201 protein-coding genes, 1 other RNA gene and 2 pseudogenes (2 of these 204 only partly in view) are annotated in these 229374 nt (G+C 73.2%); 115 read left to right on the top strand and 89 right to left on the bottom strand.

Annotated features, from left to right (window positions below; genetic code table 11):
• Positions 1-449: the start of a PTS transporter subunit EIIC gene (locus QP089_RS10170; RefSeq protein ID WP_285911201.1), read on the bottom strand. The gene continues 868 nt to the left of window position 1, outside the view; only the first 449 of its 1317 coding nucleotides appear in the window; the start codon lies at positions 447-449; its stop codon lies off the left edge, out of view.
• Positions 450-556: 107 nt separating this feature from the next.
• Here QP089_RS10170 and nagA point away from each other — a divergent pair, with 107 nt between their 5' ends.
• Genes nagA through ptsP form a run of 7 tightly spaced genes read left to right on the top strand, consistent with a single transcriptional unit; the run spans position 557 to position 6113 of the window.
• Positions 557-1714 carry an N-acetylglucosamine-6-phosphate deacetylase gene (nagA, locus tag QP089_RS10165; protein WP_285911199.1) on the top strand — a complete coding sequence of 386 codons (1158 nt, stop codon included), beginning with the start codon at positions 557-559 and terminating at the stop codon, positions 1712-1714.
• Positions 1711-2751 carry an SIS domain-containing protein gene (locus QP089_RS10160; RefSeq protein ID WP_285911196.1) on the top strand — a complete coding sequence of 347 codons (1041 nt, stop codon included), beginning with the start codon at positions 1711-1713 and terminating at the stop codon, positions 2749-2751. Before nagA ends, QP089_RS10160 begins: the two co-directional genes overlap by 4 nt.
• Before the next feature lie 27 nt (positions 2752-2778).
• Entirely contained in the window at positions 2779-3012 is a 234-nt protein-coding gene (locus QP089_RS10155; RefSeq protein ID WP_285911194.1) for a PTS sugar transporter subunit IIB, read from the top strand.
• Positions 3013-3031: 19 nt separating this feature from the next.
• Entirely contained in the window at positions 3032-3481 is a 450-nt protein-coding gene (locus QP089_RS10150) for a PTS sugar transporter subunit IIA (protein ID WP_285911192.1), read from the top strand.
• Positions 3482-3485: 4 nt separating this feature from the next.
• On the top strand, positions 3486-4169 hold the full coding sequence (locus QP089_RS10145; RefSeq protein WP_285911191.1) for an HAD family hydrolase: 684 nt from the start codon (positions 3486-3488) through the stop codon (positions 4167-4169).
• Positions 4166-4438: an HPr family phosphocarrier protein gene (locus QP089_RS10140; protein WP_285911189.1), complete on the top strand. Its 273-nt coding sequence runs from the start codon at positions 4166-4168 to the stop codon at positions 4436-4438. Before QP089_RS10145 ends, QP089_RS10140 begins: the two co-directional genes overlap by 4 nt.
• Complete coding sequence (ptsP, locus tag QP089_RS10135) at positions 4431-6113, top strand: phosphoenolpyruvate--protein phosphotransferase (RefSeq protein WP_285911187.1); 1683 nt, start codon at positions 4431-4433, stop codon at positions 6111-6113. Before QP089_RS10140 ends, ptsP begins: the two co-directional genes overlap by 8 nt.
• A 49-nt stretch (positions 6114-6162) precedes the next feature.
• Here ptsP and QP089_RS10130 read toward each other — a convergent pair whose 3' ends face one another.
• From QP089_RS10130 to QP089_RS10115, 4 genes are all read right to left on the bottom strand, one after another.
• On the bottom strand, positions 6163-6666 hold the full coding sequence (locus QP089_RS10130) for a hypothetical protein (protein WP_285911185.1): 504 nt from the start codon (positions 6664-6666) through the stop codon (positions 6163-6165).
• A gap of 61 nt (positions 6667-6727) precedes the next feature.
• On the bottom strand, positions 6728-8446 hold the full coding sequence (locus QP089_RS10125) for a glycoside hydrolase family 3 protein (RefSeq protein WP_285911183.1): 1719 nt from the start codon (positions 8444-8446) through the stop codon (positions 6728-6730).
• Between the two features lie 118 nt (positions 8447-8564).
• Complete coding sequence (locus QP089_RS10120; protein WP_285911181.1) at positions 8565-10823, bottom strand: transglycosylase domain-containing protein; 2259 nt, start codon at positions 10821-10823, stop codon at positions 8565-8567.
• 430 nt (positions 10824-11253) lie between these two features.
• A complete protein-coding gene (locus QP089_RS10115) occupies positions 11254-12414 on the bottom strand; it encodes a BadF/BadG/BcrA/BcrD ATPase family protein (protein WP_446474018.1) in 1161 nt (386 codons plus the stop codon).
• A gap of 130 nt (positions 12415-12544) precedes the next feature.
• Between QP089_RS10115 and QP089_RS10110 the strand changes: the two genes are divergently transcribed.
• Positions 12545-13507, top strand: a complete 963-nt coding sequence (locus tag QP089_RS10110; RefSeq protein ID WP_285911179.1) for a MurR/RpiR family transcriptional regulator — start codon at positions 12545-12547, stop codon at positions 13505-13507.
• The gene (locus tag QP089_RS10105; RefSeq protein WP_285911177.1) at positions 13504-14400 is read left to right on the top strand and encodes an N-acetylmuramic acid 6-phosphate etherase; all 897 of its coding nucleotides are present in this window, start codon (positions 13504-13506) and stop codon (positions 14398-14400) included. Before QP089_RS10110 ends, QP089_RS10105 begins: the two co-directional genes overlap by 4 nt.
• A 154-nt stretch (positions 14401-14554) precedes the next feature.
• Here QP089_RS10105 and QP089_RS10100 read toward each other — a convergent pair whose 3' ends face one another.
• Complete coding sequence (locus QP089_RS10100; RefSeq protein WP_285911175.1) at positions 14555-15751, bottom strand: acyl-CoA dehydrogenase family protein; 1197 nt, start codon at positions 15749-15751, stop codon at positions 14555-14557.
• Positions 15752-15812: 61 nt separating this feature from the next.
• Here QP089_RS10100 and QP089_RS10095 point away from each other — a divergent pair, with 61 nt between their 5' ends.
• Positions 15813-16466: an HAD family hydrolase gene (locus QP089_RS10095; protein WP_285911174.1), complete on the top strand. Its 654-nt coding sequence runs from the start codon at positions 15813-15815 to the stop codon at positions 16464-16466.
• Between the two features lie 17 nt (positions 16467-16483).
• Positions 16484-16990, top strand: coding sequence for a DUF6912 family protein (locus tag QP089_RS10090; RefSeq protein WP_285911172.1), 507 nt, complete (start codon positions 16484-16486; stop codon positions 16988-16990).
• Between the two features lie 118 nt (positions 16991-17108).
• Here QP089_RS10090 and QP089_RS10085 read toward each other — a convergent pair whose 3' ends face one another.
• Both QP089_RS10085 and QP089_RS10080 read right to left on the bottom strand, forming a co-directional pair.
• On the bottom strand, positions 17109-17303 hold the full coding sequence (locus tag QP089_RS10085) for a hypothetical protein (protein ID WP_285911170.1): 195 nt from the start codon (positions 17301-17303) through the stop codon (positions 17109-17111).
• 141 nt (positions 17304-17444) lie between these two features.
• Positions 17445-17840 (bottom strand): ATP-binding protein, encoded by a 396-nt coding sequence (locus QP089_RS10080; protein WP_285911168.1) that lies wholly within the window; start codon positions 17838-17840, stop codon positions 17445-17447.
• 158 nt (positions 17841-17998) lie between these two features.
• On the opposite strand from QP089_RS10080, the gene QP089_RS10075 reads away from it, so the two are divergent.
• From QP089_RS10075 to QP089_RS10035, 9 genes are all read left to right on the top strand, one after another.
• Positions 17999-18814, top strand: a complete 816-nt coding sequence (locus QP089_RS10075; protein WP_285911166.1) for a helix-turn-helix domain-containing protein — start codon at positions 17999-18001, stop codon at positions 18812-18814.
• Positions 18805-18987: a DUF397 domain-containing protein gene (locus QP089_RS10070; RefSeq protein ID WP_285911164.1), complete on the top strand. Its 183-nt coding sequence runs from the start codon at positions 18805-18807 to the stop codon at positions 18985-18987. Before QP089_RS10075 ends, QP089_RS10070 begins: the two co-directional genes overlap by 10 nt.
• Before the next feature lie 42 nt (positions 18988-19029).
• Complete coding sequence (locus tag QP089_RS10065) at positions 19030-19230, top strand: DUF397 domain-containing protein (RefSeq protein ID WP_285911162.1); 201 nt, start codon at positions 19030-19032, stop codon at positions 19228-19230.
• Between the two features lie 23 nt (positions 19231-19253).
• Positions 19254-19439 (top strand): DUF397 domain-containing protein, encoded by a 186-nt coding sequence (locus QP089_RS10060; RefSeq protein WP_285911160.1) that lies wholly within the window; start codon positions 19254-19256, stop codon positions 19437-19439.
• 179 nt (positions 19440-19618) lie between these two features.
• The gene (gene pruA, locus QP089_RS10055; RefSeq protein ID WP_285911158.1) at positions 19619-21250 is read left to right on the top strand and encodes an L-glutamate gamma-semialdehyde dehydrogenase; all 1632 of its coding nucleotides are present in this window, start codon (positions 19619-19621) and stop codon (positions 21248-21250) included.
• A 145-nt stretch (positions 21251-21395) separates the two neighbouring features.
• Entirely contained in the window at positions 21396-22106 is a 711-nt protein-coding gene (locus QP089_RS10050; RefSeq protein WP_285911156.1) for an HAD family hydrolase, read from the top strand.
• A 372-nt stretch (positions 22107-22478) separates the two neighbouring features.
• On the top strand, positions 22479-24440 hold the full coding sequence (locus tag QP089_RS10045; protein ID WP_285911154.1) for an acetoacetate--CoA ligase: 1962 nt from the start codon (positions 22479-22481) through the stop codon (positions 24438-24440).
• Positions 24441-24687: 247 nt separating this feature from the next.
• Positions 24688-26265 (top strand): serine/threonine-protein kinase, encoded by a 1578-nt coding sequence (locus QP089_RS10040; RefSeq protein WP_285911153.1) that lies wholly within the window; start codon positions 24688-24690, stop codon positions 26263-26265.
• Between the two features lie 351 nt (positions 26266-26616).
• Positions 26617-31497, top strand: a complete 4881-nt coding sequence (locus QP089_RS10035; protein ID WP_285911151.1) for an NAD-glutamate dehydrogenase — start codon at positions 26617-26619, stop codon at positions 31495-31497.
• A 9-nt stretch (positions 31498-31506) separates the two neighbouring features.
• Here QP089_RS10035 and QP089_RS10030 read toward each other — a convergent pair whose 3' ends face one another.
• From QP089_RS10030 to prfB, 3 genes are all read right to left on the bottom strand, one after another.
• Positions 31507-32421 (bottom strand): DUF8094 domain-containing protein, encoded by a 915-nt coding sequence (locus QP089_RS10030; RefSeq protein WP_285911150.1) that lies wholly within the window; start codon positions 32419-32421, stop codon positions 31507-31509.
• A 162-nt stretch (positions 32422-32583) separates the two neighbouring features.
• A complete protein-coding gene (locus QP089_RS10025) occupies positions 32584-33561 on the bottom strand; it encodes a DUF8094 domain-containing protein (protein WP_285911149.1) in 978 nt (325 codons plus the stop codon).
• Between the two features lie 189 nt (positions 33562-33750).
• Positions 33751-34866, bottom strand: a complete 1116-nt coding sequence (gene prfB, locus QP089_RS10020) for a peptide chain release factor 2 (protein WP_285911148.1) — start codon at positions 34864-34866, stop codon at positions 33751-33753.
• Between the two features lie 127 nt (positions 34867-34993).
• On the opposite strand from prfB, the gene QP089_RS10015 reads away from it, so the two are divergent.
• A complete protein-coding gene (locus QP089_RS10015) occupies positions 34994-36049 on the top strand; it encodes a DUF8094 domain-containing protein (protein WP_285911147.1) in 1056 nt (351 codons plus the stop codon).
• 15 nt (positions 36050-36064) lie between these two features.
• Here QP089_RS10015 and QP089_RS10010 read toward each other — a convergent pair whose 3' ends face one another.
• Positions 36065-36250: a hypothetical protein gene (locus QP089_RS10010; RefSeq protein WP_151590038.1), complete on the bottom strand. Its 186-nt coding sequence runs from the start codon at positions 36248-36250 to the stop codon at positions 36065-36067.
• A 445-nt stretch (positions 36251-36695) separates the two neighbouring features.
• On the opposite strand from QP089_RS10010, the gene ftsE reads away from it, so the two are divergent.
• The 8 genes from ftsE (at position 36696) to QP089_RS09970 (ending at position 44985) form a co-directional block, all read left to right on the top strand.
• The gene (gene ftsE / locus QP089_RS10005; protein ID WP_285911146.1) at positions 36696-37385 is read left to right on the top strand and encodes a cell division ATP-binding protein FtsE; all 690 of its coding nucleotides are present in this window, start codon (positions 36696-36698) and stop codon (positions 37383-37385) included.
• 198 nt (positions 37386-37583) lie between these two features.
• Positions 37584-38489, top strand: a complete 906-nt coding sequence (gene ftsX / locus QP089_RS10000) for a permease-like cell division protein FtsX (RefSeq protein WP_285911145.1) — start codon at positions 37584-37586, stop codon at positions 38487-38489.
• Positions 38490-38543: 54 nt separating this feature from the next.
• Positions 38544-39713: a S41 family peptidase gene (locus QP089_RS09995; protein ID WP_285911143.1), complete on the top strand. Its 1170-nt coding sequence runs from the start codon at positions 38544-38546 to the stop codon at positions 39711-39713.
• 4 nt (positions 39714-39717) lie between these two features.
• Positions 39718-40191, top strand: coding sequence for an SsrA-binding protein SmpB (smpB, locus tag QP089_RS09990; RefSeq protein ID WP_285911142.1), 474 nt, complete (start codon positions 39718-39720; stop codon positions 40189-40191).
• A 2-nt stretch (positions 40192-40193) separates the two neighbouring features.
• Entirely contained in the window at positions 40194-42185 is a 1992-nt protein-coding gene (locus QP089_RS09985; protein WP_285911141.1) for a penicillin-binding transpeptidase domain-containing protein, read from the top strand.
• Positions 42186-42509: 324 nt separating this feature from the next.
• Positions 42510-42882, top strand: a transfer-messenger RNA (tmRNA) gene (gene ssrA, locus QP089_RS09980).
• 259 nt (positions 42883-43141) lie between these two features.
• Entirely contained in the window at positions 43142-43666 is a 525-nt protein-coding gene (locus tag QP089_RS09975; protein WP_285911140.1) for a GNAT family N-acetyltransferase, read from the top strand.
• 86 nt (positions 43667-43752) lie between these two features.
• Positions 43753-44985 carry an FxsB family cyclophane-forming radical SAM/SPASM peptide maturase gene (locus QP089_RS09970; protein ID WP_285911139.1) on the top strand — a complete coding sequence of 411 codons (1233 nt, stop codon included), beginning with the start codon at positions 43753-43755 and terminating at the stop codon, positions 44983-44985.
• On the opposite strand, the gene fxsT (QP089_RS09965) is transcribed toward QP089_RS09970, so the two are convergent.
• Positions 44982-47501, bottom strand: coding sequence for an FxSxx-COOH system tetratricopeptide repeat protein (gene fxsT, locus QP089_RS09965; protein ID WP_285911138.1), 2520 nt, complete (start codon positions 47499-47501; stop codon positions 44982-44984). The two genes, QP089_RS09970 and fxsT (QP089_RS09965), sit on opposite strands and share 4 nt — an antisense overlap.
• Before the next feature lie 320 nt (positions 47502-47821).
• Here fxsT (QP089_RS09965) and QP089_RS09960 point away from each other — a divergent pair, with 320 nt between their 5' ends.
• From QP089_RS09960 to fxsT (QP089_RS09935), 6 genes are all read left to right on the top strand, one after another.
• Positions 47822-48007 carry a hypothetical protein gene (locus tag QP089_RS09960; protein WP_285911137.1) on the top strand — a complete coding sequence of 62 codons (186 nt, stop codon included), beginning with the start codon at positions 47822-47824 and terminating at the stop codon, positions 48005-48007.
• Positions 48008-48178: 171 nt separating this feature from the next.
• A complete protein-coding gene (locus QP089_RS09955) occupies positions 48179-49840 on the top strand; it encodes a tetratricopeptide repeat protein (RefSeq protein ID WP_285911136.1) in 1662 nt (553 codons plus the stop codon).
• A 432-nt stretch (positions 49841-50272) separates the two neighbouring features.
• Entirely contained in the window at positions 50273-51718 is a 1446-nt protein-coding gene (locus QP089_RS09950) for an MFS transporter (protein WP_285911135.1), read from the top strand.
• A gap of 210 nt (positions 51719-51928) precedes the next feature.
• Positions 51929-53383 (top strand): VMAP-C domain-containing protein, encoded by a 1455-nt coding sequence (locus QP089_RS09945; protein ID WP_285911134.1) that lies wholly within the window; start codon positions 51929-51931, stop codon positions 53381-53383.
• Between the two features lie 14 nt (positions 53384-53397).
• Positions 53398-54417: an AAA family ATPase gene (locus tag QP089_RS09940; protein ID WP_285911133.1), complete on the top strand. Its 1020-nt coding sequence runs from the start codon at positions 53398-53400 to the stop codon at positions 54415-54417.
• Positions 54414-58574, top strand: coding sequence for an FxSxx-COOH system tetratricopeptide repeat protein (gene fxsT, locus QP089_RS09935; RefSeq protein ID WP_285911132.1), 4161 nt, complete (start codon positions 54414-54416; stop codon positions 58572-58574). The genes QP089_RS09940 and fxsT (QP089_RS09935) overlap by 4 nt, the downstream gene beginning before the upstream one ends.
• A 43-nt stretch (positions 58575-58617) precedes the next feature.
• On the opposite strand, the gene QP089_RS09930 is transcribed toward fxsT (QP089_RS09935), so the two are convergent.
• Positions 58618-59841 carry an FxsB family cyclophane-forming radical SAM/SPASM peptide maturase gene (locus QP089_RS09930; RefSeq protein ID WP_285911130.1) on the bottom strand — a complete coding sequence of 408 codons (1224 nt, stop codon included), beginning with the start codon at positions 59839-59841 and terminating at the stop codon, positions 58618-58620.
• 416 nt (positions 59842-60257) lie between these two features.
• Here QP089_RS09930 and QP089_RS09925 point away from each other — a divergent pair, with 416 nt between their 5' ends.
• Entirely contained in the window at positions 60258-61235 is a 978-nt protein-coding gene (locus tag QP089_RS09925) for an effector-associated domain 2-containing protein (protein WP_285911129.1), read from the top strand.
• Positions 61236-61237: 2 nt separating this feature from the next.
• Here the strand turns inward: QP089_RS09925 and QP089_RS09920 are convergent, their stop codons facing one another.
• Both QP089_RS09920 and QP089_RS09915 read right to left on the bottom strand, forming a co-directional pair.
• On the bottom strand, positions 61238-61675 hold the full coding sequence (locus tag QP089_RS09920) for a nuclear transport factor 2 family protein (protein WP_285911127.1): 438 nt from the start codon (positions 61673-61675) through the stop codon (positions 61238-61240).
• 31 nt (positions 61676-61706) lie between these two features.
• Positions 61707-62582, bottom strand: coding sequence for a TIGR03619 family F420-dependent LLM class oxidoreductase (locus QP089_RS09915; RefSeq protein WP_285911126.1), 876 nt, complete (start codon positions 62580-62582; stop codon positions 61707-61709).
• Between the two features lie 142 nt (positions 62583-62724).
• Here QP089_RS09915 and QP089_RS09910 point away from each other — a divergent pair, with 142 nt between their 5' ends.
• The 9 genes and pseudogenes from QP089_RS09910 to QP089_RS09870 all read left to right on the top strand — a co-directional run.
• Positions 62725-63594 (top strand): SDR family NAD(P)-dependent oxidoreductase, encoded by an 870-nt coding sequence (locus QP089_RS09910; RefSeq protein ID WP_285911125.1) that lies wholly within the window; start codon positions 62725-62727, stop codon positions 63592-63594.
• A gap of 11 nt (positions 63595-63605) precedes the next feature.
• Positions 63606-64499, top strand: a complete 894-nt coding sequence (locus QP089_RS09905; RefSeq protein ID WP_285911122.1) for an EI24 domain-containing protein — start codon at positions 63606-63608, stop codon at positions 64497-64499.
• A 74-nt stretch (positions 64500-64573) separates the two neighbouring features.
• Positions 64574-66061, top strand: coding sequence for a hypothetical protein (locus QP089_RS09900; RefSeq protein ID WP_285911120.1), 1488 nt, complete (start codon positions 64574-64576; stop codon positions 66059-66061).
• Between the two features lie 65 nt (positions 66062-66126).
• Entirely contained in the window at positions 66127-68280 is a 2154-nt protein-coding gene (locus QP089_RS09895; RefSeq protein WP_285911119.1) for an acyl-CoA dehydrogenase family protein, read from the top strand.
• Positions 68281-68361: 81 nt separating this feature from the next.
• Positions 68362-70065, top strand: coding sequence for an MmpA family trehalose lipid delivery protein (locus QP089_RS09890; protein WP_285911118.1), 1704 nt, complete (start codon positions 68362-68364; stop codon positions 70063-70065).
• Positions 70065-70196 carry a hypothetical protein gene (locus QP089_RS09885; protein WP_264159724.1) on the top strand — a complete coding sequence of 44 codons (132 nt, stop codon included), beginning with the start codon at positions 70065-70067 and terminating at the stop codon, positions 70194-70196. The genes QP089_RS09890 and QP089_RS09885 overlap by 1 nt, the downstream gene beginning before the upstream one ends.
• A 13-nt stretch (positions 70197-70209) precedes the next feature.
• Positions 70210-71034 (top strand): glycosyltransferase, encoded by an 825-nt coding sequence (locus QP089_RS09880; RefSeq protein ID WP_285911117.1) that lies wholly within the window; start codon positions 70210-70212, stop codon positions 71032-71034.
• Positions 71031-72365, top strand: a complete 1335-nt coding sequence (locus QP089_RS09875) for a glycosyltransferase family 4 protein (protein ID WP_285911116.1) — start codon at positions 71031-71033, stop codon at positions 72363-72365. Before QP089_RS09880 ends, QP089_RS09875 begins: the two co-directional genes overlap by 4 nt.
• A gap of 94 nt (positions 72366-72459) precedes the next feature.
• Positions 72460-75639: pseudogene (locus QP089_RS09870) on the top strand (alpha-(1->3)-arabinofuranosyltransferase domain-containing protein); the annotation flags it as partial.
• Between the two features lie 1051 nt (positions 75640-76690).
• Here the strand turns inward: QP089_RS09870 and QP089_RS09865 are convergent.
• A complete protein-coding gene (locus QP089_RS09865; protein ID WP_285911115.1) occupies positions 76691-78004 on the bottom strand; it encodes an acyltransferase family protein in 1314 nt (437 codons plus the stop codon).
• Positions 78001-78783, bottom strand: coding sequence for a class I SAM-dependent methyltransferase (locus QP089_RS09860; RefSeq protein ID WP_285911114.1), 783 nt, complete (start codon positions 78781-78783; stop codon positions 78001-78003). Before QP089_RS09860 ends, QP089_RS09865 begins: the two co-directional genes overlap by 4 nt.
• Positions 78784-79026: 243 nt before the next feature.
• Here QP089_RS09860 and pgfA point away from each other — a divergent pair, with 243 nt between their 5' ends.
• A complete protein-coding gene (gene pgfA / locus QP089_RS09855) occupies positions 79027-80289 on the top strand; it encodes a cell envelope lipid trafficking protein PgfA (protein ID WP_285911113.1) in 1263 nt (420 codons plus the stop codon).
• 189 nt (positions 80290-80478) lie between these two features.
• Positions 80479-81588: an NAD(P)H-dependent flavin oxidoreductase gene (locus tag QP089_RS09850; RefSeq protein ID WP_285911112.1), complete on the top strand. Its 1110-nt coding sequence runs from the start codon at positions 80479-80481 to the stop codon at positions 81586-81588.
• A 64-nt stretch (positions 81589-81652) separates the two neighbouring features.
• Here the strand turns inward: QP089_RS09850 and QP089_RS09845 are convergent, their stop codons facing one another.
• A complete protein-coding gene (locus QP089_RS09845) occupies positions 81653-81910 on the bottom strand; it encodes a hypothetical protein (protein ID WP_285911111.1) in 258 nt (85 codons plus the stop codon).
• 356 nt (positions 81911-82266) lie between these two features.
• Here QP089_RS09845 and QP089_RS09840 point away from each other — a divergent pair, with 356 nt between their 5' ends.
• Positions 82267-82899: a flavin reductase family protein gene (locus QP089_RS09840; protein ID WP_285911110.1), complete on the top strand. Its 633-nt coding sequence runs from the start codon at positions 82267-82269 to the stop codon at positions 82897-82899.
• Positions 82900-82990: 91 nt separating this feature from the next.
• Here the strand turns inward: QP089_RS09840 and QP089_RS09835 are convergent, their stop codons facing one another.
• From QP089_RS09835 to QP089_RS09825, 3 genes are all read right to left on the bottom strand, one after another.
• The gene (locus QP089_RS09835) at positions 82991-83230 is read right to left on the bottom strand and encodes a type II toxin-antitoxin system RelE family toxin (protein WP_285911109.1); all 240 of its coding nucleotides are present in this window, start codon (positions 83228-83230) and stop codon (positions 82991-82993) included.
• Positions 83227-83496, bottom strand: coding sequence for a hypothetical protein (locus QP089_RS09830; RefSeq protein WP_285911108.1), 270 nt, complete (start codon positions 83494-83496; stop codon positions 83227-83229). Before QP089_RS09830 ends, QP089_RS09835 begins: the two co-directional genes overlap by 4 nt.
• 75 nt (positions 83497-83571) lie before the next feature.
• On the bottom strand, positions 83572-84384 hold the full coding sequence (locus tag QP089_RS09825) for a crotonase/enoyl-CoA hydratase family protein (RefSeq protein WP_285911107.1): 813 nt from the start codon (positions 84382-84384) through the stop codon (positions 83572-83574).
• A 155-nt stretch (positions 84385-84539) separates the two neighbouring features.
• On the opposite strand from QP089_RS09825, the gene QP089_RS09820 reads away from it, so the two are divergent.
• The 6 genes from QP089_RS09820 to QP089_RS09795 all read left to right on the top strand — a co-directional run bounded on the left by QP089_RS09820 (position 84540) and on the right by QP089_RS09795 (position 91624).
• Positions 84540-86105, top strand: a complete 1566-nt coding sequence (locus tag QP089_RS09820) for an acyl-CoA synthetase (RefSeq protein WP_285911106.1) — start codon at positions 84540-84542, stop codon at positions 86103-86105.
• Positions 86095-87066 carry a Zn-ribbon domain-containing OB-fold protein gene (locus QP089_RS09815; protein WP_285911105.1) on the top strand — a complete coding sequence of 324 codons (972 nt, stop codon included), beginning with the start codon at positions 86095-86097 and terminating at the stop codon, positions 87064-87066. Before QP089_RS09820 ends, QP089_RS09815 begins: the two co-directional genes overlap by 11 nt.
• Positions 87066-88106 (top strand): thiolase family protein, encoded by a 1041-nt coding sequence (locus tag QP089_RS09810; protein ID WP_285911104.1) that lies wholly within the window; start codon positions 87066-87068, stop codon positions 88104-88106. The genes QP089_RS09815 and QP089_RS09810 overlap by 1 nt, the downstream gene beginning before the upstream one ends.
• Positions 88099-89256 (top strand): thiolase family protein, encoded by a 1158-nt coding sequence (locus QP089_RS09805; protein ID WP_285911103.1) that lies wholly within the window; start codon positions 88099-88101, stop codon positions 89254-89256. The genes QP089_RS09810 and QP089_RS09805 overlap by 8 nt, the downstream gene beginning before the upstream one ends.
• A gap of 64 nt (positions 89257-89320) precedes the next feature.
• Complete coding sequence (locus QP089_RS09800; RefSeq protein WP_285911102.1) at positions 89321-90910, top strand: acyl-CoA synthetase; 1590 nt, start codon at positions 89321-89323, stop codon at positions 90908-90910.
• A gap of 243 nt (positions 90911-91153) precedes the next feature.
• Complete coding sequence (locus tag QP089_RS09795) at positions 91154-91624, top strand: MarR family winged helix-turn-helix transcriptional regulator (protein WP_285911101.1); 471 nt, start codon at positions 91154-91156, stop codon at positions 91622-91624.
• Here the strand turns inward: QP089_RS09795 and QP089_RS09790 are convergent.
• The 3 genes from QP089_RS09790 to QP089_RS09780 form a co-directional block, all read right to left on the bottom strand.
• On the bottom strand, positions 91621-92211 hold the full coding sequence (locus QP089_RS09790; protein ID WP_285911099.1) for a TetR/AcrR family transcriptional regulator: 591 nt from the start codon (positions 92209-92211) through the stop codon (positions 91621-91623). The two genes, QP089_RS09795 and QP089_RS09790, sit on opposite strands and share 4 nt — an antisense overlap.
• An 11-nt stretch (positions 92212-92222) precedes the next feature.
• Positions 92223-94340 (bottom strand): YhgE/Pip domain-containing protein, encoded by a 2118-nt coding sequence (locus tag QP089_RS09785; protein ID WP_285911097.1) that lies wholly within the window; start codon positions 94338-94340, stop codon positions 92223-92225.
• Between the two features lie 86 nt (positions 94341-94426).
• Positions 94427-95236 carry an ATP-binding cassette domain-containing protein gene (locus QP089_RS09780; RefSeq protein WP_285911096.1) on the bottom strand — a complete coding sequence of 270 codons (810 nt, stop codon included), beginning with the start codon at positions 95234-95236 and terminating at the stop codon, positions 94427-94429.
• A gap of 205 nt (positions 95237-95441) precedes the next feature.
• On the opposite strand from QP089_RS09780, the gene QP089_RS09775 reads away from it, so the two are divergent.
• Positions 95442-95813 (top strand): DoxX family protein, encoded by a 372-nt coding sequence (locus QP089_RS09775; protein ID WP_285911095.1) that lies wholly within the window; start codon positions 95442-95444, stop codon positions 95811-95813.
• 41 nt (positions 95814-95854) lie between these two features.
• On the opposite strand, the gene QP089_RS09770 is transcribed toward QP089_RS09775, so the two are convergent.
• The 8 genes from QP089_RS09770 to QP089_RS09735 form a co-directional block, all read right to left on the bottom strand.
• On the bottom strand, positions 95855-96658 hold the full coding sequence (locus QP089_RS09770) for a hypothetical protein (protein WP_285911094.1): 804 nt from the start codon (positions 96656-96658) through the stop codon (positions 95855-95857).
• A gap of 92 nt (positions 96659-96750) precedes the next feature.
• Positions 96751-97527 carry a hypothetical protein gene (locus QP089_RS09765; protein ID WP_285911093.1) on the bottom strand — a complete coding sequence of 259 codons (777 nt, stop codon included), beginning with the start codon at positions 97525-97527 and terminating at the stop codon, positions 96751-96753.
• A gap of 83 nt (positions 97528-97610) precedes the next feature.
• Positions 97611-98294, bottom strand: a complete 684-nt coding sequence (locus QP089_RS09760) for a hypothetical protein (RefSeq protein WP_285911092.1) — start codon at positions 98292-98294, stop codon at positions 97611-97613.
• Between the two features lie 533 nt (positions 98295-98827).
• Positions 98828-99592: a TetR/AcrR family transcriptional regulator gene (locus QP089_RS09755; protein ID WP_285911091.1), complete on the bottom strand. Its 765-nt coding sequence runs from the start codon at positions 99590-99592 to the stop codon at positions 98828-98830.
• A gap of 148 nt (positions 99593-99740) precedes the next feature.
• The gene (locus tag QP089_RS09750; RefSeq protein WP_446474021.1) at positions 99741-100898 is read right to left on the bottom strand and encodes a lipid-transfer protein; all 1158 of its coding nucleotides are present in this window, start codon (positions 100896-100898) and stop codon (positions 99741-99743) included.
• Positions 100899-100927: 29 nt separating this feature from the next.
• On the bottom strand, positions 100928-101380 hold the full coding sequence (locus QP089_RS09745; RefSeq protein ID WP_285911089.1) for a Zn-ribbon domain-containing OB-fold protein: 453 nt from the start codon (positions 101378-101380) through the stop codon (positions 100928-100930).
• Positions 101381-101407: 27 nt separating this feature from the next.
• Positions 101408-101569: a hypothetical protein gene (locus QP089_RS09740; protein WP_285911088.1), complete on the bottom strand. Its 162-nt coding sequence runs from the start codon at positions 101567-101569 to the stop codon at positions 101408-101410.
• Between the two features lie 35 nt (positions 101570-101604).
• Positions 101605-102810, bottom strand: a complete 1206-nt coding sequence (locus tag QP089_RS09735) for an RNA-guided endonuclease InsQ/TnpB family protein (RefSeq protein ID WP_285911087.1) — start codon at positions 102808-102810, stop codon at positions 101605-101607.
• 30 nt (positions 102811-102840) lie between these two features.
• Between QP089_RS09735 and QP089_RS09730 the strand changes: the two genes are divergently transcribed.
• The 4 genes from QP089_RS09730 (at position 102841) to QP089_RS09715 (ending at position 105835) form a co-directional block, all read left to right on the top strand.
• Entirely contained in the window at positions 102841-103614 is a 774-nt protein-coding gene (locus tag QP089_RS09730; RefSeq protein WP_285911457.1) for a LysR substrate-binding domain-containing protein, read from the top strand.
• A 72-nt stretch (positions 103615-103686) separates the two neighbouring features.
• The gene (locus tag QP089_RS09725) at positions 103687-104454 is read left to right on the top strand and encodes an SDR family oxidoreductase (protein ID WP_285911086.1); all 768 of its coding nucleotides are present in this window, start codon (positions 103687-103689) and stop codon (positions 104452-104454) included.
• Positions 104455-104462: 8 nt separating this feature from the next.
• Positions 104463-105422: an LLM class F420-dependent oxidoreductase gene (locus tag QP089_RS09720; RefSeq protein WP_285911085.1), complete on the top strand. Its 960-nt coding sequence runs from the start codon at positions 104463-104465 to the stop codon at positions 105420-105422.
• Between the two features lie 101 nt (positions 105423-105523).
• Positions 105524-105835: a Fe-S cluster assembly protein HesB gene (locus QP089_RS09715; protein ID WP_285911084.1), complete on the top strand. Its 312-nt coding sequence runs from the start codon at positions 105524-105526 to the stop codon at positions 105833-105835.
• A 108-nt stretch (positions 105836-105943) separates the two neighbouring features.
• On the opposite strand, the gene QP089_RS09710 is transcribed toward QP089_RS09715, so the two are convergent.
• The 3 genes from QP089_RS09710 to QP089_RS09700 are packed head-to-tail and all read right to left on the bottom strand — an operon-like array spanning position 105944 to position 108352.
• The gene (locus QP089_RS09710; protein WP_285911083.1) at positions 105944-106150 is read right to left on the bottom strand and encodes a hypothetical protein; all 207 of its coding nucleotides are present in this window, start codon (positions 106148-106150) and stop codon (positions 105944-105946) included.
• A 31-nt stretch (positions 106151-106181) separates the two neighbouring features.
• Positions 106182-107291 (bottom strand): Rv3169 family protein, encoded by a 1110-nt coding sequence (locus QP089_RS09705; RefSeq protein WP_285911082.1) that lies wholly within the window; start codon positions 107289-107291, stop codon positions 106182-106184.
• Positions 107288-108352 carry a phosphotransferase family protein gene (locus QP089_RS09700; protein WP_285911081.1) on the bottom strand — a complete coding sequence of 355 codons (1065 nt, stop codon included), beginning with the start codon at positions 108350-108352 and terminating at the stop codon, positions 107288-107290. Before QP089_RS09700 ends, QP089_RS09705 begins: the two co-directional genes overlap by 4 nt.
• 127 nt (positions 108353-108479) lie before the next feature.
• Between QP089_RS09700 and QP089_RS09695 the strand changes: the two genes are divergently transcribed.
• The 5 genes from QP089_RS09695 to QP089_RS49115 all read left to right on the top strand — a co-directional run bounded on the left by QP089_RS09695 (position 108480) and on the right by QP089_RS49115 (position 114827).
• Positions 108480-109130 carry an MBL fold metallo-hydrolase gene (locus QP089_RS09695; protein ID WP_285911080.1) on the top strand — a complete coding sequence of 217 codons (651 nt, stop codon included), beginning with the start codon at positions 108480-108482 and terminating at the stop codon, positions 109128-109130.
• The gene (locus QP089_RS09690; RefSeq protein WP_285911079.1) at positions 109127-109825 is read left to right on the top strand and encodes an HAD family hydrolase; all 699 of its coding nucleotides are present in this window, start codon (positions 109127-109129) and stop codon (positions 109823-109825) included. The genes QP089_RS09695 and QP089_RS09690 overlap by 4 nt, the downstream gene beginning before the upstream one ends.
• A 195-nt stretch (positions 109826-110020) precedes the next feature.
• Positions 110021-110224: a PspC domain-containing protein gene (locus QP089_RS09685; RefSeq protein WP_285911078.1), complete on the top strand. Its 204-nt coding sequence runs from the start codon at positions 110021-110023 to the stop codon at positions 110222-110224.
• A gap of 147 nt (positions 110225-110371) precedes the next feature.
• Positions 110372-114304, top strand: a complete 3933-nt coding sequence (locus QP089_RS09680; RefSeq protein WP_285911077.1) for a hypothetical protein — start codon at positions 110372-110374, stop codon at positions 114302-114304.
• Between the two features lie 172 nt (positions 114305-114476).
• Complete coding sequence (locus QP089_RS49115) at positions 114477-114827, top strand: DNA glycosylase AlkZ-like family protein (protein ID WP_512699676.1); 351 nt, start codon at positions 114477-114479, stop codon at positions 114825-114827.
• Positions 114828-114845: 18 nt separating this feature from the next.
• On the opposite strand, the gene QP089_RS09670 is transcribed toward QP089_RS49115, so the two are convergent.
• On the bottom strand, positions 114846-115817 hold the full coding sequence (locus QP089_RS09670) for an NADP-dependent oxidoreductase (protein ID WP_285911076.1): 972 nt from the start codon (positions 115815-115817) through the stop codon (positions 114846-114848).
• A gap of 84 nt (positions 115818-115901) precedes the next feature.
• Between QP089_RS09670 and QP089_RS09665 the strand changes: the two genes are divergently transcribed.
• Positions 115902-116465, top strand: a complete 564-nt coding sequence (locus QP089_RS09665; protein ID WP_285911075.1) for a TetR/AcrR family transcriptional regulator — start codon at positions 115902-115904, stop codon at positions 116463-116465.
• Positions 116466-116522: 57 nt separating this feature from the next.
• The gene (locus tag QP089_RS09660; RefSeq protein ID WP_285911074.1) at positions 116523-117059 is read left to right on the top strand and encodes a hypothetical protein; all 537 of its coding nucleotides are present in this window, start codon (positions 116523-116525) and stop codon (positions 117057-117059) included.
• Here QP089_RS09660 and lysX read toward each other — a convergent pair.
• A complete protein-coding gene (lysX, locus tag QP089_RS09655) occupies positions 117056-120343 on the bottom strand; it encodes a bifunctional lysylphosphatidylglycerol synthetase/lysine--tRNA ligase LysX (protein WP_285911073.1) in 3288 nt (1095 codons plus the stop codon). The two genes, QP089_RS09660 and lysX, sit on opposite strands and share 4 nt — an antisense overlap.
• Before the next feature lie 197 nt (positions 120344-120540).
• Between lysX and QP089_RS09650 the strand changes: the two genes are divergently transcribed.
• From QP089_RS09650 to QP089_RS09640, 3 genes are read left to right on the top strand one after another with little or no spacing between them, the layout of a single operon-like run.
• The gene (locus tag QP089_RS09650; RefSeq protein ID WP_285911072.1) at positions 120541-122448 is read left to right on the top strand and encodes a serine/threonine-protein kinase; all 1908 of its coding nucleotides are present in this window, start codon (positions 120541-120543) and stop codon (positions 122446-122448) included.
• The gene (locus QP089_RS09645) at positions 122448-124160 is read left to right on the top strand and encodes a serine/threonine-protein kinase (protein WP_285911071.1); all 1713 of its coding nucleotides are present in this window, start codon (positions 122448-122450) and stop codon (positions 124158-124160) included. The genes QP089_RS09650 and QP089_RS09645 overlap by 1 nt, the downstream gene beginning before the upstream one ends.
• A 21-nt stretch (positions 124161-124181) precedes the next feature.
• The gene (locus QP089_RS09640; protein ID WP_285911070.1) at positions 124182-125552 is read left to right on the top strand and encodes a serine/threonine-protein kinase; all 1371 of its coding nucleotides are present in this window, start codon (positions 124182-124184) and stop codon (positions 125550-125552) included.
• Positions 125553-125571: 19 nt separating this feature from the next.
• On the opposite strand, the gene QP089_RS09635 is transcribed toward QP089_RS09640, so the two are convergent.
• From QP089_RS09635 to QP089_RS09590, 10 genes are all read right to left on the bottom strand, one after another.
• The gene (locus QP089_RS09635; RefSeq protein ID WP_285911069.1) at positions 125572-126783 is read right to left on the bottom strand and encodes a DUF6114 domain-containing protein; all 1212 of its coding nucleotides are present in this window, start codon (positions 126781-126783) and stop codon (positions 125572-125574) included.
• A gap of 5 nt (positions 126784-126788) precedes the next feature.
• Positions 126789-127382 (bottom strand): DUF6230 family protein, encoded by a 594-nt coding sequence (locus tag QP089_RS09630; RefSeq protein WP_285911068.1) that lies wholly within the window; start codon positions 127380-127382, stop codon positions 126789-126791.
• 278 nt (positions 127383-127660) lie between these two features.
• On the bottom strand, positions 127661-128341 hold the full coding sequence (locus QP089_RS09625; RefSeq protein WP_285911067.1) for a response regulator: 681 nt from the start codon (positions 128339-128341) through the stop codon (positions 127661-127663).
• Positions 128342-128482: 141 nt separating this feature from the next.
• Positions 128483-129148: a response regulator transcription factor gene (locus tag QP089_RS09620; RefSeq protein ID WP_285911066.1), complete on the bottom strand. Its 666-nt coding sequence runs from the start codon at positions 129146-129148 to the stop codon at positions 128483-128485.
• A complete protein-coding gene (locus QP089_RS09615; protein ID WP_285911065.1) occupies positions 129145-130539 on the bottom strand; it encodes a sensor histidine kinase in 1395 nt (464 codons plus the stop codon). The genes QP089_RS09620 and QP089_RS09615 overlap by 4 nt, the downstream gene beginning before the upstream one ends.
• A 108-nt stretch (positions 130540-130647) precedes the next feature.
• Positions 130648-131880, bottom strand: a complete 1233-nt coding sequence (locus tag QP089_RS09610) for an alpha/beta hydrolase (protein ID WP_285911064.1) — start codon at positions 131878-131880, stop codon at positions 130648-130650.
• The gene (locus QP089_RS09605) at positions 131877-133019 is read right to left on the bottom strand and encodes an alpha/beta hydrolase (RefSeq protein ID WP_285911063.1); all 1143 of its coding nucleotides are present in this window, start codon (positions 133017-133019) and stop codon (positions 131877-131879) included. Before QP089_RS09605 ends, QP089_RS09610 begins: the two co-directional genes overlap by 4 nt.
• Positions 133020-133269: 250 nt before the next feature.
• Positions 133270-134265, bottom strand: coding sequence for a cytochrome P450 (locus QP089_RS09600; protein WP_285911062.1), 996 nt, complete (start codon positions 134263-134265; stop codon positions 133270-133272).
• Between the two features lie 119 nt (positions 134266-134384).
• Positions 134385-135029 carry a response regulator gene (locus QP089_RS09595; protein ID WP_285911061.1) on the bottom strand — a complete coding sequence of 215 codons (645 nt, stop codon included), beginning with the start codon at positions 135027-135029 and terminating at the stop codon, positions 134385-134387.
• The gene (locus tag QP089_RS09590; protein WP_285911060.1) at positions 135026-135883 is read right to left on the bottom strand and encodes a sensor histidine kinase; all 858 of its coding nucleotides are present in this window, start codon (positions 135881-135883) and stop codon (positions 135026-135028) included. The genes QP089_RS09595 and QP089_RS09590 overlap by 4 nt, the downstream gene beginning before the upstream one ends.
• A gap of 695 nt (positions 135884-136578) precedes the next feature.
• Between QP089_RS09590 and QP089_RS09585 the strand changes: the two genes are divergently transcribed.
• Together QP089_RS09585 and QP089_RS09580 are read left to right on the top strand one after the other, a co-directional pair.
• Complete coding sequence (locus QP089_RS09585) at positions 136579-137754, top strand: Rieske (2Fe-2S) protein (protein WP_285911059.1); 1176 nt, start codon at positions 136579-136581, stop codon at positions 137752-137754.
• Positions 137755-137877: 123 nt separating this feature from the next.
• Positions 137878-138087, top strand: a complete 210-nt coding sequence (locus tag QP089_RS09580; protein ID WP_285911058.1) for a hypothetical protein — start codon at positions 137878-137880, stop codon at positions 138085-138087.
• Positions 138088-138114: 27 nt separating this feature from the next.
• Here QP089_RS09580 and QP089_RS09575 read toward each other — a convergent pair whose 3' ends face one another.
• The 9 genes from QP089_RS09575 to QP089_RS09535 all read right to left on the bottom strand — a co-directional run bounded on the left by QP089_RS09575 (position 138115) and on the right by QP089_RS09535 (position 148502).
• On the bottom strand, positions 138115-139041 hold the full coding sequence (locus tag QP089_RS09575; protein WP_285911057.1) for a hypothetical protein: 927 nt from the start codon (positions 139039-139041) through the stop codon (positions 138115-138117).
• A 25-nt stretch (positions 139042-139066) separates the two neighbouring features.
• On the bottom strand, positions 139067-139843 hold the full coding sequence (locus QP089_RS09570; RefSeq protein ID WP_285911056.1) for a sugar transferase: 777 nt from the start codon (positions 139841-139843) through the stop codon (positions 139067-139069).
• 2 nt (positions 139844-139845) lie between these two features.
• Positions 139846-141210, bottom strand: a complete 1365-nt coding sequence (locus QP089_RS09565; protein ID WP_285911055.1) for a lipopolysaccharide biosynthesis protein — start codon at positions 141208-141210, stop codon at positions 139846-139848.
• Entirely contained in the window at positions 141207-142601 is a 1395-nt protein-coding gene (locus QP089_RS09560; RefSeq protein WP_285911054.1) for an O-antigen ligase family protein, read from the bottom strand. Before QP089_RS09560 ends, QP089_RS09565 begins: the two co-directional genes overlap by 4 nt.
• Positions 142598-143818, bottom strand: coding sequence for a glycosyltransferase (locus QP089_RS09555; protein WP_285911053.1), 1221 nt, complete (start codon positions 143816-143818; stop codon positions 142598-142600). The genes QP089_RS09560 and QP089_RS09555 overlap by 4 nt, the downstream gene beginning before the upstream one ends.
• 8 nt (positions 143819-143826) lie before the next feature.
• Positions 143827-145047 (bottom strand): SDR family NAD(P)-dependent oxidoreductase, encoded by a 1221-nt coding sequence (locus QP089_RS09550; protein ID WP_285911052.1) that lies wholly within the window; start codon positions 145045-145047, stop codon positions 143827-143829.
• Positions 145048-145049: 2 nt separating this feature from the next.
• The gene (locus tag QP089_RS09545; RefSeq protein WP_285911051.1) at positions 145050-146240 is read right to left on the bottom strand and encodes a DegT/DnrJ/EryC1/StrS family aminotransferase; all 1191 of its coding nucleotides are present in this window, start codon (positions 146238-146240) and stop codon (positions 145050-145052) included.
• Positions 146241-146243: 3 nt separating this feature from the next.
• Entirely contained in the window at positions 146244-147716 is a 1473-nt protein-coding gene (locus QP089_RS09540; protein ID WP_285911050.1) for a GumC domain-containing protein, read from the bottom strand.
• A gap of 120 nt (positions 147717-147836) precedes the next feature.
• Entirely contained in the window at positions 147837-148502 is a 666-nt protein-coding gene (locus tag QP089_RS09535) for a response regulator (protein ID WP_285911049.1), read from the bottom strand.
• A gap of 293 nt (positions 148503-148795) precedes the next feature.
• Between QP089_RS09535 and galE the strand changes: the two genes are divergently transcribed.
• Positions 148796-149809, top strand: a complete 1014-nt coding sequence (galE, locus tag QP089_RS09530; RefSeq protein WP_285911048.1) for a UDP-glucose 4-epimerase GalE — start codon at positions 148796-148798, stop codon at positions 149807-149809.
• 92 nt (positions 149810-149901) lie between these two features.
• Here the strand turns inward: galE and QP089_RS09525 are convergent, their stop codons facing one another.
• The 3 genes from QP089_RS09525 to QP089_RS09515 form a co-directional block, all read right to left on the bottom strand.
• Positions 149902-150465 carry a DUF2752 domain-containing protein gene (locus tag QP089_RS09525; RefSeq protein WP_285911047.1) on the bottom strand — a complete coding sequence of 188 codons (564 nt, stop codon included), beginning with the start codon at positions 150463-150465 and terminating at the stop codon, positions 149902-149904.
• A gap of 75 nt (positions 150466-150540) precedes the next feature.
• Positions 150541-150969 carry a hypothetical protein gene (locus QP089_RS09520; protein WP_285911046.1) on the bottom strand — a complete coding sequence of 143 codons (429 nt, stop codon included), beginning with the start codon at positions 150967-150969 and terminating at the stop codon, positions 150541-150543.
• 63 nt (positions 150970-151032) lie between these two features.
• Positions 151033-151626 (bottom strand): TetR/AcrR family transcriptional regulator, encoded by a 594-nt coding sequence (locus tag QP089_RS09515; RefSeq protein ID WP_285911045.1) that lies wholly within the window; start codon positions 151624-151626, stop codon positions 151033-151035.
• Between the two features lie 109 nt (positions 151627-151735).
• Between QP089_RS09515 and QP089_RS09510 the strand changes: the two genes are divergently transcribed.
• The 8 genes from QP089_RS09510 to QP089_RS09475 all read left to right on the top strand — a co-directional run bounded on the left by QP089_RS09510 (position 151736) and on the right by QP089_RS09475 (position 159671).
• Positions 151736-152197, top strand: a complete 462-nt coding sequence (locus QP089_RS09510; protein WP_285911044.1) for a cupin domain-containing protein — start codon at positions 151736-151738, stop codon at positions 152195-152197.
• Positions 152198-152204: 7 nt separating this feature from the next.
• Complete coding sequence (locus QP089_RS09505; RefSeq protein WP_285911043.1) at positions 152205-152996, top strand: alpha/beta fold hydrolase; 792 nt, start codon at positions 152205-152207, stop codon at positions 152994-152996.
• Positions 152997-153323: 327 nt separating this feature from the next.
• Positions 153324-153935: a TetR/AcrR family transcriptional regulator gene (locus QP089_RS09500; RefSeq protein WP_285911042.1), complete on the top strand. Its 612-nt coding sequence runs from the start codon at positions 153324-153326 to the stop codon at positions 153933-153935.
• An 81-nt stretch (positions 153936-154016) separates the two neighbouring features.
• Positions 154017-154646 carry a LysE family translocator gene (locus QP089_RS09495; RefSeq protein ID WP_285911041.1) on the top strand — a complete coding sequence of 210 codons (630 nt, stop codon included), beginning with the start codon at positions 154017-154019 and terminating at the stop codon, positions 154644-154646.
• A gap of 140 nt (positions 154647-154786) precedes the next feature.
• Entirely contained in the window at positions 154787-156145 is a 1359-nt protein-coding gene (locus QP089_RS09490) for a PucR family transcriptional regulator (protein WP_285911040.1), read from the top strand.
• Positions 156146-156242: 97 nt separating this feature from the next.
• Complete coding sequence (locus QP089_RS48760) at positions 156243-156854, top strand: TetR/AcrR family transcriptional regulator (protein ID WP_353070562.1); 612 nt, start codon at positions 156243-156245, stop codon at positions 156852-156854.
• Positions 156851-158197: an MFS transporter gene (locus QP089_RS09480; RefSeq protein WP_353070561.1), complete on the top strand. Its 1347-nt coding sequence runs from the start codon at positions 156851-156853 to the stop codon at positions 158195-158197. The genes QP089_RS48760 and QP089_RS09480 overlap by 4 nt, the downstream gene beginning before the upstream one ends.
• Positions 158187-159671, top strand: coding sequence for a pyridoxal phosphate-dependent decarboxylase family protein (locus QP089_RS09475; RefSeq protein ID WP_285911038.1), 1485 nt, complete (start codon positions 158187-158189; stop codon positions 159669-159671). Before QP089_RS09480 ends, QP089_RS09475 begins: the two co-directional genes overlap by 11 nt.
• Here the strand turns inward: QP089_RS09475 and QP089_RS09470 are convergent.
• Positions 159668-161857 carry a hypothetical protein gene (locus QP089_RS09470; RefSeq protein ID WP_285911037.1) on the bottom strand — a complete coding sequence of 730 codons (2190 nt, stop codon included), beginning with the start codon at positions 161855-161857 and terminating at the stop codon, positions 159668-159670. The genes QP089_RS09475 and QP089_RS09470 overlap by 4 nt on opposite strands.
• Before the next feature lie 260 nt (positions 161858-162117).
• Here QP089_RS09470 and QP089_RS09465 point away from each other — a divergent pair, with 260 nt between their 5' ends.
• Positions 162118-162537, top strand: a complete 420-nt coding sequence (locus tag QP089_RS09465; protein ID WP_285911036.1) for a CBS domain-containing protein — start codon at positions 162118-162120, stop codon at positions 162535-162537.
• Between the two features lie 4 nt (positions 162538-162541).
• Here QP089_RS09465 and QP089_RS09460 read toward each other — a convergent pair whose 3' ends face one another.
• Positions 162542-163741 (bottom strand): aminotransferase class V-fold PLP-dependent enzyme, encoded by a 1200-nt coding sequence (locus QP089_RS09460; RefSeq protein WP_285911035.1) that lies wholly within the window; start codon positions 163739-163741, stop codon positions 162542-162544.
• Positions 163742-163854: 113 nt separating this feature from the next.
• On the opposite strand from QP089_RS09460, the gene QP089_RS09455 reads away from it, so the two are divergent.
• Entirely contained in the window at positions 163855-165738 is a 1884-nt protein-coding gene (locus tag QP089_RS09455) for an ABC transporter ATP-binding protein (protein WP_285911034.1), read from the top strand.
• A 60-nt stretch (positions 165739-165798) separates the two neighbouring features.
• Here the strand turns inward: QP089_RS09455 and QP089_RS09450 are convergent, their stop codons facing one another.
• Positions 165799-166263, bottom strand: a complete 465-nt coding sequence (locus tag QP089_RS09450; protein ID WP_285911033.1) for an SRPBCC family protein — start codon at positions 166261-166263, stop codon at positions 165799-165801.
• 19 nt (positions 166264-166282) lie between these two features.
• On the bottom strand, positions 166283-166597 hold the full coding sequence (locus QP089_RS09445) for an ArsR/SmtB family transcription factor (protein ID WP_285911032.1): 315 nt from the start codon (positions 166595-166597) through the stop codon (positions 166283-166285).
• Positions 166598-166764: 167 nt separating this feature from the next.
• Here QP089_RS09445 and QP089_RS09440 point away from each other — a divergent pair, with 167 nt between their 5' ends.
• On the top strand, positions 166765-167985 hold the full coding sequence (locus QP089_RS09440) for a serine hydrolase domain-containing protein (protein WP_285911031.1): 1221 nt from the start codon (positions 166765-166767) through the stop codon (positions 167983-167985).
• 38 nt (positions 167986-168023) lie between these two features.
• Here QP089_RS09440 and QP089_RS09435 read toward each other — a convergent pair whose 3' ends face one another.
• Positions 168024-169040: a YeiH family protein gene (locus tag QP089_RS09435; RefSeq protein WP_285911030.1), complete on the bottom strand. Its 1017-nt coding sequence runs from the start codon at positions 169038-169040 to the stop codon at positions 168024-168026.
• Between the two features lie 71 nt (positions 169041-169111).
• On the opposite strand from QP089_RS09435, the gene QP089_RS09430 reads away from it, so the two are divergent.
• The 4 genes from QP089_RS09430 (at position 169112) to QP089_RS09415 (ending at position 172201) form a co-directional block, all read left to right on the top strand.
• Positions 169112-170020 (top strand): LysR family transcriptional regulator, encoded by a 909-nt coding sequence (locus QP089_RS09430; RefSeq protein WP_285911029.1) that lies wholly within the window; start codon positions 169112-169114, stop codon positions 170018-170020.
• Between the two features lie 9 nt (positions 170021-170029).
• The gene (locus tag QP089_RS09425; RefSeq protein ID WP_285911028.1) at positions 170030-170374 is read left to right on the top strand and encodes a winged helix-turn-helix transcriptional regulator; all 345 of its coding nucleotides are present in this window, start codon (positions 170030-170032) and stop codon (positions 170372-170374) included.
• Positions 170375-170439: 65 nt separating this feature from the next.
• Positions 170440-171084, top strand: a complete 645-nt coding sequence (locus QP089_RS09420; protein ID WP_285911027.1) for an NADPH-dependent F420 reductase — start codon at positions 170440-170442, stop codon at positions 171082-171084.
• A 703-nt stretch (positions 171085-171787) separates the two neighbouring features.
• Positions 171788-172201 carry a pyridoxamine 5'-phosphate oxidase family protein gene (locus tag QP089_RS09415; RefSeq protein WP_285911026.1) on the top strand — a complete coding sequence of 138 codons (414 nt, stop codon included), beginning with the start codon at positions 171788-171790 and terminating at the stop codon, positions 172199-172201.
• A 45-nt stretch (positions 172202-172246) separates the two neighbouring features.
• On the opposite strand, the gene QP089_RS09410 is transcribed toward QP089_RS09415, so the two are convergent.
• From QP089_RS09410 to QP089_RS09390, 5 genes are all read right to left on the bottom strand, one after another.
• On the bottom strand, positions 172247-173494 hold the full coding sequence (locus tag QP089_RS09410; protein WP_285911025.1) for an HNH endonuclease signature motif containing protein: 1248 nt from the start codon (positions 173492-173494) through the stop codon (positions 172247-172249).
• 533 nt (positions 173495-174027) lie between these two features.
• Positions 174028-174960 (bottom strand): ROK family protein, encoded by a 933-nt coding sequence (locus tag QP089_RS09405; protein WP_285911024.1) that lies wholly within the window; start codon positions 174958-174960, stop codon positions 174028-174030.
• Complete coding sequence (locus QP089_RS09400; protein ID WP_285911023.1) at positions 174957-175784, bottom strand: carbohydrate ABC transporter permease; 828 nt, start codon at positions 175782-175784, stop codon at positions 174957-174959. Before QP089_RS09400 ends, QP089_RS09405 begins: the two co-directional genes overlap by 4 nt.
• A complete protein-coding gene (locus QP089_RS09395) occupies positions 175781-176722 on the bottom strand; it encodes a carbohydrate ABC transporter permease (protein ID WP_285911021.1) in 942 nt (313 codons plus the stop codon). The genes QP089_RS09400 and QP089_RS09395 overlap by 4 nt, the downstream gene beginning before the upstream one ends.
• Positions 176723-177976 carry an extracellular solute-binding protein gene (locus QP089_RS09390; protein ID WP_285911020.1) on the bottom strand — a complete coding sequence of 418 codons (1254 nt, stop codon included), beginning with the start codon at positions 177974-177976 and terminating at the stop codon, positions 176723-176725.
• A gap of 554 nt (positions 177977-178530) precedes the next feature.
• Here QP089_RS09390 and QP089_RS09385 point away from each other — a divergent pair.
• Positions 178531-179322 (top strand): SRPBCC family protein, encoded by a 792-nt coding sequence (locus tag QP089_RS09385; RefSeq protein ID WP_285911019.1) that lies wholly within the window; start codon positions 178531-178533, stop codon positions 179320-179322.
• A 52-nt stretch (positions 179323-179374) separates the two neighbouring features.
• Positions 179375-180529 carry an SRPBCC family protein gene (locus tag QP089_RS09380; RefSeq protein ID WP_285911018.1) on the top strand — a complete coding sequence of 385 codons (1155 nt, stop codon included), beginning with the start codon at positions 179375-179377 and terminating at the stop codon, positions 180527-180529.
• Positions 180530-180544: 15 nt separating this feature from the next.
• Here the strand turns inward: QP089_RS09380 and QP089_RS09375 are convergent, their stop codons facing one another.
• Positions 180545-183355, bottom strand: a complete 2811-nt coding sequence (locus tag QP089_RS09375; protein ID WP_285911017.1) for a helix-turn-helix transcriptional regulator — start codon at positions 183353-183355, stop codon at positions 180545-180547.
• Positions 183356-183543: 188 nt separating this feature from the next.
• Between QP089_RS09375 and QP089_RS09370 the strand changes: the two genes are divergently transcribed.
• Positions 183544-184896 carry a PucR family transcriptional regulator gene (locus QP089_RS09370; protein WP_285911016.1) on the top strand — a complete coding sequence of 451 codons (1353 nt, stop codon included), beginning with the start codon at positions 183544-183546 and terminating at the stop codon, positions 184894-184896.
• 213 nt (positions 184897-185109) lie between these two features.
• Positions 185110-186234: an alpha/beta hydrolase gene (locus tag QP089_RS09365; protein ID WP_285911015.1), complete on the top strand. Its 1125-nt coding sequence runs from the start codon at positions 185110-185112 to the stop codon at positions 186232-186234.
• A gap of 9 nt (positions 186235-186243) precedes the next feature.
• Here the strand turns inward: QP089_RS09365 and QP089_RS09360 are convergent, their stop codons facing one another.
• A complete protein-coding gene (locus QP089_RS09360; protein WP_285911014.1) occupies positions 186244-187596 on the bottom strand; it encodes a sensor histidine kinase in 1353 nt (450 codons plus the stop codon).
• Between the two features lie 159 nt (positions 187597-187755).
• Here QP089_RS09360 and QP089_RS09355 point away from each other — a divergent pair, with 159 nt between their 5' ends.
• The 3 genes from QP089_RS09355 to QP089_RS09345 are packed head-to-tail and all read left to right on the top strand — an operon-like array spanning position 187756 to position 190145.
• Positions 187756-187983: a hypothetical protein gene (locus QP089_RS09355; RefSeq protein ID WP_285911013.1), complete on the top strand. Its 228-nt coding sequence runs from the start codon at positions 187756-187758 to the stop codon at positions 187981-187983.
• A gap of 26 nt (positions 187984-188009) precedes the next feature.
• Positions 188010-188699: a response regulator transcription factor gene (locus QP089_RS09350; RefSeq protein WP_285911011.1), complete on the top strand. Its 690-nt coding sequence runs from the start codon at positions 188010-188012 to the stop codon at positions 188697-188699.
• A 57-nt stretch (positions 188700-188756) separates the two neighbouring features.
• On the top strand, positions 188757-190145 hold the full coding sequence (locus QP089_RS09345; RefSeq protein WP_285911010.1) for an FAD-dependent monooxygenase: 1389 nt from the start codon (positions 188757-188759) through the stop codon (positions 190143-190145).
• Between the two features lie 3 nt (positions 190146-190148).
• Here QP089_RS09345 and QP089_RS09340 read toward each other — a convergent pair whose 3' ends face one another.
• From QP089_RS09340 to QP089_RS09330, 3 genes are all read right to left on the bottom strand, one after another.
• Positions 190149-191342: a S8 family serine peptidase gene (locus tag QP089_RS09340; protein ID WP_285911009.1), complete on the bottom strand. Its 1194-nt coding sequence runs from the start codon at positions 191340-191342 to the stop codon at positions 190149-190151.
• A gap of 1383 nt (positions 191343-192725) precedes the next feature.
• Positions 192726-193181, bottom strand: coding sequence for a hypothetical protein (locus QP089_RS09335; RefSeq protein ID WP_285911008.1), 456 nt, complete (start codon positions 193179-193181; stop codon positions 192726-192728).
• A gap of 159 nt (positions 193182-193340) precedes the next feature.
• Positions 193341-193964, bottom strand: coding sequence for a LysE family translocator (locus QP089_RS09330; RefSeq protein ID WP_285911007.1), 624 nt, complete (start codon positions 193962-193964; stop codon positions 193341-193343).
• A gap of 56 nt (positions 193965-194020) precedes the next feature.
• On the opposite strand from QP089_RS09330, the gene QP089_RS09325 reads away from it, so the two are divergent.
• Positions 194021-196090 carry a sensor histidine kinase gene (locus QP089_RS09325; RefSeq protein WP_285911006.1) on the top strand — a complete coding sequence of 690 codons (2070 nt, stop codon included), beginning with the start codon at positions 194021-194023 and terminating at the stop codon, positions 196088-196090.
• Here the strand turns inward: QP089_RS09325 and QP089_RS09320 are convergent.
• Positions 196087-196692: a response regulator transcription factor gene (locus QP089_RS09320; protein ID WP_285911005.1), complete on the bottom strand. Its 606-nt coding sequence runs from the start codon at positions 196690-196692 to the stop codon at positions 196087-196089. The two genes, QP089_RS09325 and QP089_RS09320, sit on opposite strands and share 4 nt — an antisense overlap.
• Positions 196693-196801: 109 nt before the next feature.
• On the opposite strand from QP089_RS09320, the gene QP089_RS09315 reads away from it, so the two are divergent.
• From QP089_RS09315 to QP089_RS09305, 3 genes are read left to right on the top strand one after another with little or no spacing between them, the layout of a single operon-like run.
• Complete coding sequence (locus QP089_RS09315; protein WP_285911004.1) at positions 196802-197533, top strand: ABC transporter ATP-binding protein; 732 nt, start codon at positions 196802-196804, stop codon at positions 197531-197533.
• Positions 197533-199950 (top strand): ABC transporter permease, encoded by a 2418-nt coding sequence (locus QP089_RS09310; RefSeq protein WP_285911455.1) that lies wholly within the window; start codon positions 197533-197535, stop codon positions 199948-199950. Before QP089_RS09315 ends, QP089_RS09310 begins: the two co-directional genes overlap by 1 nt.
• Positions 199951-199989: 39 nt before the next feature.
• Positions 199990-201675, top strand: a complete 1686-nt coding sequence (locus QP089_RS09305; protein ID WP_285911003.1) for a bis-aminopropyl spermidine synthase family protein — start codon at positions 199990-199992, stop codon at positions 201673-201675.
• 9 nt (positions 201676-201684) lie between these two features.
• On the opposite strand, the gene QP089_RS09300 is transcribed toward QP089_RS09305, so the two are convergent.
• Complete coding sequence (locus tag QP089_RS09300) at positions 201685-202419, bottom strand: SDR family NAD(P)-dependent oxidoreductase (protein WP_285911002.1); 735 nt, start codon at positions 202417-202419, stop codon at positions 201685-201687.
• Positions 202419-203114: an SDR family NAD(P)-dependent oxidoreductase gene (locus QP089_RS09295; protein ID WP_285911001.1), complete on the bottom strand. Its 696-nt coding sequence runs from the start codon at positions 203112-203114 to the stop codon at positions 202419-202421. Before QP089_RS09295 ends, QP089_RS09300 begins: the two co-directional genes overlap by 1 nt.
• Before the next feature lie 196 nt (positions 203115-203310).
• On the opposite strand from QP089_RS09295, the gene QP089_RS09290 reads away from it, so the two are divergent.
• A complete protein-coding gene (locus tag QP089_RS09290; RefSeq protein WP_285911000.1) occupies positions 203311-204348 on the top strand; it encodes a PucR family transcriptional regulator in 1038 nt (345 codons plus the stop codon).
• Between the two features lie 159 nt (positions 204349-204507).
• On the opposite strand, the gene QP089_RS09285 is transcribed toward QP089_RS09290, so the two are convergent.
• The gene (locus tag QP089_RS09285) at positions 204508-205587 is read right to left on the bottom strand and encodes a cation diffusion facilitator family transporter (RefSeq protein ID WP_285910999.1); all 1080 of its coding nucleotides are present in this window, start codon (positions 205585-205587) and stop codon (positions 204508-204510) included.
• Between the two features lie 82 nt (positions 205588-205669).
• Here QP089_RS09285 and QP089_RS09280 point away from each other — a divergent pair, with 82 nt between their 5' ends.
• The gene (locus tag QP089_RS09280; protein WP_285910998.1) at positions 205670-205993 is read left to right on the top strand and encodes an ArsR/SmtB family transcription factor; all 324 of its coding nucleotides are present in this window, start codon (positions 205670-205672) and stop codon (positions 205991-205993) included.
• A gap of 30 nt (positions 205994-206023) precedes the next feature.
• Here QP089_RS09280 and QP089_RS09275 read toward each other — a convergent pair whose 3' ends face one another.
• Positions 206024-206668, bottom strand: a complete 645-nt coding sequence (locus QP089_RS09275) for a DUF6962 family protein (RefSeq protein ID WP_285910997.1) — start codon at positions 206666-206668, stop codon at positions 206024-206026.
• A 47-nt stretch (positions 206669-206715) separates the two neighbouring features.
• Positions 206716-208674, bottom strand: coding sequence for a heavy metal translocating P-type ATPase (locus QP089_RS09270; RefSeq protein WP_285910996.1), 1959 nt, complete (start codon positions 208672-208674; stop codon positions 206716-206718).
• Positions 208675-208774: 100 nt separating this feature from the next.
• On the opposite strand from QP089_RS09270, the gene QP089_RS09265 reads away from it, so the two are divergent.
• Positions 208775-209128, top strand: a complete 354-nt coding sequence (locus tag QP089_RS09265; RefSeq protein WP_285910995.1) for an ArsR/SmtB family transcription factor — start codon at positions 208775-208777, stop codon at positions 209126-209128.
• Between the two features lie 11 nt (positions 209129-209139).
• On the top strand, positions 209140-209994 hold the full coding sequence (locus QP089_RS09260; protein ID WP_285910994.1) for an endonuclease/exonuclease/phosphatase family protein: 855 nt from the start codon (positions 209140-209142) through the stop codon (positions 209992-209994).
• Positions 209995-210004: 10 nt separating this feature from the next.
• Here the strand turns inward: QP089_RS09260 and QP089_RS09255 are convergent, their stop codons facing one another.
• A complete protein-coding gene (locus QP089_RS09255; RefSeq protein WP_285910993.1) occupies positions 210005-210331 on the bottom strand; it encodes an ArsR/SmtB family transcription factor in 327 nt (108 codons plus the stop codon).
• Positions 210332-210481: 150 nt separating this feature from the next.
• Here QP089_RS09255 and QP089_RS09250 point away from each other — a divergent pair, with 150 nt between their 5' ends.
• Positions 210482-211939 carry an MFS transporter gene (locus QP089_RS09250; RefSeq protein ID WP_285910992.1) on the top strand — a complete coding sequence of 486 codons (1458 nt, stop codon included), beginning with the start codon at positions 210482-210484 and terminating at the stop codon, positions 211937-211939.
• A 57-nt stretch (positions 211940-211996) separates the two neighbouring features.
• Here the strand turns inward: QP089_RS09250 and QP089_RS09245 are convergent.
• Positions 211997-212350 (bottom strand): annotated as a pseudogene (locus tag QP089_RS09245) (amidase family protein); the annotation flags it as partial.
• A 276-nt stretch (positions 212351-212626) separates the two neighbouring features.
• On the opposite strand from QP089_RS09245, the gene QP089_RS09240 reads away from it, so the two are divergent.
• A complete protein-coding gene (locus QP089_RS09240) occupies positions 212627-214846 on the top strand; it encodes a DUF4132 domain-containing protein (RefSeq protein WP_285910991.1) in 2220 nt (739 codons plus the stop codon).
• 10 nt (positions 214847-214856) lie between these two features.
• Here QP089_RS09240 and QP089_RS09235 read toward each other — a convergent pair whose 3' ends face one another.
• Positions 214857-216416 carry a PP2C family protein-serine/threonine phosphatase gene (locus tag QP089_RS09235; RefSeq protein WP_285910990.1) on the bottom strand — a complete coding sequence of 520 codons (1560 nt, stop codon included), beginning with the start codon at positions 216414-216416 and terminating at the stop codon, positions 214857-214859.
• 281 nt (positions 216417-216697) lie between these two features.
• On the opposite strand from QP089_RS09235, the gene QP089_RS09230 reads away from it, so the two are divergent.
• Positions 216698-216991 carry a hypothetical protein gene (locus QP089_RS09230; RefSeq protein ID WP_285910989.1) on the top strand — a complete coding sequence of 98 codons (294 nt, stop codon included), beginning with the start codon at positions 216698-216700 and terminating at the stop codon, positions 216989-216991.
• Positions 216992-217045: 54 nt separating this feature from the next.
• Here QP089_RS09230 and QP089_RS09225 read toward each other — a convergent pair whose 3' ends face one another.
• A complete protein-coding gene (locus tag QP089_RS09225) occupies positions 217046-217588 on the bottom strand; it encodes a MarR family winged helix-turn-helix transcriptional regulator (RefSeq protein WP_285910988.1) in 543 nt (180 codons plus the stop codon).
• A 327-nt stretch (positions 217589-217915) separates the two neighbouring features.
• On the opposite strand from QP089_RS09225, the gene QP089_RS09220 reads away from it, so the two are divergent.
• On the top strand, positions 217916-218089 hold the full coding sequence (locus QP089_RS09220; RefSeq protein WP_285910987.1) for a hypothetical protein: 174 nt from the start codon (positions 217916-217918) through the stop codon (positions 218087-218089).
• A gap of 43 nt (positions 218090-218132) precedes the next feature.
• On the opposite strand, the gene QP089_RS09215 is transcribed toward QP089_RS09220, so the two are convergent.
• The 3 genes from QP089_RS09215 to QP089_RS09205 all read right to left on the bottom strand — a co-directional run bounded on the left by QP089_RS09215 (position 218133) and on the right by QP089_RS09205 (position 220497).
• Positions 218133-219338, bottom strand: coding sequence for a PP2C family protein-serine/threonine phosphatase (locus tag QP089_RS09215; RefSeq protein WP_285910985.1), 1206 nt, complete (start codon positions 219336-219338; stop codon positions 218133-218135).
• Positions 219335-219613 (bottom strand): hypothetical protein, encoded by a 279-nt coding sequence (locus tag QP089_RS09210; RefSeq protein WP_285910984.1) that lies wholly within the window; start codon positions 219611-219613, stop codon positions 219335-219337. The genes QP089_RS09215 and QP089_RS09210 overlap by 4 nt, the downstream gene beginning before the upstream one ends.
• A gap of 311 nt (positions 219614-219924) precedes the next feature.
• Entirely contained in the window at positions 219925-220497 is a 573-nt protein-coding gene (locus tag QP089_RS09205) for a MarR family winged helix-turn-helix transcriptional regulator (RefSeq protein ID WP_285910983.1), read from the bottom strand.
• Between the two features lie 107 nt (positions 220498-220604).
• On the opposite strand from QP089_RS09205, the gene QP089_RS09200 reads away from it, so the two are divergent.
• The 6 genes from QP089_RS09200 to QP089_RS09175 all read left to right on the top strand — a co-directional run bounded on the left by QP089_RS09200 (position 220605) and on the right by QP089_RS09175 (position 226440).
• A complete protein-coding gene (locus QP089_RS09200) occupies positions 220605-221645 on the top strand; it encodes an STAS domain-containing protein (RefSeq protein ID WP_285910982.1) in 1041 nt (346 codons plus the stop codon).
• Positions 221642-222046, top strand: a complete 405-nt coding sequence (locus QP089_RS09195; protein ID WP_285910981.1) for an STAS domain-containing protein — start codon at positions 221642-221644, stop codon at positions 222044-222046. The genes QP089_RS09200 and QP089_RS09195 overlap by 4 nt, the downstream gene beginning before the upstream one ends.
• A complete protein-coding gene (locus tag QP089_RS09190) occupies positions 222043-222606 on the top strand; it encodes a hypothetical protein (RefSeq protein WP_285910980.1) in 564 nt (187 codons plus the stop codon). The genes QP089_RS09195 and QP089_RS09190 overlap by 4 nt, the downstream gene beginning before the upstream one ends.
• Entirely contained in the window at positions 222603-224438 is a 1836-nt protein-coding gene (locus tag QP089_RS09185; RefSeq protein ID WP_285910979.1) for a PP2C family protein-serine/threonine phosphatase, read from the top strand. Before QP089_RS09190 ends, QP089_RS09185 begins: the two co-directional genes overlap by 4 nt.
• 55 nt (positions 224439-224493) lie before the next feature.
• Complete coding sequence (locus QP089_RS09180; protein ID WP_285910978.1) at positions 224494-224982, top strand: hypothetical protein; 489 nt, start codon at positions 224494-224496, stop codon at positions 224980-224982.
• A 102-nt stretch (positions 224983-225084) separates the two neighbouring features.
• Complete coding sequence (locus tag QP089_RS09175; RefSeq protein ID WP_285910977.1) at positions 225085-226440, top strand: FAD-binding oxidoreductase; 1356 nt, start codon at positions 225085-225087, stop codon at positions 226438-226440.
• Positions 226441-226457: 17 nt separating this feature from the next.
• Here QP089_RS09175 and pdxR read toward each other — a convergent pair whose 3' ends face one another.
• A complete protein-coding gene (pdxR, locus tag QP089_RS09170; RefSeq protein ID WP_285910976.1) occupies positions 226458-227885 on the bottom strand; it encodes a MocR-like pyridoxine biosynthesis transcription factor PdxR in 1428 nt (475 codons plus the stop codon).
• Between the two features lie 109 nt (positions 227886-227994).
• On the opposite strand from pdxR, the gene QP089_RS09165 reads away from it, so the two are divergent.
• The 3 genes in view from QP089_RS09165 to QP089_RS09155 are tightly spaced (at most 4 nt apart) and all read left to right on the top strand, a layout consistent with a single transcriptional unit that may run on beyond the window.
• A complete protein-coding gene (locus tag QP089_RS09165; protein WP_285910975.1) occupies positions 227995-228465 on the top strand; it encodes a YceI family protein in 471 nt (156 codons plus the stop codon).
• Positions 228462-229064, top strand: coding sequence for a dihydrofolate reductase family protein (locus QP089_RS09160; RefSeq protein WP_285910974.1), 603 nt, complete (start codon positions 228462-228464; stop codon positions 229062-229064). The genes QP089_RS09165 and QP089_RS09160 overlap by 4 nt, the downstream gene beginning before the upstream one ends.
• 4 nt (positions 229065-229068) lie before the next feature.
• Positions 229069-229374, top strand: the 5' portion of a protein-coding gene (locus QP089_RS09155) for a dihydrofolate reductase family protein (protein ID WP_285910973.1). It continues 261 nt past the right edge of the window; the window shows 306 of its 567 coding nt (coding positions 1-306); its start codon is at positions 229069-229071; its stop codon lies off the right edge, out of view.

Raw genomic sequence — 229374 nt, 5'->3', positions numbered from 1 at the left:
ATCACCTGCGTCGGGTTGACGAGCCCGTAGCCGATCGTCTCCTTGAGCGAGCCGTCCTCCTGGCGGACGAGCTGGACGACGCTGCCCTTCAGTGCCGAGCTGTGCGCGAACATCGTCTTGGAGACGCGGTCGAAGACGAGGTAGGCGGCGACGGCGGCGAGCGCGGTGGAGCCGTCGGACTTCTTGGCGAACCCGATGGCGACGCCGACCGCGAACAGGATCGCGAGGTTGTCCAGCAGCGCGCCGCCGGCCGCGGCGAACACCTCGGCGACCCGGTCCAAGCCGAGGCCGTCCGCGCCGAGCAGGTCGGGCTGGCCGAGCCGCAGCAGGATCCCGGCGGCGGGCAGCACGGCGATCGGCAGCATGAGGCTGCGGCCGATCCGCTGCAGCACCGCGAACGCCGCCGACCAGGCGTCCCGGGCTGATCCCGGATGAGTTCGGGCCGACATCTTCAGCTCCATCCGATTCGTGGAGTATGGTGCGTACTGGTCTAGTCCGGACTAGACCAGTACGCCGCGCAGGCGGCGGCCGGTCGCATCACGGAGAGTGCACCCCCATGGCATCACTGCTGGTCACCGCGGAGCGCGTGATCATGACCCCCGCGGACGGTCCTACCCGCGTCGTCTCCCCGGGATACGTCCGCGTCGAGGACGGTGTCATCACCGAGGCAGGCGAGGGCGTCCCGCCCGGCGCCGACGTGCACCTGCCCGACGGACTGCTCGCCCCCGGACTGGTCGACCTCCAGGTCAACGGGTTCTTCGGCCACGACATGGTGGACACCGGCGAGGCCGGATGGCGCGAGGTCGTCGCGCGCCTGCCCGAGACCGGCGTGACCTCGTTCCTCCCCACCTTCATCACCGCGCCCGTCGCGACGCAGGCCGAGGCGCTGCGCCGCACCCGCGACCTGCTGCCGAAGCTGCCGCCCGGCACCCGCGTGCTCGGCGTCCACCTGGAGGGGCCGTTCCTCTCCGAGAAGCGCAAGGGCGCGCACAACGCCGCGCACCTCACCGACCCGACGCCCGAAGCGGTCGAGACGCTGCTGGAGACCGGGCTGGTCAAGCTCGTCACCCTCGCACCCGAGCGGAACGGCGCGCTCGACGCGATCCGCCGCCTCACCGAGGCCGACGTGCTGGTCAGCGTCGGGCACAGCGACGCGACCGCCGCGGAGACCGCCGCCGCGGCCGACGCCGGCGCCCGCAAGGTCACCCACATCTTCAACGCGCAGAGCGGCGTCCACCACCGCGACCCCGGCGTCGCCGTCCAGGCGCTCATCGACGACCGGCTGCACCCCGGGCTCATCCTCGACCTGCACCACGTCGGCCCGGAGACGGCGCGGCTGGTGTTCCGCGCCGCGGCCGGACGCGTCGTGCTCGTCACCGACGCCGCGTCCGCCGCCGGGATGCCGCCCGGCACCTACGAGCTGGGCGGCGAGCCGATCACCATGCCCGAGCAGGGCCCGCCGCTGCGCGCCGACGGCACCATCGCCGGATCCGGCCTGCGGCTGGACGAGGCGGTCGGCAACGCGATCGGCCTCGGTGTCGACCCGGCCGCCGCGGTCGACGCCGCCACCCGCGTCCCGGCCGACCTCATCGGCCGCTCCGACCTCGGCCGCATCGCGCCCGGCGCGGCCGCCGACCTCGTCTGGCTCGGGCCGGACCATCGGGCGCGTACGACCTGGATCAACGGGCAGGAACTCTTCGAAGGGGGATCATGACCAGTCAGATGCGCGCCGAGATCGGTGAGCAGCCGGACGCGCTGCGCCGGACGATCGACGCGCTGCTGCCGCGCACGCCCGATATCGGGGCGCTGGCCCGGGAGACGCGGCAGGTGCTGTTCATCGCGCGCGGCTCGTCCGACAACGCCGCCGTGTACGGCCGCTACCTGGTGGAGTCGCACGCCGGGAGGCTGGCCACCCTCGCCGCCCCGTCCATCGCGACGACCTACAAGCGGCGCCTCGACCTGTCGGGCGTGCTCGCGGTCGCGATCAGCCAGTCCGGCAAGACCGAGGAGATCGTCGAGACCCTCGACTGGGCGAAGGACTGCGGCGCCCGCACCATCGCCGTCACCAACGGCGCCGGGTCGCCGCTGGCGGAGGCCGCCGAGGTCGCGCTGGTCACCGACGCCGGCGCCGAGATCGCCGTCCCGGCGACCAAGACCTACACCACCCAGCTCGCCGCGCTGTCGGTGCTCGGCCTCGGGCTCGGCGCCGACGTCGCCGTCGACGACCTGCGCCGCGTCCCCGGCGAGGTGGCGCGGATGATCGCCGAGACCGAGGCGTCCCCCGCGCTGCCCGAGATCGTCGAGGAGCTCGCGAAGGTCCCCGGCACGGTCGTGTCCGGACGCGGCATCGCGTTCGGCACCGCGCTGGAGCTCGCCCTGAAGATCAAGGAGGCGTGCTACCTGCACGCCATGGGCCTCTCGTACGCGGACCTGCTGCACGGCCCGATCGCCGTGGTCGACGCGCAGACCCCCGCGCTGCTGGTCGCGGCCGACTCCGGCCCGACGCTGCCCGGCACCGTCGCGCTGGCCCGCCGCGTGCGGAGCGCCGGCGCCAAGGCGTTCGGCGTCGGCGGCGGCGACGGCCTGGCGCGGGCCTGCACGGCCGCGCTGCCCGGCCCCGGCCTGCCCGAATGGGTGGCGCCGCTGGGCCTCATCGTGCCCGGCCAGATCATGGTCGAGAACCTGGCCCGCCGGCTCGGGATCGATCCCGACGTCCCGCGCGGCCTCAACAAGGTCACCCAGACGGACTGACCGCACGCACCGAGAGAAGAGAACGACATGGACAAGGCCGAGGCGATCGTCGCCGCCCTGGGCGGCGCCGACAACATCGTGGACATCGAGCCCTGCGCCACCCGGCTGCGCACCGAGGTCTCCGACGGCGGCAGGGTCGACGAGGCGGCGCTGAAGAAGGCGGGCGCGTTCGGCGTCATGCGCAGCGGCACCGTCGTGCAGGTCGTCGTCGGCCCGGAGGCCGACACCATCGCCAGCGACATCGAGGACATCCTCGACTGACCCGAAGGAACCCCCGCTCATGACCCGAGTACTGTCCCCGGTGGCCGGCCGGGTGGTCGGCCTCGCCGGCGTCCCGGACCCGGTGTTCGCGCAGGCCATGGTCGGCCCGGGCACCGCCGTCGACCCCGAGCGCGGCCCCGGCCACGCCATCGCCCCCGTCACCGGCAAGATCGTCAAGCTGCATCCGCACGCCTACGTGGTGGTGGACGAGGAGCAGCACGGGGTGCTCGTGCACCTCGGCATCGACACCGTGAAGCTGAAGGGCCAGGGCTTCGAGCTGCTGGTCGCCGAGGGCGACCAGGTCACCGCCGGCCAGCGCGTGGTCGCCTGGGACCCGGCCGTCATCGAGGCCGGCGGCCGCTCGCCGATCTGCGCCGTGGTGGCGCTGGACGCCGGCGCCGACGCGCTGTCGGACGTGCTGGAGACGGGCGAGGTCGTCAAGGGGGCCGAGCTGTTCACATGGAGCTGACCGGATGGCGGTGATCGGCCTGCGCGCGGCCGTGTTCGACCTGGACGGCACCCTGATGGACACCGAGCCGCGCAACCGCGTGATGTGGTCGCGCCTGTTCGAGGCGCACGGCGTGCCGTACGACGAGGAGCTGATCGCCTCGTTCGCGGGGCGCCGCGGCATCGAGGTGCTGGAGGACCTGGCGCACCTGTTCCCCGGCCGCACCGCCGAGGAGCTGTTCGAGCAGGCGGTGTCGTACGAGACCGCGGACGGCGTGCCGGAGGACGTCCCCGTCGCCGGTGCCGTCGAGCTGGTGCGGTCGCTGGCGGACGCCGGCGTGCCGCTGGCCGTCGTCACGTCCGGGCAGCGGCCGTACGCCGAGCGGCTGCTGGCCGCGCTGGGCGTCCGCGATCTGATGGACATCGTGGTGACCGCCGGCGACGTCGTCACCGGCAAGCCGCATCCGGAGGGGTACCTGGCCGCCGCGCGCGACCTGGGCGTCCCGCCCGGTGAGGCGGTCGGGTTCGAGGACGCGCCGGCGGGCGTCGCGGCCGTGAAGGCGGCCGGGATGACCTGCGTCGGCGTCGCCACCACCCAGCCGGTGGCGGCGCTCGCCGGGGCGGACCACGTCGTCGCGGACCTGAAGGAAGTCAATGTCGAGCCGGGCCCCGCGCTGCGGGTGCGCGGCGCCGCAAGGGAGATTCTGTGAGCGAGCGCAACGTCAAGATCGAGTCGAGGGTGGGGCTGCACGCGCGGCCGGCCGCGCTGTTCGTCCAGACCGCGGCCAAGGCGCCGATGGAGGTGACCGTGGCCAAGCGCGGCGGCTCGCCCGTCAACGCCAAGAGCATCCTCGCGGTGCTCGGGATGGACGCCCGGCACGGCGAGGAGGTCGTGCTGTCCGCCGACGGCGAGGGCGCCGACGAGCTGCTGGACAGCCTGGAGGCGCTGCTGTCCACGCCGGAGCCGGAAGGTGCCTGAGGTCCTGACCGGCGCGGGGGTCAGCCCGGGGGTGGGCGCCGGCCCGGTGCGCCGCATCGCCGGCGACGTCCCGGAGCCCGAGGCCGGGTCCCGGCACGGCGGTGACGCGGCGGCCGAGCGCGACGGCGCGCTCGCCGCGCTCGAGGCCGTCGCCGCCGACCTGGAGGAGCGCGGCGCGCGCGCGGCGGCCGCCGGCAACACCGACGGCCGGGACGTGCTGAACGCGCAGGCGCTGATGGCCCGCGACCCCGGCCTCGCCGACGGCGTCACCGCCAAGATCGGCGAGGGCATGGGCGCGGCCCGCGCGGTGTTCGAGGCGTTCGGGGTGTACCGGGAGATGCTCGCCGGGGCGGGGGAGTACATGGCCGCCCGGGTCAGCGACCTCGACGACATCCGCGACCGCGCGATCGCGCGCCTGCTCGGCCTGCCGATGCCCGGCGTGCCGGAGTCGGACGAGCCGTTCGTGCTGGTCGCGCGGGATCTCGCGCCCGCCGACACCGCCGTGCTCGACCCGGCGCAGGTCGTCGCGTTCGTCACCGAGGAGGGCGGCCCGACCAGCCACACCGCGATCCTCGCCCGCACGATGGGCGTGCCGGCCGTGGTGGCGCTGCCGGGCGCGACCGCGCTCGCCGACGGGACCCGCGTCCTGGTCGACGGGTCCGCCGGGACGGTCCGCACCGACCCGGCCGACGCCGAGGTCGCCGCCGCGCTGGCCGCCGGCGCCGCCCGCGACTCCGCACTCGCGGAGGTGTCGGGGCCGGGCGCGACGAAGGACGGGCACGCGGTGCCGCTGCTGGCGAACGTCGGCGGCCCGAAGGACCTGGAGGCCGCGCTGGCGAACGGTGCGGAGGGCGTCGGCCTGTACCGCACCGAGTTCCTGTTCCTCGACCGTTCGGTGCCGCCGTCCGACGCCGAGCAGGAGGAGGCCTACCGCAAGGTGCTGGAGGCGTTCCCGGAGGGCCGCGTGGTCGTGCGGACGCTGGACGCCGGCGCCGACAAGCCCCTGGCCTTCCTCCCGCCCCCCGGCGAGGAGCCGAACCCGGCGCTCGGCGAGCGCGGGCTGCGGATGGCGCGCCGGCACCCCGACGTGCTGGCCGCCCAGCTCGCCGCCCTCGCCCGCGCCGCCGCCGGGCTCAGCGTGAAGCTGCAGGTCATGGCCCCGATGGTGACGGACGCGGCGGAGGCGGCGTTCTTCGCTGGCGCCTGCCGCGACGCGGGCATCGAGCATCCCGGCGTCATGATCGAGGTGCCGGCCGCCGCGCTGCGCGCCCGCGACCTGGCGCCGGAGGTGGAGTTCTTCAGCATCGGCACCAACGACCTCACCCAGTACGCGTGCGCGGCCGACCGGCAGGTCGGCGGCCTCGCGCACCTGCAGGACCCGTGGCAGCCCGCGGTGCTCGACCTGGTCGCCCCCGCGGCCGCGGCGGGCGTCCCGTGCGGGGTCTGCGGCGAGGCCGCCGCCGACCCGGCGCTCGCCTGCGTCCTGGTGGGGCTCGGGGTGACGTCGCTGTCGATGAGCGCCCCGTCGCTCCCGCTCGTCCGGGCCGCCCTCGCCCGGCACACGCTGGACGAGTGCCGCCGCGCCGCCGAGGCGGCCCGCGCGGCACGCTCCGCCGCGGGCGCTCGCGAGGCGGCCCGCTCCCACCTCCCGGGCCTGGCGGACCTGGGGATCTGAGCGCGCTCGCGGTGGGTCGTCGGGGTGGGCGGCCCGCCGCGAGCGTTCGTCAGCCGGCGACGAGCCAGCGGGTTCCGGTCTTGCGGAGGGTGAACTTCGCGGCCAGGACGCCGCCGGGCCGTGCCGGGTCGCCCTTCCACTTCAGGTCGCCGAACGCGACCGTGTACTCGCCCTCGTCCGGACCGTCCTCGCAGGTCGGGACGGTCACGCCGCGCAGCGCGGCCAGGTCGGCGGGGCGGAGCTTTCGGCGGGCGGCGGCGAGGCCCCCCGCCCGGCAGCCGCCCGGACGGCCGAACGCCGCCCGGTCGTAGTCCGGCGTCAGCAGCGCGCACGCCTTGACGTTCCCGGCGGCGACGCCGCGCAGGAACTTGTAGAGCACCAGCCGCGCCGGGTAGCTGTCCTTCGCGGGGGCGGTCAGGTCGGCGAGCCGCGAGTCGCCCGGTTCGGGCGTCAGCGGCGGCATCCCCGCCTCGTCCTTCCCGCCGCAGCCGTCCAGACCGAGGACCAGCGCGGACAGCAGCGGCAGAACGGACAGGAGCGGACGAACGTGCACGGGGACCTCCCGGGGCTGCGAAGGCGGGCCGATCCTCCCAGCCCGCGGGTCCCCGCGTCCATCAATACGACAAGCCGTGACCAACGGGTTGCCCGCCCGCCGGCACGGGCAGCTTCCCCGTCGGCTTCACCGCGCCGGACAGCACTCGCGCCAGCGCCCTGACCGAGGTCGAGCCGGAGGAGTAGGTGGCGAGCGCCGCGGCGGCGCCGGCGGCGTCGTCGAGGTCGTAGGGGCGGCCGAGCGCCGCGACCACGACCGGCTTGGACGCCAGCGCGCTGACCCGCGCGGCCGTGGCGGTCCCGGCGTTCACCGTGGTCAGCACGTGGACGTCGGCGGCGTCCGGTGCGGCCGTCGCGACGCCCTGCTCGCGCAGCGCGGCAACGAGCGTCTCGCTGCCCGGGCCCGTGACGCTGACCTTCCTGCCCTTCAGCGGGAGCAGGCCGTGGGCGTTGCGGACGAGCGTGACGGCGTGCTCGGCGACCCGCTGGGCGGTCGCCTTCTGCTGCGGCGTGCCGATCTGGGCGGCCGCCTTGGCGGGCTCGGCGGGCGCCGCCTTGAACAGCCCGCGTCTCTGCTTGAGGGCGAGGATGCGAGTGACCGACTCGTCCAGCCGCTTCTGCGTGATCTTCCCGGCCTGGACGGCCCCGAGCACCGCGTTGTAGGCCTTGGACAGGCTCGGCGGCATCAGCAGCTGGTCGGCGCCCGCGTTGATCGCCCGGACGGGCACCACCGCGTCGCCGTACTTCTCCCGGACGCCCGCCATCTGCAGCGAGTCGGTGGTGATCACGCCCTTGTAGCCGAGGTCGCCGCGCAGCAGCCCGGTCAGCACCGTCTTCGACAGCGTCGACGGGTCGCCCGACTTGTCCAGGCCCGGCACCACGATGTGCGCCGTCATGATCATGTCGACGCCGGCGTCGATCGCGGCCTCGAACGGCGGCGCGTCCAGCTTGCGCCACTGCGCCGCCGAATGCGTGATCACCGGCAGGCCGGTGTGGCTGTCGGTCGCGGTGTCGCCGTGCCCCGGGAAGTGCTTGGCGGTCGCGGCGACCCCGGCGCCCTGGTAGCCGGCGATCGCCGCGGTCAGCAGCGGCGACACTCGGCCCGGATCGGAGCCGAACGAGCGCAGCCCGATCACCGGGTTGCGCGGATTGACGTTGACGTCGGCGTCCGGCGCGTAGTCCAGGTTGATCCCGACCGCGCGCAGCTCGGTGCCGGTGACCTGCGCGGCGGCGCGCGCGTCGGCGGCGCTCCGCGTCGCGCCCAGCGCCATGTTGCCGGGGAAGCGGGTGATGAACGGCGTCCGGGACACGATGCCCTGCTCCTCGTCCACGCCGAGCAGCAGCGGCACCTTGGACGCCTTCTGCAGCGCGTTCGACTGCGCGGCGGTCCCGGCGGGCGAGCTGAAGTTCTCCGGGAAGTAGATGAACCCGCCGACGTGGTACTTGCGGACGGCCGCCAGCGCGCTCGCGCGGCTGGAGAACGTCGGCACGAACAGCTGCCCGACCTTCTCCCGCAGGCTCATCTTCGCCACGTATCCGGGAACCCACGCGTCCGGTGCCTTCGTCACGGGCGCCTTCTTTCCCGACGAGCCGGACTTGCCGGGCGAGCCGGAGTGCGCGGACGACCCCGACCCGCCGTCGTCACCACCGCCCCCGCAGCCGGCCAGCGGCAGCGCCAGCGCGACCGCCGCCGCGAGCGGCAGCCGTCCGAGCGCAGCGCCTCTCCGCCGGGGCCGCCGCCGGGCGGATCCGGCCGATCGCGAACGGCTATCCGCGGACATCAATGGCACGCACCTGACCAGGCCCCCCGACGTGGTCGTCTGCTCGCATCGGACGTCGCGACGTTAACCGCTCGCCGCCGCCCTGTCGACCCGCGCCGCCGGGGGGCCCGCCGCCCGGTCACGGCGCGGCGCAGACCGCCGCGTCGTCGTTGCCGGGCGTCGCGCACCACTTCTTGCGGCTCCGCGCGTCGGCGGGCGGGCCGGGCGTACCGTCCTCGCGCGGCACACGGGTCGGTACCGGCGGCGCACCGGCGGCGGGTGTCCCGTTTCTCGTCTTCGGGTGGCTTCCCGGTCCGCCGGGGTCCTTCTTCTTGACCGTGTCGTCCCAGTTGACGGCGTTGCCGGTGAACGCCGGCTCCGGGAACGGCTCCGTGGGCAGGTTGCGCGTGACGTCTGCCATGAACGCCTGCCAGATCTGCGAAGGCACGTTCTCCCCGGCGACCTTCCCGGGATGGCCGGGCAGCCCCTTCAGCGGGCTCGCGCTCGCCCGGGTCATCATCACCGACGCCGACAGCTGCGGGACGTACCCGACGAACCAGGCCGCATGGTTGTCGTCCGACGTGCCGGTCTTGCCCGCCGCGTCGCGGTCCGGGAGCGCCGCGCGCCGCCCCGTGCCGCCGGTGACGACCGCCCGCATCGCGTACGTCGCCTGCGCCGCCTGCTCGGCGGTCAGGACACGGCGGCCCGGACGGTCCCAGGGCAGCGGCACCCGCCGCCCGTGCGCGTCGACGACCTTGGTGACCAGGTGCGGGGTCACGGCGGTGCCGCCGTTGGCGAACGCGGCGTACCCGCCCGCCTGCACGGCCGCCGAGACGTTCGCGATCCCGAGCGCGAGCCCCGCCTGCCCCTTGTAGGGGCGCAGCGCCGACTCCGGCACGCCGAACCTCCGCGCCGTCTCCGCCACGTTCGCGACCCCGGTCTTCAGCGCGGCCTTCACGAACCCCGTGTTGACCGACAGCGCCGTCGCCTTCACCAGGTCGACCGTCCCGAGCGAGCCGATCTCAGCGTCGTTGGAGACCTTGTAGCCGGGTGCGGTCATCGGTGTCACGCTGCCGTCCGGCGCGAACCGCAGCGGTGATTTGCCCGGAACCTTCGTCCGGACGCTGTAGCCGCGGCGCAGCGCGGCGGCGAGCACGTACGGCTTGAACGTCGAGGCCGCCTGCGCGACGGGCTCGAATACCGAGTCGTACCGGCCGCGCCGCGGGTCGCCCGCGTAGAACGCCTTGACCGCGCCGCTCGCCGGGTCCACCGCGACGAGGCCGGTCCGCACGTCCTTCGGCCATTCCGGTTCGCGCGCCTTCCGCATGGCCTGCTCGGCGGACGCCATCCAGCGCCGGTCGAGCCCGGTGTAGATCCGCAGCCGGCCGTTCACGACGGCGTCGGCCGGGACGCCGGCGCTCTCCAGCTCGTCCAGGACGCGCTGCCTCGCCAGCAGGTCCTGGCCCGACAGGCTGACGCCGCGCCACTCCTCGCGCGTGCGCGGGAACCGCAGCCGGTCCGCGCCCGCCCGGTCCAGCTTGCCCATCGACACCATGCCGTCGAGCACGTAGCCCCAGCGGGCCCGCAGCGCCTTCGCCGCGTCGCCGCCGCCCCGCGTCCGGAAGTACCCGGGGCGCTGGATCATCGCGGCCAGCAGCGCGCACTCGGCGACGTCGAGTTGCCAGACGTCCTTGTCGAAGTAGGCGCGCGCCGCCGCCTCCACCCCGGACGTCTGCCGGCCGAAGTAGACGGTGTTCAGGTAGAGGTCGAGGATCTCGTCCTTGGCGCGGTGCCGGTCCAGCTTCAGCGCCACGAGGATCTCCTTGATCTTGCGGCCGGCCGTCCGGTCCCGGCTGAGCCCCTTGAAGTAGTTGCGGGCCAGCTGCTGGGTGATCGTCGACCCGCCCTGCACGTCGCCGCCGGACGCGTCCTTCAGCAGCGCGCGGGCCGTCCCGGAGACCGAGACGCCCTGGTTGCGGTAGAAGCCGCGGTCCTCGGCCGCGAGCACGGCCCACCGCAGCCGGTCGGGGATCTGGCCATGCCGGACGCTCTGCCGGTTGGCGCCCAGCCGGAGCAGCGGCGTCCGGCCGTCGGCGTAGTAGACGGTGGAGCCCTCGTCGGTGGCGCCGTCCTGCGGCTCGGTCGGGACGGGCGTCCGGACGTAGGCGACGACGACCGCGGCGACCGCCAGGACGACCAGCGCGAGCAGCGACGCCAGGACCCAGCGCCAGCAGCGCAGGATCCGGTGGAGACGACCACGGCGCGGACGGCGGGTGCGGTGGTGTCCGCCGGAGCCGCGCCGCAGCGAGCGCTGCCCGGCGCGGACGAGCCGGCGGGCGCTGCGGGACAGGCGGACGCGGGCGGCGCGGAGACGGCGGCCCTCGGATGCGGGGAGCATGCGACCTCGTTCGATGTGGGATACGGAGTCGGCCGTCGTCCGGGCGTCGGCTGGCGCCATGGCACGGGCGCGCGCGAGAGCGCACGGCGGTGCGGCATGGCGCGCCGGGGCGCGCGAAATGTGCGCGCAGGGGAGCCTGCGCGGACGACGCTGCGGATGGACGCAGCCGAATCGGTACGAGCCACATCTGTGGCCGGTGGTCCCTCCGGTCACGGTGCCAACGGCACCGCACCGGCGGATCTTGTGCCACCGTGGTCACAGCCTAATCACGATGGACCCCGTGCCCGCAAGCGGAGTGGGAATACGGTGGGGTCCATCGTGACGAGCCGGACGGCTGCGGTGCCGTCCTCTCCGGCCTCGTCGGCGGGGGCGTCCGGTGGGGTCGGCCACCGGCGGCGCCCGCCCGGCCGGGCGGTGCTTCGCCGGGCGCTCAGCCCGGCAGGGGATGGCCGAGCCGGCGCAGGGCCAGCCCGGCCGCGCCGACGGCGCCGTCGCCCGCGCTGCGCGGCGCCTCGGCGAACCGGTCGCGCAGCCCGGTGCGGACGGCGTCGGCGACGGGTCCCTCGCGCAGGACCGAGCCGTGCATGACGACCGGCGCGCAGGGGTCGGACAGGGCCGGGCGCACCGCGTCGACGTCGCGGAGCAGCCACTCGGCGGCCTCGTCGGTGATGCGCCGGGCCACCGGGTCCCCGGCGGCCGCGGCGGCGGCGACCACCGGGCCGAGCCTGCCGAGGGCGGCGGGCGGGCGGCCGTACACCTCCTTGATGATGGCCTGGGCGAGCTGCGGGTTCGGCGTCGTCCCCGGCAGCTCCGGACGCCCGTGCTGGCCCGGCGGCGCGCCCAGCGGGCCCGGCGGCCCGGCGGCGCCGCCGCCGGGCTGCGGGCAGGGGGCCTCGTGGACCAGCAGGGCGGTGCCCGTCCCGCCGCCGCCCGGCGGCAGCGCCGCCGGGGACAGCGCCGCCGCCTGGGAGAGGGCGGCGGCCGGCGCGCCCGGACCCCCGGGCGGCGGGGACGCCCCCGCCATCGCCAGCGTCCGGTGCCGGGGTCTTCGCCGGGCGGAGTCGATCTCGGCGACCACGGCGGGGCCCAGCAGCGCCCGCGGGACCGAGTCGGTCAGCAGCGTCGGCGAGCCGCGGCCGTCGTAGGCGGCCAGCGCCGCCCGGACCGCCTCCTTGCCGAGCCAGACGGCCGAACCCTCGTCCCCCACCAGCCAGCCGTAGCCGTCCGCGCGCTGCACGATCGCCCCGTCGCTGATGACCGCGGCGCCGGCGCCCGTGCCGGAGAACACCACGATGCCCTTGGGCTCGGTGGTCCCGGCGGCGAACGCCACGGCGATGTCGGTCACCACGGCGGGCGAGCCGCGCAGCCCGACGGCCTGCCAGGCGCGCCGCGCGGCGCTGACGGCGGCGGGCCGGCCGGCCGAGCCGGCTCCGGCGATCCCGAACACGCCGGTGAGGATGTGGGTACGGTCGAGGTCTCCGAGCGCCTCCCGCAGGGCCGTGGTCAGCGCCCCTGCGGTGTCGCCCCCGGAGTTGGGGTTGGCCCCGGGGCCGGTGCCGGAACCGGCCAGGGCGCCCCCGAGCGTCAGCACGACACAGCGGGTCTTCGTGCCACCCGCGTCTATGCCGACCACGTAAGGACCGGCCAAATGGGTCAACACAGGGCGACCGTAGCCTTTTCTACCGTTGACGTGACATCCTGGCAGTAAGAAACTTTCTTCCATGAGGAAACCCATCGGCCCCGAGCCGGGGAGCGCGGGGGAGCCCGGAGCAGCGCGGGACGAGGCGGCGCGCAAGGACGCGACGCCGCTGAGCACCGTGGTGCGGGTCCGCTCGCTGCTGCCCTCGCTGCCCCCCGCCGAGCGACGAGTCGCTCAACGCGTCATCGACGACCCCGAAGGGGTCGCCAACTCCACCATCACCGAACTCGCCCAGACCTGTGGCACCTCCGAGACCACCGTCATCAGGTTCTGCCGCGCGATCGGGTTCCATGGTTACCCAGAGCTCCGACTGACCCTCGCCACCGAGGCGGGACGGGCCCAGAGCGCCAGCGGCGGGCGGGTCATCGGCAGCGACATCAGCCCCGACGACTCACTCGAGCAGATCGTGGAGAAGGTGACCTTCGCCGATGCCAGGGCCGTCGAGGAGACCGCCTCCCAGCTCGACATCAAGATGCTGGAGCAGGTCGTCGACGCCGTCGTCGCCGCGGACCGGGTCGACGTCTACGGCGTCGGCGCCAGCGCCTTCGTCGCGATGGACTTCCAGCAGAAGCTGCACCGCATCGGGCGCTTCTGCTCGGCCTGGGCCGACGCGCACATCATGCTCACCAGCGCCGCGGTGCTCGGCCCCACCAGCGTCGCGATCGGCATCTCGCACACCGGCGCGACCGTCGAGACCATCGACGCCCTGGAGGTCGCCAAGAGCAACGGCGCCACGACCGTGGCACTGACCAACTTCCCGAAATCCCCCATAGCGGAGGTGGCCGACCTGATCCTCACGACCGCGGCGCGGGAGACGACCTTCCGCTCCGGCGCCACCGCCAGCCGGCTGGCGCAGCTCACGGTGGTCGACTGCGTCTTCGTCGGAGTGGCGCAGCGCACCTTCGGGCCGACCCGCAAGGCCCTGGAAGCCACGTTCGAGGCGGTCCGCGGCCGGACCGTACGACCCGACCGGAGGCGTCGGTGATCGATTGCGAGCTCCCCACCGAGGGCCGGAACCCCCGCACCCTCGACGTCGACACGCTGCCGACCCTGGAGGTGCTGCACCTGATCAACACCGAGGACGCCACCGTGCCGATGGTGGTGGCGGGCGTGCTCCCGCAGGTCGCCCGGCTGGTCGACCTCGCCGTCGACTCGCTGCGCGCGGGCGGCCGGGTGCACTACTTCGGCGCCGGGACGTCCGGCCGGCTCGCGGTCATCGACGCCGCCGAGCTGCCGCCGACGTTCGGCATCTGGGGGCGCGTCGTCGCCCACCACGCCGGCGGGCCCGGCGCGCTGTCCCAGGCGATCTCCGACGTCGAGGACGACATGGAGCTCGGCATGCGGGACGCCCGCGAGGTCCAGCCGGGCGACATCGCCATCGGCATCGCCGCGAGCGGCCGCACCCCCTACGTGATCGGCGCGCTGCGCGCCGCCACCGCGGGCGGCGCCCGCACCGCGCTGATCAGCTGCAACCCGCACACGCCCTACGGCGAGGAAGTGGAGGTGCACATCGGCCTGGCCACCGGACCCGAGGTGATCAGCGGCTCCACCCGGATGAAGGCCGGCACCGCGACCAAGCTGGTGCTCAACTCCTTCTCCACCACCCTGATGATCAGGATGGGCCGCACCTACTCCAACCTGATGGTCAGCGTGAACGCGCTGAACTCCAAGCTGCGCGCCCGGCTGGTGCGCATCCTCACCGAGGCCACCGGCATGGACGCCCGGACCTGCGAGAACGCCCTCAACGAGGCGGGCGGCAACACCCGCGTCGCGCTGGTGTCGCTGCTCGGCGAGGTCCCGGCGGCGCGCGCCACGATGGTCCTCGAGGAGACCGACGGCGGCGTCCGGGAGGCCCTGCAACGCCTCAGATCCGCATAGGCGCGCCGCGACGGGCTTAGCCCGTGTCCCCGAGTCCGGCGGCGGCCCCCGCCGGCCCGCGGAGGATCCGTGGTCATGCGTTCTTCCCCGCACCGACCGCATGACCACGGCCTCCCGACCGGCCCCGGGGGCCGTATCGCGCCCGCCGGGCGGGTCAGTGCTCGTAGCGGCGGAGCTCCTGGCGGGCGACGGTGCGGACGTGCACCTCGTCCGGGCCGTCGAAGATCCGCATGGCGCGGACCCAGGCGTACATCGCGGCCAGCGGGGTGTCGTCGGACACGCCGGCGCCGCCGTGGAGCTGGATCGCCCGGTCGAGCACCTCGTGGGTGATCCGCGGCACGACCACCTTGATCGCGGCGATCTCCGACCGGGCGCCCTTGGACCCGTGCTTGTCGATCAGCCAGGCGGTCTTCAGGGTGAGCAGCCGCGCCTGCTCGATCGCCATCCGCGACTCGGCGATCTGCTGGCGCACCACGCCCTGCTTGGCCAGCGGCCCGCCGAACGCGACGCGGTCCACGGCGCGGCGGCACATCAGCTCCAGCGCCCGCTCCGCCATGCCGAGCGCCCGCATGCAGTGGTGGATGCGCCCGGGCCCGAGCCGCGCCTGCGCGATCATGAACCCGTCGCCCTCCTCGGCGATCAGGTTCGACACAGGCACCCGGACGTCCTCGAACAGGATCTCCGAGTGGCCGTGCTGGTCCTGGTAGCCGAACACCGGCAGGTGCCGGACGACGGTCAGGCCCGGCGCGTCGCGCGGCACGAGGATCTGCGACTGCTGCCGGTGCGCGGGGCCGTCCGGGTCGGTCTTGCCCATGACGATGAAGATCTTGCAGCGCTCGTCGGCCGCGCCGGTGATGAACCACTTGCGGCCGTTGATCACGTACTCGTCGCCGTCCCGGACGATCGAGGTGGTGATGTTGGTGGCGTCGGATGAGGCGACCTCCGGCTCCGTCATCGCGAACGCGCTGCGGATCTCGCCGTCCAGCAGCGGCTTCAGCCACCGCTCCTTCTGCTCGGGGGTCCCGAACATGTGGAGGACCTCCATGTTCCCGGTGTCCGGCGCGGCGCAGTTGACCGCCTCCGGCGCCAGGTCGGGCGAGCGGCCGGTCAGCTCCGCCAGCGTCGCGTACTCCAGGTTCGACAGCCCGGACACGTCCGGGAGGAACAGGTTCCACAGGCCCCGCTCGCGCGCCTCCGCCTTCAGCTCCTGGACGACCGGCGGCAGCGCGTGCGGGTCGTTCTCCGCGCGCCAGGCCGTGTACACCGGCTCCGCCGGGTAGACGTGCTCGTCCATGAACTCCTGGAGTCGTTCCTGGTAGTCCAGTGCCTTCGGGCTGAGTTCGAAGTCCATGCCGGCCAGTCTGGCAGAACGGGATTCGGTCAATGCGGGTGGGATCGCCTACCATCGGCCCGTGCCCGCAGAACAGCCGAAGACCGTCAAAGCCGTCATCACCGACTGGGGCGGCGTCCTCACCTCCCCGCTGAACGACGCCGTCGGCGCCTGGCTGGCCGCCGACGGCATCGACGCCGACCGCTACCGCACGGTGATGCGCGCCTGGGTGAAGCAGGCCTACGACGGTGCCGGCACCAACCCCATCCACGGCCTGGAGGACGGCTCGCTCGCCCCCGAGGAGTTCGAGCGCCTCCTGGCCGCCGAACTGCTCACCGTCGACGGCGGCCCGGTCGCCGCCGCGGGCCTGATCTCCCGCATGTTCGGCGCGTTCTCCCCGGTCGAGCCGATGTACGAGGCGCTCCGCGCGGCCCGCGCCCACGGCACCCGCACCGCCCTCCTCTCCAACTCCTGGGGCAACGACTACCCGCGCGAGCTGTTCGCCGACCTCTTCGACGCCGTCGTCATCTCCTGCGAGGTCGGCCTGCGCAAGCCGGACGAGCGGATCTTCCGGCACGCCCTCGACCTGCTCGGCCTGGACGCCGCCGAATGCGTCTTCATCGACGACATCGAGCACAACGTCCACGCTGCCCAAGCGCTCGGCATCCGCGGCATCCACCACACGTCCGCCGACGCCACGATCGCCGAACTGCGCGGGCTGGGCCTCCTCCCGTGACAGACTGACCAACCGTCATGCGCGTCTACCTGCCGTCCACGCTCACCCTCCTCGCCGCCGTCCACGCCGCCCGCGAGGCCGGTCCCGCGCCCCTGCCCGGGCACGCGGTCACGCCCGCGCTGCGCGAGTGGTACGCGGACGGCGACCTCGAGGAACTGGAGTACGCCGCGCTGACCGCGGCCGCCCGCGCCTCGCTGCGCCTGCTCGCCGCCGACCCGTCCGCGCCCCGCCGCCGCGTCGTCCTCGCCGCCGAGATCCCCGACCAGTCGGTCTCCTGGTCCCGCGGCGACGCCTCCCTCGACGGCGACGACCGCTCCCTCGTCGAGATCACCGCGCCCGTCCCGTGGAAGCGCCTGGCCTCCGGCCACGTCGACGACCCCGCCGCCGTCCCCGACGTCACCGCCGCCGTCGAGGCCCTCCCCGCCGCCGAAGCCGGCGACGACGACGCCCTCTTCACCGTCGACGGCGCCGAAGGCCACGAACTCCTCTGGTACGCCACCCAAGAACTCCAACACCTCCTCTGACCCGCCCCCCAGCCACCCCTGCGCGTCCCACCCACCCGCCGCGTCGGCACATCACCCGCTGCGACGCGGAACACGCCGCCGCCACGCCACGGGACGCGCTGGCGCCCCACCCATCGGATCACGCCTCCTCCAATAGCCCGGCCGCGCGCTCCACAGCGGCGGGATCGGCCACATGGAGCAGATCGAGCAGCCCCTCCAGGTGGCTCGAAGAGATCAGCATCCGTCCACTGGCCCGCCAGACGTCGCCGTCCAGCGTGATCGACCAGTGCGGAAACAGATGCCGCAGGAGCAGCAGCGTCACGGATTCGTTCATCGCGCATCTCCTCAACGAAGAGCCCCCGCCCCTCCGCTCCGGGGGAAGCAGCAGGAAGGACGGGGCTCGGAGCGTGACCGTGGGAAGCGATCAGCCCCGTTCGGAAGCGAGAACCCGACCACGCCGCCGGGCCTCGCGAGGTCAGGAGGTGGGCAGCTTCGCCCAAACGGCCTTGCCGCCCTCACTCAGGGGACGGACGCCCCAGCAGTCCCGGACGAACTCGGCGATGAGCTGAAGGCCCCGGCCAGAGATGGCGGCATAGTTCTGCGGCTTCACCACCGGACGGCCCTCGCCCGAGTCCCACACTTCGATCACGGGCTGCCCGTCGTGGTCACGCGGGAGCCGCACGACGATGGGCCCTTCACCGTGCCGGTAGGCGTTCGTGACCAGCTCGCAGACGATGAGCCGGCCCAGGTAGTCGTCGGGGATGCCCCACTCGGCGAAGCACTTGGCCAGGAACTCGCGAGCGAGCCGGGGCGCTTCGTCGGTGGGGTCGAGCACGATCGTCGGGGTCTCGGGTACTGCTGCTGAAGTCATCGGTGCGCCTTTGGAACGTTGTCCGGCTGATCGCCATCTATTCAGCCACCGGGTGAACGCGTAGCGTCACGAAGCGCAGGTGGTTGCACGACAAGTTCTCCTGACTGGACTTCTCAAGTTGGTGGCCGGTTGAGTCAGGGTTGAGAGACCATGACGTCATGGCCCCACGACGGTCGAGAGCGAAGGTCAGTCCGAGCCTGATCGCGTTCGGACGCAGGTTCCGCAGGTTCCGCGAGGCCAAGGGGTGGAGTCAGGAGAACCTCGCCGTGCGGGCGCGCGACGGCGAGGGCGTCACCCCTCAATACATCGGCGCGGTCGAGACCGGCCGGACCCGCTGCACGCTGGAGTTCGCCAAGGAGATGGACAAGATTCTCGAGGCGGACGGCGAGCTGATCGCGCTCTGGGAAGACCTGGTCAAGGATGCCGCCTTCCCTACCTGGTACGAGTGGCTGCCCATCGAAGAGACGGCCGATGAGCTGACGTCGTGGAGCCTCTCACTTGTCCACGGCCTGCTTCAGACTCCCCGCTACGCCGAAGTGCTGCTGTACGGCGACAAGGAGAAGGTCGAGGAGCGCATGGCCAGGCAAGGCATCTTCACCCGGAAGAGCCCGCCGTCGCCCGGCTGTACGTTTCTCGTGGATGAGGGGGTGCTGCTGCGGGAGGTAGGCGACCCGGAGGTCATGCGGGAGCAGTTCGACCACCTTCTCGAAGCGCCGAAAGCCCTCGGGGTGTCGCTGCACATCGTGAAGATGCGCGGCGACCACCTCGGGAACGTAAGTTCCTTTACGATCGCGACTATGGAGGACAGGCGGGAGGTCGCATACTTTGAGAGCCCCGCGCGCGGGTTCACAATCGAGGAGTATGACGAGCTTGGCGCCCTTCACCGTGCGCTCCGAGAAGTTCGGGCCCTGGCCCTCCCGCTAGATCAGTCGCTTGATGTCATTCGAAAGGTGCGGGCAGAACGATGGACCTGACTACGGCCACTTGGCAGAAGAGCAGCTACAGCGGAGGCACAGGGGGCGAGTGCATCGAGCTGGCGTCGGCTCCCGGTGTCGTCGCCGTCCGTGACTCGAAGGACCCGCACGGACCGATGCTGGTCGTCAGGCGTGACGAGTTCGCGGTCCTGGTGACGTCCCTCAAACACTGACGCAGTCTGCGGAACTGCCCCGCGGCATCGTGGGAGAAGAGCATGAATACGAGGAAGGCGAAGTGGCGCAAGGCCACCCGCTCGACTTCGACCGGAGGCGAGTGCGTTGAGCTGGCGTCCGCCTCGGGTGCCGTCGCCGTCCGTGACTCGAAGGATCCGGACGGCCCGAAGCTGGTCGTGGGGCGTGATGAGTTCGCGGCCTTCGTGGCGGTCCTCAAGGACGGAATCAGTCGACGTACCTGACGCGACGCGTCGTGGGAGGCGACATGGATGTGAGTAAGGCGATCTGGCGGAAGTCGTCGCTCAGCTCTGGCAACGGCGGCAACTGCGTTGAGCTGGCTGACCTCGGTGCGGTCGTCGGCGTCCGCGACAGCAAGGACCCGGAGGGCGGGCACCTCGATGTCGGCCGTGCCGAGCTGCGGGTGCTGCTGGCCGTCCTGAAACGGCTATAACGACCTTTCGCTGAGCCCCGGCCCCCCGACGGTCCGGGGCTCTTTTGTGTGTTCGGTGGCTCTTTGCGGCGCTTCTCGTTCGCTGGGTGAGCGGGGTGGAGGGCGGCGGGTATTCGTCGGGTGGGGGTGGGTAGGGCTCGGCATGTCGACAGGGCCGTCGAGCTTGCGGGAGCGGACAGATGGACGCCGTCACCAATGTGCCGGTACCGGTGAACGAGCCGGTCAAGGGGTATGCGCCGGGGAGCGCCGAGCGGGCGGCGCTGGAGGCGAAGATCAAGGAGCTCGGCGGCGCGGAGACCGAGCTGACGATGACGATCGGCGGCGAGCGGCGGATGGGGGTCGGCGCGCCGATCGACGTGGTGGAGCCCCACAACCACGGTCATGTTCTGGGGCGGATGGGCAACGCCGTCGACGCGGACGTCGCGGAGGCGATCGCGGCGGCGCGGGAGGCCGCGCCGGGCTGGCGGGCGATGGCACCGGACGACCGGGCCGCGATCTTCCTGCGGGCCGCCGAGCTGCTGGCGGGGCCGTGGCGCTCCACGTTGAACGCGGCGACGATCCTCGGCCAGTCCAAGTCCGTCCAGCAGGCGGAGATCGACTCTGCGTGCGAGCTGATCGACTTCCTGCGGTTCAACGTCGCGTACGCGCGGCAGATCCGCGAGATGCAGCCGAACTCCTCGCCGGGCGTGTGGAACCGGATGGAATACCGGCCGCTGGAAGGATTCGTCCTCGCCATCACCCCGTTCAACTTCAGCGCGATCGCCGGGAACCTGCCGACCTCGCCTGCATTGATGGGCAACGTCGTGGTCTGGAAGCCGTCGCCGACGCAGCAGCTCGCCGCGCACCACACGATGCGGCTGTTGGAGGCGGCCGGGCTGCCGCCCGGTGTCATCAACCTGGTCACCGGGGACGGGCAGGCCGTTTCGAACGTCGCGCTGGCCAGTCCGGAGCTGGCGGGACTGCACTTCACCGGCTCGCCGCCCACGTTCCAAGCGCTGTGGCGGACGATCGGGGAGAACATCGCCCGGTACCGGGGCTACCCGCGCATCGTCGGCGAGACCGGCGGCAAGGACTTCGTGGTGGCCCACCCTTCCGCGGATCCGGCGGTGCTGAAGACCGTGCTGGTGCGCGGCGCGTTCGAGTACCAGGGGCAGAAGTGCTCGGCGGCGTCCCGCGCCTACATCCCGCGTTCCATCTGGGACGGCATGCGCGACGACTTCTGCGCGGAGGTCGAGGGCCTCACCATGGGCAACGTGGCGGACGACCTGTCGGCCTTCATGGGCGCCGTGATCGACGACCGCGCCTTCGCCAAGCACCGCCGCGCGATCGAACGCGCGCGCGGCATCGACAGCATGCGGATGCTCGTCGGCGGCGAGCTGGACGACTCGGTGGGCTACTTCGTCCGGCCCACGGTGCTGGAGTCGTCGGACCCGACCGACGAGATCTTCACCACCGAGTACTTCGGTCCGATCCTCGGCGTCCACGTCTACGACGACCATGACTACGACTCCGTCCTCACGCAGTTGGAGAGCGTCTCCGAGTACGGGCTGACCGGCGCGATCGTCGCGCGCGACCGCGCCGCCATCGCGTCCGCGACCGAGACCCTCCGCTTCGCCGCGGGCAACTTCTACATCAACGACAAGCCGACCGGCGCCGCGGTCAGCCAGCAGCCCTTCGGCGGCGCCCGCGCGTCCGGCACCAACGACAAGGCCGGCTCGGTGTTCAACCTCATCCGCTGGACGAACGTCCGCGCCATCAAGGAGACCTTCGTCCCGCCGACCGACCACCGCTACCCCCACATGGGCGCCTGACCCCACCCCGCCGTCGGCCCGGTGCGGGCGCGGTTGCGGTGGGTGGGCGGGAGGCTCGACGATTAGTCCGCCCCGCCGGACGGCGGGGCCGGGCGGCGCCCGGAGGGCGCTCGCCGACGCCTTCCGAGCGGTGCATGGGAACGGGATGTCGACGTTGAACCGTCTGGTGCTGTGGAACATCGATCACACGCTGGTCGACGTCGGGCGGGTCACCCGGGAGGCGTACGCGGAGGCGTTCCAGCGGACCGTCGGGCGGCCGCTCGTGCGGCTCGCCCCCACCCCCGGGCGCACCGAGTCGGAGATCATCTTCGAGACGCTGGCTTTCAACGACGTCGTCACCACCGACGACCATCTGCCCCCCTTCGTTTCCGCGCTCACCGAGGCGTTCGCGAACCGCCGTGCCGATCTGCGGACGCACGGCCGCGTGCTGGCCGGGGCCCGCGAGGCCGTCGAGGCCCTGGCCCACGTGCCGGGAGTCGTGCAGTCGGTGCTCACCGGGTCGATCCGGCCGAACGCCGTGCTCAAGGTGACCGAGCTGGGCCTCGCCGACCGTCTCGACCTCGGCGCCGGCGGCTACGAGGACGGCGTCTACAGCAAGGCCGCGCTGCTGGAGCTCGCCCGCGCCCGTGCGGGCGAGCGGCACGGTGCCCGCTACCCCGAGTCGGCCACCGTCTACATCGCCGATTCGCCCCGTGACGTGCAGGCCGCCCACATCGCGGGCTCGCCGATCATCGCCGTCGCCACCGGCAGCGCCACCGAGGCGGAGCTGCGCTCGGCGGGCGCGGACCGCGTCCTCGCGACCCTCGCCGACACCGAGGACGTGGTGAGCGCCGTTGCGGAGCTGACCCGCCTCTGACCCCCGCCCCGAGAACCCGGCACAGCGTGCCACGCCACCCCGACCACGCCTGTCGTGTGGGCCGTGTGCGGCTCATGGTGTGGCGTGCCATGGTCGGTGGCTCCTTTCTGTGGTGGGTTCAGTTTTCGGGTGGTGGTGGGGGCGTGGGAAGTGGAATCGCGTTCTGTGGAAAACCTCGGGGGGTGTGGGCGGCGAGGATGGCCGGGCGGCTCGATGTGTGGGGGCTGCGGATTGCCCGCCGAACGCCTGTGACCTGCGATGGGACGGCGGCGGCCGGGCAGCGCGCGCAAGATCGGCGGAAGTTGCGCGGGCCGGGCGGTGAGGCCGATATTGGGAGGGTCGCGCATCGGGGTGCGGCGGGGAGGGAGAGCGATGTCGCGTGATCACGAGGTCTCCGAGGGAGCGGCGCTGTGGGAGCCGTCGGAGGAGGTCGTCGCGAACGCGCGGGTGACCCGCTTCATCCACTGGCTGTGGGACCGGGGCGTGCGCGCCGAGTCCTATGACGACCTGTGGCGCTGGTCCGTCACCGAGGTGGACGCGTTCTGGGACGCGATCTGGTCGTACTTCGGCGTGGTGGGGGAGCGCGGCGACGGCCCGGTCCGCGAGGGCGGCCCCATGCCGGTCGACGGCCTGCGCTGGTTCCCCGGCGCGACCCTGAACTACGCCGCGAACGCGCTGCGCCGCGCCCAGGACACCCCGGACGAGACGGCGGTGGTGTTCCGGTCGGAGGCCGGCGGGCACCGGGTGCTGTCCTACCGCGAGCTGTTCCTGCACGTCGCGGAGGTGCGGGCGGGCCTGGCCGACCTGGGCGTCGGCAAGGGCGACCGGGTCGTGGCCTACATCCCGAACATCCCCGAGGCGCTGGTCTGCTTCCTCGCGACCGCGTCGCTGGGCGCCGTCTGGTCGTCGTGCTCGCCGGACTTCGGGTCCTCCTCGGTGATTGACCGGTTCGCGCAGATCGAGCCGAAGGTCCTGATCGCGGTGGACGGGTACGCCTACAACGGCAGGACGTTCGACCGGCGGGAGATCGTCGGCGAGATCGAGGCCGCGCTTCCGACGCTGGCCGCGACGGTGCTGATCCCCTACCTCGACCCGGCCGCCACGCCGGACGGCCTGCGCGTCGGCATGCACTACGGCGACCTTCCGCGCGGCGACCACGACACCATCGAGTTCGAGGACGTCCCGTTCGACCACCCGCTGTGGGTGGTCTACTCGTCGGGTACTACGGGCCTGCCCAAGCCGATCGTGCACGGGCACGGCGGAGTGGTGCTGGAGCACCTGAAGGCCCTGTCGTTCCATCAGGACGTCGGCCAGGGCGATGTGTTCTTCTGGTTCACCACCACCGGCTGGATGATGTGGAACTACCTCATCGGCGGCCTTCTGGTGGGGTCCACCATCGTCATGTACGACGGCGCGCCGCTCGACCTATGGAAGCTCGCCGCCGACAACGGTGTCACCTACATGGGCGTGGGCGCGCCCTACATCACCGCGTCAGCCAAGGACGGCCGTCACCCCGGACGCGAATTCGACCTGTCGGCACTGCGCGGCATCGGTTCCACCGGCTCGCCGCTACCGCCCGAAGGATTCGCGTGGGTGTACGAGGAGGTCGGCAAGAACCTCCTGCTCGGGTCGTTCTCCGGTGGCACCGACCTGTGCACCGGGTTCGTCGGGCCGTCGCCGCTGTTGCCGCTGCGCGCGGGCGTCATCCAGTGCCGCGGGCTGGGCGCGAAGGTCGAGGCCTACGGAGACGACGGCAAGCCGGTCGAGAACGAGGTCGGCGAGCTGGTCATCACCGAGCCGATGCCGTCCATGCCGGTGTTCTTCTGGAGCGACGACAGCGGCGACCGCTACCGCGAGTCCTACTTCGACATGTACCCGGGCGTGTGGCGGCACGGCGACTGGATCAAGATCCTGCCGGACGGCGGCTGCGTCATCTACGGACGGTCCGACTCCACCCTCAACCGCGGCGGCGTCCGGATGGGAACGTCCGACTTCTACCGGGTCGTCGAGGCCTTCGACGAGATCACCGACAGCCTCGTCATCGACACCGGACGGCTCGGGCAAGAGGGCCGCCTGCTGCTGTACGTGCAGCTCGCCGAGGGCGCGGAGCTGACCGAAGACCTGGCGGCCCGGCTGAAGCGCGAGATCCGCTCGGCGCTGTCGCCGCGGCACGTCCCGGACGAGATCACCGCCGTGCCCGGCATCCCGCGCACGCTGTCGGGCAAGAAGCTGGAGGTCCCCGTCCGCAAGATCCTCCAGGGCACTCCGGTGGACGAGGCGGCCAACCGCGGCGCGATGGCCAACCCCGAAGTCCTCACGCACTTCACGCCCTGACGGCGGCGCGCCCGGAACGTCCCCGCGGACCGTGGTGACCAGGTGTCGCCCGGGGCGCGGGGGCATTAAGGTGGTCGCTCGGCCCAAATGCGTCCGATCGGAAGCAGCGGGTCAGATCGCGCCGTAAGGTCGCATGGCCGGGTGAACTTCCCAACGACCTCGCGCGTCCCACTGTCGGAGCGCTGGTCTGCGAGAATTCGGCCCGTGGTCCGTTCGGCCCGTCGACGAGAGAGGGACGGTTCCACGCATGGAGGTTGGGGCGCTGCGGTCCGGGGACCCGGAGCGGCTTGGCCGCTACGCCCTGGTCGGCCGGGTGGGCGAGGGCGGGCAGGGCGCGGTGTTCCTCGGCGCCGACGAGGACGGCCGGCAGGTCGCCATCAAGCTGCTGCACTCCGAGCTGACCTCCGACGACAAGGCCCGCGCGCGCTTCCTGCGCGAGCTGGAGGTGGCCAAGCGGGTCGCGCCGTTCTGCACCGCGCAGGTGCTGGACGCCGACGTCGACGGCGACCGCCCCTACATCGTCAGCGAGTACGTGCCGGGCCCGTCGCTGAACCAGCTGGTCACGCAGGACGGGCCGGTGCGCGGCGCCGCGCTGGACCGGCTCGCGGTGGGCACCGCGACCGCGCTGTCCGCGATCCACCAGGCCGAGATCATCCACCGCGACTTCAAGCCGCACAACGTGCTGATCGGCCCGGACGGCCCGCGCGTGATCGACTTCGGCGTGGCCCGGGCGATCAGTGGCAGCACGACGCTGACCAGCCGCGTGATCGGCACCCCCTCGTACATGGCTCCCGAGCAGATCAGCGGCGACGACGTGGGCACCGCGGCGGACGTGTTCTGCTGGGCGGCCACGCTGGTGTTCGCGGCGACCGGGGAGCCGCCGTTCGGCCAGGACACCATCCCCGCCGTGATCAACCGGATCCTGCACGAGGAGCCGGACCTCGGCGACATGAGCGGCCCGCTGCACGCTCTGGTGGTCGACTGCCTGGCGAAGGACCCGGCGCGGCGCCCGCCGGCCCGCCAGGTGCTGATGCGGCTGCTCGGGCACGAGGAGGCGCCCGTCGTGGCGGCTCCGGCGAGCAACACCGACGAGACCGCGATGCTCGAGGCCGGCTCGGTGCTGGCCGCCGAGCTCGCCGACGACGACTTCCCGCCCGCGCGGCCGGCCGACGCCTACGAGCCGGACGCCTACGAGCCGGACGCCTACGAATCCGCCGCCTACGAGCAGGCCGCCTACGAGCAGGCCGCCCACGAGCCGGAGCCGTTCGACCCGTCCGGTACCGAGCCCGGACGGCTGCCGACGCCCGCGGAGTGGGCCGCCGAGAACACGGCCGACACCCTGCCGCCCGACCGTGCCCCCGCGGCCGGCGGCGGAGGCATCGCCGCGCTGCGCCGCTCGTTCGCGGGCTCCAGCCGGTCGGCCATGCTGGCCGGCGCCGCCGCGCTGTTCGTGGCGATCGTCGTGGTCTCCGCGGTGCTCGCGCTGGGCTCGGGCCACAAGGGCAAGGCGGGGGAGAAGGTCGGCGACCCCAGCCGGGCGCCGCAGCCGTCCGACACGGCGCCCAGCCTGTCGGTGCCGACCACGTCCGCTCCCACCCAGGAGGCGACCGAGCCGTCCTACACCTCCTCGCCTACGACGGGCGAGACGGCGACCGACAGCCCGGCCCCGACCGACTCGCCGTCGGTGACGCCCTCGACCCCGGACGACCCGGGGCCGACGCACACCACCGAGAGCCCCGACCCGACCCCGACCACCTCCCCGAAGCCGACCGACCCGGACACGCCCACGGACCCGCCGCCGGGCAGCCCGGCGGCCGCCGGCTGATCCACGGCCGCAGACGACGGCCCCCGCGAGTCGCCCCCCGCGAACCGCCCCCCGCGAGTCGCCCCTCGCGGACGCCGGCGGCGACGCAACCGCCGGCGGACGCCCCGCACCGGCGCCGGAACCGGCGTCCGCGACGCGCCCCGGCCACCGTCGCGCGCCCCGGGACCGCCGTCCCGCGCGGAGTTCGGCGATCACCGGGCGGAGCCGCCGCACCGCCTGGCAGGGTGGGCAAAGCCATGCTGACCTCGCGGACTGGCAGGTCGGCTTTGGGGGATTTCCTGGTCTACGCTGGCGCAGGTGAGCGGCGCCACAACGAGGTGGCGAAGTTTCTCTAGGGGAGTGTTGTTGGTGATGGGCGGCAAGCTCGATCAGGCGAAGGACGAACTGCTCCGGAGGGCCGCGGAGACGTGCGCCCAGCGGCCGGGGGCGCGTTCGGTGGGGGACGTCGAGGAGTCCGCCGCCTACCTGCGCCTCTACTACCGCCACGTGGCCCCGGAGGACCTGCTCGCCCGCGACCCCGCCGACATCTGCGGCCCCGCGATGGCGCACCGGGCGCTCGGCGAGGAGCGGCCGCAGGGCCGCGCCAAGGTGCGGGTGTTCACCCCGACGCTCGAGGAGTACGGCTGGGACCCCGGCCACACGGTCGTGCAGGTCGTCACCGACGACATGCCGTTCCTGGTCGACTCGGTCACGATGGAGCTGACCCGGCACCAGCTCGCCACCCACCTGATCGTGCACCCGCTGCTCGGGGTCGACCGCGACGTCGCGGGACATCTGCGGGCGTTCCGCGGCAAGCACGACAGCCCGTCCGACATCGACGAGTCCTGGATCCACATCGAGGTGGACCGTACCAGCGACCGGGCGATGCTGGAGCGGCTGGAGAAGGACCTGGTCCGCGTGCTGCACGACGTGCGGGTCGCGGTCGAGGACGAGCCGAAGATGCGGGCGCGGGCGGTGGAGATCGCCACGGCGATCCGGGACGCGGCGCCGCCGCTGCCCGACAAGGAACTCGCCGAGGGCGTCGAGCTGCTGGAATGGCTGGCCGACGGGCACTTCACCTTCCTCGGCTACCGCGACTACACGCTGGTGGACGACGGGCGGACGACCGCCGCCGCGGTGGAGGACCACGGCAGGCTCGGCCTGCGCCCCGAGCCCGGCACCGGCCTCGGCATCCTGCGCAACGACAAGCGCGAGTCCGACAGCTTCGCGGCGCTGCCGCCGGAGGTCCGCGAGAAGGCCACCGAGAAGCGGCTGCTGATCCTGACGAAGGCGAACTCGCGGTCCACCGTCCACCGCGGCCTGTACCTCGACTACATCGGCGTCAAGAAGTTCGACGAGAGCGGCGAGGTCGTCGGCGAGCGCCGCTTCCTCGGCCTGTTCACGCACGTCGCCTACAGCGAGTCGATCGCGCACGTGCCCGTGCTGAAGCGCAAGCTCGACGAGGTGCTGGAGCGCGCCGGGTTCACCCCCGACAGCTACGACGGCCAGGACCTCATCGAGATCCTGGAGAGCTACCCGCGCGACGAGCTGTTCCAGATCTCCGTCGACGACCTGCTGAGGATCTCGCTCGGCGTGCTGCGGCTGCGCGAGCGCCGCCAGCTGAAGCTGTTCCTGCGCAAGGACCTGTACGGCCGGTTCATGTCGTGCATGGTGTACCTGCCGCGGGACCGCTACACCACCAAGATCCGGCTGCGCATCCAGGAGATCCTGCGCAAGGCGTTCGACGGCGTCAGCGTCGACTACAGCGCGAACGTGACCGAGTCGCTGCTGGCCCGGCTGCACGTGGTGGTGCGCGGCGAGCGCGGCCGCCCGCTGCCCGACGTGGACGTGGACGGCCTGGAGGGACGGCTCGCCGCGGCGACCCGCTCCTGGGAGGACGACCTGGCCGACGCGATCGTGGAGCAGTGCGGCGAGGAGCGGTCCGGGACGCTCGCCCGCCGCTACGGCGACGCCTTCCCCGACGGCTACAAGGCCGACTTCCCCGCCCGCACCGCGGTCGCCGACCTGCGCTTCCTCGACGACCTCACCGACGAGCGCGACACCTCCATCAACCTGTACGAGCCGTTCAGCGCCGAGCCCGGCGAGCGCCGGCTGAAGATCTACCGGCTGGGCGAGCCGATCTCGCTGTCGCGGGTGCTGCCGCTGCTGCAGAACATGGGCGTCGAGGTCGTCGACGAGCGCCCGTACGAGGTGAACACCTCCGACGCGCAGCGCTACTGGATCTACGACCTGGGCCTGCGGTACGCGCCGCCGGGCGACGTCGCCGAGGAGGCCATCAAGGGCCTGTTCCAGGAGGCGTTCACCGCGCTGTGGCAGGGCCGGATCGAGAACGACGGGTTCAACGCGCTGGTCCTGCACGTCGGGCTGAACTGGTGGCAGGCGATGATCCTGCGCGCCTACGCCCTGTACCTGCGGCAGACCGGGACGACGTTCTCCAAGCGGTACATCGAGCAGGTGCTGCTGCGCAACGCCGCCATCACCCGGCTGCTGATGCGGCTGTGGGAGAGCCGCCTCGACCCGGCCCTCGCGGGCGGCGAGGAGGAGCGCAGCCTCGCCATCATCGAGGAGCTGCACGGGATGCTCGACGAGGTCGCGAGCCTCGACGAGGACCGCATCCTGCGCGCCTACCTCGCGCTGATCCTGGCGACCCTGCGGACGAACCACTACCAGGACAAGCCGTACCTGTCGATGAAGTTCGACCCGGAGGGCATCCCGGACCTGCCGCAGCCGCGCCCCACCTACGAGATCTTCGTGTACTCGCCGAAGGTGGAGGGCGTGCACCTGCGGTTCGGGTCCGTCGCGCGCGGCGGGCTGCGCTGGTCCGACCGCCGCGAGGACTTCCGCACCGAGATCCTCGGCCTGGTCAAGGCGCAGGCGGTGAAGAACACCGTCATCGTCCCGGCGGGCGCGAAGGGCGGGTTCGTCGGCAAGCAGCTGCCCGACCCGGCCGTCGACCGCGAGGCGTGGCAGCAGGCCGGCATCGCCTGCTACAAGGACTTCATCTCCGGGCTCCTCGACGTCACCGACAACCTGGTCGACGGCAAGGTCGTCCCGCCGCCGAACGTGGTCCGCCACGACGGCGACGACACCTACCTGGTGGTCGCCGCCGACAAGGGCACCGCGACGTTCTCCGACATCGCCAACGGCGTCGCCGCCGAGTACGGGTTCTGGCTCGGCGACGCGTTCGCGTCCGGCGGGTCCGTCGGCTACGACCACAAGGCGATGGGCATCACCGCGCGCGGCGCGTGGGAGTCGGTGAAGTACCACTTCCGGTCGCTCGGCAAGGACGTCCAGCGGGAGGACTTCACCGTCGTCGGCATCGGCGACATGTCCGGCGACGTGTTCGGCAACGGGATGCTGCTGTCGGAGCACATCAAGCTGGTCTGCGCGTTCGACCACCGGCACATCTTCCTCGACCCCGACCCCGACCCGGCGGCCTCGTTCGCCGAGCGGCGCCGGATGTTCGAGCTGCCGCGCAGCACCTGGGCCGACTACGACACCTCGCTGATCTCCAAGGGCGGCGGCGTCCACCCCCGCACCGCCAAGTCGATCAGGATCACCCCGCAGGTGCGGGCGGCGCTCGGCATCGACGCCTCGGTGAAGGCGATGGCGCCGTACGAGCTGATCAGCGCCGCGCTGAAGGCGCCGGTCGACCTGCTGTGGAACGGCGGCATCGGCACCTACGTCAAGGCCTCGGTGGAGAACAACGCCGACGTCGGCGACAAGGCCAACGACCTGCTGCGGGTGAACGGCGACGAGCTGCGCTGCAAGGTCATCGGCGAGGGCGGCAACCTCGGCATGACCCAGCTCGGCCGGATCGAGTACGCGCGCACCGGCGGGCTGGTGAACACCGACTTCATCGACAACTCCGCCGGCGTCGACACCTCCGACCACGAGGTCAACATCAAGATCCTGCTCGACCAGGTCGTGCGGGACGGCGAGCTGACCCGCAAGCAGCGCGACACCCTGCTCTACGAGATGACCGACGAGGTCGCGCGGCTCGTGCTGCCCGACAACTACGCGCAGAACGTGGTGCTCGCCGCGTCCCGCGCGCAGGCGCCCGCGATGCTGCACGTCCACGCCCGGTACATGCGCAAGCTGGAGCGGGACGGGCGGCTGAAGCGGCGCCTGGAGTTCCTGCCGGACGACAAGGCCATCGCCGAGCGGCGGCAGTCCGGGCTCGGGCTGACCAGCCCGGAGTTCTCGGTGCTGCTCGCCTACTCCAAGCTGACCCTGGACCACGAGATCGTCGCCTCCGACCTGCCGGACGACCCCTACCTGGCGTCCTGGCTGGTCGAGTACTTCCCGACGCCGCTGCGCGAGCGGTTCCGCACGTACATGGACCGGCACCCGCTGCGCCGCGAGATCATCACCACCGCGGTGGTGAACGACCTGGTCAACAACAGCGGCACCACGTTCGTGTTCCGGATGAACGAGGAGACCGGGGCGTCGTCGTCGGACATCGCCCGCGCCTACCTGGTGGCCCGCGAGGTGTTCGCGATGCCGCGGTTCTGGCGGTCGGTGGAGCGGCTGTCGCACCAGGTCGCGGAGTCGACGCAGATCGCGATGCTGCTGGAGGCGCGCAAGCTGACCGAGCGCGGCGCCCGCTGGCTGCTGCACAACCGGCGGCCCCCGTTCGACATCCGCGAGACGATCGACTTCTTCGCCGCCGGCGCCGCCACGCTCACCTCGCAGCTGCCGAAGCTGCTGGTCGGCCTGGACCTGCAGGCGTTCGAGCAGCGCCGGGACGGCTTCGCCGAGCGCGGCGTGCCGGACGAGCTGGCCGAGCAGTGCGCGATGCTGGTCACCGCGTACTCGACGTTCGACCTGGTCGGCATCGCGCACGAGTCGGGGCGTCCGGTGGAGGAGGTCGCCGAGGTCTACTTCGACCTCGCCGACCGGCTGCAGCTGGCCCGGCTGCGCGACCGGGTCGTGGCGCTGCCGCGCGACGACCGGTGGCGGTCCATGGCCCGCTCCGCGCTGCGCGACGACCTGTACGCCGCGCACGCCGCCCTCACCCGCGACGTGCTGGTCACCAGCGAGCCCGGCGGGCGGCCGGAGGACCGGCTGGCGCACTGGGCGGAGAAGAACAAGACCGCGGTGCAGCGCGCCCAGCAGACGCTCAGCGAGATCTGGGAGAGCGACAGCTTCGACCTCGCGACGCTGTCGGTGGCGCTCGGCTCGATCCGCACCCTGGTCACCGCCAGTTCGCTGCCGTCCACCGAGGCCTGATCGGAAGGTTCAGCGGGCGCCGGTGAGGGAGACGGACTCGCCGAGGACGCGCCCCTTGCCGGACGGCGGGGCGTAGCCGATGGCGAGCCACTGCCACGACACGTGGACGGTGCCGCCCGGCTTGCGGTCGTCCTTGGCGAGGAAGTCGCGGATCTCGGCGGGCAGCCTCCGTGCGGTGCCGCCGGTGAGCGCGGCGTCCTGCGTCAGCCCGTACCACACCAGGGAGCCGCCGTCGCTGGTGCGCAGCGCGTAGGACGGGCCGGGGCCGGGCTTGAACCGGCCCGGCTCGACCTTCCAGTCGCCCTGCTCGCCCGTGCGGGCGTTCGCCGAGAAGGCATCGGGGATCAGGCCGCCGGTGTCGCCCCTGGCCAGGTAGGCGGCGTGCGCGGCGGGCAGGCCCCGGTCGGGGGCGGGGATCGCGTAGCCCTCGGCGTCGTAGGCGAGGTCGGGGGCGCCGCCCTGGAAGGTGAGCCAGTGCGCGGCGCGCCAGCCGTCCTTCGCGCCCGTCTTCACGAACACGCCGAGGACCTGCTGGTCCTTGCCGTCCGAGCGCTCCAGCGCGGCCATCCCGAACCACTTCGGGTAGTCCGGCCGGCGCGGCACGTACAGCGCCGGGTTCGCCAGGGAGATCGTCGCGGACTCCGGCAGCCGGCCGTAGGTGTGGACGCGGGCGGTCACCGGCGCGGCGAGGGCGCCCGTCACGGTGTCGCGCCAGAGCTTCTCGTCACCGGACGTGATGGCCTTGTTGTGCCGGTCCGTCCACTCGCGCAGCACCTTCAGCGACTCGTCGGCGCCGACCGCCGGTGACCCGGTGGGCGTCCTCGGGCCCGTCCCGCCGGACGCGTCGCCGCCGGAGCAGGCCGAGGCGAGGACGGCGGAGCAGGCCAGGACCACGGCCAGGGCCCTGCGGGGCGCTCGGCGCACTTCCCACCTCGGCGGACGGAATGTCGTTGATGTCGCGCCAGTGTAGAAGAACGCGGTGCCCCGGCGGGGACGTCCGCCGGACCGGAGAAAAGCCCGTCGGATGCCGGGTCCGCCCCACTGCAGCGGTCGAGAAGAGCGGGACGGCCCGGCACCCGACGGAGATCAGGAACCGTGGGCGGAGATCGCCTTGCGGTACATGCCGGTGACCGCCGCGCGGCCCTTGGGCGGAACGGTGGCCAGGTACTGCACCAGGACGGTGGTGTCCATGCGCGTCCTGGCGGACGCCGCCGGGGCGAGCCCGGTGAGATCACCGCTCACTGCCAGGGTGCCCCGTTTCGCGGTGGAATACGCCTCGTTCTGCTTCACGACGTACCAGACCAGCGCGCCGCGGTCCTTGGTGCGCAGCGCGTACACCGCGTACGGCGCGGCCGAGAACGTCGAGGTCAGCGTGACGCCGCGCTTCGCCAGCGCCTGCTCGCCCTGCTTCAGCGCGCCGTAGGTCTCGGTGGTCTTCGGCCCCTTCGCCAGCGCGGACGCCCCCGGCGCGGACGGGCCGCCGGACAGCAGCGCGGCGTGCGCCGCGGGGAGCTTGCCGGGCGCGACCGGCAGGCCCTTGTCGCCCGCCTCGACCGGCGTCGCGTACCCGTCCGGGTCGAGCGCGACCCGGCTCAGCGCCGCGTCCGTCGGGTAGGGGTCGGCGGCCAGCAGCCACGGCGCCCCCGCCTTGGCCTGCGTGAACAGCAGCGCGTGCCGCAGCGTCTGCTTCCCCTTGCCGGTGACCGAGTCGGCGGCGAACCAGTGCGGGTACCCGCGCAGCCGCGGGATGTAGTACGCCGTGCGGGTGAACCTCATCGCGGGCGGCCGCTGCCCGATCACGTGCCGCAGTTTCAGGGCCGCCTCGTCCATGGACAGCTGCGGATCGGCCTCGATGCCGGGCAGCGCCCTGCCGTCCAGCCGCCTGCCCGCGCGGTTCACCGCGGTGGTGTAGGCGGCCAGCACCTGCCCGGCCTGCTGCCTGGTCAGCGCCGGCGGGCTCACGCCGGCCGACGAGGTGTTGTCGTCGCACCCGGCCGCGGCCAGCGCGGCGCCGGCCAGCAGGCAGGCCGACAGGGCCGTGGACGTGACGATGCGTGCGGGCACTGCAGCCCCCCGTGGTGGAGTCGGTGGTCCGGTCCACGGGAGATACTCGCAGAGTGACTGCACGGTCACTCGCTGAATCCGGAAAGTCGCACGGCGACCTCACCCGCAGGAGAGGTGGAGCGGTCCCGGCCGGTCAGGAGGCGCCGGTCAGGAGGCGCCGGTCAGGAGGCGCCGGTCAGGAGGCGCCGGTCAGGAGGCGGAGGTCTCCTGCTGGCGCATCCAGCGGATCTCGGCCTCGATGAACTCGTCGATGTCGCCGTCCAGCACCGCGGTCGGGTTGCCGACCTCGACGCCGGTGCGCAGGTCCTTGACGATCTGGTACGGGTGCAGCACGTAGTTGCGGATCTGCGTGCCCCAGCTGCTGGTGCCCTCACCGCGCAGCGCGGACATCTTGTCCGCCTCCTCCTGCCGCTTGCGCTCCAGCAGCTTGGCCTGCAGCACGTTCATCGCCGTGGCCTTGTTCTGCAGCTGGCTGCGCTCGTTCTGGCAGGACACCACGATGCCGGTCGGGATGTGGGTGATCCGCACCGCCGAGTCGGTGGTGTTGACGCCCTGGCCGCCCGGCCCGGACGACCGGTACACGTCCACGCGCAGCTCGCTCTCGTCGATGTCGACGTGGTCGCTCTGCTCCACCACCGGGACGACGTCCAGGCCCGCGAACGAGGTCTGCCGCCGGGCCGCGTTGTCGAACGGGGAGATGCGCACCAGCCGGTGCGTACCGTGCTCGCCGCGCAGCGTCCCGTAGGCGTAGGGAGCCTTCACGGTGAACGTCGTCGACTTGATCCCCGCCTCTTCGGCGAAGGACGTCTCGTAGATCTCCGTGGGGTAGCCGTGCCGCTCTGCCCAGCGCAGGTACATCCGCTGCAGCTGCTGCGCCCAGTCGGCCGCGTCCACGCCGCCGGCCTGCGCGTTGATCGTGACGAGCGCCTCCCGGGCGTCGTACTCGCCCGACATCAGCGTGCGGACCTCGAGCTGCTGGACGGCCTTGTGCAGCGCCGCCAGCTCCTCGTCGGCCTCCGCGCGGGTGTCGGCGTCGTCCATCTCCTGCGCCATCTCGTACAGGGTGGCCGCGTCGTCCAGCCGCTGCCGCAGCCCCTCGACCCGGCCGAGCTCGCTCTCCAGGTACGACAGCCGGCGCGTCACCGACTGGGCGCGCTCCTGGTCGTTCCACAGATCGGGGTCGGCCGACTGCTCGCGCAACTCGGCGATGTCACGCCGCATGCCGTCGAGGTCCAGCACCTGCTCGACGCCCGCGAGCGTCGAGCCGAGCTCCTTGAGCTGCTCTTCCGGTTCGATGCCTGCCACGCTCCCGAGCTTATCGCCGTGCGGGCAGTGCCCGGACGCCCGCCGATACCCTGTGGATGGCAGAATCACGGGCCGGAAGGCCGGTCGCGGAAGGCCGGCGGGACATCGGTGCCGGGGGAGCGGGTCGTTGCGTAGGATCGCGCGGGCGGTGGCGGCCGCCATGTTGCTGGTGCCGCCGCTCATGGCCGCGGGCTGCGCCGACGGCAAGCCGCAGGCTCGCCCCACCCCCACCATGCCGACGACGGCCCCGCCGCAGCCGGTGGCGCTGACCCCGGACGTCGCGCGCAAGGCGTTCCAGACCTACATCACCGACGAGGACGTGGCGCGCGCCGCCGCCGACGAGCGGCTGGCGTTGACCTGGACGTCCGACGGGCAGTCCCTGCTCACCGCCGCCGAGTTCCGCAAGGCGGCCTTCGACGGCGACCCGGTGCGCCGCTTCTCCTATGGCGAGCCGAAGCTGTACGTGCCGAAGCTGAAGAACGACGCGTACCCGCAGTGGTTCATCGCGTCCGTGGACCGGTCCGTCCCGGGCAGGAAGAAGAGCAAGGAGACCGCGCTGATGGGGTTCATCCTGCGCGGTCCGTCCGACGACTGGCATCTGACGCTCGCGACGGTGCTCGCGCCCAAGGCCGAGCTGCCGAAGATCGATGTGGACCCGGACGGCTACGCGACGGCGCTGGGCTCGGACGACTCCAAGGTGCTGATCCGTCCCCGCGACGTCGGCGGTATCCAGGCGACGATGGCCGCCGAGGGCGCCGCCAGCGTCGCCGCCAAGGTGATGGAGACCGGTCCGCTCACGTCGGGCTATTACCAGCAGGCCAAGAGGGCCAAGAAGAAGGCCAAGGACAAGGACCTCACCCTCACCGTCGTCTATACCGCCACGCCTTATCCGTACTTCGGGCTGCGGACGAAGAGCGGCGGCGGGCTGATCCTGTATTCGCTGTTCCGCAACGAGGCGCTCGTCGGGCAGGCGCCTTCGGTGAAGCCGGAGATCCCCAAGGAGGCCGAGCACCTGCTGGACGGCACCGTCGAAGGTGACGAGATCGACACTTCGGCGACGCTCCAGTTCGCCGCCTACGATCCGCCGCGCGCGAAGAAGGGCAAGCCGCAGCAGAAGGCCGAGATGCTGGCCGACGACGGCGCGATCTCCAAGGCCGCCACCCCGCCCATCAAGAAGCCCTGAAACCGGGCGCTGAGCTCAGCCGTAGACGCGCTGCAGGACCAGGGCCGCGAAGAGCAGGCCCACGAGGACGGCCAGGACGACGGCGGGCGGCACCGAGGGCCCGTGGTGGTGCAGTTCGGCGCGCGCGGCGCGGCAGGTGGCGCAGCGTCCCTCGACCACCGGATTCGAGCACCGAGCGCAGATGAGGTGTTCGCAGCTCATGTCGTGGGCCCCAATCTCCGTGAACGGTACGTGGCTCCGTGCGGGGATGACGTCGATCGTCGACCGATTAGGTATCTTTCGCCATCATCCAGCGTAGCCGGACTGTATGGTCGTTCCGGCAAGTCCGGGAGCTTGACGGCATGAAACGGCCGGACGTCGGGAGACGGTACATGACACAGCACGGACAGGTCGGGGCCCCGCGCGGCGCCGTCCGCGCCGTCGTCCCGTCCGCGCGCGACACGCCGTTGAACGCGGCGGGCCCCGGGCGTTCCCACCCCACGGAGCGGGACGAGGTAGTTGACTGTCCCCTCTACACTGCTCGAAGGCTCCACGGCCCCCCTGGTCGCGGAGCCGGGCGGCACGAGTCACCGAGCGCGGACGGCCGGTCCGCGGTCACCGGCCGGGCCGCTCCCCAACCCCTAGACTGAACCGCCGTGATGCAGCCGTGATCAATTTCGACAACGTCACCAAGGTCTACCCGAGCCAGAACCGCCCCGCTCTCCAGCATGTCAACGTCGGCATCGAGAAGGGCGAGTTCCTGTTCCTGGTGGGCCCGTCCGGGTCCGGGAAGTCGACCTTCCTGCGCCTCGTCCTCAAGGAGGAGCGCCCGTCCCAGGGTCACGTGCACGTGGCGGGCAAGGACCTGAGCCGCCTGAGCAACTGGAAGGTGCCGCACCTGCGCCGCAGGATCGGCTGCGTCTTCCAGGACTTCCGGCTGCTCCCCAACAAGAACGTCTTCGAGAACGTCGCGTTCGCCCTCGAGGTGATCGGCAAGCCGCGGCGGTTCATCGGCAAGGTCGTCCCCGAGGTCATCGACCTGGTCGGCCTGGAGGGCAAGGCCCACCGGATGCCGGACGAGCTGTCCGGCGGCGAGCAGCAGCGCGTCGCGATCGCGCGGGCGTTCGTCAACCGGCCGATGATCCTGCTGGCGGACGAGCCGACGGGGAACATCGACCCCGCGACCTCGATCGGCATCATGAAGGTGCTGGACCGCATCAACCGGACCGGCACGACCGTCGTCATGGCCACCCACGACGCCGCCATCGTCGACGCGTTCCGCAAGCGCGTCGTCGAACTCGAGGACGGGCGGGTCGTGCGCGACCAGTCCCGCGGCGTGTACGGCCAGGCGTATTGACCCGACCGGGCCGGTACCAGCCCCCACCGACCACGGCCCGAAGGGCCACCGCCGCGGACCCCTCCAGCGGCGGCACCATCTGAACCGACGAACCCCACCGGGCGTACGACTCGGACAGAGGCAGGCAGACGCCCGTCCGGGCCCGCACCGCGGCGCCCGTGCCGGCGGCGGGACACAGGCGATCAAGGACAGCGAGGCATGCGCGTACAGTTCGTTATGCAGGAGATCTGGATCGGTCTCCGCCGGAACCTGACGATGACGATCTCCCTGGTCATCACCGTCGCCATCGCCATGGCGCTCTTCGGCACCGGACTGCTGCTGCGCCAGCAGGTGGCCGCGTCCAAGGACTACTGGTACGACAAGATCGAGGTCTCGATCTTCCTGTGCGCCAAGACCAGTTCCAACGCCAACTGCCAGAAGCAGGACGTCACCGACGAGCAGCGCGCGTCGATCAAGCAGCAGCTGCAGAAGATGCCGAACGTCTCCGACGTGCAGTACGAGACCAAGCAGCAGGCGTACTCGCGGTTCAAGGACCGCTTCTCCGGCTCGCCCGGCTTCGTGCAGAGCACCCGTGAGGGCGACATCCCCGACTCGTTCCGGGTGAAGCTGAAGAACCCCGAGGAGTACAAACCGGTCGCGCAGGCGATGCTGGGGCGTCCCGGCGTCGACACGGTGATCAACGAGCAGCAGATCCTGAAGAAGTTCTTCAAGATCCTGAACGGGCTGCAGGCGGCCGCGCTGGGCATCGCGCTGATCCAGGTGATCGCGTCGGTCCTGCTGGTCGGGAACACGGTCCGGCTGTCGGCGTTCAACCGGCGGCGGGAGACCGGCATCATGCGGCTGGTCGGCGCGTCCAACACCTATATCCAGCTGCCCTTCATCCTGGAGGGCGCGATCGCGGGACTGATCGGCGGGCTGTTCGCCTCGGTGCTGCTGGTGATCAGCAAGAAACTGCTGATCGACCGGCTGGCCGGGACGGTGCAGCTGGTCAGCCAGCTCGGCTGGTTCCAGGTGATCATGGTCATCATCGTGTCGATCTGCTTCGGCGTGCTGCTCTGCGCCGCGTCCTCGTTCCTCACGCTGCGCAGATACCTGAAGATCTAGCGGTCCGCCGCAAGTCCGGCGGGGGCGGGCGGCCGCGGTTTTACACTGGCCGTCATGTCCGTCCCAGGCCGCCTGCTGCGCGGCGCCGCCGTCGCCACCGCGATCCTGTGCGCCTACGGGCTCGGGGTGCTGAGCGGCGAGGGCCGTCCGGACCGCCGGGCCGCCGCGGGCGGGTCGGTGCTGGACGAGGCCGCCGCGAAGATCGGCGGCCGGGCCGCGCGCCCCGTCGGCCGCGGCGAGCTCGACCGCGCCGCCATCGAGGGCATGCTCCGCGGCCTCGGCGACCGGTGGGCCCGCTACTACCCGGCCGCCCGGTACGACGACATGGAGGGCCGGCTGAACGGCCGCTACAGCGGCGTCGGGCTGTGGCTCGGCAGCGCTGACGGCGACCCCCGGGTGCGGGTCGCGAGCGTCCAGCCGGGCACCCCCGCCGCCCGCGCCGGGGTCCTGGCCGGGGACGTGGTCGCCCGGGTCGGCGGGAGCCCGGTGGACGGCTGGGACGTGACGCGGGTCGGCCGGGCGCTGCGCGGCCGTCCCGGCGCGGCGGTCGAACTCACCGTGCTGCGCGGGCGTCGGACAGAGGAGTTCCATCTCGTCCGCACCCCCGTCACCGGAGGCGACGTCACCGTGACCGACCTGCCAGGGCACGTCCGGCTGATCCGGGTCGGCGCGTTCACCCGCGGCACCGGCCGGCAGGTCCGCGACGCGGTGACCGGACGGTCGCCGTCCGGGGCCCCGTCCGGCGGCGTCATGCTCGACCTGCGCGGCGACCCCGGCGGGCTGCTCGACGAGGCGGTCCGGACCGCGTCGGCGTTCCTGCCCGGCGGCCTCGTGGTCACCTACGAGCCGCGCGGCGAGCCCGTCCAGAAGCGCATGGTCACCGCGCCGGGCGACGCGCGGACCCCGCTCGTCGTGCTGGTCGACGCCGGGACCGCCAGCGCCGCCGAGGTGGTCGCCGGGTCCCTGCGCGACCGGGACCGCGCGGTGATCATAGGATCGCGTACGTACGGGAAGGGCTCGGTGCAGCAGTCCGTCCGGCTGTCCGACGGGTCGGCGATCGAGCTGACCGTGGGTCGCTACCGCACCCCGGGCGGCCGTAACCTCGACGGGGTAGGGATCGAGCCCGACGTGGCGGTCTCCGCCGACCGCCCTCCCTCAGAGGCCGAGCAGCGCGGCCGGACGGTGCTGCGCGGCCTGCTCGCGACGACGCCGGACAAGGACTGATCACGTGCCACGCGACACAGGGCGCAAGCTCATCGCCCAGAACAAGCGTGCCCGCTACGACTACCACATCGACGACACGTGGGAGGCGGGCATGGTGCTGATGGGCACCGAGGTCAAGGCGCTGCGCGCCGGCCGCGCCTCCCTCGCCGACGGCTACGCCCACGTGATGGACGGCGAGGTGTGGCTGGAGAACGTGCACATCCCCGAGTACACGCAGGGCACCTGGACCAACCACGCGCCGCGGCGCCGCCGCAAGCTGCTGCTGAACCGGCGCGAGATCCAGAAGATCATCGCCAAGTCGTCCGAGCCCGGCTGGACGCTGATCCCCCTGTCGCTGTACTTCAAGGACGGCAGGGCCAAGGTCGAGATCGGCCTGGCCCGTGGTAAGAAGGCCTACGACAAGCGCCAGGCCATCGCCAAGCGGGAAGCCGACCGGGAGATGCAGAAGGCGGCGGCCGCCCGGTTCAGGAGACGGTGAGGGTGTCGAAGAGCAACCGAGGCCGACCCGCCCGCACGCCGCGGCGGCTCCCGCGCGGGAGCCGCACCGTCCGGCGCCGCGCCGTCTCGCTGGCGGCCTGCGGGGCCCTCGTCGCGACGATGACGACGGGCTGCTGGGCGGAGCCGTCCGCGATGCCCGCCGTCCGCGACTTCCTGATCGCCTGGCAGGTCGGCAACTACCCGGCCGCCGCGAAGAAGACCACCGGCGCCGACCAGAAGGCGGTCGCCTCCGCGCTCGGCGCCGTCCGGGCCCAGCTGGACGCGGCGTCGCTGCGGCTGTCGCTCGGCGTCTCCGGCGGGCAGGGCCGGGTGGACGACGCCAAGGTCAAGTCGATCGCCAAGAAGGGCGACGACGCCGACGCGCGCTTCTCGGTGAAGGTCGACCTTGGCGAGAACGGCCAGCCCTGGGAGTACCTCGGCCACATGCACCTGCGCCGGGTCGGCGGCCAGTGGAAGGTCGTCTGGAACCCCTCGATCATCAACCCCGAGCTCGGCCCCGGCCAGCGCCTCGCGGTCGTGTCCGAGGTCCCGGCCCGCGCCACGATCAAGGACGGCACGGGCCGCAGCATGCTGCACGAGGTGCTGACCTACAACTTCGGGGTCGTCCCCGGGCACCTCGCCGACCCGCAGCGCACCATCGACCAGCTCACCAAGGTCGCCAAGTTCGACGGCGGCCGCCGGCTGGACTCCGAGCGGCTGCTCGGCCGGGTGCGCTCGGCCCCGCCGCAGAAGTTCCTGCCGCTGCTGACGCTGCGGTACCCGCAGCAGCGGCCGCTGGCCAACCGGCTCCTCCAGATCCCGGGCGTCCAGAACCACCCGATCGAGACCCCGAGCGCGCCGAACTACGCGCCGGAACTGGTCGGCGGCCTCGGCCCGGCCACCGCCGACCTGCTCCAGCAGGTCGGCGCCCCCTACCAGCCGGGCGACACCATCGGCGTCAGCGGCATCCAGCTGCTGCAGCAGCGCCGGCTCGCCGGGACGCCGACCGTCAAGGTGGTCGCCCAGGACTCCTCCGGCAAGGCCACGCAGGTGCTGAAGACGTGGGACGGGCTGCCCCCGCAGGAGGTCTCCACCACGCTGGACCCGAGCGTCCAGCGCAAGGCCGACAACGCGCTCAAGGGGCTGCCCTACCCGGCATCGATGGTGGCGCTGCGCCCGGCAACCGGCCAGGTCGTCGCCGTCTCCAACCACGGCACCGGCGGCGAGAACCGCGCCTTCGAGGCCCACTACCCGGCCGGCATGACGTTCGGGATCGTCACCGCCGAGGCGCTGTTCGCCCGCGCGGGGATGAACAGCGGCACCAAGACCGAGTGCCCCGCAAGCGTGACCGTCGGCGGGAAGACCTTCACCAACAAGGCGCACGCGGGCGCGAGCTTCGCCAGCCACTTCGCCCTCGGCTGCAAGACCACCCTCGCCCAGCTGAGCGGCAAGCTCGACGCGCGGGCCCTGCAGGCCGAGGCGGCGCAGCTCGGGATCGGCCGCGGCTGGGGCGCTTCCGTCCCGGCGTTCACCGGCTCCCTGCCGCCGCTGAACAGCGAGGGCGCCAAGGCCGCCGCGATGGTCGGGGACGGCGTCCAGGTGAGCCCCCTGGCGATGGCGCTCGTGGCGGGCGCCGCCGAGAACGGCACCTGGCGGTCCCCGTACGTGCTCAAGGACCCGAGCAAGCCCGCCGACGTCCCGCCGCAGAACCTGCAGTCGCAGGCCATCGCCGACCTGAAGAGCGTGATGACCCGCACGGTCTCCCGGGGCGTCGCGCAGGCCGCCCACGTCACCAGCGAGGTCGCCGGCACGGCCGCCTACGCCCAGTACGCCGAGGGCGGCCGCGACAAGACGGTCTCCTGGTTCGTCGGCTCCCACGGCGACCTCGCGTTCGCCGTCGCGATCGAGGGGCCCGTCTCCGCGTCCAAGGTGGCCGCCAAGTTCCTGAGGAGCGCGCCCACCGCCGCCAGGACGGGCACCCCTACCGCAGGCTGACCGGCCCGCGCCGGGACTTTGGGAGGCCTTTACCCGGCGGACGCAACCAACCCGGCACCGGACTGCGTCTTCCCAGGTGACCGAGACTCCGCTTGGGGGTTGCGGACTCGGTCGCAGTGATGAGACCAGAGCCTCGTCTCGGGGGAGGCTCTGCCGTCCGGACCGGCCTGACCCTGCCGGTCGACCCCGGTGGCGCGACACGGTCGCGCCACCGGGGTTCCTGCGTGCCCGGGCCCGGCCGGGAATGACGTTGCCCCGCCGGGCGTTATCCTTGTAACGTCATGGTGCGGACGTCCCCGGACAGCCGCTTTGACAACTCAACATGGGGGTGACCGGCTTCGACTTCGGTCGTCCGAGCCAGGGGAAGCGGGTCGAGGGTTGCTGTCGTGACCTCGTAAATCCTGTGACAGCAAACCAATAACTGCCAACAAGAAGCAGTCCGAGTTCGCCCTCGCCGCCTGAGCGAGGAGCGAACTCTGTCAGCCCGGTAGCGTCTCCGAACCGGGGTCTGGCATCGTAAGGAGACTCCACCTACCGACCCGGTCGCGGGGCTGGTAGGGAAAACAAACAGCGACTGAGCCCGTCGGCGACACGCCTGCGTGAGCGCCGGGGCTGAGAAAGCGTTAAGCAGGCTGCACCCGGAGAAGCCCTGACTCTTCACCGAAGGACGCGGGTTCGATTCCCGCCACCTCCACTCTGGACGACGTGTGCTCGCCGCGCTCCGCGCGGCTTCGCCACGTCGTTCCGGTTTGTCTATCCGGGGGGCGACCCCCGGGCCCCCGGTGTGGGGGCTCCGCCCCCACCCCCCCTCCCGGTCGGGAGGCGTTAACGGGAGTGGTGTGTCCGCGCAGGGTGCGGGCCGCCACTCCTTTGTCATGTCTGCCGGGGCCTCGCTGCTTTGTGTTCGTTCGGGGGCGTTGCGGGCGGGGGTGGGTGGGCTGGCGTAGATTTCGCGGGTGAGCGTGGAGCTGACGGTGGGGACGCGGGTCCTGTTGCGGCGGGTGCGGGCCGAGGACGAGGGGCGGTTCCTCGAGCTGGCGGAGGCGAGTTCGGGGCTGCATCGGCCGTGGGTGGCGCTGCCGCGGTCGGCGGAGGAGTTCGCGGCGTACCTCGCGCGGTTCGACCAGGTGTCGGCGGTGGGGATGGTGGTCTGCCTGCGCGAGGGCGGGGACCTGGCGGGGATGGTCAACATCAACGAGATCGTCCGCGGGTCTTATCAGCGCGGTGTTCTCGGGTATGCGGCCTTTCTGCCGCATGCGGGACGGGGCTTCATGACCGAAGGGGTCGCGCTGGCCGTCCGGTACGCGTTCGACCGGTTGGGGTTGCACCGGGTGGAGGCCGACATCCAGCCGGGGAACGCGGCGTCCGTACGGCTCGTGGAGCGGCTCGGGTTCCGCCGGGAGGGGTACTCGCCCGCGTACATCAAGATCGACGGAGCGTGGCGGGATCACGAGCGGTGGGCCTTGACGAACGCGAGTTGATCGCGTTTATTGCTCATGTAATCCCGATGTGACACGACGAATAACTAGCGCAGCGCCGCGCCTGGTCTCACCTAGGGGGTCGCAGCGTGGGCGTCCGCAGGGACGAACCCGGTCATGAGACGGAATGGCCGGGCGCCCTGGACGTGCGCGCCCTGCTGGAGGGCGGCTGGCGGCCGACCCCGATCCGCGACTTCATCCTCAAGGTGCACAGCAGGTGCAACCTCGCGTGCGACTACTGCTACATGTACGAGATGGCCGACCAGGGCTGGCGCCGGCAGCCCCGGCGGATGTCGCGGCAGGTCGTCGCGTGGGCGGCGCAGCGGATCGCCGAGCATGCCCGGGCGAACCTGCTGCCCGAGGTCGAGGTCGTCCTGCACGGCGGCGAGCCGCTGCTGGCGGGCGCCGAGCACCTGCGGTACGCCATCGAGACCATCCGCGCCGCCGGCGGGTCCGACGTGCGCGTCGGGTTCGGCGTGCAGACCAACGGCGTCCTGCTCGACGAGATGTTCCTCGACCTGTTCGCCGAGCACGGCGTCAGCGTGGGCGTGAGCGTCGACGGCGACGAGGAGGGGCACGACCTGCACCGGCGGCGCGCGAACGGGCGCGGCAGCTACCAGGACGTGCGGACGGGCCTGGAGCGGCTCACCGGGCCGCGGTACCGGCACCTGTTCGGCGGGCTGCTGAGCACCATCGAGCTGCGCAACGACCCGATCGCGACGTACGAGGCGCTGCTGGAGTTCCGGCCGCCCGAAATGGACTTCCTGCTGCCGCACGGCAACTGGGACGCGCCGCCGCCCGGCCGTCCGGCGGACGAGTCGACCCCCTACGGGGACTGGCTCATCGCGATCTTCGACCGCTGGTACGCGGCGGAGGCGGGCGACGTGCGCGTCCGGCTGTTCAGCGAGATCATGCGGCTGCTGTTCGGCCGCATGTCCGCCAGCGAGGCCGTGGGGCTGTCCCCGGTGGCGGTGGCCGTGGTGGAGACCAACGGCGAGATCGAGCAGGTCGACTCGCTCAAGTCGGCCTACGACGGGGCCGCGGGCACCCGGCTGCACGTGTCGCGCGACCCGTTCGACACCGTGCTGTCGCTGCCGTCCGTCGTCGCGCGGCAGATCGGCCGGCGGGCGCTGTCGGAGCAGTGCCTGGCCTGCGAGGCGCAGGAGGTCTGCGGCGGCGGCCTGTACCCGCACCGCTACCGGTCGGGCACCGGCTTCCGGAACCCGTCGGTCTACTGCCGCGACCTGCTCAAGCTGATCACCCACATCCGCGACGTCCTCAGCCGCGACCTGGCCGCACGGCCGGCGGCCACCGTGGCCTAGATCGGCGGCGGGTCGAAGTCGGCGTCCAGCCGGCGTCCCTCCAGGAAGACCTGCGCGTCGGGGTGCTCGAGCGTGAGGGTGCGGCGGTACCGCTCCTCGGTGTCGGCGGAGAGCGCCTCGGCCTCCTCGCGCCGGCCGAGGGCGCGCAGATCGGCGACGGCGTTCGCGGCGGCCGACAGCGTGACCGGGTGGTTCTCGCCCATGAGGGTGCGGAGCCGGCGCAGCGTCCCCGAGCAGAGCCGGTACGCCGACTCGGCCTCGCCGAGCGTGGCCAGGTCGCTGGCCAGGTTGAGGGCGACGGTGAGGGGATAGTGGTGGTCGCGGCCCAGCTTGGCCTCCAGGCCGGCCAGCGCGTCCTCGTTGACCTTCCGGGCCACCTGCGCGTCGCCGGTGACCCGGCGGAGGATCGCCAGGTTCCCCGCGCAGGCGTGGTTGTACGGGTGCTCGGCACCGTACACGCGCGGATAGCGGCGGACGGTGTCCTCGGCCAGGTTCAGGGCCTCCTGGAACTCGCCGACCGTGCGGCGGATGTTCGCCAGGCACGTCGCGGCCGCGAGCGTGTCGGGGTGGTCGATGCCGAAAGCGCGCACGTAACGCTGGTGGATGTCCTCGGCAATTTCCTGGGCGCGGTCGTAGTCGCCGGCGCGGCGCCGGGCGATGGACAGGTCCTTGCCCGTGCGCAACGTCCAGGGATGGTCGGGACCCAATTCCTCAATCCCGAACGCGTAGGCGTCCTCACCGAGATCACAAGCCTCGGAGAAGTCGCCGCCGAGCCGCACCGCCCGCGCCAGGCCGGTGTAGATGTTGATGTAGGACGAAGGGTCGGCCGACTGGCCGCCCTCCGCCAGCACCTGGCGGAACACCTGCTCCAGAAGAACGCGCGCGTTCGAGTAGTCGCTCTTGAGACCGTAGTCGAGGGCCACGCTGTTCTTCGCGCGCCAGATGCTCCAGTCGATCTCCGGAAGCTTGCTCCTGAACCGGCGGAGCACGTCTTCGTCGATCTCGTGCGCCTGCTCGAAGTCGCCGCTGGCTCTCAGGTCGGCCGCCCGGCCTCGCAGCGCTCGCAGCGTGGTGTCGTGGTCGGGGCCGAGCGCCTTTTCCGCCGCGGCGAGCGTCTGCGCGCCCAAGGCGGCCGCCTCCGAGTACTGACCGAGTTCGCGGAAGAGGTTGCACATTTCCACGCGCAGTTTGAGGACGTCCTCGTGATCGGCGCCGGACGACGTGGTCCACTCGTCGAGGAACGACTCCGCGAACGACTGGGCGGACGGATAGTCGCCCGAAGAGTAGAGATAAGTGATCATGTTGAGCGAGAGGCCGCGCACCGCCGGCTCCGGGCACTGGGCGATCCCGGCCGGTTCGAAATGCCCGAGCGCGTTCACGAACTTGGTCCAGTTCGCCGAGTCGACCGGGTCGGACGGCGTGTAGTCGGCCAGCAGCAGATGGACCTGGTGGCGGAGCCGCTGCTGTTCCTGCTCCGGCAGTTCGTCGCGCACGAGAGCCTGGATCAGCCGGTGGACCTGAATGGTCCGGGCCGGGATGTCGAGCCGGGCGAGCGCGAAACGCCCCAGTTCCCCAATGGCCCGGCTGAGCCGGATGGGGTCTGTGATCAGATCTGAGAGCTGCGTGCTGAGGCCCGGCACGACCTTGCTGAAAGCGTCCCGGGGAATCGGCTCGGGACCGAAGAACGCGCAGTAGCGCAGGAGGTCCAGGGCCTCGGGCATCTTCTCCTCGAGGCTGGCGACCGAAAGCGCCCAGGCGGCCGTCATCGACACCGGATACTCGGTCGGCTTGCCCTGGGAGAGCAATTGGCTGGTGCGCTCTTCCAGAAGGCGCAGGTAGTCCGACACCGCGATGCCGGTCTCGGCGTGCAGGGCGCCGGCCTGCTCCAGGGCGAGCGGAAGGTCGCCCAGCTCCTCCGCGAGCCGGTCTGCGTCCTTCGGTTTGATGCCGCGCGGAACCCGCCTGGTGAGGAACTCGATGCTCTCCTCGCGGGTGAAGACGTCGATCGGCACCGCGTCGACCACGCCCGCCCAGCGGTGGTTCCGCGAGGTGATCAGTACGTGCCCGGGCCCCTGGGGGAGCGTCTCGGTCAGTTCCTCGGGCTCGTCGGCGTTGTCGAAGATCAGCAGCCAGTTGGTGTAGGGCTCGCCTCGCCGCAGCGCGTCCAGCACGGCGTTCGCGGCGTCCTCGACGCCGCTGACCGAGGCGGAAGGAAGGCCGAGGGGTTGCGCCAGGCTCGCCAGTGAGGAACGCACGAGGACCGGCTGGTCCGCGGGGATCCACCACACGAGGTCGTAGTCGGACCTGTAGCGGTAGGCGTACTCGACCGCCATCTGGGTCTTGCCCACACCGCCGAGTCCGTGCAGCGCGTGCGGGACGACCGCCGTGACCTGGTTGGCGAGGCCGCCGCGCAGCCGTTCGAGCAGTTCCATCCGGCCGGTGAAATTCTTGTTCCGCGGAGGGACCTTTCCCCAGATCTGGGGTACCCGCTCCGTGGCGAACGATGATTCCGGCATTGCGTTGGTCACTCGATCCCCCTGCGTCATGCCGGCGCCGCCACCGGACAGGCCGCATCACGTCGCGGTCAAGTAATTCCGTCAATGACGATAGTGTATTGAGGCTGCTCGTTCCAGCCTGTGTCACCTGACACAGAGATCCATGTTCGGTTTTCGGACGTCTTTATCCTCAAAAGCGCGCCGGCCGGATTGCGGCGCCCCTCGCCAGGCCCTATGGCAATGCAGGCGGCTTTCTGAGACGATGGCGGTGATCGCCTTGCCGTACCGGGCGAGCGCGGCCTGGACGTGGCGCTGCGGTGTCGACGTTGGAGGAGACACAGATGCAGGAAAGTTCCTTCCGCCTTCCGAGCGACCTTCTCACCGAGGCGTCCGCTTCCCGCCCCCTCCCCGGCCTTCGGCGGGCCCTGCTGGAAATGGCGCGCACGAACCCGGGCGGCCGCGGGTTCGACAACAAGATGGCGTTCGAGGATGAGCGGCCGGCACTCCGCCGCCATAACGGCTGGTAAGCCCGGCGGAAGGGACGTCCCCGGGTGAGCGGGCCGGCGCGCGGGACCGGGGATCCGCCGGATTCGACACCACCGGGATCGGCGGTGCGTTATTCTCAGGAAACCCTGGGCATCCTGAATCCGATGTCGCTGAAAGCTCTCCAGCGGACGCCCGCTCATGGGGACGGAACGATGACCGCGCTACCTTCTCCCGACGCACCGCCGCCTTACGTCGGCGCGCGCGCGTTCGGTGAGCGGGACGAACCGCTGTTCCACGGCAGGGAGGCGGAGAAGCGGCACGTCGCCGAGACGTGGCGGAAGCACCGCCTCACCGTGCTGCACGGCCGCGCGGGCGTGGGAAAGACCTCGTTGCTGTGCGCGGGGGTCATCCCGTTCCTGCGGGCGGCCGACGCGCACGTGCTGCCCGCCGCCCAACTGGCCCACCGCCCGCCGTTCCCCCTGGCGGCGCTGTCCGAGCACAACCATTTCCGGCTCGCCGTGCTGACCTCGTGGTACACCCGCGCCTCGCCGGCCCGGATCTGCGAGTCGCCGCTCGGGACGTTCCTGCGCAAGCACCGCCGCATGGACCGGTTCGGCCGCCAGCTGCCCGCGCTCGGGGCCATCGACGGAGCCGAAGCCCTGCTGCGCACCTCGGCCCGGCACGAGCGCCATCGCCGGGAGTTCCTCGACGAGGTGGCGGCGGCCATGGAGCAGGCCCCCGACCTGCATCTGCTCCTGGTCGTGCGGGACGACGCGCTCGACGACGCGGTGGACCTCGCCGACCGGCTCGGGCAGGCGCCGCCGGCCGCCTGCCGGCTCGAACCGCTGACGCCGGAGGCGGCGCACGTGGCCGTCGCGGAGCCGCTGGCCCATGCCGGGCTGCCCGGCGAGGCCGCGGCCGAGGCGCTGGTGCGGGAGCTCCGGACGCTGCGGCCGGCGGGGGGCGTCCAGACCACGTCCCGTGTCGACCCGGCGCTGCTCCAGCTCGTCTGCGCGCGCCTCTGGGACGACCTGCCCGGCGACGCCGGCATCTCCGGCGAGTGGCTGCGCGGCGAGGTGAACCGGGTGCTGCGCGAGTCGTGCGAGCACGACCTCGCCACCATCGCCGCCGACCAGAGCCTGCCCGCGCGGACCCTGCTGTCCTGGTTCCGCGGCGCGTTCGGCGGGCCGCGGGGACGCGCCGGGATCCCCGAGTCGCGGCTGTACGACGACGTGCCGAAGGCGGTGGTCGACGCCATCCAGGACTGCCATCTCATCCGGGCCCGTCTCGGTGAGAAGGACCGGTGCTACGAGATCCAGCACCCCCGCCTGATCGAGCCGATCGGGCAGCTCGACGGCACCGCCGTGCCCAGCCGGCCGGGCCCCGCGACGCGGTTGCGGCAGGCCCACCGGGCGCTGGCGGACGGCGACCCGGAACTCGCGCGGCGCCATGCGGAGGCCGCCGTCCGCGCCTGCGGCGAAGGGGACCTCAAGGTGCTCGCGGACGCGACCACCTTCCTCGGTGACATCGCGTACGAGCAGGGGGACGCTCCGACGGCGGTGCTGCGCTACCGGGAGGCCGCGAGGATCTGCGAGGCCGTCCCCGACAACGCCGCGGTCGGCTGGCTGCTGGCCGGAATCGGCCGGATCCTGCTGGCGGGCGACGCCGGCGACCCCACGGAGGCCGTACGGCAGCTCCAGGCGGCGGCGAGCCGGCTGCCGCACGAGCTGTCGATCCAGACCGCGCTCGGCCAGGCGCTGTGGCGGTCCGGCCGGACCCGCGCCGCCCGCGCGGTGTTCGAGGAGGTCCTCGGGCACGACAGCCGCAATCGTGAGGCGCTCATCGCCAAGCGCGCCCTGACCGGCATCGCGTAGCGGCCACGTCTCCGCCGCCCGGCCCCGGGCGTCCCGCCGGGTCACCGGATCTCGTTGTACGGCGTCGCTCGTGAGACCTGCCGCTTGAGATCGGCCTCGGTGAGACCTGCCCGTGTGCGGCGAGTGTCAGCCTTTCGCGATCGAATTAACCTTCGTCCTATTTAAGGTTGAATAGGAGATATGCTGGTTATTGGTGGATTGTCAGTAGCTACTTTCCGGTCAATTGTTCCGGTGCTAGGATCCCTGCACAGCCGATCCCGTCTGCGTGCCCGTCCGGCAATGAATGGCCGACGGGGATTTTGGGCATTCCTGATTAAACTTTGTACTCGGTGCGACCTTATGTCGTATTCGTACCGGGTACTTCGGTGGTGCCCGTCTGGGGCAGGGGGGCCTAGCCGGTGACCACGGTCCGGAACGAGGAGAAGTCAGACGGTGACCATCGCTCCACCGCAATCGAACCCGCGGGATGGTGGCGTAGCTGACGATTCCGGCGGTCAGCGGAGAAAGTCCTGGCACCGTGATTTCAAACTGCTGCTGGGCGGCTCGGCGCTCTCGCAGCTGGGCACGCTCGGGGCGGCGGCGGCGAGCCCGCTGCTCGCGCTGACGATGACGGGCTCGCCGATCGTGGCGGGCTGGGTGACGGCGGCGAGCACGCTGCCGGGGCTGTTCCTCCATCTGCCGGCCGGACTGATCGTCGACCGGTACGACCGCTGGTGGATCATGTTCGCCAGCCAGGCGATCCGCGTGGTCAACTCGGCGCTGCTGTTCGTTGCCCTGCTGACCGTCGCCCAGCCCTGGCCGTTCCTGCTCGCGGCGATCGTCGTCGACGGCGCGTGCGCGGTCTTCTTCCGGATCGCCGAACTCGCCGCGGTGCGGTACGTGGTGCCCGACGGCCAGGCGGAGAGGGCCATGGGGACGAGCGAGGCCCGGCACCATGTCGCCCTCGTCCTCGGGCGCCCCATCGGAGGACTGCTGTTCACCGCCGGCCGGGTCCTTCCGTATCTGCTGGACGCCGTGACGTCCATCATCTCCGTCTTCGCCCTGCTGAGGATGAACAACAAGAAGCTCCAGTCGTTCGTCCCGAGGCCGAAGGCGTCGAGGAACGGCGTTCTGCGCTCCTTCCGGGAGGGCGTCCTCCAGATATGCCGAGACAGGTTCCTCTATATCTCGCTCGCTGCATGTGCCGTCGCCAACATGGCCTTCCAGGTGGTCATCCTGCTGCTCGTGGTCGAGGCCGAGCGGCGGCACTTCTCCGGCTCGGTCATCGGCGCGCTGCTCGCGACATCGGGCGTCAGCGGATTCCTGGGCGCCGTCACCGCGCCCGGCATCGTGCGGCGGTTCAAACCGCAGACTACCGTCAAATGGTGCGTCGTCTCCTGGTTCCCCCTGCTGGGCGTCGTCGCCATGTCGGGCAATCCGCTGGTCGGAATGTGCGCCTGGGGGCTCTGCAGTTTCATGGGCGCCTATATAAACGTCGCCCTCGCGGTGCACCAGAGCCGGGTCGTTCCGAAGGAGTTGCAGGGCCGGGTCGAGGGCGTCGTCCAGTTCCTGACCACCGGTGCGGTCGCCCTCGGCGCCTGCGCCGGAGGCTACGTGATCGACGCATTCGGGACCCGTACCACGGCCGCCGTCGTCGCGCTGATGTTCCTCGGCATCGCGGTCGCCGTACCGCTGGTCATTTCCCAGCCGAACCGCTCTGGTGAGCCGACGCTGCTGGGACTTATCCTTTTCCTGGGACTGATCTCCGCATGGTGGTTGCTCCTGGCGTCCTCACCCGAGCGCGGGAAGGCGCTGGTGAAACGCGGCGAACGGGCACGCGGTGCGGGTGCTGGTGCGGCGTTGGGCGGGGCAATGGTGCCGGCGGGCGAGGACGGCTAGCCGATCGCCTCTGCGCTTGTCGACCACATGCGCACCGTTCGTACTGTGCGGCGTGACGCATTCCGGACGGCCTCTTCCGGTCGCTTCCGAGTTGACGGAGCGGCGGCCATCTCGCGGCCCGTGCGGAGGTAGGCTTCCGCCATCGGAAACGGCAGGCGTTCTTTCGGCGTCCTTCGGTCGGAGGCGGAGCGTTTGATCACGTCGCTGAACGTGGACGATCAGCATCGGCTCGTCGAGGCGATCCTGCGGATCGACGGGATGAGCGTTCGGCGCGGGCGTGAGGTGCATCTGGCGGCCCTGGAGCGCGATCTCGGGCACCGGCTGCCCTTCGAGCACCACGACCAGGACAAGCTCGACGTGTGGGCGCTCGTCGACGTCCTGCTCAACTATCCGGGGGCCGCGCAGGCGCTGGTGCGCAATCTGGAGCGGTTCTACAAGGGCAGCCTGTCGGTGGCGGCGCTGCGCGACCTCGTCCGCGAGCTGGTCCCGGAGCCGTGGCTCGGCCAGGCCGAGCGACGCGAGCTGCACCAGCTGATCACCGCGCTGGAGCGGGTCGACCCCGGGCTGACCCATCTCAGCCGGTTCCCGATGCTCTACCGGCGGGCGGTCGGCCCCGCCTGGCCGCTGCTGGACCGGGAGATGCGCAGCCTGCACGATGTCGTCGCGCTGCTCGAGGAGCTCCCGTCCGGGCGGGACGGGGTGCCGCCGCTGCTGGTCTTCGTCGACGACCTCGCGCAGTACGCCGCCCCGTCCACCGCGCCCGCGATCCGGGAGTGGGTGCGCCGGCAGGCGGCGGACCAGGGCCTGGACGGCGTGCTCTTCCAGCGGCGGCACGTCCAGGTCGAGGCGCGGGCGCGGCCGGAGCCGTCCGAGACCTACCTGGTCATCGCGTGCACCCCGGACGCGCTGGAGCCCGACCGCTACCTGGTCACCGCCTGGCTCCAGGTCGACCGCGAGCCGGGCAGCACGCTGCAGTGCAGCGACGAGGCGCTGCCGCTCAGCCGGATCCCGGAGCTGCTGGAGCGGCTGCTGACCGCGGACAGCTCGGTGGTCGGCCGGCGCACCCCCGACCTCACCGTGGAGTTCGTGCTGCCGCGCGGGCTGCTCGGCCACCCGGTCGAGGACTCCAAGATCAAGATCGCGGGTTTCGAGCACCGCATCGGCATCAGGTACCCGGTGGTCGTGCGGAGTCTCGACCGGATGCGGCTGGCCGCGGTCCACCACGACTGGCGGCACAAGTGGGCGGCGCTGCGCGAGAACGCGCTCGACGCCCCGGTGTGCCTGGTCACGCGGCGCGGCGAGTACGACCAGGAGGAGCTGTTCTCCAAGCTCTCCGAGGCCCCCGCCGTCCTCGCGCTGGCCTTCCCGCCGTGGGCCGGGAACGACGAGCCGGACGAGCACTGGGTCGGGCTGCTGTCGGGGGCCCCGGTGATCGCCTGGTGCCGGGACGGGCGCGACCCGGCCCGCTTCGCCCGCGAGGTCAAGGACCTGCTGGCAGCCGACCTGATGAGGCTGCCCCGGCGCGCGATGGAGCTGCGCCGGCAGGCGCTGGCCGCGGGCGCCGAGGAGGCCGCGCCCGACCACCTGGGCCTGCATCTGACGCTGGTGTTCGACGACGCCGACCGCATTCCCGAGCCGTACGTCCGGCTCCGACCCCCCGCATAGCACGGAAGGCCGCCATGACGACAGATCCAGACAGCAGCGTCCCGGACGGCGACTGGCGCATCTACCGGGGCGACGGCCGGCCGCACGAGCGCGTGCGGCACCTGCCGCCGCCACCGCCCTGGCGCCGGTTCAGCCCGGACGGCGCCGGGGCGGGGCGCGGGCGGCGCGACGAGCAGGCGATCTCCTACCGGCCGGACGCGTCGGTGGTCGACAAGGTCAACGCGGCGATCCTGCTGCGCCGCCCGCTGCTGGTGACGGGCAAGCCGGGGTCCGGCAAGTCGACCCTCGCCTACAACGTCGCCTACGAGCTCGGGCTCGGCTCGGTCCTGTACTGGTCCATCACCAGCACCACGACCCTGCAGTCCGGGCTGTACCACTACGACGCGATCGGGCGGCTCCACGAGACGAGCCTGCGCGGCGTCGGCACCCGGGCGGACACGGCGGAGCCGCCGGACATCGGCCGCTACATCCGGCTCGGCCCGCTCGGCACCGCACTGCTGCCCGGCGACCGTCCCCGCGTGCTGCTCATCGACGAGCTCGACAAGAGCAACATCGACCTGCCGAACGACCTGCTCAACGTGTTCGAGGAGGGCCGGTTCGCCATCCCGGAGCTGCAGCGGCTGCCCGAGGAGCAGGCGCGGATCGGCGTGATGACCGAGGACGGCGGCCCCCGCGTGACGATCGAGCACGGCGAGGTGCACTGCGCGAACTTCCCGATCGTCATCATCACCAGCAACGGCGAGCGCGAGTTCCCGCCCGCCTTCCTGCGGCGGTGCGTCCGGCTGGTGATCGAGCCGCCCGGCCGGGAACGGCTCGCGGAGATCATCGAGGCGCATCTCGGCGCGGACGCCCGGGCGGCGAGCGAGCTGCTGGTCGAGGAGTTCCTCGCCCGCCGCGCCGACGGCGCCCTCGCCACCGACCAGCTGCTCAACGCCGTCTACCTGGCGACGTCCGGGAGCAGGCCGCCGGAGGCCGAGCTGAGCGAGATCCTCGACACGGTGCTCCGCCCGATCGAGACGCCCGGCGCGGGATGATCGGCCGGCTCGTCGAGGCGCTGCAGGCGCTCGACCCGCAGCCGACGGCCGAGGAGATCGCCGACGCGCTCTGGCTCGCCGACTGGTTCCGCACGCACGAGGGCCCGGCCCATCACGCCGCGGGCGGCGCCGCCGGTCCCGACGAGGGCGCGCCGGCCGATCCGCCGCCGTCGGCCCGCCCGGCCGGGACGGCGACGGCGCCCGATCCCGAGCCGCCGCGGCCGCGCCCGGCGGAGGCGGGTCTCTACCTGGCGGGGCAGGAGGTGCCGGCGACCTCGTTCCCGGTCCGCATGCCCGCGATGCCGGCGATCTCGCGGACGCTCGCGCTGGCCCGGGCGCTGCGCCCGCTGCGCGCGACGGTCCCGTCGCTGACCCGCAAGGTCCTCGACGAGGCGGCGACCGCGCAGCGGATCGCCGAGACCGGGGTGTGCGAACCCGTCATGGTCGCGGCGCGGGAACGCCGGTACGACCTGGCCCTGGTCGCCGACGTCGGTTCGTCGATGGTGGTGTGGCGGCAGACCGTAGAGGAGCTGGAGGCGCTGCTGCAGCACCTCGGCGCGTTCCGCGACCTGCGCACGTGGTACCTGGACACGGGCGGCGAGCGGCTGTCGCTGCGCACCGGGTCGGCGTTCGGGGTCGGCGCGTATCGCGACCCCGCCGAGCTGGTCGACCCGACGCACCGGCGCGTCGTCCTGGTCGTGAGCGACTGCATCGGCGCGGCTTGGCGCGACGGCCGGGCCGCGGCGCTGCTCGAGCGGTGGGGCCGGACGGGGACCGTCGCGATCGCCCAGCCGCTGCCGCAGCGGCTGTGGTGGCGGACCCCGGCGGCCATCGAGCAGGTCCGGTTCGGGTCGCCCGGGCCGGCGGTGCCCAACGAGCGGCTCACGGTGACGCGGGCGGCGCTCCGGCGTCCCGGCGACCGCCCGCCCGGGATCCCCATCCCGGTGGTCGAGCTGAACGCGCGCTGGCTGCGGTCGTGGGCGCACATGGTCGCCCACGGGGGCGGGGACATTCCGGGGGCGGCGCTGTTCACCGGCCGGGCGGTGGCCGACGCGCCGCCCGCCGAGGACGCCGCGATGTCGGCGGAGATGCGGGTCAAGCGGTTCCGGGCCTCCTCGTCGCCGGACGCGTTCAAGCTCGCCACCTACCTCGCGGCGGCGCCGCTCCGGCTGCCGGTGATGCGCCTCGTCCAGCGGGCGATGCTCCCGGCCTCCACGTCGTCCGTCCTGGCCGAGGTGTTCCTTGGCGGGCTGCTGCTGATGGTCGGCCGGCCGTCCGGCGGCGGCCGGGAGGAGGTCGCCTACGAGTTCCACGAGGGCGTCCGGGAGATCCTGCTCCAAGGTCTGCGCAGGCGCGAGATCTACCAGGTGCTGCGCGCGGTGTGGGACGTCGTCCGCGACCGCATCGGCTCCTCGCTGGACTTCCCGGCGCTGCTCGCGGCGGTGGGCCGCGGCGAGGTGCGCCTTCCCCCCGATCTGCCGTTCGCGCAGGTGGCGGCGCAGGCGCTGGTCGGGCTCGGCGGGCCGTACCGGGAGCTGGCGCGGCAGCTGGCCACGGGCGGCGCCGGCACCGGCGGCGTCGACACCGCCGACGCTCGCGGCGATGCGGGGGCGGCGGCCGACGACCGGGCGCCCGTCCCGCCGGAGAGCGCCGCGCCCGGCCCGGTGCTGCGCAGCGGGCTGCCGGCCCGCAATCCCGACTTCGTCGGACGGGACCGTCTCCTCGCGGCGGTCCGGACGGCGCTGCAGGACGGGATGGCGGCGCTCCTGCCGCAGTCGGAGTTCGGCATGGGCGGCGAGGGCAAGTCCAACCTCGCGGTCGAGTACGCCTACCTGCACGCCGACGACTACGACCTGGTGTGGTGGGTCCCGGCCGAGCAGACGACCTCCGCCCGCGCCGCGCTCGCGGGGCTGGCGCGCCAACTCGGCATGCCGATGAGCGACGACATCAAGGGCACCGTCGACGGCGTCCTGCGCGCGCTCCGCGGCGGCCGGCCCTACGGCCGGTGGCTGCTCATCTACGACAACGCGCAGGACCCGGACCAGGTCGTCCCGCTGACCCCGCTGTCGGTCGACGGTGACGAGCCGGGCCTCGGACCGGGACGGCACGTCCTGGTGACGTCCCGCGACCGCCGCTGGGAGCGGCACGCGTCCGTGGTGGACGTCGGTGTCTTCGAGCGGCCCGAGAGCATCGCCCTGCTCCGCCGCCTGGTGCCGCGGCTGTCGGAGGACGAGGCCGACCGGCTGTCGGAGCGGGTCGGCGACCTGCCGCTGGCGGTCGGCCAGGCGGCCGCGTGGCAGGCCGTCACCGGCGGGACCGTCGAGGAGTACCTCCGGCTGTTCGACGGGCGCCTCGCGGCGTTCGCCGCGCAGGAGGAGGCCGAGGAGCTGCCGGGCACGCTGGCGGCGGGCGTGAGCATCAACCTGGACCTCCTGCGGGAGGAGGACCCGGTCGCGGGCCTGCTGCTGGAGCTGTGGGCCGTCTTCGATCCCGAGCCGGTCACGTGCGCGCTCCTGGCGGCCGGCCGGTCGGCGGCGCTGCCCGCCGAGCTGACCGCGCTGCTCGCCGACGAGGCCCGGCTGCGCGGCGCGATGCGCGACATCTCCCGGTTCTCCCTCGCCCGCTTCGACGAGGAGGCGGGCAGCCTCCAGGTCCACCGGCTGGTCCGCGCGATCCTCAACGACCAGCTCGGCGCGGACGGGCGGCGGCGCGTCCGGGCGAGCGTCCACGCGATCCTCGCCGCGGCGACGCCGGAGGAGGAGCCCGAGGTGGAGTCCTCGTGGGAGCGCCGCGCGCAGATCACGCCGCATGTGGTGCCGTCGGGGGTGTTCGAGGCCGACGACCCCGGCATCCGGCGGGTGGGCATCGACCAGGCGAAGTTCCTCTACCAGTCGGGCGAGTACGAGGGCAGCCGGCGGCTCGCCGAGACCGCCCTGGGGCGCTGGCTGGAGCGGTACGGTCCGGACGACGACCTCGTCCTGGACATCTCGCGGGTGCTGGCGAACGCCCTGCGCGGTCTCGGCGACAACCGGGCGGCGGCCGACCTCAGCGAGGACAACCTGGCCCGGACGCGCCGCAAGTTCGGCGCCGACCACATGCAGACCCTCTTCGCCGCCAACGGGTTCGGAGCCGACCTGCGCTTCCGCGGCGAGTTCCGCCGGGCCCACGAGATCGACCTGGACGCCTGGCGGCGGCTCCGGCGGCTGTACGGGGACACCGCCTCCAACACCCAGCTGGCCGCCACCAACCTGGTCGTCGACCTGCGGATCCTGGGGGAGTTCCAGGAGGCGTACGACATCGACATGGACGTCTGGCGCCAGGCCGAGGCCGGCCAGTCGTACCGGCAGCGGTTCCGCGCGACCCACCACCTCGCCCGGGACCTGCACGAGCTGGGGCTGTACCCGCAGGCGCACGGGATGCAGGAGGAGAGCCTGGCGAATCTGCGGCCGGTCCTCGGACCGGGGCACGCGATGGTGCTGCAGGCGAAGATGAGCCACGCGGGGACGCTGCGCAAGCTCGGGCGCTACGAGGAGGCGCACCGCCTGGCCACCGAGACGTTCGCCGCGCACGTCCGCCGGTCCGGCGGGGAGCATCCGAACACGCTCGCCAGCCAGGTCTGCCTGGCGCTGGCCACCAGCGCGGCCGGACGGCCCGCCGAGGCGCTGCCGATCATCGACCGGGCGCTGGCCGGCTACCGCCGGGTGATGGGGGACCGGCATCCGTTCGTGCAGGTCTGCGCCATCGACCGGGGCGTCGTGCTGCGGCGGCTGGGGGAGGTGTACGCGGCGCAGGAGTCCGACCAGGCGGCGCTCGCGGACCTCGAGGCCGGAGTGCTCGGGCCGAACCACTACTACGCGCTGTGCGGCACGGTGGGGCTGGCGAACGACTACTACCTGCTCGGCGAGCTGGACGCCGCGGCCCGGCTGCTGTCCGGTGTCCGGGAGAGGATGATCGCCTGCCTCGGGGAGCGGCATCCGTACTCCCTCATCGTCGACCTCGACCTGGGGTGCGTCCGCGCCGCGATGGGCGAGGACGCCGGTGAGGCCCGCTCGGCGGCGGCCGCGCTGCGGCGGGTGCTGGGTGCGGAGCATCCCGAGGTCCGCGCGGCGGAACGCGGCGAGCTGCTCGAATGCGACATCGAGCCGCCCGCCCTGTGATGCCGCCTGCCCTGTGATGCCGCCGGCTGCGTGAACCCGCCGGTCAGCGGCTCGGCGCGGCCGTGGCGAGCGCGAGGTCGTGCTGGACGGTCCGCCCGATGTGCCCGATCAGCGACATGAGGTCGGGGCAGTACACCGAGGGGTTGCGGTAACCGTGCCCTTCCCGGTACCGGTGCGCGTAGGCGCCGCCGCCGCAGACGTCGCGGATCGTGCACGCCCTGCACGTGTCCGCCAACGCGTCCGCACCGATCTGGCGGGCGACCACGCCGGGATGCCAGAGCGCGTCGTCGAAGCCGCCGTCGAAGACGTTGAGACCGGTCTCGGGCGCTCCCGCGTACGAGGTCTTCAGCGTGTCGACCTGCTGGAGCGTCCCGTCGGTGTCGACGACGACCATCGCGACCGGAGACAGGCCGATGTTCTCGCTGCGGCTCTGCGCCCCGAGCAGCAGGTTGAGGATCTCCTCGAACAGCCGGACGCCGGTCTCCTTGCGGGGCGCGTGGTACCAGCGGTCGAAAACCTCGATCAGCCACTCGGCGTAGGGCGCGCCGACGCCGTCGGCCGGCCGGCGGGGCGGCGGCGCGGTCCAGGTCCCGTGCGGAAGCAGGAAGTCGATGCGCGGGGGGCCGGTCTCGATGAGGGCCTCGTACGTCCGGACCGGATCGTTGTCGAGGTCGATGGTGCACAGCAGGCCGCGGTAGAGCCGCCGATGCGCACCGGCGAGCCGGTTCAGCCCGCGCATGACCTCGGCGTGGCTGCCGCGCCCGTCGGCACGGAGCCGGTGCCGGTCGTGCCCCTCGCGGTCGCCGTCGAGGCTGACCGACACTCCCACGTCGTGGTCTTCGAGCATCGCCAGCGTCGCGTCGGTGAGCAGCACCCCGTTCGTCTGGGTGCACACCTCGACCTCGCAGCCGGACGGCACCGCCGCGCGCAGCCGTTCGATGACGGCGGCGATCGCCGCCCGTCCCGCCAGCAGCGGTTCACCGCCGTGCAGGACGACCGTCACCTCGGACAGCGCGTGCTCGCGGACGTGCTCGCCCAGCCTGGCGGCCGTGGCGGCGACCACGTCCGGCGGCATCGCGCGCGGCCGCGTCCGCCACGACTGGTCCGCGCCCTCGTAGACGTAGCAGTAGTCGCACGCCAAATTGCAGCGGCCGTGGATTTTGAGAACGAACTCCGAGAAGGGCACGGGACGCCACCCGCGTGCCGCCAGCCCGGGGACGTCCAGCCCGGCGAGCGGCCACTCGGGAACTCCGGTGCGCGGGCTCACGCCCTGTTGTCGAAGCCGGCCACGATCACTTTGCGGGCGCGGCGCTCGTCGCGGGCGCGGCGGACGGCCGCCTCCAGGACGGTGCCTTCCGCGGGGCGCACGCGCTCCAGGTCCGTGAGCGAGGGCTGGGAACCGGGAAGGGAGACTGCGAGAACGCCCGACTCCGATGCGCTGCCATGAGTACCCGGCACGGCCGCCTCCCCCTCTATGTCCTGCGAAATTGGAAATGGTGTCGCGCTTTTGCGGGCTAAGGCGCAACAGCCTAGTCCCGCGACGTGACGATCATAGAGACGGGCGCGCTCCGGAGGCGACGATCCGGGGAAGACGCGCCGGGGATTTTTCGGGGCCGGGGTTGCCGGTGGTGTCGGGGGGCGGGGACGCTGGGGGAGTCGGTGTCGCGGGAAGGGGAGCGGTCCATGGGGGAGGTGGCGCGGGCGGCCGGGCGGGGGTGGCGGCCGGGGGGTCTGTGCGGGTTCCTGGTGTGCGACATCGCCGGGTTCAGTGCCGCGTCGCGGGTCGATCCGGTGCGGGTGCGGGTGCGGCGGGCGATGTACGAGGGGCTCGACCGGAGCCTGGCGGACGGCGCCGGGGTGCGGCTCGACGACTGCTACCACGAGGACCGCGGCGACGGGGTCATGGTCGTCCTGCCGCCCGACGTGCGGATCGAGCTGCTGCTGACGACGGTGGTCGAGCGGCTGCGCGCGGAGGTGCGGCAGCACAACCGGGCGTCCAGCGAGGCCGCGCTGATGCGGCTGCGGGTGGCGGTCAACGTGGGGCAGGCCGAGTCGGACGAGCACGGCGTCGTCAGCACGGCGCTGACGCACGCGTTCCGGCTGCTGGACGCGCCGCCGCTGAAGGAGGCGGTGGCCGCCGCGGAGACCGGGATCGCGGTGATCGTCTCCGAGCGGGTCTATGAGGACGTGGTGAGCCACGGCCGGGGGCTCGTCGATCCCGACGACTACTACCGGGTCGGCGTCCGGGTGAAGGAGACGGTCGGCGACGCCTGGATCATGGTGCCGGGGACGCGTCCGGCCGCCGCCCCGCCGGCGGTGTGGGACGGCGTCCGGAGCGTGCCGGACGGGCCGCCGCCGGCGGAGGTACCGGTGCCGATGCTCTTCCGGATGGTGGACGACCTGATGGACATCCCGCAGATGCGCAACGAGCGGGGTCGCGAGCAGCTGGTCGGGGCGTTGCCGCCGGTCATCGCGGGGGTGATCCCGCGGGCGCCGGAGGCCAGGGGGGACCTGTTCGCCATCTTGCGGACGTGCCTGGACTACCCGGGCGGCCTGCAGCAGTTCCTGCAGGCGGTGCGGGGGTTCGCCGGGGAGTCGATGGCGGTGCAGCGGCTGGAGCGGACGACCGCCCGGCTGCTGCTGCCGCCGGGCGGTCCCTGAGCTCAGCTCTTTTTGAGGGTGGCCATGGCGCGGTCCGGTTCCCAGTGGGCGCGCAGCGAGGTGATGAGGCCGGCGTCGTCGACGGTGTAGATGAGGATGCAGTCGATGGTCATGGTGGACCCGTCGCCCATGGTCGTGGTGATGGTGGCCACGTTGGCGCAGCACGGGCCGTTGGCGAACGAGTCGTTGATCTCGAAGCGGAAGCCGCTGATGGTGGCGATGAAGGAGTCCCAGAAGGCGCCGATGCCGTCGCGGCCGCGGTGGCCGGCGCCGGAGGGGTCGAGGAAGGACGGGCCGACGGGGTCCTCGACGAGGGCGTCGGGGGCGAACAGGTCCAGCCACTCGTCCCGGCGTCCGGAGCCGACGGCGGTCATGGAGGCGCGGGCGGCGCGGCGGGCGGGGTGGTCGGCGTCGGGGGCGTGCCAGATGAGGGCGTCCATGGCCGAACTGTAACGTGTTCTCGTTTTCCGGTCAGCCGTTCGCCTTCGCGATGACCGACTCGGCGAACCGCTCCAGGCTCGCGATCTTCTTGTCCAGCGGCTCGGTGTCGGGACCCTTGATGTAGGGCAGCCGGAAGCCGACGATCACGTCGGTGACGCCCTTGTCCTCCAGCCGCCTCACGCCGTCGACGCTGTAGGCCTCGGGGGAGATGACGTGCACCTCGAAGGGCCGGTCGGCCGTGCCCTCGGCCTCGCGGATCCGGTTGAGGCGGGCGAGCAGGTCGTCGAGGTCGTCCTGGCCGCCGCCGTGCATCCAGCCGTCGCCGCGCACGGCGGCGCGCCGAAGCGCACCCTCGCTGTGCCCGCCGATCAGGATCGGGATCGGCTCGGCGGGCGCCGGGGTCATCTTGATGGCCGGGATGTCGAAGAACTCGCCGTGGTACTCGAAGTAGCCTCCGGCGGCCAGGCCGCGGACGATGTCGACGGCCTCGTCCATCCGCTTCCCGCGCCGCTCCCACGGCACGCCCATCACCTGGAAGTCCTCGCGCCACGGGCTGAGGCCGACGCCGAGGCCGAGCCGCCCGCCGGTGAGGCAGGCGATCGAGGTGGCCTGCTTGGCCACCAGCACGGGCGGCCGGACGGCGAGCTTGAGGACGAACGGGGTGAAGCGGAGCGTGCTGGTCACCGCGCCCATGGCGGCGATCAGCGTGAACGTCTCGATGAAGGCCTTGTCCTCGAGGAACTCCCGGTTCCCGTCGGCGGTGTAGGGGTAGGTCGAGTCGGACTCGCGCGGATAGACCAGCGAGTCGGCCACCGACATGCTCGTGTAGCCGGCCGCCTCGGCGGCGCGGGCCAGCGGCAGGTAGAACGACGGGTCGGTCATCGCCTCGGCGTAGGTGAACCTCATGGCGACCGATAGTAGAACCGGTTTCAGTTCGAGGCCAGAGACGATCCCGGCGGCGGCGGTCCGGCGCGCCCGGATCACGGCTTGTGCAAGAACTCACAGTCCCCCCTTGCTCGGCCCTTCCGCGCGGTGGTTCGGTGGAGGGATGAGGAACAAGATCGCGATCGTGACCGGGGGGACGTCCGGGATCGGTAAGGAGATCGCGCGCGGGCTGGCGCGCGCGGGGTTCCTCGTCGGGATCGTGTGCCGCAGCGAGATGCGCGGCCGGGCCGCGGTGGAGGAGCTGACCGCGGACGTGCCGGGCGCGCGGATCGAGACGTTCCTCGCCGACCTGTCCGCGCTCCAGGACGTGCGGCGGGTGGCGGCGTCGCTGGAGGAGCGGTTCGACCGGCTGGACGTGCTGGTCGACAACGCGGGCGTGCACATGATGCGGGCGAAGGAGAGCGCGGACGGCTTCGACCGGATGGTCGCGACCAACCATCTCGGCCCGTTCCTGCTGACGAACCTGCTGCTCGGCCCGCTGGAGAAGGCGGCGCCGTCGCGGATCGTGATCGTCGCGTCCGAGGCCCACCGGTTCGCCGACCGGCTGGACCCGGCCCGGATGGCCGAGCCCGGAAGCTACCGGGCGGCCGGGTCGCTGCGGGTGTACGGGCGGTCGAAGCTGATGAACATCCTGTTCGCGCAGGAGCTGGCGCGGCGGCTGGAGGGCAGCGGCGTCACGGTGAACGCGATGTGCCCCGGCTTCGTCGCGACCGGCCTGACCCGGGAGCTGCCGGGGAACGCGCGGATCGGCGGGCTGCTGTCGCACACGCCCGTGATGCGGACGCCGGCGCAGGGCGCGCGGATGGCGCTGAAGCTCGCGCTGGACGAGGAGTTCGAAGGACGCACCGGCGGCTTCTACAGCTCGACGCCGGGCGCCGGGCTGGTGCCGGAGGCGGGGCCGCTGAAGAACGAGGTGCTCCGCCGGGCGGTCTGGGAGCAATCGGCCCGTCTGGTGGGCCTTCCTCCTCGCTAGGCTGTGGGCGTGTGAGCGCCGTCCCCCCGAACCAGCCCGCCCCGAGGAACCGGCCGCCCGGGCCGCGGCCGCCGATCCCGGCACCGGGATCGCAGAGTCCGGCCGAGCCCAGGCCGTCGGCGGTCAAGGACCTGCTCAACGGTGTCGGCTATCTGCTGCGCGGCATCGGCTGGACCGCGCGGAACCCGGCGCAGTGGGCGTTCGGGCTGATCCCCGCGCTGATCGTGCTGGCCGCCTATGCCGCCGCGCTGGTCACGCTGGCGTTCTACCTGGACGACCTGTCCGGATGGGTGACGCCGTTCGCGGACGGCTGGTCGGAAGGGGCGCGGGACTCGGCCCGCGTGGTCGCGGGGATCGCGATCTACGGGGCGTCGGTGTTCCTCGCGGTCCTCACCTTCACCGCGGTGACGCTGCTGGTCGGCGACCCGTTCTACGAGGCGATCGCGGTGCGGGTGGAGGAGTCGCAAGGCGGCGCGCCGCCGGATCCGGACGTCCCGCTGCTGGTGCAGATCGGGCGTGCGATCAAGGACGCGCTGCTGCTCGGCCTCGTCGCGCTGCTGTTCGCGGTGGTGTTCTTCGCCGCCGGGTTCCTACCGGTGGTGGGGCAGACGGTGGTGCCGGTCATCGCGGCCCTGGTGTCGGGCTACTTCCTGGCGGGCGAGCTGACGTCGATCGCGCTGGAGCGGCGCGGGCTGCGGCGCCGGGAGCGGTTCGCGCGGCTGAAGGCCGACCGGCCGCTCGTGGTCGGGTTCGGCGCCGCGACCTTTGTGGTCTTTCTCATCCCGTTCGGCGCGGTCCTCGCGATGCCGGGCGCGGTGGCGGGCGCGACACTGCTGGCGAGGGAGCGGCTCGCGGACGGCCCGGTGCTCACGGCCGGTGACGGCGGGGTCGCCGGCCGCCACTGAGGCGATAGGAAGATGTGTCCTCAGCGTGATGACCCGCGGAACGAAATGAATGATCTTCGCGTACCGTGTTCCGCATGTCCGATCAGGGGGAGCGCCGGGGGCGCTGGACCGACATGAGCGAGAGCGACGCGGCGGAACGGCCGGCGGCGCCGGACGCGGGACGCGCGACCGGTCCGCAGGTGGTCTCCTCCGAGCCGAAGATGCCCGAGGTTTTCATGCCCGCACCGCAGGGCCGGACCGAGTTCTCCGAGTCCGGCGAGGAGCCGGCGCACGACGTCTGGGGCAAGGTCGAACGGGGCGCCCCGGAGCAGGAGCCGGAGTCCGAGGCCGCGTACGAGCAGGAGCCGGAGGCCGGGTATGCGCCGGAGGCGTCCCGGCCCGGATACGAGGAGCGGCCCGCGCCCGGCTGGGGAACGCCCCAGCCGGCCCAGCCGCCCCAGCCGGCGCAGGACGCCGGGCCCGCCTATCACGCTGGCCCCGCCTATGAGGCGGATCCCGCGGACGAGACCGAGGCCGGGGGCGAGCTGCCGGACGCCGAGGACGTGCGCGTCGCGCCCGTCCCCGCGCGGGAGCAGGAGGAGCCGCCCGAGCACGGGCAGGAGCCGCCCGGCTGGGAGGGCTCGCTGTTCGAGGACGGCCCCGGCTCGGCCGGCGCGGAGGAGGGGCCCGCGGTGCAGGTCGGGCTGTCGGGCCCGGCGAAGGCCGGCAAGCCGAGCAGCGGCAACTGGCAGATGCCGGAGTGGATGGCCGACGAGGCCGCGGCGGACGCCAAGCTAGGCGGCTCGCCCCGCGGGTCCGACGACCTGCTCGACGAGGGCGGCGGCCGGTCCCGGCTGGTGCTGATCGGCGGCGTGGGCCTGCTGGTGGTGGCGCTGCTGGCGGCCGGCGGCGTCTACTACATGACGCACAGGAGCGACGACGTCGCGGCGGACACGGGCGCCAAGCCGGGGCCGACGGGCGCCGCGCAGCAGCCCGAGGCGCCGCGGGTCACGGTCCCGGCGGACCGGCGGCTCAAGCGGTTCGCCGGCAAGCCGAGCCGGATCGCCGGCCGGCTGACGGACGCGGCGTCCGGGCTGTCGTACCCGCGGCTCGCCGCGCCGTGGCAGCTGCCGACCAAGAAGAACAAGCTGAGCACGCCCGGCTGGTCGGGGCAGCAGATCGTGGTGACCGAGCGGCACGGCCAGCAGATGTGGTACGGCCAGCTCCTCACCGGGACGCTGGCGCCGACGCTGCTCGGGTCCTACCGGGGGCCGGGGAGCGTCAAGAAGACCACGGCGCTCGCGGCGCAGGGCTACGAGGAGCAGTACTACTCGTTCCCGCACAAGTCGGCGCCGCTGGCGTCGCAGCCGCTCGACATCGGCGGGCACAAGGGCTGGCTGATCGCCTCGTACCTGACCTACAAGCGGGCCGGGGTGCGGGCGACGGGCGAGATCGTGGCGACCGCGGTGATCGACACCGGGCGCAAGACGCCCGCGACGGTCTTCGCGTCGCTGCCGAACACGCACCGGAAGCTGTGGCCCGACCTCAACGAGTTCCTCGCGCAGCTGAAGATCGCGGCCTGACCCTCCTTAACTACCGAATGTCGTTCTAATAGGCTGGCTCCGGTCCCCGACGGAGAGGTGCAGCCATGGCGATCGGCCTGACGGAGGAGCACGAGGCGCTGGCGGCGTCGGTGCGCGGGTTCGCCGAGCGGAACGTCCCGCCGGAGGCGGCGCGCAAGGCCGACGCCGGGTTCTGGCCGGCGCTCGCCGGGCAGGGGCTGCTCGGGCTGCACCTGCCCGAGGACGCCGGCGGCCAGGGGTTCGGGCTGCTGGAGCAGGCCGTCGCGCTGGAGGAGCTCGGCCGGGCCCTCGCGCCCGGCGCGTACACGCCGACCGTCCTGGCCTCGGCGATCCTGCACTCCGCCGGGGCCGGTGCCGGGGGCTTGCTGGCCGGGCTCGCGGACGGTTCGCGCAAGGCGGCCGTCGCCCTGTCGGGGGGCCTGGACGTCCACGGCTCCACGGTGTCCGGGACGGTTCACCCCGTGCTCGGCGCGCCGCTGGCCGACGTGTTCCTGCTCCCGGCCGGCGGCCGCTGGGTGGTCGCCGAGCGGAGCGAGGTCACGGTCGGGGAGCTGGAGTCGCTCGACATCACCCGCCCGGTCGGCTCGGTGACCGTGGACGGCCTGGACGTCCCGGACGACCGTCTCGTCGACGCGCCCGACGCCCGGGCCCTCGCGGTCGTCCTGCTGGGCGCCGAGGCGTGCGGCGTGGCGGGACGCGCCCTCGACGACGCCGTGGCCTACGCCAAGCTCCGCGAGCAGTTCGGGCGCCCGATCGGCCAGTTCCAGGGCGTCAAGCACAAGTGCGCCCGGATGCTCATCGCCGTCGAGCGCGCGAGGGCGGCCGTGTGGGACGCGGCGCGCGCGTTCACCGAATCGCCCGACCAGCGCGCCTACGCGGTCGGCGTCGCGGCCGTGCTCGCCGCCGACGCGGCCGTGATGTGCGCGGAGGGCGACATCCAGGTCCACGGCGGCATCGGCTACACCTACGAGCACGACGCGCACCTGTACTACCGGCGCGCCCTCACCCTGCGCGCCCTGCTCGGCCGGGCGAGCGGGCACCGCGCGGACGTGGCGGAGCTGGCGGTCGGCGGCGTGCGCCGCCCGATGAGCATCGAGCTGGGCGAGGAGGCCGCGCCGCTGCGCGAGGAGATCCGCGGCCGCGTCGCCGAGATGGCCGCGATGGAGCCGCTCCGGCAGCGCGCCGCGATGGCGGAGGGCGGCTGGGTGACGCCGCACCTGCCGAAGCCGTGGGGCCGCGGCGCCGGGCCGCTGGAGCAGATCGTGATCCAGCAGGAGCTGAAGGCGGCGCAGGTCAGGCCGGTCCCGCTGATGATCGCGGCGTGGGTCGTCCCGTCCCTGGTCCAGTACGGGACGGCGGAGCAGCAGGAGCGGTTCCTGCCGCCGACGCTGCGCGGCGAGATCATCTGGTGCCAGCTGTTCTCCGAGCCGGGCGCGGGCTCCGACCTCGCCGGGCTGCGCACCCGCGCGGAGCGGGTCGAGGGCGGCTGGCGGATCAGCGGCCAGAAGATCTGGACGTCGCTGGCCCGCGACGCGCAGTGGGGCGTCTGCATCGCCCGCACCGACCCGGACCGCCCCAAGCACGACGGCATCACCTACTTCATCGTGGACATGGCGTCCGAGGGCATCGACGTCCGGCCGCTGCGCGAGTGCACCGGCGACGCGGTGTTCAACGAGGTGTTCCTGGACGGCGTGTTCGTCCCGGACGACCGGGTCGTCGGCCCGGTCAACGAGGGGTGGCGCGTCGCCCGCAACACCCTCGCCAACGAGCGCGTCGGGCTGACCAGCTCGTTCCAGCTCGGCGGCGACGTGCCGAAACTGCTGCGCCTGGCGGCCGAACTCGGGCTGGACGGCGACCCGGTCGTCCGCGACGGCATCGGGTGCCTCGCCTGCGACGAGCACGCCTTCAACCTCCTCGGCCTGCGCGCCACCCTCAAGCAGCTGTCGGGCACCGACCCGGGCGCGACGGCGAACGTCCGCAAGCTGGTCGCGATGGAGCACGGCCAGCAGGTCACCGAGTTCGGGTTCACGCTGCTCGGCGACGAGGGCGCGCTGACCGGCGGCTGGAAGGACGACCTGCGCTCGCGCTGGACCCGGTACCTGCTGGCGTCCCGCGCGATGACGATCGGCGGCGGCACCACCGAGGTCAACCTCAACGTCATCGGCGAGCGCATCCTCGGCCTCCCCCGCGATCCCGAACCGGCCGCCTCCCGGCGTTGAGTTGCGGCGAGTCGTCGTCATGGAGGCCGCCACAACGACGACTCGCCGCAAGTGAACGAAGTTCGGGTAGCGTCCCTGCGGATGGGGGAGCGGACGCGGCAGCTGGTGGCCGCACTGACCGGGCTGGGGCTCGGGCTTGCGGCACTCGGGCCGGGGCTCGCGCCCGGCTTCCTGCTGTCCTACGACATGGTGTTCACGCCCGATCCGGCGTTCGCGCCGATGACGTTCGGGCTGACCGGGACGGTCCCGCGCCACGTGCCGAGCGACGCGTTCGTGACCGCGCTGGCGACGGTGATCCCCGCCGGTGCCGTGCAGAAGCTGCTCCTTCTCGCGATCTTCGTGATGGCGTGCACGTCGGCGGCGTCGCTGGTGCCGTCCCGGCGGCTGCTGCCGCGCCTGGCCGCCGGTGTCTGCTACGCCTGGAACCCGTTCGTCGCCGAGCGGCTGCTGCTCGGCCAGTGGGCGCTGCTCCTCGGCTACGCGGCGCTGCCGTGGGTCGTCGCGGCCGCGGCCCGCACGACCGAACGCGGCGGGACCCGGCGGCTCGTCCGCGCGCTGATCCCCGCCGCGATCGGCGGTTTCGCCGCGCTGACCGTCTCGGGGGCGGCGGCGCTGATCGTCGCGTTGGTGTCCGCGCGCCTGCGGGGCGGGGTGCGGGTCGTCGCCGTGGTGATCGCGCTGAGCCTGCCGTGGTTGGTGCCCGCGGTGCTGCGCCCGGCGGGGGTGCCGGGGAACGGGGAGGCCGTCGGCGTCTTCGCGGCGCGGGCGGACACCCCGTTCGGCGTGCTGGGCAGCCTCCTGACGCTCGGCGGGATCTGGAACGGCGAGACGGTGCCGCGCGGCTACGGGACGCCTGTCCTGGCGGGGTTCTGGCTGGCCGTGGTGCTCGGATCCCTCTTCGCCTACTGGAAGTGGTGCCGGGAGCCGGAGTGGCGGCGGGGCGCGGCGGTCGCCGCGATCGCCGGGTTCGTGCTGGCGGCGCTCGGGGCCGTCGCGGAGCCCGTGCTCAGGGGCGCAGTGGCCCTGTGGTCCGGATTCGCCGTGCTGCGGGACGGCCAGCAGTACGTGGCGCCCCTGGCGGTCGTGGTCGCGGTGGGCCTCGGCGTCGCGGCGGACCGGGCGATCGAGGCCCGGTTCGCGATGGTCGCGGTCGGCGCGATGGCGGCGCCGGTCCTGCTGCTGCCGACGCTGGCATGGGGCGCGGCGGGAGACCTGCGCGCCGTCCGCTACCCGGCGGACTGGTCGCGCGCCGCGCAGATCATCGACGGCGACTCCGCGCCGGGCGACGTGCTCGTCCTGCCGTGGGCGCTGTACCGCAGCTACCCCTGGAACCACGGGCGCCGCGTCCTCGACCCGCTGCCCCGCTACCTGCACCGGCGGGTGGTGGTGAACGACGCGCTGATCGTCGGCCGGACGACCGTCGCCGCCGAGGACCCGAGGGCGATCGCGCTGGCCCCCGCAGCCGCGCACCCCGACGCGGCCGCGCTGCGCGAGCGGGGCGTCCGGTACGTCGTGGTCGACGCCGAGACCGGCCGGTACCGCCCGACCAGCGCCGTCCCCGTGCTGACCGGCCCCGACCTGGCCGTCTACCGGGTCGACGGGGCCGCGGCGGCGCCCGAGGACCGCGTCGCGGCGGTGCCGGTGATCCTTGCCTGGATCACGGCGAGTCTGGTTGTTTTCTGGTCATTCCCGGCCACAGGCACTACTCTGGGGCTTCCGTTACTCGGGAGTATCCGTAGGCGCAGCCCCGACCGCCTCCCACACCCCCGTCGAAGGGCCCCCTGATGCGCATCGCCATCGCCGCACTCGTCGGCGTGCTGCTGGCCGCCGGAGCATCGTTCGGCGTCGTGCAGCTCGCGAACTCCTCCCAGAAGGACCCGGTCATCAAGCCGATGTACAACTACGGCGCACCCTGACCAGCGTGACCCGATGAGGAACCGGCGTGCCGGTCCCGCCCTGCTGGAGATCGTCGTGCCGGCCCGCAACGAGGCCGGCCGGCTGCCCGCCGGGCTGGACCTGCTGAGCGGCAAGCTCGCGGCGCTGCCCGCGCGCGCCGAGGTGATCGTCGTCGACAACGCCAGCACGGACGCGACGGCGGAGATCGCCCGGTCCTGGCGCGGGCCGGTGCCGGTGCGGCTGGTCTCCTGCGAGCGGCCCGGCAAGGGCGCCGCCGTCCGCGCCGGGCTGCTGGCCACCCGCGCCCCCTACATCGGCTTCATGGACGCCGACATGGCCACCGACCTCGCCGCCCTGGACGACGCCCTCGCCCTGCTGCGCGAGGGCCGGCCGGTGGTGGTCGGGTCGCGGCGGCACGAGGCGTCCGTCGTCGAGGGGTACGCCCTGCCGGTCCGGCGGCTCGGCGCGATCACCTTCAACCGCATCGTCCGCGACCTGGTCGGCGGCATCCAGGACACCCAGTGCGGGTTCAAGTTCTTCGCCGGGCCGCTCGGCCGCGCGGCGGCCCGCGACCTGCGCACCACGGGGTTCTCCTTCGACGTCGAGCTGCTCGCCCACTGCGTGCGGCGCGGCGCGCCGGTGTCGGCCATCCCGGTCGTGTGGCGCGACCGCCCGGGGTCGACGTTCTCGGTGCGCCGGCACTCGCTCCAGTGCCTGGTCGACCTCGCGCGCATCCGCGCCCGCGCCTCCCGACCCGCCGTCCCCGCCCCCGCACCGGCGTCCGAGCCCGTCTGGGGCCCGCTCGCCGGCCTGCCGGAGACGGGCCTGCCCTCGGCGTCGAGCGCCGGCCAGGGATGAGCGGGCCCCTCAGGCTGGCGGTCGTCAACTGGCGCGACCCCTGGCATCCGGCCGCCGGCGGCGCCGAACGGTACGCGTGGGAGATCGCGCGCCGGACGGCCGAGCAGGGCGCCCGCGTCCACTTCGTGACGTCCAGGGCCCCTGGGCAGCGCCGCGAGGAGCGGGTCGACGGTGTGGACGTCGTCCGGCTGGGCGGGCGGTTCACCGTGTACCCCCTCGTCCTGCTGTGGCTGCTGCGCCGGCGGCTGGGGCGCGGCGGCGGCTTCGACGCCGTCATCGACTGCCAGAACGGCATCCCGTTCTTCACGCCGTGGGCGCTGCCGCGCCGCGTCCCGGTGTTCTGCGTCGTCCACCACGTGCACGACGCGCAGTTCGGCGTCCACTTCCCGGCCTGGATGGCCTGGATCGGGCGGATGCTGGAAGGGCCCGTGAGCCGCCGCGCCTACCGGCGGCACGCGTTCGTGGTCGTGTCGCCGTCCACGCTGCGCGCCGTGCGGGGACGCCTCGGCTGGACGGGGCCGGTGTACGTCGTGCCGAACGGGTCCGGTGCGCCGCCCCCGGTCCACGGCGCCGTGCCCACGGGGCGCCCGCAGCTGGTCTGCGTGACCCGGCTCGTCCCGCACAAGCGGCTCGACCTGCTGCTCGACCTGGCCCGCGTCCTCGCCGACCGGCATCCCGGGCTCCGGCTCCACATCGTCGGGACCGGCCCGGAGGAGGCGGCGCTCGCCAAGGGGATCACCGAGCGCGGCCTCGACGGCGTCGCGGTCGCCCACGGTTACGTGACCGAACGGGTCAAGGCCGCGCTCGTCGCCGCCTCCGACCTGCATCTCAGCACCTCGCAGGGCGAGGGCTGGGGGCTCAGCGTGATCGAGGCGGCCGCGCTCGGCGTCCCGACCGTCGCCTACGACGTCGACGGCCTGCGCGACGCCGTCCGCGACGGCGTCACCGGCTGGCTCGTCGGGCCCGGCGAAGACCCGTCCGAGGTGGTGGAACGCGCGCTCAAGGACCTGGACGAGCCGGGCCGCCGCGCCGAGACCGCCGCGCGCTGCCGGGCGTGGGCGGGCGAGTTCGACTGGGCGCGGACGGCGGCGCGGATGGCCGACCTCGTCGAGGCGGCCGTGCGCGCCGGATCGTCGTCCACCGCCGACGACCGGGCACAGGTGGTGCACCGGTACGGTGACGTGCACCTGCGCGTGGTGGAGGGTCCCGTCCGCGACGAGCTGCTCGCCGGGTCCGGCGACGTCCGCGCGATCCGCGAGGCGACCACCGTCGAGCGGCTGCTCGGCCGGCCCCGGTCCACCGGGGAGGCGGCCCGCGGCGACCTCGACTAGGGCCCGCCGCCGGCGGGCGCGCAGTGCCGTTGACTAACGGCGCCATCGACACGCGGTGCCGTTGACACAGGGCCGAGACCGGGAGGGGGCGAGCATGGCGGTGGGGGAGGCGAGCCCGCCGCGCGCCGGGGCGCCGCGGCCGCCCGCTCCCGGCCCGCGCCCCCCGGACGGGCCGGACGCCGCCGCGCGGCTGCGCGCGCGGCTGCGCGTCGCGGCGTGCTGCCTGGCGCTGACCGCGCTGGCGTTCGGCACCCGGCCCGGGCTGATCCTCGCCGACACCAAGATCGACATGGCGGTGAACCCGCTCGGGTTCCTCGGCCGCGCCCTGCACCTGTGGGACTCCGAGCAGTTCGGCCAGCTGCAGAACCAGGCGGTCGGCTACCTGTTCCCGATGGGCCCGTTCCACGCGCTCGGCGACCTGGTCGGCATGCCCCCGTGGATCACCCAGCGGTTCTGGACGTCGCTGCTGCTGTGCCTGGCGTTCACCGGGACGTGGCGGCTGGCGAACCGGCTCGGCGTCGGCGGGCCGGGCGGCCGGCTGATCGGCGCGATGGCCTACGCGCTGGCGCCCAACGCCCTGGCCACCCTCGGCCAGATCTCCTCGGAGTACCTGCCGGTCGCGATGCTGCCGTGGATCGTGCTGCCGCTGGTCACCGCCGCGTCCGGCGAGGGCGGGCGGGTGCGGGCGGCGGCCCGGTCCGGGCTCGCGGTCGCCTGCTGCGGCGGGATCAACGCGACCGCCACCGCCGCGGCGCTGATCGTCCCGCTGGTGTACCTGCTGACGCGGCCGCGCGGATCGTTCCGGATCCGGCTGCTGGCGTGGTGGTCGGCGGCCGCCGGCGCGGCGATGGCGTGGTGGCTCGTCCCGCTCCTGCTCACCGGCACGTACGGGTTCTCCTGGCTGACCTACACCGAGAAGTCCGCCACCACGACCGCGCCGACCGGGCTGATCAACATCTTCCGGGGCGCCGAGCGCTGGGTGAACTACCTGATCGTGGACGGCCGGATCTGGTGGCCGGTCGGGCACAGCCTGTCCACCGGGGCGCTGCCGGTGGTCTGCACCGGCGTGATCGCCGCGCTGGGGCTGGCCGGGCTGCTCGGCCGGCTGCTGCCCGAGCGGACCTTCCTGCTGCTCAGCCTGCTCGCCGGAGTCGCCGTCATCACCATGGGCCACCTCAGCGACATCCCCGGCCCGTTCGCCGCGCAGGCCCGCGACCTGCTGGACGGCCCGCTCGCGCCGCTGCGCAACCTGCACAAGTTCGACGCGGTGGTCCGGCTGCCGCTCGCGCTCGGGCTCGCCCACCTGACCGCCGTGGCCGTGCGGAGACCGGGGCGGGCGCGCGGCCCGAGCGGCGAGCGCCGCCCCGTCCTCGGCGGCGCGCTGCGGGCCGTGCTGAGCGTGCCCGCCGTCGCGCTGGTCGCGCTCGGCGGGATCGGCGTGACGGCCGTAGCGAACGGGCTGACCGGTCCCGGCTCCTTCCCCGAGGTGCCGAGGTACTGGCGGGACGCGGCGTCGTGGATCAACGCGCGAGCCGGTCAGCAGGGCGTCCTCGCGCTGCCCGGCGCGGCCTTCGGCGAGTACGTGTGGGGCCGGCCGATGGACGACATCGTCCAGCCCCTCCTCACGGCGCGGTGGGGCGTCCGGCAGCTCGTCCCGGCCGGGTCGCCCGGGTACACGCGGGCGCTGGACGCGATCGACCTGCAGGTCCGCTCGGGACAGGGCTCGCCGGGCCTGGCGGACTACCTCGGCCGGATGGGCGTGCGGTACCTGCTGGTCCGCAACGATCTGAGCCGCGAGACGCTGCGCGGCGCCTGGCCCGCCCGGCTGCACCAGGCGCTCGGCGACTCGCCCGGCATCCGCCGGGTCGCCTCGTTCGGCGCTCCCGTGGGCGGCGACCTGGTGGACGACGCCGTGTCGGCCACCGACCAGAAGTACCCGGCGCTGGAGGTCTACGAGGTCGGCGGCGCCGACGACGTCGCGAACCTGTGGGACGCGACCGGCGCCGTCCGCGTGTACGGGGGGCCGGAGTCGCTCCTGGCGATGGCCGACGACGGGGCGCTGCCGTCCGGGCCCGTCCTGCTGGACGACGATGCCGCCGACCTGGGCGGCACGCCCGTCGTGACCGACTCGCCCCGGCTGCTGAAACGCAACTACGGCGAGCTGCACCAGACGTCGCCGACGCTGACGCAGGCGCGGCGGCGGCAGGCCACCGACGTCCTGGACAAGGGCTGGAACCGCTACACCACCCATGCGACCTACGGCGGCGGGGTCCGCGACGTCACGGCGTCGTCGTCGGCGGCCGCCGACGACGCGATCCCGCAGGCCCGCAAGCCCGGCGCGGCCCCGTACGCCGCGCTGGACGGCGACCCGTTCACCGCCTGGCAGACCGGCGGCTGGAACGGGCCGGTCGGCCAGTGGCTGCGCGTCGACTTCGACAAACCCCGCGTCATCCGCAACCTGACCGCGGCGTTCGACCAGGACTCCACGCTCGGCCCGGCCGTCGCGCGGGTCGCGGTGCAGACCGAGAACGGCACCGTCGAGCAGGACGTGCAGCGGACCGCGAACCCCCAGCCGCTGCGCGCCGCGGAGGGGACGAGCCGCTGGCTGAAGCTGCGCATCACCGGACTCGCCTCCGAGCCCGCGGTGCCCGCGTTCGCCCGCGCCGGGGTGTCCGAGCTCAGCATCGGCGGCGTCGCCCCGACCCGGACGTACACGATGCCGGCGCCGTCCGGCGTCAAGGGCCCGGCCACCTACGTGATGAGCCGGGCGCCCGGCGGCACGTCCGAATGCATGCAGGGCAGCGCCCGGTGGGTGTGCTCGCCGGCGCTCGCGTCCGGGGACGAGGAGGGCGACGGCTTCGACCGCACCTACACCTCCGCCGTCGCCGGGAAGGCGCCCCTCACCGGCACGGCCGTCCTCACCGACGAGCGGCTGATCGCGCAGTACACGGCCGTGGCCGGGCAGCCGCTCGTCACCGCCAGCTCGGTGCAGTCCGACCATCCCGCCGACCAGGCGCGGGCGGCGTTCGACGGCGACCCGTCCACCACCTGGATCTCGGCGGACAAGGACGACGCGCCCGTGTTCTCCGTCCAGTGGAAGGGGAGCAAGCGGCTGTCGAAGCTCACGCTGAACCGGCCGCCGGGCGCGTCCGGCCCGGTCCGCGTGCGGATCGAGGGGCGCAACGGCGAGTACCGCGAGGGCCTGTCCGACGGGGCGGGCCGGCTGTCGTTCGCCCCGATGACCACCGACCGCCTGACCATCACCTTCCTCAAGGCCGACCGGGTCGGGCCGGTGCAACTGACCGACCTGACCGTCCCCGGCGTCCGGCCGCTGCCGGACGTGTCGTCCTACCCGCTGAAGCTGGCCTGCGGGTACGGGCCCAAGCTGCGGGTCGACGGGACGACCGTGCAGACCAAGGCGACCGGCACGTTCGGCGACCTGCTCGCCGGGCGGCCGCTGCGGTTCGCCGCCTGCCGCCAGGCGCCGCTGGCGGCCGGCCGCAACCACCTGACGTCGGTCCCGCTCGACTCCTACCGCATCGACACCGTCGTCGTCGGGCCGCAGGCCATCGCGAACAGTTCAGCGGGCACGGAAGCGGGGGCGGGCACGGAAGCGGGGGCAGGTGCGCCGCAGCAGGTCAAGGTGCTCAACTGGAGCGCGAGCTCCCGCAAGGTGGAGGTCGACGCGCAGAAGAGCTCGTTCCTGGCCGTGAACGAGAACTTCAACGTCGGCTGGCACGCCACCCTCGGCGGGAAGGCGCTGCGCCCCGTCCGGCTCGACGGCTGGAAGCAGGCCTGGGCCGTCCCGGCAGGGACCAGCGGCGTCGTCCGGCTCACCTACGCCCCCGACCGCGCGCAGCGGATCGCCGTCGTCGCCGGTCTCAACCTGCTGCTCGTGCTGCTGCTGGCCGCCGTCTGGTCCTCCGGCGACCGGCGCCGGGCCGGGCCGCGCGGCGGGCGCGCCCTCGTCGCGGGAACCGGCTGGCCCGCGTGGGCGGCGATCGCTGCGGCCGCCGTGCTCGGCGGCTGGATCGCCGGACCGCCCGGTCTCGCCGTCACCGCCGTGGTCGCGGCCGCCTGCGGCTGGGCCCGGACGCGGCGGGCCTGGCCGCTGCGCGCGCTGGCCTCCCCGTGGACGGTCGTGATCGCGATGGTCGCCGGAGCCGGATGCCTGGCCGTGGGGAACCGGTTCGGCCTGCTGGACAACCCGTCCCGGCCGTCGGGCCTGCTCGGCGACGTGGTGCCGCAGCTGCTCGGACTGGTGATCGTCGGACGGGTCGCGGCGGAGCTGTGGCGGCCCCGCCCGCCCGGCGGCCCGATCGAGCTCAGCTGGGCCGACCCCGGGCGGGGGCCCGGCGGCGGGAGCGGGCCGTCCGCCGGTCCGCCGGCCGGACCGGGTCCGGGACCGTCCGGGCGGGGTCGGGGTCGGCGCGGGGGCGGCGGCGCCGGCGCAGCAGCGCCATCACCGGCCGCTCCACCAGGTAATAGCTCAGGGTCGCCGCTGCGATGGTCGCCATCGCCACCAGCGGAAGATCCGTCGCGACGTTCCCGTGGAACAGCCGGTCCGCCGCGTCGTACCAGGCCAGAAGAATGATCATCTGCCAGAGGAAGACGCCGTAGGAGATCCGGCCGAGGAAGCGCATCACCCGGTTGCCGAGCACCGCGCTAATCACCGGATGGCCGGGCGGGGCGAACGCGACCGGCGCGACCAGCGCCACCGCGACGAGCCCGTACACGATCAGGTGCAGGACCGACGTCCACAGCGCGTCCGGCGTCTGCAGGGTGTAGGGGCCGGTCGCGGGCGTCGCGGCCACGACGTACAGCATCGCCGCCGCCGCCCAGCAGGCGCCCCACGACTCGGCGACGGTCCGGCACATCGCCGCGACGGGGCGCCGCTGGTCCAGCCGCGCCCACACCGTCACCACGGCCATCGCCATGCCGATCGCGAACCAGACGAAGAAGTGCGGGGGCCACAGGCCCATCTGCGTGTGCCGGTCCGGCACGAACATGAAGATCACGTAGACGAAGGAGAGCGCGCCGTACACGCCGATCGCGCGCAGCAGCCGCTTGGCCCGCACGCCCGGGTCGCGCGTCGGGACGCGCCTGGCGTACCAGGACAGGACCGGCGCGGTCAGCGGCAGCAGCGCGTACCAGCCGGCCTCGACGACCAGGCTCCACGTCTGGCCGATCCGCGCCGGGCCGAGACCGCCGCCCCACCACGGGTCGGGCAGGTACGTCTGCGTCAGCGTCAGCAGCGAACCCCAGGTCAGCGGGTCGGTGAGGTGCCCGCGCGCGGACGTGACCATGAAGACGACGACCAGCGCCCAGTACGCGGGCATGATCCGCAGCACCCGCTTGAGCAGGTAGTCGCCGACGCGCGGGGCGGCCCGGCCGTCCAGCACCGCCGCCGCCCACGGGCGGTAGAGCAGCAGCCCGGAGAGCGTGAAGAAGATCGGCACGCCGACCTGGCCGCCGTTGAACAGCCAGCCGGAGCCGCCCTGCAGCGTGATGGCCCCCGACGCGCTCGCCACGTGGAAGGCCAGGACGGCCAGCGCCGCGATCGCCCGCAGGCCGTCCAGCGCGTCCTGGTGCCCGGAGATCGGCGGCGCGGGGACGGCCGCCGGCGGCGCGGGCCTCACGGGCTCCTCTTCCGCAGCACGAGCAGCAGGTTCCAGGTCGCGACCTCCCGCAGGCCGGGGACGCGGACGATCCCGGCGGCCCAGCGGGGCAGGTAGCGGGGCAGCGCGTCCACGACGTCGACGTCGCCGTTGGCGCGCGCCCAGGCGAGCGCCGCGGACACCGACACCGGGTGCAGGCTCTCGCCGTACCGGTTCCTCGGCGGGCGTCCGGTGCGGCGCTCGTACCGGCGCGCGGCCCGGTCGCCGCCGAGGTAGTGCCAGGGCGAGGTCTCGTGGCCGCCCCACGGGGACAGCCAGTTGGTGAACGACAGGAACACCAGGCCGCCCGGACGCGTCACCCGGACCATCTCGCCCGCCATTCGCCACGGGTCGGGGACGTGCTCCAGGACGTTGGAGGAGAAGCACACGTCGACCGAGCCCGTCCGGTACGGCAGGGCCAGCGCGCTGGCGACGAGCGTGTTCGCCGGCGGCGGGCCGAGCGAGGTCAGCTCCTTGATGTCGTGGTCGATCCCGGTGCAGCGCGCCCCGGCGGCGGTCAGCGCGTGCGCGAACCGGCCGAGCCCGGTGCCCACGTCGGCGATGGTGGCGCCGTCGAGGCGGACGTACGAGCCGAGCTGCGCGATCGTGTCCCGCGCCATGAGGTCGTAGAAGTACTCCGGGTCGGTCCCCTCACGTCGGAAGGCGCTGAACAGCCGGACGCACCGGCCGAACGTGGCGCGATGGCCCGGCGCGGCGCGGTGGTTCTGCGGGGACGCCGAGGCAGCTGCCGGCCAGTCCATGGGCAACCTCACGGATCACGGGGAGTACAGGCGGAGCTTACCGGCCGGTACTCGGTCCCAGGGAGCCCTTCGCGGGCCCGCCCAGGGGCCGCCCAGGGGCCGCGTAGGGTCCGCCGCGGCCCGGCGCAGTGGGGAGATAGGGCATATTTAGGGATTCGTGCCATGCGTGCCGGATGCTATTGGACGGGCTGTTCGGCACGTCCTGTAGCCTGACCGGGCACGCCGGATTCCGGCCTCGAGGCCATGGAACGGACCGCAGTCCCGGAGGTGTTCATGCGGCGACCGGTGGTCGGCCTGATAATGATCGGCCTGGGCGCCTTCTTCCTCGCGCTCGCGCCCATGGTCCGGTTCTACGTGGCCGACCAGGTGGTGCAGGCGCCGCTGAACCGCTACCAGGTCACCCGGCTGGAGTCGCCGAACAGCACCTACTTCGACCAGTCCGACCTGAAGCTGAAGAACGGCGTCACGCTGCGCGCCAACAACACCATCCGCGGCGACGTGCGGGCCAACGGCGGCAACAACAAGATCGCCGTCTGGGACTCCACCACCGACATCTACGACGAGGCCAAGCCCGACACCCCCGTGCAGATCCAGAAGTTCCGGATCGCGTTCGACCGCCGGACGGGCCTGCTGGTCAACTGCTGCGGCGCCAACGTCGAGGGCGACCCCAACGTCCGGATGTCGGGCTACGGGCTGCTCTTCCCGATCGGGGACGTGCAGAAGCGCGACTACCCGTTCTACGACATGACCACCAAGCAGCAGGCGCCGATGCAGTTCGGCGCCGTCGAGCGGGTGCACGGCCTGGCGACCTACCGGTTCACCCAGCACATCCCGCTCACCAAGACCGCCGCGCTCGACACCAAGATCCCGGCGAGCATGCTCGGGCTGCCCGCCGACAAGGGCGACCAGAAGGCCGACCGCTACACCGAGGCCTTCAACACCGTCTGGGTGGACCCGCGCACCGGCATCCCGGTCAAGCACCGCGAGAACATCCGCAGCTGGGTGCAGACGCCGGACGGCAAGGGCAAGATGATCGTCGCGCAGGCCGACCTGGTCACCGTCGACAAGGACCAGAAGGGCCTGGTCAAGATGGCGGACAAGACGGCGCTGCAGATCGACATGGTGCGCAGCTACATCCCGGCGGGCGCCGTTCTCATCGGGCTGGGGCTGCTCCTCGGCGGCGGCGTCCTCGGGCTGATGCGCGACCGTACGCCGCCGCCGGTCGAGGCGCCGCGCCGCGCCGACGGCAAGTTCGGCGAGGCCAAGCCCGTCGAGCCAGGCTCGCCCACCGCTGGCGGTCGGCCCGATGGGCCGGGCGGACCCGACGGCCCGGGCGGCCCCGGGGCGCCGGCGCCCGCCGCCGCGGCCCCGCCCGGATCGTTCGCGGACCCCGGTGCCGCCAGGCCCGCGGGCGTGCCCGCCGGGCCGGGCGCCGCACCGGCGCCGCAGGCGCGCCGGGCGCCGTCCGACGGCCGCCAGCGGCGGCTGCCGTCCCGGCGTCGCTGAACCCCCACCCCGTCTCCGCCAAGGCCCCGCGGCCCGTGCCGCGGGGCCTTGGCCGTGGCCCGGCCGTCCGCGCGTTGATACGTGTTCTAGAAGCGACTGGGCTCCCGGACCTCCTGTTCGGCACCGTCCGACGATTTCGCCAACTAGAACCTGTTGCAGTTTTGCTCGGACCCGCCTAGGGTCGAGACCGTGCGGACACGAGTCACCGAACAATTCGGCATCGAGTACCCGATCTTTGCGTTCAGTCACTGCCGCGACGTGGTCGCGGCGGTGAGCCGCGCCGGCGGCATGGGCGTCCTCGGCGCCCTGTACTTCACCCCCGAGGAGCTCGAGCTCGAGCTGAAGTGGATCGACGAGCACGTCGGCGGCAAGCCCTACGGCGTGGACGTGGTGATGCCCGCCAAGTACGAGGGCGCCGACCTCGGCGACGCCGAGGAGCTGGTCGGCAAGCTCCAGGGCATGATCCCGGCCGAGCACCGCAAGTTCCTGGAGGACCTGCTCGCCGAGCACGGCGTCGAGCCGTCCACCGAGAGCGCGAGCAAGGTGCTGCTCGGCTGGACCGACCAGACGGCGCGGCCGCAGGTCGAGATCGCGCTCAAGCACCCGATCGCGCTGCTGGCCAGCGCCCTCGGCCCGCCCCCGGCCGACGTCGCCGAGCTGGCCCACCAGCACGGCGTCAAGGTCGGCGGCCTGGCCTCCAACGCGCGGCACGCCCGCAAGCAGGTCGAGGCCGGCGTCGACATCATCATCGCCCAGGGCACCGAGGCCGGCGGCCACACCGGCGACGTGTCCACTATGGTGCTGATCCCCGAGGTCGTGGACGCGGTCGGCGAGGACACGATCGTCCTCGCGGCGGGCGGCATCGGCCGCGGCCGGCAGATGGCCGCCGGCCTCGCGCTCGGCGCCGACGGCGTCTGGACCGGCTCGATCTGGCTGACCGTGGACGAGGCGGACACCCCCGAGCGGGCGCTGCCGAAGCTGCTCGCCGCCACCTCCCGCGACACCGTCCGGTCCCGCGCCTGGACCGGCAAGCCCGCGCGGTTCCTCAAGACCGCGTGGACCGAGGCGTGGGAGAGCGAGAAGTCGCCCGGCTACCTGCCGATGCCGATGCAGTTCATGCTGATCGCCGACGCGCTGCCGCGCATCGCCCGGTCGGGCGACGGCGAGCTGGTGACCTTCCCGGTCGGCCAGATCGTCGGCTCGATGAACCAGGTGAAGCCGGCCGCGCAGGTCGTCTACGACCTGATCGAGGAGTACGTCGAGTCCATCGAGCGGCTCAACGCCATCACCGAAGGCTGACCCCCGTCAAGGGCAGGGACGGCGGCCGGGGCGCATCGCGCCCCGGCCGCCGCCGCGTCCGCCGTCAGGAGCGGGTCGTCCAGGACAGGACGCGCGCGAGGAAGTAGTAGACGGCGCAGGCGATCCCCCAGTTGATGTAGAGCTGCTCCTTCGGGTCCGACCGCGGGAACATGTCGTGGAACGGCGTCGCGAGCCAGCGGCCCGTGCTGAGCACCGCGTGCACCAGGTCGTTGCCCGGGTTGGCGCCGCCCCAGGTCAGCACGATGCCGAGGGCGAGAATGAACGCCGCCGCCCAGCCCGCCGCCAGGATCAGCGAGCTCACGGGGTTGCGCCTGCTGCGCGGCCACCGCCGCGGCCTGCGCGCCACGACGGTCTTCCCGGGGCCCTCGGCCGCGGGCGCCGCCGCCGCGGGCGCCGCCGCGGCCGCTGTGCGCCGGGGCCAGGCCCGGCGTCTCCGGGGCTCCGCCGGGGGCTCGTGGGCCGCCGTCCGTCCCCGCCCGATGTACCGTCCTATCTGGAGCGCCATCGCCTGCTCATCCCTTCCATGACCGGCTTGCGTCCAGCCGTGCCACGGACGGAACATCGCAAACACCGTCCCCCTTTACGGACGGCCCGATATCGGCGCAGCGATCATCATTTCAGCCGGCGTCGAAACGACCCCGTCCTACGCTGCGGATCATGGAACCCGTGGTCACCGCCCGCCCGGAGCACCTCGCCATCGAGCCGAGCGTCCTGTATTTCGGCACACCCGTCGTCCTTCTGTCGACCGAGAACGCGGACGGGACGCCCAACCTCGCGCCGATGTCGTCGGCCTGGGCGCTCGGCCGCACCGTCGTGCTCGGCCTCGGCGCGGAGGGGCAGACCGCCCGCAACGTCCGGGCGCGCCCCGAACTGGTGATCAACGTCCCCGGTCCCGGCCTGTGGCGGGCGGTGGAGCGGCTCGCGCCGCTGACGGGCCGCGACCCGGTGCCCGCGGCGAAGGCGGCCCTCTTCCGGTTCGAGCCGGACAAGTTCGGCGCGTCCGGCCTGCGGCCCCAGCCGTCGGAGAAGGTGGGACCGCCCCGCGTCGCCGAATGCCCGCTGCAACTGGAGGCCCGCGCGGAACGGGTGCGTCCCGGCGCCTCCGGCGCATTCGTCATCGTCGAGGCCGACGTGCTGCGCGTGCACGCCGACCCGCGCATCGTCGTCCCCGGCACGCACCACGTGGACCCGGCCGAGTGGAGCCCGCTCATCTACAACTTCCGCCACTACTTCGGCCTCGGCCCAGAACTAGGCCACACCTTCCGCACCGAAACCCCGCGCAACCGCTGACCCGAACCGGGCGGCCTCAGATCACCGGGTCGGCTTGCACACCGCGGCCGGCCGTTCACCGTGCAGCCGCCGCAGGTGGTCGCTCCCGGGATCAGGCTGTGATGCGGCTGACGTGGCCGATGATGATCTGATCGGCTTGGAGTCGGTACATCAGCCGATAAGGGCCCACTCGGAGCCTGTAGTCCCCCGCCTTTCCCCAGGGGAAGGCCTGGGCCGGGGTCGGATCGTCGGCCAAGTTCTGCACTGCCATGGCGATGGCGCGCATGCCTTGCTGGTCGAGCATGTACCGGCGCATGCTCTGCTGTGCCTCAGGCGTCCACTCGATCTTCACTGCACGTCGCCGAGGATTTCTGCCATGAAATCCTCGTGAGACATGGCGCCGGGGCGGCCGGCCGCCTCCCACTCGTCCAATGCCGCGGAGGCGGCGGCGGCCTCGGCGGCGTCCAGGGCCTCCGGTGAGGCGGCCTGTTCGAGTGCCTTCAGCCTTCTGAACTCGTCCAGAGGCACCACTGCCGCCGCCTCTCCGCCCAGGTGGATGACCTCGTAATCGTCCGTCGCCGTCGCAGGAGGGACGGGCCCGACCGGTTCTGCGCTCATGGTTCCGGAGCCTACAAGGCCGCGGCGACAGAGCGTCGGCGCTTCTCGGGTGCCGTCTCTTTCGCGGGGAAGGCGCTATTTGCCCTGGTAGATGGGGGCGCGCTTCTCCTTGAAGGCCTTGGAGCCCTCCTTGGCGTCCTCGGAGGCGAAGACGGGCCAGCCGATCTCGTCGGAGACCTTGAGGGCCTCCTCCTCGGGGAGGTGCTCGGTCTCGCGGACGGCGCGGAGGATGGCCTGGACGGACAGCGGCGCGCACGCGGCGATCTGGTCGGCCATCTCGCGGGCCGCGGTGAGGGCCTGGCCGTCCGGGACGACCTTGTTGATCAGGCCCATGGCGAGGGCCTCCTGCGGGGTGACCGAGCGGGCGGTGAGCAGGATGTCCAGCGCGGCGGCGTAGCCGATCTGGCGGGGGAGGCGGACGGCGGAGCCGCCCATGGGGAACAGGCCGCGCTTGGCCTCGTACAGGCCGAGGGTGGCGCCCTCGGCGACGACCCGCAGGTCGGTGCCGGTGAGCAGCTCGGTGCCGCCGGCGACGGCGTAGCCCTCGATGGCGCAGATGAGCGGCTTGGCGGGGCGGCCGTCGCGCAGCAGGCCCTTCCAGTGGTAGTCGGGGATCTGCGCGGCGCGCTCGGCGACGCGGGGGTCGGACGGCGGCTGCGACATGGCCTTCAGGTCGGCGCCGGCGCAGAAGGTGCCGTCGGCTCCGGTGAGGATGCCGACGCGGACCTCCGGGGTGTCGGAGATGTAGGCCCAGGCGTCGGCGAGGCCGACCAGCATGGCCGTGCTGAGCGCGTTGCGCGCCTCGGGGCGGTTCATCGTGACGATGACGACGTGGCCGTCCCGCTCGACGGTGCAGTGCTCGGTGCTGATCGGCAGCCGCTCGGCCATGGGGTCCTCCTGGAATGGGGCAAAACAAGAACAGATTCTAGTTAAGAGGGTGCGCTACCGGTAGGGCTTGCCCTGTAAAACGAGAACGTGATCTACTTTGCTCGCCGGGCGCCGCCGGCAGGCGGTGCCCACCGTGATCACGCAAGGGAGATCCGATGGGGTCGTTGGGCTTTTGGCGGTTGGCGCAGGCCGATCCCGGCTGGGTCGCCGCCGTCGATCCGGACGGCACGCAGTACTCCGCGGGCGATCTGCTGGCCCGCTCCAACCGTCTCGTCCACGGGCTCCGCGAGCTCGGCCTCAAGGACGGCGACGGCATCTGCGGGCTCGTCCCGAACGGCGTCGAGGGGCTCGTCCTCTATCTGGCGGCGCTCCAGGCGGGCTGGTACTACACGCCGATCAACTGGCATCTGACCGGTCCGGAGATCGGCTACATCGTCGCCGACAGCGAGGCCAAGGCGTTCGTCGTGCACGAGCGGTACGCCGCGGAGGGCGTGCGCGCCGCCGACGAGGCGGGGCTGGAGCCGCACCGGCGGTTCGGGTTCGGGAACGTCGAGGGCTTCCGGCCGTACGCCGAGCTGGTGGACGGGCAGCCGGACACGCTGCCCGACAACCGCAGCGCGGGCGCGACCATGCACTACACGTCCGGGACGACCGGACGGCCGAAGGGCGTCAGGCGGGCGCTGACCGGGCTCGACCCGGACGACAGCGCCGAGCTGATGACGTTCCTGCTGGCCCTGTTCGGGATGACGCCGGGACGGCCGGCGGGCGGCGAGCATCAGGCGCACCTGATCACCTCGCCGAACTACCACACCGCCGTCACCCAGTTCGGCGGGTCGGCGCTGCAGATGGGCCACACGCTCGTCTACATGGACAAGTGGGACGCCGAGGAGACGTTGAAGCTGATCCAGGAGCAGCGCGTCAGCAACACCCACATGGTCCCGACGCACTTCAAGCGGCTGCTCGCGCTGCCGGAGGACGTCCGGAGCAAGTACGACGTGTCGTCGATGAAGTGGGCGATCCACGCGGCGGCGCCGTGCCCGGTGCCGATCAAGCAGCAGATGCTCGACTGGTGGGGCGACTGCATCTGGGAGTACTACGCGGCCACCGAGGGCGGCGGCACGATCGCCAGCCCGCAGGACTGGCGCGCCCACCCCGGGACGGTCGGCAACGCCTGGCCGATCAGCGAGCTGCTCATCGTGGACGACGACGGCAACGAGGTCCCGACCGGGGAGCACGGCACCATCTACATGAAGATGGCCGGCGTCGAGTTCGAGTACAAGGGCGACAGGGAGAAGACGGAGAAGAACCGGCTCCGCGACTTCTTCACGGTCGGCGACATCGGCTACCTGACCGAGGACGGGTTCCTGTTCCTGTCCGACCGCAAGGCCGACATGATCATCTCCGGCGGGGCGAACATCTACCCGGCCGAGATCGAGAACGAGATCACCATGCATCCCAAGGTCGCGGACGTCGCGGTGTTCGGCATCCCCGACGACGAGTGGGGCGAGCAGATCAAGGCCGTGGTGGAGCCCGCCGAGGGCGCCGAGCCCGGGCCGGAGCTCGCCGAGGAGATCCTGAGGTCCCTCGAGGGCCGGCTGGCGAAGATGAAGTGGCCGAGGAGCATCGACTTCATCGAGACCATGCCGCGCGAGCCCAACGGCAAGCTGCTCAAGCGCAAGCTGCGGGACCCGTACTGGAAGGACCGCGACAGTGCCATCTGAGACCACGCAGCCGTCCGAGACCACGCAGCCGTCCGAGACTGCGGTCAACCACGTCGTCGGGTTCCCCGGCGGCTACACCCGCTCGGTCGGCCCGGTGATCGGGCGCTTCCTGAGCGAGCTGCGCGACGGCCGGATGGTCGGCGTCCGCACGTCCGGCGGCCGGGTGCTGGTCCCGCCGTCGGAGCACGACCCGGAGACCGGCGAGGACGTCACCGGCGAGTTCGTCGAGGTCGGCCCCGCCGGGACCGTGACGACCTGGTCGTGGGTGCCGAACCCGGCCAGGGAGCACCCGTTCGACCGCCCGTTCGCGTGGGCGCTGATCCGCCCCGACGGCGCCGACACCGCGCTGCTGCACGCGCTGGACGTCGGCGTCTTCGAGGCCGGCGCGAAGCCGCCGAAGTTCCTCAGGACCGGGATGCGGGTGCGGCCGAAGTACCGCGCGGAGCGGACCGGGACGATCGGCGACATCGAGTGCTTCCAGCCCGAGGTCACCATGATCAACCCGCAGGCGAGCCTGGAGTACCGGCTGCGGGGCGGCCGGGCGCTCGGCCGGTTCCTGGAGGGCGTCGCCGAGGGCCGCCTCATCGGGCAGCGGTGCCCGGTGTGCGAGAAGGTCATCGTGCCGATGAAGGGGTTCTGCCCGCGCGACGGCGTGGCGACCACCGAGGAGGTGGAGCTGCCCGACACCGGCACCGTCACCACCTTCGCGGTCAACAACATCCCCGACCCGCGCGCGCCCGAGGTGCCGTTCGTGTCCGGCTACGTCCTGCTGGACGGCGCGGGCCTGACGATGCTGACGCTGATCGCGGGCGTCCCGGCCGACCAGGTGCGGATGGGCATGCGGGTGAAGGCGGCGTGGCGGCCCCGCGAGGAGTGGGACCGGTCGATGGCCAACATCAAGTGGTTCGAGCCGATCGACGAGCCCGACGTCCCCTTCGAAGAGATCAAGGACTTCATGTAATGCGTGATGTCGCAGTCGTCGCGTTCGCACAGGGCCGCCACAGCGCCGAGGACCAGGGGATCGCCGAGACCGAGATGGTCCTGCCGGTGATCACCGAGCTCAAGGAGCGGACCGGGCTGTCGCGCTTCGGGTTCACCTGCTCGGGCTCGTGCGACTACCTGCAGGGCGCGCCGTTCGCGTTCGTGTCCGCGCTGGACACGGTGGGCGCGTGGCCGCCGATCTCCGAGAGCCACGTCGAGATGGACGGCGCGTGGGCGCTGTACGAGGCGTGGGTGAAGCTCCAGATCGGCCAGATCGACACCGCGCTGGTGTACGGGTTCGGCAAGTCGTCGCAGGGCGACCTGCGCGCGATCATGACCCAGCAGCTCGACCCGTACACGCTGGCGCCGCTCGGCGTCGACCAGGTGTCGATGGCCGCCATGCAGGCCCGCGCATACATGGAGAAGGCCGGCGTGAAGGAGGACGACCTGCGCGCGGTCGCCGCGCGGTCCCGGGCGTCCGGCCGCGACAACCCGTTCGCGCTGCACCTGCCGGACCCCGAAGGGGACGACTACGACGTGGCGCCCCTGCACCCCTACGACGTCGCGCCGATCACCGACGGCGCGGCGGCGATCGTCCTGGCGGCCGGCGACAAGGCGCGCGAGCTGTGCGAGCGGCCCGCGTGGATCACCGGGATCGACCACCGCACCGAGCCGCACGCCCTCGGCGTGCGCGACCTGACCCGCTCCGAGGCCGCCCGCATCGCGGGGGAGAAGGCCGGCGCGGCCGGGGTCGAGGTCGCGGAGCTGCACGCCCAGTTCAGCCACGAGGAGCTGATCCTGCGCGAGGCGCTCGGCCTGGGCGACGGCGTGACGGTCAACCCGTCCGGCGGGGCGCTGTCGGCGAACCCGGTGATGGCGGCGGGCCTCATCCGCATCGGCGAGGCCGCGTCCCGCATCCACGACGGGACGGCGTCCCGGGCGCTCGGGCACGCCGCGTCCGGCCCCTGCCTCCAGCAGAACCTGGTCTGCGTGATGTCGGGAGAGAAGAACAATGGCTAACCCCTGTGCGGTCATCGGCATCGGGCAGACCGAGTACAAGACCAAGCGGCTGGACGTGTCGATGGCCGGCCTGCTGCGCGAGGCGGCCCGCCGCGCCCTCGACGACGCCGGGCTGACCTGGAAGGACATCGACGCCGTCGTCGTCGGCAAGGCGCCCGACCTGTTCGAGGGCGTCGTGATGCCCGAGGTGTTCCTGGCGGACGCCCTCGGCGCGACCGGCAAACCGCTGATGCGGGTGCACACGGCCGGCTCGGTGGGCGGGTCCACGGCGATCGTCGCGGCGAACCTGATCCAGTCCGGCGTGCACGAGCGGGTCCTCACGATCGCGTGGGAGAAGCAGTCGGAGTCGAACGCGACGTGGGCGCTGACGGTGAACGGGCCGTTCACGACGTCCCTCGTCGTCGGGGCCGGCGGCTACTTCGCGCCGCACATCCGCGCCTACATGGCGCGGTCCGGGGCGCCCGACCACATCGGCACGCTCGTCGCGGTCAAGGACCGGCAGAACGCGCTGCGCAACCCGTACGCGCACCTGAAGATCCCCGGCATCTCCCGCGAGATGGTCGAGTCGACGCCGATGCTGTGGGAGCCGATCCGCTACCTGGAGACCTGCCCGTCGTCCGACGGCGCCTGCGCGATGGTGCTGGCGTCCGAGGACGCGGCGAGGAAGGCGCCCGGCAGGCCCGCGTGGGTGCACGGCACGTCGATGCGGTCGGAGCCGATGCAGTTCGCGGGCCGCGACAACGTCAGCCCGCAGGGCGGCAAGGACGCGGCGGCGGACGTGTACCGGCAGGCCGGCATCACCGACCCGCGCCGTGAGCTGGACTGCGCCGAGGTGTACGTCCCGTTCTCCTGGTACGAGCCGATGTGGCTGGAGAACCTCGGGTTCTGCGGCGACAACGAGGGCTGGAAGCTCACCGAGTCCGGCGCGACGGCGTTCGACGGGGACATCCCGTGGAACCCGTCGGGCGGCGTGCTGTCGTCCAACCCGATCGGCGCGTCCGGGATGATCCGGTTCGCGGAGGCGGCGCTGCAGGTCCGCGGGCAGGCCGGCGAGCACCAGGTGGACGGTGCGAGCCGCGCCCTCGGCCACGCCTACGGCGGCGGCGCCCAGTTCTTCGCGATGTGGGTCGTCGGCGCCGAGAAGCCGTAGGCTCCGCTCCCCCCTTTCCTGTCCGTGTTCCGTTAGGCGCGACCAGACCTCCGGAGGACGTCCGATGGAGTACAACCACGCTGACCTGTTCGAAGGAGTCGCGGACGCGATCGGGGACCGCGTCGCGGTGGTCTGCGGCGACCGGCGGCTCACCTACGCCGAGCTGGACGAGCACGCCAACCGGCTCGCCCACCATCTGGCGTCGGCGGGCGTGCGGCCCGGGCAGCACGTCGCGATGCAGCTGTACAACGGCGTCGAGTACGCCGCGGCGCTGCTGGCGGCGCTGAAGATCCGGGCCGTGCCGATCAACGTCAACTACCGGTACGTGGAGAGCGAGCTGCTCTACATCTACAAGGACTCCGACAGCGTCGCGCTGCTGTACGACGTGGAGTTCGAGGACCGGGTGGCCGCCACCGTCCCGGACGCGCCGAAGCTGACGCACCTGGTCGCCGTGGGGGGCGCGCCGTCGATCGACGGCGCCGTCCCCTACGACGAGGCGCTCGCGGCGCAGCCGGGGACGCGCGGCTTCCCGGCCCGCTCGGCCGACGACACCTACATCATCTACACCGGCGGGACCACGGGGATGCCGAAGGGCGTCATGTGGTCGACCGAGCAGATGCTGCTGGCGTTCTGGAACCCGACGTTCCCGCGTCCGCAGAAGCCGGAGGACGTCGTCGACCTGGCCCGGGGCGGCGGGCCGATGATCATGATGCCGATCGCGCCGCTGATGCACGGCGCCGCGCAGATGGCCACGTGGATCGCCTGGTTCATGGGCGCCACGCTCGTCTACGCGCGCAAGTTCGACGCGGCGGAGATCTGGCGGACGATCGAGCGGGAGAAGGTCAACTCGCTGACGATCACCGGGGACGCGATGGCGATCCCGATGGCGGAGGAGCTGGCGCGCGGCGGGTACGACACCTCGTCGCTGCTGGCGTTCGTGTCGACGGGCGCGATCCTGACCGGGACGGTCCGCGACCGGATCCAGAAGCTGCTGCCGAACACGATGATCCTGGACCGGTTCGGGTCGACGGAGTCGGGTTCGACGGCGGAGGCGACGGCGGCCTCGACTCCGGAGAAGGGCCTGAAGTTCGCGCCGGACGTGGAGAACGTGACGGTCCTGGACGACGCGCTCCAGCCGGTGAAGCCGGGGTCCGGCGTGATCGGGCAGGTCGCGCGCACGGGCCACATCGCGCACGGCTACTACAACGACCCGGAGAAGACCGCCAGGACGTTCCCCCTGGTCGACGGGAGGCGCTGGCTGCTGACCGGCGACATCGCCACCGTGGAGGAGGACGGGACGATCGCCGTCTACGGGCGGGGATCGCAGGCCATCAACACCGGCGGGGAGAAGGTGTTCCCGGAGGAGGTCGAGGCCGTCCTCAAGGGGCATCCGGGCGTGTACGACGCCGTGGTCACCAGCGTGCCGGACGAGCGGTGGGGCAACCGGGTCGCGGCGGTGATCCAGCCGTCGGGCGGGCGCCCGACCGCCGAGGAGCTGGACGCGCACTGCCGCAAGGAGCTGTCGGGCTACAAGGTGCCGCGGGTGTACGCGTTCGTCCCGGAGATGAAGCGGTCGCCGGCCGGGAAGGCGGACTACCGCTGGGCGAAGCAGGTCGCCCGAGACGCGGAGGCCGGAGACGCGGAGGCCGGATAGCGGTCGGCCCCGAACCTTCGTGGGATCCGGGGCCAGGAGCGGACCGCCTGTTTAGTGGTCCTAACAAAACCCATCGTAGTGCCGCTCCGTTTATGCCCCGGATCGCCGGAGGTGTCTCGTTCGCCACAGCGGCCCGCCCGCCCCGGGCTGGTCTGTTCCGTCACCGAACCAGTAGGCTCTCCCATGGAGAGTCGCTCTGGATCTGAGTCTCTCTATTGTGGAGAAACAGGCGAGAGGTGGGGCGTGTCGATCCCGGACCGCGAGCGGATGATGGCGGAACTGCAGCAGGGGATGCAGCGCTCCACGATGTTCACCGTGCTGCTGCACCACGCGACCGCGAGCAAGGCGGGGATGAACGTCACCGACGCCCAGTGCGTCAACGCGCTCACCCTCGACGGCCCGCAGACCCCCGGCCGGCTCGCCGAGCTGATGGGCATCACCACCGGCGGCGCCATCACCGCCGTGATCGACCGGCTGGAGAAGGCCGGCTACGTCAAGCGCACCCGCGACCCCGACGACCGCCGCCGCGTGATCGTCGAACTCGTCCCGGAGAACGTCGCCCGGTTCGGGCAGTACTTCGAGCCCATCGCCCGCGTCTTCTACGAGCGCCTCGGGTCCTTCAGCGACGAGCAGATCGCCTTCCTGCTCGACTGGATCCGCGGCAACAACGCCGCGATGCCCGGCGTGATCGAGCAGGTCCGGAACCTCCCCTAGGCCGTCAGGCGGCCGCGCAGGAGGGCCATCAGGGTGGCGTGGACGTCGGTGAAGGGGCGGTCCGGGTCGAGCGCGCGCCAGTCGAGCGCGACCGTCAGCACCATGCCGAACACCGCGGACGCGGCGGTGCCGGTGTCGAGATCGGCGCGCAGGTCGCCCGCCTCGACGGCGGCGCGCAGCACGCCGGCGACGACCCCGATGGCGCGTTCCCGGATGAGCCGGGCGGTGTGCTGCCAGTCGCCGCCCGACCGCCACGTCTCGGCGATCAGCAGCCGCGCGAACGACTCGTGCTCGCCGATGAACGCCAGCTCCGCGCGGACCACGGCCTCCAGCGCGTCCAGCGGCGGGCGGCCGGAAGCGGCGTCGCGCAGCGCGGTGGCGAGCCGGTCCACCCCGTACTCCAGCAGCGCCGCGAACAGCGCCGACTTGCTGCCGAAGTTGTAGTAGACGGTGCCCTTGGCGACGCCGGCGCGCTCGGCGATCTGGTCGACGGTGGTGGCGGCCAGCCCGCTCTCGGCGATCAGCTCGATCGCCGCGGTGAACAGCTTCTCCCGGGTCGCGCTGCGCGCCACGTCCCTGCCTCCCACGGTCGGGCCTCCTAGAGCTCCAGCGCCGGGTGCAGGCGCTTCATGGTCCACACCCGGTTGTGCCGGACGGCCAGGGCGGTGAGCGCGAGCCCGCCGGCCAGGAACGCGACCAGCACCGCACAACCCTGCCACACCGAGGTCAGGTCGCCGCCGCCGATCAGGTGCCGGACGGCGTCGACCACCCACGGCATCGGCAGCCACGGCCGGATCGCCTGGAAGAAGCCGGGGCTGGTCTCGATCGGGTAGGTGCCGGCGGCGGAGGTGAGCTGGAGCATCAGCAGCGCCAGCGCGATGATGCGGCCGATCGGCCCGAACCGGGCGTTCACCCACTGGATCACGGCGAGGAACGCGGCGGACGCCAGCACCAGGAAGCCGGCGAGCCCGGCCCAGTGCTCGGCGCGCAGCCCGAGCGCGACGTGCAGGACGGCCAGCACGACGCAGGCCTGCGCGGCGCCGACCAGCGCGGCGGGCAGCCAGCCGGCGAGCGCGACGCGGCGGCCGGGCGCGGTGCCCGCGAGCGCGCGCGGGTTCAGCGGCCGCAGCAGCATGTAGATGATCATCCCGCCGACCCACAGCGACAGCGGCACGAAGAACGGCGCGAAGCCGGTGCCGTAGTTCGGCGCCTTGTTGTCGGTGGAGCTGGCCAGCCGCACCGGGTTGCTCATCATGTCGTCGCGCGCGTTGCGCTCGCCGTCGGAGTAGGAGGGGATCTGCGCGACGCCCTCGCCGAGGCCGCGGGCGAGCTGCCGGTTGCCGTCGGCGATCTGCGCGAGGGCCGTCTCCAGCGTCACCGCGCCGCCGGACAGCCGCCCGAGCCCGTCCCGCAACCGCCCCGCGCCGCCCGATAGCGTGCCGAGACCGTTCGTGAGCTGGGACGATCCGGACAGCAGCTGTCCGGCGCCCGCGTTGACCTGCTTCGTCCCGGCGTTGAGGCGGTCGACGTCGCGGCGCGCCCTGTCGACCTTCGCGGCGAGCGCCGGCGCGTCCTCGGCGAGCTTCCGGGCGGCGGTCTCGACGGTCCGGGCGTCGGCGGCGACCTTGCGCAGGTCGCCGGTGTGGTCGCGGATGTAGCCGTCGACCTGCCGGGCGACGGCCACGACCTGGGCGGCGGCCCGCGTGAGGTCCTGCCGGACGTTCGCCGGCACCTCCGGGTGCGCGGCGAGATAGGCCTTCAGCTCGGTCTGCGCCTTCTCGGCCTGCTTCACGGCGGCGCCGGTCTGCGCGGGGAGCCGTCCGGCGCCGTCGGCGAGGACGTCCGCGCCCCGCGCGACCAGCAGCGCCGCCTGCTTGATCTCGGGCGCGCGGTCGCGCAGCAGCGGGACGACGGTGTCGCCGGCCCTGTCGACGGTGGTGGTCAGCTTCTGCATCCCGGCCGCGACCTGCCCGGTGCCGTCGTGCAGGTCGTCCAGCCCGGAGGTGAGCCGCCCGCTGCCCGAGCGGGCCTCGTCGATGCCGCCCTTGAGCTTCCCGGCCCCGGCCTTGGCGTCGCCCGCGCCCTTCGCGAGCCTGCCGGCGCCGTCGTGCGCCTGCCCGGACCCGTCGGCGAGCTTGCCCGCGCCGTCGGCGGCCTTGCCGAGCTTCGAGTGGAGCTTGTCGAACGACAGGAAGATCTGGTCGAGGTAGCCGCGCACGGCGTTCCCGCTCGCGGCGGCGCTGATCTCTTTGAACGCGGCCTGCGCGAGCGTCCCCACGACGTAGTTGTTCGCGTCGTTCAACTGGAGCCGCAGCCCCGCCGCCGTCGGCGTCCCGTTCCCGGACGGCGAGGCGATGCGGGCGCTGAAGTCCGCCGGGATCGTCAGCGACATGTAGTACTTCCCGGACCGCACGCCCTGCGCGGCCTTCCCCGCCGAGACCGTCTTCCAGTCGAAGACCTGCCGCTTCTTCAGTTCGCGGGCGAGGTCGGCGCCCGCGTGGACCGTCCTGCCGTCCGCCTTGGCGGGCCTGTCCTGGACGACGAGCGCCACCGGCACGTGCCGCAGCCGGGCGTACGGATCCCAGAACGACCACAGGTAGAGACCGGCATACAGCAGCGGCAGCAGCACCAGCCCGGCCAGCGCGATGCGGGTCAGCCGGTTCCGGGCGAACCGGCGCAGTTCCAGACCGCCCGGCGTCAACGCGGGAAGCCTCATCGGGGGGATCTCCTGTGTCTGAAGGCGCGTGGGTAGGGCAGGTGCGTGAGCGGGGGCAGGTGCGTGGGCTAGGGCAGGTGTGTGGGTTAGGGCAGGTGGACGACGGTCTGGGCGATGCCCATGGCCGGGGCGGGGTCGTGGCAGGCGGCGACGACGGTGACGCCGGAATCGGCGATGGCGCGCAGCCGCCGCCAGAGCGCGCGCTGCCGGGCGGCGGGCAGGCCCTCGTCGACGTCGTCGAGCAGGAGGAGGCGGGGCTTGCCGACGAGCGCGAGCGCCGCGCCCAGCAGCCGCGCCTCGTCGGGGTCGAGGTCCTCGGCGAGCGTGCGGGGATCGACGTCCAGGCCCACGCGGTCGAGGGCGGCGCGCGTCCGGGCGGCGCGCCCGCGGAACCGGCCGAGGACGCCCTCGTGGAGCGCGAGCGCCTCCCGAACGTGCTCCCGGACGGTCAGCGCCGGATCGAGGCCGGTCACCCCGCTGACGATCCCGAGCGCCGCGATCCGCTGCACCGCGCGCAGATCGTCCAGCGGGACCCCGCCGATCGTGCCGGTGCCCCCGGCCGGCTTCATGCGGCCGCCGAGGGTCAGCAGCAGCGCGGTGCGCCCGGATCCGGCGATCCCGCTCACCGCCGCGAGGCCGCCGGCCGGCACGTCCAGGTCCACGTCGCGGAACACCCATCCGCGGGTGCCGCGCAGCGAGAGCCCCCGCGTCCGGACGGCGGCGGCCCCGGCGTTCCGGGTGCCATCGCCGCCTCCCGCGACGCGGCCGGCTCCGGTGGCGCGGCCGCGTCCGGCTCCGGGAAGGCCCCCGCCCGCCCCGGAGCCGCCGGCGGGTCCAGAGACGGCCGCGGCGGTCCCCCCGGCCGCGGCGACCGCCCCTGGAGTCTCGGATGTCATCGGTGCCTCCCCGCGCCATTTGCACTGACCGGTCAGTACAAAGATAGCCCGGGGCGGAAACCACGCACACCCGCTGAAACGGTGACATCAGACACGTGACCGCTGCGCCCCTGGTCACACGGATATCGGGTGGTGACCTCGGTCACACCGGTGGATCGGCGCCCGGCTCTATTGGACGGCTCGTCTGGTCTGCCAGACTTCGGGCATGACCGACCCGTCGCGCGCGACGCGCCGCCTCGTCGCCCTCATGGCCGGGATGGGCGCCGCCCACATGATCGCGCCGAAGCCCTTCGACGCGATCGTCCCGAAGCGGCTCCCCGGCAGCCCCCGGACGTGGACCTACCTCAGCGGCGTCGCCGAACTCGCGTGCGCCGCCGCCGTCGCCTACCCGCGCACCCGCCGCGCCGGCGCCCTCGCCACCGCCGGGCTCATGGCGGCGGTCTTCCCCGCGAACGTCAAGATGGCCTACGACTGGCGCGACAAGCCCCTGCCGCTTCGCGCCGCCGCCTACGGCCGCCTCCCCTTCCAGGCGCCCCTCATCGCCTGGGCCGTGCACGTGTCCCGCAACGCGGACTGAGCGGGCCGGTCCGCGCCGTGCGGAGCGGACCGGCCTCCGTGTCAGGACGCGTTCGCCATCTCGGCGTACGTCTTGGTCTTCGTGTACGAGTCGAAGATCGCGGTGTTGTTGCCCGCAGGGGACGGCAGGCCCGCGCGGAAGTCGGCGATCCCGTTGAGGATGCCGTTCCAGCCGCAGCCCGACGACTTCGGCACCGCGAACGCGTTGTCGACCGGGGTGGAGGCGATGACGCCGTCGCCGGCGTCGTGCGGCCCGGTGCCGGTGATCGGCTTGTTCGGCGGCGGCGGGTCGGTGGTGGTGTAGGTCAGGTTCAGCACGATCGGGTCCGTGTCGCTGCCGATGTAGCAGGTGTCGCCGAGCAGCGGGTTGATCGTCTTGATCTTGAGCTTGAGCCGCAGCGCGACCGCGCCCTCGGGGGCCAGCTCCGGATCGGCGGCCAACTGCGGCTGCGCGCTGATCTGCAGCAGCGGGATGAAGTCCGAGCCGTCGATGCCGAGCACGCCGCCCTTCACCCGCTGCGGCTCGGCCCGCATCGGGCCGAACACCGCCCACTGCTCCAGGGTGACCGGGTCGTAGCCGTTCGCCCAGGTCATCTTGATCGGCTGGGTGATCGTCTGGTCGATGGACCCGATCTTCAGCTCCCCGCCGCCGATCACCGTCACGCTGCACATCGAGAAGGTCGGGTCGTATCCGGCCGGCAGCTGGTCGGCGGTCGGGCAGTCGTTGAAGTCCAGGCCGGGCGGGACGTCCTGCGCGCTGGCCGGCCGGGTCAGACCGGTGACGGCCAGGGCGGCGAGGCCCGCGCCGAGCGCCGCGGCGGTCAGCCGCCTGAAGGGTGCTCTCATCGTGTCAACTCCATGGGGGTGAGGGGGGCCCGCGCCCCCGCGGCGGGGAGGGGCGGCGCGGGCCGGTCGCGGCGCGGCGGTCGCGCGCCGGGCTAGGGAAGCTCGGTGTAGGTCTTGTAGGCGACGTACTGATTGAAGATCGCCGTGTTGTGCCCGGCGGCCGAGGGCAGCCCGGCGTACAGGTCGACGGCCCAGTTCTCGACGCCGAGGTCCAGCCCGCAGCCGTCGGCCTTCGGCACCGCGAAGGCGTTGTCGACGACGGTGGTCTTCAGCACGGTCGGGTTCGTGCCGACGACCTCGGGCGGCGTACCGGAGATCGGGGTGTTCGGCGGCGGCGGGTTCGTCGTGCCGGGCGTGAGGTGCAGCGCGATCGGGTTCGCGTTGGACCCGATGTAGCACCGGCTTCCGAGCAGCGGGTTCTGCACGTTGACCTTGAGGTTCAGGTTCAGCGTGCCGCCGTCGGTGTTGAGGCCGCCGGCGTACTGCGGCTGGGCGTAGATGGCCGTGACGAACGGGTCGCCGAACAGCCCCGGCTGCACCTGGAACCGGCTCGCCTTGAACGAGCCGAAGATCGTGTACTCCTCCAGGGTGACGGGGTCGAAGCCGGTGGTGTAGGTGAGCGTGATCGGGGAGGAGATCGTCTCCTTGATGGAGCCGAGCTGCATCGTCCCGCCGGTGGTGACGGCGACGTTGCACTGCGCGTACGCCGGGTCGGCACCGGAGGGCAGGGCCGGGCAGGCGGAGAAGTCGAAGGACGGCAGGGTGCCGGCGGACGCGGCGGGGCCGGTGGCGAGCCCGCCGAGCAGGCCGCCGGTGACGGCGAGGGAGGCGGCGCCGGCCTGGAGCCGGCGGCGGAGGGAGAGGCGCATGGGTGCTCCGGGCGAAGGGGGTGGGACGGGCCGTGGGAGCACGGCCCGTCCCGTGGGGTGGGGAGGGGGTCAGGGGGACGGGATCACGGGCCGAGCGTCAGGTCGGCGCCGCCCGGGCTGGTGAGGATCTGGAAGTTGCCGTTGGCCGAGGCCGAGGCCGGGCACCTGCTGTCGCCGGAGATGAACTGCAGGGCCTGGCCCGCCAGCTTGCCCTGCCCGTGCGGGTTGGACGGGACGGGCTTGTTGGCGTTGGTCGGGTTGTACACGTTGATGGTCAGCGGCGTGGAGGTCGTCAGGCCGTAGTGGCACTCCATGCTGGAGATGCCCCAGGCGGGCAGGGTGAGGACGGCCTTGACGTCCACCGAGGGGTTCGGCGCGTTGATCGTGATCGTGCCGTCGCGGTTACCGGCGTGCGAGGAGTCGTAGTCGACGTGGCCGCCGGTGTAGGGCAGGTTGAGCGCGGTGACCGTGGTGGTGCCGCCGCGGTTGTTGGTGCAGCCGGTCAGCGACACGCTGTTGAGCTGCCCGCCGGTGCCGTCGGACTTGGTGTAGGCGCCGAGCGACGCGCTGGTGCAGGTGTTGATGATCGAGCCCAGGCTGCTGAGCCCGGACAGCGTCACGTTGCCGAGGTTGGTGGCGGCCACGTTGCCGGTGTAGGGGGCACCGCCGGAGGTGATGGTGCCGGACGCGAGGGCGGAGCCGGCCAGGCCGATGAGCAGCGCGGTCGAGCCGACGAGCGGAATGGCGATGGTGCCGAGCTTTCTCATGCTGTCTCTTTCAGGGTGGGAGACGCGGGAGCACGGCGTCCGCACGGCCTGGGCCCGGGACCGCGCCGTGGACGCCGCGGCAACCCGGACGGAATCATGAATGACGGCGTTCATCAAGAGGGGGGCCATTCCGCGGCGGCCCTCGACCGGGTTTCAGCTTTCGGGTTATGGCGCCGGTCGATGTCCGAATATGACCGACGCTCCGGTGTGATAGCGGTCACGCTGCGTGGAGCCGGCGGGCGAACGCGCAGGACGTGGGATGACCGGGTGGCCGCACCGGATCTGACTGGCCGGTCATTCCGGTTCCCGGCCGGGCTGGCCGTATCCGGCCACGGGTTTCCCCGACCGTCCCGGCGACCGCTGGCATCGCGGGCTTCAACTGGACCAATGGGCCCCCCGCGGCGTTGCGGGCGGGTCCTGTGGCGGCTCTCACCCCGCGCACCGGACGCTAATGAAAAACGGCGGCGTTTCCCAAATGTGCGCGCCCGCTGCCAACTCCCCGCGAGCCGCGGGAATGGCCGCCGCCCGCGGCCCTACTCGCCCCGGGACGAACGCGACTCCAGCCCGGCCGATTCGGGTTCGCGGGACGGGGCGTCCGGCCCCCAGCGCTCAGGGTCCGGCACCGCGAACGTGTGGAGCAGGCCGTCGCGCAGTTCGGGAAGGCTTTCGGTCTCGCCGCGCGCGATCCGCGAGTACGCGACCTGGTAGATCCCGCCCACGATGGTCTCCGCCATCAGCTCCGGATTCGGGTAGTGCGGGAAGAGCTCGTGCATGTTGTCCGTCACGACCTGCGCGAACGCCGCGAGGGCCCGGTCGCGGCGCTCGGCCGCGAGCGGTCCCGCCGACATCGACTCCACGATGCACATCCGCGCCGCGCGCGGGTTTTCGGACAGGTATCCCAGCAGCGCGCCGAGGCTCGCCCGGACGCGCCCGGTCGCGTCGGGCTGGCCCTGATAGGCCTCCACGACGCGGTCCATCATCTGCTCGACGACGACGTCGCTGGCCCGCAGAAAGGCATCGTCCTTGTTCTTGAAATGGACATAGAACGTCGCCCGTGAAACGCCCGCGTGCGCGATTATGGAATCGACGGTCAGGCCGCGGTATCCCAGCGTCCCGGCGATTTCCACGACGGCGGCGAGAATGCGCGCGACCTGGTGCCCGGCGACGTAGTCGCGCGACAGCCGGTGCCGGCCGGAGGGAAGCCGCCGCCGCTCCCCGCCGCCGTCGTCCATCGCCACCCCCGCGCTCGCCGTCCGGCCGGTCGTCCACGGGCGGCTCCCCGCCGGTGGAACGCCCACCGGCGGATCGTCTCATGCCGGGCGCCGCGCGCCCAGAGACGGCCGTGCGCCCAGAGACGGCCGTGCCCGGAGACCACCACAGGCCCGAAGCCCACCGCGCCCCCGGGAGACCACCGCAGGCCCGGAGTCCGGCGCGCGGCCGGGGCCGTCAGCGGACCGCGATCATCGCCGAGCCGTGGCCGAAGAGCCCCTGGTTGACCGCGATGCCCGCGCGGGCGCCCTCGACCTGGCGGCCTTCGGCCTGCCCGCGCAGCTGCCAGGTCATCTCGCAGACCTGGGCGATCGCCTGCGCCGGGATCGCCTCGCCGAAGCTGGCGAGCCCGCCGCTGGGGTTCACCGGGATCCGGCCGCCGAGCGCGGTCGCGCCGGAGCGCAGCAGCTCCTCGGCGCCGCCGACCTCGCACAGCCCGATGTCCTCGTACCAGTCGAGCTCCAGGGCCGTGGACAGGTCGTACACCTCGGCGAGCGACAGCTCGTCCGGGCCGATGCCGGCCTCCTCGTAGGCGGCGTGCGCGATCGCGGCGCGGAACGGGCGGTCCGGCTCGGGCACCGCGAGGGCCGAGTCCGTGGCGAAGTCGGGCAGGTCGACGACGGTCTTGGGGAACGTCGGCGTCACCGTCGACAGCCCGGACAGGCGCACCGGGTCGGCGATGCCGTGCCTGCGCGCGAACTCCACCGAGGTCAGCACCAGCGCGGCGCCGCCGTCGCTGGTCGCGCAGATGTCCAGCAGCCGCAGCGGGTCGGCGACGACGGCGGACTCGCGGACGTCCTCCAGCGTCACCTCCTTGCGGTACCGGGCGTTGGGGTTGGCGAGCCCGTGCCGGGCGTTCTTCACCTTGACGGCGGCGAAGTCGTCCAGCGTCGCGCCGTGAATCTCCATCCGGCGGCGCGCGTACAGCGCGAAGTAGATCGGGTTGGTGGCGCCGAGGAGCCGGAACCGCAGCCAGTCCGGGTCGTCCGGGCGGTCGCCGCCGACCGGCTTGAAGAAGCCCTTCGGCGCCGCGTCCGCGCCCACGACCAGCGCCACGTCGCACAGCCCCGCGAGGATCTGCGCGCGCGCCGACGCGATCGCCTGCGCGCCGGACGCGCAGGCCGCGTAGCAGCTGGACACCCGCGCCCCGTTCCAACCGAGCGCCTGCGCGAACGTCGCGCCCGAGACGAACCCCGGGTAGCCGTTGCGGATGGTGTCGGCGCCCGCCACGTACTGGACGTCCGGCCAGGTCAGTCCGGCGTCGGCCAGCGCGGCGCGGGCCGCGGCGAGGCCGTACTCCACGAAGTTGCGCCCCCACTTGCCCCACGGGTGCATGCCCGCGCCGAGGACGGCGATGTCGCGACTCACTTGACCGGCCTCCACATCCAGACGGTGTACTCGGCCTCGTCGTCCTCGTACAGGACGCCCTCGGTGAGCTCGACCTCCATGCCGATCCTCAGGTCGTCGACGGTGCAGCCGGGCGCGACCTGGCCGAGCACGACCATCTTCTCGGCGTCCAGCTCGACGGCCGCGACGGTGTAGGGGACGAACGGGTCGGGCGAGACGTACGGGGCCGGCGGCTTGTAGCGCGCGTCGGCGTACGACCAGACGCGCCCGCGCGCGGACAGCGCGTACTCGGCCAGCTCCGAGCCGTCCTTCGGGCCGGTGCAGCGGGGGTTCCGGCAGGCCAGCTCGTTGCGCGGGAAGTAGGGGGTCCCGCAGGACGAGCAGCGCGTGCCGAGCAGCCGCACGTCCCCGTCCTCGGCGGTGAACCAGCCTTCGACGGCCGGAAGGCGTTTCTTGGCGGTGGTGGTCACGCGCGCAGGTTAACAACCAAGCGTCTGTTAGAAAGAGCGGTGTCCCACCCAGCGGGCAGACGTGATCCCGGCGGCGGCCAGCAGCGCGACGCCCAGCAGGACCAGGACGTACAGGCCGGTGCCGGTCCAGTGGCCGCGCTCGTAGGCGACGCCGCCGGCGGTGCCGCCGATGCTGCTGCCCGGCGCCACGCGTGCAGCACAGCGACTTGGCTTCCTCCATCCGCCTAACGGCGAGAGAGTTCAGCGGTCGCCCGCTGGATTTCCTGCTTCGTTGCCGTCTGCCTGCCAGACTTGCGTCGTTTAGGTCTTACGTCGGCTCCACAGGCCGCAACCGCCAGCCCGGCGGCCAGAATGTTCTTCGCGGCGTTGACGTCGCGGTCGTGGACCACGCCGCATCGGCATTCCCATTCCCTCACGTCGAGGGGCATCGCCTCGGTGCTGGTGCCGCAACGCGAGCATGTCTTGGAGGATGGGAACCACCGGTCGGTCACGATGAGTTCGCGGCCGTACCAGTCGGCCTTGTACTCCAGCATCGTCCGCAGATCTCGCCATGCCGCGTCCGAGATCGCGCGGGCCAACGAGTGGTTCTTGACCATGTTGCGGACGTTCAAGTCCTCGATCACGACCGTTTGGTTCTCACGGACGAGCCGAGTCGACAGCTTGTGCAGGAAGTCCCGCCGCTGGTCGGTGATCCGGGCGTGGATACGGGCAACCTTGCGGCGGGCTTTGTTCTGGTTCGCTGAGCCCTTGACCTTTCGGGCCAGGTCCTTCTGTGCCCTGGCGAGCCGTTCCCGGTTGCGGCGCTCGTGCCGGGGGTTGGTGACTTTTTCCCCGGTGGAGAGGGTCACCAGCGAGGTGATTCCCGCGTCCACGCCCACTGCCCGGTCGACCGGGTCCAGCCGGGCTATGGTGTCGGCGCACAGGATTGACACGAACCAGCGGCCCGCGCCATCACGTGACACCGTCACTGTGGAGGGCGTCGTTCCTACAGGGAGTGGACGCGACCACACGATGTCCAGCGGCTCCGACATCTTCGCCAGCGTCAACGCTCCATCGCGCCAGCGGAAGGCGCTACTCGTGTACTCCGCCGACGCCCGCGACTTCCTCTTCGATTTGAACCGTGGGTACCTGGCGCGTCCGGCGAAGAAGTTGGTGAACGCGGTCTGCAAGTGCCGCAGCGCCTGCTGTAACGGCACACTCGACACTTCGGCGAGGAACGCTAAGTCGTCGGTCTTCTTCCACGCGGTGAGTGCGGCCGAGGACTGCACGTAGGAGACGCGGCGCTGTTCGGTGTACCAGGCGCGAGTGCGTTCCTCCAGTGCCTTGTTGTACACGAGGCGCACGCACCCGAGTGTGCGGGCGAGCTCTGCTGCTTGCTCGTCCGTGGGATAGAAGCGGTACTTGAATGCCCGCTTCGTCTGCCGCGCCACAGCTCACAGCCTAACGGATTCGCAGTGAGCATGTCCGGTCCGCTGTTCGACCGCGTCGGGCGCGGCGTCGCGCTCAGCCGGTACGGGCGGGTGTTCGCCGAGCACGCGCGGCGGCTCGTCGCCGAGGAGGAGGCGGCGCGGCGCGCGCTCGCGCAGGCCGCCGACCCCGGGCGCGGCGAGGTGTCGCTGGCGTTCCTGCACACCCAGGGGCCGTCGTTCGTCCCCGGCCTGATCCGCCGGTACCGCGGCGACCACCCCGGCGTGACGTTCCGGCTCAGCCAGGACCGGTCCGAGCGCGTCGCCGCGATGGTGCTCGACGGCCGCGCCGACCTCGCGATCACCAGCCCGCGCCCGGCGGACCCGGCGCTGGTCTGGCGCCCGCTCGTCACCGAGCGGCTCCAGCTCGCCGTGCCGGCCGACCACCGGCTGGCGTCGCGCCGTCGCGCCCGGGTACGGGACGTGCTGGACGAGCCGTTCGTTGCGTTCCAGGAGGGGACGGGCCTGCGGGCGGTGACCGAGGAGCTGTTCGGCCTGTGCGGGGCCCGGCCGCGGATCGCGTTCGAGGGGGAGGAGACCGCGACCGTCCGGGGGCTGGTCGCGGCGGGGCTCGGCGTCGCGATCGTGGCGCCGCCGCCGGCGGGCGAGGAGGTCCCGGGCGTCCGGCACCTCACCCTCGCCGACCCCGGCGGGGTGCGGACGATCGGCCTGGTCTGGGCGCCCGAGCGCACCCGCCCGCCCGTCGTCGAGGGCTTCCGCGCGTTCGTGCTGGAGCGCGGCGGCGAGCTGGACGGGGCAGCTAACTGACTCGTCAGTCACTTGGGCTAGAGTGACCGAGTCGGATTCTGTATGAAGGGTCAGCCGAGAAGGGAAACGCGGATGCGGACTGGACTTCAGGGGAAGACGGCCCTGGTCACCGGGGCGTCCCGGGGCATCGGCAAGGCGATCGCCGCCGCGCTCGCCGCCGAGGGCGCCAACGTCGTCATCTCCTCCCGCAAGCAGGAGTCGCTGGACGAGGTGGCCAAGGAGATCCGCGCCGCCAGCCCGGACGCCGGCGTGCTGGCCAAGGCCGCCCACGTCGGGCACGCCGACGAGGCCGCCGCCTGCGTGGACGCCGCCGTCGCCGAGTTCGGCGGCCTGGACATCCTGGTCAACAACGCCGGCACCAACCCCTACTTCGGCCCGATGGCCGACATCGAGCCCGCCGCCGCGGCCAAGACCGTCGAGATCAACCAGTTCGCGATCGTCCAGTGGACGCAGCTGGCCTGGCGCGCGTCGCTGCAGGAGCGCGGGGGCGCGATCATCAACATCGCGTCCGTCGGCGGTCTGTCCACCGAACACGGCATCGGCTACTACAACGCCACCAAGGCCGCGGTGATCCACCTCAGCCGGCAGTTCGCGATGGAGCTGGCGCCGAAGGTGCGCGTCAACTGCATCGCCCCCGGCCTGGTCAAGACGCACCTCGCCCGCGCCCTGTGGGAGAACAACGAGGAGCAGATCGGCAAGCACATGCCGCTCGGCCGCATCGGCGAGCCCGAGGACATCGCCCACGCCGCGGTGTTCCTGGCCGGCGACACCGCGTCCTGGATGACCGGGCAGACCCTCGTCATCGACGGCGGCTCCACCATCCGCGCCTCGATCGCCTGAGGAGAGACATGTCGCGCTGGGGACTGACCATTCCGCTGACCGGCGTCCCGCTGGCCGAGCACCGCGAGATCGTCGCGGGCCTGTCCGACCTCGGGTACACCGACGCCTGGTCCGCCGAGACCAACGGCACCGACGCGTTCACCCCGCTCGCCCTGGCGTCCCAGTGGGACCCGGGGCTGCGCCTCGGCCCGGCGATCGTGCCGGTCTACACCCGCGGGCCCGCGCTGCTGGCCTCGCACGCCGCCACCCTCGCCGACCTCGCGCCCGGACGGTTCGTCCTCGGCATCGGCACCTCGTCCGACACGATCGTCGAGCGCTGGAACGGCATCCCGTTCACCGAGCCCTACAAGCGCACCCGCGACACCCTGCGGTTCCTGCGCAAGGCGCTGGCCGGCGAGAAGGTCAAGGAGGAGTACGAGACCTTCTCGGTCAAGGGCTTCAAGCTGGAGAACGCGCCCGCGACGCCGCCGCCGATCGTGCTGGCCGCGCTGCGCCCCGGCATGCTGCGGCTCGCCGCCCGCGAGGCCGACGGCGCGATCACCAACTGGCTCGCGCCCAAGGACGTGCGGACGGTCCGCGGCGAGCTGGGCGACGACCCCGAACTGATCGCCCGGCTGTTCGTCTGCCCGACCGAGAACGCCGAGGAGGCCCGCGGGATTGCCCGCTGGATGATCGCCGCGTACATGAACGTGCCGGTGTACCGGGCGTTCCACCAGTGGCTCGGCCGCGGCGAGGCGCTGCGCCCGATGAACGAGGCGTGGGCCGCGGGGGACCGCAAGAAGGCGCTGGAGGTCATCCCGGACGAGGTCGTCGACGACCTGATCGTGCACGGGTCGCCGGAGGCGTGCCGCGCGCGGATCCGCGAGTACGTCGACAACGGGCTCACCACGCCCGTGCTGGCGATCGTCCCGGGCGGCGGGCTGTCGCCGGCCGAGGCCGTGCGGGCCCTCGCGCCCGACGCCGGCTGAGAATCCGGTCACTCTCCGCGTCGGAAAGTTCGCCCGCCGTGATGGTTTACCGCACCTCGCAGCGGGGAGGGTGGGGCAGACCCCCATCCGAAACGAACACCATGAGACGTGAGGAGCTGATCGTGCTCACGCTGACCAGCGGTGCCGTCCAGGTCATCAATACCGTGACCGCGAATCCGGAGCTTCCGCCGGACACCGGCATCCGCATCGAGTCCGGGCTCGACGGCTCGGACGCGCTGCGGCTCTCGGTGGCGCCCGCGCCCGAGGCCGGCGACCAGGTCGTCGAGGAGTCGGGCGCCAAGGTCTACCTGGAGCCGAGCGTCGCCCAGCTGCTGGACGACAAGACCCTCGACGCCCAGGTCGACCCGCAGGGCGACGTGGCCTTCACCATCGCCGAGGGGACCGCGACGTGACATGACCGGCCCGCCCCGCGGGGCCGGGCCCGACATGAGGGGCCGGGGCGCCGATCCGCTGCGGATCGGCGCCCCGGCTGCGTTCCCAGCGGGCTTTCGGCGGGGCTTTCAGCGGGCGGCCATGACGACGGCGACGACGGCGAACACGAACGCCACCGTGGTCAGCACCAGGAACGCGGCGACCACCGCGCAGGCCAGCCCGCGCGGCTGGTCGCGCCAGGTCCCGTAGCGGTCGCGCACCTGCCGGTCCAGTTCCCTCCGCCGCCGCGTCCGGCCCGTCGCGTCGTCCGGATCCTGCGATGGCGGCGTCGTCACGGTGGCCAGTCTCGCAGAACCCGCGCGGTGCTCAGGCGCTCTCGGGGAACGACGGGTGCGGGCCGAGCGCCCAGTACTCGAACAGCCCGTGGCCGGTGGCGGCGTCCCCGGGCGCGGCGCCGTCCAGGTACTCATAGCGGCCCACGGCGTCCACCATCCCCCACATGCGGGCGGCGTCGTCGGGCTTGCGGGTGTCGTAGGCGACGCCCTGCACCTTCAGGTCGGGCCCCTGGTACATGCCGTGCTTCCAGTCCGGCTCCAGCCCGTACCCGGTGCCGACCATCAGGTGGACGGGCAGGATCGGCGTCGCGCGGATCTCGAACGGCTCGCCGCCCGGGGGAGCGAACCGCAGCGTCGCGGTCACCACGTCCCGCGTCCCCTCGGCGTATTCCGGACGGTATTCGGGACGGCCGAGGTACTCGGGCTCGCGGCCGTCCGGCCAGACGCGCGTGGACTCCTCCAGGATGCGCCGGCCCTTCTCGTCCTCCTGCACGATGCAGAGGATGGAGTGGTCCTCGAACTGCATCGGCGCGTAGAGCCAGTAGAACGTCCCGGCGTTCTTCACCTGGATGCCGGGCGGTTCCGGTTCGCCGACGGGCCGGATGCCCCAGGAGCGGTCGCGCGAGCCCCACCAGTGGTCCGGCGTGACGTCGATGGTCTCGCCGTCGACGGTGATGGTGCCGGTCCAGCGGCCGGTCTGGGCGAGGCGCCGCGAGTCGAACACGACGCGCTCCTGCCAGCGCAGGTAGTGCGGCGGTTCGAGCGTCGCGGGGATCGCCCCGTCCCAGGTCAGGTCGAACGACAGGCCGTGCTCGGTCTCGTCCAGCACGACCCGCAGCCGCTTCAGCCCCTCGATGACCTCGACGCGGAACGGCCCGACCGTCGTGTCCATGCGGTCGTTGCCGAGCTCCCGCGACGCCCGCACCACCTTGTGCAGCGGGCCCCGCCGGATCACCGCGAACGCGTCCATCACTCCGAGGTTCGGGTACTGCCCGATGCCGATGAGCATCATCATCTCGTCGGAGCAGGGGTGGACGTTGAAGTAGTAGCGGTCGTAGAAGTTGCGGTCCGACGTCGTGACGTGCCGCATCACCTCGGGCGCCTGGTGGATCGGATAGTCGTCGAGCGGCGAGAGGGTCACGCGTCGCCTCCGAGGATGCGCGCCAGCAGCTGCGTGCAGTTGTTGTTGTGGGGGAAGTCGGCGTCCTGGTCGATCCAGCCGAAGTCGATCATCGCCTGGCCGATCCGCGCCATGATCACCGAGAACTTGAAGCCGGACAGGATCTCGTAGTACGCCATGTCCCGCATCGGGCGCCCGAGCAGCTCCTCGTAGCGGGCGATCGTGTCGGCGTAGGACGGGAAGCCCTCCAGCCGGGCCGCGCCGACGCCCTCGGAGTGGTGCCGGTCCAGGAACATGAACCAGGCGAGGTCCTCCTCGGGGGCGCCGAGCATCGCGGTCTCCCAGTCCAGCACCGCGGCCGGGACGCCCGACTGGAAGATCACGTTGCCGATGCGGGCGTCGCCCCACAGCGCGACGGGGGCGTCCGGCTCCTCGGGCCGGTTCGCCTTCAGCCAGTCGAGGGCCTTCAGCGCCGTCTCCTGCGGGCCCTTGTACGCCCAGTGCAGGTAGTGCTCGTAGTAGCCGAGCCGCTGCTCCAGGCCCGGGGCGCCCCATGCCGGCATGTCGAGGAACTCCAGGCCGAGCTCCTTGACGTCCAGCCTGTGCAGCCGCGCGATGATCTCCAGCGTGGACCACCACATCGCGGCGCGCTCGTCCGGCGCGACCTCGGTCACCCAGCCGTCCATGTGGTACGGCGGCATGTCGGTCGGGACCCGGCCGTCGATGCGGCCCATCACGAAGAACGGCGCGCCGAGCACGTCACCGGACGGCTCGTACCAGCGGATCGGCGGCACCGGGATGTCGGTGCGCTCGTCCAGGATCCGCATCAGCCGGTACTGCTCCTCGAACCGCGGCTCGGGGAAGATCTGGTAGTTCGCGGGCGCGACCCGCGCGACGTACGGCGCGCGCCGCCGCGCGCCGTCCTCGGTCCACTCGGCGTCGAACATCAGCGTCTCGCTGGAGAAGCCGCTGGTCTGCGGCGTCTCCAGATGCGGGACCGCCGCGCCGGGCAGCCGCTCGCCGAGCCAGTCCGCCAGAGCGGTCCTGGTGACCTCGGGATCGCGTTGGTCGGGAACGGGCATCCGCCGCCTCCTCGCTCCGGGGCACGCCCGAACTAGAACGAGTTCTAGTGGCGTTCACCGTGTTGTATCAGCGGCGATAGCGCCGGTCAATGGTCCGTTCACCGGCCCTGCGTGGAAAACTGGATCAATGCGTCTCACCAAGCTCGGCCACGCGTGCGTCCGGCTCGCGCAGGACGACCGCACCCTCGTCATCGACCCCGGCGCCCTCACCGGGGACGCCGACCCCTACGCCGGGGCGCAGGCCGTACTGATCACCCACGAGCACTTCGACCACTTCGACGCCGACGGGCTGCGCCGCGCCATGGCCGCCGATCCCGCGCTCGAGGTATGGACGTCGCGGGTCGTCACCGAGAACCTCGCCGACCTCGGCGGCCGCGTCCACCAGGTCGGTCACGAGGACGCCCTCACCATCGCCGGCTTCGACGTGCACGTGTACGGCGAGGACCACGAGATCATGCACCCGGACCTGCCGCCGATCCCCAACGTCGGCTTCCTGGTGGACGGCGAGGTCTTCCACCCGGGCGACGCGCTGACCGTCCCCGGCGTCCCCGTCCCGACGCTGTGCCTGCCGGGCAACGCGCCGTGGATGCGGGCCGTCGACCTGTACGAGTACACCCGCGCCGTCCGCCCGGAGCGCGCCTTCGCGATCCACGACGGACTGCTCAACGACGTCGGCCTGTCGGTGATGGAACGCGTTCTGGCCGGCGCCGGCGAGGAGCTCGGCAGGGAGTTCCGCCGCCTCGCGCCCGGCACCACCGTCGACCTGGCCCGCCCGTGACCCCGCACCCCCCGGCGGGCGGCGCCCGCGTACCCTCTCCCCGGCCGATCCAGGCGGTCTTCTTCGACCTCGGCGAGACGCTGATCAACGAGGGCGAGATCTACGGGCGCTGGGCCGACTGGCTGGGCGTCCCGCGGCACACGTTCCTCACCAAGCTGGGCGCGATCCTCGCCACCGGCGGCGGCCACCGGGACGTGTTCGAGTACTTCCGGCCGGGCTTCGACCTGGAGGCGGAGCAGAAGCGGCGGGTGGAGGCCGGCGTGTCGAACGGGTTCGGCGTCGACGACCTGTACCCGGACGCGCGGGCCTGCCTGCGGGCGCTGCGCGAGCAGGGCCTCTACGTCGGGATCGCCGGGAACCAGCCGGTGGAGGCCGCCGAGCAGGCGGAGGCCCTCGGGCTGGACACCGACGTCATCGGCATCTCCGACGTCTGGGGCGTGGAGAAGCCGTCGCCGGAGTTCTTCGAGCGGTGCGCGCAGATCGCCGACGTGCTGCCGGACCGCGTCCTGTACGTGGGGGACCGCATCGACAACGACGTGCGTCCCGCCATCGCGTTCGGGATGAAGGCGGCGTTCCTGCGGCGCGGCCCGTGGGGCCACATCCAGGAGGACGCCGAGGCCCTCGCCGCATGCCTGTTCGTCCTGGACGACCTGGACGGCCTGCCCGACCTGGTGGCCCGCCACAACGTCCCCTAAGGGACATCCCGTAATCCCCGAGGGGGAGCGCCGGAGGCCGTGGACGTCCTCCTCCGGGGGAGCACGGAACGACCCGTACGGGCGATGTGGGACCGGGTGCCCGGTTCGTAGCGTGGACGTCGTGGCCGTGAGAACCGCGGCCCCCCGGGCCGACCGCCCGGTGTTCACTCGAACGAATCGGGGAGACGGAACATCATGAACGGCCTCTATCGTCCGCGTCACGGCCGGATCATCGGCGGCGTCTGCGCGGGCCTCGCCCAGCGGTTCGGCATGGCGCCGTCGACCGTCCGGCTGCTCGCCCTGCTGTCCTGCCTGCTGCCCGGGCCGCAGTTCGTGATCTACCTGGTGCTGTGGGTGACGCTGCCGAGCGAGGACCGCTACATGGCGCGCGCCCACTGAACCGGCGCCGCGCGGTCAGTACCCGCTGATCAAGATCATCGGAACCGCTCGACCGGGCCCGCCCTTGGGTGTTAGATCGGTGCACAGCATCACAGGGGCGGCGGCACCGCGAGCGGGCGGCACCGCGGCCCCGGGGAAGGAGCCGCGGTGCCGGAGCAGGGCCCGGGCCCGGGCCGGTCGGCGGGCGACGCCGCCCGGGAGGCGGGCGGCGGCGGGCATGCGACCCCGGACGCCCGGCGGGGCGCGCCGGGGGCCGCCGCGCGCGACGCGGCGGCCAGCGCCGAGCAGGCCGCGCGGCTGCTCGGCCACCTGCGCGACCTCGCGCGCGCCCGGCGCCGCCCGTCCCGCGACCTGGCCGAGCACGAGCAGGTGCACTGGCTCGCCGACCTGCCCGGCGACGTCTACGTGGAGACCGACGCCGGGCCCGGCGACGTGCTGTTCAGCGTCCCGGTCATCCCGCTGACGCCGCCCGCCGTCCTGGAGGAGTTCGACGGCTGGCTCGGCCTCCGGCACTGGTACCGGATCCTGCGCGACCTCGCCGACCACGACGTCCTCCTCGCCACCGGCCTGTTCGCCTGGCGGCCGCCGGACGCGCCGCCCGTGCACGACCACCTCCTCGGCACCCCCGTCCGGATCGCCCTGGACGAGCGCACCGAGCGCATCGACGTCGTCCTCGCCGGCCGCACCACCCTGCGCGACCGGGAACTGCTCGCGGACACGCCCGGGTTCCGGCCCGCCGACTGGGTGTCGGACGCCGTCCAGGCCGGGCAGGGGTTCGGGCTGCACGCCTCGGTCGGCGACGTCCTGCGCAAATGGTGCGCCACCGCGATCTCCGGCACCGTCGACTACCGGGAGGACTGGGCCGCCGAGGGCGCGCCGACCCCCGTCCCGCGGCTGCGGCTCGCGCCCGCCCTGGTCGTCCGGCCGCCCGGGCGCGAGGCCGCCGCCGACTACTGCACCCGGCTGATCGGGCTGCTGTCGCACGGCGTCCCCGAGGGGCTCGCCCGGTTCCTCGACCCCGCCCGCCGCCCGCAGGTCATGCACGTGCCCGAACGCACCCCGCGCACAGTCCCCGACCTGCTCACCGGGCTGCTGGTGCGCGGCCACCGGGTGCTCGTCGCCACGTCCGGCGCCTCCGCGTCCGCCGCGCTGCGCGCCGCGCTGCCGCCCGACCTCGCCGCCCTCACCGTCGCCGACCCCGCCACCGCCGCGCAGGCCGCCGACACCGTCCGGGCCCGCGCCGCCGCGCCCGTCCCCGACCTCACCGACCTCGCCGAGCGGGCGGCGCAGGCCGAGCAGGACGTCGCCGAGCTGACCGAGCACCTGCGCAGCGGCTCCGTCGCCGACCTCGGGTCCGGCTACCGCGGCGCGCGCGGCGAGCTCGCCGAGCGGCTCCGCGCCGAGGCGCCCGGCCTGTCGTGGATGCCCGTCGCGCCCGACCTGCCGCCGACCCCGCCGATCTCCGCCGCCGAGGCCGCCGAACTCACCGCGCTGCTCGCGAGCGAGACGCCCGAGCGCAAGGCCCGCACCGCCCAGCGCGACGTCGACCCCGGCACCCTGCCGAGCGCCCCCTACGTCCGCACCCTCATCGAGGCGGAGGCGGCCGCCGCCGACCGCGTCCAGCGGTCCGAGACCGACCTGTCGCGCCGGCTGCGCGCCCACGACGTCACCCTGCTCGCCCGGCTCGACGGCGCCGCGTCCAACGTCGGCGCCGCGCTGCGCGCCCTCGGCCTGGACGGCCACCCCGGCGGCTGGAACCCCGCCGACCTCGCCGTCCGCGCGTTCGCCGACGCCCTCGCCCGCCGCCGCCCCCTCGTCTGGACGCGGGTCATCGAGATGGCGTCCCGCGCCGAATGGGCCGAACGCGCCATCGAGGGCATGGGCGGCCACCGCGTCCGGCTGCCGGCCGGCGAACTGCACCTGCGCCGCCTCGCGAGCGCCGCGCAGGACCTGCGCAACCACCTCACCGAAGGCGGCACCCTCAAGCGCGGGCCGCTGCGGTCCGCCGCGCAGAAGCAGGCCGACGCGCTGCTCGCCGGCGTCACCGTCGACGGCGAGCCGCCCGCCACCGCCGCCGCGCTGGACCTGGTCTTCACCGACCTCATGATCCGGATGACCTGCCAGGAGCTCCAGTACGTCTGGGAGGCCGCCGGCATCTCCTTCCCCGCCGACCTCCCGCCCGCCGACCGGGTCGCCCGGTTCGTCCGCGCGCACGCCCGGCTCGACCGCGTCCACCGCCTCATCCCGTACGTCGACGAGACCCGGGACCTCCTCGACCGCGCCGGGCTCGCCGTCCCGCTCAGCCACCCGCTGCAGTGGCACGGCTACGTCGCCGCCCTGGACAGCGCGCTGGAGGGCCTCGGCGTCAACCGCGCCGCCGCCGACCTCGACGCCCTGCGCGACTCCATCGGCCCCGCCGGCCCCGGCGCGCCCCCCGAGCTCGTCGCCGCCCGCGCCGCCATCGACGCCCGCGACGCCGGCGCCTACGGCCGCTGCCTCGGCGCGCTCGCCGAGGCCCGCCACGAACGCGCCCTCCAGCTGCGCTGCGAGGAGCTCCTCGACCGGGTCCGGGCCGTCCACCCCGACCTCGCCCACCTGCTCCTCGCCACCGACGGCGACGACGCCTGGCACGAGCGCACCCGCAAGTGGGACGACGCCTGGGCGTGGGCCCGCGCGTCCGGCCGCCTCGCCGAGACCGCCCTCTCCCCGACCGAGCAGCGGCTCCGCGCGTCCCTGAACGCCGCCGAGGAGCGCCTGCGCGCCGCCGGCGCCGCCCTTGACTCCGCCCGCGCCTGGACCGCCGTCCGCGCCGCCCTGCCCCCGGCGCCCGCGTCCCCGCTGGAGACCGTGCCCGCCTGGATCGTCCCGCTGTGGCGCATTCCCGACGCCGTCCCGCCCTATCCGGACGCGTTCGACGCCGTCATCGTGGACGGTGAGCAGGACGCCGGCGCCGAGGCCCTCTTCCTGCTGTGGCTCGCGCCCCGCAGCATCCTCGTCGGCCCGGCCGGCCCCGGACTCCCCGTCCCCGAGGGCCCGCCGCCTGCGACGCCGCTACCGGCGTCCCTCCGCGACACCGTCACCCCGACCGCGTCCCTCTTCACCCTCCTCGCGCCCCCGGACCCCCCGCAGAAGGCCCCCGAAGACGCCCACCCGGCCGAGCCCGCCCCGGCGCCTCCCGCCCCGGACCCCGTCCCCCAACAACGCGCCGCACCGCCGCCCGACCCGAGACGCCCCGCCGGCCGCCACGCCCGACCCACCGGCCCCCCACAGGAGCGCTCCGCCACACCACCCCCCGCCGCGCGCCCACCCGAGCCGCGGACCCATGCGCAGCCCGAGGAACCGGTCAGCGCCACCCCGCTCACCCCCCGAAACGCACCGCCACCCCCACCCGAGCAACGCCCTGCCGCCCCGCCGAGCGCGTCCGCCCCCGGCGCACGTCCGCCCGAGCGACGTGCCGCCGCCCCGCCGAGCGCGTCCGCCCCCGGCGCGCGTCCGCCCGAGCGACGTGCCGCCGCACGCGACGAACAACCGGCCGGCGCCGCTTCGCCCGGCCCGCCGAGCGGATCCACGCAGGGCGCACGTCCGCCCGAGCAGCGCCCGTCCGAGCGGCGGACTGGTGCGCGGGATGAGGGACCGGTTGGCGCCGCTCCGGTCGGCCCGCCGAGTGCGTCCGCGCCCGGCGGGTGTCCACCCGAGCGGCCGCTGCCCGAGCGGCGGGCCGGTGCGCGGCATGCGGAAGCGGCCGGTGCCGGGTCGGCTGGTCCGGCGAGTGCGTCCGGGGCTGGCGGGCGGGGTTCCGGTGGGGCGGACGAGTGGCGTGTTGTGCGGGGGGAGCGGGCCGGGCCCGGTGCGGAGGACGAGTCGCCGCGCGTCCAGCGCGGGCGGTCGATCGCGACGTACAAGCGGCCCGAGCTGATGCGGATCGTGGCGCGCGTCGCCGAGCGGGAGCCCGATCTCACCGACGACCAGCTCGTCGACCTGGTGAGCCGCCTGCTGGCCTGTCCCGAGGACGAGGCGCTGCTGGTCGGCGCGCGCCTGCGGTATGCGGTGGAGGTCTACCGCGAGCAGTCCGGGCACTGAGGCCGCTTCGGCGGGTGGCGCAGTCAGGGTGTGCGTGAGCCAAAGGCGGGGCCGAAGACGACGAGGAGCACGAGGTCCTCGGTGATGTCGGTGAAGCGGTGCTCCTCGCCCGCCGGCACGAAGATCACCGAGCCGGGGCCGACGTCGGCCGCCGCGGTCGGATCCGGCGCCGCTGATCCGCCGCTATCTGGCCGCGTTCGGCCCGGCGTCCGTCAAGGACTTCCAGATCTGGTCGGGTCTGCGCCGCGTGGACGCCGCGTTCGAGCAGCTCCGCGCGGACCTGGAGCTCGACCGGGACGAGAGCGGTGCGGAGCTCTTCGAGCGTGGGTTCGCTCACCCACCCCACGCTGCTGGTGGACGGCCGGGTCCGCGGCGTCTGGAGGCTCCGGCACGACCGGAGGGCGGGGCGCGCCGCGCTGAGCGTCGATCTGCTCGGTCCGCTGCCGGACGCCGCGCCCGTCGAGGAGGAGGCCCGTCGCCTGCTGTCGTTCGCGGCGCCGGGGGCCGTCCACGAGTTCCTTGATCTCCGGTTCCCGCCAGGTCAGGGCACGGACAGCACGATCTTGCCCTGGATGTGGCCGCGTTCGGCGCGCTCGTGGGCCTTCGCGGCGTCGGCCAGGTCGAAGACCGAGTCGATGCCGGCGCGCAGGGAGCCGTCGGCGAGCAGGGCGGCGAGTTCGGCCATCTGGGCGCCGTCGGAGTGGACCTGGCCGCCGCGGAACTCGATGCCGCGCCGGGCGGCCTCCTCCCGGTGGTACTCGCCGTGGAAGACGGGGCTGATCACCCCGCCGTCCCTGACCGCCTTGAGGAACCGGTGGCCGTCGGGGCCGCCGACGGTGTCGACGACGAGGTCGGCGTCGCGGACGGCGTCCTCGGGGGCGGTCGCGGTGTAGTCGACGTACTCGTCGGCGCCGAGGTCGCGGAGGAAGGCCTCGTGGCGGGACGAGGCGACCGCGATGACGTGCGCGCCGCGGGTCTTGGCGAGCTGGACGGCGAAGTGCCCGACGCCGCCGGCGGCGCCGTTCACCAGGACGGTCCATCCGTGCGGCAGCCGGATGTGGTCGACCAGGTACTGGTAGGCGGTCAGCCCGGCCATCGGGACGGCGGCGGCGTGGACGTGGTCGACGGACGGCGGTTTGCGGGCGAGGTGCGCGGCGGGCGCGGTGGTGTACTCGGCGTAGGCGCGCCCGCCGTTGTTCAGGCCGGGGAAGCGGACGAGGCCGAAGACGGCGTCGCCCACGGCGAAGCCGGTGACGCCGGGCCCGACGGCGGCGACGACGCCGGAGACGTCGGAGCCGGGCGTCCAGGGGAACCGGAGGCGCGGGCGCTCCCGGCCGGCGAAGTGCTCGTCGGCGAACATGGCGAAGTCGCGCCGGGCGTACCAGTCGGGCGGGTTGAGGCAGGCGGCGCGGACGCGGATCAGGACGTCGCCGGGGCCGGGCTCGGGGACGGGGACGTCGTCCAGGACGAGCACGCCGGGGTCGCCGAAGCCGTGCGCGCGGATCGCTTTCACGAGAGGGCCTCCAGAATAAGTGGAGCAGTGCTCCGAATCATAGGCGGAGCGCTGCTCCGATTGTCAACCGCCTAGGATGCGGGCATGACGCGCACGCTGCGGGCCGACGCCCGGCGCAATCGGGAGCGCATCCTGGACGTGGCGGCCGCGGTCGTGGCCGAGCAGGGGACGCAGGCGTCGCTGCGCGACATCGCGCGCCGCGCCGGGGTCGGGATGGGCACCCTCTACCGGCACTTCGCGACGCGCGAGGAACTGCTGGAGGCGCTGCTCGGCGGCCGGTTCGACCGGCTCGCCGACCGCGCCGAGGCGCTGCGGGACGCGCGCCCGCCCGGCGAGGCGCTGGCCGCGTGGCTGCGCGAGTTCGCGACCGGCGTCGCCGGCTACCGGGGGCTCGCCGCGTCCCTGGTCGCGACGCTGGAGGACGACACCACGTCCCTGCACGCCTCGTGCGCGCGCATGCGGGCGGCGGGCGCCGACCTGCTCGCCCGCGCGCAGGAGGCCGGGGAGATCCGCCCGGACGTCGACGGGACCGACCTCTTCGCGCTCTTCAGCGGCGTCGCGTCGATCGCCGACACGGCGCCGTCCCTCGCCGCGCGCCGCGACCATCTGCTGGACCTGGTGATGGACGGCCTCGCCGCGCGGGGCTGACGTGTGATTTCTCGGCACTCGCCGTATTCGGTCGTTGGTTGTCTGTACAAAGGTCCCGTGACCGGGTGGGACGAGGACGCGCTGGCGGGGCTCCGCGCCGCCGTGGCGCGCGGCGACGCGCGCGGGGGGCTGGCGGTGCTGGCCGGGCGGCCGCTCGGCCCGGTCCTGCAGTACGCGGGGGACGTGCTGGCCGCGGCGGTCGCCGCCGGGCTGGCGGACGCCGAGGCCGCGGCCCGCAAGTGCCTGGCGGAGCTGGAGGAGCGCGGCCTGCCCGGCGACGCCGAGCTGGCGGACGAGCTCGCCGCCGCGCTCGGCGCCCGGCCGTCCGGCCTGGCGGCGCTGCCCGTCGACCTCGGCGCGATCGCACAGGCGCTGGAGGCGGGTCCGGCGGACGGGCCGTGGCTGCTCGACCTGGAACGCGGCGACGTCCTGGCGCCGGACGAGCCCCCGTCAGGCGAGCCGTGCGGCGACGGCGGACGGTACCTGCCGATCCCGCCGGAGGGCCCGCGGCGGGAGGCGGAGGAGCCGCGCCGCGGACGGGCGCGCCGCTGGCTCGCCGGGCAGGGGTTCCGGCCCGCGCCCCGGGCCCTCTAGTAGCCGGGCCGGACCAGCGGGAACGGGATCGTCTCGCGGATGCTGCGGCCGGTGAGCGTGATCAGCAGCCGGTCGACGCCCATGCCCATGCCGCCCGCCGGGGGCATCGCGTACTCCAGGGCGCGCAGGAAGTCCTCGTCCAGCTCCATCGCCTCGGGGTCGCCGCCCGCGGCCTGCAGCGACTGCTCGGTGAGCCGCTGCCGCTGCAGGATGGGGTCGATCAGCTCGGAGTAGGCGGTGCCGAGCTCCAGGCCGAACACGATCAGGTCCCACTTCTCGGCGAGCCGCGGGTCGTCGCGGTGCGGCCGGGTCAGCGGGGAGGTCTCGGCGGGGTAGTCGCGGACGAAGGTGGGCGCGGTCAGCTGCTCCTCGACCAGGGCCTCGAACAGCTCCTGGACGATCTTGCCCTGCCCCCACGCCGGGTCGAAGTTCAGCCCGGCCCGTTCGGCGAACCCCCGGACGGCCGAGAGCGGGGTGTCCGGGGTGACCTCCTCGCCGAGCGCCTTGGACACCGACTCGTAGACGGTGATCTCGTGCCAGGGCTCGGCCAGGTCGTACTCGACGCCGTCGCGCACGACGACGGTGGTGCCGAGGGCGGCGCACGCCGCGTCCACGACCAGGCCGCGGGTCAGCTCCGCCATCGTGTCGTAGTCGCCGTACGGCTCGTAGGCCTCCAGCATCGTGAACTCGGGGTTGTGCTTCTGCGACACGCCCTCGTTGCGGAAGTTGCGGTTCAGCTCGAAGACCCGCCCGACGCCGCCGACGAGCAGCCGCTTGAGGTACAGCTCGGGGGCGATCCGCAGGTAGAGCTGCATGTTGTAGGCGTTGATGCGGGTGGTGAAGGGACGCGCGGCCGCGCCGCCGTGGATCGGCTGCAGCATCGGCGTCTCGACCTCGAGGAAGCCGCGGGCGCGCAGCCCGTCGCGGACGGCGGCGATGGCGTCGCCGCGCATCCGCAGCATCTTCCGCGACTCGTCGTTGACGATGAAGTCGACGTAGCGCTGCCGGACCCGGGCCTCCGGGTCGGACAGGCCGCTGCGCTTGTTCGGCAGCGGCCGCAGGCACTTGGCGGTGAGCTGCCAGCACGACGCGAGCACCGACAGCTCGCCGCGCCGCGACGTGCCGACCTCGCCGCGCACGCCGACCTGGTCGCCGAGGTCGACCAGCGACTTCCACTGGCGCAGCGATTCGGCGCCGAGGGCGTCGGAGGTCAGCATGACCTGGAGGTCGGCGGTCTCGTCCCGCAGCGTCACGAAGATCAGCCTGCCGTGCTCGCGGGCCAGCACGACCCGCCCGGCGATCGCGACGTGCTCGCCGGTGCGGGCGTCGGGGGCGAGGCCGGCGAACCGCTCGCGGACGTCGGCGGCGAAGTCGGTGCGCGCGAACCCGAGCGGGTAGGGCTCCATCCCGGCGGCGCGGATCTGGTCGAGCTTGGCGTGCCGGACCCGCTCCTGCTCCGACAGCCGGCGCTGCGGGGCGCGGGCGGCGTCGGCGGCCTCCTCGATCCGCTTGATCTCCTCGACGAGGTCGGTGGACGGGACGATCGCGGCGGCACGGTCCAGCTTCGGGCGGTTGAGGTTCGGCAGGAAGCCCTCGGCGCGGGCGTAGGCGAGCCCGAGCCGGATGATGTGGCGGCCCTGCATGTAGCAGATGAAGCGGGGCCGCCAGTCGGGCAGGTACTTGGCGTTGGACAGGTACAGCGACTCCAGCTGCCAGAACTTCGACGCGAACGACAGGAACCGGTAGTACAGCCGCGACACCGGCCCGGCGCCGATCTGGGAGCCGCGCTCGAACGCCGAGCGCAGCATCGCGAAGTTCAGCGACAGGTGCTGCGCCCCGACCGCGGCGGCCTTCTCGGCGAGCTTGGCGACCATGTACTCGTTCAGGCCGTTCTCGGCCGCCCGGTCGCGGCGCATCAGGTCGAGGGAGAGCCCGCTGCGGCCCCACGGGACGAAGCTGAGCAGCCCGCGCAGCTCCCCGTGCGCGTCGAACGCCTCGACCATGACGCAGCGCCCGTCGGTGGGGTCGCCGAGCCGGCCGAGCGCCATGGAGAAGCCGCGCTCGGTCTCCTCGCCGCGCCAGGCGTCGGCGCTGCGGATGAGCTTGGCCATCTCCCAGGCGGGGATCTGCGAGTGGCGGCGGATCCGGATCGTGTACCCGGCCCGCTCGACCCGGCGGACGGCCTGCCGGACCTGCCGCATCTCCCGGCCGTCCAGGTTGAACTCGGAGAGGTCGATGATCGCCTCGTCGCCGAGCTCCAGCGCGTCGAACCCGTGCCGCTTGTAGACGTGCGCGCCGCGCTCGCCGACGCTGACGGCGCCGGGGATCCAGGCGTGCTCGCGGCACTCCTCCAGCCACGCCTCGATCGCCTGGTCCCAGGACTCGGGGTCGCCGAGCGGGTCGCCGCTGGCGAGGGAGACAGAACCCTCGACCCGGTAGGCGATGGCGGCCTTTCCGTTCGGTGCGACCATGACGTCCTTGTCGCGGCGCAGCGCGAAGTAGCCGAGGGAGTCCTGCTCGCCGTACTCGGCCAGCAGCCGACGCGCCGAGAGCTCCTCGGGCGGGCTGAGCACCGGGTCGCGGCGGCCCGGCTTGAACAGCGCCCAGAACGTGGCGATCATCAGCCCGGTGCCGAGGACCCACAGGATCGCGTCCACCCAGAACGGGACGGACACGTCGATCGGCTTGCCGGTGACGCGCGGCCCGAGGACGGTCTGCAGGATCGCGTAGTACGGGTGCGTCCAGAAGTCGCCGTCGGCGTTGCGGTCGGTGACGGTAACCAGGAACGTGCCGATCCCGCAGGTCACGATCAGCAGGCTGGTGAAGACGGTGGCCGCGAGCCGCCGGTTGGCCCGGTCGGGCAGCGTGGTGAACTGGCCGCGCGCCGACACCAGCAGGCCGAGCACCGCCAGGTACACGGCGGCGGTGACGATCAGCCCGACGGAGGTCGGCTCGGACGGGTCGAACACGGTGCTCAGCACGGCGGCGACACCGAGCGCGGCGGGCAGGCAGAAGATCAGGACCAGGATCCGCCAGGCGGCCTTCTTGCGCCGCCGGATGCCCATCGACAGCAGGATCCAGAGCATGCCGATGGGCACGCTGGGGAACCAGCCCAGGTAGCCGATCCAGCGCAGGGCCCAGATATCGGTTATCTCGAGGATGAGACCATAGGAGACCCAGGCGAGCAGCGACAGGATCCCGGAGAGACGGGTGTACCAGAAGAAGATGGTGGGCGCGGCCTGCAGGAGCCGGCGCCATTCGCCCAGTAGGCCCTTCTCCGCCATGGTCCCCCCGTCGCCTTGCGCGGCCCGCTTGGCCGTACCGGGCTTATTCATACCGGGTGTCACGTGCACCACGCTCCCGTCCGGGCCCGCCCGCCCCGCGGCGAACCTCGGCGCGGCGCCGGACGTCGTACGAGTGGGGGGATGTCGCTTGCAAGCTCGATCCAAGGTTGTCAGCAAAAGTCGATATGGTCGCGGATATGCCAAATGAGACCACCGGTGAGCGGTTGCTCGCCCGCCGCTACCGACTGGTGACCCAGGTCGGCCGAGGCGGCATGGGGACGGTCTGGCAGGCACACGATGAGGTCCTCGGCAGAGACGTCGCGGTGAAGGAGGTCATCCTCCCGCATGGTCTCACCGACGAGGAACGCGCTGTCCACCATAAGCGTACGTTCCGTGAGGCGCGCACCGCGGCCCGGCTCGGCCACCCCGGCGTCGTCACCGTCTACGACGTCGTGGAGGAGGACGGCCGGCCCTGGATCATCATGGAGCTGATCAAGGCCCGCTCGCTGGATCAGGTGATCAAGCAGGAGGGCCCGCTGGAGCCGCGCCGCGCCGCGGAGATCGCCCGCCAGATGCTGGCCGCGCTGCACGCCGCGCACCAGGCCGGGGTCCTGCACCGCGACGTCAAGCCGAGCAACGTGCTGATCACCGGCGCGGGCCGGATGGGCGAGCGCGCCGTGCTCACCGACTTCGGCATCGCCACCGCCTCCGGCGACGCGACCCTCACCCAGACGGGCCTGGTCATGGGCTCGCCCGCCTACATCGCTCCCGAACGCGCCCGCGGCCGCACCGCGGGCCCCGCCTCCGACCTCTGGTCGCTCGGCGTCACCCTGTACGCGATGCTGCACGGCAGGTCGCCGTTCGAGCGCTCCGAGCCGATGGCCGCGCTGGTCGCGGTGATCTCCGACGAGCCGGACCCGCCGGAGAAGGGCGGCCGGCTGATCCCGGTCATCGAGGGCCTGCTGCGCAAGAACCCCGACCAGCGGATGGACGCGATCGAGGCCGGCGCGCTGCTGGACGACATCGTCCGGCAGCAGACCGCCGACACGCAGCGGACGATGGCCGTCGAGTACCCGCCGGGGGAGGTGGCGGAGCCGCCGGCGCAGGAGCCCGGCAGCACGATCCCCGACCCCTACGGCGGGCGGGTCGACGCGCCGCGCGACCGGAGGCGGCCCGGAGCCGAGGGCGCCACCCCGGCGGCGCCCCGGGCCGACCCGCCGGGCACGCCCGCGCCGCGCGCCGAGTCGCCGGACGCCCGGCCCGACCAGCTCACCCGGTTCGACGTGCCGGCCGGCGCCACCGACCGGCGCGACCCGGGCCGGGAGGAGTCCTGGGCGGCCGAGCCCGGGACGCTTCCGGCGCAGGGCCCGCCTCCCGACGCCACCACCCGGATGGGCGGCGCGACCGGCCCGGCCGGCCGTCCCGCGCTCGCCTCGAACCGCAAAGTGATGATCGCGGCCGCGGTCGTGCTGCTGGCGATCGTGGTGATCGCCGGCATCGCGTGGGCCAACTCCGGCGGCGGCGGCAAGCCGGACAAGAGCAAGAACAGGAAGGCGGGCCCGTCGGCGACGAGCAGCGCCTCGTCCTCGCACCCGTCCACCAAGGCGTCCCCGTCGGCCTCGCCGAGCGCGCCGAGCACGGGCCTGCCCGCCGGGTTCACCGTCCACCACGACAAGTCGGGCTACTCGGTGCCCGTCCCGGCCGGGTGGAGCGGCCCGGAGCGCAAGCAGGGCGGCGACTACTTCTACGCGCCGGACCGGCGGACCTACATCCAGATCGACCAGACCGACAACCCGAGCAAGAGCGCGATCGACGACTGGCGGGAGCAGGAGGGCGGCGGCGCCAACTTCACCGGCTACCGGAAGATCAAGATCGCGCCGACCGGCGACCACCCGCCCGTCCCCGACACCGGCAACGGCGACAAGTCGGCCGACTGGGAGTTCACCTACGAGGGCGACGGCGGCCGGATCCACATCCTGAACCGGGGGTTCGTCGCGAACGGGCACGGCTACGCGATCCTGCTGCGCGCGCCGCAGGACGCGTGGGACCGCACATTCTCGCAACTGCAGCCGGTGTACGAGCACTTCAAGCCGGCGGAGGACTGATGGACGAAGGGCACCTGCTCGCCGGCCGGTACCGGCTGCTGTCGGTGGTCGGCCGCGGCGGCATGGGCACGGTCTGGCGCGCCCAGGACGAGACGCTCGACCGGGAGGTGGCGGTCAAGGAGGTGCTGCTGCCGTCCGGGCTGAGCGACGACGACCGCCGCACCCGGCACCAGCGGACGCTGCGCGAGGCGCGCGCGTCGGCGCGGCTGAACCATCCGGGCGTGGTGACCGTCCACGACGTCGTGGACGAGGACGACCGGCCGTGGATCGTCATGGAGCTGGTCAGGGCGCGCTCCCTCCAGGACATCGTCGACGAGGACGGCCCGCTGCCGCCCGGGCGCGTCGCCGCGATCGGCCGGCAGATCATCGGGGCGCTGCGCGCCGCGCACGCGATCGGCATCCTGCACCGCGACGTCAAGCCCGCGAACGTGCTGGTCGCCGAGGACGACCGGGCGGTGCTCACCGACTTCGGCATCGCCCAGATGGCGGGCGACGCGACGCTGACCGGCACCGGGCTGATCATGGGGTCGCCGGCGTACATGTCGCCGGAGCGGGTCAACGGCGACCGCGCCATCCCCGCCTCGGACCTGTGGGCGCTAGGCGCGACCCTGTACGCCGCCTGCGAGGGCAAGGCGCCGCACCACCGCAGCGACGCGATGGCGGTGCTGGCGGCGGTGATGACGCAGGACGTGCCGCCGCCGAAGAACGCCGGGCCGCTGGAGCCGGTGCTGCTCGGGCTGCTGGAACGCGACCCGGTCCGGCGGATGACCGCGGAGCGCGCCGAGGAGGCGCTGGCCGCGGTCGCGTCGGGGCACGCCCTGGACCAGGCCGCCGCGCAGCTCGCCTGGAGCCAGGCGACGGTCGCCGACGGGTCGCCGTCGTACGCGGCGTCCTCCGGCGGCACCGGGACGGGGCCGACGCGGTCGGCGCCGTCCCCGATGCCGGACCACCACGTCCCCGTGCCCGACCTGACGGCCCACTACCCGCCCGGGACGAACGGGCAGCAGTGGACGCCGATGCCGGGCGGCCCCGGAACGGTGGGCGTCCCGCCGGGCAAGCGGCGCTCGCCGGTGGTGCCGATCCTCGCCGGCTCGGTGGCGCTGGCGGCCGCCGTCGCCGCGGCGGTGGTGTTCCTGTGGCCGGACGGCGATTCCGGCCGCAACGACGACGCGTCGCGGCAGCCCGTGACGCAGGGAACCGAGAAGCCCGTCAGCCAGTCCCCGGCGTCGCACGGGACGTCGCCGTCGCCGTCGTCTTCCCCGACCAAGACGTGGCCGGCCGGTCTCGTCAAGGCGTCCGGCCCCGGTTACTCGATCGGCGTCCCGCCCGGCTGGAAGCGCTCGTCGACGGGCCGCGGCGTCGTCTGGTCCGACCCGGTCACCAAGGCGTACGTGCAGGTCGACGAGACGCCGTGGACCGGCGACCCCTTCGACCACTGGGTGACGTGGAAGCAGCAGGCCATCGCCGACGGCTTCCTCAAGGACTTCCAGCAGGTCGGGGAGATCACCCAGTCGAGCGTCGGGGGGCACCGGGCCGCCGACATCGAGTTCACCTGGTCGCGGCTCGGCGGCACCCACGCCGTCGACCGGGGGGTGATCGTCAACGGGTCGCCGTACGCGGTCGTGGTGGCGGTACCCTCGTCCCAGTGGAACGCCAAAGAGCCACTCGTGAAGGATGTGCTCAGCACGTTCCGTCCCTCAGGGGTGGGATGACACTGGGGGGACCGTAGACCGATGGCACAGGCACGTCTGCTCGGCAACCGCTACCGGCTGGACTCGGTGGTCGGCCGCGGCGGGATGGGCACCGTGTGGCGCGCCTTCGACGTCATGCTCGACCGCGAGGTCGCGGTCAAGGAGGTCGTCCTCCCGCCCGGGCTGAACGACGACGAGCGTGCCGTGCTGTACGAGCGGACGTTCCGCGAGGCGCGGGCGTCGGCGCGGCTGAACCATCCGGGCGTGGTGACCGTCCACGACGTGGTGGAGGAGTCCGGCCGGCCCTGGATCGTGATGGAGCTGGTCCTCGCCCCCTCGCTGCAGGACCTGATGGACCGCGGGCCGCTGGAGCACCGCCGGGTCGCCGAGATCGGGCTGCAGATGCTGGGCGCGCTGCGGCACGCGCACGAGAAGGGGATCCTGCACCGCGACGTCAAGCCGAGCAACGTGCTGATCACCGACTCGGGGCGGGTCGTGCTCACCGACTTCGGCATCGCGCAGGTGGAGGGCGACGCGACCCTCACCCAGACGGGCCTGGTGATGGGGTCGCCCGCCTACATCCCGCCGGAGCGGGCGCAGGGCGAGCGCGCGGTGCCCGCCTCCGACCTGTGGGCGCTGGGCGCGACGATGTACGCGGCGGTCGAGGGCCGTTCCCCGTACGAGCGGTCGGACGCGATGGCGTCGTTGCAGGCGGCGCTGTCCGATCCGGTGCCGCCGGCGCGCAACGCGGGCCCGCTCGCCCGCGTCCTGGACGGCCTGCTGGCGCGCGAGCCGGTGCACCGGATGACGGCCGTGCAGGCCCAGCCGCTGCTGACGCAGGTCGCGGCGCTGCCCCCGCCGCCGCCCGTCCCGAGCGCCGACGACACGGTGATGGACGGGCCGGGGCGCTACTACGCCGGCGACCGGGCGTCGGAGACCCTCCTCGACCCGGACGAGCTGGACCCGGTGACCCGCCGCGACCCGGGGCCCGGCCAGGACCCGCGCGACTCCCAGCCGCCGCACTCCCAGCCGCCGCACTCCCAGCCGCCGCGGTCCCGGCCGCCGCAGCGTCCGGCGCCCGAGCCCGAGGAGCGCACGCTCCTGGAGACCGAGTGGGCGCCGCCTCCGCGGTCCCAGCATCCGCAGCCCCCGCAGACGCCGCCGCCGTGGGAGCAGCCGCGGCAGTACGCGAACTGGCAGCCGCCCCCGCCTCAGCCGCCGGCCGTGCACGACGTCCGGCAGGCGGAGCACCGCAAGACGGTCCTGGTCATCGCGGTCGCGGTGATCCTGGTGGTGGCGGCGGTGCTGGCCGGCGCGTTCATCCTGCGCCACAAGCTCCAGATCGACGCGCTGGGCGTCGCGGGCCACGGGCACGCGCCCACCATGGCCGTCGCCGGCCTCATGACGCCCTAGCCGCCGCGGGCGGCGCGCCTCAGGTGCTGATGCCGAGGCCGCTGATCTGCGCGCCGTTCGCGGTCACCGACGGCTGCTCCGACACCACGTCCGTCATCACCATGAACGGCAGGACGAGCGGCGGCGGCTGCGCGGGCGTGAAGGTCAGCGGGATGCCCAGCAGCTTCGACGACATCTTCGTCGTGTACATGACGACGTCGCCGCTGAGCGTCAGGGCACCGGTCTTGATCCGGCCGGTGACGCCGCCGTGCGCCGCGGTCTGGTCGACGTCCTTCAGCACGGCCTTGGACATGCTGAACTTGAGCGCCTTCACCGTCCCGGCGGCCGACGGCAGCGACGCGACGCCGTCGTAGCTGAGGCCGGACATCGTGAGCGAGCTGGCCCGCAGCGTCCCCGCGTCGCTGTAGATGCGGGGGCCAGCGGCGGTGGTCTGGGCCCCGGCCTTTCCGTCGGCCTTGAGGCAGGCGGACGGGTCCTTGCTGGACTGCAACTCCTGCAGCAGCTTGCGGGCCTGGTCCTGCGACAGCCCGGACGTGTTCGCCGGGATGTCGGGGCAGGAGGGCGACGGCGACGCGGTGGGGCTGGGCGTCGCGCCGGGGGTCGGCGTCGCGCTGGGGGAGGGGGAGGCGCTCGCCGACGGCGCGGGCGTCGCCGCGGCCGCGGGCGCCTTGGACGCGGTGGCCGACGGGGACGGCGACGGCGACGGGCTCAGCAGGTGCAGGCCCAGCAGCCCCGGCAGGGCCAGCGGCAGCGCGAACGCGGTGAACCGGCCGCCGCGCGGCGCAGCGTGCGCGCCGATGCCGTGCCCGCCGATTCCATGCCCGCCGCTCCGGTAGCGCGGCGCGTCCGGTGCGGGCGGCGCGTCCGGCGGCCCGGGCGGGGGCGCGGGCGACCAGGCGAAGCCGAGCGCCCCGCCGACCAGGCCGAGCAGCAGCCCGACGAGGAACCCGCCGAAGTTGGAGGTGAGGAACGACGCCAGCGACAGCAGCACGGCGAGGACGCCGAAGAAGCTGCGCTGGGCGGGCTGGAACCACATCAGCGCGCCGGCGGCGACCAGCAGCGCGCCGATCAGCCAGCTCGCCACCCCGGCGACGCCCTGGTGCACGACCAGCGGCATGGGGGCGAGGGGGATCGCGATGAGCTCCGCGCCGCCGAGGACGGCGAACACGCCTCCCCAGAAGGGGCGCGTCCGCCGCCAGCGGCGGAACCCGTGCGGTGTCGTGTCCGTCATGACCGTTAGAAGCACTCCTTGCCGAGCTTCATGCTGAGGTTGCTCAGCTTGAAGGTGCCGGCCGTCGTTGCCCACGCGACCTGCTTGACGCCGGTGAGCCTGATCGAGTCGGCCTGCTGGCCGAACATGCCCGCCGCGCCCTTGGCGCCGTTCGGGCCCTTGTCGAGCGTGCTGGCGTCCCGGCCGATCTCGATGTTGGAGAACTCGGCGTCGGCGTTCAGCTGCTCGACGTCCAGCACCAGGTCGGACGCCTGGACGGGCTTGCCGCCGGTGCCCGCGGTCAGCCGCAGCGTGAACGGCCCGACCTTCACCGACTGGCACATGTTGGTGATCGTCGCGTTCTTGATCCCGGAGACCTGCACGGGGTGCTTGGTGCCGTCCTTGCTCGCGTCGACGTCCCCGTACTGGACGAAGCCCGTTCCGGTGAGGGAGTCGGCGCTGACCTTGAAGCTGCTGCCGGACACGGCGAACGAGGACGCGAGGGCGCCCTGCGCGGTCATGAAGACCAGGGCGCCCGCGCCGACCGCGGCGGGGGCGGCGATGGCGGCGAAACGCTTCCAGCGGACGCGGCCGAGGCCGGCGTCGGCGGAGTCGGTCATGGGGGCTCCTGGGGGTCGGGGGCTGGTCGGGGTCGGTCGCCGTCGGCCCGGATCCCGGTGATGCGGGTCACGTGGGTGACGGTGAGTGCAAGTTACCCCCAAGTACTTACTTGCGGCAAACCGGTCAGAGTACCTCAAAGGTAAAGAATTCGGATCGCTGACCTGGGCATTGATCATCGGTCTGGCCCGGCTCGGCGAATAAAGGGCCGACCGATATTCACTACTGTAAGTAACTGCTGACGGGCAGCGGAAAGCCCGCGGGCAGGAGGGTGCGCGGGTTACCGGCGGCCGGCGGAGAACGCGTCCAGGGCGAGGCGCAGGTCGGCGACGTGCCCGTCGAGGTCGTCGGCGGGCACCCCGGACCGCATCCGGGCCAGCGCGTCCTCGACCCGGGAGAGCCGCTCGTCCAGCGCGGACAGCAGGCCCTCGCAGCCCGCGGCGGCCGGGGCCTCGCCGTCGGCGCCCCACTCGCCGTCCTCGGCGGCGGCCGCGCCGTTCGCGCCGTTGCCCTCGGCGCCGCCGTTGTCGGCGAGCGTGCGGCGCAGCAGTGCCGCCTGCTTGCGCAGCTCCAGGGTGCGGCGGTGCAGGTCGACGAAGACCGACACCTTCGCGCGCAGCAGCCACGGGTCGAACGGCTTGGTGAGGAAGTCGACCGCGCCCGCCGCGTAGCCGCGGTAGGCCTGCTCGCTCTCGCCGCCCGCGGCGGTCAGGAAGATGATCGGGACGTCCCGGGTGCGCGGCCGGGCCTTGATGTGCTGGGCGGTCTCGAAACCGTCCATCCCCGGCATCACCACGTCGAGCAGGATCAGCGCGAAGTCGTCGCTCAGCAGTTCCTTCAGGGCCGCCTGCCCGGACGAGGCGGGCACCACCTCGACCGGCAGCGCGTCGAGCACCGCCGCGAGGGCGGTGAGGTTCTCCTCGCGGTCGTCGACGGCGAGGATCCTCGTGTCGTGCGGCACCGGACTCCTTCGCTTCGGTGACGGCCTGTGCGTTCCACCTTGTCATGTCACCACGGACGGGAACAGTGAATCGCGACAGAGTGCGAATTTCCAGGGCAGGGGCCGCGACCGGGCCCGCCGGACCGGGCCCGGCCCGCGCGGCTAGGGCAGCCAGCCCGGCTTGACCAGGCCCGACTCGTAGGCGAACACGACCAGCTGCGCCCGGTCACGGGCGCCGAGCTTGACCATCGTCCGGCTGACGTGCGTCTTGGCGGTGGCCGGGCTGACCACCAGCCGGGCCGCGATCTCCTCGTTCGACAACCCCTCGCCGACCAGCGTCATCACCTCGCGCTCCCGGTCGGTCAGCGCGTTCAGCCGGGGCGAGGGCGCCGGCTGCCTGGCCCGCGCCGCGAACTCGGCGATCAGCCGCCGGGTCACGCTCGGCGACAGCAGCGCGTCCCCGGCCGCGACGGCCCGCACGGCGTGGATCAGCTCGACCGGCTCGGTGTCCTTGACCAGGAACCCGCTCGCCCCGCCGCGCAGCGCCTCGAACACGTACTCGTCCAGCTCGAACGTGGTCAGGATCACGATCCGCACGTCGCCGAGCCGGTCGTCGGAGGCGATCCGGCGGGTCGCGGCGAGGCCGTCCTCGCCGGGCATCCGGATGTCCATCAGGATCACGTCCGGGCGCAGCCGGCGCGCCCGCTCCACGGCCTCCGCGCCGTCGCTGGCCTCGCCGACCACCTCGATGTCGGCCTGCGCGTCCAGCAGCGCCCGGAACCCCGCCCGGACCAGCACCTGGTCGTCGGCGAGCAGCACCTTGATCACTGACTGCCCCTCTCCGCCGGGGCCCCGTCCGCCGAGCCCGCTCGATCCGATGTGTCCGCCGCGCCGGCCGCGCTGTCGGCGTCCGGGGGCTCGCCGGTCAGCGGCAGCGTCGCGCGGACCGCGAAGCCGCCGCCCGCCCGCGGCCCCGCGTCGAACGTCCCGCCGAGCGCGGCGGCCCGCTCGCGCATGCCGCGGATGCCGCTGCCGCCCGGATGGTCGTCCAGCAGCGACACGCCCCGGCCGTCGTCCTCGACCCGCACCTCGATCTCCCGGTCACGGTAGGCGATGCGGACCCGCGCCGTCACCGGGCCCGGCCCGGCGTGCCGGGTCACGTTGGTCAGCGACTCCTGGACGATCCGGAACGCGGCCAGGTCGGCGCCCGCCGGCAGCGGGCGCGGCTCCCCGGCCGTCTCGGCCTCCACCGCCAGGCCGGCGGAGCGGGCGCGGGCGAGCAGGTCGTCGAGCCGGCCGAGCCCGGCGGTGGGGGAGCGCGGCGCCGTCTCGCCCTGCGCGCGCAGCGCCCCGATCACCGACCGCATCTCGGTCAGCGCCTCCTTGCTCGCCTCCTTGATCGCGGCGAGCGCGGTGCGGGCCTGCTCGGGGTCGCCGTCCATCAGGTGCAGCGCCACCCCCGCTTGCACGTTGATCATCGAGATGTTGTGCGCCAGCACGTCGTGCAGCTCGCGGGCCATCCGCAGCCGCTCCTCGCTGGCCTGCCGGCGCTCCTCCTCGGCCCGGGTGCGGGCCCGCTCGGCGGCCCGCTGCCCGGTCATCCGGACGAGCTCGGCGGTGACCAGCACCGCCAGCGACCAGCCGACGACGAAGCTGACCCCGCCGATGCTCGGCTCCTCCACCGGGAACGGCCCGCCGGCGGTGCCGCGCTCGGGGAAGGGCACGCCGATCAGCGCGGTGATCCCGAAGTAGACCGACACCGCGACCGCGGTCCCCGCCCAGGTGACGAGCCGGTGCCCGGCGGCGATCGCCGCCAGCATCGCGACGCCCACGGCGGCGGCCGCGGGCCCGTAGCTGTAGGCGCGCAGGAAGTACAGGCCGGTGAGCAGCCCGGTCGTCGCGAGCGTGAACACCGGGTGCCTGCGGCGCAGCAGCAGCAGCGCCGGACCGCCGAAGATGATCGCGTAGCCGAGCCCGTCGAGGTGGGTCATGCCGTAGCCGGCCGACCCGTCGCCCCAGCCGTGCCCGTGCCCCCAGCCGCCGCCGCGTCCCGGCGACCCGTCCCGGGACGCGCCGTGCTGCGCGGCCATCGTCCCGAAGAACTCGAGCGCCAGCACGAGCAGCGGCACGACCCAGACGGGCCACGCGGACGGGCGCGGCCAGTGCGCCCGCACCGGCCCGTGCGGCGGCACCGGCCCGCGGGGCGGCGAAGTGCTCATTCCTGAACGTTAGGTCATCGGCGCGCGGCGGCACGTCGGCCGGCGGGAGGCAGCGCGCCTACTCCTCGGGAGGTAGCCGGCCGCCCGCGAAGGACCGGGACATACCTCTCATTCGCCTCTCACATGGGCGCTGAGCCACTCCAGTACGGCCGGCAGGTCGTGGCGCCACCCCGCCAGCGTCGCAGGCGCACCGGGCACCAGGACCTTGTCCACGCGCATCGGCGGTCGGGCGAGCGCCGCGAACCGCGCGGCGGTCTGGGCATCCGGCCCGGTCGCCCCTGCGGCGGCCAGCACCGCGACGGGCGGCGGCGGGAGGTGCCCGAGCCGCCACATCAGGTCGTCGTCGAGCCGGCGGGCCTCGCTGCCGCCGTAGGGATCGCCCGGCGCCTCGTCCGGCCCGCCGGCGCGGGGCTTGATCCTGACGACCGTCCGGGCGCCGCCGCCGGGGCCGTCCGCGGGCAGCCCGAACCGGCCGTTCAGGGACGCGGCGGCGGCGAACCGGTCGGAGTGCAGCATCGCCAGCCGCGCGGCGCACTGCCCGCTCGCCGCGAACCCCGCCACGCCCCAGCCCGCCCGCGTCCGCGGCAGCCGGTAGGCGGTGGACAGCGCGAGCGGCAGGTCCTGGGAGAGGAACGTCTCGGCCTGCCCGCCGGCGACGCCCGGGAGGTCCAGGCAGCCCGCCGGGCGCACCCCGCGCGGCTGCCGGGCGGGGACGAGCCCGCGCACCGACCGCACCATCGCGTAGATCATCGGCTGCGCGTGGCCGGCCCCGGTGGCCGTGCCGGCCGCCTCGGGCAGCCCCGCCTGCCGCAGCCACGCCGTCCCGGTGTCGGACGGGCCGCCCGAGATGAGCACGACGACCGGCAGCCGCCGGCTCGCGTACGCGGGCCGGAAGTACTCCGGCGGCAGGTAGACGTACGCCTGCGCGTCCAGCCCGCTGCGCACGCCCTCGACGTCGAGCCGGTCGACCCGCCCGTCCTCGGCCGGGTCGCGGTGGTGGCCGCGCCGGTGCGGACCCAGCGCCGTCGTGACGCGGTGCACCGGACCCGAGGCCGCCGTCTCCACGCCGCGGCTCGGCTGCACCTGCCGCACCTTCGCGTTCGTGGTGCTGCCGCCGAGCAGGTCGTCCCACGTCGCGTAGAACACGAAGTACCGGTTGACCAGCAGCACGACCGATGCCGTCAGCAGCGCCTGCGCGCCCAGCAGCAGGCCCGCCCGGGCCGCCACCGGCCGGACGCCGCGTCCGGCGAACCGCGGCCACAGCACCACGGCGGCGACGAGGCAGGCGGCGGCCGGCGCGCACACCAGGACGAGGAAGCCCGCGCTGATCGGCTGCATCATTCCCCCCTCAGGCGGGCGCTCAGCCACGCGATCGACGGCGGGATGTACTTGCGGAACGTCTTGAAGTTGTGGCCGCCGGTCGGCAGCAGCAGCTTGTCCACGACCAGCGGCGGCCGGGCCGCGGCCATGAACCGCTGCGCCGACGGGAAGGTCTTCTCGCCGACGTCCGCCGAGGCCACCAGCACCGACACCGGCGGCTGCGGCAGGTTCCGCAGCCGCCAGACCAGGTCGTTGCTCCGCCGGATCTCCCTGCTGCCCCCGTACAGCTCGCGGGTCGTGCGGTCGAGCAGCGCGTCGAAGTGCCCGGCCATGCTCGCGGCGGCCGAGAACCGGTCGGAGTGCAGCAGCAGCAGCTTGGCCGCGCAGAACCCGCCGGTCGAGTAACCGGCCAGGCCCCAGCCGGTGCGGGCGAGGGCCGTCCGATACGCGCCGGAGACCGCCTCGGGCACGTCCTGGGCGAAGAACGTCTCGACCTGGGGGCCGCCGGGCACGTCGGCGCACTCGGTGTCCCAGCCCTCCTCGACGGTCGGCCGCATCATCACGTAGATCATCGGCTGGATCCGGCCCGCCGCCTGCGCCTTGGCGACGTCCTCGGGGATGTGCCCCTTGTCGATCCACACCATCCGGTCGGCGGCCGGGTAGCCCGCGATCAGCAGCACGACGGGGAAGCGGCGCGCAGCGTAGGCGGGCTGGAAGTACTGCGGCGGGAGGTAGACGTAGGCCTCGGCGGAGATCCCGGTGCGGATGCCCCGGATGTCGAGGTGCTCGACCTGGCCGGTCCGCGCGGCCGCGCGCCCGCCCTTGCCGCCCGGGTCGAGGTCGGCCCGCACCTTCCGGACGGCCTGGCTGGCGGCCACCGCCCCGGACGCGGCCGGCGGCGGATGCGGCGCCTGCGTCGAGTCGCCGCCCGCCGCGCTCAGCAGATCCCGCCACGATCCGTAGAACAGGTAGTAGGCGTTCACCGCGGCCAGCAGCGTCAGCAGGACGGCGAGCTGGCAGCCCGCCAGCAGCAGCACGCGGCTCGCGGTGGCCCGGACCCCGGCGCCGGCGGCGCGCGGCCACGCCCACACGGTCCCGCCCAGGCACAACAGCGTGACCAGCGACAGTACGGCGAGCAGGTCCGCACTCGTCAGCCCCACGACCAGCCCCCTCTGGTGGCGCGCCCGCGGACGCGCGACGGGTGACCCCGCCGGTGTACGGCGGGGTCCCGGCGAAAGTTCAGCGATCGGTCCCGGTCCGTGGACCGTTCCGGCGCGGCCGCCGGACGGGCGCGGACCGGCCGGTCACGGGGACGGGCGGCGGTCCGGGGCCGTTTCGGGAGTCGCTCGGACGGCGGCGGAGCGACGCCGCGATCCGGTGAGATGGCGCACAGTGCGCACGGGCCCGCTCTCAGCCGTTCCAGCGGATCGGGAGCCGCTCGAAACCGTGACGGGCGCTGGACCGCGACATTACCGGTTCGCCCGCCGGTTGCGCGAGCGCCGGCCGCTCCAGCAGCGCGACCAGGAACGCCCGCAGGTGCACCCGGGCCAGGCGCGCGCCCAGGCAGGCGCGCCGGCCGGCGCCGAAGCACAGGTGCGGCCGGGCGCCCTGCGCGAACCGGTCGGGCACGAACCGGCCGGGATCGTCGAACACCTCCGCGTCGTGGTTGGCCGACACCAGCCACAGCGCCACCTGCTCGCCGGCCAGCAGCGGCACGCCGCCCACCTCCGTCGCCCGCCGCACCTGCCGCCGCACGTGCAGCACCGGCGTCCACCAGCGCAGCATCTCCTCCACCGCGCTGTCGATCAGCCGCTCGTCCGCGCGTCCCGCGCGCAGCGCCGCGTACCGGTCCGGATGGCGCAGCAGCGCGTACAGGCCGCCGGCGAGGGTGTTGCGCAGCGTCTCCGGCACGTCGTACGCCACCTGCCGGACGAAGTCGACCGCCTCGCCCGGCGGGATCCGGTCGAGCATCGCGGCCATCGGGGGGTCCATGTCGATAGGAGCACGGTCGATCGGAGCACGGTCGGTCGGCACGCGGTCGATCGGCGCGCGGCCCGGCTCGTCGTCCTGCGGAGCGTCGGGATCGCCGCGGCCCCGCCCCGTCCACGCGGGCGGGCCGCCGCGCCGGGCGGGACAGCCGTGCTCCTCGTGCGTCAGGGGGCCGTGCAGGATCCCGTCGTCCTCCGGCAGGAACAGCTGGGGATGCAGGAGCGCGTGCCGGACGTCGGCGTACCGCAGCACGGCCCACGCGCCCGGATGCTCCGCCGCGTCCCCGTCCTGCCACACCACCGGTGTCCGGGACCGCAGCCGGTCGAGCCGGTCGTGCGGGACGCCCCGGGCGAAGGCGTCCGGGCAGCCGAGGGCCGCCGCGTCCGAGACGGGCAGCGCGCCTCCCCGTCGAGGCATGGGAACCCCTCCTTCTCAGGGGGACGCTAACGCCTCCCGGCCGCATTCCGGGTGTCCGGATTCGGCCGCCCCGCGCCGCCGCGGCGCCCGGCCCGCTCGCCCGGCCCGCTCCCGCGCCGTCAACCGGCCAGCCACTCCCCGGTCTCGACACTGACCAGGCCGTGCCTGGCCGCCTCGATCACCGCCTCGCGCTGCGAGTGCACGCCGAGCTTGCTCAGCACGCTCTGCACGTGGCTGCGCGCGGTGCTGCGCGTCACGCCCATCGCCTTGGCCAGCGCCTGGGTCGACTCGCCGCGCGCGAGCCGGGTCAGCACCTCCCGCTCGCGCGGGGTGAGGAACCGCGCGACCCGCTGCGCCTGGCTGCGCGGCCGGACGGCGACCCGCGCGACCTGGTCGACGACGACCTCGCCCGCCGCGACGCGGCGCAGCACGGTGAGGATGTCGCCGGCCTGCTGGCCCTTGTGCGCGAACCCGCGCACGCCCGCCGCGACGCCCGCCTCCAGCACGTGCTGCTCCAGGAACCCGGTCAGCACCACGAAGCGCGTGGCCGGGGCGGCGGCGCGCAGCCGGGGCATCCAGTCCAGCGCGGTGCCGGACGGGAACTGCAGGTCGATCAGGCAGACGTCGGCCTGCCGGCCGCGCAGCACCGGCAGCGCCTGCTCGGGGGAGTAGGCGACGCCGACCACCACGTGCCCGGCGTCCGATAGCACCAGCGACAGCGAGTCGGCGAAGACCGCGTGGTCGTCGCAGATGATGACCCTCATGGATGCGGCCGCCAGTCGTCGGCGTGTGCGTCGGCGGGCGCGCCGTCCCGTACGGCGCCGGACGCGTGCGTCGGCGCCGGCTCGCGCGGCGGCGGCGCCGACGGCAGCAGCATGCGCACCCGGGCCCCGCCCATCTCGCAGGTGCGGATCTCCAGGCTGCCGCCGTAGCCGGAGATGAGGTCGTGCACGATGCCGAGGCCGAGCGAGGCCAGCCCGCGCCGAGCCCCGGCCGGGCGCCGGACGGCACCGGACCGCGCGCCGCCCTGCGGGGCGCCGTGCACGGGCGCCCCGGCGGCGGGCGATGCGCCGGTGCCGAACCCGGGGCCGTCGTCGTCGACCTCGATCACCACCCAGCCCTGGTCGGCCTCCACCCGGACGTCGACGCGGCCCTCGGCGACGCGGCAGGCGTTGTCGAGCACGTTGCGGACGGCCCGCCACAGCGCGACCGGGTCCATGTGCGCCCACGCCTCGCCGCCGCGGAAGCCGACCTCGTGCGGGGCGGCGAGCCGCATGCCGGTCACGACCTCGGCGGTCAGCTCGTCCACCCGGATCCGCTCCGGGCTCGGCAGCGGCTGGTCGTCGTCGTCCTCGTCGAGCCGGCGGAGCAGGTGGTCGAGCCAGCGGGTCTCGCCGAGCAGCTGCTCGATCCGCGCGCGGCTGCCGTCGCCGACGTCCTCGGCCACCACGACCGCCGACGCCAGCATGATGATCGTGCCGAGCTCGTGCCGGATGTCGTGCCGCAGCCGCCGCTTCCACAGGGCGTGCTCGCCGGCCGTCTCCGGCACGGCCGGCGGATCCGGCCGCACGGCCTCCCGCACGTCCTCCCGCGCGGGTGCGGCGGCGAGCGTCCCCACGCCCGCGCCGCCTCCCGGGGAGGATCGTGACCGCCCGTTGATCATGAATGGACCCCCGTCCTATTTACCAGCACCGCCTTCGACGGTCACCCCGCGTGCCCGGTCGTGTCCAGTCAATTGACCGCAACAGACCGGTGCCTGACCGGAAGTGGACATGCGCGGATCCGGGTAAACTCGGGTCTTTCTTCGAGCGTCTAAGTCAGGATTGTCAGTTCGGCTTGTGGCATTTTCTTCATGCCTACGGCGTAGCCGCTTTGCGCATTGCGGCGGGTGCGCCCGCGAGGCCGGCGAGAGACCCTCGCAGCATGCCGACGGTCACATTTACCGGACACGCGGGGGTGTCGGTGCACGCCCGGGCGTTCCACCTGCTCGCAGACCCGTGGCTCGCTCCAACGGGGGCCTTTATCGGGGCCTGGCACCAGTACCCCAGAAACGATCACCTCGACCTCGATCGGTTGCTCGACGCGGACTGGGTCGCCGTCTCGCACGAGCACCTTGATCATTTCGACCCCTGGGTCATCGGCCGGCTTCCGGAGCGGACCCGGATCCTCATTCCGCGCTATCCGGGCCCGGCGTTCCGGGAACGGATGGCGGAGGCCGCGGGTTCCCGCCAGGTAATCGAGATAGCGCCCTGGGAGAAATTCCCGCTCGACAATCGGGGCTCCTGGATAACGGTCATTCCGGAACTATCGCCGATGTGCCATGACGCGGCCTTTCTCGTCGTCGCGGACGGGCGCGGGATCCTGCACTGCAACGACGCCCGGCTCACCGCCGCGCAGGCCCGCCGCGCCAAGCACCTGGCGGGCGGCCGGCTCGACCTGATGGCGCTGCAGACCTCCGGCGCGTCCTGGCATCCGATCTGCTACGAGTACCCGCCCGAGGAGATGGCCAGGGTCTCGATGGACAAGCGGACCTCCAAGCTGCGCGCCGCGCAGCGGCTCGTCCGGCAGACCGCCCCCGAGCTCGCCGTCCCGTTCGCCGGGCCGCCGTGCTTCCTGGACGGCGAGGTCGACCGCCTCAACTGGGTGCTCGGCCAGCGGGACGGGGCGTTCTGCGACCCCGAGGTCTCCACCCGGTGGCTGCGCGAGCACCTGCCCGGCCAGCGCTGGGACTGCTTCAAGCCCGGCGACACCGTCGACCTGGACACCGGCGAGGTCGTCCGCGACCCCGTCTCGGCGGAGTTCTCCTTCGCCGACGACGAGCGCCCGGCCTACCTCAAGCAGTACGCCGAGGACCGCAAGGAGCTGATCGAGGGCGTCCTCGCCGAGTACCCGGAGCCGGGCCCGGACCTGTACGACCGGTTCGTCGCCCACTTCGAGCACCTCGGCTCGCTCAGCGACTACTTCCTGCGGCAGATCGCGATGCTCGTCCGGTTCGAGATCACCGGGCCGAACGGCGGCGTCTGGGACGTGGACTTCTCCCCGGACGGGCTGACCGCCGGGCCGGCGTCCCCCGGCGCCCGCCCGCACTACCGGATCACCACCGCCGGCCGCTGGCTGGACTCGGTGCTGGCCGGCCGGATGGCCTGGGAGGACCTGCTCATCTCCTTCCGGCTCAGCCTCTACCGCGACCCGGACGTCTACAACGACTACCTGGTGGGGCTGCTCAAACACGCGAACGCGCCCGCGCTGCGCGCCGTCGAGGAGTACGAGACGGGCCGCGACGAGAGCGAGCGGATCACCGTGGAGTGGGCCGGCGGGAGCTACGACATCCCGCGCTACTGCCCGCACGCCGGCGAGGACCTGTCGGTCGGCGCGGTCATCCGCGAGGGGCAGGTGCACTGCCTGGCGCACAACTTCGCGTTCGACCTGGCCACCGGCGCGTGCGTCAACGCGCGCGCCGCGAACCTGACCAGCCGCCGCGTCTGCTGAGCCGAACCAGCGAGGCTCTCCTGAGGCCCGGGCCGGACACGTCGACAGGGGGCGTGTCCGGGCCGGGCGTTGCGCGTTTTGTGTTAAGTTTCTGGTGGTTAATGGGGGGTTGAAGAGGTGCGCGTGAAACGCGGGACCTGGGCGGCTTTCAGGGACGGACTGAACCGCCGGCTCGAGGGCAGGAAACCGAACCGGGTGCAGCTGGGCCTGATGGCCGTGGTGTTCGTGCTGCTCGTCGCCGGGATGGAGGTCCTGGCGCTGAAGACCGGGTCGTTCAGCCTGCCGCTGCCGTCGGACGGGCACCCGGCGGTCGCCGACCACAGCGGGCGGTGACCGGGCCCTCGCGTTCGCGGGGTGGGCTCACCTGCCGGTGTTGCGGGTCTTCATGATGCTCTGCAGGTCGGGATGGTCGCCGCCGGACGCGTCCGCCAGCGACGGGCACGCCCATTCGGACTGGTGGCCCCACGAGTAGGAGATCTCCAGCCGGGGACGCGGCGCGAGCTTGTCCCAGCGGGCGAGGATCCTGCGGAACTGGGCCTGCGTCGGCAGCCAGTACTGCTTGTCGCCCTTGGAGCAGCCCTGCCCGAACGTCTGCAGGACGGGCGCGACCTTCGCGCGCGGGATGCCGGCGTCGTCGGCCAGCCGCACCATCCGGTCGATCGCCCCGATGTTGCACGACTCCTGCACGTCCGCGGAGCCCTTGCAGGGGTAGGGGTCGAGGCCGTAGAGGTCGACGCCGACCCGCTTCGGCGCGAGCTGCTTCATAGGCCAGTCGGTCAGCGAGATGAACGAGACCTGGCCCGGCGCGTTCTGCCGGATGTAGTCGGCGCGGCGCCGGATCTCCCCGGCGATCTTCGGGCAGCGCCCGGTGTCCGGCTCGTCCGACAGGTACCACCCGTACACCTTCGGGTCGCGCCCGTACCGCTGCACGGCCCGCGTGAACTCGCCGTAGTCCAGGTCGAAGGAGCCGCAGGTGAAGTTGCCGACCCACAGCAGCGCCTGCATCCCGTCCGGGACGCCCGCGACGAGCGCGTCCTCCGGCTTGGCGTCGACGAGGTCGTAGCCGAGCCGCTTCAGCGCCGGGTAGTCCGACGGCTGGGTGTTGAGCGCGATGCGGCGGGTCTGGCCGGGCGGGGCGGCGGGCGAGCCGGGCGTCGCGGGCGGGCCGCTGTACGGCTCGTCCGCGCTCGACGACGACCGGTGCTGCAGGTAGAGGAGGAACCCGGCCACCAGCACCACCGCGGCCGCGACGGCCGAGACCTTGAACCGGACGTCCCCGATGTCCATGTCTCCCTCTCCCCGGTCGGGGTCTCTACGCCGCGGAGCCGGGCTCCTCGGCGGCGGGCGTGCGGGCGGCGGTGTCCGCCGCCGGGCCGCCGGCCCTGCCGGCGGCCTCCTCGACGGTCCCGTCCGCCCTCACCTGGAGCGGCGGGATCGTGAATCCGAGGATGTGCCGGACGGTGTCCCACAGCGCCCGCAGCGTCTGCCGCATCGACGGGTCGCGCAGGTAGACCGCGTCCACCGCGACCCGCGCCGGGACGATCCGCTCGATGTAGTTGACGAGGTCGACCTCCTCGCCGGGGCCGAGCACGTCGAAGTCGCGGAACCGGACCTCCGACACCCCGGTCAGCCCCGGCCGGTGGTCGAAGATCCACCGCGAGTGCGCGTCGTAGTGCACCGCGAGGTCGTAGGTCTCCGGGCGCGGCCCGACCAGCGTCATCTGCCCGCGCAGCACGTTCACCAGCTGCGGCAGCTCGTCCAGCGACCACTGCCGCAGCAGCTTGCCGATCCGGGTGAGCCGCGGGTCGCAGTTGGCGGTGACGGTGAGCCCGCCGACGCCCTGGCGCATCGTCCGGAACTTGTACATGGTGAACGGCCGGCCGCCCTGCCCGACGCGGGTCTGCCGGAACACCCCGGGGCCCGGGCTGGACAGCCGGACCAGCAGGTAGACGAGCACCAGCGGGACGCTGAGCAGCACCAGCCCCGCGAGCGCCCCGGCGATGTCCAGCGCGCGGCGCGCCGCCGACGGCGCGACGCCGTCGGACGGGTCGACGGGCCGGGTCGCGAGTTCGGTGTGGTCCTCGGACATGGTCACCCCTTGCTGTGCGGAGCAGGGTCTTCGGCCGCGGGCGCGGCGGGTGCGGCGGGTGCGGGGCCGGGTTCGCGGGCGGCGGTCTTGCGGACGTGCTGGAACCAGGCCAGCAGCGCCGCGGTGGTGGCGACGAACGAGACCGACGTGGCGATCGCCGCGCCGACGGCGCCGTGCCGGGGGATCAGGATCGCGCCGGCCACCACGACGACGACCAGCCCGATGCCCTGCCCGGTGGACGCGGCGCCCGGCCGCCCGACCCCGTACAGGTACGCCATGATCAGCCCGGTGACGCCGAACGTGACGACGCCGGCGAGCCGGATGTAGGTGGGCACGACCGCGTCGTCGAACACGTCCCCGAAGATCCACGGCAGCGCGGTCCCGGCGACGAGCGCGAGCGGGACCGCGGCGAGCACGGACACCCCGAGCGCGGGCAGGATGAGGCGCGCGGTGCGCCGGGTCGCCCTGCCCCGGTCCTCCTTGGCGAAGTCGGGGTAGAGCACGTAGTTCACGGCGAGGCCGGGCAGCTGTACCAGCTCGGCGAACTTGCTCGCGACCGTGTACACGCCGAGCACCTTCGGGCCGGCGAGCGCGCCGAGCAGCGCCATGTCGAACCGCAGTTGCAGCAGGTCGATGAGCTGCCCGACGTAGCCGCGCACCCCGTATCCGGCGATCGTGCGGCCGAGGCGCCGGTCGGCCCGTCCCCAGCCGCGGAAGAACCCGCGGGTCGCCAGGCGCCGCGCGATCCACGCCGCCGCCGCGACGTCGGCGAGCACCAGCCCGGTGATCAGCGCGCCGGGCCCGTACCAGCCGGTCAGCAGCACCAGGTAGATCGGCACGAACACGAACTCCTCGACCGCGATGGCGAGGCTCGCGCCGGGCTGGTCGTCGGTGCCCTGCAGCAGGCCCTTGCCGACCGACACGAACCCCTGCGTGAACGACGGCGCCGCCGCGGCGACCGTGATCCAGATCCCGAACGACTTGAAGAACACCAGGTAGAACAGCGGGCTGAGAGCGAGCCAGCCGGCCCCGCCGAGCACCGCGCCGATGACGGTCAGCCACGCCAGCGTGGGCCGCACCCGGCTCTGGTCGTAGGAGTCGCGGGCCAGGAAGTAGGGCGCGGCGCCGGGCAGCCCGGCGCTGGACAGCTGGCACAGCAGCCCCGGCAGGATCCGCACGAGCGTGAACGCGCCGACGAGCTTCGGCCCGCCGATCCGCGCGACCAGGATCGTCGCGACGCCGAGCGACGCGAGCGCGCCGACGCGCCCGGCCATGTTCCCGGCGACGAGCGCGAGAAGCCGCCGCCGCAGCCTTCCGGCGTCCGCTTCGGCGGCCGGGACCGTCGTCGGCTGCTGGGTGTCGGTCATCGGGCTCCCTCCGGGGCGGGGCCGTCCGGGGTCGCGGGGGGTCCTCCGGCTGGGGAGGCGCGTCTTCCGAAGAGGTCGAGGGCGGCGACCAGGCCGAAGAACGCCCAGCCGTGCCGGTAGTGCAGGGTCTGGTAGAACAGCGCGGACACCAGGAACACCGCGAGGAGCGCGCCGAACATCTCCGGGCGCGGGACGAGCGCCGCGTACTCGGCGGTCAGCGCGCCCCGGCGCGCGATCCGCACGCACCGCCGGATCAGCACGAACAGCAGCGTGATCAGCGCGACCCCGCCGAGGAACCCGCGTTCCAGCACCGCGGCGATGTAGTCGTTGTGCGCCTCGCGGACGTACCCGTACTGCCGCGCGAGCATCTGCGGCCGGGTCTGGTTGGGGCCGATGCCCCACGGCCGCGTCTGCTCCTCCAGCATCTGGAGGGTCGCGGCGTTGACGGAGCTGCGCGACTCGGTGCTCTCCCCGGTGGTGCGGCCGATGGAGTCGCGGAGCACCGGGGACATCTGGCTGGCCCGGTCGAGGTAGGGCTGGATGTTCACGAGGGTGACCACCGCGACACCGGTGCCGGCGATGAGGAACGCCAGCGTGCCGACGGCGAGCGCGTGATGCGCCTTGCCCTCGCGGACCAGCCGGAACAGGTGGCCGAGCAGCAGCGCGACGCACAGGGCGAGGAGCCCGCCGTTGGAGCCGGTCAGCCCCTCGGCGACGAGGACGACGGCGCAGACCGTCCAGCGGTGCCACCGCTTGTGCGGGTACCGGGTCGCGCGGACGATGAAGAGGATGCAGATGAACCAGTTGGAGGCGTAGTTCGCGTCGCCGAAGGTGAACATCGCGCGCTCGCCGTCGAGCTGCTTGCCGGACATCGCCTCGATGCCGAGGATCATCCCGAGGATCTCGACGACCGCGTAGAACGTCCCGATCACCACGAACGAGCGCAGCGCCAGCCGCAGCATCTTCGGGTCGCGGCCGAGGTTGGCGATGCACACCGCCCACATCAGCACGAACAGGTCCTTGACCAGGGTGAGCGTGCCGGCCTGGTTGACGACCGCGGCGATCCCCCCGGCGATGATCGTCATCAGGGTGGGGACCAGGAACGGCCAGCGCACCGGCAGCCCCCGGGTGCCCGCCCACAGCAGCGTCACGGCGGACAGGCCGATGAGCGCGAGGTCGGGCAGCCCGGTGTTGCCGGGGCCCGGCGGCAGCCCGGCCGGCATCAGCATCGGCAGCGACGCGATGCCGAGCACCAGGGCGACCGACGTCAGCGGCCACCGCCGCCGCAGCGCCGGCGGCTCCGGCGGGGCGGCGGGCGGTGCTCCGGCCGGGGCGTCCCGGGGCGGGACGCCCCTGCGCGCCCCCGGCTGCGTCGGCATCAGTGCGGTCATGGGCGCTTGGAGCTTCCTCGGTAGGTCTCGTCCAGGACGGTCCCGAGATGCGCGGGGGAGAACCAGTCGCCCACCCGGGCGCGGGCCCGCTCGGCCATTCGCGCGGCGGCGGCCGGGTCGTCCAGCAGCGCGCCGATCGCGGTGGCCAGCTGCTCGGGGTCCTCCGGCCGGACGAGCATCCCGGTCTCGCCGGCGAGCACCAGGTCCTGGTTGGACGGGACGGCCGTGGCGACCAGCGGGATCCCCGCGCCGATCGCCTCGACCAGCACGCACGGCAGCCCCTCCCAGCGGGACGGCATCGCCATCAGGTCGAACGCGGGCAGCACGTCGGCGACGTCGTCGCGGTGGCCGAGCCAGCGCATCCGCTCGCCGATGCCGAGCCGGGCGGTCAGCTCGTCCAGCTCGTCGGCCATCGGGCCGCCGCCGACCCACAGCCCGAACACGTCGTCGGGCAGCCGCGCCAGCGCCTTGGCGAAGATCTCCGGGCCCTTCTGGAACGTCAGCCGCCCGATCGCGCCGACCACCTTCACCCCGAGCGGCAGGTCCAGGCGGCGGCGGGCCTGCGCGCGGGACCCGGTCGCGGTCGCGTAGGCGTCCACGTCCACCGCCGGCCACGACAGCCGGACCCGCTCCGGCGTGGCCAGCCCGAGGCGCAGCGCGGTCGTCACCGTCTCCGACCCGATCGCCAGGAACGCGTCGGTGCGCTTCGCGGCGATCCGCTCCAGCCGGATGTAGACGCCGCGCCGCGCCCACGACTGGAACTCGTTGAAGGGGAACCCGTGCCAGGTGTGCACGATCCGGGGAACGCCCGCGCGGGCCGCCGCGACCCGCCCGATCACGCCGCCCTTCGCGCTGTGGGTGTGGACGACGTCGTAGCGCCCCTCAGCGAGCACCCGCGTCAGCGTCTTCAGCGCGGCGAGGTCGTCGCGCGGCGAGATCTGCGGGACCAGCGGCCCGACCTGCACGATCTCCATCCCGGCGGCGTGCGCGCGCGGCGTCAGGTCGCCCGCCGCCGCGTTCGCCACCGCCTCGTCGCCGTACAGGACGGTGTCGCGGGACGCGCGGGCCCGGCTGTCCATGCCGACGCCGCCGGTGACGATCGCGCGCTCGTACGCGTCGTCCGGCAGCGCCAGCGCGCCGTTCAGCGCCACCTGGCCGGCACCGCCGTTGAACCGGGTGATCACCGTGGCGACTCGGAGCTTCCTGCTCGTACTCAACGCGCACCTCACAGGCCGGGAGGGTCGGGGCTGCACCCTGTGTTGCACAGACAAGAGGGGCCGGGCGGCGGCGGGTCACCGGCCGGGAGCGGGCGCCGCACCGGGTGGTACTCCGGCAGCAGCCGGCGCAGCAGCAGCCGCACCCGCACGTCGTCGCCGGCCCCGGCCGCCGCCGCCAGCTCGTCCAGCAGCAGCGGCAGCCCGGCGGGCGGCGATGCCGGCCGGGTCGCCCAGATCTTCGGGTGCGCGGTGCGGATCCGCCGCTCGGAGTCGGCGAACGCCTTCTCCGCGAGCTTCTCGCCGGGGCCGAGCCCGCTGAACCGGATCGTCACCTCCGGCAGCCGCAGCTGCTCGGCGTACCGGTGCACCAGCTCCACGACCGGGACGGGACGGCCCATGTCCAGCACGAACGTCTCCGCCTCCTCCGCCAGCGCCGCCGCCTCGATCAGCAGGCCCGCCGCCTCCGCCACCGTCATGAAGTGCCGCGCCACCTCCGGATGGGTGATGGTGACGACCTCGCCGGAGGAGATGCGGTGCGCGAGCAGGCTGAGCAGCGCCCCGGCCTCGCCGATGACGTTGCCGACGCGGACCGCCGCGAAGCACGTCGGGCCGCCCGTCGCGGTGCGCAGCAGCAGCTCGCCGAGCCGCATCGTCGCCCCGAGCACCGAGGTCGGGTCGGCGGCCTTGTCGGAGGAGACGAACACCAGCCGCTGCACGTCGTGCCGGACCGCGCTGTCGACCACGTGCCGGGTGCCGACGACGTTGTCGGCGACGCCCCGGCACGGGTCCTGCTCCACCTTCGCCAGTTCGTTCTGCCCGGCGGTGTGGAACAGCAGCTCCGGGCGCGCTGCCGCGACGACCGCGGCGACGCGCTCGGCGTCCCGCACGTCGGCCTCGGCGGCCGTGACCCGCACCTCGGCGGGGCCGTCCGCGAGCTCGCGGCGCAGCTGCCCGGCCAGCCGCGCGAGGCCGTCCGCGTCCTTGTCGACCAGGCACAGCGCCGCCGGCTCCAGCCGGCCGACCTGCCGGCACAGCGCCGACCCCACCGTCCCGCAGGCGCCGGTGACCAGCACCCGCTGGCCCCGGACGAGCCGCCGGCCGCGCAGCCCGGCCAGCGCGACCTCGTCCCGTCCCATCAGCAGCGCGAGCGGGCTGACCGGGACGGGCGGGGGCGGCGCGGCGGCCGCGCGGCGGGCGGCGCGGGACAGTCGCGGCGGGAACCATCGCACGGTCAGCTCCGGGCCCGCAGCGCCTCGGTGAGTGCGGCGATGACGCGGTCCCGCCCGTCGGACGTCAGCCCGGGATACAGCGGAAGCGACAGCAGCTCCTCGCCGACCCGGTCGGTCACCGGCACCCGCGCGCACTCGTCGGCGCCCAGGATGTCGCGGTAGGAGGTCATCTGGTTCGCCGGGATGAAGTGCACGGACGTCGACACGCCCGCCGCCTCCAGCTCGGCGCTGATCGCGTCCCGGTCCGGGACCCGCACCTGGTAGAGATGCCAGGCGTGCTGGATCCCGTCGAGGTGCCGCTGCGGCAGCGTCAGGCCGGGCAGGTCGCGGAACGCCTCGTCGTAGGCGGCGACGATCTCCGCGCGGCGCCGCTGCCACTCCGGCAGCGCGGCGAGCTGCGCCCGCCCGATGGCCGCCTGCACGTCGGTCATGTTCGCCTTCAGGCCGACCTGCTTCACGTCGTACCGCCAGCTGCCGCCCGGCAGGTACCGCTTCCACGAGTCCTTGCTCATCCCGTGCAGCCGCATCGCGCGGACCTTCTCCTGGAGGCCCTCGTCGCTCGTCGCGATGGCGCCGCCCTCGCCGATCGGCATGTTCTTGGTGGCGTAGAAGGAGAAGCACGCCGCGAACGACTCCGACCCGACGGGCTTTCCGCCGCGCGCCGCGCCCGGGCCGTGCGCCGCGTCCTCGATGACGCGGGTCCGGTCCAGCCCGGCCGCCTCCGTCAGCGCCGCCACGTCCACCGGGTAACCGCCCTGGTTCTGGACGATCATCGCCGCAGGCCCGTCATTGTGGGGGGACGCCCCCCCACGCCCCCCGGCAACCGCCTTCACTCGCGCGGCCGCGGCGGCGACCGTCTCCGGGCTCGGCACCAGCGTGTCCTCGTCGATGTCGACCAGCACCGGCCGGTGCCCCGCGTGCAGGATCGCGTTGATCGCGCCGCAGAACGTCAGGCTCGGCGTCAGCACCGCCGACCCCGGCGGCAGCTCCAGCGCGCGCAGGCACAGCTCCAGCGCGGTCGTGCACGAGGCGACCGCGACGACGTGCGCGGCGCCCAGGTGGTCGGCGAACTCCTGCTCGAACGCGGCGGTCTGCGGCCCCGTGGTGATCCACCCGGAGTCGAGCACCTTCACCACGGCGTCCGACACCTCCCCGGACAGCGACGGGATCGTGAACGGAACGGCTGCACTCATCTGCTACCCCTTGATCTTGCGGGACGTGGCGATGACGCCGAGGAGCGGCCAGCCGGACGCGGCGACCAGGTCCCGGACCGTCTCCAGCCCCGACACCCGCGTCACCGGACCGACCACCACGACCACCCCGACCTCGTCGTCCGACCCCGGATCGATGTCCTCGAACGCGTGCACGTGGCACACCGCGCGCACGGGCACCGGAACCGGCTGGGTGACGTCCGTGGGGGACACCGCCTCGCCGGACTTCTTCGTCATCACGGCGGTACCGCCCCCGGCGCGGACCACCGACCTGCTCCTGCCGGTGCCGGGACCGGAGCTGTTCAGGGACGCGCCGTCGACCGTCCCGCCGCCGGAGCCGTCCCCGGGCCCGCCCTTCTCCGGCCCGCCGTCCTTCGGCTTGCCGTCCTTCGCCTTGCCGTCCTTGGATTTCGCGGCCGCGCCGGTGACGATGCCGCCGCCCTCCCCCGGCCGCTGCCGGACGGGCCGGGTCCCGACGACCTTCGTCCGGTCCCCGTACACCGCCGACGCCACCGACGACACCAGGTCGGCGGGCAGCGGGCCGGGCGCGCCGACCAGCGTGACGTTCCCGACCTCCTCCTTGCGGGCGGCCAGCCGGACCCGCCGGCCGAGGTCGGCGAGCTCCGCCGGCCCCCGGTCCGCCCAGCCGAGCAGCGGGACGCCGAGCCGCCGCGCGACCCGCCGCTGCCCTGGGACGGTGGGCCGCGCCATCTCCGTCACCACCGCGACGAGGATCCCGGCGACCAGCCCGACCAGGCCCGCGACCGCCGCCATCATGACCGCCGGGTTGCTCTTGGGCGCCAGCACCGCCGGCTGCACCACCGAGGCGTTCCCGGCGGCCAGCAGCTGCGCCTGCAGGTCCGAGCGGTTCGAGCGCAGGTCGGTCAGCTCCGCCTGCACCCGCTCCCGCTCGTTCGCGGCGCCGATGTCGGGGTTCGGCTGCGCGCCGGCCCGCCGCGACAGCGGCCCGAGCTTCTTCTCCAGGTCCCGCACCCGCTTGTCGATGCCGGCGATCTGCTGCGTGATCGCGCCCTGGTTGGAGTCGTTGATCTCCTGCACGACGGCGGCGCCGATCCCGTCGGTCATCCGCCGCGCGGCCTGCGGGTCCCTGTCCTTCACCGACAGCTCCACGACCGTGGAGGTGCCGAGACCGGCGACCGAGATGCTCTTGGCGAGCTTGGACGTCGACCGGTGCAGGCGCAGCTGCCCGAGCACCCCGCTCAGCAGGTTCTCGCTGGTCGCGAACGCCTTCACCTGGCTGACCTCGGTGCTGACACCGGCGTCGCCGGCCGCCGCGTCCGCCGCCTTCGCGGTCGCCTGCAACCGCGTCTTGGCGACCGCGGGCGGGTCCTGCCGGCTCATCAGGCCGCCCACCAGCACCAGCGGGACGACCGTCATGACCAGCAGGAGCGCCCAGTAGCTGCGGGCGACGCGCGCCGCGACCTCATCGATCTCCACGGGTCTCCCCTCCGGCCTCCTGCTTCGGTACGGCCGAGCGTAGGAAGGCCGGTAGCCCCCCGAATCGCCCAAACGACGACCCCCCACTACGCCGTTTGCACCAGACCCCGGCATCGGGGGTCAGGCGCCGGTGCCCGGGCGCATGCCGGCGCGCATCGCGAGCGTGATCGCCTCCAGCGCCGAGTGCATGTCGAGCTTCGCCAGCAGGTTCTGGGTGTGCGTGCGGACGGTGTTCGCCGACAGCCCGAGCCGGTCGGCGATCTCCGCGCGGCCGAGGCCGTCGACCATGCACTGCAGCACCTCACGCTCGCGCGGCGTCAGCTCCGCGAGCAGCCGCGCGCCGCCGCTGTCGCGCGGGTCGCCCGCGACGAGCCGGCGCAGCACCTCGCCCAGCACGTCCGGCGGGAGCCAGCCGCCCTGCCGCGCCGCCGACCGGATCACCCGCGCGACCAGGTCGGCGCCCTCGGTCTTCGACAGCCAGCCGACCGCGCCGCGCCGCACCGCCTGCACCAGCGTGTCCAGGTCGCTCATCGCGGTCAGCACCACGACCCGCACGTCCGGGTGGTCCTCGCGGACGCGGTCCAGGACGTCCAGGCCGCTCTCGGCGCCGAGCGTCATGTCCAGCACGACCACCTGCGGGCGCTCGGTCCCGGCGAGCGCCAGCGCGCGCCGCACGTCCGCGGCGATCGGCAGGATCACCAGGTCGGGCTCGCGGCCCAGCCGGGCGGCGAGCGCCTCGGCGAACAGCGCGTGGTCGTCCACGATCAGGACCCGGATCGGTTGCATCCACCGACGATGACCGGTGCGGACGCGATCCGGATCCTGCAAACGCTGTAGTCGTTTCGGACATGCCACGGCGCCCCGGGCACCGGGCACCGAACCCGGCTCGCGCGCCCGTCCGGGGATCTCCGCAGGTGGCGGGCGCGCGCGGGAGAACCGTGCGCGGACGCCCCGCACCGGCCCCCGGTTCACCGCGGTCCGGACCCGGACAACCTGGAGCGCGCTCCGTTGACCGGCCGCGACCCGCTGCTGATCCTGTCCGTGACCGAGCAGGGACGCACTGGCTCAGGGGATGCCATATGAAAGTCCTGATCACTGGGGGAGCCGGCTTCATCGGCAGCACGATCGCGTCCGCGTTCGCCGAACGCGGGATCACGCCGGTGGTGCTCGACAGCCTCGTCACGGGCAGGCCGGAGTTCACCGACGGAAAGATCTTCTACCAGGGCGACATCGGGGACGGGGACCTCGTCGACGCGATCTTCCGGGAGCACCCGGAGATCACCGTCGCGGTGCACTGCGCCGCGCTGATCGTGGTGCCCGACTCGATGAAGGACCCGCTGCGCTACTACCGGGTCAACCTGGGGCGGACCCGCGATCTCGCCGAGCACCTGGTCCGCAACGGCTGCGATCGGATGATCTTCGCGTCGACCGCGGGGATGTACCGGCCGGAGGCGGACCTGTCGGTGTCGGAGACCTCGGCGCTGGAGCCGCAGAACCCCTACACCCGCTCGAAGATGATGGCCGAGCTGATGCTGGCGGACGTCTGCCGCGCGACCTCGCTGCGGGTCGTCTCGCTGCGCTACCTCAACCCGATCGGCGCCGACCCGCAGCTGCGCACCGGCCTGCAGAGCAGCAAGCCGACGCACGCGCTCGGCAAGATGATCGAGTCCTACGAGCTGGGCGTCCCGTTCAAGATCACCGGGGTGGACTGGGACACCCGCGACGGCACCGCGATCCGCGACTACATCCACGTCTGGGACATCGCCCGCGCGTTCTGCGAGGCGGCGGACCGGTTCGACTCGATCGTCCCGCCGCTGCGCCCGGCCGGGGAGGGCTCCGGCTACGAGGTGATCAACCTCGGCACCGGCGACGGCACGACCGTCCGCGAGCTGGTCGACGCGTTCCGCGAGGTGGTCGGGGAGGCGTTCGTCGCGGAGGAGGCGCCGGCGCGTCCCGGCGACGTCGTCGGCGCGTTCGTCCGGCCGGACAAGGCGTGGGAGCTGCTGCGCTGGAAGCCGGAGTACACGATCGAGGACGCCATCCGCCACTCCCTGCTGTGGGCCGAGCGCCGCCGCGAACTCGACGTCGCCTGAGCGCTCCGGCAGGCGCCTGACCCGCCCGCCCGGGGCTCGCCCGGTCCCCTCCCACCTTCCGCCGGAGGGGACCGGACGAGCCGGGCGGGCTTCTAGGGGCGCTCCGGGCGCCTGAACCTGCGCATCAGCGGCAGCACGACGAGCATCTGGACCGCCGCGGCGGCGCCCGCGATGGCCATCGCCAGCCCCATGCCCATCACCTGGTGGCGGAAGTCGCCGTCCTCGCTGCGCAGCATCGCCGAGTGGGACGCCTGGTACGCCCACAGCCCCGCCACCGCCAGGAGGGCCAGCGCCCACGCCACGCCCCGGCGTGGCACCTGCACGTTCACCCACCGTCCGGCGACCAGCCCCACGGCCCACCTGACCAGCACGAGGAACGCGCCCGGCACCACGACGAACGCGATCGGGTTGTACTCCCACGCGGTGGCGACGTCCCCGCGCATCAGCGCCTGCACCGCCCGCGTCCCGCCGCACAACGGGCACACCATGCCCACCAGCCGAAGCGGGCTGTGCAACGCGATCGGCGGCAGCCCGAACACCGCCATCGCGGCGCCCGCCAGCAGCCCGAGCACGGCCAGCACACGCAACTTGCGATGCCGGTCGTCCCGGTCCCAGCTGAACCGCACGGGCACGAGCCCGCCTCTGGCCGTCGTCACCCTCCCGTTCTACCCGCCACGACCCCCTGAGGGAAAACGTTCAGGTCGGGATGAAGAGGACTCTGGTGAAATTCATCAGCTCCCTCCGATGAACTGGTGGTCGGTGCGGATGCGGCCCTCGTCGTCCAGGGTGATGACGTCCAGGCCGCCGCCCACGGCCTCGCCTGTGTCGACCGAGGCCATCGACCAGCGGAGGGCGAGCACATTGGGCAGGAGGTAGGTGGCTTCTCCGGCCGCTTTGAAGACGTGTTCGCCCGGGGCGACGAACATGTCGTAAGCGCGGGAGATTCTGCCGTTCAGGGCGTCATGGCCGCGGACCTCCAGCGGCGGAATGGGAAAGGCCAGATTCCTCGCGGCGTCACGGATCTCCTGGGGCGGGTTCACCAGAACCTGGACACCGTCGGGCGTCCACAGTTCCTTGATGAGAACTCGCCGCGTCTCGGGATCGGATTCGTTCCACTGTGCGATGTAACGGTCGGACCATTGCTCGAGTCGTTCGTCCATGTGCAGCAGTCTGCGGCGTGAACTGCGACGATGCGATTCCCTGGAGGGAATGAACGGCGGGCGCTACGTCTGGTCGGCGAAGGCCGCTCTGGTGAGGGTGGCGGCGGTCTCGACGGCGGTGGCGATGGCGTCGTCGGGGGAGAGGCCGCACAGGTCGGTGAGGACGAAGAACGCTTCGGCGCCGCAGGCCAGCGTGAGGGAGTGCTTGAGGCGGGCGACGGCGTCCGGGGACGGGCCCTCGAAGGGGGCCAGGGCGTGGTCGATCAGCGCGAACCGCATGCCGGGGCGCGCGCCGGACCGGGCGGGCACGGTGATCGTGCTGGAGATCATCGCCCGGACGGCGCCCTGGTGCGCGTGGACGTGGCGGAGCAGGTAGCCGGTGGCGAAGGCGATCCGTTCGGCCGGGTCGGCGGATGCGGCGACGGGGGCGAGGGCGTGCTCGGGGCCCGGCCAGAGACCTTCCAGCGCCTCCTGCAGCAGCGAGATCAGGTCGGGGAAGTAGCGGTAGGCGGTGGCCTCGGAGACGAGGGCCGCCTTCGCGACCTGCGGCATCGTGACCTCGGCGCCGGATCGGGCGAGGTCGCGGCAGGCCTCCACGATCGCCCGGCGCGTCCGGGCCTTCTGGTTCGCGCGTCCGGTGGCGGTCTCGGCCTCCATCGCCCGGCTCCTTCCTGAGGGTCAACCTTCTTCGTGAGAGTGTACTTGCACGAACTCGCGCGAGCCCCCTATCGTCCTGATAGGTGACTCTCACGAAGGAGGGATCGAGATGAACAGAGCCGCGATCGTCCGGCCGGACGAAGGGGAGACCGTGCGGCTGGGGACGACCACGATGCGGATCCTGGAGGACGGCACCACGACCGGCCACCGCCTCGGGATCGGCGAGATCACGGTCGCCCCGCACACCGAAGGGCCGCCGCAGCACCGGCACGCGAGGCACGACGAGGGCTTCTACGTGGTCTCGGGCACCGCCCGCTTCACGGTCGGCGAGACCAGTTACGACGTTCCGGCGGGAACGCTCGCGATGATCCCTCCGGGCGCGCCGCACACGTTCGCCAACCCCGGGGACGAGCCCCTGGGGCTGCTGAACACCTTCACGCCGGACCTTTACGTCCAGTACTTCCGCGATCTGAAGGAAATGATCGAGTCGGGGATGGAATTCACGCCAGAGGCGACGATCGAGGTCATGAAGCGCTACGCGACCGAGCCCGCCACCGAGTACGCCGAATAGGAGCCGGATGTCCGAGTACCTGTTGTCAACTTCCCTCGGGGACGTTCCGCTGACCGTTAACGAGAGCGGAAAGGGGAAGCCCGTCCTGCTGCTGCACGGTGGCGCCGGTCACAATTCTGTGAGCGGTTTCGCCGAACTGCTGGCCGGACGGTCCCGCCGCACGTTCGTCCCCGTCCACCCCGGGTTCGGCGGGACGCCGCGTCCCGCGAAACTCGATTCGATCCGCGCACTCGCGGACCTCTACGCACGGCTGCTGGAAGAGCTGGCGCTGGAGAACGTGACCGTCATCGGCAGTTCCATCGGCGGCTGGATCGCTGCGGAACTCGCCCTGGTCGCGGCCGGGCGCCTGGAAGCGCTCGTGCTCCTTGACGCCGCGGGCCTGGACAGCGCGGAGCATCCGGCCGCGGACTTCTTCTCGCTGCCGTTCGACCAGGTCATCGAGCTGAGCTACGCCGATCCGGACGCGTACCGGGTCGACCTTTCCACGCTCACCGGCGAGCAACGTGCCATCGCGGCCGGAAACCGGGACGCGCTGCTCGCCTATGGCGGTGAGTCGATGGCCGACCCGAGCCTGAAGGACCGGTTGGCGGCCATTTCCACGCCGACGCTGGTGCTGTGGGGAGAGGCCGACCGAATGATGACGCCCGAATACGGCAGGGAGTACGCCCGGGCCATTCCCGGATCGCGTTTCCATATCGTCGAGCGCGCCGGGCATCTGCCGCAGATCGAGGCCCCCGGCGCGGTGCTGGAGCTGTTCGAGGAATTCACCTCGACCGTCAGCTCCGCTGACGCGCGCTGAACTGGGCAACCACAGGGGTGACGCGCCTGGAGGGGGACGGCCACACCCGGCCACCATGCGAGCGCGCACCGCGCGGCGGCCAGGCGTTCCGCCGGTGACAATGGCGCCGGTCAGGCGGGGGAGCGCGGGAGGGGCGGCCGAGGAAGCCGCGCGTCGCCGTCCGGTGACGCACTGGCATGAGACGGCCGTCTAAACTAACGTCGCCGCCAAGCAAGCGGTAGGTACCCGAACCGGAACCGGCCGCACCGGGCCGCCCGGCCCCCGCCCGGCGGCGCGAAACGGCCGAACGTGCGGGAGAATGGGGGACGGTCACAGCGAGGAGGCGTTTTGAGCGGCGATGTGCGGTTCACCGTCACGCGGACGCTGACCAAGGATCAGCAGGCCAGGCGCGAGCGGCTGATCGACGCGGCGCGCGATCTCGCGCGCGAGGGCGGCTACCCGGCCGTCACGATGCACGACGTGGCGGACCGCGCCGGGGTGGCCCGCGCGACCGTGTACCGCTACTTCGCCACCAAGGACCACCTGCTCACCGAGGTCGCCGCGACCTGGGCGCACCGCATCACCGGCGACATCGACGCGCTGGCCGTCGGCGACACCCCGGTCGAGCGGCTCACCGCGCTGCTGGAGCGGATCGTCGAGGTGGCGGCGCAGGAGCGGACCCTGACCTCGGCCATCATCCAGGCGGTGACCTCCGACGACTCCAGCGTCGACGACGCGCGCACGGTGCTGTTCCTGTTCGTCCGCGACCGGCTGTCGGCCGCGATCGGCGAGCCGGTGCCCGCGCGCGACGAGGTGGAGGTCGTGCTCGGCCACATCCTGCTCGCCGCCCTGGTCAGCCTGGCCTCGCTGCGCCGGCCCACCGAGGAGATCAGGGACATGGTCCGCACGTCCGGGCGGCTGGTGCTGGCCGGGGCGCTGGCGGACGCGACGCCCGCCTGACCCGGTCGCGCCCATTGGTCCTGTTTTCGCGCGCCCTATTGGCTCTCCCGGACGAACCATCGCGCTCGTAGCGTTCCCCGGGTGACGCACCCACTGCTGTTCCTGCTCGCCGCGGCCGCCCTCGTCGCGATCCCCGGACCGAACCACCTCTACATCACCACCCGCAGCATCGGGGAGGGGCGGCGCGCCGGCGTCGCGTCCGCCCTCGGCGTGGAGTCCGGCATGCTCGTGCACATCGCCGCCGCGGCCGCCGGGCTGTCGGCGCTCGTCGCCGCGTCCGCCACCGCGTTCGGTGTCCTGCGCTACGCGGGCGCCGCCTACCTGGTGTTCCTCGCCTACCGGACGCTCCGCGCCCGCGACGGCGAGGACGGGCCGCGCCTCGAGCCCCGGCCGCTGCACCGCGTCTACCTCGACGGCGTGCTGGTGAACGTCCTGAACCCCAAGGTCGTGCTGTTCTTCCTGGCGTTCCTGCCGCAGTTCGTCGATCCGCGGGCCGGCGCGGTCCCGGCGCAGATCGTGGGGATGGGGCTGGTCACCGCGCTGATCGGGCTGGCCGCCGACCTGGTCTACGCGTTCGCCGCCGGGGCGCTCGGCGGCTGGCTGCGGGCCCGCCCCGCGTTCCGCCGCCGCCAGCGGTACGCCACCGGGTTCGTCTACCTCGGCCTCGGCGCCGCCGCCGTGCTCGCGGGACCGGGCGCCCGGCGGACGTAGATTCCGATGAACGGTTTGTCAGTCGTCTTATAAGCGCCGGACCGCAATGCGTGCCCGATCGTGCAGCCCGCCCGGTTCGGGCTCGGTAGCTTCCGAATGGCCCCGAGGTCCGAACCCGATCGGGGGCGGGAGGTGCGAAGGTGACGACGAGCCTGAAAGCTTTTGCCGGCGGGCCCGGGGGGTCCGGGGGAGCGCAGGGGCCCGCGGGGCCCGGGGCGCCGTCCTCCCCGGACGGGGGCGGGCGCTCGCCGCTGAAGCCGTGGGCCGGGGTGCCGAGCGAGCTGTCGGAGATGTTCCGGCCGCACCTGGAGGCCCTCGCCGAGGAGATGATCGAGGAGATCCTCGCCGGGATCCCCGAGTACTCGCGCCCGCAGGACGAGGAGTACGCGCGGCTCGTCCGGGCCGCGGTGGAGGGCGCGCTGCGGCAGTTCGTCGACCTGATCATGGACCCGGAGAGCTCCTGGGAGGCGGTCGCCTCCGTCTACCGGGAGATCGGCTGGGCCGAGGCCCGCGAGGGCCGCAACCTCGACATCCTGCAGACCTCGCTGCGGCTCGGCGCCCGCGTGGCCTGGCGCCGGCTCGCCTCGGAGTCCGAGCGCTACAACATCTCCCGCCGCACCCTCGCCAGCATCGCCGAGGCGATCTTCGCGTTCCTCGACGAGATCGCCCGCGCCGCCACCGAGGGGTACACCAAGGCCCGCGAGCAGGAGGCCGGCGAGCTGGAGCACCGCCGCCGCCGGCTGCTGGACATGCTGCTCGCCGAGCCGCCCGCCGCGCCGCAGGCCGTCGCCGACCTCGCCCGGCTCGCGCAGTGGCGCGTCCCCCGGACGGTCGCCGCGGTCGTGCTGTACGAGCGGGGGCAGCAGCCGTTCTCGCACCCGTCGCTGCCGCCGGACGTCCTCGCCGACGTCAACCGGCGCGAGCCGTGCCTGCTCGTCCCCGACCCGGAGGGCCCCGGACGCGGCCGGATGCTGGAGTCGGCGCTGCGCAACTGGGTCGCCGCGCTCGGCCCGACCGTCCGCACCGAGGACGCCGCGAAGTCGCTGCGCTGGGCGCGCGAGGCGCTGCCGCTGGCCCGCCGCGGCATCCTGGCGTCCGACCGGCTGATCCGCTGCGCCGAGCACATGCCGACGCTCGTCGTGTTCAAGGACGAGGAGCTGGTTCGCGCCGTCGCCGACCTGCGGCTCGCGCCGCTGAAGACCGTCCGGCCGCGGCACCGCGAGCGGCTGATGCGGACGCTGCTGTCGTGCCTGCAGAACGGGTTCAACGCCACCGAGGTCGCGACCCGGCTGCACGTCCACCCGCAGACCGTCCGGTACCGGCTGCACCAGCTCGAGGAGCTGTTCGGCGAGCGGCTGTACGACCCGGAGACGCGGCTGGAGATGGAGATGGTGCTGACCGTCTGGCTCACCACCCCGCCGGAGGGCCGGGCGGGCGGGGACGTGATCCCGCTGGACGGCCCGCGCCGCCGCGACCCCGACACCGCCGCCGCCGAGTAGCGGCCGCCGCCCCGGCCGCGGCCCCGGCGGCCACCCCGTCCGCGGCTCTCCATCAAACGATTGACGGAGACGCGGCGGGCGCCCTACGGTGTGCGGCATGACCAGCGACTCCGGCCGGGAGCGCGTCCTCGACGCGGCGACCCGGCTGTTCGCCGCCCTCGGCTACGACGGCACCTCCACCCGCATGATCGCCGAAGCGGCGGGGCTCAACATCGCCACCGTCGCCTACCACGCCGGCGGCAAGCGCGACCTCTACCTCGCCGTCATGGAACGCGCCCACCAGGCCGAACGCGCCGCCCTGGCGACGGCCGTCGCCGAGATGACGCCCGACGCGGCCGGGATCCTCGCCGTCGTCGACCGCTACGTCGACTTCTGCGCCGCCCACCCCGAGATCCCCGGGCTGTGGATGCACCGGTGGCTGTCGGACGCCGCCGACGTCGCCGACCTGGAGAACACCTACGTCCGGCCGCTGATGGAGACCGTCGTCGACGCCGTCGCCAAGGTCCTGCCCGAAGGCGCCGCCGACGAGGTCGACGTCGAGTACGTCGCCTGGACCGTCGTCTGGTGCACGCACGGGTTCGCGCGCGGCGGAGTCCTGCGCGCCGACGGCCGCCGCCACGGCATGGACGACGCCGCCGCGCTGGCCCGGTTCCGCGCCAACCTGCGCCGCATCGTCACCGCGGGCCTGAACCTGGGCGACGCGTCGTGAGCGCCGCGCTCGCCCGGCGGCGGCTGCTCGGCTACGGCATAGGCTCGGTCGGCACCGGCGTGTTCTCCGCCGTCCCCGGCCTGCTGCTCCTGTACTACCTGACCGACGTACTCGGCGTCTCGGCCGCCATCGCGGGCGCGGTCCTGGTCGTCCCGAAGGCGTGGGACGTGGTGCTGAACCCGATCGTCGGCGCCGCCAGCGACCGCGAGGCCGTCCGGACGGGCCGCCGCACCCGGCTGCTGCTGGTCGGCGGCGCGACGCTGCCGTTCCTGTTCGCCGCCATGTTCGCCGTCCCGGTGGACTCGCCGGGCTTCGGCGCGGGCTGGGCCGCGGTGACGTTCCTGCTGGCCGCGAGCGCGTTCGCCTGCTTCCAGGTGCCGTACGTCGCGCTGCCCGCCGAGATCTCCGACCTGCCGTCCGAGCGCGGCCGGGCGATGGCGTGGCGGGTCGTGTGCCTGACCGTCGGCATCCTCGTCGCGGGCGGCCTCGCGCCCGCCCTGTCCGACTCCGCCGGGGGAGGACGCGCCGGATACGCGCTGATGGGCGCCGTGATCGGCGTCGTGATGGGCGCCGCGCTGATCACCAGCGCACTGGCCAACCGGTGGATCCCCTCCACGCCCGGCCCGCGCCCGCTCGGCCTCGCCGCCGCGCTGCGCGCCGCGCGCGGCAACCGCCCGTTCTTCGCGCTGCTCGGCGGCTACGCCGCGCACACCCTCGCCGTCGCCATCATGCTGGCGGGCGCCCCGTACGTCGCGACCTACCGGCTGGACGACTACGGCCTCACCTCGGCGATGTTCGTGTGCATGGTCGGGCCGAGCGCGTTCGCCGTCCCGCTGTGGCGGAAGATGTCCGTCCGGTACGGGATCGTCCCCTGCTACGTCACGGCGCTCGCGATGTTCGCCGTCACCGGGTTCGCGTCCTACCCGGCGATCTCCTCCGGATCCCGTCCCGGCGTGCTCGTCCTCGCGGGGCTGACCGGCGTCTGCTACGCCGCCGTCCAGCTGTTCCCGCTGTCGCTGCTGCCCGAGACCGTCCACGCCGACAAGGGACGCACCGGGCAGGCCCAGGCCGGCGCGTTCACCGGCCTGTGGACGGCCGCCGAGACGGGCGCGCTCGCCCTCGGCCCCGGCGTGTTCGCGCTGGTGCTGGCCGTGTCGTCGTTCCGGTCGTCCGACCTGGACGAGCCCGTCCACCAGACGGGCTCGGCGCTCACCGGGCTGACCGTCGGGTTCACGATCATCCCGGCCCTGCTGTTCCTGCTGGCCGTCCCCCTCCTGCTGGCCTACCGCCGGCTCGCCGCCGCCCACCGAACGAGCGAGGAAGCACAGCCCCATGCCGTCTGAATCCGACGAAGTCGCCCCGGGGGGCGCGGGGGGTCGTCCCCCCTCGAGCGGTACTGAATCCGTTCTCCCGGAGCACGGCCGCGCGGGCGCCGACCTGCTCGCCGAGCTCGCCCGGCTCCGCGACGCCGACCTGCCCGTGCGCGGCGGCCACGTCACCGCCTACGTGTACGACACCGGACGCGAGGCCGTGCACGACCTCGCCGCCACCGCCTTCCGGGAGATGCTCGAGGTCAACTGCCTCGATCCGACCGCGTTCCCCAGCATCGTCGCGCTGGAGCGCCGCATCGTCTCCACCGTCGCGGCCAAGCTCGGCGGCGGCACCGGCATCTTCACCAGCGGCGGCACCGAGTCGATCATGCTCGCGGTGAAGGCGGCCCGCGACGCCCGGCCGGTCGCCGGACGGCCCCGGATCGTCCTGCCCACCACCGCGCACCCCGCGTTCCACAAGGCCGCGCACTACCTCGGCCTCGACGCCGACCACATCCCGGTGGACGGCGACTTCCGCGCCGACCCGGCGGCCGTCGCCGCCGCGATCACGCCCGACACCGTCCTGGTCGTCGCGTCCGCGCCGTCCTACCCGCAGGGCGTCATGGACCCGGTCGAGGAGATCGCCGGTGTCGCCGCGTCCGCCGGGGTGCTGTGCCATGTTGACGCGTGCGTCGGCGGCTGGGTGCTGCCCTGGCTGCGCGACCTCGGACGTCCCGTCCCGCCGTTCGACCTGTCGGTGCCCGGCGTCACGTCCATCTCCTGCGACCTGCACAAGTACGGGTACGCGCCGAAGGGCGCGTCCGTCGTGCTGTTCGCGGACGAGTCGGTCCGCCGGGCCGCCTACTTCGCGTCCGCCGAATGGCCCGGCTACACCGTCATCAACGCCGGCGTCCAGAGCAGCAAGAGCGCCGGCCCGCTCGGCGCCGCCTGGGCCACGCTCAACGCGGTCGGCGCGCAGGGCTACCGCGACCTCGCCGCGACCGCCATGGACACCGCCGAACGGTTCATCGCGGGCATCGCCGGCATCGCGGGACTGTACGTCCTCGGCGACCCGGCCGTTCCGCTCGTCGCCGTCGCCTCCGACGACCCCGCCCTCGACGTCTTCACCATCGCCGACGAGGCCCGCGCCCGCGGCTGGTTCTTCCAGCCGCAGCTCGCCTACCAGGGCGTCCCGCCGAACCTGCACTTCACCCTCACCGGCGTCAGCGACGTCGACGCGCTGCTGTCCGCGCTCGCCGACGCCGCCAAGGCCGCCCGCGCATCCGGCCCGCCCGACGTGCCGGCCGACCTCCTCGCCGCGCTCGCCGACCTGGACCTGGACGGCCTCGACGACGCCGGGTTCACCGGCCTCCTCGCCGCCGTCGGCGTCGACCTCGACGGCGCCGGACCCGAGATGGCCGTCGTCAACACCGTCCTCAACGGCCTGCCGCCGGCCACCCGCGAGGCCCTGCTCGTTCGCTTCCTGTCCGCCCTCTACGCCGGCTAGTTCAGCCTGATCAGGCGCTTCAGGTAGGACGGCTCGTCCAGCTTCGCGCCGAGCACCAGCGGCACGTCCGCCGCACCGGCCGTGACCGACGCGACCCGCTCACCGGCACCGCCCTGGTGCGGCGGGTCGCCCCGCACCGCAACCGGCACCCGCAGCCCCGGCCACCCCACGACCGTCACCGGGGACGCGGCGCGCAGTGGCGTCGTCCCGCCGAGCCCGTCGTCGACCTCGCCGACCCTGGCGCCCTTCCCCGCCAGGGTCGCCGGGGTCAGCGCGTTCTCCGCCGCCGCGACGAGCCGCCCGCCCGCCTCCACGGCCGCCATCGCGCTCGGCGACTTCTGCCCCATCACCGCGCCGAGGATCAGCGTCGGCACGCCGGCGACCCGCTTGCGCGCCGCGAACACGAAGTTCCCGCCGGCCGCGTCGGTGTAGCCGGTCTTCCCGCCGACCACCCCGTACTGCCCGACCAGGATGTTCCCGCCCGGACGCGCCGGGCTGCCGTCATCGGGCACGTACGCCCGCCGGTTCACGATCTCGGTGAACGCCTGGACCTTCATCGCCGCCCGCAGCAGCTTCACCTGGTCGGCGGCGGTGCTGACCGTCCGCGAGTCGTACCCGCTCGGATCGGTGTAGCGGGTGCTGGTCATCCCCAGCTCCCGCGCCGCCGCGTTCATCTTCGCGACGAACGGCTGGTCGCCGCCCGCGTCCCAGCGGGCCAGCTCGTGCGCCAGGTCGTTCGCCGAGATGATCAGCAGCGCCTCCAGCGCCTTGCGCTCGGTCAGCCGCTGCCCCGCCGTGATCCCGAGCAGCGACTCCCCGCGCTTCTTGCGGGCCGGGATCTCCGCCACCCCCTGCGGCGACACCGCCAGCACCGGCCCCGCCTCACCCGTCTTCAGCGGATGGTCGCGCAGGTACACGAACGCCGTCATCACCTTCGCGACGCTCGCCGTCGGCGTCGGCGCGGACCCGCCGGACGATCCCATCGCCCCCAGGCCGTCCACGTACACCGCCGACTGCCCGACCGCCGGCCACGGCAGCGAGGGCGCCGCTCCCTTGAAGACGTGGCTGGACGCCAGGTCCAGCTTCACGGTCGGATCCGGAACCGGCCGGATCAGCTGCCCGGCCACCACCCCGACGACCAGCACCAGCGCCGCTATGAGGACGATGAGCCCGCGCCGCCGCTTCGGCCGCTCTTCCGTCTGGGCCATGGGCGGGGCCGGAGCGGGCGGCCGCGGTGCGGCGACCTCCCAGGGGCCGCTCTGGACGGGCCGCACAGGCGCCGCCGCGTTCTGCGGCGTCGGTCCTGGCGGCGTCGCGCCTGGCGCCGCGTCCCACCGGATGGAGTCGGGCCGGAACTCGCCCGCCGGCGCCTGCTGCGGCGCCTCCCATCCCGCCGGTCCGGGGCTCTGGCGCGGCGTCTCCCACCACTCCTGCCCGCCCGGCCGCGGCGGCGCCGCCGGCTCCTGCGCGGCGGCGTCTTTCGGCGCGGGCACCTCCCATGAGGTGGGCAGCCGCTCGACCCGCGTCACCGCGGCGGGCGACTCCGCTCGCGACTCCGGTGCCGCCTCCGCGGACGCCTCGGGCCGCTCGTCCTCCTCCGCGTCGGTCGCCTCGGGCCCGTCCGGCTCCTCCTCCGGGGACGCCTCCGGCTCGTCTTCCGGCTCGCGGGCCGCAGCGGGTTCGTCCGCCGGTTCCTGCGCGGGCTCGTCGTCTTCCGGTGGGACGGGAGGCGCGTCCTGCTCAGGAACGGTGTCCGCGTCCGGCGCGGTTTCGGCCCGCTCAGCGCCCTTTTCCGGGACGGTCTGCGCGGCGTCCGCCTCCGGCTCTTCTTCCTCCGCGTCCTCGGGACTCTCCTCCGCCTTCGCGTCCGCGTCCTCCGCCTCCGGCGGCGCGTCCTGCTCGGGCGTCTCCTCGGAGTCCTCGTCTTCCTGCGGGGTCGGCGCGTCCGCCTCCTCGCCGGCCGGTTCGGCGTCGTCCGCCGCGTCTTCGGCGGGCTCGGTGTCCTCGGTGTCTTCGGCGGGCTCGGCCGGTTTGTCCGGGCGCCGGATGTCGGGCCTGGTCAGCGAGGCGTTCTTCGCCGGGGCGGGCGCCGGGATGCGGAACTCGGCGGTGGCCGTGCGGCCCGGTTCGGGTTCGACGTCCTCCGGGCGGTCGGCCGGCTCCGGTTCCTGCGGGACGTCGTTCACGGCCTGCCCCCTTCTCAGCTCGGTGATCGCGCATGCCGCCGGGGGCGGTCCTTCGCCGAGACCCCCCGTGCACCTTGAAAGACGACCACTTTAGCGACGGGGTTCGCTTCGTTACGCATCAGTGACATGCGGCGCGGCGGACCCCGCGGCCCGGTGGACGGGGCCGGCCGGGCCGCGCGAATGAGGGTCGTCCTGCCGGGTAGGGCGGGACCCAGCCCGGTACACCCGGCAGAACGACCACGAGGCTCGAGGAGTGTGCAATGGCCACGAAGATCCGCGACATCATGACCGGTTCCCCCACGTCGGTGTCCCCGGAGCTCGACATCGTCACGGTGGCGCGGGCGATGCGCGACGAGGACATCGGCGCGGTGCTCGTCGCCGAGGGCGACGACCTGCAGGGCGTGGTCACCGACCGCGACCTGGTCGTGCGGGGGCTGGCGGCGGGCGGCGACCCGGCCCAGGCCAAGATCGGCCGGCTCGCCAGCAGCGTCACCGCGACGGTCGGGCCGGACGACTCGCTCGACAAGGCCGCGCAGATCATGCGCGAGCGGTCGGTGCGGCGGCTGCCCGTCCTGGAGGACGGGCGCCCCGTCGGCATCGTCTCCATCGGCGACCTGGCGATGGAGAAGGACTCCGCGTCGGCGCTCGCCGACATCAGCGCGGCCCGCGGCAACGTCTGAGCGATCAGGGGAGCGCCGCGATCAGGCGCTCCAGGTCGTCTTCGTCGTTGTAGTAGTGCACGGAGGCCCGCACGGCCGCGTCGAGGCCGTGCGGGTCGTATCCGTGGTCCCGCGGCACCGCGACGCTGACGTTGACGTCCCGCTCCCGCGCCGCCGCCTGGATCGCGGCGGGCGCATGGCCGTCGACGGTGAACGAGACGATGCCCGACTGCCGTTCGCCGCGGTCCCGGACGGTGACGCCGGGCCGTTCGGCCAGCATCCGCCGGAGCGTCGCGGCCAGATCGGTGACGCGCTGCTCGATCGCGGACATTCCCAGCGCGGACGCGTAGTCGGCCGCCGCTCCCAGCCCGATCTGCCCGGCGACGTACCGTTCCCACGTCTCGAAGCGGCGCGCGTCGTCGCGGATCTCGTAGCCGTCGGGCGCCTTCCACTCGGCGGCGGTCAGGTCGAGGAACGGCGGCTCCAGCGTCCGGGCGATCTCCCGCCGCACGTACAGGAAGCCCGTTCCGCGCGGCCCGCGCAGGTACTTGCGGCCTGTCGCGGACAGCATGTCGCAGCCGATCTCGGCGACGTCCACGGCGAGGTGCCCGACCGACTGGCAGGCGTCCAGCAGGTAGAGGACGCCGTGCTCGCGGCACAGCCGGCCCACTTCCGCCGCCGGGTTGACCAGCCCGTTGTAGGTCGGGATGTGGTTCAGCGAGACGAGCCGGACGCCGCCCTTGGCCAGTTCGGCCTCCAATGCGTCGAGGGCCAGCGTGCCGTTCGCGTCGTCCGGGACCACTTCCACGCGGGCGCCCTTGGCGGCGGCGATCTGCTGATAGGCGATCGCGTTGCTTGAGTACTCGTTGGTCGTGGTGAGGATCCGGTCGCCCTCCGCGAACGGGATGGCGTAGAACGCCATGTCCCAGGCGCGCGTCGCGTTCTCGACGTAGGCGATCTCCTCGGGCTGCGCGCCGATCAGCCCGGCGACAGCGCCGTAGAAGTGCTCGACCGCCTCGGCGTTCCGGTCGGCCGCCTCGTACCCGCCGATGGTCGTCTCCAGCGCGAAGTGCTCCGCGACCGCCTCGATCACGGGTGCGGGCGGCAGCGCGGCCCCCGCGTTGTTCAGGTGCGCGACCCGCGCGCAGCCCGGCGTGTCCGCCCGCGCCTTGTCCACGTCGATGCCGGTCTCGGTCCCCACGTTCCGCCCCTCTTCGTTGATCACCCCACCGATTGTCGTACCCCCGCGCCATGCTTGGCCATGGTGGCGGCTTGACCTCAAGATTCCTTGAGGTCTCAGGATGGACGTCCCGGACCGACGATCGCTGAGGATTGCCGATGGACATGGAAGTCACCGCGTGGATGTCGTTGCACCACGCCATGAACGCGCAGGACGACCGCCGGCCGTTCTCCAAGGCCACGCTGCGCCGGATCGCCGCGTTCGCCCGCCCCCACCGCCGCCCGCTGTACGTGTACCTGCTGCTCAGCGTGGTGATGGCGGTGCTGGCCGTCGCGACGCCCGTGCTGGCCGGCCGGGTGGTGAACGCGATCGTCGACCGGTCCGCGACGTCCACCGTGGTGGGGCTGGCCGTGCTGATCGCGGCGCTGGCGGTCGCCGAGGGCGGGCTCGGCCTCGCCAACCGGTGGCTGTCGGCCCGCATCGGCGAGGGGCTGATCCTGCACCTGCGCACCGCCGTCTTCGACCACGTGCAGCGGATGCCGGTCGCGTTCTTCACCCGCACCCGCACCGGCGCGCTCGTCAGCCGGCTCAACAACGACGTGATCGGCGCGCAGCGCGCGTTCAGCGACACGCTGTCCGGCGTGGTCAGCAACCTGGTGACGCTGCTGCTGACGTTCGCGGTCATGGTCGGCATCTCCTGGCAGGTCACGCTGCTCGCGCTGGTGCTCCTGCCGGTCTTCGTGCTGCCGGCCCGCCGGATGGGCACCCGCCTCGCCGGGCTGGAGCGCGAGGCCGCCCGGCACGACGCCGCGATGAGCACCCAGATGACCGAGCGGTTCTCCGCGCCCGGCGCCACCCTGGTCAAGCTGTTCGGACGGCCCGACCGCGAGTCCGCCGAGTTCGCCGCGCGCGCCCGCCGCGTCCGCGACATCGGCGTCCGCACCGCGATGGTGCAGCACGTGTTCATCACCGCGCTGACCATGGTGTCGGCGCTGGCGCTCGCGCTGGTCTACGGCCTCGGCGGCTGGATGTCGCTGCGCGGCCACCTCGACGCCGGCGCCGTCGTCGCCCTCGCGCTGCTGCTCACCCGGCTGTACGCGCCGCTGACCGCGCTCGCCAGCGCCCGCGTCGAGGTGATGAGCGCGCTGGTCAGCTTCGAGCGGGTCTTCGAGGTGCTGGACCTGCGGCCGCTCGTCGCCGAGAAGCCCGAGCCGCGCGCCGTCCCCGACGGGCCCGTCGCGGTCGAGTTCGACGACGTCACCTTCGCCTACCCGGCGGCCGACAAGGTGTCCCTGGCCTCGCTGGAGGAGGTCGCGACGCTCGACACCCGCGGCGGCGTCGACGTCCTGCACGGGGTGTCGTTCCGCGCCGAGCCCGGGCAGATGGTCGCGCTCGTCGGCTCGTCCGGCGCCGGCAAGTCGACGATCGCGCAGCTGCTGCCGCGCCTGTACGACGCCGACGCCGGCACCGTCCGGCTGGGCGGCGTGGACGTCCGCGACCTGTCGTTCGCGTCGATCCGCGCGACGCTCGGCATGGTCACCCAGGACGGGCACCTGTTCCACGAGTCGATCCGCGACAACCTGCTGCTGGCCCGGCCCGAGGCGTCCGAGGACGAGCTGTGGGACGTGCTGCGCCGCGCCCGCCTCGACGCGCTGATCGAGGGGCTGCCCGACGGCCTCGACACGATCGTCGGCGAGCGCGGCTACCGGCTGTCGGGCGGTGAGCGGCAGCGGCTCACCATCGCCCGGCTGCTGCTGGCCCGCCAGCGCGTCGTCATCCTCGACGAGGCCACGGCGCACCTGGACTCCACGTCCGAGGCCGCCGTCCAGGAGGCGCTGGCCGAGGCGCTCGACGGGCGCACCGCCGTGGTGATCGCGCACCGGCTGTCCACCGTCCGCGCCGCCGACCTGATCCTGGTCGTGGAGGAGGGCCGGATCATCGAGCGCGGCACGCACGACGAGCTGCTCGCCGCGGGCGGCCGCTACGCCGACCTGTACGAGACGCAGTTCGACACGCGCCCGCCCCTCGAACCCGTCGCCTGAGACCCGCGGCCCGGCCGCCCCTAGCGTGGAGGGACGGCCGGGCTGCGGTGATCGGAGTGGTCAGGCGGTTTCGGCGAGGACGTCCGCCAGCTTGCGGAGGACGTCGGTGCGCCACCCGCTGCCCATCCCGCGGTAGGCGTAGGCGTTGACGGGGTCGTCGAGGTCGAAGCCGGCGTGCTCGACGAACAGCCGGGTGCCGTTCCCCTCGGCGGCCAGCCGCCACGTCACCGTGGTGTCCAGGCCGCCGCCGTTCCAGCTGATCCGCAGCAGCCGTCCCTCCTCGACGTCGAGGACGCGGCAGGAGATCGTCCCGTCGAAGCCGACGTTCGGGATCGGCTTGGCGGCGAAGGTGAACCGGTGCCCGACGACCGGCTTGAAGTCGTTCGGCATCAGCCAGCGGGCCAGCAGGTCCGGATCGGTCAGCGCCCGCCAGACCCGCTCCGGCGGATGCGGCAGGAACTCGTCCACCTCGATCGACGCGCGCTCCCCGCTCACCACGCCGCCCCCGTCCGTGCTCGGTGCCATGGGTCTTCCCCTCTCGGTGTCACTTCTCGTCCTCGGCGTCCAGCAGTTCGCGCAGGCCGGCGAGCCTGCTCCGCCAGAACCGCTCGTAGGGGGTCAGCCACTGCGACAGCTCCATGAGCGGTTCGGCCTCCAGCTGGTAGATGCGCCGCCGCCCGTCGCGCCGCTCGGTGACGAGCCCCGCCTCCCGCAGCACCTTCAGGTGCTCGGAGACGCTCGGACGGCTCATCGCGAAGCGGGACGCCAGGTCGTTCACCGACCGGGGCCCCTCCAGCAGCAGCGCGGTCAGCTCGCGCCGCACCGGGCTGGCCAGCGCCGCGAACACGTCCGCCGTCACCGCGCCCGGTCCCGGCGCGTCCGGATGATGTCCATGCCGCGACGATAGGTAGGTGATTCCCTACCTGTCAAGCGTAGGAGGAATCCTACGCATTATTCGGGCGGGGAGCGATGAGTTCACGGGCGCCGGACGGTCTGCCCCTGCGAGAACCGACCAGAGGAGCGAGGATGAGCGACGACGGCGGGCTGTCCCCGGCGGGACTGGACCGGATGCGCCGGGTGCTGACCGGATTCGTCGAGAGCGGCGAGCTGCCCGGCCTGGTCGCGCTCGTCCAGCGGCGCGGCCGCACGCACGTGATCGAGGCCGGCTCCCTGGAGGCCGGGGGAGCGGACCCGATGCGCCGCGACGCCCTCTTCCGGATCGCGTCGCTGACCAAGCCGGTCACCGCCGTCGCCGCGATGATCCTGGTCGAGGAGTGCCGGCTCCGCCTGGACGACCCGCTGCACGACCTGCTCCCCGAACTCGCCGACCGGCGCGTCCTGCGCCGCCCCGGCGGCCCGGTCGACGACACCGTCCCCGCCGAACGCCCGATCACCCTGCGCGACGCGCTCACCTTCACCCTCGGCTACGGGCTGATGTTCACGCCCGAGGGCCTGCCCCCGATCACGCAGGCGATGATGGACGCGGGCGTCGACAACGGCCCGGACGGCCCCGCCTGCGCCCCCGACGAATGGCTCAAACGGCTCGGCACCCTGCCGCTGGCCCACCAGCCGGGCGCGGGCTGGCTCTACAACACCGGTGCGGACGTCGCCGGCGTGGCGATCGCCCGCGCCTCCGGCCGCCCGCTCGAGGAGTTCCTCCGCGAGCGGATCTTCGAGCCGCTCGGGATGCGCGACACCGGCTTCACCATCCCCGCCGCGCAGACCGGCCGGCTCGCCGCGTCCTACGCCACCGACCCGGGCACCGGCGCGCTCGCCCGCCGCCCCGACCCGCGCGACGGCGCCTACGACCGCCCGCCGGTGTTCCCCGCCGGCAGCGGCGGCCCCGGCCTGGTCTCCACCGTCGACGACTACCGCGCCTTCCTGCGGATGCTGCTGGACGGCGGGCGGTACCCGGGCGGGCGGTACCCGGGCGGGCGGCTGCTGTCCCGGCCGTCCGTCGAGCTGATGACCACCGACCGGCTGACGCCGGAGCAGAAGGCGGGCGCCGGGACCTTCCTCGGCTCGGGCGGCTGGGGCTTCTGCCTCGGCGTGGACGGCCGCCGCGACGACCTGTTCGTCCGCCCCGGCCGGTTCGGCTGGACGGGCGGCCTCGGCACGTCCGCCTACGCCGACCCCGGCGAGGACATGATCGGCGTCATCTTCACCCAGCGCGCCATGACCTCCCCGCAGCCGCCGCACTACTTCCAGGACTTCTGGACCACCGCCTACGCCGCCATCGACGACTAGCGACGCGCGCCCGCCATTCTCATGCCGGGGGGGCGGGCTCAGCGCGGGATCACGGTCAGCGCGGTCAGGGAGACCGTGCCGACGAGCAGGGTCGACAGCGCGCCGAGGACAAGGCCGCGCCGTCCCGTCCTCACCAGCTCCCTGACGCGCACCGCCGAGCCCAGGCCGAACATCGCGGCGGCCAGCAGCACCGTCGAGACGTCCTTCGCGCCCGTCAGCACACCGCCGGGGACCATGCCGGTGCTGCGCAGCGCCAGCATCACCAGGAACCCGACGACGAACAGCGGCACGACCGGTGGCCGCTTCCCTTCCGCGTTGACGCCGCCGCGCCGCTCCACCACGCCCATGCCCGCCACCATCGGCGCGAGCAGCACCACCCGGGTCAGCTTCACGATCACCGCCGTCCCCACGGCGGCGGCGCCCGCCGGGGACGCCGCCGCGACGACCTGCGCGACCTCATGGACGCTCAGCCCCGCCCACATGCCGAGCGACTCGTCGTCCAGCCCGAACACGTGCGCGCCGAGGAACGGGACGATCGCGATGGCCGCGCTGCCGTAGATCGTCACGAGCGTGACGCCGGTCGCGACGTCCTCCTTCCGGCTGCGCGCCACGCTGTCCATCGCCACGATCGCCGAGGCGCCGCAGATCGAGAACCCCGTCGCCACCATCAGCGCCAGCCCCTTCGGCACGCCGACCAGCCGGCCGAGCAGCAGCGTCCCGGCGAACCCGGACAGGACCGTGATCACCACCACGGCCAGCATGCCCGGCCCCAGCCGCAGCACCTCGCCCACGCTCAGCTCCAGGCCGAGCAGCACCACGCCGAGCCTGAGGAACTTGCGAGTCGCCCACTGCAACCCGTACGAGGTCGACTCCGGCAGGACGCCGCCCACCAGCACGCCGAGCAGCACCGCCACCGTCAGGGCGCTCAACGCCGGCACCCACCCGTTGATCACCATCGCCGCCGCCGCGCCCGCCGCCGCCACCGCGACGCCCGGGCCCGGCCGTCCCGCCCGCACCCTCGCCCGTTCCGGGCGAACCGCCTCCACAGTGCTCATGTCTTCGACCCTCCGGCAGCCCGTGCTGCGCCGGAAGCGGCCGATTCGACCTCACGTCATAGCCTGGAGGCATGGCACAGCCCCCGGACGTGGAATCCCTCCAGCTGCTGGTGCACGTCGCCGACCAGGGCAGCCTCACCGCGGCGGCGGCCGAGGTCGGCATCAGCCAGCCGTCGGCGAGCAAGCGGCTGTCCCGGCTGGAGCGGCGGCTCGGGCTGCGCCTGCTGGACCGCACCCGCCGCGGCTCCGCCCTCACCGCCGACGGCGTCCTCGTCACCGGCTGGGCCCGCCGCGTCCTGGACGACCTCGCCGCGCTCACCGACGGCGCCGCCGCCCTCCGCCGCGCCCGCACCGCGCAGCTGTCCGTCGCCGCCAGCCTCACCGTCGCCGAGTACCTGCTGCCCGCCTGGATCGGCGAACTCCGCCGCGCCGACCCCGACCTGCACGTCGGCCTCCAGGTCACCAACTCCTCCCGCGTCTGCGAACTGGCCCGGCACGGCGAGATCGACCTCGGCTTCATCGAGTCGCCCGGCCGCCCGTCCGGGCTGCGCTCCCGGGCCGTCGCGGGGGACCGGCTCGTCCTGGTCGCGCCGCCCGGCCACCCGTGGACGCGGCGCCGCCGCCCCGTCGACCCAGCCGAGGTCGCCGGCACCCCGCTGATCAGCCGCGAGACCGGATCCGGCACCCGCGAGGCCGCCGTCCAGGCGTTCGCCGCGCACGGCCTGCACCTCGTCCCGCCGCTGCTGGAACTCGGCTCGAGCACCGCCGTCCGCAACGCGGTCGTCGCCGGCGCCGGCCCCGCCCTGATCAGCGAGCTCGTCGTGACCGCCGACCTCGCCGCGGGTACCCTCACCGAGATCGAGATCGCCGGGCTGACCGTGGAACGCTCCCTGCGCGCCGTCTGGCGCACCGGCGCCGACCCCACCGGTCCCGCCGCCGCCCTCCTCGCGCAGGCCCGCCGTCCCGCCGGCAAGGCGTAACCTGCCGGTGTGGTCGCCCATGACGTGTTCCTCGCCGACTGCCCCGCCCGCACCACGCTGGCGCTGATCTCCGACACCTGGTCCGTCGTCGTGGTCGCCGCGCTCGGCCGCGGCCCCGCCCGGTACGGCGAGCTCCGCGACACGATCGGCGGGATCAGCAACAAGATGCTCACCCAGACGCTGCACCGCCTGGCCGACAACGGCCTCGTCGAGCGCCGCGAGCTGCGCACCGCCCCGCCCGGCGCCGAGTACCGCCTCACCGACCTCGGCCGCAGCCTCCTCGTCCCCGTCTGCGCACTCTCCCGCTGGGCCGAGGAGAACACCGACGCCCTGCTCGCCGCACGCACCGCGTAAGGAACCGATCGGTTCCCCTCGGCCTCCTACATTCCCTCCCGTAACCACCACCTTTGGAGGCCGTCATGAAGATCGGTGTGCTCGGAGCGGGAGCGATGACCGAGGCCCTCGCCGCCGGCTGGGTCCGGGCCGGACACGACGTCCTGATCGGCGGCCGGACCCCGGCCAAGGCCGAGGCCCTCGCCGGACGCGTCGGCGCCCGCTCCGGAACCCTCCGCGACGCCGCCGAGTTCGGCGACGCCGTCCTCGTCGCCGTCCGCCGGGAGGGCCTCGCCGACACCATCGCCGCCGCCGGCGGCGCCCTCGCCGGCAAGCCCGTGATCGACTGCGGCAACGCCGTCGACACCGCCGACTTCTCCCAGGTCACCTACCGGGACGGCGCGTCCATGGCCGAGGAGATCGCCCGCCTCGCCCCCGGCGCCCACGTCGTCAAGGCGTTCAACCAGGCCCACGCGTCCGTCTGGGCGATGACCCCGCCCGCCTTCGACGGCCGCCCCCTCGCCGTCCCCTTCGCCGGCGACGAGGAGGCCAAGCCCGCCGCCCGCACCCTGATCACCGCCCTCGGCGCCGAACCGCTGGACGCCGGCGACCTCCGCCAGGCCCGCAACCTGGAGGCGATGGCCATCGTGGTCATCCGCCTGCTGTTCTCCGGCCACGACCCGCACTCGGTCTTCGCCTTCACCACCCCGAACCGCCCCACCACCCGCTGACCACCAGCCCCCACCCCCACCGCAGGACATGCGCCACGTCCTTGAGGGAGGTGCCGGGTGCTTGAGGACGTGGCGCATGCCTGAGGAGGTGGCACGGGCGTGAGGAGATGACGCGTGCGTGGGGACGTGCCGCGTGCTTGAGCAAATGATGCATGCCTGGGGTGGTGCAACGTGCTTGAGGGACGTAGCGCGTGCTTGGGGAGGTGGTACGTGACGTGGGAAGTGTGACGTGCGTGAGGCGGTGGCGCGTGTCTGAGGGGGCGCGGCGTGTCTGAGGAGCTTGGGCGTGTGGTCGTAGGGCGGGGCGGTGGGTTTGGTGAGGGTGGGCGTGTTCGGTGGTGGGGAAGGGGTGCTTGGGGCAGAGGCGGAGGGGTTGGCCGTGCGGTGGGGTGGCGCTGGCGTACGGGGCCGCCCCTCCAAAGTCAAGGGCGCCTTCGGCGTCGCTTCGCGATGGACTTCGTCCACCCTTGACTTTGGAGCCTCTGCGGCCCCTGAGGCAGCGCCAAGGGGCAGGCTCCGCCTGCCCCGCCCCGGGTCGCGCCACCCCACCGCCCCCATCCGTACGCGTGTGGGGCGGGGCGACTGGCCGCCAATAGTCACGGAGCGCCGATGCATTGGGGGATGGAGGAGGCTAGGCAGCGGTGTCGCGCGTGGTGTGGTCACGGCGACAGATTCGGGGACGACCGGTACGCAAGGAGGGGGCATGGCAGAGTTGGCCGCCGCCGGGCGGGACGGGGGGCCGCACGTCGTGCCGGTGTTGGGGGTTTGGTCGGAGGGCTCCGTCTGCTTCAACACCGGCCGGGCGACCCGTAAGGCGCGCGACCTGGAGCGCAACGGCGGCTGTGCCGTGACCGTGCCCGCTGATGACGTTGACCTGGTGCTCGAAGGCACGGCGCATCTGGTGCGGGATGGTGATCGGCTGCAACGGGTCGCGGAGCTGTTCCCGGCCAAGTATCCGTGGTGGCACCCGTTCGTCAGGGACGGGGAGTTCTACGATCCAGCCGATACCGAGTTGAGCGAGCCTCGGTATGTCTTCGCCGTTATGCCGACGACGGTGTTCGCGTTCGGCAAGGAGAAAGGGTTCAGCGCGACCCGCTGGCGCTTCCCGATGGGGTGAGCCAGCGCATGCCGGTGGGCCCGAGCTCTGGGCGAGTTCGGGTGGTCACGCGGCCCAGTCGAGGCGGGTGCCCGGTGGGCCGTTGGTTCTGTTGGCCGATGCGCCGGGTGGTGGCAGGAGCCGGTAGACGTAGCGTCCGTTCCGGTCCTTGCCGATGTCGATCTGGTTCGGGCTGGCGTGTTTGAAGCGGTTGTGCCAGCCGCAGCAGAGGGCGAGCTGATCGATGTCGGTGGGGGAGCCGAGTGCCCAACCGTTCACGTGGTCGACTTCGCAGAGGGTGCCCGGCGTCTCGCAGTCGCTGACCGCGCAGGTGGGGTACAGCGTTTCGAGCACCTGGCGTTGGGCTGCGCTGGCGAATCGCTCCCGGTAACCGAGGTAGAGGGGAGTGTTCCCGCGTCCCAGGAGGAGCGGCGAGACTCCGGCTGCCAGCGCCATGCGGCGGGCTTGCGGAGCGGGGATCGGCGTGCCGTCGGTGAGGCGGGCGGGCGCGTTGCCGCCGGTCAGCGTCTCAAGGTCGCAGATGACGGTGACCTTGGTGGACTTGTGCCCACCCGACAGGACGCTGGAGAGAGCGGCTGCGGTGCGTTCGGCGACGTCGCGGCGGTCGTCGGGCCCGGCAGGCTTGGCCAAGGGAGCGAGCGTGCCGTCCCAGATCGCCGCGTCCTCGGCGTTCAGCCAGCCCTTCACGTACCGGCCGCCGTCCAGAGAACGGGTCGTGGTGATCCAGGACTTGTCGTACCCGCGCCGGGCGTCTCCCGGGGCCTCGTCGGTGCCGTCGCGTTCGGCGATGACATCGCGGATGCGGCGCCCGAACGAGGCCACCTTCCCCGCGGAGAATCCTTCGTGGACCTTCTCGAGGAGAAACGCCTCTGCCTTCGCGGCTTCGACGTCGTCCAGGCGGGCGACGGAGTCGGCGACGGTCGTGGCGTATCCGTAGGAGAGCTCCCCGGCGGCCAGCATCCTGGCGACGGTCGGCAGGCGGTGCCGCTGCCGCGCCAGGGCGAGCCGTTCCTTGACGCGGTGGTCCCGCATCCCCAGCCGGGACCGCAACCACGATTGAGTGGAGGGATATCCCCAGCGGCGCATTTCTCCGGTGGCGTCCGCTCGCCCAATGAATCCGGCCAGCGCACTTTCCTGCATATCGCAGGCGGCCGCCAGATCTTCGGTGAGTTCAAGACATGCGGCCGCCGATTCGGGAGCCTCTCGCTGGGCGAGCTCAGTGGCGATCACCGAGAGCGCGTTCACCAATTCCATGGTGGACGCGCCCTCAAGGTCGACCGTCACTGACTGCATAACTACAGTGTACCCTAAGTGACCGACAATTGCACACCGGAACGAGCCCCAATTTGGTCGCTCTGCGGAAAGGTGGAGCTGTGGTGCTGGCCTTCGGCTCCCTTGTGGACGGGTTTGTTAATTGCTTTGCTTGCCCCCCACTTCTTCGCTGAACACGCGTACGGAAGAGGGCGGTGGGGTGGCGCGACCCGGGCGGGGCAGGCGGAGCCTGCCCCTTTGGCGCTGCCTCAGGGGCCGCAGAGGCTCCAAAGTCAAGGGTGGACGAAGTCCATCGCGAAGCGACGCCGAAGGCGCCCTTGACTTTGGAGGGGCGGCCCCGTACGCCAGCGCCACCCCACCGCACGGCCAACCCCTCCGCCTCTGCCCCGAATACCCTCTCCGTGCTATCCGGGAATGCGAACAGGCCACGTTCGATGATCACGCCAGCACATCAGACGAAACCGATCGGCGACTTGCGCGGCCACAAAAAAAGACTCCCGACGGCGACACAAACGGAACGCGTCGGGCGTCCCAAGGCAACTTCCAAAGAAAAGCTACAGAAGTCGGGCGGCGAGGAGGGCGGCGCCGTGGACGGCGGCCTGGTCGCCGAGTTTCGTGGCGGCCAGCGGGGGAGCGGGGCGGAACTTCAGGCGGTCGGCGAGCCGGGACTCCAGGGGGCCGAGGAGTGCGGGGCCCGCCTGGGCCAGGCCGCCGCCGAGGACGAGCAGGCCCGGGTCCAGCAGGAGCGTCGTGGCGGCGAGGCTGTCGGCCAGGCAGTCGAGGGCCTCGGACCAGACCTGGGCGGCGGCCTCGTCGGTGCCGGCTCGGGCGATGACGTCCTCCGCGCGGGCGACCGGTGTGCCGTTGGGGGAGGCGGCGCCCGCGGGGACGGCGGCTCTGGCGGTATAGCGGCGGGAGATGGACGCGGCCGAGGCGTAGGTCTCGAGGCAGCCCTGGTTGCCGCAGGCGCAGTCCTCGCCGCCGGGGCGCACGACGATGTGGCCGACCTCGCCGCTCCAGCCGGAGACGCCCGGGTAGGTGCCGCCGTTGACGATCAGGGCGGCGGCGATGCCGGTGCCGATGGCCATGAAGACGAAGTCGCCGGCGTCGCGTCCGGCGCCGAGGACGGCCTCGGCGAGGCCGCCGGTGCGGACGTCGTGGCCGACGGCGACGGGGAGGCCGAGGCGTTCGGCGGCGAGGTGCAGGATCGGGACGTCCCGCCAGCCGAGGTTGGCGGAGTGGACGGCGGTGCCGGTCGCCTCGTCGACGATGCCGGGGACGACGATCCCGGCGGCGCGCGCGGGCCGTCCGAGGGCGGTGGCGCGGGCGGCCATGTGGGCGGCGAAGTCGAGGATGCCGCCGACCGGGTCGGTGCGGTCGGTCGGCCACGACTCCGACAGCAGGACCTCGCCGCCCCCGTCCCCGGCGGCGGGGACGAGGGCGGCCTTCATGGACGTGCCGCCGACGTCCAGCGCGATGACGGTCACTTGACCGAGCCCGCGGTGAGACCGCCGATCAGGTACCGCTCGATGAAGACGAAAAGGATCACGACCGGAACGATAGCGATCAGCGAGGTGGCGAACAGGTACTGCCAGTGCGCCTGGTACTGGGTGACGAACGAGGGGATCGCGACGGTCAGCGGCTGCCGGTTCGGCGACGCGGTGACGGTCAGGGCGACGATGTACTCGTTCCAGGCCGAGATGAACGTGTAGACGACGGCGGTGATGACTCCCGGGGTGGAGATGGGGAGCGTCACCCGGAACAGCGCGCCGATGCGTCCGGCGCCGTCCAGGAACGCGGCCTCCTCCAGTTCCTTGGGGATGCTGGAGAAGTAGCCGTGCAGGATCCAGATGCAGAACGGCAGGTTGAACGCGGCGTTGACCAGGATCAGCGCCAACAGGGTGTCGGTCAGGTTGAGCGCGACCATCTCCCGGAAGATGCCGATGACCAGCGCGGTCGGCGCGAACATCTGGGTGACCAGGACGAGCAGCAGGAACGCGCCGCGGCCGCGGAACCGGTTGCGCGCGGTGTAGTACGCGGCGGGCATCGCGCACGCCAGCGTCACGATGGTGGCGACGGCGGCGACGACGAGCGAGACCCGCATGTTGGTCCAGATCGGCGCGGCCTTCCAGACGTCCACGAAGTTGGACCACTGCCAGTGCCCCGGCAGGTAGGTGCCGGGCGACTTGGTCAGCTCGTGCTCGGTCTTCAGCGAGGTCAGGAACATCTGCAGGTACGGCGCCACGAAGATGAGCGCGACCAGCCACCCCACCCCGGTGAGGACGATCTTGCGGACGGGAGAGCGTTTCATCGGACCTCCTCCCGCCAGCGCGTGGCCTTCAGGTACACGAGCACCATCACCAGGATCAGGACGAAGTTGACGACGGCCATCGCGGCGGACTCGCCGACGTGCTGGTCGTAGAACGCGAGCTTGTACATGAAGGTGGTGGTGGTGTCGGTGGCGTGCCCGGGGCCGCCCGCGGTCATCGCCCAGATGATCGGGAACGAGTTGAAGACGTTGATGACGTTGATGATGGAGGCGATCAGGACGGCGGGCCGCAGCAGCGGCAGCGTGATCCCGAAGTAGGTGCGGAAGACGCCGGCGCCGTCGACCCGCGCCGCCTCGTAGACGTCGGTCGGGATGGACTGGAGCCCGGCGAGGATGACGAACGAGGTGAACGGCAGCGACACGAACACCGCGACCCACATCATCCAGATCATCGCCTGGTGGGGGTGCCCGAGCCAGTTCACCGGCTTGTCGATGACGTGCAGGTCGAGCAGCACGCGGTTGACCAGGCCGGAGTAGTTGTCCAGCATCCACTTCCAGATCAGCGCGGTCATCAGCACCGACGCCGCCCAGGGGACGATGACGGCCCAGCGGACGACGCGGCGGCCGGGGAAGCGGGCGTTGAGCAGCTGGCCGACGGCCAGCGACAGCACCATGGTGACGACGACGATCCCGGCGACCCACAGCAGGGTGCGCAGCACGACCGGGATGAGGGCGTCCTCGTCGAACAGGTCGGTGTAGTTGGCCGAGCCGCGGCCGCCGAGCGTGACGCCGGACGAGCTGATCTTCAGCAGCGAGGTGCGGACCATCTCGATGACGGGCCACAGCACGACGACGGCGATGAGCACGATCGACGGGCCGAGCCACAGCAGCGGGACGAGCGCGCGGCCGATGCGCCTGAGCGGGGAGGGGCGGGACGCCGGACGGAGCCCGGCGTCCCGCTTGATGGCGACGTCCTGCACTCAGCCGGCCTTCTCGGCGGTCTGCTGGATGTCGTCGAGGACCTTCTTCGGGTCCTTGTCGGCGACCGAGGTGCCGAGGCTCTGCTTGACGGCGCCGGCCACCGCGGACCATGCCGGGTTGCTCGTCGGCGCGAACTTGCTGGTGGGCAGCGCGTCGACGAACTGCTTCATGTAGGGGTCGGAGCTGAGCGCCTCACCGGCGGACTTCGTCGTCGGCAGGAAGCCCTCCTTGGACAGGAACCGCGAGACGTTGTCCTTCTGGTAGAAGAAGTCGAGGAACTTCTTGACGGCCTCCTTGTTCTTGCCGTCGTTCTTCTTGAACGCGTCGAGGACGTCCATGACGCCGAGGGTGTTCGGCTGCGAGCTCGCGTTCTTCACCGGCAGCGAGGTGACCCCGAAGTTCAGGTTCGGGTTCGCCGGGGTGATGAATCCGGCCTTGGTGAACGGGCCGCCGATCGCCATTCCGACCTTGCCCTGGGCGAACTGGTTGAACACCGTCTTGCGGTCGGTGCTCTCCGGGTTCGGCTGGGTCAGTCCGGACTTGTTGAGGTCCTTGAGGAAGTTGAGGGTGTCGATGTTGGCGGGCTGGTTGATCGCCCATTTGCCGGACGAGTCGACCCAGCCGCCGTTGTCGTTCATCGCCCAGGAGAAGAACTCCGCCTGCGCCTCCTCGGGGCCGAGCGGCAGGCCGTAGCCGATGGCGCCGGTCTTCTTGATCTTCTGCGCGTCGGCCTTGATGTCGGCCCAGGTCTTGGGCGGGTCGGCGATGCCGGCCTTCTTGAACAGGTCCTTGTTGTAGAACATCAGCCGGGCGCTGGAGATGAACGGCAGCGTGTACTGCTCGCCGTTGAACTTGGCCTGCTCGACGAACGTCGGGGTGAAGTCGCCGAGCGTGGCCGGCGACACGACCTCGGAGGCCTTGTAGAGCAGGCCGTCGCGGGCGAAGTCGGAGAACGCGTTGTAGTTGAGGATGTCGGGGACCTGCTTGGTCTGGACGTAGGTCTTCACCTTGGCGTCCATCTGGGTCCAGTCGACCATCTCCAGGTTCACCTTGTACCCGGAGTTCTTGGCCTCGAAGTCCTTGATCAGGGCGTCCCAGAAGGGCTTGGTGTTGTCGTCGTAGATCGCCGCGACGAATTTGATCGTCTTGCCGTCGGAGTCGTCTCCGCCGGACGAGCTTCCCTTGCCGCATCCGCTGACGCCGAGGGCCACGGTGAGGCCCGCGGCGATGGCGCCGATGAGGTGCCGTTTCATCTGTCCCCGCCTTCGTCGGCTCGCACTTGCGGACGCGACCGCGCGTCCGTGCGTGTTCTATCGGCCCGCATGTTCTTTCCGGTCCGCGTGTCCGCGCCGGCTTCGGCCGGTCACGCGGCGTGCCGTCGCGTGACCTTCGGCGCGGTCCCGTCGCGGGCGGCGTCGGCCGCCCGCTCCTCCTCCCTTTCGCGCATGAAGAATTGTGCGCGGTGCGAATGCTCACTGAGCACAAACGCGCGTGGTGGCCATGAAGATAAACACTGGTCCGTACCAGTTCAAGAGGTGCATTACGCAAGAGTCTTAACCGTTACCGGAGGCCCGCGTGGTCCGGTGTGCACGCTGGACTGGTCTGGTCGGGGCGCTCGCGGGGCCGACAGGAGCGTCCGGCGCGTTCACCGCGGGTGGACGCGGGGCGTCCGGTCCGTGACAGCCCGGTGACGTGGGGTGATGCCGCCGTGCGGCGAGGTGGAGCCGCTGGCCTGCGGTCTGTTTTGCCCTTCTTTACGGGGGTAGCCCGCCGCACGACTCCGAATGGACGGCGAGGTGACGAGGACATGAACTTCCGGACGGGGCTCGCCGTCGGCGCGGGCGGCGCTCTGGCCGCGCGCGTCGCCGGGCGCGCCGGCCGCCGGATCGTGGACCGGGTCGTCGCCCGGTACGAGGCCAAGCTCGAACGGACCCTCCGCCGGCTGGCCGCCCGGGCCGAGTTCGGCGGACCGCTGGTCAAGGCGGCGCTGGCCGGAGCCAGGGCGCTGTACGAGGGGAAGTCCCCGGCCCGCGCGCTGCTGAGCTTCGGCTGGACCGCGCTGAAGGAGACGCTCAAGCGGATCTTCGGCGGCGGCCGGCGCGGGAAGCTGACCAACATCGTCGAGCAGATCGACATCGGCGCGCCCTGCCGGCTCGTCTACGACCAGTGGACGCGCTTCGAGGACTTCCCGTCCTTCATGAAGAAGGTGGTGAGCGTCGACCAGGCGTCCGAGCAGAAGCTGAACTGGAAGGCGAAGATCTTCTGGTCGAGCCGGACCTGGCAGTCGACGATCGTGGAGCAGGTCCCGGACCGGCACATCGTGTGGCGGTCCAAGGCGCGCAAGGGCCGGGTGGACGGGACCGTCAGCTTCCACGAGCTGGCGCCCGACCTGACCCGCGTCCTGCTCGTCCTGGAGTACCACCCGGGCGGCCTCTTCGAGCGGACCGGCAACCTGTGGCGCGCGCAGGGCCGCCGGGTCCGCCTGGAGCTCAAGCACTTCCGCCGCCACGTCATGACCAGGTCGCTGACCGCCGCCCCCGGCGAGCTCGAGGGGTGGCGCGGCGAGATCCATGACGGCGAGGTCGTCCGGGCCCCGTGAACGACCGCAGAGAACAGACCCCCGAAACCGACATGTGCGGAGGACACGCACCATGAAGCGAGGAACCAAGGTGGGCCCGGTGCCCATCGGCCAGATCGCGAAACGGCTGCCGGTCGGCCGTAAGAGCCCCTCGGGGCTCGGCCGGATCACCCAGAACCTGCCGAGCGGCATCCCCGGCGGCAAGGCGATCGGCACCACCGGCGGCGTCCTGCTCGGCGCCGGCGCTGCCGTCGCCGCGGGCCGGGCGCTCAGCCGCCGCGGCGGCAAGGGCGACGAGCCCGAGCCGGTGCAGGGCGGCTCGTCCGACGAGGTCGAGGCCAAGAGCGGCGGCACGTCCGCGAAGGGCGCCGCGGGCAAGGCCGTGGACAAGGCCAAGGACACCGCCGAGAAGGCCAAGGACACCGCCGGCAAGCCCGCGGAGAAGGCCGGCGAGAAGTCCAAGGGCCTGTTCGGCCGGCTCAAGGACACCGTCGGCGGCATCCTGAAGAAGGGCGGCGGCAAGGGCGGCGGTGGCAAGAAGGTCAAGGTCACCAACATCATCGAGCACACCGACATCGGTGCGCCGCGCCGCCTGGTCTACGACCAGTTCACGCAGTTCCAGGAGTTCCCGTCCTTCATGAAGAAGGTCATCAGCGTCGACCAGGCGGACGAGGAGAAGCTGAACTGGCAGGCGAAGATCTTCTGGTCCAAGCGGACCTGGGAGGCGACGATCATCGAGCAGGTGCCGGACGAGCACATCGTCTGGCGCTCCAAGGCCCCGAAGGGCCACGTGGACGGGACGGTCAGCTTCCATGAGCTGGCGCCGAACCTCACCCGCGTCCTGGTCGTCCTGGAGTACCACCCGCAGGGCCTGTTCGAGCGCACCGGCAACATCTGGCGCGCGCAGGGCCGCCGCGTCCGGCTGGAGCTCAAGCACTTCCGCCGGCACGTGATGACCCAGTCGCTGACCCACGCCGACGAGATCGAGGGCTGGCGCGGCGAGATCCGCGACAGCGAGGTCGTCAAGACCCACGAGGACGCGCTGAAGGAGGAGGAGGCCGAATCCGGGAACGGGCGCAAGGCCAAGAGCGACTCCAGCTCCAGCGACTCCGGCTCCTCCGGCTCCTCCGGCTCCAAGAGCACCCGCGGCGGCAGCACCAAGGACGCCAAGGACGCCAAGGAGACGAAGGACGCCAAGGACAAGGAGTACGAGGAGGCCTCCCGGTAGGCCGGGCGCGGGCGGTCACCGGATCATCCGGGCCAGCTCGACGCGCGAGCGGATCCCGAGCCGGGTGAAGACGTTGCGGAGATGGTGGTCGATGGTCCGCGGGCTGAGCAGCAGCCGCGCCGCGATCTCCCGGTTGGTCGCCCCCTCGGCGACCATCCGGGCGATGTGCGCCTGCTGCGCGGTCAGGCCGGTCAGCGCGGGCGGCTCCCCGGGCCCGGCGGCGGTGCGCGGTGCAGCCGCCTCCGGGTCCGGGGCCGGGCCCGCGTCGCCCGCCGCGCGCAGTTCCGCGCGGGCCTGGCCCGTCCACGCGGCGGCGCCGTACCGCTCGAAGATCCGCAGCGCGGTGCGCAGGTGCTCGCGGGCGGCGCGCGGGCGGCGGCCGCGCCGCAGCCGCGCGCCGAACAGCAGCTCGGTGCGGGCCAGCTCGAACACCGCGTCCGCGGACTCGTGCAGCCGCAGCGCCTCGGTGAAGTGCGCGGCGGCCTCGTCCTCGCAGTCGGCGAGCAGCGCGGCGCAGCGGCGGGCGAGCGCGAGCCGTCCCGGGGTGCGGGTGGCGTCGGCCCAGCGGGTGAAGTCCTCGGCCGCGTGGACGGCGGGCGCCCGGTGGCCGGTGTAGGCGAGGGCTTCCACCAGGTTGGGGGCGGCGAGCAGCCGGGCCAGCGGGTGCGCCAGGCCCGCGCCGCCGGGCAGCCGCAGCCGGGCGGCGGCGTCCCCGGGACGGTCGGCGGCCAGGTCCAGGCACGCGGGGGCCCAGGCGCCGAACGCGGCGGCGCGGATGAGGCCGCGGCGGTCGGCGCCGGCGAGCCCGCGCCGGTCCGCGCCGCCCGACAGCGCCTCCAGGTGCCGGTGCGCGGCGTCCCGGTCGCCGTTGAACGCGGCGACCAGCGCGAGCGCGGCGAGCTGCTCGGCGGCGTGCCCGTGCTGCCCGGTCGCCCGCGCCAGCCGCAGCCCCTCGTGGCAGGCGGCGATCGGCACCGGCGGGTGGCCGAGCAGCGTCTCGCACCGCGCCGCGGCCGCCAGCGCGTACGACTCGGCGGGCGCGTCGCCGCACAGCCGCGCGGACGCGACGGCCCCGGCCGCCAGCGCGCGGGCCCGCCCGTCGCCGAGGGCGAGGGCCGCGAGCGCCGCCCACGCCTGCGCGGCGGAGTCGTCGGCCACCGCCTCGCCCAGCCGGACGGCGCGCCGCAGCAGCCCGGCGGCCTCGGCGTAGCGGCCGCGGAACGTCGCGGCCATTCCGGCCAGGTGCGCCCGCATCAGGTCGGCGCGCGGCGTCTGCGGCCCGCCCGGCAGGTTCGCCGCGCGCTCGGCGATCTCCGCGTACGCGGTGTGGTCGCCCGCGGCGTCGGCCGCCTCGGCCGCCCACATGAGGGCGGTCAGGGCCAGGCCGCCGTCGGTCCCGGCGAGCCGTTCGGCCGCGTCCCGCAGCATCGGCACCGCGGTCGCCGGCGACCCCGAACCCGCCTCGATCCCGCCGCGCAGCAGCTCGGCGCGCCCGGCCCGGGCGCCGTCCTGGTCCAGCGGACGGACCTGCCGCAGCACGGCCCGCGCGCGCCGCGCCCGGCCGCCCGCCCACGCGTCGGCGGCGGCGGCCAGCAGCCGGTCGGCGCGCGCGCCGCGCTCGGACGTCAGCGCGGCGGCCCGCTGCCATGCCCGCCACGAGTCGCCGTACCGGCCGGCCCGCCGGGACGCCGACGCCGCCTCCGCCAGCTCGTCGGCGATCCGGTCGTCGGCCTCGCCGGACAGCGCCGCCCGGTGCCAGATCCGCGACGGCCGCTGCCAGTCCTGCACGAGCAGCTGCGCGAGCAGCGCGTGCGCGGCGCGCCGCTCGGTCCGCGACGCCTCCGCCCACAGCGACGACCGGACGAGCTGGTCCCGCACGACGACCGCGTCGTCCCCGGCCACCGCGTGGTCGGCCAGGCGCAGCAGGCCCGACTCGCGCGCCGCCTCGATCTCGCGGGCGCCGATCCCGGCCGTCCGGGCGGCCCGCGCGACCGTCGGCGCGCCGAGCCACTCGTCCGCCGCCACCATCAGCACCAGCCGCTGCGCGCCGGGCGGGAGCCGCAGGTGGCGGCGCCGGTACAAAGTGCGCAGCACGCTGCCGGGCGGCAGTGCGCGGGGCGGCACGGCGCCGCCGGACAGCTGCGCGGCGGTCAGCCCGCCAGCGAGTTCCCGCACGGCGAGCGCGCACCCGCTGGCCAGGTCGACGACCTCCTCGGCGAGTTCGGTGCCGAGCGCGTCGCCGACCGCGTCCTGCAGGATGCGCAGGCTCGCGTCCTCGTCCAGCGGCGGCAGCCGCAGGTGCGGGATGCCGGTGAGCGGCGCCTGCGTCCGGGTGGCGAAGACGATCGCGAGCCGCTCGTCCTGGACGCGGCGCGCCGCGAACGCCAGCGCGTCGAGCGTGACCCGGTCGAGCCACTGCGCGTCGTCCACCCGGCACAGCACCGGTTCGGCGCGCGCGGCGACGCTCAGCAGCTCGCACACCGCCGAGTACAGGACGAACGGCGCGGGAGCGGCGCCGCCGGTCAGCGGGGCCAGCGCCGTGCGGAAGGCCGGCGGCAGCTCCGCCGCCAGGCCGGACAGGGGCCGCAGCAGCCGGTGCAGCCCCGCGTAGGAGACGTGCGCCTCGGCGGGGACGCCGCTGGTCGACAGCACGCGGAAACCCTCGGCGGCGTTGCGCGCCGCGGCGTCCAGCAGGGCCGTCTTGCCCATGCCGGCGTCCGCGACGATGGTGAGCGCGCCGCCGTGCCCGTCCCGCGTCCGGCCGAGGAGCCCTTCGACGGCCGCGAGTTCCCGGTCGCGCCCGTACAGCCGATCGTGTCCAGACAACACACCCATGGTCAGCAGATGAGCACGCGTCCGCCGGACGGTCCAGAGCGGCGTTCTGTTTCGGGGCGGCGGCGCAACGGGACGGGGCCGCGGTTGTGCACCGGCACAGTACGGGCGGGGACCGGTGGTCCCGGGGTCCGCGCGGTGGCACGATGTGGCCCCCTGCATTGTGCCGGAGGTGGCGGGCGATGACGGCAGGCCGGTCGGGAACCACGGAACGCGCGGACGCCGGAGGCGGAGAGTCCCTCCGCAGGGACCCCGCCCACACCGGCCCCGCGCGCCGCGACGCCCTCCACCGGGACCCGGGCCGCGCGGACGACGACCGGGCGATCCTGCGCAAGGCCGTGCTGCGGCTCACCGACCGGCTGCCCGACCTCGCCGACCGGCTCGCCGCCGAGATCCTCGCGGGCGACGACGGCGACCGCTCCGAGCAGCTGCGCGGCGACCTGTGGGAGGTGTGCCGGACCGGGCTCGGGCACGGCTTCGAGGCGATCCTCGACCCCGGCCGGGGCCGCGCCGACCTGGACTGGGCGCGCCGGCTCGGCCGGCGCCGCGCCCACCAGGGCCAGCCGCTGGACCAGCTGCTGCGCTCCTACCGGCTGGCCGGGCGGGTGTTCTGGGAGGCCGTCGTCGAGGTCGTCGGCCGGCACGACCCCGGCAACGTGCCCGCGCTCGTCCGGCAGGCGACCCGCACCTGGGACACCATCGACGAGCAGTCCGGGGCCGCCGCCGCGGCCTACCACCAGACCGAGCTGTCGCTGGCCCGGCGCAGCGAGGAGCGCGTCCAGGCGATCGTGGACGCGCTGCTGGACGGGCAGGGCGCGGACGGCGGGCTGCTCGCCACCGCCGCGTCCGTGCTCGGGCTGCCGGCGGCCGGCCGCTACGCGGTGGTGATGCTCGGCGCGGAGGGCGGCTTCGCCGGCGGGTTCGCGGGCGAGTTCTCCGGCGGCCGCGACCGGCGCCCCGGCGACATCGGCGGGATGCGGTTCATCTGGCGGTTGCGCACCGACGCGCAGGTCGCGCTGGTCGCGCTCGGCGGCGCGGAGCTGGACGACCTCGTCGACGCCGTCCGCCCCTACGCCCATGCGCACGCGGGCGTCAGCCCCGTCGTGTACAGCCTCGCCGAGCTGGGCGGCGCGCGCTGGCTGGCCGAGCTGGCGCTGCGGACCTGCCGCGGTCCCGGCTCCCAGATCGCCCGGCTCGACCGGCGCCTGCCCGACGCGCTGGTGCTGTCGCAGCCGCGGCTGGCCGGCCGGCTCGGCGACGTCGCGCTCGGCGGCCTGTCCGGCGTGGACCCCGCGTTCCGGGACGTCCTGCTGGCGACCCTCACCACCTGGCTGGACTGCGACGGCTCCGCCGCCCGCGCCGCCGACCGGCTGTTCTGCCACCGCAACACCGTCCTGAACCGGCTCCGCAAGGTCGAGCAGCTCACCGGCCGGACCCTCGCCCACCCCCGTGACCTGGTGGAGATCGCCCTCGCGCTCAGCGCCGTCCGCCTCCACGGCCCGGCCCCGGACGAGCGGCGCGACGCCCCCGGCTGACCGGTGAACTCGAGAAGGCGGCCTATTCGGCTTCAATGCCAATCACGGCGACCGCAAATGAATTCCCTGGATATGCCCTGGCAAGGTCGCGCGGCATTGTTTCCGTGCGCGGCAGGCGGGTTAACGCGGAGCTAACCCGGCGTTGTCGTCCGGCTGATGCGGCGGCGGCTAACTTGACGGTCGAACGAAGACCGGCTGCCTTAGGGGGAGGGCATGGGACTCACCGGAGGCGGATTCATCGCGCTGCTGTTCCTGGCCGTGGCGGTCCTGTTCGCCTTCACGCTGTGGTGGTGGCCGCGGGGCGCACGCTCGGGGGCCGGCGCCGTCGCCGCCCGGGTCGGGCTGCTCGTCGGCACGCAGGCCGTCACGCTGCTCGCCGTGCTCGTCGCGGTCAACGCGCACTTCGAGTTCTACTCCGGCTGGGACGACCTGTTCGCCACCAACGCGGCGCCCGCCCGGATCAAGCACGTGATGGCGAAGGCCGGCGGCCCGGTGAAGCAGATCGACACCGCCACGATCAAAAGGATCGGCAGCGCCGCCGCCAAACGCCACGCCGCCGTGTCAGGAGCGGTAGAGGAATATCGCTTCCAGGGCCAGGAGACGGGGCTGAGCGCCGAATCCTTCGTGCTGCTGCCGCCGCAGTACTACCAGCCCGCGTACGCGAGAACGCGCTTTCCGGTGATCGTCGTCCTGACGGGTTATCCGGGGCATCCCACCGCGCTGCTGCATACGATGCGCTTTCCCGACCTGGTCCGGCAGGGGGAGCGGGCCGGGCTCCCGCCGGCCGTCTACGTGCTGATGCGGCCGACGGAGGCGCCGCCGCGCGACACCGAGTGCGCGGACGTGCCCGGCGGGCCGCAGGTGGAGAGCTTCTTCGCCTCCGACGTGCCGCTGGCGATGTGGGCCCACTACCGGGTCGCCGCCGCCCGCACCGGCTGGGGCATCATGGGCGACTCCACCGGCGGGTTCTGCGCCACCAAGCTCGCGATGAAGCACCCCGACCGGTACTCGGCGGCGGCGTCGCTGTCCGGGTACTTCGCCACGATGCAGGACCTCACGACGGGCAAGCTGTTCGACGGGAACCGGGCGCTGCAGAACGAGAGCAACCTCCTGTGGCGCGAGAAGCACCTTCCCGCCCCGCCGATCTCCCTTCTCGTGGCGTCCTGCCGGGTCGGCGAGAAGACCTTTCCGGAGAACGAGCGGTTCCTTGCCGGGGTCCGCCCGCCCATGAAGGCCGACAGCCTTTTCCTGCCGTCCGGCGGGCACAACTACCGCACGTTCCGCCGCATGGTGCCCGCGACGCTCCGCTGGTTCGGCACCCACCTCAGGGCCGAATGACGCGTCGGGTCAGGCGGCGCCTTCGTCGGGCTCGGCGGGCGGCTCGTACGCGGGCAGCAGCAGCGTGAAGATCGGCGGGGACGGCCGGCGCAGCACCAGCCGGCCGCCCTCCGCCTCCGCCAGGGCCCGCGCCAGCGCCAGACCGATCCCGTGGCCCGCGCCCGGATCGGACCCGTCCGGCGAGCCGGCGCCGCCGGAGTGCCGGCGCGCGAAGATGTCCTCGGTCTCGGTGACGCCCGGCCCCTCGTCCGACACGTCGATCGCCAGGCCGCCGCCGATGTCGCTGGCCTCCACGGTGATCCGGCCCGCGCCGTGCACCTGCGCGTTGTCGAGCAGCACCGCGAGGATCTGCCGCACCGCCGACGCCGACGCGTGCACCTCCGGCAGCGGCCCGCGCGCCGCCACCTCCAGCGGACGGCCCGCCGGAGACCGCAGCCGCAGCTCCTCCAGCATCCCCGGCACGTCCAGCGGCCCGCGGTTCGGGCCCGCGTCGCGCGCCAGGCTCAGCAGGTCGTCGATGATGTCGCGCAGGTGCTCGCCGCGCCGCACCGCCGTCCGCACCGCCGCCTCCAGATCGGCGCCCGGCCGCTCCAGCGCGGACTCCAGCCCGAGCAGCAGGCCCGTCAGCGGCGTCCGGAGCTGGTGCGACACGTCCGCGCTGAACGCCCGCTCCCGGTCCAGCATCGACCCGAGCCGGCGCGCCGTCACCTCCAGCGCCCGGCCCGCCTCGTCCGCCTCCAGCACCCCCGACGACCGCGCCCGGACGGTGAAGTCGCCGTCCCCGAGCGCCTGCGCCGCCGCCGTCAGCCGCTCCAGCGGGCGCGCCAGCCGCCGCGACTGGTACCGCGCCACGAACGCCGCCAGCCCGATGATCAGCAGCGCGAACGCCGCCATCACCCCCCACGCCCGCTCGGTCCGCCGGGCGACGACCCGCTCCGGCATCCCGACCCGGGCCACCGACGTCACCCCCTCGTCCGAGGGGATCGGCGCCGTCACCACCAGCCGGCCGTGCTCGTCGCGCTGGTGCAGCCGCCCGTCCCGCGCCCGCCGCGCCGCGGCCGAGTACGGCGGGCCCTCCCCGGTCAGCAGGGTCCCGTCGATCCCGTAGATCCCCACCCGCAGCCGCTCGTTCAGCCCCTCCGGCAGCCGGATCGGGCGCGGATGCCGCGCCTCGTCGTCGGGCGCCGTCGCCGCGACGCGGGTCGCGTCCCGCTCCAGCTTCGTCACCGCCTCGTTGCGGTACAGCCGCTGCACCGCCACCGCCAGCGGAATGATCAGCAGGACCACCGCCACCGCGGTGATCCCCGCGATGGTGACCAGCAGCCTGCGCCGCAGCGGCGCCGTCCTCGCAACCGCGTCCACACTCGCCTCCCGCCCGGAGGATAGCCGCGGCCCGCACGCCCGGCGCCCGCCGCGCCGCCCGGCCGCGCAAGGTAAGCGGAGCCCTAACCCGCCGCACAGCCGCCGCTGACGCGCCCCGGAATAGCGTGCGTCCAGACGCCGGCGTCGGGAGGGGGAGTCATGGTCATGCGCAGGCTGCTCATCGGCGTACTGATCGTCACGGCGCTGGCCGGCGCCGGGCTCGGCCACGCGGTCCACGTCCACCGCGACTGCGCGGACGGGCCCGGATCCCGGCTCGGCAAGGTCGTCGACGTGGTCACCGACGCCGTCACCGCGACGACCCGCGGCTCGTTCTGCCCGCCCCGGCGGGACGGCGCCCCGGCGACCGCCGTGCCCGCCCGCACGTGAGCGCCCCCGTCCGTACCATCGGGACCATGGCCGCACCCTACGTGCTCGTCGTGGAGGACGACGAGGCCATCGGCAGCGAGCTCGCCGAGGCCCTCGCCGCGCACGGCTACGAGGCCTACTGGGCCACCACCGGCGGCAACGCCCTCGACAGCGCGTCCGGCCGCGCCCCCGACCTGATCCTGCTGGACCTCGGGCTGCCCGACATCGAGGGCGTCACCCTGTGCCGGCGGCTGCGCACCGTGCTGCGCGACGCGGTGATCGTCGTGCTCACCGCCCGCACCCAGGAGTTCGAGGTCGTCGTCGCGCTGGACGCCGGCGCCGACGACTACCTGACCAAGCCGTTCCGGCTCACCGAGCTGATGGCCCGGCTCCGCGCCCACCTGCGCCGCAGCAGCGCCGGACGCTCCGACGAGCGGTTCGTCACCGCCGGCCGCCTCACCCTCGACCTCGCCGCCCGCCGCGCCAGCTACGCCGGCACCGAGATCGCGCTGCGGCCCAAGGAGTTCGACCTGCTCGCCCGGCTGGTGTCCAGCGCCGGCGAGGTCGTCACCCGCGAGGACCTCATCGACCAGGTCTGGGACACCAACTGGTTCGGCCCCACCAAGACCCTCGACGTGCACATCTCCGCGCTGCGCCGCAAGCTCGCCCAGCAGGGCGCCGACCCGGGCAGCATCACCACCCTGCGCGGCCGCGGCTACCGCTACGAGCGCGACTGAGGCCGCTGCCAGCGAGCTGCCAGCGGTCTGCCAGGGCGCCCGCCGATCCTGGCTCGCATGATCCTCATCGCCGGAGCCGGACCGACCGGCCTCACCCTCGCCATCGACCTCGCCCGCCGCGGCGTCCCGCACCGCGTCGTCGACCCCGGCCACCCGGCCGGCTCGCGCGGCAAGGGCCTCCAGCCCCGCACCCTCGAGGTCTTCGACGACCTCGGCGTCATCGACGCCGTCCGCGCCGCCGGAGCGCCCTACCCGCCGCTGCGCGCCTACGCCGGCGCCGACGTCGTCTGGGAGGGCCGCATGCACGAGCCCGTCCCGCCGACGCCGGACGTCCCGTACCCGAACGTCCTGATGGTGCCGCAGTGGCGCACCGAGCAGATCCTCCGCGACCGCCTCACCGCCCTCGGCAGCCGGGTCGACCCCGTGGGCCTCTCGAGCTTCACGCAGGACGGGGAGGGCGTCACCGCCGTCCTGACCGACGGCACGACCGTCCGCGCCAACTACCTCGTCGGCGCCGACGGCGGGCGCAGCACCGTCCGCAAGACGCTCGGCATCCCGTTCCTCGGCGAGACCCGCGACGAGGAGCGCATGCTGATCGGGGACGTCCAGACCCCCGACCTGGACCGTGACCACTGGCACATGTGGGCCGACCTGGAGACCCGCACCCCCGCCGTAGGCCTGTGCCCGCTGCCCGGCACGTCCGACTTCCAGTTCACCGCCCCGCTCGCCCCCGGCGACGACCCCGACCTCACCCTCGCCACCTACCAGAAGCACCTCGCCGCCGGCACCGGCCGCGACGACCTCCGCCTCACCGGCCTCGGCTGGGCGTCGGTCTACCGCGTCAACATCCGCATGGCCGAACGGTTCCGCTCCGGCCGCGTCCTCCTCGCCGGCGACGCCGCCCACGTCCACTCGCCCGCCGGCGGCCAGGGCCTCAACACCGGCGTCCAGGACGCCTACAACCTCGGTTGGAAGCTCGCCGCCGCGTCCCCGTTCCTCCTCGACACCTACGAGGAGGAACGCCTCCCCGTCGCCGCAGGCGTCCTCGGCATCAGCACGGCCCTCTACCAGAAGGCCGCCGAGGGCCAGGCCGACGCCCACCAGCGCGGCGAGGAGACCCGCCAACTGCTCCTCGCCTACCCCGACAGCCCGCTCGCGTCCGGCCCGCTCGGCGGCACCCGCGCCCCCGACGCGCCCCTCGCGGACGGCACCACCCTCTTCGACGCCTTCCGCGGCCCCCACTTCACCCTGCTGGCCTTCAACACCCCGGCCCCCGCCTGCGGGCCCGCCGTCCGCACCGTCCAGATCACCGCGAACCCCACCGCCGAAGCCACCTACGGCATCACCGCCCCGACCCTCGTCCTCGTCCGCCCGGACGGCTACCGAGCCCACACCGGCGACCCCGACTCCACCACCGCCTACCTCACCCGCCTCAACCTCCACTGATCCCTAAACGGAGGCCGTCCGACGCCAAAGAAGAGCACCGCCGACCAGCAGAACGGCCAGCCCTCCGATCGCGACATAGAACGCAGAGGACAACCCACCGCTCGACCGATGCGCCCCAGCGGCGGACGACGGGGACGCGGCACTCACCTTCTGCGCGGCCCGCTGAAATTGGTCGAACCTGGCATAGACGGGATTCGGCGCGCTGGCCGCGACCGGATACTTCGCAGGGTCCATGGCCCGCGCGATGCGGATAGCACCGTAACCGGTCGCCTTGTCCGGGACGGGCTCGCCGACCGGCAGCGCCGTGGCAATGAGCCGCTGGACGACCGTACGCCCGGACATCCCCGGATTGCGCGCCCGAATCAAAGCCACCGCTCCCGACACCAGCGCGGCCGACGCGCTCGTCCCCTCCGCGTCGGCGTAGACCTTGTCGCCCCTGCCGACGAGCACAGAGCCGCTCGCGGGAGCGGCGACGGCGACGTAGGGCTGCCGCTGGGTCTTCTCCCAAGGGCTCAGGTCGGAGTTGATGCCGCCGACGGCCATGACTCCCGGACACGATCCCGGAGCCTCCGGAGAATTGATCGTCTTTCCGCTGTTGCCCGCACTGGAAACGACCACGACATCGTGCTCGATCGCATACCCGATGGTGTCCATGAGCTTCTTCGGGCACTGATCAGGGAAGTTGCTCGATCCGGCTCCGATGGAAAGGTTGATGACTTTGGCGCCCTTGTCGACCGCGAAGCGCATACCGGTGGTGACGGCGTCCGTAAGGTCAAGGCCGGAGCCCGGAAGGTCACCGACCACCACGTGCACCGGGAGGATCTTGGCTTCTGGAGCGATCCCCACATAGCCGCTCTTCCCTCCTCCCTGGCCCGCGATCATCACGGCCATCGAGGTGCCGTGGCCGTCCTCGAAGATGTCCAGGTCCTTCCGGCCGTCCGTCTTGCCGCCCGCAGTGTCCGCGCCTTTGAGGACGACGCCGGAGAGCTCTGGAACACGCGAGTCGACGCCGCTGTCGAGAACGGCGACCGTGACTCCGGAGCCTTTCGAAAGCGGCCAGACGGAGTCCTGGACATCCCAGGCCGAAAACCACCACTCATCCTTGCGCGGCTCGAACTCCGCAGAGGCGGGCGAGGCGATGGCCGGAAGGAGGCTCAATGCCGCGGCGGCAGCGGCCACACGGTAAGAGGCCCTCACGCGTCTTCCTTCGCGAACCGGTTCTGGTGGACGAGCGCGTCGCCTTCCACACTGATCAGTCCTCTTCGGGCCGTTTGCCGGCCGCGCCCAGAACGCTCGGGGACGTTTCGACGTCGTCGTCCCAGACGTCCGGGTCCTCTCCCGCCCATGACCGGCGTTCGCGCTCTCGATCTCGCTGGGCCGATCCTGTGCCACCGCTCATGGGTCCCATCGCCGCGGGGCCCGAGCGTGCCGTGCCGGCTTCCGGCAGGGCATCGGCCTGGGCGGCGCTCGGGCCGATTCGGCCTCGTCCGATCACACCGTTGCGTATGCGCCCGCTGCCCGGTGAACCATTGCCGTCAAGACCTTCGGCCTCCGGCAGAGTGCCGCCTTTGAAGCTGTATCCGCCTTTAGGAACGCCAATCGCGGCGCCACCTGGAAGGCCCGCCTCCCCGGGGCGCGGTGGAACGAAGCCGGCCCCGCCGGGGACGCCGGGCACGGATGCTCCCGGTCCCGCTCGCCCCGGCCCGGTGACCGGCGCGAGCGGCGACGTGGAAGGCGAAGCGGGATCACCCGGGACGACGGTTCCTCCGCCGTTCGGGTTGCCTGTCCCGGGAGGGTGAACCCCTGAAAGATCCGTCCCGGGATTCGGATTCTGGCCGACTCCTGGAGAACTCGGTGTCGAGCCCGGCAGCGCGCCGAAATCAGGTCGACCTGGCGGTGCCATGAAAGCAGGGCCGCCGGGAGTGCCGCCGCTCGATGAGGGAGACGCGTTCCCCGGGGCACCGGATCCTCCCGATCCGCCGGTACCAGAGGACCCGGGTCCGCCGACGGTTCCTTCCGGGCCTCCGGTGCTTCCCGGAACTCCGGAGCCGTCGGAACCTCCCGCGGACACGGGACTTATGCGAGGACCATGGCCGATCCGAATGGCACTGAGCGATGTCGAGATGCTCGGAGGGATCGCGCTCCATGTCTCGGTGATGCGCTCGTTCGCGCCCTGCATCCAGGAACGGGCCTCGGCGTCGTCCTTGGGCTGCGGCATCTTGGTCTTGTACCACGCCAGATACTCGGATCCGTGGTGTTCGACGGCCGTACCGAAGTCCCTGGAGGCGGCGCCGATGGTGTGACTCGATGCCCAGAGGTCGCGCATTTGCTGCTGAGCGGCGGAGGCGTCGGTTCCGGTCCAGGCGTCGTTCAGATCGTGACCGATCTGGGCGAGCCTCCCGGTGAGCTTCTCGTAGGCACTGGCGAACCTGAGGTACGCCTCTCCGGCGTCCGTGACGGCGCCGGGGTCACTGGATCTCAGGTGCTGCACGATCGCCGTCCGGTCATACCGGCCCGGTGATCCGCCGGGGGCGCCGTCGCGCATGGGATATACGTAATCGTTCGTCACTTCGACCTCCGTTATCTCAGCGATCCCGGTCCGGAGCGCGGGTGGTCGGTGGCGCGGGGTGAAGGATCGGACGATGGGGTCGGAGCGTTCTCCAGTTCCATCCGGACGGCCATGACGCGCCGCTCGAGTTCGGACTCGACGTCGTCGTACACCTGTGCGGTGCGCCGGAGCATCTTGATGGCTTGCAGCGCGTCCACCAGGAATGCATCGTGCTGTTCGGCGAGCACCGAGCGGCCCTTCACGACGCTGGAGACGAGGTTCTGGGCTGCGTCCCATGTGCCGTAGGCGTGGTCGGGCGTGCTGTTGGCCCGCTGGAGGTCTTTGGTGGCTTCGAGGAGTTCTTCGAGGTCGGATTCGAGGCGTTTGGCTATGGCTCGGAGGCGGGTGCGGTCGACGCGGAGTTCGCCGGTCTGGTTGAGGCCGGGCCAGTTGCCGTAGGCGCCGGGCGGTACCGATCTCGGATCCACGGGCGGCATTCTCGTTCCCCCTCCGGCTCCCGTCGTGCTGGTCTCAGGCGTCGGCGCGGACGCGCCCGTCGACTCTGTCATACGGCTTGACCGGGTGTCAGGGATCAGGCAATTCGGAGGGGCGGGGTGATCTTATTCGGGCATCCGGATCTTGGGGAGTCAGGGCTTGGCGGCGAGGCGGAGGCCGAGGCCGATGAAGAGGGATCCGGTCGCGACGTCCAGGCGGCTGCGGGCGGTGCGGCGGCGGCGGAGCCATTCGCCGATCCGGCCGGCGAGCACGCCGACCGTGCCGTCGACGAGGAATTCGAGGGCGATCAGGATGGCGCCGAGAAAGGCGAACTGGAGCCAGACGCCGCCCTTTTCCGGGTCGATGAACTGGGGGAGGAAGGCGATGGTGAAGGTGACCATCTTGGGGTTCAGCAGATTGGTCAGCAGGCCGTTGAGGTAGGCGCGGCGGTTGGAGGGGGCCGCGGCGGGGGCGTCGTCCTGGGCGTTGCGGTGGCGGATGGTCTGGACGCCCAGGTAGACGAGGTAGGCCGCGCCGACGAGGCGGACCGTGGTGAAGGCGATCGGGACGGCGGCGAAGAGGGCGGCCAGGCCCGCGGCGGCGACGGCGACGTGGACGGCCTCGCTGGTGGCGACGCCGGCGGTGGCGAGGAGCCCGGCGCGGGGGCCGCCGCGCATGCCGCAGCCGAGGATGAACAGCATGTCCGGGCCGGGCACGAGCATCGCGATGGTCGAGGTGAGCAGGAAGGCGGCGAGCAGGCGCTGGTCGATCGGCATGGCAGGATCGTGCCACGCCGGGTATGCGAGGTACATCCGAAATTGCGGGGGCTGGGGTGCGGGGGACGGCGCGGCTGATCGTCGGGGCCGTGCTGGCGTCGTTCGCGGCGGTCTACGTGCTCGCGGCGCCCGCGCGGACGGCCGGGGCCGTGCGGGTCGGGGCCGCGATCGCGCTGGTGGCGGTCGTCCTGGGCGTCCAGCTGGTCCGGGTCGTGTCGCGGGACGGCCGGTGGCGGTGGGGGATCCCCGTGCAGGCGGCGGCGGCCTATGCGGGTGTGCTGGCGTTCGGCACGTCCTTGGGGATTCTCGGGTTCGTCGCGGGTTCGCTCATGCTGGCCGGGCTGTGGCCGCTCGCGGTGGCGGTCGTGGGGAGCGCGGCGGTTCTCGGCGACGCCGATGTGACGATCACCTGCCTGCTCACCGGGCTCGTCGTCCACGGGCTGGTGCGGCTGGCGGACCGGGCGGACGACACGGTGGCCGCGCGGCTGCCGTTGACGATGGCGGCGGTGGCGCGGGAGCGGCTGCGCATCGCGGCGGAGCTGAACCGGGGCCTCGGCGAGGGATTGCGGGAGATCTCGGAGGGGAGCCGGCGCGCGGTCGAGCGGCCCGAGGCGATCGCGGGCGTGCTGGAGGTCGCGCGGCGGTCGCTGAACGAGGCGCGGGCTGCGGCGGCCGATTTCCGGAGCATGTCGCTGGCGCCTGAGGCGACGGCGGCGCGGGCACTGCTGGAGGCCGCAGGCGTCGCAACCGACGTACGGACGAGCCACAGGGAACCTCTAGGCCCGGCAGGGGCTCTGCTGGCGATGGCATTGCGCGAGGCCGTCACCGACGTGGTCAGGGTAGGGACGGCACGCCACTGCCTCATCGAGACGTCGGAGAAGGAGGAGTTCGTACGGCTGCGTGTGGTGAACGACGGTGTCCGCACGGTCGAGCTGGGGGCGGATGGGCTGGACGACGCCGCGCAACGGGTGAGAGCGGCGGGCGGTGCCTTTTCCACTGTTCTTGAGGAGGACGGCAGGTTCGCGGTCGAAGTCTCGATGAAGGCGGGGAAGCGGCCCGTGAGTCTTCCCGACCGGACCGCCTACCGACTCTCCGTGGGACTGCTGGCGGCCGTACTGGCCGGGTTCTCCGTCAAGGGGCTGCTGATGGTCCCTTGGGGGCCGAAGTGGGGCGCCGCGGCGGTGCTGCTCGTTCTCATCGGCTCGCTACAGCTCCTGTGGACCGGCACTGGTCGGCCTAAGGCGTGGGGGTTGTACCTCGCCGTGTTGAGTTTCGCGCCGGTCCCGCTGCTCGGAGAGGCGTGGCTGGGCGTCGCGGGGTTTCTGGTCGGGACGCTTCTGGTGGGTGTTTCGCGCAAGTTCGCCGTCCCGCTGACGGCGGCGACGATGGCGGGCGTCGGCGTAGGCGCATGGGCGCTGGGGCTCGGAACGGCGGACGTCGCCAATTATGTGATCAGCACGCTAGTCACGGGCCTGGTGGTGTACGGGCTTGTCCGGCTTGCGTGGCTCGTCCGGGATCTTCGGGCGGCCGGGGAGGAGCTGGCGCGGGCGGCGACCGTCCAGGAGCGGTTGCGCGCCGCGCGGGACCTGCACGACCTGCTCGGCCACAGCCTGGCGGCGATCCTGCTCAAGTGCGAGCCGGCGCGGAGGCTGGCGGACGTGGATCCGGCGCGGGCGCGGGCGGAGCTGGACGAGGTCGTCGCGATGGCGGAACGGGCCGCCAAGGACCTGCAGACCGCGACCGGGGACGACGCCGAACTGTCGCTGGACGGGGAGGCGCGCTCGGCGCGGTCCGTGCTGACGGCGGCGGGCGTCGAGGTGGAGATGGAACTCGCGCACGGCGAGTTGGCGGACGAGACGTCCGCGGTGCTCAGCACGGTGCTGCGCGAGGCCGTGACCAACGTGCTGCGGCACAGCGCCGCGAAACGCTGCGTCATCACGACCGCGCAGGAGGGAAGCGTCGTCCGCCTCGTCGTGGAGAACGACGGCCTGGATCCGGAGGCGCCCCGTACGCCGCCGGGGTCGGGAATCGGGAACCTGACCACGCGCCTGGCGTCGTTCGGGGGGACGCTCAGCGCGCGCGCCGACGGCCATGGGAATTTCCGCGTGGAGGCGGCCGTCGGCTAGAGCCAGCCCGCCTCCCGGGCGATGCGGGCGGCGTCGATGCGGTTGCGGGCGTTGAGCTTGGTGACGGCGGCGGTGAGGTAGTTGCGGACCGTCCCGGCCGACAGGTGCAGCCGCTCGGCGATTTCCGGGGCCTCGGCGCCCTCGGCGGCCAGCCGCAGGACGTCCGTCTCGCGCGGGGTGAGCGGGTTGTCGGCGAGGTCCCAGGCGGTGAGGGCGAGCTGAGGGTCCAGGACCCGCTCGCCGGCGGCGACCTTGCGGATCCCGGCGGCGAGCTCGTCGGGCGGCGCGGTCTTCAGCAGGAAGCCGCGGACGTTCGCCGCCAGCGCGCGGCGCAGGTGGCCGGGCTTGCCGTGGCCGGTGAGGATGAGCGTGGCGACGTCCGGGAGCGCGTCGTGCAGGGCGGCCGCCGCGGCGAGGCCGTCCATTCCCGGCATGTCGACGTCGAGGACGGCGACGTCCGGGCGCGCGGAGCGGGCGGCGGCGAGGACCGCGTCACCGCGGTCGACCTCGGCCACCACGGCCAGATCGGGTTCGAGCGACAGCAGCGACGCCAGCGCGCTGCGCACGACGTGGTGGTCGTCCGCGAGAAGCACGTTGATCACGGTGCATGTCTACCAGTGACCTCGTCACGGGCCGGACCATGACGAGATCACATAGCACCGGTGACGACGTCTCTGGCCCGTGAAGCCGCAGGTCAGAAGACTTGTCCGCATGGACGAAGCGGTGCGGATGGACGCGGTCAGCAAGGTGTACGGCAAGGGGCGCGGCGCGGTGGCGGCGCTGCGCGAGGTGACGACGGGCATCCCGCGCGGCCGGTTCACCGCCGTCATGGGGCCGTCCGGGTCGGGCAAGAGCACGTTCCTGCACTGCGCGGCGGGCCTCGACACGCCGACGTCCGGCAGCGTCCGGCTGGGGGATACCGAGCTGTCCGCCATGAACGAGACGAAGCTGACGGAGTTGCGCCGCGAGCGGGTCGGTTTCGTGTTCCAGGCGTTCAATCTGGTGTCGTCGCTGACGGTCGAGCAGAACATCACGTTGCCGCTGCGGCTCTCCCGTACGCGGGTCGACCGGAAATGGCTCGACGAGGTGGTCGCCAGGGTGGGCCTTAGCGAACGCACCGGCCACCGTCCCGCCCAGTTGTCCGGCGGGCAGCAGCAGCGCGTCGCCATAGCGCGCGCACTGGTGACCCGTCCGGAGGTCGTGTTCGGCGACGAGCCGACGGGCGCGCTCGACACGATGACGGCGCGGGACGTCCTCTCCCTGCTGCGCGAGACCGTCGACGGCATGGGCCAGACGGTCGTGATGGTGACCCACGATCCGGTCGCCGCGTCCTATGCGGACACGGTCCTCTTCCTGGCGGACGGCTGGATCGTCGACTCGATGGACGAACCGTCCAGCGACAGGGTGGCGGCGCGCATGACCCGGATGGGGGCGTGGAAGTGATGCTGTGGATCGTCCTGTCCACGTTGCGGCACCGCAAGGCCGGGTTCGCGGGCGCGTTCGTCGCACTGCTGTGCGCGGCGGCCCTGGTGTGCGCGTGCGGAGTCCTGCTCGACACCGGGTTGCGCGGCTCGGTCGCGCCGGAGCGGTACGCGGGCGCGCCGGTGGTGGTGACCGGCGACCAGTTCGTCCACCAGACGAAGGCCAAGAAGAAGGGCAAGGTCAAGCACAAGGCGAAGGCGATCGCCGAGCGGGCCTGGCTGCCAATGTCGGTCGCGGACCGGGTCCGCGCGGCGGGCGCCCGCGACGTGGTCACCGAGGTCGCGTTCCCCGCCGAGATCGGTTCCGGGGCGGACGAGTCGTGGGGGCACGGCTGGGAGTCGGCCGCGCTGACCCCGTTCACGCTGCGCGAAGGCCGGGCTCCGGCAGCCCGCGACGAGATCGTCATCGACGCCGCGACGGCGCGCGAGAACGGCCTGCGCGCCGGATCGCGGGTGCGGGTCGCGTCCGCCGAGCCGGGCGTCTACCGGGTCTCCGGCGTGACGCGGCAGGCCCTGAAGAACCAGGCGGCGATCTTCTTCTCGACCGCCGAGGCGCGCCGGCTGGCAGGGCACCCCGGCATGGTCACGGCGATCGGCGCGACCGGCTCGAAGACCGCGATCGCCGACGCCCTGCGCGGCACCCGCGCCACCGTCCACACCGGCAAGGACCGCGGCAAGGCGGAATTCCTGGGCGCGGAGAAGTCCCGCATCAAGCTGATCAGCATGGGCGGCGCGCTCGGCGGGACGGCCCTGCTCGTCGCGATCCTCGTCGTGTCCGGCACGTTCGCGCTGTCAGTGCAGCAGCGCGAGCGGGAGATCGCGCTGCTGCGCGCCGTCGCGGCCACGCCCCGGCAGGTCCGGCGGATGATCGGGCGCGAGGCGCTGCTCGTCGGGCTCGTCGCCGGGCCGCTCGGCGCGGCCGCCGGGCTGCCGCTGGCGTTCTGGCTGCGCGACCGGTTCCGCGGCCTCGGCGCCCTGCCCCCGAACCTGGACCTGGTCGTCAGCCCGTTCCCGCCGGTCGCGGCGGCGCTGGCGGCCGTGGTCGCGGCCGTTGCGGCGGCCCGGCTCGCCGCCCGCCGGACGGCCCGGATCCGCCCGGTGGAGGCCCTGGGGGACGCGGCGCTGCGTCCGGCCCGGCTCGGCGCCGTCCGGGCCGTGGCGGGGCTGCTGGTCCTCGCGGGCGCCGTCGTGCTGACCGCGGTGCTCGCCGGCCTGCACACCGAGGCCGCGTCGAGTCCGGTCACGATGCTGGCCGCGATCGTCTGGACGGTCGCGGTGGCGCTGCTCGGCCCGCTCATCGCCCGCGCGGCCGTCGCCGTCCTCGGCGTTCCGCTGCGCGCTTTCCCGGTCGGCGGGCACCTCGCCGCCGCGAACCTGGGTGCGGGCGCACGGCGGCTCGCGTCCGTGATCACGCCGCTGACGCTGATGATGGGGCTGACGGCCACGATCCTGTTCGTCCAGACGACGATGGGGCACGCTGCAGAGCGGCAGGCGACCGAGGGCACGGTCGCCACGCACATCGCCGGTCCCAAGGTGCCGCATGGCACGGCGGAAGAAATCCGTCGCGCGCCTGGTGTCACTGCCGTGACGGAGGTCGTGCACAGCACCGTCCGGGTCGGCCTGGAGAACTACGGGATTCAGGGCGTCACCCCCAGCGGACTCGACAAGACCATGGATCTGGACGTCCGCAAGGGCGACATCAAGAATCTGGACGCGTCCTCCATTGCGGTGAGCACGACCGCGGCGTCCCGCCTACACGTCGCACCGGGCGACACCCTCCGCCTCACCCTCGGCGACGGCACGCCCATAGCCCCGAAGGTCATCGCCGTATACGGGCGCGGGCTCGGCTTCGGTGACCTGACCGTCGCCCACGACCTCCTGGCCGCCCACGTGGACGACCCGCGCGGCACGCTCCTCATCGCGGGCACAGCGCCGAAGGGCGTGCCGACGACGGACGCCGCGTCCCTGGCCACGGACAAGGCGTCCGCGAACGCCGAGGTCAACTACGTCGCCATGGGCCTGATCATCGCGTTCACCGCCATCGCCGTGGTCAACACCCTCGCGATGTCGACCGCCGACCGGGCCCGCGAGTTCGCCCTGCTGCGCCTCGTCGGCACCACCCGCCGCCAGATCGCGCGGATGCTCGCCTGGGAGACCCTCGCCGTCGTGCTCATCGCCGGCGTCCTCGGCACCGCGATCGCGCTCGCCGTGCTCACCGCGTTCGGACACGGCATGACCGGCGGCGCCCCGTACGTCCCGCCGCTCGCCCACCTGGGCGTCCTTGCCTGGGGTGCGGTCCTCGCGGCGGCCGCCACGGCGCTTCCGACCCGGTTGGCGATGGCGGTCCGTCCCGCCGACGTCATCGGCGCCCGCGAATAGGATCGGTCCGCATCCGTCCCCGACGAAACGAACCCGCACATGACACAGGACGACTCGCCGCGACCCGCTCCGGACGCCGTCCGCGACCTGCGGGCCGGTTTCGGGATCGACGCGAGGCGCATCGACCGGATCGGGCATCTGCTCGCGGACGGCACGTTCCGCACGGTCGAGGATGTCGTCGCGCTGACCGGCACCTCGCGGCGGACGGTCGAGGCGGTGTTCCGGGCGCTCGAACCGCACCTGGAGTCGTCCGGGGACGGGCGCCGGATCGCGCAGCGGCACGTCCCCGAATACGACGGAGTTTTCGGGGACGCGGAACCGGCCGAGATCGCCGACCCGTGGACCGAACGCGCCCGCCGCGCCCCGGCGGCCCTCGCCGCGATGGACGCCCTGATCGCCGCGGCCCCGCCGCCTGTCCAGGCCCTCGACCACGTGCCCGCGACCGCCGAGACCGTCCTGAAGCGGGCCCGGTTCATGCTGGACGGTTTCGACCTGCGCGGCGCGCACGTGCTGTGCGTCGGCGACCACGACCTGACCTCGCTCGGCCTGTTCGTCGCGGGAGGCGCCGCCGGCCTGCGAGTGAGCGTGGCCGACATCGACGAGCGGCTGCTGGAGTTCATCGACGCCGAGGCCGCGCGGCGCGGCTGGGACGTCCGCTGTCATGCCGCCGACCTGCGGCTCGGCCTGCCCGCCGCGCTCCGGGACTCCTGCCAGCTCGTCTTCACCGACCCGCCGTACACGCCGGACGGCGTCGCGCTGTTCGTCGCCCGCGGCCTCCAGGGGCTCCAGGACCACCGCAACGGCCGCGTCCTGCTCGCCTACGGGTACGGCGAGCAGCAGCCGGCGCTCGGGCTCGCCGTCCAGAAGGCGCTGAACCCGCTGCATCTGGCCTATGAGGCGATGCTTCCGGGATTCAACCGCTATGTCGGTGCGCAGGCCATCGGCAGCACGGCCGCCCTGTACGTGCTGCGTCCCACCAAGCGGACCGCCGCTGCCGCCCGCGCCACCGCCGACGACCCGCGCACCGCGATGTACACGCACGGCGCACAGTCGGTGGAGGCCGGCGCGGGAGCCCTGGACGAGGCGGCGGTGCAGCGCATCCTCGAACTCGCGCCGGGCGAAGGCCCGCTGCTGGTCGGCGACGGATGGCCCGCGAAGACCACCGGCCGCCGCGTCCCGCTCCGCGATTTCCTGGCGGCCCCGCTGCCGCGCAACCTCCAGGGCCACGGCACGGTGCTGATCAACCTCTATCCCGGGTTCGGGGCCTCGGCCGCCCGCGCACTGCTGGCGGCCAACGCGCCCCGGGCCGTCCTGGTCTGCCGCAACGACGAGCCCTTCCTGCGGGACGCCGAGGGGCAGCGCGGGTTCCGGCAGCTCGTCGCCCCTGGATACCGGGTGGAACGCTTGCTTCGCGGCACCCCGTCGCCCGGCACGGCGCTCGTCCTGGCCGAACGGAACGACGAGCCCGCGGGCGCCGCCGAGCGGGTCCTGGCGTACCTCTACGCGCGGGCGCACGGCAAGATCGGCAACGGCTGGCGCGAGGGCCTCATCGCGCTCCGGAAGGCCGAGGGAAGCACCCTCACCAAGGCCGAGGCGCGCCGGCTCATCGAGACGGCCGCCGACCGTCCCGACCTGCTCGAACGGTCGCTCATCGACCTTCCGGCGCACCTGCTCGGCGTCCTCGCCCGGGACGTCCGGCGCTCGGTCGGGGCCCTGCCCGACTGACCGGCGACCTCACGCGCGGGCGCGGGTCGTGCCGCCGTTGACGTGCAGGATCTGGCCGACGAGCGTGGGCAGCCGGTCGTCGGCCAGGAACGCGACCGCCGCCGCGATCTCCTCCGGCTCGGCGAGCCGGCCGAGCGGCACCCGCGCGGCGCACCGCTCGAGGGCCTCCGCGCCCAGGCCGTCGTCCGGCTCGGGCCACCCGGTCCCGAGCACGCTCGGCGCGACCGCGTTGACCGCGATGCCCAGCGGCGCCAGCTCGCGCCCCAGCGACTTCGCCAGCGCGATGATCCCCGCCTTGGACGCCGAGTGCGCCGTCGCGTCCGGCCGCCCGATCACCCCCCATTCGGAGGAGACCAGGACCATCCGCCCGCCGCCGCGCTCCACCATCCCCGGCATGACCGCCTGCGCGCACGCGAACGCCCCGCCGAGATCGGCGTCCACGATCCGCCACCAGTCGTCCGGGTCGTGCTCGGCGAACGGGGCGATCGTGGAGCACACGGCGTTCGCGACGAGGATCCCGACGTGGTCGCCGGTGCGGCGCTCGACGTGCTCGACCATCTCCCGCACCGCGTCCGGGTCGGACACCTCGGCGGGCGCGGCGACCCCGCCCAGCTCGGCCGCGAGGGCGTCGGTGCCGCGGCCCGGACGGTCGTTCAGCGCGACGACGTGCCCCGCCGACGCCAGCCGCCGCGCGACCGCCCCGCCGAGGTCGCCGCCGGCGCCGGTGATCAGCGCGACCGCCATCAGATCACCGCTCCGGCGTTGGGCGACAGGACCTCGCCGGCGCAGAACGTCCCGTCCTCCACCAGGTAGGCGGCCGCCAGCGCGATCTCCTCCGGGGACGACAGCCGGCCCGTCGGGAGGGTCTGCAGGAAGGCGGGCCGGCGCCAGGGCGAGTCGGGCGCCAGCATCGGCGTGTCGGTGGGTCCCGGAGCGACCGCGTTCACCCGCACCCCCGCCGGGGCCAGCTCCGCCGCCAGCGACCGGACGAGCCCGATCACCGCGCCCTTCGCCGCCGCGTAGTGCGCCTCCGCGTCGCCGCCCGCCAGCGCCAGGTCCGACGTCACCCCCACCACGGTGCCGCGCCCGCGCTCCGCCATCCCGGGCGTCACCGCGCGGCACACGTTCACGAGCCCGCCCAGATGGACGCGCAGCATCCGGTTCCAGTCGTCCCACGCGATGTCGGACACCGGGACGATCGCGTAATGCCCCGCCGCGCACAGCGCCGCCTCGACCGGGCCCATCTCCCGCTCGATCCGGCGGACCGCCGCGGCCACCTGGCCGCGGTCGGCGACGTCCACCCCGACCGCGTAGTCGGCGTCCGGGGCCGGGCGCAGGTCGAGCGCGGCCGTCGTCCAGCCGCGTCCCGACAGCTCGCGCACCATCGCGCCGCCGATCCCGCCGGCCGCCCCGGTCACGAGCGCGACTCGTTCCCCCATGCGCACTCCCCATGTCCTGGTAACCCAGGCAAACCCGGCATTAGCCCAGGTGGCAAGAGGCATGGCCGTTTCTTGGCCAAATGCTCTGCCGGTTCTTGGCCAAGTGCCCCGCCGGACGCGGGTCTTGTCATGACCTTCTCCAAAACGTGGCGCCCGGCCTGCCCGCCGGGCGCGGCCGCGGTGAGACAGTGGCCGTGTGAGCAGCGATCCCGCGATGCCGCGCCTCACCGTCCGGCGGCTGCTGGAGGTGCCGCACTTCCGGCTGCGGCTGGTCGCCGGGTCCGCCGGCCTGGACCGGACGATCCGCTCGGCGCACTCCACCGAACTGCTCGACCCCGGCCCCTACCTGCGCGGCAACGAGGTCGTGCTGACGGCCGGGGCGTCCCTGCGCGACCCGGACGCCTGCGCCGCGTTCGCCGCGTCCGTCAAGGCCGGCCGCGCCGGCGCGATCGCCTACGGCGTCGGCGACGTCACCGAGACCGTCCCGGACGCGCTCCGCCGGCACTGCGACCGGCTCGGCCTGCCGCTGGTCGAGGTCCCGCCCGAGGTGCCGTTCCGCGGCTTCGCCGCGTGGTTCGACGCGCAGCTCGCCTCCACCCGCGACGAATGGGGCGAGCGCGCGGAGACCGGCCGGCTCCTGCGCGACGTCCAGCGGGGCCTGGCCCCGCCCGAGGCGCTCCTCCCGCACGTCGAGGAGGCCGGGCTCGACCCCGGCGCGCTGGTCGCGGTCGCGATGCCGGCCGGCGACGCGCCCGCCGCCTCCGGCGTCCTCGGCGTGGACGACGACATCGCCTTCATGATCACCGGCGACGAGTACGCCGGCGCCGACGTCGCCGGCATCGGCACCCCCGGCCCCTTGGCGCACCTGCCCCGCTCCCTGACCGACGCCCTCGCCGCGCTGGACGCCGCCCGCCGCACCGGCGGCGTCGTGCACGCCGCCGACCTCGCGACCTTCCGGGCCCTGCTCGGCCGCCTCGACCGCCGCCAGCTCGCCCCGTTCGCCGACCAGATCGCCCGTCCCCTCGCCGACTACGACGACGCGCACGACGGCCGCCTCACCGAGACGCTGCGCGCCTTCCTCGACACCGGCGGCGCCGTCGGCCCCACCGCCCGCGCCCTGTCGCTGAACCCCGGCACCCTGCGCAACCGCCTGTCCCGCATCCAGTCCCTGACCGGCCGCGACCCCCTCGACTTCGAGGACCGCATAGCCCTCGCCATAGCCCTCTGGACCTGACCCCCAGCCCGGCGGCAGTGCCGCCGATGCCGTCGCCGCCGTGCGCCAGGCTGCCGACGGCGAACGCCGCCGTGAGCCGCTCGTCCAACCGTTGCGTGGCGTAGGCGAGCGCGGTCCGCACTATTTCCTCGCCTACGGGATCGGACAGTTCGCGGTGTCTCATGTGCTTCGGTGGTCGTGGAGGGGGGCGTGGTGGTCGGTTCCTCCTGTGCTGTCGGGGTCGGCGTGGACGGTGGCGGCGCGCAGGCGGGACAGGCCGTGGATCAGGCGGTGCTCCGCCTCCACCGCGACCGCGTGCGCCTGCACCAGGGACAGGTCCGGGTCGAGCACGATGTCGGTCTCGGCGCGCAGGGTGTGGCCGACCCAGCGCAGCCGGACGCCGCCGACCCGCCGGACGCCGTCGACGCCGGCCAGGATCCGCTCGGCGTCGCCGACCAGCTCCGGATCCACGGCGTCCATCAGCCGGTGGTAGACCTCCCTGATCGCGTCGCGCAGGACGAAGCAGATGGCGACGGTGATGAGCAGGCCGACGACCGGGTCGGCGATGGGGAGGCCGAGGGCGGCTCCGCCTGCGCCGATCAGTACGGCGAGCGAGGTGAAGCCGTCGGTCCGTGCGTGCAGGCCGTCGGCGACCAGGGCGGCGGAGCCGATCTCGCGGCCGACCCTGATGCGGTACCGGGCCACCCATTCGTTTCCGAGGAATCCGACGACGGCGGCGGCCGCGACCCAGCCGAGCGCCCTGACGTCCTGCGGGTCGATCAGGCGGCGGAACGCCTCGTAGCCGGCGAGGGCCGCGGACGCGGCGATGACCACGATGATCGCCAGCCCGGCCAGGTCCTCGGCGCGGCCGTACCCGTAGGTGAAGCGGCGCGTCGCGGCGCGCCGGCCGAGCAGGAACGCGATGCCCAGCGGCACCGCCGTCAGCGCGTCCGCCACGTTGTGCAGGGTGTCGCCGAGGAGCGCCACCGACCCCGACAGCACCACGATCGCCGCCTGGACGAGCGCGGTGGCCGCCAGCACCGCCAGGGACAGCGCCAGGACGCGCAGCCCGCGGCCGCTCGTCTCCAACGCCTCGTCCGTCTTGTCGGCGGAGTCATGGCTGTGCGGGGTGACCAGATGCCTGACGCGAGCCCGGAAGGACCGCGCCGCCCCGTGCCCATGTCCGTGACCATGCCCGTGGTGATGCCCATGCCCGTGGGCCGGCGGGTCTGCGGACGGCCCCATCATGCGCTCTGACATGGGCCTCCTCGGTTGCGAACGGACCGGGGGACCAGTATATGTAGTCAGGTATGCACGCGGCTACATTGCAGGTGCGAGGTCCATGCAGGAGCGTCCTTCGAGCGCGCAGATCGAGGCGGCCACGGCCGCGTTCCGGATGCTCGCCGACCCCACCCGGCTGCGGCTGATGTGGCTCCTCACGTCCGAGGAGTACGACGTCACCTCGCTGTCCGGCGCCCTGGAGGTGTCCCGGCCGCTCGTCTCGCAGCACCTGGCGAAGCTCCGCATGACCGGGCTGGTGCACACCCGCCGCGAGGGGCGCAGGGTCCTGTACCGGGCGCGCGACACCCACGTGCGGAGGCTGATCGTCGAGGCGTTCTTCCACGCCGGCCACGAGGTGACGGGCAAGCCCCGGCACGACGACTGACCCGGCGTGCGGTACCAGCCGGCGGTTCGGTCAGCCGGCGAGAGGGCGCGGCTCGGGGCCCGGGCGGCGCGGCGTGCTGACCGCCGCGTACAGCAGCACCATCCCCAGGATCTGGGCGAGGTGGTACAGCGACGTCGGGTCCAGCGCGACGCGGTGGGTGACGGCCGGGTCGATGGCCTTGGTCCCCGCCGCGGCGCCGTCGGCGACGAGCGCGACGATCACCGCGCCGGCCATCGGGTGGCGGCGGCGGGCCGCCAGCCCCCACAGCGCGAGGATGCTGATCATCGTGAGGCTCTCGCAGGCCAGCAGCGCGTCGACCCCCGCGTGGCCGGTGGCCGCCAGGACGGCGTAGGCCGCGATCCCGATCGACCGCAGGATCCAGAACGTCCTCTGGTGGCGCGGGCCGAGCACCTCGGCGACGGTGGCGGCCAGCAGGTAGGACACCGCGACGACGACCATCGCGCTGATGACGGCCCAGCTCGGCCCGGTCCACTGCGCGGAGTGCTTCACGACGCCGTGGTGGACGAAGCCGGCCAGCGCCGCGGCCCCCGCCCACCAGAAGGACGTGCGCCAGTACCGGTGCGCGACCGGCGAGCGTCCCAGCCTGACGGCGAGCACGACCACGATCAGGCCGAGGGCGAGGTCGCTGAGGGCGGGCGCGGGTTCGGCGAGCACACTTGCACGGTACCGACAAGCGGCCGCCGACCGACCCGGCCGGCGCCTCACCGCGGGTCGGCGCGGCGCCAGGCGGAGTCGGCGAGCAGCCGCAGCCCGTTCAGGCCGACGATGACGGTGGAGCCTTCGTGGCCGGCGACGCCCAGCGGCAGCGGCAGCGTTCCGGCCAGGTCCCAGATCACCAGGCCGGCGATGAACGCGCCGGCGATGACCAGGTTCTGCACGACCAGCCGGCGGGCCCGCCGCGACAGCGAGACGACGGCCGGGACGGCGGCCAGCTCGTCGCGGACGACGACGGCGTCGGCGGTCTCCAGGGCCAGGTCGGAGCCGGCGCGGCCCATGGCGACGCCGGCGTGCGCGGCGGCCAGCGCGGGCGCGTCGTTCACCCCGTCGCCGACGACCAGCACCTTCCCGCCGCGGTCCTGCAGGTCGCGCACGGCCGCGACCTTGTCCTGCGGCAGCAGGCCGGCGCGGACGTCGCCGATGCCGGCCTCGGCGGCCAGCCGGGCGGCGGTGCGCGGGTTGTCGCCGGTGACCAGGATCGGACCGGTGCCGGTCAGCGCGGCCAGGGCGCCGACGGTGGCGGCGGCGTCGGGCCGGAGCCGGTCGGTGATGCCCAGCACCCCGGCCGCGGCCCCGTCGACCTCGACCAGCACCGCGGTACGTCCCTCCTCCTCCAGCCGCGCGACCGCGGCGGCGACGGGACGGGCGGCGCCGTAGCGCAGGAGCCGTGAGGGGCTGCCGACCGCGACGCGATGGCCGTCGACGGTGGCGGTCACACCGGTGCCGGGAGCGGACGTGAAGCCGGCCGCGTCCGGGACGGCCAGGCCGCGGGCGGCGCCGACGATCGCGCGGGCGAGGGGATGCTCGCTGGGACGTTCGGCGGCCGCCGCCAGCCTCAGCAGCCCGTCCCCGGTCAGGGCCGAGGACTCCAGCGGACGGACGTCGCTGACCTGCGGGACGCCCTCGGTGAGGGTGCCGGTCTTGTCCAGCGCCACCCGGTCGACCTGCCCGAGCCGTTCCATCGCCACCGCGGACTTGACCAGCACGCCGTGCCGGCCGGCGTTGGCGATGGCCGACAGCAGCGGCGGCATGGTGGCCAGCACCACCGCGCACGGCGAGGCGACGATCATGAACGTCATGGCGCGCAGCAGCGACCCCGTCAGGTCGGCGCCGAACGCCAGCGGGACCGCGAACACCGCGAGCGTCGCCGCGACCATCCCCACGCTGTAGCGCTGCTCGACCTTCTCGATGAACAACTGGGTCGGGGCCTTGGTCCCGGACGCCTCCTCCACCATCGCCACGATCCGCGCGATCACCGAGTCGGACGGGTCGCGCTCCACCCTCACCCGCAGCGCGCCCGTCCCGTTGAGGGTGCCGGCGAACACCTCGTCGCCGGCCTGCTTGGCCGCCGGCAGCGGCTCGCCGGTGATGGTGGTCTGGTCGACCTCGCTCGCCCCGGCCAGGACGCGGCCGTCGGCGCCGATCCGCTCGCCGGGCCGCACCAGGACGACGTCGCCCACCGCGAGCCGGTCGGCGGGGACGGTCTCCTCCGTGCCGTCGTCGGCCAGCCGGGTCGCGGTGGCCGGGGCCAGGTCGAGCAGGCCGCGGACCGAGTCGGCCGTGCGGGCGGTCGCGACCGCCTCCAGCGCGCCCGAGGTGGCGAAGATGACGATCAGCAGTGCCCCGTCCAGCACCTGCCCGATCGCCGCCGCGCCCAGGGCGGCCGCGACCATCAGCAGGTCCACGTCCAAGGTCCCGCCGCGCAGCGCCCGCAGCCCGGCCCAGCCCGGCTCCCATCCGCCGGTGACGTAGGCGGCCGCGAACAGCGCGCCCCACGCCCATGCCGGCCCGTCCAGCAGGTACACCGGCGACCCGGCCGCGAACAGCACGAGAGCGGCCGCCGCCCACCGGGCCTCCGGCAGCGCCAGGACCCGCGTCCGGCGCCGCGCCGCACCGGTGTCGCCGGCGGACGGCGGAGCCGGACGGGTAAGCGTCGAAGTCATGGGGATCCTCCACGTGCGCGGGCGGTGAGCCGGTCCGGCCACCGTAGCAGGAACACATGAACAAGAATTCATGTATTCATGGGCGGCGTAGCATGCCCCCATGGGCCACGGAGCGCCGAAACCGACCAGCGAGGTCCCGCGCGCGCGGCTGGACGCCGCCGGCGCCGCCCGCGTCGCCACCACGCTGCAGGCGCTGGCCACCCCGTCGCGGCTGCTGATCCTGGCCCGCCTGCGCGAGGGCCCCCTGGCCGCCACCGAGCTGGCCGCCGAGGTCGGGATGGAGCAGTCCGCCTGCTCGCACCAGCTGCGCCTGCTGCGCAACCTCGGCCTGGTGGTCGGCACCCGCCAGGGCCGCTCGGTGGTGTACGCCCTGTACGACGACCACGTCGCCGAACTCCTCGACCAGGCCCTCTACCACGTCGAACACCTCAACCTGGGCCTCAGCGACGGCTAGATTGGGTGCACGTGCGGATCATCTCCCTGAACGCCTGGGGCGGCGCGCTGTTCGACGACCTCGCCCCCTGGCTCGACACCTGCGACGCCGACGTCCTGTGCCTCCAGGAGGTCACCCACACGCCCGGCCTCGACGGCTGGACGCGCTTCGACGACGCCGACCGGTCGCTGCCCCAGCGGGCGAACCTCCTGGCCGACGTCCGCTCTCGCCTCCCGCGCCACCACGGGATCTTCACCGCGAGCGACGCCGGCCCGGTGCAGGACGGACTACAGCGTCACCACCGGCAGGACTTCGGCCTGGCCACCTTCGTCTCCGAGTCCTTCCCCGTGGTCGGCCTGCGTTCGGCGTTCGTGCACGGCGACTACACCGAGCACCGCGCCCAGTGGCCGACCGACGGCCGGCCGCGCGCCGCGCTGGCCGTGCGCGTGCACGACCGCCGGGCGCGGCGGTTCGTCACCGTCGTCAACCTCCACGGCCTGCGCGACCCGCGCGGCAAGGGCGACACCCCGGCCCGCCACGCGCAGGCCGAACGGCTCGCGGCGCTGATCGAGGAGGCGCGCCAGGCCGGCGACGTCACCGTGGTGTGCGGCGACTTCAACCTGCTGCCCGACAGCAAGACCTTCCAGATCCTCGCCGACCTCGGGCTGACCGACCTGGTCGGCGAGGCCGACACCCGGACGTCCCGGTATCGCAAGCCGATCCGGCACGCCGGCTACCTGCTGGTCTCCGACCCCGCCGCCGTCGAACGGTTCGAGATCGCGACCGAGCCCGAGGTGTCCGATCACCGCGCTCTGGTGCTCGACCTCCGGAGCACTACCGCCGGCTCCGAAGCCGCCGCTACGCCGCCGAGCCCGGGAGCGTCCTGACCCGGGTGGGTCAGGAGGCGGCCTCGTCGGTGCGGGCGCCGGCGAGGACGGCGTCCAGCAGGCCGGGGTAGCGGGCGTCCAGGTCGTCGCGGCGCAGGGTCAGCAGGTTCTCCCGGCCGGACGGCTCCTGGAAGATCACGCCGCTCTCGCGGAGGACGCGCCAGTGGTGGGTCATGGTCGACTTGGCCGCGATGCCCAGTTCGACCAGCACGCTGCTGCAGTTGTGCTCGCCGCCGCCGTCCAGCACGCGGACGGCGGCCAGCCGCACCGGGTGTCCCAGCGCCGACAGCACCCCGTCGATGCGGATCTGGCCGCGGTCCGGGTGACGGTACCTCATGGTCCTACCGTACCGCGATAGTCGAACAATCGTCCGGAACCCCTTGCCGGTCGGTGCGATCGTACGTAAGTATTCGTACAGTCGTATTCCGGGCGGCCGGCCCTGCCCGCCGGCCCGGTTCCCTCCCGACCCCGAAGGGTGTCCTCAGGCATGTCCGCTCTCGCAAGGCAGCCCGCCGGACGGCGGCTGGGCTGGACCCTGGCCCTGCTGGCGCTCGCGCAACTGATCTACGCGCTGGACCTGAACATCGTGTTCGTCGCGCTCCCCGAGATCGGCGCCGAGCTGGGCTTCCCCGGCCAGACGCAGCAGCTCGTGGTGAGCGCCTACGTCGTGTTCGCCGGCGGGTTCCTGCTGTTCGGCGGGCGCGCCGCCGACCTGCTGGGCCGCCGCCGCGTCTTCGTGTCCGCCCTGGCCCTCTACGCCGTCTCGTCGCTGGCCGGCGGCCTCGCGCCATCCCCCGCCACCATCATCGCGGCGCGGGCGGTGCAGGGGATCGGCGGCGCGCTGCTGCTGCCGTCCACGCTGTCGCTGATCAACACGCTGTTCGCCGAGGGACCGCAGCGCAACCGGGCCCTGGCGGTCTGGGGCGGCGCGGGCGCCAGCGGCCTGACGATCGGGGCGCTGCTCGGCGGCGTCCTCACCGAGAACTTCGGCTGGCCGGCCGTCTTCTACGTCAACGTGCCGCTGGCCGCCCTCGTGGCGCTGGCCGCGCTGGCGGTGATCCCGCCCGACCCGGCCGGCGGGCAGCGGCGGCGCTTCGACCTGCCCGGCTCGCTGACCGTCACCGGCGGCGCGACGCTGCTGGTGTTCGCCCTGGTCGAGGGGCCGGAGGAGGGCTGGGGCGCCCCGCCGGTGGCCGGCGCGTTCGTGCTGGCCGCCGTGCTGCTGGCGGCGTTCGCGGTCATCGAGCGGCGCAGCGCCGACCCGCTCATGCCGTTCCGGCTGTTCCGCAACCGGAGCCTGACCATCGGCATGAGCGTCACGTTCATCTACATGGCGACGTTCGGCGTCCTGCCCTACTTCCTGACCGTGCTCATGCAGAGCGTGCACGGCTACAGCGCCCTGCAGACCGGGATGGCGTTCCTGGTCCCGTCGCTGGCGATCGCGTCCGGCACGCAACTCGGCGAGCGGCTGACGACCCAGATCGGCCTGCGCGCCACCCTGCTGATCGGCTTCGCGATCGGCGTCGTCGGCACGGCGGTCATGGCGCTCGGGTTCGACGCCGACGCGGGCTACGGGCTCCTCGTCCCCGGGCTCGTGGTGTCCGGCGTCGGCCAGGGCATCGTCTGGACGGCGATGTGGATCGCCGCCGCGACCGGCACCGCCGCCCACGAGCAGGGCGTCGCCAACGGCATCGCCTCCACCGCCCTCAACATCGGCAACGCCATCGGCCTGGCCGTGTTCACCGCGCTCGCCGACATCGGCACCGAGGGCAAGACCGGCGAGGCGCTGCGCTCCGCCACCGCCCACGGCGAGATCGTCGTGGTCCTGCTGACGGCGGCCGGAATGGTCGTCGGACTGGCGGTCACCCTCGTCCTGCCGCGCGCCGCCGCACCGGCCCCGGCCGCCGCGGAAACGGCCGACCCCGCCCCCGTCGTCGCGAGCTGACCGCGACCTCCGCCCCCGTCCGGCATCCGGACGGGGGCGGCCGCGCGGGCACCGTCCCTAGCGTGAGCGCCACACCGAGGGGACGGGCGAGCGGGGCCCCTCCAGCGGGACGGGGACCTGCCACGGGTCGCGCGGGTCGGGCCGGCAGGCCGCGGCGAACGCCGGCCGCAGGTCCGCGACCCTGCGCGCCATCGGCCCGTTTGCCTGCAACAGCTGCAAGCTCATCGGCAGTTCGGCCGCCGCCTCCGAATGCGCCGCAATCCGCCCGAAGGACGGCTTGAGCGAGGCGACGCCGCAGCACTGCGCGGGGAACCGCAGCGACCCGCCGAGGTCGTTGGCGATCCCCAGCGCGGTCATCCCCGTGACGAGCGCGACCGCGTCCCCGCCGCTCGAACCGCCCGGCGTCCGGCCGCGACGCGACGGCGCGGCCGAGCCCGGCGAAACCGCGGGTGGTCGCGCCGCCTGCCACGTCCAGGTTCTCCTTGACCGTGAACGGCACGCCGGACGTCCTGTCGCCCGAACAGGTCCGCCAGCTCGGCGACATCAGCGAGACGCTGCTCGAACACCTGCTGCCCCGCGACGGCTGATCGCGGCTCGACCGCGCGCGGGCCGGGCCGGCGGAAACCGGAGGCGGGTCCGGGACGTCTCAAGATCGACGAGCGTCCGCCCCCCGTGAGACTGGAAACGATGACACGCGACCCCCATGTCGAAGACGCCCCCGACAGCGCGCTGCCCGCCCTGCTCGTCCGGCCGCCCTGGGCGGGTGGGATTCGGGAGCCGGTCGTCCTCAAGCTGAAGGCGTCCAGAGAGCCGACCGTCGTCCGCTGGGCGCCCGGCCAGCGGGAGAAATGGCTGGAGGCCCCGTACGAGTACTCGCTGGAACGCCTGCCCGAGGACACCGACTGGGACGAGCTCGCCGCGTTCTTCGGCGGCGACCAGGCCCTCGAACTGTGGAAGCCGCGCGACTGGCCGTCCAGGTCGCGGTTCGAGCGGCTCTTCGTGGGCCTCGTCATGCAGGCGCCCCGGGAGTTCGGCGAGAAGCTCCTCGCCGACGAGCGCTACTGGGACGCCTTCACCGACTTCTCGAACCTCGGTGCCGACCGCGGCGCGGTGGCGCGTCACGAGATGGCCGCCTACCCGCTGGTGATGCACCAGCTGAAGAAGAAGAGCTGGGGCGTGTACCCGCTCGCCCCCTTCCTGGACCACGCCGTCGCCCAGGGAATGATCAAGAGCTTCGACGAGCACGGAAGCAACCCGGTGCAGGACGGCTGGTTCGACCTGCACGGCGTGGACGCCGTCCGGCTGGTGATCCCGGACACGCTGCGCAAGCCGGGCCCGAAGCGGGAACGCGCGGAGGCCGTGCTCCGCTCGGTTGCGGAACGGCACGGCCATGATGTGATCGCGGATGCCGCCCGCCACTACGGGGACGAGGCCGTGCAGGCGGTCTCCGGACTGCGCACCGACCCGCTCGACGTGTACCCCGACCCGCTGCCGGACCTCCCGGAAGGCTGGGACCCCGAAAGGCTGCCGCGGATCCTGCTACGCGGGCGCAGGCAGGCACTTTCGTCCTCCGCGACCCGACACCTGCTGACGATGCTGTCCATTTCGGAGAGGTGGAGGCCGTACCCCGGCGTCCCCCTGGTCACCGCCGCCCTCGACCCGGAATCGCTCGCCGAGTTCGCCTGGGCGCTCTACGAGGCCGACCGCCATCCCAAACTGTGGGCGTTCCCCGGCGTGCAGTACCTCCTGGCCGAGCACGGCGACGACCGGACCGCCGACCGGCTCGCGCCGATCGTCGAACGATGGTCGAGGGCGTACGTGTGGGCGGCGGGCGGGCAGTCGGCGCTCCACCTGTTCGGCCGTCTCGGCACCGACTCCGCCCTCCGCCACCTGGACCGGCTCGCGAACAAGGCCAACGACGAGAAGTGGATCCGGAAGTACGCGCGGAAGGCTTTGGAAAGCGCCGCCGAGGAGCGCGGGCTCACCCAGGAGCAGCTCGCCGACCGGCTCGTCCCCGACCTGGGCCTGGACGCCGACGGCTCCCTGACGCTCGACTACGGGCCGCGCCGCTTCGTGGTGGGTTTCGACGAGGAGCTCAAGCCGTTCGTCACCGACCAGAACGGCAAGCCGCGCAAGACGCTGCCGAAGCCGGGCGCCAACGACGACGGCACCCTCGCTCCCGCCGCCTACCAGCGCTTCACCGACCTCAAGAAGCAGGCCCGCACGGTCACCGCGGACCAGACCAAGCGGCTGGAAGCGGCGATGGCGACCGGACGGACCTGGGCGGCCGAGGAGTTCACCGCCCTTTTCCTCGGGCATCCGCTGATGCGCACCATCGCCCGCCGCCTGGTGTGGTCGGCCGGCGCGGACGCGTTCCGGGTCGCGGAGGACGGGACCCTCGCCGACGTCCGCGACGACGCCTTCACGCTCCCCGGCGACGCCCGGGTCGCCCTGCCGCACCCGCTCGTCCTCGGCGAGGACGCCGTCCGCGCCTGGGCCGCGATCCTCGCCGACTACGAGATCCTGCAACCGTTCCCGCAGCTCGGGCGCCCCGTCCATACCCTCCAGGACGACGAACGCGACGGCGACCGCCTGCGCCGCTTCGAGGGCGCCACCGTCCACTTCGGCAGGATCCTCGGCCTGACGTCCCGCGGCTGGGAACTCGGCGAGAAGGAGACCGGCGGCTTCCGCCGGCAGGTGATGCGCGTGACGCCGGACGAGCGGCACGTGATGGTCGCCTTCGAGCCCGGCATCCGCGTCTTCGACCCCGAGGAGCACGCCGAGCAGCACATCGAACGCGTCATGCTCATGACGGGCCGCCACTCCGGCAAGCCCTTCGCCTTCGGCGAGCTCGACCCCGTCACCGCGTCCGAGATCCTCACCGACCTGCACCGCCTCACCGAGTGACCCCGCCCGGTCATGCCGTGTACCTGCCGGGGCCCTGCCCGCCGACGGCGCTGAGATGGAACCGGCGGGGAGCGCTGATCGCGATCGCCGTCCGGTCGTCGCGGGGGACGGGACCGGCCAGCTCGCTGATGAGGGCGTGCGCGTGCTCCACGAGCGCCTCGGGCGGCATCCCGCCGCACCGGCGCAGCTCGGTGCGCAGCCGCTCGCTGCCGAACACCTCCTGCCGCGCCCCACCGGTGGCTTCGGCGATGCCGTCGGTATACAGCAGGCAGGTGTCGGCGGGCTCCAGCGTCACGGTGGCAGTGACGGAGGAGATGTCGTCCAGGACGCCGATGAGCGAGCCTCTGGTGGCGACCGGCTCGACGGAGCCGTCCGCACGGACGATCAGCGGGGTGGTGTGCCCGGCGCTGGTCACCTTGAGGTGGACCTGGGCGCCGTCCCTCCGGATCGACGCGAGGAGGAGGGTGACGAACCGGGTGCTCTCGGGACGCAGCAGCGTCCGGTTCAGCGTTTGCAGCGTTCGGTGGTGGTCGCGCGTGAGCGGGAGCAGGGCCCGCAACGTGTTGCGGACCTTGGCGGTGAGGACGGCGGCCTCCAGCCCCCGGCCGCACACGTCTCCCAACACCACCGTCGATTCCCCGTCGGGGTCCGACGCGGGGTAAATGTCATAGAAGTCGCCCGCCAGCCGTTCCCCGTGCTGGACGGGACGGTGCCGTACCGACAGTTCGACGCCTTCGAGTTCACCGATGCGCAATGGCATCAATTCGCTTTTCAGGGCCTCGGCGATCGACGACTGCTCTTCCTGGAGAAAGGCGGCGGACATCGCCGCTCCCGCTCGCTCGACGAAGAGTCGCGTGAGCGTCGCGTCCTCTGCGGAGAACTCCTCCCGACCGCGGCGCCGTAGCAGCATCAAGGCGCCGGTCGCTGCGCCTTGTCCGGGAAGCGGAACCACGCCCATCGAGCCGAATTCGGGCAACGACTCCCGAACGATCCATTCGGGGGCGGCGGATGGATCGGTCCAGAGTATGGGCGTCGAGGAGTTCCGCTTCGCTTCGTCCAGCCCCGGCGCGTCGGCGGGACTGATCGCCATAGTCCGGTAGACCGGCCGGCCGTCAGGGCCGCAATAGGCGACGGCGTGGCCGCGCCCGCTGGGCGGACCGATCACGATTGCCGCCTCGGCCAGCTGCCGCACGGCCAGCCGGGCGATCGACTCCATGCACCCTCGTGGATCCGGCGACGCCAGCAACCGGCTGGACGCGTCCGCCAGGAACGCCGTCCGCTCGCGTTCGGCCGCCAGATCCTGGGCCTGCCGGTGACAATCGGTGACATCGAGCAACCAGCAGAGCGTGAGCTCAGAGCCCCGCTGGGCCCCCAAATCAGGGGCGCCCGCTTCCCACGGTGTCGGCTGCGCCTGGAAGAGACGCCCGCCGATCCAGCCGTTGACGGCGGTGCGGGAATGGTCGATCTGGCGGTGCGCCCGGGCCAGCCACGCCGGAGCCACATCGTCCAGCGGCATGCCCGGCGTCGCGGGCAGCAGTGAGCGGGCAGGCCGGTTGAGGTCGACGATCACGCCGTCCCGGTCCACTGCCACCAGGGGATTGGGGGCGGCGTGCATGACCGGTTCCGGCGTGTTCCGCCCATTCCCGGTGCCCTGAGTCACATCCATCACGACAACGCCTGCTGTGGGGCTGCCCGCCTTTCTGTCTTGACCTCTCCGTCATTGATCCCCCGTGACGGCGATAACTACCGCCTCGCAAGGTGACATCGCCCACGATGGGCGGGCGCCGTGCCCCGGCAGAATGATCGGACTGATGGCGGGTAGTCTCTCCGACGAATGCGGAGGTGGAAGTCATGACGATCAGCACCGTGCCGGGCAGCGCGTCCGATCGAGGACGAGTGTGGCGCGACGCCGACAACACCGTCACGGTTCGCGTCGAAACCCACGAGTCCGTTCTGGTCGTCTATGTGGCGGGCGAAATCGACTACCTCACCGCCGGTGACGTCCGCATGAACCGCACCGGCCTCGACGAGCACATGACCCTCAGCCCGACGCTCCCGCGCGCCATCGCCGACGTCACCGGCACCACCGGCGGGGGAGCCGTCCGCGAGCAGGGCTCAAGCGCCGCCGCGGAGGCGACGCGGTAGCGGCCGAGCGGGTCGCGGCGGTGGCATCCTCCCGGCTGTGCGGCCTCTGACCTGCTACGGGAGGCGGTCGGCGGGAGAGCGGGCGGTGCGCTCGGCCGCGTTGGCGGAGTGCAGGCGGGTGAGCCGGGCGGCCGCCGGTCGGCGCGGGCGGGCCCGGACGCGGCGGCCCGCATGCCGCGCGAACGCGTCCAGACCGTTCTGGAGCCGGTCGCGCTCCTCGCCGGTCATGTGCTCCAGCACCGCCTGCAGATCGGTGCTGCGGCGCCGGCGCAGATCGTTGAGCAGGTCCGTCCCGTCGGCGGTCAGGTGGAGGGCGATCCGCCGGCGGTCCGCGCGGCCCGGTGCGCGGCGCAGCAGCGAGGCCGTCTCCAGGCGGCCGCACAGGCGGCTCGCGGACGAGGGCAGCATCTGCAGCTCCTCGGCGAGCTGCCCGAGGGTGATGCCGGGGACGTCGGCGACGATCTCCATGGCGTCCAGCTGCACCGGCGACAGGTGCCCGGCGACGGCGCGCCGGGCCTGATGCCACACCCCCATGAGGGCGCGGGCGGCTTCTTCCAGGGGTGAGACGCCGGGTGTGCTGCTGGAGTTGTCTGCCATGGCGCCAAGCGCACCGACCCTCCTGTGCATAGGCGGTCACGTTCCGTGTGACTTTAGGCGACCGTTCCCAGCGCGGAGTGTCTTATGCGCGCCGGATTCGGGGTTTCGGGCGGAAGGGGCTGTGGCGAATGGCACTCCGATCGCGCTTGCGTCCGGACGTCCTGGTGGACCGCCATCGACATTTGCCGGATGGCAACTACCATCGGTGCGGCGGCGGTCGACCCGAACGAGGCGACCCGAACGAGGCGGCCCCACGAGCGGCGGAGCGGCTGATGACGCGGCAGTGCGCGGAGGCGCCGTCCACCGCACCGACCATGGCGGGACGGAATGAACGACGACCAGGACGACTCTCGACGCCGGAGTTCACCGGCCGGCCCTTACCGCAGCTTCCGCGGCGTCACCGACATCGATGCCGCCCGGTCCGAGGTGCCCGGCGCCTCGGGCATCGGCACCGACCCCGCCGGTAATTCGGGCCCCTCCGAAAGCGGCGGCGCCCTGTGACGGCGGGCGCGGCGTTCAGTGATGCGAGCGGGGGCCCGCGGGGCTAACGGGGGTGCGCGGACGAGGCGCTGTCGATGGCCGGCTGGTGCCAGTCCAGGCACACCGCCACCGCGTCGTCCGCGAGGTCCCGCTCGCCGAGATGCTCCAGGAGCTCCCCGATGATCGCCAGCGGGACCTCGGCGGCGTCCATCCCGCGGGTCCGCTTGGCGGCCTGCTGCAGCGCGTTGGTGCCGAAGGCGCCGCCCGCCGATGCCGGTGCCGTGTAGAGACCGTCGCTCACGATGATCAGGCGGTCGCCTGATTCGATCTTGAACTGCTGCACCTGGTACCGGGTGTCGCCGAACATGCCGAGCGGCATCTGGTGGTCGAGTTCGACCGGCATCGCCGTCCCGCCGCGCATCAGCAGGATGTGGGGCGAGCCCGCGTCGACCGCGGAGACCACCCCGTCGGCCAGGTTCACGCGCAGCATCAGCGTCTCGGTGAATTCCGTCCCGTTGTAGCGCGCGTTGACCATGTCGCTCGCCAGGGCCGCCTGCTCGGTGACGTCGGCGCCCGAACGCCGGGCGTTGCGCAGCGCCCCGACCGTGAGCGAGGTGAGCAGCGCCGCCTGGATTCCCGTCCCGGAACCGTTGGTCACCGTCAGCGCCAGGTGGTCGCGCTCGGTCGACCAGTCGAAGTTGTCGCCGCCGATCGAGTACGCCGGCTCCAGGTGGCCGGCCAGGCTGAACTCCTCGCCCGCGCAGCCGTGCCCGGGCAGCAGCTGCCACTGGATCTCGGCCGCGAGCGTGAGGCGGCGGAGGCGGCGGGCCCGCTCGTAGCGGTCGGTGTGGTTCCAGGCGACCTTCAGCGCGCAGCCGGTGATCTCCGCGATCTCGGCCAGATCGCTCATGAGGGAGTCGGAGGCCGGGTCGTCGGTGGTCACCGCGAGCACGCCGAGCCGCTCGCCGCGGGCGGTGACCGGCACGCAGACCTCGCACCGCGCCCGGTCCCCGGCCCGGCTCCGGACGGGGCTGAAGGTGGTGCTCCGGGACACGAACGCGCGTCCCATCGGCGTCCCGTGCATCCGGACGGACGTCTGCTCGTCCCGCCCGTCGAGCGGGACGAGGGCGTTGAGGTGGTAGTCGGCGAGCAGGAGCCGGACGTCCGAGACCGCGGGGAGGGACGTTCGGAGCGCCTCCTCCAGGCCCTCGGGCAGGGAATGGGCGGGCGTGCGGCGCAGGGCGTTCTCGACGTCCTGGAGCCGCGTCATCGCGGGCCCTCGGACATCGGTACGGCCGAACGGAGGCTTGCGGGCTCGCCGGGCCGGACGCCCGTGGCGGCGGCAGGCGCCGGACCGCGCTGTTCTCGCGACTGCATGGGCGGCGGCTCCTCCACCAGATTCTGCACCGGCGCCGCCAGCACCTGGCCACGGTCGTAGGTCGGATGCCGGCCGCCGGGCGTGATGCCCTGCTCAGCGGTCTCACCGACCTGCAGGCCAGCACCGAAGATACCCGTAGAAACGACAAATCTGGAAATATTGGTCACCCATCGGCCCGATCCGGCCGCGCGGGCCGGATCCGGGCCCGTCCGCCCCGGCCGAGACGGGCCGCCGGCCCCGGTCGAGATCTTTTCATGATCGGATTCTCGTCGCGGTGAACGGCGCGGCGGGCGGCGGGCACGTCCGCTCCAGAAGGCGCTGTGGCGGGGTTCGCGGCGCCCGTGGGGCGGCGCGGAACCGGGCGCGGATGCCGCCGCGATCCGGGCGGGTCCTACCGTCCGGTCGGATACGCCAGTATTGTTTTCCATATGGAAACTAAATTCGCGTGCTCAGGACCCCGGGCGAGGCCGGCCGGCGCTCACCCGGTGCCGTCCTGGCACAGGGCGGCCGGACCGGCGTCCGCGACCGGCCGCGAGCCTCCCGCGGGCTCGGCGACCACCGCGGGCTCCGCGGCCGCCGCGAGCTGGGCGGCCGCCGGGGGCTCACCGGCCGTCGCGTGCTCGGCGAACGCGCTCAGGGCGGCCAGTAGTTGAGCCCGGACTTCGTGCGGCATGCGCCGCAGGACGGCCTCCAGGTCCCGGTGCCGCTGCCGGCGCAGCTCGTTCAGCAGCTGCCGGCCCTCCGCGGTGGGCGTCAGGACGACCAGGCGGCCGTCGTCGGGATGACCGGTGCGCAGCAGCAGCCCGGACGCGATCATCCGGTCGCACAGCCGGCTGGTGGCCGAGGACGTGGCCCCCAGGCGGGCCGCCAGCTCGCCCATGCTGATGTCGGCCTGCGCCTCGATGGCGTACAGCGCCTGCAGCTGGGAGGGGGGCACGTTCCCGGCGATCTTGCCGTGCGCCCGGCACCACGTGGTGACGAGCGCGCGGGCCGCCTCGTCCAGGGCGGGGATGGAGATCTGCCGCGGAAGCTGATCGCTGTTCGGCTCCACGGTTTCCCCTTTTGCGTGTGAGTGCCAGGCATTACCGCCGAGGCGGGCTGCCCACTGAGAACCAGAGTACGCGGTGACGGCGACCGCCCGAGTTGGGAAGGGAAGACGTGAACGGAGCGAACTGGGGCGATGTCCCACCCGAACGGCACGGCCTCGCGACGGGTCCCGCCACGGCGGCGGACCCGGTGCGCGGCGCTGTGAGCGCGGGCGGATCCGGCACGCGTCTGGCCAGGTCGCTGCGGACGCGGCGGGAGCAGGTGGCGCAGCGGTGGGCCGACGCGGCCCTGTTCCAGACGGTGTACGTGGCGAGCCGGGACACCGCGGTGCGGGCGGCGCAGGGCCTGGTCGACGCCCTGGCGGACGTGGCCGACAGCGGACGGCTCGCCGACACCGGCGCGGCGGGCTTCGATCCGGTGCGCGGCCCGCTGGCCGACATGGTCCAGGCGCGCAGGAACGCCGGCGTCTCGACGAGCCAGGTGCACGCCGAGGTGACCGAGCTGGGCCGCGCCGTGCTGTGGGCGGTGCGGTCGGAGGACGCGCAGCCCGGCGCCGCCGGGCTCTCCTCCGACGGGCACCTCGCGGGCCAGGGCGTCGCCGGTCCGGCCGACCCCCACGAGGCCGGGCAGGACGCCGTCGTCGCGGCGATGGAGCTGATGGGGACGCTGCGGCTGGTGGTCGCCGAGGCGGCGTCGGCCGCCGACGCCGGAATCATCGCGCGCCAGCGGCAGGAACTCCTGGAGACCTCCACCCCCGTGCTGAAGCTGTGGGAGGGCGTCCTGGCCGTGCCGCTGGTCGGCGTCCTCGACAGCGCCCGCGGCCAGGTGGTGATGGAGTCGCTGCTCGAAGGGATCGTCGAGCAGCGGGCCCGGGTGGCCATCCTGGACATCACCGGGGTGCCGATGGTCGACACCGTGGTGGCGCAGCACCTGATGAAGACGGCGGCGGCGGTCCGGCTGATGGGCAGCGCGTGCGTGATCAGCGGGATCCGTCCGCAGATCGCGCAGACCATCGCGGCGCTGGGCATCGATCTGGGGGAGATCCGCACGCAGGCGTCGCTGGCCGACGCGCTGGCCTGGGCCCTGGCCCGCCTGGGCGCGCAGGACCGGGCCGCGGCCGAGACGACGGCGAGCACGCGGGTCCGCCGATGAGCGGCGCCGACCGGGTGCCGGTGCTGCGGCTGGAGGGCGTCCTGCTGACCGGCATCCAGACCGAGCTGACCGACGACGTCGCAGCCGCGTTGCGGGACGACCTGCTCGCCGAGGTCGCCGCCGCCGGTGCGGACGGGGCGATCATCGACATCACCGCGGTGCAGGTGATCGACTCCTACCTCGCACGGGTGCTCACCGAGATCGCGGCGGCGGTCCGGCTGATGGGCGCCCGGACCGTCGTGGCCGGGATGAAGCCCGCGGTCGCCATCACCCTGGTCGAGATGGGCCTGGACCTCCCCGGCGTGGTGATGTGCAGGTCGCTGTCGGACGCGCTGCGGACCCTGGCGGTCGCCGCCCCCGGTGGCGTCCGGCCGTCCGCGCCGGCGGACGGGCCGCGGTGAACGGCCCCCCGCTGGCCGGCGAGGTCGACACCGCCGTGCTGCCCATCGGTGAGGCGGCGGCCCAGGCGTGCAGGCCCGCGCTGGCCACGGCCGCGGGACACCCCGCCCTCGCCCCCGCCGAACTGCTCGCGCACGTCGACACCGCGCTGCGCTCCACCCGCGGAGCCGCCGTCGCCGCCGCCCGCCTCACTACCCCGGCGGACCCGCACGCGGCCGGGCAGGCCCGTCCGCTGGAGTTCGCCGGCGTCGGCAACGTCGAGGCGCACCTGTTCAGCGCGTCCGGCCACCGGCTGCGGCACCGCGCACTGGCGTCCCGGCCCGGGATCGCGGGCGCCGGACGGCGCCAGAGCAGCCTGACACCGCAGCCCTTCGACTGGCACGCGCCGGGACTGCTGGTGATGCACACCGACGGCGTCCGCCGTTTCGACCTCTCCCGATATCCCGCCCTCATCGGCCGCCATCCCGCTGTGATCGCAGCGCTTGTCTGGCGTGACCGCCGCCGCGGAACCGATGACGCCACCGTGGTGGTGGCGGCCGACACCGCAAGGACACCGGCATGACCTCCACCGGCCCCCACGACGCCCGCAGGCACGAGCTGCTCCGCATCACCGCGGAGCATCCGGCCGCGGGCTCCCCGGACGCGACCGCATCGGAACTGGTCGGCACGGCCGCGCGTTACGGCGCGTCCACCGCCGACCAGATCACCCTGGCCCTGGCGGCCCACCAGGCCCTGCGGGGCCAGCCCGGCGCCGCCGTCAGCCTCCGCCTGGTCCAAGACGACGACCGGGCGGACGCGTCCTCCTGGTCGCTGGAGGTCCACCTGCTTCCCGCCCGTACGACCGACCGGAACGGGGACCGGAGCCGGCTGCTCGCGGTGTCCGTCCCCGCGTCCCCCGAGACCGCACCCGACGCGGCGCCGGAGGCACCCGTCCCCGGCCCCGCCGCGCTCTCCGCGCATCTGCTGGAGCTGCTGGCCGGCCAGAACGCGCGCCTGCGCTGGCACGACCAGGAGCTTGAGCGCACCGACCAGGGCACCCTCGCGCTGCACGCCGAACTCGCCGAGATCACCGAGCAGCTCCGCCAGGCCAACCGGATCCAGGCGCACCTGCTCCAGGCCGAGCGCGAGGCCCGCGCCCACGCCGAGAACACGCGCTCCCGGCTCTCCTTCCTGGCCCACGCCAGCGCCACCCTGTCGGCGTCCCTCGACCCGCAGCAGATCCTGGGACGCCTGGACACCCTCGTCGCGGTCCAGCGCGTCGCGGCCCTGGAGATCTGGCTGGCCGAGGAGGACACGGCCTCCCCGCGCGGCGCCGGGCTCGCCCTGGTCGTCCCCGGCACCGCGCCGTCCCCCGCGGCGCCCGCCCGCCCGCCGCACGTGGTGCGCCGAGCCCACCGGACCGGCCTGGTCCATCACGCCGCTCCGCACCGGCTCGAGGACCCGCCCGGCGTCACCACCGGCACCGCCGACCGGGAACTGCTGGCCGTCCCGCTGATCTCGCGCGGCCGGGCCCTCGGCGTGCTCGCCTTCTCCCCGCTGCGCGAGCCGTTCACCGCCGAGGACGTCACCGCCTACGGCGAGCTCGGTCGGCTCAGCGCCGTCGCGCTCGACAACGCCATGCGCTACGAGCACGAGCACCAGATCGCCGAGCGCCTCCAGCACGCCCTGCTCACCGACCTGCCGACCGACACGCCCGTCCGCTTCACGGCCCGCTACCTCCCCGGCGAGGACGGGCTGAACGTCGGCGGTGACTGGTACGACGCGTTCACCAGCCCCGACGGCTCCATCATCGCCTCCCTCGGCGACGTCACCGGCCACGGCCTGCACGCCGCCATCCTCATGGGACAGCTGCGCACCGCCATCCGCGCCTACGCGCTGGACGGGTACTCCCCGGGCCAGATCCTGAAGCGGCTGAACCGCCTGCTGATCAGCCAGACGGGCGACGACATGGCGACCGCCGTCCTGATGCACCTCACCGCCGACGGCACGCTGCACTGGGCGAACGCCGGCCACCCGCCCCCGCTCCTGCGGCGACCGGACGGCACCACCGCGCCCCTGCGCAGCCGGAACATGATGCTGGGCGTGTTCGACGACGCCCCCTACACCACCCACACCGCGCACCTGGCCCCCGGCGCGACGCTCCTGCTCTACACCGACGGCGTGATCGAACGCCGCGACGTCCCGCTGGAGGCCACCCAGGAACGCCTGGCCAAGGCCTTCGCCGCCGCCACCGACGACCTCGAGCAGACGGCCGACCAGATCCTGGAGGCCATGCTCATCGACAGCACGCGCGAGGACGACACCTGCATCCTCCTGCTGCACGCCCCGGCCGCCGTCCCCGACGAGGAAGCCCCCGACCCCGATGACCGGACGACCCGGCTGCTCGACCGCTGACCCCGGTGTTTCCCCCGGTATCGCCGCAGGCCAGGCGCCCCTAGCATCAGCCGCTATGCCGGTGATCTCTTCCCGCGTCGCTGTCGCCGTCGGCGTTGCCGCACTGCTCACGGCCACCGCGTCGTGCAACTCCAAGGACACCCCGACCACCGGCGGCGCGGCCGCGTCCCCGACCCGCTCGTCCCTCCAGGGCAGCCCCCACCCGTCGACCTCGCCCACGAGTTCCGGCGGCACCGGAACGTCCTGCCCGGACGTCCCGACCCCCGACGGCGTGACGGTCAAAGACCGCAGCCGCAACGACCTCAACGGCGTGAACTGCCTGCAATACACGATCAACCTGACGACCCCCACCCCGAAAGCCGCCTACGACAGCGCCCTCGCCAAGGCCAAGACGACCGGCTACGAAATCGAGGACGCCGGCAAAGAACCCTTCGCCTGGACCTTCGAGGCCCACGACCCCAACGGCGACCTGCCCTACTCGATCATCACCTACGTCTTCAACGACGACCACTCCGCCACAATCCTCGCCGAACTCCACCACTAACCACACCCGCCGACCTCGGCACCGCCGCGCTGAAATTGGTCCTTTATCAGCCGGTGAAATCGGACCATGTTGCGGGTACCGATTCCTGTCAGGCTGAGTGGCATGACAACGACAGCGACTCGCTTCGACGGCCGGCTCCTCATGCCCGGCGACGCCGGTTACGACACCGCCCGCACCGTCTGGAACGCCATGATCGACCGGCGGCCACGCATGATCGTCCGCGCGGCGGGCGTCGCCGACGTGGCGGCCGCCGTGCGGCTGGCCCGGGAACTGGACCTGGAGATCGGCGTGCGCTGCGGCGGCCACAACGCGGCCGGCTTCGCCGTGCCCGACGGCGGTCTCATGATCGACCTGACGCCCATGGGCGGGGTGCGGATCGACCCGGTCCGCCGCCGGGCCCGGGTGCAGGGCGGGGCGCTGCTCGGCGCGCTGGACCGGGCGGCCCAGGCGTACGGCCTGGCCACCACCGCCGGCAACGTCTCGCACACCGGCGTCGGAGGGCTCACGCTCGGCGGCGGCATGGGCTGGCTGGCTCGCCAGCACGGCCTGGCCTGCGACAACGTCGTCTCCTACACGATGGTCACCGCCGAAGGCGACGTGGTCTCCGCGAGCCGCACCGAGAATCCCGACCTGTTCTGGGGGCTGCGCGGCGGGGGCGGCAACTTCGGCATCGTGACCGAGTTCGAGTTCGCGTTGCATCGCACCGGCACGCGGACGCTGGTCGCCGAGTTCGACTTCCGCGCCGAGGACGCCGTCCCGGTCATCGAGGGCTGGCGCGACCTGAACGCCGTCGTGCCCCGGCAGGCGACGTTCACCGCCGCTGTCGAAAGCGGTCCCGCCGGTCCGATCGCCACGCTGGGGTTCGTGTGGGTCGGCGACCCGGCGCAGGGCCGCCGGCTGCTTCCCGCGATGCGGGCGCTCGGACGTTCCGTCGCATCGCGCGTCACCACACCGTCCTACCTCGACCTCCAGCAACGCAACGACACCACCGGCGGCCACGCCTACCGCCGCTATTCCACGGGCCATTACCTGCGGCGATTCCCGACCGCGGCGATCGAGGCGTTCCTGCTGCGCGGCGGTACCGACCTGAACTCGAACCCGTACCTGCCGAGCGTCGACCTGCAGGCGCACGGCGGTGCGATCGCCGACGTCCCGGAAGCGGACGCGGCGTTCAGCCACCGCGGCACGATGTTCGAGTTCGGCGCCGGCTCCCGCTGGACCGACCCGGCCGAGGACGACGCCCGGATGGGTGCAGCCCGCGCCGCCGGTGCCTCGCTCGAGCCCTATGCGAGCGGCGTGTACGTCAACTCGTTGGCGGCCGACGAACTGGCCGATGGGCAGCGCGGCGTACGGCGGGCGTACTCGGCCGCGAAGCTGGAGCGGCTGACCGCGGTGAAGACCGCATACGACCCGGCCAACGTGTTCCACCTGAACCAGAACATCCGTCCGGCACGCTGATGCGAATGCGCGCGGGATCAGGATCCCCGTACCTCACGGATGGCCGCCGCCAGCAGCGCGACCCCCTCGGCGATGGCGGACTCGCCGAGGATGGCGTAGCCGAAGATGAGACCGCCCGGCCCGGTGCCGGCGATCCGGTACGGGCCGACGCCGTGGATGCCGAGCCCGCGCCGGGCGGCGGCCGCCACCACCGCCGCCTCATCGAGGCCGGGCGGGAGCCAGGCGACCACATGCTGCCCGGCGGCGACCCCGGCCGGTTCCAGATCGGGCAGGTGAGTGCGCAGGGCCCTCAGCAGCGCGTCACGCCGGCGCCGGTACACCGGACGCATCCGGCGCAGGTGGCGGTCGAACTCGCCGCGCGTGAGGAAGTCGGCGAACGCCAACTGGTCGATGACCGGTGAACCGCGGTCGGCGAGCACCTTCGCCGCGGTGACGTCGGCGACCAGCCGGGGAGGCACCACCATCCAGCCGAGCCGCAACCCGGGCGCGAGCGTCTTGCTGGCCGTACCGCAGTAGACGATCTGATCGGGCGCCAAGCCCTGCATGGCGCCCACCGGCGACCGGTCGTAGCGGTACTCCGCGTCGTAGTCGTCCTCGACCACGATCGCGCCGCGGTCCTTCGCCCAGCGGATCACCTCGGCCCTCGCCCCAGCCGACAGCACTCCACCGGTGGGCCACTGGTGCGACGGCGTGAGCACGACCGCATCGGCGTCGGCGCGATGGAGCGCATCGACCTGGACGCCGTCCGGACCCACCGGGATGCCGACCACGTCCAGACCGGCGGCCGCGGCCAGCACCCGGGCGTCATCGTTGGACGACGGGTCTTCCAAGGCGATCCGCCTGGCGCCGTGCTGGACGAGCACCTGGATCAGCAGCGAAATGCCCTGCCCGTAGCCGCTGCAGATCACCACGTTGCCCGGGGCGGACGAGGTGCCGCGCACCCGGTTGAGGTAGTCGCACAGGGCCTCGTGCAGTTCCGGCACGCCCCGTCCGTCGAGGTAGGCGAACCGGTCGTTGGGCGTGGTCGTGAGCACGGTACGGATCGAGCGCAGCCAGGCCGCCCGCGGGAAGTGCGACACGTCGGTGCGCCCGTACCCGAAGTCGACCCTGCGCGCGGCCGGCCGCGGTATCGGAGCAGCGGGGCCCGCCCCCGCGGCGACCTGCGGCATCGACGCGGCGACCTGCGTGTACCCGCCCGATCGGCTGGCGAGATAGCCCTCGGCCACGAGCTGCTGGTAAGCCTCCACGACCACCCCGCGGGAAACCCCGAGGCCGGCCGCGAGGGTGCGGGTGGGCGGCAGCGACGCGCCCGTTCGCAGCCGTCCCGCCCGAATGCTCGTGCGGATGGACGCCTCGATCTGCCGATGCAGAGGCACCCCGGCATCGCGGTCCAGCTCGATGAGCAGGTCCTCGGCCGGCCCTGAATTGGTACCCGAACGGCCCACGGAATCGGACCTTATCGGCGTGTACCGATTCCTGCCAAGGTGAGTCGAGCTACCGGTTCACCGGGTGCCGTTAACGAACGTGCCCGAGCAACAAAGGGAGCCATACGCCATGATCAGTGTCGATAACCCCCTCGCCGCCGGCGCCTGGGCCGGCGATCCCGTTCATTCCGATATCTCGTTCAAGGTCCGCTACATGGGCGTCGGCAAGATCAGGGGGACGTTCGCGCTCGTCTCGGCGGTGCTGAGCGTCGGCGAGGGCGCCCGCCGGGTGACCGGCGTGATCGACCCCGCCTCGGTGCACACCGGCAACGAACAGCGCGATCAGCACATCCGGTCGGGCGATTTCCTGGACGTGGAGGAGTACCCGCAGATCGGGTTCACCTCGACCGAGGTCCGCGATTTCGACGGCGAGACTTTCGTCCTGGTCGGCGAGTTGACCCTGCACGGCGTCACCAAGACCGTCCAGTTGGAGGCCGAGTCGCCGACACGATCGAGGTCGCCATTGAGATCGAGTTCACGACCACCGAATCGGACCCGCGATAACGTCTCGTGGCATCCCGTGAAAGGACCAGGAACGTGAGCAAGACCGTGCTGTACATGTCGATGTCGGTGGACGGGTTCATCGCCGGGCCGAACGTGGCGCCCGGCAACGGGCTCGGCGACAAAGGGAACCGGCTGCACGAGTGGCTTCTGCCGGACGCCGACGCCGATCGCAGGAAAGACCTCGACCACCTGGCGGGGGCGAACCGCGAGGTCATGGACGAGGTCATGGCCACCGGAGCGGTCGTCGTCGGCCGGCGGACGTTCGAGCTCGCCGGCGGCTGGGGCGGCGACCACCACGACGGCGTGCCGATCTTCGTCCTGAGCCGCCGCCAGCCCGACCCCGAGCCGCAATGGCCCGGCGTCACCTACGTGAGCGACGTGACGGCCGCGATGACCATGGCCAAAGACGCGGCCGGCGACAAGGACGTACTGGTCCACGGAGCCCGCACCGCCCGGCTGGCACTCGCCGCCGGCGTTCTCGACGAACTGCAGATCCACCTGGTCCCGGTCCTGCTCGGGCGGGGCGAACCGCTCTTCGGGGACATGCCGCCCGACCACATCGAGCTCGAACCGCTCCGCGCCGCGGACGGGCCCGGCGTGACGCACCTGCGCTACCGCGTGCGGACGGAGGGCTGAGGCAATGGCGATCATCCGGCTGTACATGACCATGTCCCTGGACGGCTACGTCACCGGGCCGCAGGACAGCCCGGACGCGCCGATGGGCATCGGCGGGTTCCGGCTCTTCAACTGGCTCGACCAGCGCAACGACCCGGGACCCAGCGGACAGGTCTATTCCGAGGCGCTGGCCAGCCGCGCCCTCATCTCCGGCCGCCGCACCTATGAACTGGCCGACCGCTGGCAGGGCGACCACCACGACGGCGTCCCGATCTTCGTCCTGACCCACCACGTCCCGGACGACCCGCCGCCGGGCAGCGTCCGCTACGTC

This window comes from Actinomadura opuntiae, assembly GCF_030283205.1.
Lineage (GTDB): Bacteria > Actinomycetota > Actinomycetes > Streptosporangiales > Streptosporangiaceae > Spirillospora.
Note: the sequence above shows the minus strand (reverse complement) of the source record. Positions and strands in the feature narration are given on the sequence as shown.

Excerpts from the sequence above, each read along its gene's own strand:
- nagA (WP_285911199.1), top strand. The coding sequence starts at position 557 with ATGGCATCACTGCTGGTCACCGCGGAGCGCGTGATCATGACCCCCGCG.
- QP089_RS10160 (WP_285911196.1), top strand. The coding sequence starts at position 1,711 with ATGACCAGTCAGATGCGCGCCGAGATCGGTGAGCAGCCGGACGCGCTG.
- QP089_RS10155 (WP_285911194.1), top strand. The coding sequence starts at position 2,779 with ATGGACAAGGCCGAGGCGATCGTCGCCGCCCTGGGCGGCGCCGACAAC.
- QP089_RS10150 (WP_285911192.1), top strand. The coding sequence starts at position 3,032 with ATGACCCGAGTACTGTCCCCGGTGGCCGGCCGGGTGGTCGGCCTCGCC.
- QP089_RS10145 (WP_285911191.1), top strand. The coding sequence starts at position 3,486 with ATGGCGGTGATCGGCCTGCGCGCGGCCGTGTTCGACCTGGACGGCACC.
- QP089_RS10125 (WP_285911183.1), bottom strand. The coding sequence starts at position 8,446 with ATGTCCGCGGATAGCCGTTCGCGATCGGCCGGATCCGCCCGGCGGCGG.
- QP089_RS10120 (WP_285911181.1), bottom strand. The coding sequence starts at position 10,823 with ATGCTCCCCGCATCCGAGGGCCGCCGTCTCCGCGCCGCCCGCGTCCGC.
- QP089_RS10110 (WP_285911179.1), top strand. The coding sequence starts at position 12,545 with ATGAGGAAACCCATCGGCCCCGAGCCGGGGAGCGCGGGGGAGCCCGGA.
- QP089_RS10100 (WP_285911175.1), bottom strand. The coding sequence starts at position 15,751 with ATGGACTTCGAACTCAGCCCGAAGGCACTGGACTACCAGGAACGACTC.
- QP089_RS10090 (WP_285911172.1), top strand. The coding sequence starts at position 16,484 with ATGCGCGTCTACCTGCCGTCCACGCTCACCCTCCTCGCCGCCGTCCAC.
- QP089_RS10085 (WP_285911170.1), bottom strand. The coding sequence starts at position 17,303 with ATGAACGAATCCGTGACGCTGCTGCTCCTGCGGCATCTGTTTCCGCAC.
- QP089_RS10080 (WP_285911168.1), bottom strand. The coding sequence starts at position 17,840 with ATGACTTCAGCAGCAGTACCCGAGACCCCGACGATCGTGCTCGACCCC.
- QP089_RS10075 (WP_285911166.1), top strand. The coding sequence starts at position 17,999 with ATGGCCCCACGACGGTCGAGAGCGAAGGTCAGTCCGAGCCTGATCGCG.
- QP089_RS10070 (WP_285911164.1), top strand. The coding sequence starts at position 18,805 with ATGGACCTGACTACGGCCACTTGGCAGAAGAGCAGCTACAGCGGAGGC.
- QP089_RS10065 (WP_285911162.1), top strand. The coding sequence starts at position 19,030 with ATGAATACGAGGAAGGCGAAGTGGCGCAAGGCCACCCGCTCGACTTCG.
- QP089_RS10060 (WP_285911160.1), top strand. The coding sequence starts at position 19,254 with ATGGATGTGAGTAAGGCGATCTGGCGGAAGTCGTCGCTCAGCTCTGGC.
- pruA (WP_285911158.1), top strand. The coding sequence starts at position 19,619 with ATGGACGCCGTCACCAATGTGCCGGTACCGGTGAACGAGCCGGTCAAG.
- QP089_RS10050 (WP_285911156.1), top strand. The coding sequence starts at position 21,396 with ATGTCGACGTTGAACCGTCTGGTGCTGTGGAACATCGATCACACGCTG.
- QP089_RS10045 (WP_285911154.1), top strand. The coding sequence starts at position 22,479 with ATGTCGCGTGATCACGAGGTCTCCGAGGGAGCGGCGCTGTGGGAGCCG.
- QP089_RS10040 (WP_285911153.1), top strand. The coding sequence starts at position 24,688 with ATGGAGGTTGGGGCGCTGCGGTCCGGGGACCCGGAGCGGCTTGGCCGC.
- QP089_RS10035 (WP_285911151.1), top strand. The coding sequence starts at position 26,617 with ATGGGCGGCAAGCTCGATCAGGCGAAGGACGAACTGCTCCGGAGGGCC.
- QP089_RS10010 (WP_151590038.1), bottom strand. The coding sequence starts at position 36,250 with ATGAGCTGCGAACACCTCATCTGCGCTCGGTGCTCGAATCCGGTGGTC.
- ftsX (WP_285911145.1), top strand. The coding sequence starts at position 37,584 with ATGCGCGTACAGTTCGTTATGCAGGAGATCTGGATCGGTCTCCGCCGG.
- QP089_RS09995 (WP_285911143.1), top strand. The coding sequence starts at position 38,544 with ATGTCCGTCCCAGGCCGCCTGCTGCGCGGCGCCGCCGTCGCCACCGCG.
- fxsT (WP_285911138.1), bottom strand. The coding sequence starts at position 47,501 with ATGCCGGAATCATCGTTCGCCACGGAGCGGGTACCCCAGATCTGGGGA.
- QP089_RS09960 (WP_285911137.1), top strand. The coding sequence starts at position 47,822 with ATGCAGGAAAGTTCCTTCCGCCTTCCGAGCGACCTTCTCACCGAGGCG.
- QP089_RS09955 (WP_285911136.1), top strand. The coding sequence starts at position 48,179 with ATGACCGCGCTACCTTCTCCCGACGCACCGCCGCCTTACGTCGGCGCG.
- QP089_RS09940 (WP_285911133.1), top strand. The coding sequence starts at position 53,398 with ATGACGACAGATCCAGACAGCAGCGTCCCGGACGGCGACTGGCGCATC.
- fxsT (WP_285911132.1), top strand. The coding sequence starts at position 54,414 with ATGATCGGCCGGCTCGTCGAGGCGCTGCAGGCGCTCGACCCGCAGCCG.
- QP089_RS09925 (WP_285911129.1), top strand. The coding sequence starts at position 60,258 with ATGGGGGAGGTGGCGCGGGCGGCCGGGCGGGGGTGGCGGCCGGGGGGT.
- QP089_RS09920 (WP_285911127.1), bottom strand. The coding sequence starts at position 61,675 with ATGGACGCCCTCATCTGGCACGCCCCCGACGCCGACCACCCCGCCCGC.
- QP089_RS09915 (WP_285911126.1), bottom strand. The coding sequence starts at position 62,582 with ATGAGGTTCACCTACGCCGAGGCGATGACCGACCCGTCGTTCTACCTG.
- QP089_RS09910 (WP_285911125.1), top strand. The coding sequence starts at position 62,725 with ATGAGGAACAAGATCGCGATCGTGACCGGGGGGACGTCCGGGATCGGT.
- QP089_RS09900 (WP_285911120.1), top strand. The coding sequence starts at position 64,574 with ATGTCCGATCAGGGGGAGCGCCGGGGGCGCTGGACCGACATGAGCGAG.
- QP089_RS09895 (WP_285911119.1), top strand. The coding sequence starts at position 66,127 with ATGGCGATCGGCCTGACGGAGGAGCACGAGGCGCTGGCGGCGTCGGTG.
- QP089_RS09890 (WP_285911118.1), top strand. The coding sequence starts at position 68,362 with ATGGGGGAGCGGACGCGGCAGCTGGTGGCCGCACTGACCGGGCTGGGG.
- QP089_RS09885 (WP_264159724.1), top strand. The coding sequence starts at position 70,065 with ATGCGCATCGCCATCGCCGCACTCGTCGGCGTGCTGCTGGCCGCCGGA.
- QP089_RS09880 (WP_285911117.1), top strand. The coding sequence starts at position 70,210 with ATGAGGAACCGGCGTGCCGGTCCCGCCCTGCTGGAGATCGTCGTGCCG.
- QP089_RS09875 (WP_285911116.1), top strand. The coding sequence starts at position 71,031 with ATGAGCGGGCCCCTCAGGCTGGCGGTCGTCAACTGGCGCGACCCCTGG.
- QP089_RS09860 (WP_285911114.1), bottom strand. The coding sequence starts at position 78,783 with ATGGACTGGCCGGCAGCTGCCTCGGCGTCCCCGCAGAACCACCGCGCC.
- pgfA (WP_285911113.1), top strand. The coding sequence starts at position 79,027 with ATGGAACGGACCGCAGTCCCGGAGGTGTTCATGCGGCGACCGGTGGTC.
- QP089_RS09840 (WP_285911110.1), top strand. The coding sequence starts at position 82,267 with ATGGAACCCGTGGTCACCGCCCGCCCGGAGCACCTCGCCATCGAGCCG.
- QP089_RS09830 (WP_285911108.1), bottom strand. The coding sequence starts at position 83,496 with ATGAGCGCAGAACCGGTCGGGCCCGTCCCTCCTGCGACGGCGACGGAC.
- QP089_RS09825 (WP_285911107.1), bottom strand. The coding sequence starts at position 84,384 with ATGGCCGAGCGGCTGCCGATCAGCACCGAGCACTGCACCGTCGAGCGG.
- QP089_RS09820 (WP_285911106.1), top strand. The coding sequence starts at position 84,540 with ATGGGGTCGTTGGGCTTTTGGCGGTTGGCGCAGGCCGATCCCGGCTGG.
- QP089_RS09810 (WP_285911104.1), top strand. The coding sequence starts at position 87,066 with ATGCGTGATGTCGCAGTCGTCGCGTTCGCACAGGGCCGCCACAGCGCC.
- QP089_RS09805 (WP_285911103.1), top strand. The coding sequence starts at position 88,099 with ATGGCTAACCCCTGTGCGGTCATCGGCATCGGGCAGACCGAGTACAAG.
- QP089_RS09800 (WP_285911102.1), top strand. The coding sequence starts at position 89,321 with ATGGAGTACAACCACGCTGACCTGTTCGAAGGAGTCGCGGACGCGATC.
- QP089_RS09785 (WP_285911097.1), bottom strand. The coding sequence starts at position 94,340 with ATGAGGCTTCCCGCGTTGACGCCGGGCGGTCTGGAACTGCGCCGGTTC.
- QP089_RS09780 (WP_285911096.1), bottom strand. The coding sequence starts at position 95,236 with ATGACATCCGAGACTCCAGGGGCGGTCGCCGCGGCCGGGGGGACCGCC.
- QP089_RS09775 (WP_285911095.1), top strand. The coding sequence starts at position 95,442 with ATGACCGACCCGTCGCGCGCGACGCGCCGCCTCGTCGCCCTCATGGCC.
- QP089_RS09770 (WP_285911094.1), bottom strand. The coding sequence starts at position 96,658 with ATGAGAGCACCCTTCAGGCGGCTGACCGCCGCGGCGCTCGGCGCGGGC.
- QP089_RS09765 (WP_285911093.1), bottom strand. The coding sequence starts at position 97,527 with ATGCGCCTCTCCCTCCGCCGCCGGCTCCAGGCCGGCGCCGCCTCCCTC.
- QP089_RS09760 (WP_285911092.1), bottom strand. The coding sequence starts at position 98,294 with ATGAGAAAGCTCGGCACCATCGCCATTCCGCTCGTCGGCTCGACCGCG.
- QP089_RS09750 (WP_446474021.1), bottom strand. The coding sequence starts at position 100,898 with ATGCACCCGTGGGGCAAGTGGGGGCGCAACTTCGTGGAGTACGGCCTC.
- QP089_RS09730 (WP_285911457.1), top strand. The coding sequence starts at position 102,841 with ATGTCCGGTCCGCTGTTCGACCGCGTCGGGCGCGGCGTCGCGCTCAGC.
- QP089_RS09725 (WP_285911086.1), top strand. The coding sequence starts at position 103,687 with ATGCGGACTGGACTTCAGGGGAAGACGGCCCTGGTCACCGGGGCGTCC.
- QP089_RS09720 (WP_285911085.1), top strand. The coding sequence starts at position 104,463 with ATGTCGCGCTGGGGACTGACCATTCCGCTGACCGGCGTCCCGCTGGCC.
- QP089_RS09715 (WP_285911084.1), top strand. The coding sequence starts at position 105,524 with ATGAGACGTGAGGAGCTGATCGTGCTCACGCTGACCAGCGGTGCCGTC.
- QP089_RS09700 (WP_285911081.1), bottom strand. The coding sequence starts at position 108,352 with ATGCCCGTTCCCGACCAACGCGATCCCGAGGTCACCAGGACCGCTCTG.
- QP089_RS09695 (WP_285911080.1), top strand. The coding sequence starts at position 108,480 with ATGCGTCTCACCAAGCTCGGCCACGCGTGCGTCCGGCTCGCGCAGGAC.
- QP089_RS09685 (WP_285911078.1), top strand. The coding sequence starts at position 110,021 with ATGAACGGCCTCTATCGTCCGCGTCACGGCCGGATCATCGGCGGCGTC.
- QP089_RS09665 (WP_285911075.1), top strand. The coding sequence starts at position 115,902 with ATGACGCGCACGCTGCGGGCCGACGCCCGGCGCAATCGGGAGCGCATC.
- lysX (WP_285911073.1), bottom strand. The coding sequence starts at position 120,343 with ATGGCGGAGAAGGGCCTACTGGGCGAATGGCGCCGGCTCCTGCAGGCC.
- QP089_RS09650 (WP_285911072.1), top strand. The coding sequence starts at position 120,541 with ATGCCAAATGAGACCACCGGTGAGCGGTTGCTCGCCCGCCGCTACCGA.
- QP089_RS09645 (WP_285911071.1), top strand. The coding sequence starts at position 122,448 with ATGGACGAAGGGCACCTGCTCGCCGGCCGGTACCGGCTGCTGTCGGTG.
- QP089_RS09640 (WP_285911070.1), top strand. The coding sequence starts at position 124,182 with ATGGCACAGGCACGTCTGCTCGGCAACCGCTACCGGCTGGACTCGGTG.
- QP089_RS09635 (WP_285911069.1), bottom strand. The coding sequence starts at position 126,783 with ATGACGGACACGACACCGCACGGGTTCCGCCGCTGGCGGCGGACGCGC.
- QP089_RS09630 (WP_285911068.1), bottom strand. The coding sequence starts at position 127,382 with ATGACCGACTCCGCCGACGCCGGCCTCGGCCGCGTCCGCTGGAAGCGT.
- QP089_RS09615 (WP_285911065.1), bottom strand. The coding sequence starts at position 130,539 with ATGAGCACTTCGCCGCCCCGCGGGCCGGTGCCGCCGCACGGGCCGGTG.
- QP089_RS09610 (WP_285911064.1), bottom strand. The coding sequence starts at position 131,880 with ATGATGCAGCCGATCAGCGCGGGCTTCCTCGTCCTGGTGTGCGCGCCG.
- QP089_RS09600 (WP_285911062.1), bottom strand. The coding sequence starts at position 134,265 with ATGCCTCGACGGGGAGGCGCGCTGCCCGTCTCGGACGCGGCGGCCCTC.
- QP089_RS09595 (WP_285911061.1), bottom strand. The coding sequence starts at position 135,029 with ATGAGGGTCATCATCTGCGACGACCACGCGGTCTTCGCCGACTCGCTG.
- QP089_RS09585 (WP_285911059.1), top strand. The coding sequence starts at position 136,579 with ATGTGCCATGACGCGGCCTTTCTCGTCGTCGCGGACGGGCGCGGGATC.
- QP089_RS09575 (WP_285911057.1), bottom strand. The coding sequence starts at position 139,041 with ATGGACATCGGGGACGTCCGGTTCAAGGTCTCGGCCGTCGCGGCCGCG.
- QP089_RS09570 (WP_285911056.1), bottom strand. The coding sequence starts at position 139,843 with ATGTCCGAGGACCACACCGAACTCGCGACCCGGCCCGTCGACCCGTCC.
- QP089_RS09565 (WP_285911055.1), bottom strand. The coding sequence starts at position 141,210 with ATGACCGACACCCAGCAGCCGACGACGGTCCCGGCCGCCGAAGCGGAC.
- QP089_RS09560 (WP_285911054.1), bottom strand. The coding sequence starts at position 142,601 with ATGACCGCACTGATGCCGACGCAGCCGGGGGCGCGCAGGGGCGTCCCG.
- QP089_RS09545 (WP_285911051.1), bottom strand. The coding sequence starts at position 146,240 with ATGAGTGCAGCCGTTCCGTTCACGATCCCGTCGCTGTCCGGGGAGGTG.
- QP089_RS09535 (WP_285911049.1), bottom strand. The coding sequence starts at position 148,502 with ATGCAACCGATCCGGGTCCTGATCGTGGACGACCACGCGCTGTTCGCC.
- galE (WP_285911048.1), top strand. The coding sequence starts at position 148,796 with ATGAAAGTCCTGATCACTGGGGGAGCCGGCTTCATCGGCAGCACGATC.
- QP089_RS09520 (WP_285911046.1), bottom strand. The coding sequence starts at position 150,969 with ATGGACGAACGACTCGAGCAATGGTCCGACCGTTACATCGCACAGTGG.
- QP089_RS09515 (WP_285911045.1), bottom strand. The coding sequence starts at position 151,626 with ATGGAGGCCGAGACCGCCACCGGACGCGCGAACCAGAAGGCCCGGACG.
- QP089_RS09510 (WP_285911044.1), top strand. The coding sequence starts at position 151,736 with ATGAACAGAGCCGCGATCGTCCGGCCGGACGAAGGGGAGACCGTGCGG.
- QP089_RS09505 (WP_285911043.1), top strand. The coding sequence starts at position 152,205 with ATGTCCGAGTACCTGTTGTCAACTTCCCTCGGGGACGTTCCGCTGACC.
- QP089_RS48760 (WP_353070562.1), top strand. The coding sequence starts at position 156,243 with ATGACCAGCGACTCCGGCCGGGAGCGCGTCCTCGACGCGGCGACCCGG.
- QP089_RS09475 (WP_285911038.1), top strand. The coding sequence starts at position 158,187 with ATGCCGTCTGAATCCGACGAAGTCGCCCCGGGGGGCGCGGGGGGTCGT.
- QP089_RS09465 (WP_285911036.1), top strand. The coding sequence starts at position 162,118 with ATGGCCACGAAGATCCGCGACATCATGACCGGTTCCCCCACGTCGGTG.
- QP089_RS09455 (WP_285911034.1), top strand. The coding sequence starts at position 163,855 with ATGGACATGGAAGTCACCGCGTGGATGTCGTTGCACCACGCCATGAAC.
- QP089_RS09450 (WP_285911033.1), bottom strand. The coding sequence starts at position 166,263 with ATGGCACCGAGCACGGACGGGGGCGGCGTGGTGAGCGGGGAGCGCGCG.
- QP089_RS09440 (WP_285911031.1), top strand. The coding sequence starts at position 166,765 with ATGAGCGACGACGGCGGGCTGTCCCCGGCGGGACTGGACCGGATGCGC.
- QP089_RS09435 (WP_285911030.1), bottom strand. The coding sequence starts at position 169,040 with ATGAGCACTGTGGAGGCGGTTCGCCCGGAACGGGCGAGGGTGCGGGCG.
- QP089_RS09430 (WP_285911029.1), top strand. The coding sequence starts at position 169,112 with ATGGCACAGCCCCCGGACGTGGAATCCCTCCAGCTGCTGGTGCACGTC.
- QP089_RS09420 (WP_285911027.1), top strand. The coding sequence starts at position 170,440 with ATGAAGATCGGTGTGCTCGGAGCGGGAGCGATGACCGAGGCCCTCGCC.
- QP089_RS09415 (WP_285911026.1), top strand. The coding sequence starts at position 171,788 with ATGGCAGAGTTGGCCGCCGCCGGGCGGGACGGGGGGCCGCACGTCGTG.
- QP089_RS09410 (WP_285911025.1), bottom strand. The coding sequence starts at position 173,494 with ATGCAGTCAGTGACGGTCGACCTTGAGGGCGCGTCCACCATGGAATTG.
- QP089_RS09400 (WP_285911023.1), bottom strand. The coding sequence starts at position 175,784 with ATGAAACGCTCTCCCGTCCGCAAGATCGTCCTCACCGGGGTGGGGTGG.
- QP089_RS09390 (WP_285911020.1), bottom strand. The coding sequence starts at position 177,976 with ATGAAACGGCACCTCATCGGCGCCATCGCCGCGGGCCTCACCGTGGCC.
- QP089_RS09385 (WP_285911019.1), top strand. The coding sequence starts at position 178,531 with ATGAACTTCCGGACGGGGCTCGCCGTCGGCGCGGGCGGCGCTCTGGCC.
- QP089_RS09380 (WP_285911018.1), top strand. The coding sequence starts at position 179,375 with ATGAAGCGAGGAACCAAGGTGGGCCCGGTGCCCATCGGCCAGATCGCG.
- QP089_RS09370 (WP_285911016.1), top strand. The coding sequence starts at position 183,544 with ATGACGGCAGGCCGGTCGGGAACCACGGAACGCGCGGACGCCGGAGGC.
- QP089_RS09365 (WP_285911015.1), top strand. The coding sequence starts at position 185,110 with ATGGGACTCACCGGAGGCGGATTCATCGCGCTGCTGTTCCTGGCCGTG.
- QP089_RS09355 (WP_285911013.1), top strand. The coding sequence starts at position 187,756 with ATGGTCATGCGCAGGCTGCTCATCGGCGTACTGATCGTCACGGCGCTG.
- QP089_RS09350 (WP_285911011.1), top strand. The coding sequence starts at position 188,010 with ATGGCCGCACCCTACGTGCTCGTCGTGGAGGACGACGAGGCCATCGGC.
- QP089_RS09345 (WP_285911010.1), top strand. The coding sequence starts at position 188,757 with ATGATCCTCATCGCCGGAGCCGGACCGACCGGCCTCACCCTCGCCATC.
- QP089_RS09330 (WP_285911007.1), bottom strand. The coding sequence starts at position 193,964 with ATGCCGATCGACCAGCGCCTGCTCGCCGCCTTCCTGCTCACCTCGACC.
- QP089_RS09315 (WP_285911004.1), top strand. The coding sequence starts at position 196,802 with ATGGACGAAGCGGTGCGGATGGACGCGGTCAGCAAGGTGTACGGCAAG.
- QP089_RS09310 (WP_285911455.1), top strand. The coding sequence starts at position 197,533 with ATGCTGTGGATCGTCCTGTCCACGTTGCGGCACCGCAAGGCCGGGTTC.
- QP089_RS09305 (WP_285911003.1), top strand. The coding sequence starts at position 199,990 with ATGACACAGGACGACTCGCCGCGACCCGCTCCGGACGCCGTCCGCGAC.
- QP089_RS09300 (WP_285911002.1), bottom strand. The coding sequence starts at position 202,419 with ATGGCGGTCGCGCTGATCACCGGCGCCGGCGGCGACCTCGGCGGGGCG.
- QP089_RS09295 (WP_285911001.1), bottom strand. The coding sequence starts at position 203,114 with ATGGGGGAACGAGTCGCGCTCGTGACCGGGGCGGCCGGCGGGATCGGC.
- QP089_RS09285 (WP_285910999.1), bottom strand. The coding sequence starts at position 205,587 with ATGTCAGAGCGCATGATGGGGCCGTCCGCAGACCCGCCGGCCCACGGG.
- QP089_RS09280 (WP_285910998.1), top strand. The coding sequence starts at position 205,670 with ATGCAGGAGCGTCCTTCGAGCGCGCAGATCGAGGCGGCCACGGCCGCG.
- QP089_RS09270 (WP_285910996.1), bottom strand. The coding sequence starts at position 208,674 with ATGACTTCGACGCTTACCCGTCCGGCTCCGCCGTCCGCCGGCGACACC.
- QP089_RS09265 (WP_285910995.1), top strand. The coding sequence starts at position 208,775 with ATGGGCCACGGAGCGCCGAAACCGACCAGCGAGGTCCCGCGCGCGCGG.
- QP089_RS09255 (WP_285910993.1), bottom strand. The coding sequence starts at position 210,331 with ATGAGGTACCGTCACCCGGACCGCGGCCAGATCCGCATCGACGGGGTG.
- QP089_RS09250 (WP_285910992.1), top strand. The coding sequence starts at position 210,482 with ATGTCCGCTCTCGCAAGGCAGCCCGCCGGACGGCGGCTGGGCTGGACC.
- QP089_RS09240 (WP_285910991.1), top strand. The coding sequence starts at position 212,627 with ATGACACGCGACCCCCATGTCGAAGACGCCCCCGACAGCGCGCTGCCC.
- QP089_RS09230 (WP_285910989.1), top strand. The coding sequence starts at position 216,698 with ATGACGATCAGCACCGTGCCGGGCAGCGCGTCCGATCGAGGACGAGTG.
- QP089_RS09225 (WP_285910988.1), bottom strand. The coding sequence starts at position 217,588 with ATGGCAGACAACTCCAGCAGCACACCCGGCGTCTCACCCCTGGAAGAA.
- QP089_RS09220 (WP_285910987.1), top strand. The coding sequence starts at position 217,916 with ATGAACGACGACCAGGACGACTCTCGACGCCGGAGTTCACCGGCCGGC.
- QP089_RS09215 (WP_285910985.1), bottom strand. The coding sequence starts at position 219,338 with ATGACGCGGCTCCAGGACGTCGAGAACGCCCTGCGCCGCACGCCCGCC.
- QP089_RS09195 (WP_285910981.1), top strand. The coding sequence starts at position 221,642 with ATGAGCGGCGCCGACCGGGTGCCGGTGCTGCGGCTGGAGGGCGTCCTG.
- QP089_RS09185 (WP_285910979.1), top strand. The coding sequence starts at position 222,603 with ATGACCTCCACCGGCCCCCACGACGCCCGCAGGCACGAGCTGCTCCGC.
- QP089_RS09180 (WP_285910978.1), top strand. The coding sequence starts at position 224,494 with ATGCCGGTGATCTCTTCCCGCGTCGCTGTCGCCGTCGGCGTTGCCGCA.
- QP089_RS09175 (WP_285910977.1), top strand. The coding sequence starts at position 225,085 with ATGACAACGACAGCGACTCGCTTCGACGGCCGGCTCCTCATGCCCGGC.
- QP089_RS09165 (WP_285910975.1), top strand. The coding sequence starts at position 227,995 with ATGATCAGTGTCGATAACCCCCTCGCCGCCGGCGCCTGGGCCGGCGAT.